At 32.6% G+C, this 230,686-nt stretch carries 220 protein-coding genes, 6 tRNA genes and 1 other RNA gene (2 of these 227 running past the window's edge); 157 read left to right on the top strand and 70 right to left on the bottom strand.

Annotation, left to right across the window (positions count from 1 at the left end):
• From ABD963_RS12180 to ABD963_RS12280, 21 genes are all read left to right on the top strand, one after another.
• On the top strand, window positions 1–405 hold the end of the coding sequence (locus ABD963_RS12180) for a glycosyltransferase family 2 protein (RefSeq protein ID WP_345277258.1). Its footprint begins 447 nt before the window's first position; 405 of the gene's 852 nt are visible here — the last part of the coding sequence; its start codon lies off the left edge, out of view; it ends in the stop codon at window positions 403–405.
• Between the two features lie 11 nt (window positions 406–416).
• Window positions 417–1,223, top strand: a complete 807-nt coding sequence (locus ABD963_RS12185; RefSeq protein ID WP_345277259.1) for a glycosyltransferase family 2 protein — start codon at window positions 417–419, stop codon at window positions 1,221–1,223.
• Between the two features lie 13 nt (window positions 1,224–1,236).
• The gene (locus ABD963_RS12190; RefSeq protein ID WP_345277260.1) at window positions 1,237–1,914 is read left to right on the top strand and encodes an FkbM family methyltransferase; all 678 of its coding nucleotides are present in this window, start codon (window positions 1,237–1,239) and stop codon (window positions 1,912–1,914) included.
• Window positions 1,915–2,050: 136 nt separating this feature from the next.
• Entirely contained in the window at window positions 2,051–2,836 is a 786-nt protein-coding gene (locus ABD963_RS12195) for a glycosyltransferase family 2 protein (RefSeq protein ID WP_345277261.1), read from the top strand.
• 9 nt (window positions 2,837–2,845) lie between these two features.
• A complete protein-coding gene (locus ABD963_RS12200) occupies window positions 2,846–3,868 on the top strand; it encodes a glycosyltransferase family A protein (protein ID WP_345277262.1) in 1,023 nt (340 codons plus the stop codon).
• 7 nt (window positions 3,869–3,875) lie between these two features.
• Window positions 3,876–4,946, top strand: coding sequence for a glycosyltransferase family 2 protein (locus ABD963_RS12205; RefSeq protein ID WP_345277263.1), 1,071 nt, complete (start codon window positions 3,876–3,878; stop codon window positions 4,944–4,946).
• A complete protein-coding gene (locus tag ABD963_RS12210) occupies window positions 4,946–6,094 on the top strand; it encodes a glycosyltransferase (protein WP_345277264.1) in 1,149 nt (382 codons plus the stop codon). The genes ABD963_RS12205 and ABD963_RS12210 overlap by 1 nt, the downstream gene beginning before the upstream one ends.
• A gap of 367 nt (window positions 6,095–6,461) precedes the next feature.
• Window positions 6,462–7,580 carry a hypothetical protein gene (locus ABD963_RS12215; RefSeq protein ID WP_345277265.1) on the top strand — a complete coding sequence of 373 codons (1,119 nt, stop codon included), beginning with the start codon at window positions 6,462–6,464 and terminating at the stop codon, window positions 7,578–7,580.
• Window positions 7,581–7,674: 94 nt separating this feature from the next.
• On the top strand, window positions 7,675–8,829 hold the full coding sequence (locus ABD963_RS12220; protein WP_345277266.1) for a cytidylyltransferase domain-containing protein: 1,155 nt from the start codon (window positions 7,675–7,677) through the stop codon (window positions 8,827–8,829).
• 14 nt (window positions 8,830–8,843) lie between these two features.
• Window positions 8,844–9,719, top strand: coding sequence for an N-acetylneuraminate synthase family protein (locus tag ABD963_RS12225; protein WP_345277267.1), 876 nt, complete (start codon window positions 8,844–8,846; stop codon window positions 9,717–9,719).
• A complete protein-coding gene (locus ABD963_RS12230; RefSeq protein ID WP_345277268.1) occupies window positions 9,719–10,546 on the top strand; it encodes a polysaccharide pyruvyl transferase family protein in 828 nt (275 codons plus the stop codon). Before ABD963_RS12225 ends, ABD963_RS12230 begins: the two co-directional genes overlap by 1 nt.
• The gene (locus ABD963_RS12235) at window positions 10,547–11,941 is read left to right on the top strand and encodes a glycosyltransferase family protein (RefSeq protein ID WP_345277269.1); all 1,395 of its coding nucleotides are present in this window, start codon (window positions 10,547–10,549) and stop codon (window positions 11,939–11,941) included.
• The gene (locus ABD963_RS12240; RefSeq protein WP_345277270.1) at window positions 11,938–13,086 is read left to right on the top strand and encodes a glycosyltransferase family 4 protein; all 1,149 of its coding nucleotides are present in this window, start codon (window positions 11,938–11,940) and stop codon (window positions 13,084–13,086) included. Before ABD963_RS12235 ends, ABD963_RS12240 begins: the two co-directional genes overlap by 4 nt.
• On the top strand, window positions 13,083–14,618 hold the full coding sequence (locus ABD963_RS12245) for a glycosyltransferase family 2 protein (protein WP_345277271.1): 1,536 nt from the start codon (window positions 13,083–13,085) through the stop codon (window positions 14,616–14,618). The genes ABD963_RS12240 and ABD963_RS12245 overlap by 4 nt, the downstream gene beginning before the upstream one ends.
• Window positions 14,615–15,610 (top strand): glycosyltransferase, encoded by a 996-nt coding sequence (locus tag ABD963_RS12250; RefSeq protein ID WP_345277272.1) that lies wholly within the window; start codon window positions 14,615–14,617, stop codon window positions 15,608–15,610. Before ABD963_RS12245 ends, ABD963_RS12250 begins: the two co-directional genes overlap by 4 nt.
• A complete protein-coding gene (locus ABD963_RS12255) occupies window positions 15,604–16,557 on the top strand; it encodes a hypothetical protein (protein WP_345277273.1) in 954 nt (317 codons plus the stop codon). Before ABD963_RS12250 ends, ABD963_RS12255 begins: the two co-directional genes overlap by 7 nt.
• A gap of 17 nt (window positions 16,558–16,574) precedes the next feature.
• Complete coding sequence (locus tag ABD963_RS12260) at window positions 16,575–17,696, top strand: glycosyltransferase family 4 protein (protein WP_345277274.1); 1,122 nt, start codon at window positions 16,575–16,577, stop codon at window positions 17,694–17,696.
• Window positions 17,693–18,775, top strand: coding sequence for a glycosyltransferase (locus tag ABD963_RS12265; protein WP_345277275.1), 1,083 nt, complete (start codon window positions 17,693–17,695; stop codon window positions 18,773–18,775). Before ABD963_RS12260 ends, ABD963_RS12265 begins: the two co-directional genes overlap by 4 nt.
• Window positions 18,772–20,151: an O-antigen ligase family protein gene (locus ABD963_RS12270; protein WP_345277276.1), complete on the top strand. Its 1,380-nt coding sequence runs from the start codon at window positions 18,772–18,774 to the stop codon at window positions 20,149–20,151. Before ABD963_RS12265 ends, ABD963_RS12270 begins: the two co-directional genes overlap by 4 nt.
• Entirely contained in the window at window positions 20,148–21,161 is a 1,014-nt protein-coding gene (locus ABD963_RS12275) for a glycosyltransferase family 4 protein (RefSeq protein WP_345277277.1), read from the top strand. The genes ABD963_RS12270 and ABD963_RS12275 overlap by 4 nt, the downstream gene beginning before the upstream one ends.
• Before the next feature lie 60 nt (window positions 21,162–21,221).
• On the top strand, window positions 21,222–22,613 hold the full coding sequence (locus tag ABD963_RS12280) for a sugar transferase (protein WP_345277278.1): 1,392 nt from the start codon (window positions 21,222–21,224) through the stop codon (window positions 22,611–22,613).
• Here ABD963_RS12280 and ABD963_RS12285 read toward each other — a convergent pair.
• Window positions 22,600–23,784: a lipoprotein N-acyltransferase Lnb domain-containing protein gene (locus ABD963_RS12285; RefSeq protein WP_345277279.1), complete on the bottom strand. Its 1,185-nt coding sequence runs from the start codon at window positions 23,782–23,784 to the stop codon at window positions 22,600–22,602. The two genes, ABD963_RS12280 and ABD963_RS12285, sit on opposite strands and share 14 nt — an antisense overlap.
• 86 nt (window positions 23,785–23,870) lie before the next feature.
• Window positions 23,871–24,959 carry a putative type IX sorting system protein PorV2 gene (locus tag ABD963_RS12290; RefSeq protein ID WP_425562812.1) on the bottom strand — a complete coding sequence of 363 codons (1,089 nt, stop codon included), beginning with the start codon at window positions 24,957–24,959 and terminating at the stop codon, window positions 23,871–23,873.
• A 215-nt stretch (window positions 24,960–25,174) separates the two neighbouring features.
• On the opposite strand from ABD963_RS12290, the gene ABD963_RS12295 reads away from it, so the two are divergent.
• Window positions 25,175–25,933 carry a CDP-alcohol phosphatidyltransferase family protein gene (locus tag ABD963_RS12295; RefSeq protein WP_345277280.1) on the top strand — a complete coding sequence of 253 codons (759 nt, stop codon included), beginning with the start codon at window positions 25,175–25,177 and terminating at the stop codon, window positions 25,931–25,933.
• A 4-nt stretch (window positions 25,934–25,937) separates the two neighbouring features.
• A complete protein-coding gene (locus ABD963_RS12300; protein WP_345277281.1) occupies window positions 25,938–26,825 on the top strand; it encodes a DUF808 domain-containing protein in 888 nt (295 codons plus the stop codon).
• 45 nt (window positions 26,826–26,870) lie between these two features.
• On the opposite strand, the gene lptB is transcribed toward ABD963_RS12300, so the two are convergent.
• The 4 genes from lptB to ABD963_RS12320 are packed head-to-tail and all read right to left on the bottom strand — an operon-like array spanning window position 26,871 to window position 29,763.
• Entirely contained in the window at window positions 26,871–27,611 is a 741-nt protein-coding gene (gene lptB / locus ABD963_RS12305; protein ID WP_345277282.1) for an LPS export ABC transporter ATP-binding protein, read from the bottom strand.
• A 22-nt stretch (window positions 27,612–27,633) separates the two neighbouring features.
• The gene (locus ABD963_RS12310; protein ID WP_345277283.1) at window positions 27,634–27,981 is read right to left on the bottom strand and encodes a carboxymuconolactone decarboxylase family protein; all 348 of its coding nucleotides are present in this window, start codon (window positions 27,979–27,981) and stop codon (window positions 27,634–27,636) included.
• Window positions 27,965–28,798: a twin-arginine translocase subunit TatC gene (gene tatC / locus ABD963_RS12315; protein WP_345277284.1), complete on the bottom strand. Its 834-nt coding sequence runs from the start codon at window positions 28,796–28,798 to the stop codon at window positions 27,965–27,967. The genes ABD963_RS12310 and tatC overlap by 17 nt, the downstream gene beginning before the upstream one ends.
• Complete coding sequence (locus tag ABD963_RS12320; protein WP_345277285.1) at window positions 28,798–29,763, bottom strand: KpsF/GutQ family sugar-phosphate isomerase; 966 nt, start codon at window positions 29,761–29,763, stop codon at window positions 28,798–28,800. Before ABD963_RS12320 ends, tatC begins: the two co-directional genes overlap by 1 nt.
• Before the next feature lie 200 nt (window positions 29,764–29,963).
• Here ABD963_RS12320 and ABD963_RS12325 point away from each other — a divergent pair, with 200 nt between their 5' ends.
• The 4 genes from ABD963_RS12325 to ABD963_RS12340 all read left to right on the top strand — a co-directional run bounded on the left by ABD963_RS12325 (window position 29,964) and on the right by ABD963_RS12340 (window position 34,280).
• Entirely contained in the window at window positions 29,964–32,168 is a 2,205-nt protein-coding gene (locus tag ABD963_RS12325) for a RecQ family ATP-dependent DNA helicase (RefSeq protein ID WP_345277286.1), read from the top strand.
• Between the two features lie 82 nt (window positions 32,169–32,250).
• Window positions 32,251–33,183, top strand: a complete 933-nt coding sequence (locus ABD963_RS12330) for a peptidylprolyl isomerase (protein WP_345277287.1) — start codon at window positions 32,251–32,253, stop codon at window positions 33,181–33,183.
• A 61-nt stretch (window positions 33,184–33,244) separates the two neighbouring features.
• Complete coding sequence (locus ABD963_RS12335) at window positions 33,245–33,790, top strand: YfiT family bacillithiol transferase (RefSeq protein WP_345277288.1); 546 nt, start codon at window positions 33,245–33,247, stop codon at window positions 33,788–33,790.
• 7 nt (window positions 33,791–33,797) lie between these two features.
• Window positions 33,798–34,280, top strand: a complete 483-nt coding sequence (locus ABD963_RS12340; protein WP_345277289.1) for a GNAT family N-acetyltransferase — start codon at window positions 33,798–33,800, stop codon at window positions 34,278–34,280.
• Here the strand turns inward: ABD963_RS12340 and ABD963_RS12345 are convergent.
• Complete coding sequence (locus ABD963_RS12345) at window positions 34,275–34,838, bottom strand: thioredoxin family protein (RefSeq protein ID WP_345277290.1); 564 nt, start codon at window positions 34,836–34,838, stop codon at window positions 34,275–34,277. The two genes, ABD963_RS12340 and ABD963_RS12345, sit on opposite strands and share 6 nt — an antisense overlap.
• 47 nt (window positions 34,839–34,885) lie before the next feature.
• Between ABD963_RS12345 and ABD963_RS12350 the strand changes: the two genes are divergently transcribed.
• Entirely contained in the window at window positions 34,886–35,221 is a 336-nt protein-coding gene (locus ABD963_RS12350; protein ID WP_345277291.1) for a tRNA-binding protein, read from the top strand.
• A gap of 67 nt (window positions 35,222–35,288) precedes the next feature.
• Here the strand turns inward: ABD963_RS12350 and ABD963_RS12355 are convergent, their stop codons facing one another.
• Window positions 35,289–35,666, bottom strand: a complete 378-nt coding sequence (locus ABD963_RS12355; protein WP_345277292.1) for a PUR family DNA/RNA-binding protein — start codon at window positions 35,664–35,666, stop codon at window positions 35,289–35,291.
• Between the two features lie 142 nt (window positions 35,667–35,808).
• Window positions 35,809–37,560, bottom strand: coding sequence for an ABC transporter ATP-binding protein (locus ABD963_RS12360; RefSeq protein WP_345277293.1), 1,752 nt, complete (start codon window positions 37,558–37,560; stop codon window positions 35,809–35,811).
• A 207-nt stretch (window positions 37,561–37,767) separates the two neighbouring features.
• On the opposite strand from ABD963_RS12360, the gene nusB reads away from it, so the two are divergent.
• The 3 genes from nusB (at window position 37,768) to yajC (ending at window position 39,672) form a co-directional block, all read left to right on the top strand.
• Complete coding sequence (gene nusB, locus ABD963_RS12365) at window positions 37,768–38,712, top strand: transcription antitermination factor NusB (protein WP_345277294.1); 945 nt, start codon at window positions 37,768–37,770, stop codon at window positions 38,710–38,712.
• A 103-nt stretch (window positions 38,713–38,815) separates the two neighbouring features.
• Window positions 38,816–39,370, top strand: a complete 555-nt coding sequence (locus ABD963_RS12370; RefSeq protein WP_345277295.1) for a DUF1573 domain-containing protein — start codon at window positions 38,816–38,818, stop codon at window positions 39,368–39,370.
• Window positions 39,371–39,384: 14 nt separating this feature from the next.
• Window positions 39,385–39,672: a preprotein translocase subunit YajC gene (yajC, locus tag ABD963_RS12375; RefSeq protein ID WP_345277296.1), complete on the top strand. Its 288-nt coding sequence runs from the start codon at window positions 39,385–39,387 to the stop codon at window positions 39,670–39,672.
• A 117-nt stretch (window positions 39,673–39,789) separates the two neighbouring features.
• Here the strand turns inward: yajC and ABD963_RS12380 are convergent, their stop codons facing one another.
• The 5 genes from ABD963_RS12380 to ABD963_RS12400 all read right to left on the bottom strand — a co-directional run bounded on the left by ABD963_RS12380 (window position 39,790) and on the right by ABD963_RS12400 (window position 47,164).
• On the bottom strand, window positions 39,790–40,392 hold the full coding sequence (locus ABD963_RS12380) for a YdeI/OmpD-associated family protein (protein ID WP_345277297.1): 603 nt from the start codon (window positions 40,390–40,392) through the stop codon (window positions 39,790–39,792).
• Between the two features lie 165 nt (window positions 40,393–40,557).
• Entirely contained in the window at window positions 40,558–40,938 is a 381-nt protein-coding gene (locus ABD963_RS12385) for a DoxX protein (protein ID WP_345277298.1), read from the bottom strand.
• A gap of 200 nt (window positions 40,939–41,138) precedes the next feature.
• Window positions 41,139–42,467, bottom strand: coding sequence for an OmpP1/FadL family transporter (locus ABD963_RS12390; RefSeq protein ID WP_345277299.1), 1,329 nt, complete (start codon window positions 42,465–42,467; stop codon window positions 41,139–41,141).
• 213 nt (window positions 42,468–42,680) lie between these two features.
• A complete protein-coding gene (gene htpG / locus ABD963_RS12395; protein WP_345277300.1) occupies window positions 42,681–44,591 on the bottom strand; it encodes a molecular chaperone HtpG in 1,911 nt (636 codons plus the stop codon).
• 131 nt (window positions 44,592–44,722) lie between these two features.
• Window positions 44,723–47,164, bottom strand: coding sequence for an alpha/beta hydrolase family protein (locus ABD963_RS12400; RefSeq protein WP_345277301.1), 2,442 nt, complete (start codon window positions 47,162–47,164; stop codon window positions 44,723–44,725).
• A gap of 181 nt (window positions 47,165–47,345) precedes the next feature.
• Between ABD963_RS12400 and ABD963_RS12405 the strand changes: the two genes are divergently transcribed.
• Entirely contained in the window at window positions 47,346–48,353 is a 1,008-nt protein-coding gene (locus ABD963_RS12405) for a 3-oxoacyl-ACP synthase III family protein (protein WP_345277302.1), read from the top strand.
• 469 nt (window positions 48,354–48,822) lie between these two features.
• Here the strand turns inward: ABD963_RS12405 and ABD963_RS12410 are convergent, their stop codons facing one another.
• A complete protein-coding gene (locus ABD963_RS12410; RefSeq protein WP_345277303.1) occupies window positions 48,823–51,300 on the bottom strand; it encodes a TonB-dependent receptor in 2,478 nt (825 codons plus the stop codon).
• 102 nt (window positions 51,301–51,402) lie between these two features.
• Here ABD963_RS12410 and ABD963_RS12415 point away from each other — a divergent pair, with 102 nt between their 5' ends.
• Entirely contained in the window at window positions 51,403–51,765 is a 363-nt protein-coding gene (locus tag ABD963_RS12415) for a CoA-binding protein (protein WP_345277304.1), read from the top strand.
• On the opposite strand, the gene ABD963_RS12420 is transcribed toward ABD963_RS12415, so the two are convergent.
• Window positions 51,742–53,196 carry a sodium:solute symporter gene (locus ABD963_RS12420; RefSeq protein WP_345277305.1) on the bottom strand — a complete coding sequence of 485 codons (1,455 nt, stop codon included), beginning with the start codon at window positions 53,194–53,196 and terminating at the stop codon, window positions 51,742–51,744. The genes ABD963_RS12415 and ABD963_RS12420 overlap by 24 nt on opposite strands.
• A gap of 79 nt (window positions 53,197–53,275) precedes the next feature.
• Here ABD963_RS12420 and recR point away from each other — a divergent pair, with 79 nt between their 5' ends.
• From recR to ABD963_RS12500, 16 genes are all read left to right on the top strand, one after another.
• The gene (gene recR / locus ABD963_RS12425) at window positions 53,276–53,893 is read left to right on the top strand and encodes a recombination mediator RecR (protein WP_345277306.1); all 618 of its coding nucleotides are present in this window, start codon (window positions 53,276–53,278) and stop codon (window positions 53,891–53,893) included.
• A complete protein-coding gene (locus ABD963_RS12430) occupies window positions 53,894–54,499 on the top strand; it encodes a phosphoribosyltransferase (RefSeq protein ID WP_345277307.1) in 606 nt (201 codons plus the stop codon).
• Complete coding sequence (locus ABD963_RS12435; protein WP_345277308.1) at window positions 54,474–55,085, top strand: haloacid dehalogenase-like hydrolase; 612 nt, start codon at window positions 54,474–54,476, stop codon at window positions 55,083–55,085. The genes ABD963_RS12430 and ABD963_RS12435 overlap by 26 nt, the downstream gene beginning before the upstream one ends.
• Before the next feature lie 131 nt (window positions 55,086–55,216).
• Entirely contained in the window at window positions 55,217–56,539 is a 1,323-nt protein-coding gene (locus ABD963_RS12440) for a dihydrolipoamide acetyltransferase family protein (RefSeq protein ID WP_345277309.1), read from the top strand.
• A 97-nt stretch (window positions 56,540–56,636) separates the two neighbouring features.
• Entirely contained in the window at window positions 56,637–57,413 is a 777-nt protein-coding gene (locus tag ABD963_RS12445; protein WP_345277310.1) for an exonuclease domain-containing protein, read from the top strand.
• A 36-nt stretch (window positions 57,414–57,449) separates the two neighbouring features.
• Entirely contained in the window at window positions 57,450–58,061 is a 612-nt protein-coding gene (locus ABD963_RS12450; protein WP_345277311.1) for a fumarylacetoacetate hydrolase family protein, read from the top strand.
• Entirely contained in the window at window positions 58,062–58,403 is a 342-nt protein-coding gene (locus ABD963_RS12455) for an Hpt domain-containing protein (protein WP_345277312.1), read from the top strand.
• 3 nt (window positions 58,404–58,406) lie between these two features.
• Window positions 58,407–59,657 (top strand): competence/damage-inducible protein A, encoded by a 1,251-nt coding sequence (locus tag ABD963_RS12460; protein ID WP_345277313.1) that lies wholly within the window; start codon window positions 58,407–58,409, stop codon window positions 59,655–59,657.
• A gap of 79 nt (window positions 59,658–59,736) precedes the next feature.
• Window positions 59,737–59,973, top strand: coding sequence for a 50S ribosomal protein L28 (gene rpmB / locus ABD963_RS12465; RefSeq protein ID WP_345277314.1), 237 nt, complete (start codon window positions 59,737–59,739; stop codon window positions 59,971–59,973).
• A gap of 26 nt (window positions 59,974–59,999) precedes the next feature.
• On the top strand, window positions 60,000–60,182 hold the full coding sequence (rpmG, locus tag ABD963_RS12470; protein ID WP_007648529.1) for a 50S ribosomal protein L33: 183 nt from the start codon (window positions 60,000–60,002) through the stop codon (window positions 60,180–60,182).
• Window positions 60,183–60,220: 38 nt separating this feature from the next.
• The gene (locus ABD963_RS12475) at window positions 60,221–60,373 is read left to right on the top strand and encodes a DUF4295 domain-containing protein (protein ID WP_345277315.1); all 153 of its coding nucleotides are present in this window, start codon (window positions 60,221–60,223) and stop codon (window positions 60,371–60,373) included.
• A 163-nt stretch (window positions 60,374–60,536) separates the two neighbouring features.
• Window positions 60,537–61,490: a signal recognition particle-docking protein FtsY gene (gene ftsY, locus ABD963_RS12480; RefSeq protein ID WP_345277316.1), complete on the top strand. Its 954-nt coding sequence runs from the start codon at window positions 60,537–60,539 to the stop codon at window positions 61,488–61,490.
• 57 nt (window positions 61,491–61,547) lie between these two features.
• A complete protein-coding gene (locus ABD963_RS12485) occupies window positions 61,548–61,976 on the top strand; it encodes an SRPBCC family protein (RefSeq protein WP_345277317.1) in 429 nt (142 codons plus the stop codon).
• Between the two features lie 10 nt (window positions 61,977–61,986).
• Window positions 61,987–62,442, top strand: coding sequence for a DUF4442 domain-containing protein (locus ABD963_RS12490; RefSeq protein WP_345277318.1), 456 nt, complete (start codon window positions 61,987–61,989; stop codon window positions 62,440–62,442).
• Window positions 62,443–62,539: 97 nt separating this feature from the next.
• Complete coding sequence (locus tag ABD963_RS12495; protein ID WP_345277319.1) at window positions 62,540–63,340, top strand: TIGR00266 family protein; 801 nt, start codon at window positions 62,540–62,542, stop codon at window positions 63,338–63,340.
• A gap of 124 nt (window positions 63,341–63,464) precedes the next feature.
• On the top strand, window positions 63,465–63,662 hold the full coding sequence (locus ABD963_RS12500) for a hypothetical protein (protein ID WP_345277320.1): 198 nt from the start codon (window positions 63,465–63,467) through the stop codon (window positions 63,660–63,662).
• Window positions 63,663–63,696: 34 nt separating this feature from the next.
• On the opposite strand, the gene ABD963_RS12505 is transcribed toward ABD963_RS12500, so the two are convergent.
• The 3 genes from ABD963_RS12505 to ABD963_RS12515 all read right to left on the bottom strand — a co-directional run bounded on the left by ABD963_RS12505 (window position 63,697) and on the right by ABD963_RS12515 (window position 66,081).
• A complete protein-coding gene (locus tag ABD963_RS12505; protein ID WP_345277321.1) occupies window positions 63,697–64,638 on the bottom strand; it encodes a LysR substrate-binding domain-containing protein in 942 nt (313 codons plus the stop codon).
• 187 nt (window positions 64,639–64,825) lie between these two features.
• Window positions 64,826–65,248, bottom strand: coding sequence for a DUF2141 domain-containing protein (locus ABD963_RS12510; RefSeq protein WP_345277322.1), 423 nt, complete (start codon window positions 65,246–65,248; stop codon window positions 64,826–64,828).
• 131 nt (window positions 65,249–65,379) lie between these two features.
• Window positions 65,380–66,081 carry a peptidylprolyl isomerase gene (locus ABD963_RS12515; RefSeq protein ID WP_345277323.1) on the bottom strand — a complete coding sequence of 234 codons (702 nt, stop codon included), beginning with the start codon at window positions 66,079–66,081 and terminating at the stop codon, window positions 65,380–65,382.
• A gap of 3 nt (window positions 66,082–66,084) precedes the next feature.
• On the opposite strand from ABD963_RS12515, the gene ABD963_RS12520 reads away from it, so the two are divergent.
• From ABD963_RS12520 to ABD963_RS12530, 3 genes are all read left to right on the top strand, one after another.
• Window positions 66,085–66,726 (top strand): NUDIX hydrolase, encoded by a 642-nt coding sequence (locus ABD963_RS12520; RefSeq protein WP_345277324.1) that lies wholly within the window; start codon window positions 66,085–66,087, stop codon window positions 66,724–66,726.
• A 50-nt stretch (window positions 66,727–66,776) separates the two neighbouring features.
• Window positions 66,777–67,574 carry a lysophospholipid acyltransferase family protein gene (locus ABD963_RS12525; protein ID WP_345277325.1) on the top strand — a complete coding sequence of 266 codons (798 nt, stop codon included), beginning with the start codon at window positions 66,777–66,779 and terminating at the stop codon, window positions 67,572–67,574.
• 75 nt (window positions 67,575–67,649) lie between these two features.
• A complete protein-coding gene (locus tag ABD963_RS12530; protein WP_345277326.1) occupies window positions 67,650–68,237 on the top strand; it encodes a pseudouridine synthase in 588 nt (195 codons plus the stop codon).
• Here ABD963_RS12530 and ABD963_RS12535 read toward each other — a convergent pair.
• Genes ABD963_RS12535 through ABD963_RS12550 form a run of 4 tightly spaced genes read right to left on the bottom strand, consistent with a single transcriptional unit; the run spans window position 68,234 to window position 71,252 of the window.
• On the bottom strand, window positions 68,234–68,626 hold the full coding sequence (locus ABD963_RS12535) for a DUF3784 domain-containing protein (protein WP_345277327.1): 393 nt from the start codon (window positions 68,624–68,626) through the stop codon (window positions 68,234–68,236). The genes ABD963_RS12530 and ABD963_RS12535 overlap by 4 nt on opposite strands.
• 3 nt (window positions 68,627–68,629) lie before the next feature.
• A complete protein-coding gene (locus tag ABD963_RS12540; RefSeq protein WP_345277328.1) occupies window positions 68,630–69,265 on the bottom strand; it encodes a hypothetical protein in 636 nt (211 codons plus the stop codon).
• A gap of 4 nt (window positions 69,266–69,269) precedes the next feature.
• Window positions 69,270–69,764, bottom strand: coding sequence for an RNA polymerase sigma factor (locus ABD963_RS12545; protein ID WP_345277329.1), 495 nt, complete (start codon window positions 69,762–69,764; stop codon window positions 69,270–69,272).
• 57 nt (window positions 69,765–69,821) lie between these two features.
• Window positions 69,822–71,252, bottom strand: coding sequence for an amidohydrolase (locus ABD963_RS12550; protein ID WP_345277330.1), 1,431 nt, complete (start codon window positions 71,250–71,252; stop codon window positions 69,822–69,824).
• A 176-nt stretch (window positions 71,253–71,428) separates the two neighbouring features.
• Between ABD963_RS12550 and ABD963_RS12555 the strand changes: the two genes are divergently transcribed.
• Window positions 71,429–73,582, top strand: coding sequence for a TonB-dependent receptor (locus tag ABD963_RS12555; protein ID WP_345277331.1), 2,154 nt, complete (start codon window positions 71,429–71,431; stop codon window positions 73,580–73,582).
• 148 nt (window positions 73,583–73,730) lie between these two features.
• Here the strand turns inward: ABD963_RS12555 and ABD963_RS12560 are convergent, their stop codons facing one another.
• The 3 genes from ABD963_RS12560 to ABD963_RS12570 all read right to left on the bottom strand — a co-directional run bounded on the left by ABD963_RS12560 (window position 73,731) and on the right by ABD963_RS12570 (window position 75,922).
• Window positions 73,731–74,306 carry an SH3 domain-containing protein gene (locus ABD963_RS12560; protein WP_345277332.1) on the bottom strand — a complete coding sequence of 192 codons (576 nt, stop codon included), beginning with the start codon at window positions 74,304–74,306 and terminating at the stop codon, window positions 73,731–73,733.
• Window positions 74,307–74,515: 209 nt separating this feature from the next.
• Entirely contained in the window at window positions 74,516–74,881 is a 366-nt protein-coding gene (gene crcB, locus ABD963_RS12565; protein WP_345277333.1) for a fluoride efflux transporter CrcB, read from the bottom strand.
• 6 nt (window positions 74,882–74,887) lie between these two features.
• Window positions 74,888–75,922 (bottom strand): SRPBCC family protein, encoded by a 1,035-nt coding sequence (locus ABD963_RS12570; RefSeq protein WP_345277334.1) that lies wholly within the window; start codon window positions 75,920–75,922, stop codon window positions 74,888–74,890.
• A 542-nt stretch (window positions 75,923–76,464) separates the two neighbouring features.
• On the opposite strand from ABD963_RS12570, the gene ABD963_RS12580 reads away from it, so the two are divergent.
• Entirely contained in the window at window positions 76,465–76,851 is a 387-nt protein-coding gene (locus ABD963_RS12580; RefSeq protein WP_345277336.1) for a pyrophosphohydrolase domain-containing protein, read from the top strand.
• A gap of 31 nt (window positions 76,852–76,882) precedes the next feature.
• Here ABD963_RS12580 and ABD963_RS12585 read toward each other — a convergent pair whose 3' ends face one another.
• Complete coding sequence (locus ABD963_RS12585; RefSeq protein WP_345277337.1) at window positions 76,883–77,950, bottom strand: branched-chain amino acid aminotransferase; 1,068 nt, start codon at window positions 77,948–77,950, stop codon at window positions 76,883–76,885.
• A gap of 94 nt (window positions 77,951–78,044) precedes the next feature.
• Here ABD963_RS12585 and ABD963_RS12590 point away from each other — a divergent pair, with 94 nt between their 5' ends.
• From ABD963_RS12590 to ABD963_RS12635, 10 genes are all read left to right on the top strand, one after another.
• Window positions 78,045–78,548, top strand: coding sequence for a DUF4920 domain-containing protein (locus tag ABD963_RS12590; RefSeq protein WP_345277338.1), 504 nt, complete (start codon window positions 78,045–78,047; stop codon window positions 78,546–78,548).
• A 1-nt stretch (window position 78,549) separates the two neighbouring features.
• On the top strand, window positions 78,550–79,233 hold the full coding sequence (gene mnmC2, locus ABD963_RS12595; protein WP_345277339.1) for a tRNA (5-methylaminomethyl-2-thiouridine)(34)-methyltransferase MnmC2: 684 nt from the start codon (window positions 78,550–78,552) through the stop codon (window positions 79,231–79,233).
• Between the two features lie 137 nt (window positions 79,234–79,370).
• On the top strand, window positions 79,371–80,279 hold the full coding sequence (locus tag ABD963_RS12600; protein ID WP_345277340.1) for a TIGR01777 family oxidoreductase: 909 nt from the start codon (window positions 79,371–79,373) through the stop codon (window positions 80,277–80,279).
• A gap of 267 nt (window positions 80,280–80,546) precedes the next feature.
• Window positions 80,547–81,023 carry an Hsp20/alpha crystallin family protein gene (locus tag ABD963_RS12605; RefSeq protein WP_345277341.1) on the top strand — a complete coding sequence of 159 codons (477 nt, stop codon included), beginning with the start codon at window positions 80,547–80,549 and terminating at the stop codon, window positions 81,021–81,023.
• A 178-nt stretch (window positions 81,024–81,201) separates the two neighbouring features.
• Window positions 81,202–81,930 carry an energy transducer TonB gene (locus ABD963_RS12610; RefSeq protein ID WP_345277342.1) on the top strand — a complete coding sequence of 243 codons (729 nt, stop codon included), beginning with the start codon at window positions 81,202–81,204 and terminating at the stop codon, window positions 81,928–81,930.
• 204 nt (window positions 81,931–82,134) lie between these two features.
• Window positions 82,135–82,560, top strand: a complete 426-nt coding sequence (locus ABD963_RS12615) for a DUF2141 domain-containing protein (protein WP_345277343.1) — start codon at window positions 82,135–82,137, stop codon at window positions 82,558–82,560.
• Window positions 82,561–82,572: 12 nt separating this feature from the next.
• A complete protein-coding gene (locus ABD963_RS12620; protein WP_345277345.1) occupies window positions 82,573–83,196 on the top strand; it encodes a tetratricopeptide repeat protein in 624 nt (207 codons plus the stop codon).
• A 24-nt stretch (window positions 83,197–83,220) separates the two neighbouring features.
• Window positions 83,221–84,564 carry a histidine kinase gene (locus ABD963_RS12625; protein WP_345277347.1) on the top strand — a complete coding sequence of 448 codons (1,344 nt, stop codon included), beginning with the start codon at window positions 83,221–83,223 and terminating at the stop codon, window positions 84,562–84,564.
• Window positions 84,565–84,576: 12 nt separating this feature from the next.
• Complete coding sequence (locus tag ABD963_RS12630) at window positions 84,577–84,924, top strand: 2TM domain-containing protein (RefSeq protein ID WP_345277348.1); 348 nt, start codon at window positions 84,577–84,579, stop codon at window positions 84,922–84,924.
• Window positions 84,925–84,963: 39 nt separating this feature from the next.
• Window positions 84,964–85,719, top strand: a complete 756-nt coding sequence (locus ABD963_RS12635; RefSeq protein WP_345277350.1) for a LytR/AlgR family response regulator transcription factor — start codon at window positions 84,964–84,966, stop codon at window positions 85,717–85,719.
• Between the two features lie 99 nt (window positions 85,720–85,818).
• Here the strand turns inward: ABD963_RS12635 and ABD963_RS12640 are convergent, their stop codons facing one another.
• From ABD963_RS12640 to ABD963_RS12650, 3 genes are all read right to left on the bottom strand, one after another.
• Window positions 85,819–86,583 carry a DUF6090 family protein gene (locus ABD963_RS12640; protein WP_345277352.1) on the bottom strand — a complete coding sequence of 255 codons (765 nt, stop codon included), beginning with the start codon at window positions 86,581–86,583 and terminating at the stop codon, window positions 85,819–85,821.
• A 112-nt stretch (window positions 86,584–86,695) separates the two neighbouring features.
• Complete coding sequence (lpxD, locus tag ABD963_RS12645; protein WP_345277354.1) at window positions 86,696–87,688, bottom strand: UDP-3-O-(3-hydroxymyristoyl)glucosamine N-acyltransferase; 993 nt, start codon at window positions 87,686–87,688, stop codon at window positions 86,696–86,698.
• Window positions 87,689–87,748: 60 nt separating this feature from the next.
• Window positions 87,749–88,921: an LETM1-related biofilm-associated protein gene (locus tag ABD963_RS12650; RefSeq protein WP_345277357.1), complete on the bottom strand. Its 1,173-nt coding sequence runs from the start codon at window positions 88,919–88,921 to the stop codon at window positions 87,749–87,751.
• A gap of 274 nt (window positions 88,922–89,195) precedes the next feature.
• Here ABD963_RS12650 and ABD963_RS12655 point away from each other — a divergent pair, with 274 nt between their 5' ends.
• From ABD963_RS12655 to ABD963_RS12665, 3 genes are all read left to right on the top strand, one after another.
• Window positions 89,196–90,479: a DEAD/DEAH box helicase gene (locus ABD963_RS12655; protein ID WP_345277359.1), complete on the top strand. Its 1,284-nt coding sequence runs from the start codon at window positions 89,196–89,198 to the stop codon at window positions 90,477–90,479.
• A 4-nt stretch (window positions 90,480–90,483) separates the two neighbouring features.
• Window positions 90,484–90,708 carry a VF530 family protein gene (locus ABD963_RS12660; protein ID WP_345277361.1) on the top strand — a complete coding sequence of 75 codons (225 nt, stop codon included), beginning with the start codon at window positions 90,484–90,486 and terminating at the stop codon, window positions 90,706–90,708.
• 299 nt (window positions 90,709–91,007) lie between these two features.
• Window positions 91,008–92,075: a fatty acid desaturase family protein gene (locus tag ABD963_RS12665; RefSeq protein ID WP_345277363.1), complete on the top strand. Its 1,068-nt coding sequence runs from the start codon at window positions 91,008–91,010 to the stop codon at window positions 92,073–92,075.
• Between the two features lie 138 nt (window positions 92,076–92,213).
• Here the strand turns inward: ABD963_RS12665 and pulA are convergent, their stop codons facing one another.
• On the bottom strand, window positions 92,214–94,163 hold the full coding sequence (pulA, locus tag ABD963_RS12670) for a type I pullulanase (protein ID WP_345277364.1): 1,950 nt from the start codon (window positions 94,161–94,163) through the stop codon (window positions 92,214–92,216).
• Between the two features lie 158 nt (window positions 94,164–94,321).
• Here pulA and ABD963_RS12675 point away from each other — a divergent pair, with 158 nt between their 5' ends.
• Both ABD963_RS12675 and ABD963_RS12680 read left to right on the top strand, forming a co-directional pair.
• The gene (locus ABD963_RS12675) at window positions 94,322–95,191 is read left to right on the top strand and encodes an alpha/beta hydrolase fold domain-containing protein (protein WP_345277366.1); all 870 of its coding nucleotides are present in this window, start codon (window positions 94,322–94,324) and stop codon (window positions 95,189–95,191) included.
• The gene (locus tag ABD963_RS12680) at window positions 95,188–96,684 is read left to right on the top strand and encodes a YfcC family protein (protein ID WP_345277368.1); all 1,497 of its coding nucleotides are present in this window, start codon (window positions 95,188–95,190) and stop codon (window positions 96,682–96,684) included. Before ABD963_RS12675 ends, ABD963_RS12680 begins: the two co-directional genes overlap by 4 nt.
• Here ABD963_RS12680 and ABD963_RS12685 read toward each other — a convergent pair.
• From ABD963_RS12685 to ABD963_RS12725, 9 genes are all read right to left on the bottom strand, one after another.
• Entirely contained in the window at window positions 96,681–97,136 is a 456-nt protein-coding gene (locus ABD963_RS12685) for a tRNA (cytidine(34)-2'-O)-methyltransferase (RefSeq protein ID WP_345277370.1), read from the bottom strand. The genes ABD963_RS12680 and ABD963_RS12685 overlap by 4 nt on opposite strands.
• 11 nt (window positions 97,137–97,147) lie before the next feature.
• Complete coding sequence (locus tag ABD963_RS12690) at window positions 97,148–97,879, bottom strand: SIMPL domain-containing protein (protein ID WP_345277372.1); 732 nt, start codon at window positions 97,877–97,879, stop codon at window positions 97,148–97,150.
• A 27-nt stretch (window positions 97,880–97,906) separates the two neighbouring features.
• Window positions 97,907–98,668, bottom strand: coding sequence for a tryptophan synthase subunit alpha (gene trpA, locus ABD963_RS12695; RefSeq protein WP_345277374.1), 762 nt, complete (start codon window positions 98,666–98,668; stop codon window positions 97,907–97,909).
• Between the two features lie 3 nt (window positions 98,669–98,671).
• Window positions 98,672–99,853, bottom strand: a complete 1,182-nt coding sequence (gene trpB / locus ABD963_RS12700) for a tryptophan synthase subunit beta (RefSeq protein ID WP_345277376.1) — start codon at window positions 99,851–99,853, stop codon at window positions 98,672–98,674.
• 92 nt (window positions 99,854–99,945) lie between these two features.
• The gene (locus tag ABD963_RS12705; RefSeq protein ID WP_345277379.1) at window positions 99,946–100,653 is read right to left on the bottom strand and encodes a phosphoribosylanthranilate isomerase; all 708 of its coding nucleotides are present in this window, start codon (window positions 100,651–100,653) and stop codon (window positions 99,946–99,948) included.
• Complete coding sequence (gene trpC, locus ABD963_RS12710; protein ID WP_345277380.1) at window positions 100,650–101,435, bottom strand: indole-3-glycerol phosphate synthase TrpC; 786 nt, start codon at window positions 101,433–101,435, stop codon at window positions 100,650–100,652. The genes ABD963_RS12705 and trpC overlap by 4 nt, the downstream gene beginning before the upstream one ends.
• Before the next feature lie 70 nt (window positions 101,436–101,505).
• A complete protein-coding gene (trpD, locus tag ABD963_RS12715) occupies window positions 101,506–102,498 on the bottom strand; it encodes an anthranilate phosphoribosyltransferase (protein ID WP_345277381.1) in 993 nt (330 codons plus the stop codon).
• An 8-nt stretch (window positions 102,499–102,506) separates the two neighbouring features.
• Window positions 102,507–103,073 (bottom strand): anthranilate synthase component II, encoded by a 567-nt coding sequence (locus ABD963_RS12720; protein WP_345277382.1) that lies wholly within the window; start codon window positions 103,071–103,073, stop codon window positions 102,507–102,509.
• A 1-nt stretch (window position 103,074) separates the two neighbouring features.
• Window positions 103,075–104,481, bottom strand: coding sequence for an anthranilate synthase component I family protein (locus ABD963_RS12725; RefSeq protein ID WP_345277383.1), 1,407 nt, complete (start codon window positions 104,479–104,481; stop codon window positions 103,075–103,077).
• 350 nt (window positions 104,482–104,831) lie between these two features.
• Here ABD963_RS12725 and ABD963_RS12730 point away from each other — a divergent pair, with 350 nt between their 5' ends.
• The 11 genes from ABD963_RS12730 (at window position 104,832) to ABD963_RS12780 (ending at window position 115,432) form a co-directional block, all read left to right on the top strand.
• Window positions 104,832–106,556 carry a T9SS type B sorting domain-containing protein gene (locus ABD963_RS12730; RefSeq protein WP_345277385.1) on the top strand — a complete coding sequence of 575 codons (1,725 nt, stop codon included), beginning with the start codon at window positions 104,832–104,834 and terminating at the stop codon, window positions 106,554–106,556.
• 75 nt (window positions 106,557–106,631) lie between these two features.
• Window positions 106,632–107,168: a TlpA family protein disulfide reductase gene (locus ABD963_RS12735; protein ID WP_345277387.1), complete on the top strand. Its 537-nt coding sequence runs from the start codon at window positions 106,632–106,634 to the stop codon at window positions 107,166–107,168.
• Between the two features lie 7 nt (window positions 107,169–107,175).
• Entirely contained in the window at window positions 107,176–107,796 is a 621-nt protein-coding gene (locus ABD963_RS12740; protein ID WP_345277389.1) for a thioredoxin family protein, read from the top strand.
• A 108-nt stretch (window positions 107,797–107,904) separates the two neighbouring features.
• Entirely contained in the window at window positions 107,905–108,222 is a 318-nt protein-coding gene (locus ABD963_RS12745; RefSeq protein WP_345277391.1) for a rhodanese-like domain-containing protein, read from the top strand.
• A gap of 230 nt (window positions 108,223–108,452) precedes the next feature.
• Entirely contained in the window at window positions 108,453–109,223 is a 771-nt protein-coding gene (locus ABD963_RS12750; RefSeq protein WP_345277393.1) for a hypothetical protein, read from the top strand.
• A 256-nt stretch (window positions 109,224–109,479) separates the two neighbouring features.
• Window positions 109,480–109,749 carry a hypothetical protein gene (locus ABD963_RS12755; protein WP_345277395.1) on the top strand — a complete coding sequence of 90 codons (270 nt, stop codon included), beginning with the start codon at window positions 109,480–109,482 and terminating at the stop codon, window positions 109,747–109,749.
• A 101-nt stretch (window positions 109,750–109,850) separates the two neighbouring features.
• Window positions 109,851–110,882, top strand: a complete 1,032-nt coding sequence (locus ABD963_RS12760) for an XdhC family protein (RefSeq protein ID WP_345277398.1) — start codon at window positions 109,851–109,853, stop codon at window positions 110,880–110,882.
• On the top strand, window positions 110,879–111,478 hold the full coding sequence (locus ABD963_RS12765; RefSeq protein ID WP_345277399.1) for a nucleotidyltransferase family protein: 600 nt from the start codon (window positions 110,879–110,881) through the stop codon (window positions 111,476–111,478). Before ABD963_RS12760 ends, ABD963_RS12765 begins: the two co-directional genes overlap by 4 nt.
• A gap of 141 nt (window positions 111,479–111,619) precedes the next feature.
• Window positions 111,620–112,945, top strand: a complete 1,326-nt coding sequence (locus ABD963_RS12770) for a sugar porter family MFS transporter (protein ID WP_345277401.1) — start codon at window positions 111,620–111,622, stop codon at window positions 112,943–112,945.
• Entirely contained in the window at window positions 112,935–114,548 is a 1,614-nt protein-coding gene (locus ABD963_RS12775) for a glycoside hydrolase family 32 protein (protein ID WP_345277403.1), read from the top strand. The genes ABD963_RS12770 and ABD963_RS12775 overlap by 11 nt, the downstream gene beginning before the upstream one ends.
• A 2-nt stretch (window positions 114,549–114,550) precedes the next feature.
• The gene (locus tag ABD963_RS12780) at window positions 114,551–115,432 is read left to right on the top strand and encodes a carbohydrate kinase family protein (RefSeq protein WP_345277405.1); all 882 of its coding nucleotides are present in this window, start codon (window positions 114,551–114,553) and stop codon (window positions 115,430–115,432) included.
• Window positions 115,433–115,447: 15 nt separating this feature from the next.
• Here ABD963_RS12780 and ABD963_RS12785 read toward each other — a convergent pair whose 3' ends face one another.
• On the bottom strand, window positions 115,448–116,470 hold the full coding sequence (locus ABD963_RS12785; protein ID WP_345277407.1) for a LacI family DNA-binding transcriptional regulator: 1,023 nt from the start codon (window positions 116,468–116,470) through the stop codon (window positions 115,448–115,450).
• A 416-nt stretch (window positions 116,471–116,886) separates the two neighbouring features.
• Here ABD963_RS12785 and ABD963_RS12790 point away from each other — a divergent pair, with 416 nt between their 5' ends.
• The 15 genes from ABD963_RS12790 to ABD963_RS12860 all read left to right on the top strand — a co-directional run bounded on the left by ABD963_RS12790 (window position 116,887) and on the right by ABD963_RS12860 (window position 144,621).
• Window positions 116,887–119,973: a SusC/RagA family TonB-linked outer membrane protein gene (locus ABD963_RS12790; RefSeq protein WP_345277409.1), complete on the top strand. Its 3,087-nt coding sequence runs from the start codon at window positions 116,887–116,889 to the stop codon at window positions 119,971–119,973.
• Between the two features lie 11 nt (window positions 119,974–119,984).
• Entirely contained in the window at window positions 119,985–121,544 is a 1,560-nt protein-coding gene (locus ABD963_RS12795) for a RagB/SusD family nutrient uptake outer membrane protein (RefSeq protein WP_345277411.1), read from the top strand.
• A 292-nt stretch (window positions 121,545–121,836) separates the two neighbouring features.
• Window positions 121,837–125,133, top strand: coding sequence for a VCBS repeat-containing protein (locus ABD963_RS12800; protein WP_345277413.1), 3,297 nt, complete (start codon window positions 121,837–121,839; stop codon window positions 125,131–125,133).
• The gene (locus tag ABD963_RS12805; RefSeq protein ID WP_345277415.1) at window positions 125,126–128,383 is read left to right on the top strand and encodes a VCBS repeat-containing protein; all 3,258 of its coding nucleotides are present in this window, start codon (window positions 125,126–125,128) and stop codon (window positions 128,381–128,383) included. The genes ABD963_RS12800 and ABD963_RS12805 overlap by 8 nt, the downstream gene beginning before the upstream one ends.
• Window positions 128,352–129,698, top strand: coding sequence for a vanadium-dependent haloperoxidase (locus ABD963_RS12810; protein ID WP_345277739.1), 1,347 nt, complete (start codon window positions 128,352–128,354; stop codon window positions 129,696–129,698). The genes ABD963_RS12805 and ABD963_RS12810 overlap by 32 nt, the downstream gene beginning before the upstream one ends.
• Window positions 129,699–129,709: 11 nt before the next feature.
• Window positions 129,710–130,624 carry a GyrI-like domain-containing protein gene (locus tag ABD963_RS12815; protein WP_345277417.1) on the top strand — a complete coding sequence of 305 codons (915 nt, stop codon included), beginning with the start codon at window positions 129,710–129,712 and terminating at the stop codon, window positions 130,622–130,624.
• 178 nt (window positions 130,625–130,802) lie between these two features.
• The gene (locus ABD963_RS12820; protein WP_345277419.1) at window positions 130,803–132,542 is read left to right on the top strand and encodes a glycoside hydrolase family 13 protein; all 1,740 of its coding nucleotides are present in this window, start codon (window positions 130,803–130,805) and stop codon (window positions 132,540–132,542) included.
• Between the two features lie 18 nt (window positions 132,543–132,560).
• A complete protein-coding gene (locus tag ABD963_RS12825; protein ID WP_345277421.1) occupies window positions 132,561–134,696 on the top strand; it encodes a glycoside hydrolase family 97 protein in 2,136 nt (711 codons plus the stop codon).
• Window positions 134,697–134,712: 16 nt separating this feature from the next.
• Window positions 134,713–136,026, top strand: coding sequence for an MFS transporter (locus ABD963_RS12830; RefSeq protein ID WP_345277423.1), 1,314 nt, complete (start codon window positions 134,713–134,715; stop codon window positions 136,024–136,026).
• 16 nt (window positions 136,027–136,042) lie between these two features.
• Window positions 136,043–137,269 carry an MFS transporter gene (locus tag ABD963_RS12835; RefSeq protein WP_345277425.1) on the top strand — a complete coding sequence of 409 codons (1,227 nt, stop codon included), beginning with the start codon at window positions 136,043–136,045 and terminating at the stop codon, window positions 137,267–137,269.
• Between the two features lie 2 nt (window positions 137,270–137,271).
• The gene (locus ABD963_RS12840; RefSeq protein ID WP_345277427.1) at window positions 137,272–139,137 is read left to right on the top strand and encodes a trehalase family glycosidase; all 1,866 of its coding nucleotides are present in this window, start codon (window positions 137,272–137,274) and stop codon (window positions 139,135–139,137) included.
• Window positions 139,138–139,146: 9 nt separating this feature from the next.
• Entirely contained in the window at window positions 139,147–140,316 is a 1,170-nt protein-coding gene (locus ABD963_RS12845; RefSeq protein WP_345277429.1) for an MFS transporter, read from the top strand.
• A gap of 120 nt (window positions 140,317–140,436) precedes the next feature.
• On the top strand, window positions 140,437–141,807 hold the full coding sequence (locus tag ABD963_RS12850; protein WP_345277430.1) for an alpha-amylase family glycosyl hydrolase: 1,371 nt from the start codon (window positions 140,437–140,439) through the stop codon (window positions 141,805–141,807).
• Window positions 141,808–141,941: 134 nt separating this feature from the next.
• Window positions 141,942–142,868, top strand: coding sequence for a carbohydrate kinase family protein (locus tag ABD963_RS12855; RefSeq protein ID WP_345277432.1), 927 nt, complete (start codon window positions 141,942–141,944; stop codon window positions 142,866–142,868).
• Window positions 142,869–142,872: 4 nt separating this feature from the next.
• Window positions 142,873–144,621 carry an alpha-amylase family protein gene (locus ABD963_RS12860; protein ID WP_345277434.1) on the top strand — a complete coding sequence of 583 codons (1,749 nt, stop codon included), beginning with the start codon at window positions 142,873–142,875 and terminating at the stop codon, window positions 144,619–144,621.
• A gap of 124 nt (window positions 144,622–144,745) precedes the next feature.
• On the opposite strand, the gene ABD963_RS12865 is transcribed toward ABD963_RS12860, so the two are convergent.
• Complete coding sequence (locus ABD963_RS12865; protein ID WP_345277436.1) at window positions 144,746–147,979, bottom strand: VPS10 domain-containing protein; 3,234 nt, start codon at window positions 147,977–147,979, stop codon at window positions 144,746–144,748.
• Window positions 147,980–148,093: 114 nt separating this feature from the next.
• Window positions 148,094–148,487, bottom strand: a transfer-messenger RNA (tmRNA) gene (ssrA, locus tag ABD963_RS12870).
• 262 nt (window positions 148,488–148,749) lie between these two features.
• Between ssrA and ABD963_RS12875 the strand changes: the two genes are divergently transcribed.
• From ABD963_RS12875 to ABD963_RS12885, 3 genes are all read left to right on the top strand, one after another.
• Complete coding sequence (locus ABD963_RS12875; protein ID WP_345277438.1) at window positions 148,750–149,955, top strand: NAD(P)-dependent oxidoreductase; 1,206 nt, start codon at window positions 148,750–148,752, stop codon at window positions 149,953–149,955.
• A 77-nt stretch (window positions 149,956–150,032) separates the two neighbouring features.
• Entirely contained in the window at window positions 150,033–150,545 is a 513-nt protein-coding gene (locus ABD963_RS12880) for a hypothetical protein (protein WP_345277440.1), read from the top strand.
• A gap of 401 nt (window positions 150,546–150,946) precedes the next feature.
• Entirely contained in the window at window positions 150,947–151,315 is a 369-nt protein-coding gene (locus tag ABD963_RS12885; RefSeq protein WP_345277442.1) for a DUF1801 domain-containing protein, read from the top strand.
• A 29-nt stretch (window positions 151,316–151,344) separates the two neighbouring features.
• On the opposite strand, the gene ABD963_RS12890 is transcribed toward ABD963_RS12885, so the two are convergent.
• Together ABD963_RS12890 and kdsA are read right to left on the bottom strand one after the other, a co-directional pair.
• Window positions 151,345–151,581: a CDGSH iron-sulfur domain-containing protein gene (locus ABD963_RS12890; protein ID WP_345277444.1), complete on the bottom strand. Its 237-nt coding sequence runs from the start codon at window positions 151,579–151,581 to the stop codon at window positions 151,345–151,347.
• Between the two features lie 38 nt (window positions 151,582–151,619).
• On the bottom strand, window positions 151,620–152,438 hold the full coding sequence (kdsA, locus tag ABD963_RS12895) for a 3-deoxy-8-phosphooctulonate synthase (protein WP_345277446.1): 819 nt from the start codon (window positions 152,436–152,438) through the stop codon (window positions 151,620–151,622).
• 285 nt (window positions 152,439–152,723) lie between these two features.
• On the opposite strand from kdsA, the gene typA reads away from it, so the two are divergent.
• Entirely contained in the window at window positions 152,724–154,523 is a 1,800-nt protein-coding gene (typA, locus tag ABD963_RS12900; protein ID WP_345277448.1) for a translational GTPase TypA, read from the top strand.
• A gap of 124 nt (window positions 154,524–154,647) precedes the next feature.
• Here typA and ABD963_RS12905 read toward each other — a convergent pair whose 3' ends face one another.
• Complete coding sequence (locus ABD963_RS12905; RefSeq protein WP_345277450.1) at window positions 154,648–154,791, bottom strand: hypothetical protein; 144 nt, start codon at window positions 154,789–154,791, stop codon at window positions 154,648–154,650.
• A gap of 143 nt (window positions 154,792–154,934) precedes the next feature.
• Here ABD963_RS12905 and ABD963_RS12910 point away from each other — a divergent pair, with 143 nt between their 5' ends.
• From ABD963_RS12910 to ABD963_RS12925, 4 genes are read left to right on the top strand one after another with little or no spacing between them, the layout of a single operon-like run.
• Entirely contained in the window at window positions 154,935–156,236 is a 1,302-nt protein-coding gene (locus tag ABD963_RS12910) for an O-antigen translocase (protein ID WP_345277452.1), read from the top strand.
• A gap of 5 nt (window positions 156,237–156,241) precedes the next feature.
• Window positions 156,242–157,531 (top strand): O-antigen translocase, encoded by a 1,290-nt coding sequence (locus ABD963_RS12915; protein ID WP_345277454.1) that lies wholly within the window; start codon window positions 156,242–156,244, stop codon window positions 157,529–157,531.
• Window positions 157,524–159,068, top strand: a complete 1,545-nt coding sequence (locus ABD963_RS12920; RefSeq protein WP_345277456.1) for a phosphoethanolamine transferase — start codon at window positions 157,524–157,526, stop codon at window positions 159,066–159,068. Before ABD963_RS12915 ends, ABD963_RS12920 begins: the two co-directional genes overlap by 8 nt.
• A 1-nt stretch (window position 159,069) precedes the next feature.
• The gene (locus ABD963_RS12925; RefSeq protein ID WP_345277458.1) at window positions 159,070–160,155 is read left to right on the top strand and encodes a glycosyltransferase; all 1,086 of its coding nucleotides are present in this window, start codon (window positions 159,070–159,072) and stop codon (window positions 160,153–160,155) included.
• Here the strand turns inward: ABD963_RS12925 and ABD963_RS12930 are convergent.
• A complete protein-coding gene (locus ABD963_RS12930) occupies window positions 160,103–161,023 on the bottom strand; it encodes a glycosyltransferase family 2 protein (RefSeq protein ID WP_345277460.1) in 921 nt (306 codons plus the stop codon). The two genes, ABD963_RS12925 and ABD963_RS12930, sit on opposite strands and share 53 nt — an antisense overlap.
• A gap of 89 nt (window positions 161,024–161,112) precedes the next feature.
• Here ABD963_RS12930 and ABD963_RS12935 point away from each other — a divergent pair, with 89 nt between their 5' ends.
• Window positions 161,113–161,850: a glycosyltransferase family 2 protein gene (locus tag ABD963_RS12935; RefSeq protein ID WP_345277462.1), complete on the top strand. Its 738-nt coding sequence runs from the start codon at window positions 161,113–161,115 to the stop codon at window positions 161,848–161,850.
• A gap of 10 nt (window positions 161,851–161,860) precedes the next feature.
• Here the strand turns inward: ABD963_RS12935 and ABD963_RS12940 are convergent, their stop codons facing one another.
• Window positions 161,861–162,550 (bottom strand): cell division ATP-binding protein FtsE, encoded by a 690-nt coding sequence (locus ABD963_RS12940; RefSeq protein WP_345277464.1) that lies wholly within the window; start codon window positions 162,548–162,550, stop codon window positions 161,861–161,863.
• A 194-nt stretch (window positions 162,551–162,744) separates the two neighbouring features.
• Between ABD963_RS12940 and ABD963_RS12945 the strand changes: the two genes are divergently transcribed.
• From ABD963_RS12945 to ABD963_RS12960, 4 genes are all read left to right on the top strand, one after another.
• Window positions 162,745–165,783, top strand: a complete 3,039-nt coding sequence (locus ABD963_RS12945; RefSeq protein WP_345277465.1) for a tetratricopeptide repeat protein — start codon at window positions 162,745–162,747, stop codon at window positions 165,781–165,783.
• A 26-nt stretch (window positions 165,784–165,809) separates the two neighbouring features.
• Window positions 165,810–167,546 carry a TonB-dependent receptor gene (locus ABD963_RS12950; RefSeq protein ID WP_345277467.1) on the top strand — a complete coding sequence of 579 codons (1,737 nt, stop codon included), beginning with the start codon at window positions 165,810–165,812 and terminating at the stop codon, window positions 167,544–167,546.
• Between the two features lie 106 nt (window positions 167,547–167,652).
• Window positions 167,653–169,284 carry an amidohydrolase gene (locus tag ABD963_RS12955; protein WP_345277469.1) on the top strand — a complete coding sequence of 544 codons (1,632 nt, stop codon included), beginning with the start codon at window positions 167,653–167,655 and terminating at the stop codon, window positions 169,282–169,284.
• Window positions 169,285–169,427: 143 nt separating this feature from the next.
• Window positions 169,428–169,760: a hypothetical protein gene (locus ABD963_RS12960; protein ID WP_345277471.1), complete on the top strand. Its 333-nt coding sequence runs from the start codon at window positions 169,428–169,430 to the stop codon at window positions 169,758–169,760.
• Here ABD963_RS12960 and ABD963_RS12965 read toward each other — a convergent pair.
• Window positions 169,757–170,455: a class I SAM-dependent methyltransferase gene (locus ABD963_RS12965; RefSeq protein ID WP_345277473.1), complete on the bottom strand. Its 699-nt coding sequence runs from the start codon at window positions 170,453–170,455 to the stop codon at window positions 169,757–169,759. The two genes, ABD963_RS12960 and ABD963_RS12965, sit on opposite strands and share 4 nt — an antisense overlap.
• Before the next feature lie 117 nt (window positions 170,456–170,572).
• On the opposite strand from ABD963_RS12965, the gene ABD963_RS12970 reads away from it, so the two are divergent.
• Window positions 170,573–171,079 (top strand): YkgJ family cysteine cluster protein, encoded by a 507-nt coding sequence (locus tag ABD963_RS12970; RefSeq protein WP_345277475.1) that lies wholly within the window; start codon window positions 170,573–170,575, stop codon window positions 171,077–171,079.
• 97 nt (window positions 171,080–171,176) lie between these two features.
• The gene (locus ABD963_RS12975; protein WP_345277477.1) at window positions 171,177–172,007 is read left to right on the top strand and encodes a sterol desaturase family protein; all 831 of its coding nucleotides are present in this window, start codon (window positions 171,177–171,179) and stop codon (window positions 172,005–172,007) included.
• Here the strand turns inward: ABD963_RS12975 and ABD963_RS12980 are convergent.
• Window positions 172,004–173,341 carry an exo-beta-N-acetylmuramidase NamZ family protein gene (locus ABD963_RS12980; protein WP_345277479.1) on the bottom strand — a complete coding sequence of 446 codons (1,338 nt, stop codon included), beginning with the start codon at window positions 173,339–173,341 and terminating at the stop codon, window positions 172,004–172,006. The genes ABD963_RS12975 and ABD963_RS12980 overlap by 4 nt on opposite strands.
• 7 nt (window positions 173,342–173,348) lie before the next feature.
• Between ABD963_RS12980 and ABD963_RS12985 the strand changes: the two genes are divergently transcribed.
• From ABD963_RS12985 to ABD963_RS13000, 4 genes are all read left to right on the top strand, one after another.
• Window positions 173,349–174,584 (top strand): ABC transporter permease, encoded by a 1,236-nt coding sequence (locus tag ABD963_RS12985; protein WP_345277740.1) that lies wholly within the window; start codon window positions 173,349–173,351, stop codon window positions 174,582–174,584.
• A gap of 150 nt (window positions 174,585–174,734) precedes the next feature.
• On the top strand, window positions 174,735–175,715 hold the full coding sequence (locus ABD963_RS12990) for a PLP-dependent cysteine synthase family protein (RefSeq protein ID WP_345277481.1): 981 nt from the start codon (window positions 174,735–174,737) through the stop codon (window positions 175,713–175,715).
• A 111-nt stretch (window positions 175,716–175,826) separates the two neighbouring features.
• Window positions 175,827–176,585, top strand: coding sequence for a peroxide stress protein YaaA (yaaA, locus tag ABD963_RS12995; RefSeq protein ID WP_345277483.1), 759 nt, complete (start codon window positions 175,827–175,829; stop codon window positions 176,583–176,585).
• 3 nt (window positions 176,586–176,588) lie between these two features.
• Window positions 176,589–177,323, top strand: coding sequence for a hypothetical protein (locus ABD963_RS13000; RefSeq protein ID WP_345277485.1), 735 nt, complete (start codon window positions 176,589–176,591; stop codon window positions 177,321–177,323).
• Here the strand turns inward: ABD963_RS13000 and ABD963_RS13005 are convergent.
• A complete protein-coding gene (locus ABD963_RS13005; protein WP_345277487.1) occupies window positions 177,316–177,450 on the bottom strand; it encodes a 30S ribosomal protein THX in 135 nt (44 codons plus the stop codon). The genes ABD963_RS13000 and ABD963_RS13005 overlap by 8 nt on opposite strands.
• Window positions 177,451–177,512: 62 nt before the next feature.
• Between ABD963_RS13005 and ABD963_RS13010 the strand changes: the two genes are divergently transcribed.
• On the top strand, window positions 177,513–178,193 hold the full coding sequence (locus ABD963_RS13010; protein ID WP_345277489.1) for a uracil-DNA glycosylase family protein: 681 nt from the start codon (window positions 177,513–177,515) through the stop codon (window positions 178,191–178,193).
• Here ABD963_RS13010 and ABD963_RS13015 read toward each other — a convergent pair whose 3' ends face one another.
• The 3 genes from ABD963_RS13015 to ABD963_RS13025 form a co-directional block, all read right to left on the bottom strand.
• Window positions 178,194–178,724 (bottom strand): CIA30 family protein, encoded by a 531-nt coding sequence (locus ABD963_RS13015; RefSeq protein ID WP_345277491.1) that lies wholly within the window; start codon window positions 178,722–178,724, stop codon window positions 178,194–178,196. It lies immediately after the preceding gene.
• 76 nt (window positions 178,725–178,800) lie between these two features.
• The gene (locus tag ABD963_RS13020) at window positions 178,801–179,580 is read right to left on the bottom strand and encodes an anti-sigma factor (protein ID WP_345277493.1); all 780 of its coding nucleotides are present in this window, start codon (window positions 179,578–179,580) and stop codon (window positions 178,801–178,803) included.
• Window positions 179,577–180,134, bottom strand: a complete 558-nt coding sequence (locus ABD963_RS13025) for an RNA polymerase sigma factor (protein ID WP_345277495.1) — start codon at window positions 180,132–180,134, stop codon at window positions 179,577–179,579. The genes ABD963_RS13020 and ABD963_RS13025 overlap by 4 nt, the downstream gene beginning before the upstream one ends.
• 125 nt (window positions 180,135–180,259) lie before the next feature.
• Here ABD963_RS13025 and ABD963_RS13030 point away from each other — a divergent pair, with 125 nt between their 5' ends.
• Complete coding sequence (locus ABD963_RS13030; protein WP_345277497.1) at window positions 180,260–180,772, top strand: fasciclin domain-containing protein; 513 nt, start codon at window positions 180,260–180,262, stop codon at window positions 180,770–180,772.
• 85 nt (window positions 180,773–180,857) lie between these two features.
• On the opposite strand, the gene ABD963_RS13035 is transcribed toward ABD963_RS13030, so the two are convergent.
• Window positions 180,858–181,253: a DUF2721 domain-containing protein gene (locus tag ABD963_RS13035; RefSeq protein ID WP_345277499.1), complete on the bottom strand. Its 396-nt coding sequence runs from the start codon at window positions 181,251–181,253 to the stop codon at window positions 180,858–180,860.
• A gap of 84 nt (window positions 181,254–181,337) precedes the next feature.
• On the opposite strand from ABD963_RS13035, the gene ABD963_RS13040 reads away from it, so the two are divergent.
• From ABD963_RS13040 to ABD963_RS13155, 24 genes are all read left to right on the top strand, one after another.
• Window positions 181,338–182,609, top strand: a complete 1,272-nt coding sequence (locus ABD963_RS13040; protein WP_345277501.1) for a DUF2851 family protein — start codon at window positions 181,338–181,340, stop codon at window positions 182,607–182,609.
• Window positions 182,610–182,645: 36 nt separating this feature from the next.
• Window positions 182,646–182,873, top strand: coding sequence for a PspC domain-containing protein (locus tag ABD963_RS13045; protein WP_345277503.1), 228 nt, complete (start codon window positions 182,646–182,648; stop codon window positions 182,871–182,873).
• A complete protein-coding gene (locus ABD963_RS13050) occupies window positions 182,870–183,889 on the top strand; it encodes a potassium channel family protein (RefSeq protein ID WP_345277505.1) in 1,020 nt (339 codons plus the stop codon). The genes ABD963_RS13045 and ABD963_RS13050 overlap by 4 nt, the downstream gene beginning before the upstream one ends.
• A 107-nt stretch (window positions 183,890–183,996) precedes the next feature.
• Window positions 183,997–185,688, top strand: a complete 1,692-nt coding sequence (locus ABD963_RS13055) for an alanine/glycine:cation symporter family protein (RefSeq protein WP_345277507.1) — start codon at window positions 183,997–183,999, stop codon at window positions 185,686–185,688.
• A 23-nt stretch (window positions 185,689–185,711) separates the two neighbouring features.
• Entirely contained in the window at window positions 185,712–186,590 is an 879-nt protein-coding gene (locus ABD963_RS13060) for a ComEA family DNA-binding protein (protein ID WP_345277508.1), read from the top strand.
• Window positions 186,587–187,753: an acyl-CoA dehydrogenase family protein gene (locus ABD963_RS13065; RefSeq protein WP_345277510.1), complete on the top strand. Its 1,167-nt coding sequence runs from the start codon at window positions 186,587–186,589 to the stop codon at window positions 187,751–187,753. Before ABD963_RS13060 ends, ABD963_RS13065 begins: the two co-directional genes overlap by 4 nt.
• Before the next feature lie 87 nt (window positions 187,754–187,840).
• Window positions 187,841–188,035 (top strand): 30S ribosomal protein S21, encoded by a 195-nt coding sequence (gene rpsU, locus ABD963_RS13070; protein WP_345277512.1) that lies wholly within the window; start codon window positions 187,841–187,843, stop codon window positions 188,033–188,035.
• A gap of 109 nt (window positions 188,036–188,144) precedes the next feature.
• Window positions 188,145–189,035, top strand: a complete 891-nt coding sequence (locus ABD963_RS13075) for a tyrosine-type recombinase/integrase (RefSeq protein WP_345277514.1) — start codon at window positions 188,145–188,147, stop codon at window positions 189,033–189,035.
• Between the two features lie 36 nt (window positions 189,036–189,071).
• Window positions 189,072–189,377, top strand: a complete 306-nt coding sequence (hpf, locus tag ABD963_RS13080; RefSeq protein ID WP_345277516.1) for a ribosome hibernation-promoting factor, HPF/YfiA family — start codon at window positions 189,072–189,074, stop codon at window positions 189,375–189,377.
• Between the two features lie 97 nt (window positions 189,378–189,474).
• A tRNA-Thr gene (locus ABD963_RS13085) sits at window positions 189,475–189,548 on the top strand.
• Window positions 189,549–189,581: 33 nt separating this feature from the next.
• Window positions 189,582–189,663, top strand: a tRNA-Tyr gene (locus ABD963_RS13090).
• 30 nt (window positions 189,664–189,693) lie between these two features.
• Window positions 189,694–189,769, top strand: a tRNA-Gly gene (locus ABD963_RS13095).
• 87 nt (window positions 189,770–189,856) lie between these two features.
• A tRNA-Thr gene (locus ABD963_RS13100) sits at window positions 189,857–189,928 on the top strand.
• 69 nt (window positions 189,929–189,997) lie between these two features.
• Window positions 189,998–191,185: an elongation factor Tu gene (gene tuf / locus ABD963_RS13105; RefSeq protein ID WP_345277518.1), complete on the top strand. Its 1,188-nt coding sequence runs from the start codon at window positions 189,998–190,000 to the stop codon at window positions 191,183–191,185.
• 63 nt (window positions 191,186–191,248) lie between these two features.
• Window positions 191,249–191,321 (top strand) — tRNA-Trp (locus ABD963_RS13110).
• A 70-nt stretch (window positions 191,322–191,391) separates the two neighbouring features.
• On the top strand, window positions 191,392–191,589 hold the full coding sequence (secE, locus tag ABD963_RS13115) for a preprotein translocase subunit SecE (protein WP_345277520.1): 198 nt from the start codon (window positions 191,392–191,394) through the stop codon (window positions 191,587–191,589).
• A gap of 11 nt (window positions 191,590–191,600) precedes the next feature.
• Window positions 191,601–192,155 (top strand): transcription termination/antitermination protein NusG, encoded by a 555-nt coding sequence (nusG, locus tag ABD963_RS13120; RefSeq protein WP_345277521.1) that lies wholly within the window; start codon window positions 191,601–191,603, stop codon window positions 192,153–192,155.
• Between the two features lie 74 nt (window positions 192,156–192,229).
• Window positions 192,230–192,667: a 50S ribosomal protein L11 gene (rplK, locus tag ABD963_RS13125; protein WP_345277523.1), complete on the top strand. Its 438-nt coding sequence runs from the start codon at window positions 192,230–192,232 to the stop codon at window positions 192,665–192,667.
• A gap of 20 nt (window positions 192,668–192,687) precedes the next feature.
• Complete coding sequence (gene rplA, locus ABD963_RS13130) at window positions 192,688–193,377, top strand: 50S ribosomal protein L1 (RefSeq protein ID WP_345277525.1); 690 nt, start codon at window positions 192,688–192,690, stop codon at window positions 193,375–193,377.
• 19 nt (window positions 193,378–193,396) lie between these two features.
• Window positions 193,397–193,918, top strand: a complete 522-nt coding sequence (rplJ, locus tag ABD963_RS13135) for a 50S ribosomal protein L10 (protein WP_345277527.1) — start codon at window positions 193,397–193,399, stop codon at window positions 193,916–193,918.
• A gap of 64 nt (window positions 193,919–193,982) precedes the next feature.
• The gene (rplL, locus tag ABD963_RS13140) at window positions 193,983–194,363 is read left to right on the top strand and encodes a 50S ribosomal protein L7/L12 (protein WP_345277529.1); all 381 of its coding nucleotides are present in this window, start codon (window positions 193,983–193,985) and stop codon (window positions 194,361–194,363) included.
• 122 nt (window positions 194,364–194,485) lie between these two features.
• A complete protein-coding gene (gene rpoB / locus ABD963_RS13145; protein WP_345277531.1) occupies window positions 194,486–198,298 on the top strand; it encodes a DNA-directed RNA polymerase subunit beta in 3,813 nt (1,270 codons plus the stop codon).
• A 31-nt stretch (window positions 198,299–198,329) separates the two neighbouring features.
• On the top strand, window positions 198,330–202,631 hold the full coding sequence (rpoC, locus tag ABD963_RS13150) for a DNA-directed RNA polymerase subunit beta' (RefSeq protein WP_345277533.1): 4,302 nt from the start codon (window positions 198,330–198,332) through the stop codon (window positions 202,629–202,631).
• Window positions 202,632–202,681: 50 nt separating this feature from the next.
• Complete coding sequence (locus tag ABD963_RS13155) at window positions 202,682–203,002, top strand: DUF3467 domain-containing protein (protein WP_345277535.1); 321 nt, start codon at window positions 202,682–202,684, stop codon at window positions 203,000–203,002.
• 147 nt (window positions 203,003–203,149) lie between these two features.
• Here the strand turns inward: ABD963_RS13155 and ABD963_RS13160 are convergent, their stop codons facing one another.
• The 3 genes from ABD963_RS13160 to ABD963_RS13170 form a co-directional block, all read right to left on the bottom strand.
• Entirely contained in the window at window positions 203,150–203,377 is a 228-nt protein-coding gene (locus ABD963_RS13160; protein WP_345277537.1) for a (4Fe-4S)-binding protein, read from the bottom strand.
• A 165-nt stretch (window positions 203,378–203,542) separates the two neighbouring features.
• Window positions 203,543–204,442: a TonB family protein gene (locus ABD963_RS13165; RefSeq protein WP_345277539.1), complete on the bottom strand. Its 900-nt coding sequence runs from the start codon at window positions 204,440–204,442 to the stop codon at window positions 203,543–203,545.
• 10 nt (window positions 204,443–204,452) lie between these two features.
• Window positions 204,453–206,039, bottom strand: coding sequence for a peptide chain release factor 3 (locus ABD963_RS13170; protein WP_345277541.1), 1,587 nt, complete (start codon window positions 206,037–206,039; stop codon window positions 204,453–204,455).
• A gap of 128 nt (window positions 206,040–206,167) precedes the next feature.
• On the opposite strand from ABD963_RS13170, the gene idi reads away from it, so the two are divergent.
• The 4 genes from idi (at window position 206,168) to ABD963_RS13190 (ending at window position 207,596) form a co-directional block, all read left to right on the top strand.
• Window positions 206,168–206,692 carry an isopentenyl-diphosphate Delta-isomerase gene (gene idi, locus ABD963_RS13175; RefSeq protein ID WP_345277543.1) on the top strand — a complete coding sequence of 175 codons (525 nt, stop codon included), beginning with the start codon at window positions 206,168–206,170 and terminating at the stop codon, window positions 206,690–206,692.
• On the top strand, window positions 206,689–207,099 hold the full coding sequence (locus tag ABD963_RS13180; protein ID WP_345277545.1) for a 6-pyruvoyl trahydropterin synthase family protein: 411 nt from the start codon (window positions 206,689–206,691) through the stop codon (window positions 207,097–207,099). The genes idi and ABD963_RS13180 overlap by 4 nt, the downstream gene beginning before the upstream one ends.
• 94 nt (window positions 207,100–207,193) lie before the next feature.
• A complete protein-coding gene (locus tag ABD963_RS13185) occupies window positions 207,194–207,463 on the top strand; it encodes a hypothetical protein (protein WP_345277547.1) in 270 nt (89 codons plus the stop codon).
• Between the two features lie 59 nt (window positions 207,464–207,522).
• Window positions 207,523–207,596: transfer RNA gene (locus ABD963_RS13190), tRNA-Thr, on the top strand.
• Between the two features lie 56 nt (window positions 207,597–207,652).
• On the opposite strand, the gene ABD963_RS13195 is transcribed toward ABD963_RS13190, so the two are convergent.
• Both ABD963_RS13195 and ABD963_RS13200 read right to left on the bottom strand, forming a co-directional pair.
• Window positions 207,653–208,348, bottom strand: a complete 696-nt coding sequence (locus ABD963_RS13195; RefSeq protein ID WP_345277548.1) for a DUF4369 domain-containing protein — start codon at window positions 208,346–208,348, stop codon at window positions 207,653–207,655.
• A 560-nt stretch (window positions 208,349–208,908) separates the two neighbouring features.
• Entirely contained in the window at window positions 208,909–209,502 is a 594-nt protein-coding gene (locus tag ABD963_RS13200) for an alpha-ketoglutarate-dependent dioxygenase AlkB family protein (RefSeq protein ID WP_345277550.1), read from the bottom strand.
• 29 nt (window positions 209,503–209,531) lie between these two features.
• On the opposite strand from ABD963_RS13200, the gene ABD963_RS13205 reads away from it, so the two are divergent.
• On the top strand, window positions 209,532–210,206 hold the full coding sequence (locus ABD963_RS13205) for a M15 family metallopeptidase (protein WP_345277552.1): 675 nt from the start codon (window positions 209,532–209,534) through the stop codon (window positions 210,204–210,206).
• A 55-nt stretch (window positions 210,207–210,261) separates the two neighbouring features.
• On the opposite strand, the gene ABD963_RS13210 is transcribed toward ABD963_RS13205, so the two are convergent.
• A complete protein-coding gene (locus ABD963_RS13210; RefSeq protein ID WP_345277554.1) occupies window positions 210,262–210,603 on the bottom strand; it encodes a DUF6249 domain-containing protein in 342 nt (113 codons plus the stop codon).
• A gap of 140 nt (window positions 210,604–210,743) precedes the next feature.
• Between ABD963_RS13210 and ABD963_RS13215 the strand changes: the two genes are divergently transcribed.
• The gene (locus tag ABD963_RS13215) at window positions 210,744–211,331 is read left to right on the top strand and encodes an RNA polymerase sigma factor (protein WP_345277556.1); all 588 of its coding nucleotides are present in this window, start codon (window positions 210,744–210,746) and stop codon (window positions 211,329–211,331) included.
• Window positions 211,312–211,728 carry a hypothetical protein gene (locus tag ABD963_RS13220; protein WP_345277558.1) on the top strand — a complete coding sequence of 139 codons (417 nt, stop codon included), beginning with the start codon at window positions 211,312–211,314 and terminating at the stop codon, window positions 211,726–211,728. The genes ABD963_RS13215 and ABD963_RS13220 overlap by 20 nt, the downstream gene beginning before the upstream one ends.
• 15 nt (window positions 211,729–211,743) lie before the next feature.
• Here the strand turns inward: ABD963_RS13220 and ABD963_RS13225 are convergent, their stop codons facing one another.
• The 5 genes from ABD963_RS13225 to ABD963_RS13245 form a co-directional block, all read right to left on the bottom strand.
• Window positions 211,744–212,685, bottom strand: a complete 942-nt coding sequence (locus tag ABD963_RS13225; RefSeq protein WP_345277560.1) for a sterol desaturase family protein — start codon at window positions 212,683–212,685, stop codon at window positions 211,744–211,746.
• Window positions 212,686–212,831: 146 nt separating this feature from the next.
• Window positions 212,832–214,073, bottom strand: coding sequence for a DEAD/DEAH box helicase (locus tag ABD963_RS13230; RefSeq protein ID WP_345277562.1), 1,242 nt, complete (start codon window positions 214,071–214,073; stop codon window positions 212,832–212,834).
• Between the two features lie 28 nt (window positions 214,074–214,101).
• Entirely contained in the window at window positions 214,102–215,397 is a 1,296-nt protein-coding gene (locus tag ABD963_RS13235) for an MFS transporter (RefSeq protein ID WP_345277564.1), read from the bottom strand.
• Between the two features lie 36 nt (window positions 215,398–215,433).
• Window positions 215,434–216,066, bottom strand: a complete 633-nt coding sequence (locus tag ABD963_RS13240; protein ID WP_345277565.1) for an MOSC domain-containing protein — start codon at window positions 216,064–216,066, stop codon at window positions 215,434–215,436.
• 105 nt (window positions 216,067–216,171) lie between these two features.
• On the bottom strand, window positions 216,172–216,822 hold the full coding sequence (locus ABD963_RS13245) for a YceI family protein (RefSeq protein ID WP_345277567.1): 651 nt from the start codon (window positions 216,820–216,822) through the stop codon (window positions 216,172–216,174).
• 166 nt (window positions 216,823–216,988) lie between these two features.
• Between ABD963_RS13245 and ABD963_RS13250 the strand changes: the two genes are divergently transcribed.
• The 7 genes from ABD963_RS13250 to ABD963_RS13280 all read left to right on the top strand — a co-directional run bounded on the left by ABD963_RS13250 (window position 216,989) and on the right by ABD963_RS13280 (window position 224,250).
• Window positions 216,989–217,540 carry a nucleotide exchange factor GrpE gene (locus ABD963_RS13250; RefSeq protein WP_345277569.1) on the top strand — a complete coding sequence of 184 codons (552 nt, stop codon included), beginning with the start codon at window positions 216,989–216,991 and terminating at the stop codon, window positions 217,538–217,540.
• Window positions 217,541–217,549: 9 nt separating this feature from the next.
• On the top strand, window positions 217,550–218,665 hold the full coding sequence (gene dnaJ / locus ABD963_RS13255; protein WP_345277571.1) for a molecular chaperone DnaJ: 1,116 nt from the start codon (window positions 217,550–217,552) through the stop codon (window positions 218,663–218,665).
• A 330-nt stretch (window positions 218,666–218,995) separates the two neighbouring features.
• Complete coding sequence (locus tag ABD963_RS13260) at window positions 218,996–219,919, top strand: ABC transporter ATP-binding protein (RefSeq protein WP_345277572.1); 924 nt, start codon at window positions 218,996–218,998, stop codon at window positions 219,917–219,919.
• Between the two features lie 4 nt (window positions 219,920–219,923).
• Window positions 219,924–221,231 carry an ABC transporter permease gene (locus ABD963_RS13265; RefSeq protein ID WP_345277574.1) on the top strand — a complete coding sequence of 436 codons (1,308 nt, stop codon included), beginning with the start codon at window positions 219,924–219,926 and terminating at the stop codon, window positions 221,229–221,231.
• Window position 221,232: 1 nt separating this feature from the next.
• Window positions 221,233–222,183, top strand: coding sequence for a mechanosensitive ion channel family protein (locus tag ABD963_RS13270; RefSeq protein WP_345277576.1), 951 nt, complete (start codon window positions 221,233–221,235; stop codon window positions 222,181–222,183).
• A gap of 16 nt (window positions 222,184–222,199) precedes the next feature.
• Complete coding sequence (locus tag ABD963_RS13275) at window positions 222,200–223,084, top strand: DUF6268 family outer membrane beta-barrel protein (RefSeq protein ID WP_345277578.1); 885 nt, start codon at window positions 222,200–222,202, stop codon at window positions 223,082–223,084.
• A 2-nt stretch (window positions 223,085–223,086) separates the two neighbouring features.
• Window positions 223,087–224,250 carry a sigma-54-dependent transcriptional regulator gene (locus tag ABD963_RS13280; RefSeq protein ID WP_345277580.1) on the top strand — a complete coding sequence of 388 codons (1,164 nt, stop codon included), beginning with the start codon at window positions 223,087–223,089 and terminating at the stop codon, window positions 224,248–224,250.
• A 47-nt stretch (window positions 224,251–224,297) separates the two neighbouring features.
• Here ABD963_RS13280 and ABD963_RS13285 read toward each other — a convergent pair whose 3' ends face one another.
• Window positions 224,298–225,044, bottom strand: a complete 747-nt coding sequence (locus ABD963_RS13285) for a hypothetical protein (protein ID WP_345277582.1) — start codon at window positions 225,042–225,044, stop codon at window positions 224,298–224,300.
• Window positions 225,045–225,164: 120 nt separating this feature from the next.
• Between ABD963_RS13285 and ABD963_RS13290 the strand changes: the two genes are divergently transcribed.
• From ABD963_RS13290 to ABD963_RS13300, 3 genes are all read left to right on the top strand, one after another.
• Window positions 225,165–226,031, top strand: a complete 867-nt coding sequence (locus ABD963_RS13290; protein WP_345277584.1) for a PPK2 family polyphosphate kinase — start codon at window positions 225,165–225,167, stop codon at window positions 226,029–226,031.
• Window positions 226,032–226,209: 178 nt separating this feature from the next.
• The gene (locus ABD963_RS13295; protein WP_345277586.1) at window positions 226,210–227,613 is read left to right on the top strand and encodes a M20/M25/M40 family metallo-hydrolase; all 1,404 of its coding nucleotides are present in this window, start codon (window positions 226,210–226,212) and stop codon (window positions 227,611–227,613) included.
• A 12-nt stretch (window positions 227,614–227,625) separates the two neighbouring features.
• Window positions 227,626–228,180 carry a hypothetical protein gene (locus tag ABD963_RS13300; RefSeq protein ID WP_345277588.1) on the top strand — a complete coding sequence of 185 codons (555 nt, stop codon included), beginning with the start codon at window positions 227,626–227,628 and terminating at the stop codon, window positions 228,178–228,180.
• 8 nt (window positions 228,181–228,188) lie between these two features.
• On the opposite strand, the gene ABD963_RS13305 is transcribed toward ABD963_RS13300, so the two are convergent.
• From ABD963_RS13305 to ABD963_RS13315, 3 genes are all read right to left on the bottom strand, one after another.
• A complete protein-coding gene (locus tag ABD963_RS13305) occupies window positions 228,189–229,022 on the bottom strand; it encodes a M23 family metallopeptidase (RefSeq protein ID WP_345277590.1) in 834 nt (277 codons plus the stop codon).
• Between the two features lie 405 nt (window positions 229,023–229,427).
• Window positions 229,428–230,156 (bottom strand): DUF6090 family protein, encoded by a 729-nt coding sequence (locus tag ABD963_RS13310; protein ID WP_345277592.1) that lies wholly within the window; start codon window positions 230,154–230,156, stop codon window positions 229,428–229,430.
• Window positions 230,153–230,686, bottom strand: the 3' portion of a protein-coding gene (locus ABD963_RS13315; protein ID WP_345277594.1) for a DUF6090 family protein. It continues 228 nt past the right edge of the window; the window shows 534 of its 762 coding nt (coding positions 229–762); its start codon lies off the right edge, out of view; it ends in the stop codon at window positions 230,153–230,155. Before ABD963_RS13315 ends, ABD963_RS13310 begins: the two co-directional genes overlap by 4 nt.

Below are 230,686 nucleotides of genomic sequence, written 5' to 3' on the forward strand. Positions count from 1 at the left end.
ATGAACTGCTCTATGTTCAGAAGAATATGCTGGGAAGAAGCATCAGGTTATGATGAAATAATAGTAAATGGTTATGAAGACTGGGATTTTTGGATATCCATATTAAAAAATGGTTGGCAAATGCACATTATTCAAGAAGCATTATTTACCTATCGGATAAAAAAATCATCAAGAGATATTTCGGCATTTCAAGATCACGATTTAGAATTAAGAAGTTATATTTTCAATAAGCACAAACAAGTTTACTTAGATAATTTCTATTCTTATGTCATTCAAAATCTGTATGAAAACCACAAATTAAAGCAAAACAAACTAAAAGTTAAAAACACGCTAGATTACAAAATAGGAAGTAGTATTTTAGCACCTATTAGATTTATAAAAAGAAAAATCAAATTTTTTAAATAAAATTGTCTTGAATGAAAAATTCAGTGTCCATCATAGTTCCTTGTTATAATCAAGCTCAATTTTTAGATGACACATTGCAATCTGTTTTTAACCAAACGTCATCTAATTGGGAATGTATAATTGTAAATGATGGCAGTACTGATAATTCAGAAGGTATAGCTTTAAAATGGACAGAAAAAGACAGCCGATTTAAATATTTCTTTAAAGATAACGGAGGTTTATCAAGTGCAAGGAATTTTGGTATTAAAAAAGCAGAATATGATATTGTTTTACCATTAGATTCTGATGACATTATAAGTAAAGATTTGATATCAGAAGTTATTAATGAATTTAATATTAGTAATGCGGACGTAGTGTATTACGAAGTAGAGTTTTTTGGAAAAAAAAAGGGTGTTTACACTTTGCCAAAATACAGTTACAGAACATTGTTACTGCAAAATGTATTTATAGCCTGTACGCCTTTTAAAAAAGCAAACTATTTTAAAATAGGGGGTTACGATGAGAAATTAAAATCGTTTGAAGATTGGGATCTATGGATTAGAATGTTAAATGAAAACTCTAAAGTTGTAAAAATAGACAAAACACTTTATTATTATCGGAAACATAAAACAGGAAGTCTCACAAATATTTTTTCAGAATCCCCTAAGATTTATTTTGACTTATACGATTACATTTATACTAAGAACAAAACAATTTATGATGCACATTTTAAAAACCCTATTTTAGCCTACCATGAAAATGAATCTTTAAAAACATTTAATAACAGGATTAAAAATAATTTCTTCTTTAAAATTTATCAAAAAATAAAAAAAAACTAGTCGAAATTGTATAATGAAAAAGATAATTAAAGAAAAACTTGTTGATTTTCTTGGGTCTAGACTAAATATTAGTTTTGCCAGATCTGGTGATGATTTACAATTAATGAAACTTATTAACAACAATTCTCCCGGAGTTTATGCAGATATTGGCTCTTGGCATCCTAAAAAGGCATCAAACACTTATTTTTTTTACTTAAGAAATTGGAAAGGGATTTGTGTTGACCCTAATCCAGAATTAAAAGAGTTATATTCGGCAATTCGACCAAAAGATATTTTTATTAATGCTGGAGTAGGAAATTCAAATGAAAAAATGGAGTATTTTATGTTTTCAGAAAGTTCAATGAATACATTTAGTGATAGTTTTATTGAAAGAAACAATTTAGTCGATAAAATAGTAAAAAAAATTGAAGTTCCAATTTACTCTTTAGAACACATTTTAAGTAAACATATAAAATCTACAGACCGTTTGGATTTTTTTGATATTGATGTTGAAGGTTTTGATTTAGAAGTTTTAAAAACTAATAATTGGAATCTTTACAGACCTAAAGTTATATTAGTTGAAACAGATTTGTCAATTAAAGAAGATGTAAATTCTGAGATAGTAAAATATTTAGATACCAAAAATTACAGGTTAATAGGGAAATCTATAATTAACCAAGATTTAGGAAACTTATTTTTCATTTCAGATTAAAATATAAAAAACTTAACTATACTAAAAAAAATAAATTATCATGTTTGTCTATATGGATATTGGCTAATTATTTAGTTTAAGAAAAGTCAGTAAAAAATAATTTATATTTATATACTATACCAATTAAAAAACTAATATGATTTCTGTAGTCATTAGAAATAAAAACCAATCAAAAGCATTAGAGTTTTTGTTATCAAATTTAACAAGAAGGTACAGCAAGGATATTGATGAAGTAATTGTAGTTGATAACCTCTCAACAGATAACTCCAAAGAGATAGCCAATAAGTACAACGCAAGATTTGAGACTATATCAAAATTTAGTTATGGAGGAAGTGCCAATTTTTGTGCAGAAAAAGCTAATAATGAAATAATAGCGATATTTAGTGCCCATTCTTACCCAGTAAGTCCAGATTTTTTTTCAAAAATTAAAAAAGCCTTTGAATACAATAAAAACTTGGCAGGTGTGAGGTGTTTGCATTCCAGCAATGACTATAAAAATTATATTCAAAATATATCCGCTAAACAAGACCCCAATAAATCTGGTTTGATTTTTTCAGGTTCTGCATTTAGAAAATCAGTTTGGGAGAAAATTAAGTTCAATGAAAACGTTCCAACTTTTGAGGATAAAGATTGGACAAAACGTGTTTTAAAAGCAGGTTATGATATTGAGTTTGCACCAGTTGTTTTTAATTATAATATTAGCAGAAATAGTAGGCAATTATTTTTCAGATTTAAAAATGATGTTGTAGGTAATTATCAAATTTGGCATGAAGAGCCTAAATTATCTAGTGTTTTAAAAGGAACGATGTATTCAATATTAAACGCTTTTAAAGTTTTGTTAGAATCCATTTTTTATGCTACAAAAAGACTTTTATTTATGTTGAAGTTTAAGTTTAATAAACCAGAAAAGTTTGAATATTAAGCTTAAAATATGCGAAAGGGAGTAAACTCATCAAAAGAAGCATTAATTACAAGTTCCAACATACAACATAGGGTATTAGTGCCTCTATACATACCTTTTGAGAAGGACTATTATAAAGATGCTTTTTCAATTTTTGAAATGTGCTTAAATTCTATTTTAAATACCTCTATTTACAAATTGAAAATTACAGTTGTAAGTGATGGCTGTTGCGATAAAGTAAATGACAAGTTATATCGTTTATTTCGAAATAATAAAATAAACGAACTCATTATTGAAAAAGACAATATTGGTAAAATCAATGCTATTTTAAAGGGATTACGAACTGTTAATGAGCCATTTGTAACTATAACAGACGCAGATATATTGTTCTTGAATAATTGGGATAAAAATATATTTGAAATTTTTTCCACTTTCAAAAAAGCAGCTGTAGTTTCTCCAATTCCTGTTTTTAGGAAACAACTAAGCTATACAGCAAATATTTGGTTAGATTTTTTGTTTTCAAAGAAGATGAAATTCCGCGAAGTAAAAAATCCAGATGCCTTGGAAAAGTTTGCCAATAGTTTAGGTTGGCCTTTTTTGCATGATAAGTACAAAGATGTTATCATGACATTAAAACAAGATAATGTTATTGCAGTTGTTAGTGCTGCACATTGTGTGGCGACCTACAAAACCAAATACTTAAAAAATATTCCTAGAAAAAATACGATTTATAAGTTGGGAGGCAACACAGAAGGGGAATACTTAGATAAACCACCTTATGAACTAGATGGTTACAGATTATCTACTTATGATAATTATGCATACCACATGGGAAATTTGAAAGAAGATTGGATAGTTGGTACATTTGATAGCCAAAAAAAAGTTGATGAAAAAGTAACATTACCAGTTTTTGCAAAGCAATCACCCAAAAAGAAACCTTTAAAATTATTAGCAATGAAGTTACTTTTAAAGGCATTCAAAATAAGAAAAGTTTATGATTTCTTTCTTAAAAGTAAAGGGCTTACTAGAGAAAAATTAAAAGTATTTAAATAAAGTTGAATTGATAACTTTAACATTAACATATAGAGATAGAGATTTAAACATTGTTAAAAACTGTTTGAAATCGCTAAAAAACCAAAGTAAATCAAGTTTTAAGGTTATTTTGGTTGATTATGGTAGCCAAAAAGTATTTTCAGAAGCCATTGAAAATATAGCAAAAAACTATCATTTCATCACATTGATACAGTGTCCAGTCCAAGGCCAATTATGGAACAAATCAAGGGCAATAAATATGGCTCTAAAACAATGTGACACTCCTTATTTTTTAGTTGGCGATATCGATTTGATTTTCCATCCAGATTTTATTAAGATAGCTAATAATTTGGCCTCAAAGGAAGTAACTTATTTTAAGTATAGTTTTTTATCTAAAGAAGAGTCCTTAAAAATAAAAGCGTTTAATGATTATCAAATTGATTTTGAGGGAAATGAGGAAATTACAGGAACGACATTGTTTCCAACCGATGTCTTAAAAGAAGTAAACGGTTATGATGAGTTTTATCATGGCTGGGGTGCAGAAGACACTGATATCCATATGCGTTTAAAAGCTTCTGGAATAGATGTTAATTTTTATGATAAAGAGATATTACTAAAGCATCAATGGCACCCAAAAGCTTATAGAAGCAAGAATAGTTCAAACCCTTTTCATTCAAACTTAGAGCGTGTAAATCACAATTACATGTACACAACCATAAAAAACAAAGTTGTTGTTGCAAATTATGATTACGATTGGGGTGTACTTCCTAATAATGAACATTATTTAAAACTTTCCGATAACACAGATATAGAAATTAATATTCGGCCTATTGACTTTCACTTTTCTGCATTATTGGCAAGTTTCAAAAACTTAAATAATAAGGTTGTTAAAGTAAATATATATCCAGTAGGTGTTAAGGAAAGATTAGCTCAAAAGATAAAAAAGCTATTAAAAAGGAAGTACTTCAATTATTTAGAATTAGAAACTATTAACAACCTTTTCTTAGAAGAAATAATTAAAAACTACAGAAATAAACCTTACACTTATAATTTTGATAGAAAAAAAGAGGTTATTAATTTAATAATTTACTTTAACTAATGAAGATATTATTGGTTTCCATGCCTTCATTACATTTTTTTAGGTGGACAGAACAATTAGAAAATTCTGGTCATGACGTTTATTGGTTTGATATTGTTGACGGTAACCCAACTTCAAGATTACCTTGGGTAAAAAAAATAAACGGATGGAGACTTAAATTTCCCAATTTTAAAGGGCGCTATTTTATTAAAAGCCGACTACCTTTTTTGTATAAGTTATCCAAACCTTTAGTTGAGCGAAAGGTTGAAACTGAGTTTGAAAAAGTGTTATTACAAGTGCAACCAGATATTGTTCACAGTTTTGTGCTGTATATTTCTTGTACGCCGATTTTCCCAGTAATGCTTAAATATAAAAAGCAAAAGTGGGTGTATTCTTCATGGGGAAGTGATTTATATTTTTTTCAGAATCATACAACATATTTGAATGACATTAAAAGAGTATTACCTCGGGTTAATTTTTTATTTGCCGATTGTCAAAGAGATATCAAATTAGCAAAACAGTATGGTTTCGAAGGTGATGTTCTAGGTATTTTTCCAGGAGGAGGAGGGTTTAATTATAACGATACTGATAAATTTATAAGGCCAGTTCTTGAAAGAAATATAATTTTAGTAAAAGGTTATCAAGGTCGTTCAGGACGTGCCATTGAAGTATTAAAAGCACTTCAAAAGATGTATTCAAATCTTAAACCTTATAAAGTTGTTGTTTTTGGAGCTGATGATGAGGTTGAATTGTTCATAAATAAAAATTCAATGGGTATTGAATTAAATATTGAGTGTTTATCTAGGCAAAACTTCCTACCACATCAACGTATTCTAGAATTTATGGGAAGTGCATTAATTTATATTGGTAATAGCAATTCTGACGGAATGCCCAATACACTATTGGAAGCTATTGCGCAAGGAGCTTTTCCTATTCAATCAAATCCTGGAGGTGCAACCGAGGAAGTTATAACTCATAGAGAAAATGGGTTGATAATTCAAGACTGTAATGATTCACAAGAAATAATGCAGCATATCAAAACGTCGCTTAATAATTCTGATTTAATAGAGAAAGCTTATAAATTTAATCAAAATAAGATAAAGCCCAAATACGAAAGAGGTTTAGTGCAATCACTAGTTTTACAAGCCTATAACACTATTATCAAATAGGATATAATAAATGTTTACTCAGCAAACCATAAAGGATACAATTTTAAGCTTTGAAGAAAAATTTCCAGTAGATACTTGGGTTGTTAATGGGGTACACATTTGGCCGTATGTGAGAATAAAAATTTATATACATTCCTTGATATTAATGAATAAAAATGAATTATCAGAGAGTGAAAACCCTCCTTTAAATCAAAATTTTAGTAAAAAATTACAAAAAAAACTAATTAAGGTATTATTGGTTTTTAAGGCTTTAATTAGTCTTAACGCATTCTTTTTCAAGTTAAAAAAAAGGCAAATAATTTTTTTCGGATCTCATATTCACCGCGTATTATATAATGGGAAATACTTTAATCGATTTTATGATTCAATGATAGATTATCATAATTTACAGAATGATGTTTATATGATGGAGTATCAAAAAATTTATGACGCTTCATATAATAAGAAAGCAATTATACCCTTAAGTAAATATTTAAATTACCATAAATTATTAGCTAAATTATCTAATAGGTTTAATAAAGAAATCAATGTTTTAAACTTAAATAATTATCACGCTTTTTATAAAGAGTTAAGTAATTACAATATTAATATAACGGCTTTAGGGGTTTCAGAAAAAGAAATTATTGACTGGACCAATAGGTTAAAATTAACAAGCAGTTTTTTTGAAAAATTCTTCAAAAAAGTTAAACCAAAAAAAGTAGTTTTTCTTGGTTATTATGGGTTAGATGATATATATTCTGCTTTATTAGTCGCTAACAATCTTAATATTGAAACTATTGATTTCCAACATGGTCCTCAAACTAATGTGCATTTGGCATTTGCCCACTGGAATAAGTTGCCAATAAAGGGGTTTAATACCATGCCTAAAACTTTTTGGAATTGGGATAATGAGTCAAAAAATAGTATAGATAAATGGGCAAATAAAACAAACACTATAAAGTCAAAAGTTGTTGGGCAGCCATATGTAGCGTATTGGACAAGCAAGTATAAGAGTAGTGATGAGAGCAAAAAACAATATGTTTTTTATAGTTTACAAACATCACCATTTAGTATTGAAGACCTATTAACACCAAAAATTGTTAAGTTAATACAGGTGAACATTTACCATTGGATTTTAAGATTACACCCAAGAAACAATTTAAATTTAGATATGTTAGATAGGTTTTTGTTAATAAATAATTTAAAAGAAAAATGCACGGTACAAGATGCTATTTCGTCACCACTACCTGAAGTTTTAAACAGTTCGATGGCGCATATAACTAATTATTCTGGATGTTTAATTGAAGCCAGATTACTAAACGTTCCCACTATATTAATTAATATTGCGGGTAAAGAAATGTTTAATCAATATATTGATGATAAACTTGTTTTCTATATAGAGCAAGATGATGAAGGCTTTATAAAAAATGCTGAATCAAAGTTAGAAGTGTTTAGTAAATTAAGTTTTAAAACAAAAAAGACAAGTGTATACAATCCACTAGAATAGACACTAAAATTATTGCTTACGAGTAGGTTTTTATCTAAACACCCTAAAAAAAACTGTATTTTAGCATTTAGATATTTTCTAATCGTATTAATCAATGAAAAAAATAGGTTTCATCCCTTTACGAAAAGGTTCCAAAGGAATTGTTGGGAAAAATAAAAGAAAAATGGTTGGCAGGCCATTATTTACATGGGTTTTGGGTGAAGCCATTTTCTCAGATTTAGATGATGTTTATGTTTACACAGACGATGAAACCATTGTTGATTTTATAAATAAAGAATATCAATGGACCAATAAAGTAAAACCGTTGATAAGAAGTGCAGAAAGTGCCACTGATACTGCATCAACAGAATCTGCAATACTTGAGTTTTGTGAAAAAATAAATTATAATTTTGATGTGTTTTGTTTGTTGCAAGCCACATCACCTTTCACAAAAAAAGAGGATATCAATGCTTGTTTAGATAAACTCAGCGGAGAATTTGATTCAGCCTTAACCGTGGTTCATACCCACCGATTCACATGGGATCAATCTGGTAAACCATTAAATTACAATCCTCAAAATAGGCCTCGCCGACAAGATTTTGAAGGATTACTAATTGAAAACGGAGCTGTTTATATAACAACAAAAGAAAGTTTAAAAAGTACAAAATGCAGACTAGGAGATAAAGTCGCAGTAGTGCAAATGCCTGAAGAGTCTTTGTATGAAATAGATTCTGAAACCGATTGGGTTGTTGTTGAAAATTTATTGATAGAACGTCAAAAACGAGAAAAAGAATCCAAAAAAATAACGCATTTGTTTCTAGACGTAGATGGCGTTTTTACAGATGGTACCATAACGTATTCAAAAGATGGTGAACTCACCAAGAATTTTGATATGCGTGATGGTATGGGATTAGAAATTTTAAGACAGCACCAAGTTGAGGTTATGGTGATGACTTCAGAGAATTCAGAATTAGTTGCAAAACGCATGGAAAAGCTTAAAATTGAGCACGTTTTTTTGGGTGTGAAAGATAAATACTCATTGCTAAAACACATTGCCCAAAACAAACATATCGATTTAAACCAAGTTGCTTATATAGGTGACGATGTGAATGATTTAACTAACATTTGCAGTGTTGGTTGGTCTTTTACTCCTAATAACGCAACAGATATTGTTAAACAACATGCCGATGTGGTGCTTTCTAAAAATTCAGGTGCTGGTGCCATTCGTGAAGCGTGCGAATTTATAATGAATTATAATAAAAGATTTTAATACCCCAAAATCTAATGAATACATACAAAAAACCTTATATCATTGCCGAAATTGGTTGCAACCACAAAGGCGACATGGAAATTGCCAAAGAGCTCATTAAAGTGGCCAAAATATTCTGTAACGTAGATGCGGTTAAATTTCAAAAGCGAAATAACAAGGAATTATTAACCGAAGAACAATATTACCAACCGCATCCAAATCCAGCAAACTCTTATGGTAATACTTATGGAGAACATCGGGAGTTTTTAGAATTTGATGTCAACCAACATGCAGAATTAAAGCAGTATTGTGAAGACATAGGTATCGCCTATTCAACCTCCGTTTGGGATCTAACATCAGCCAAAGAAATCGCATCTTTAAATCCAGAATTCATTAAAATCCCTTCGGCTTGTAACAATAATATAGCAATGTTGGAATGGTTATGTAATAATTACAGTGGTGAACTGCATATTTCAACGGGTATGACTACCAAAGGTGAAATAGATGATTTGGTTGACCTCTTCAAGAAACATAACAGAAACAAAGATTTAGTACTTTACAACTGTACATCAGGTTATCCTGTGCCTTTTGAAGATGTTTGTTTGTTGGATATTAATCTGTTAATCGATAAATATCAAGAAGATGTTAAGCACATTGGCTTTTCGGGTCATCATTTAGGAATAGCGGTTGATGTGGCTGCTTACACTTTGGGTGCCAATATTATTGAAAGACATTACACAATTGACAGAACTTGGAAAGGCACCGACCATGCAGCATCCTTAGAACCTATGGGTTTGAGAAAACTATCCAGAGATATTAATGCTGTTTACAAAGCGTTACAATTTAAAAACCAAGATATTTTACCTATTGAGCAAGTTCAACGCGACAAGTTAAAAAATCAAAAAGTATAATGTTTTCAACCAATAAGATTCGATTGTTTTGGTGGAATGAAATCAAGATTCAAGGTAAATCTAAAGAGAATTTTGGTGATTTACTTGGTAAGTATTTGGTTGAAAAAATATCAGTTAAAAAAGTAGTTTTTAGTTGGCCCAAAAAGTTTTCCTTTCATGATTTTTTTACGCCTATTTATGTAACTGTTGGAAGTATTTTAACCCATGTAAATAGTAAATGTATTGTTTGGGGCAGTGGTATTATATCAAAAGAAAATCTTATTAAAAAAGCTAAATTTTTAGCAGTTCGTGGGCCTCAAACTAGAAGGCATTTGATAAATCAAGGTTATGAAGTACCAGAAATTTATGGTGATCCTGCCTTGTTATTGCCTAAATATTATTACCCTAAAATAGAAAAGAAATATAAGATTGGAATTGTTCCACATTACCGGGATTTTAATAAAATAAAAGATTTTTATTTGAATCTAGATGATGTTTTACTTATTGATTTAATGACCAATGATGTGGAGGCAAAAACCAATGAGTTTTTAAAATGTGAAAATATAGTGTCATCTTCCTTACACGGAATTATTGTAGCGCACGCCTATGGTATTCCTGCTGTTTGGCAAAAATTTTCTGATGATGTTTTTGGCGATGATATTAAATATCAAGATTATTTTGAATCTGTAGAAATAGCGAACTATAAACCAAATATCATCGACCAAAAAATGAGTTTAAGCGAATTACTTGACCTTTTTCATGATAAAGAATCACTTCCCAAAAAGGAAATAATAGAAAAATTATGTTCAAATTTAATGGACGTTTGCCCTTTTAAAAACTCAAATTAGATGAAGAAAAAAGTGTTCATTTTTTTTCCAGATGGTGTGGGTTTAAGAAATTTTGCCTTTACAAATTTCAAGGATATTGGTGAAAAAATGGGTTTTGACATTACCTACTGGAACAACACCATTTTTTCTTTAAAAGATACTTTAGGGTTCAAAGAGCTTAAAATTGAAGACCACTCAGCCCACAAACTGCTGCCACTTTATTCTAGGGCCAGAAAACGTGTGGAGTTGAACATATCTCGTGATAAATTTAATGATGATGTATACCCAACATATAAGTTTCCGTTCAATTACAAAGGTTTTAAAAATAGTTTCAAGAGCATTTATACAAAATGGCTGATTGGTTTGTATGGATCAGAAAAAGGAGTTATAAAGCTTAGACAAAAAATTAATAAATTAGAACGTTCAACCTCAAAATACAAATATTGTAAAGCGCAGTTAGAAGCCCACAAACCCGACCTGATATTTTGCACCACACAGCGCGCTACACAATCCATAAGTGCTTTGTTGGCCGCTAAAGATTTGGGAATCCCTACGGTAGCTTTTGTATATTCATGGGATAACGTGCCTAAAGCGATGCAAGTAGTTGAGACTGATTACTATTGTGTTTGGAGCGATTTAATGAAAGACCAAGTTTTACAATATTATCCGTTTGTAAATGAAAATCAGGTGTTTGTAACTGGAACGCCTCAGTTTGAACCACATTATGATACTTCTTTAAAACAAACCAAAAAAGCCTTTTTTATTGAGTATAATTTAGACATTGATAAAAAATACATTTGTTTTTCTGGTGATGACGAAACCACCTCTCCACTAGACCAATATTATTTAGAAGACTTAGCTAACGCTGTTAGAAGTTTAAACTCTAAAAGTTATAATCTAGGAATCATTTACAGAAAATGCCCTGTAGATTTTACTTCAAGGTATGATGGTGTCATTGAAGCTAATAAGGATATTATTACTGTTTTGAATCCTATTTGGCAACAAGTGGGCAAGCAATGGAATCATGTATTGCCAACACCAGAAGATTTTAAGATGTTTTACAATGTTTGTGAACACAGCGAGTTTGTAACCAATGTATGTTCATCAACAGTGTTTGATTTTGTAGCTCATAACAAACCTTGTATTTATTATAATTACGAACAACCTCAGTTAAAAAAGGGCATTCGTGATATTGGTCAGAATTACAAGTATGTCCATTTTAGGAGTATGCCTAGTGATAAAGCGGTGGTTTTTTGTACTGATAAAAAGGATTTAGAAGGCTTAGTTAAACAAATTTTAGATGGAGAACTCTCTAATGTTAAAGCATGTAAAGAGTGGTATAAAATAGTTGTTGGCAAAACGCCAACGAAAGCTTCCGAGACTATTTGGAAAGGGATAGATAAATTACTAAAATGAGAGTTGGGTTTATAACATCTGAGTATCCTCATCCTAGAGTAAGTCATGCAGCTGGAATAGGAACAAGTATTAAAAATTTGGCTGTGGCTTTGGTAAAAAAGGAAATTGGCGTGACTGTTTTTGTTTATCACCAAAAGGAAGATGCTGTTATAAAAGATGGCGATGTCATTATTCATTTAATAGCTAAAAGAAAACACCAATTTTTAACATGGTATCATTATCGCTTGTATTTACAGCGATATATAAATTCTGTTGTTAAACAAGAAGGAATTGATATTCTTGAAGCTCCAGATTGGACAGGGATAACCGCTTTTATGAAGCTTAAAGCGCCTTTAGTTATCAGATTACACGGAAGCGATGCTTATTTCTGTAAATTGGAAAACAGGAAACAGAAATTTAAAAACTTCTTTTTTGAAAAAATGGCATTAAAAAATGCGAAGGCTTATATTGCTCCAACAACCTATGCAGGTATTGAAACCCGTAAAATATTTGGTTTAGAAAAGAATAAAATTAAAACCATCCATTATGGGCTACAACTTGAGCATTTCGAGAATGCAACCCCTGAAGATTATAACAGAAATTCGATACTTTACATTGGTACTATCATCAGAAAAAAAGGTGTTTTTGAGCTGGCTACGATTTTTAATAAAGTAATTGAATTAAACCCTGGAGCTAAACTCATATTAATAGGAAATGATGCGCCTGATATAAAGTCTGATGAAAAGTCAACATATAAATTAGTTGAAAAAATATTTTCTTCTAAAGCCAAAAGGCACGTTAGTTATTTGGGTAAAATACCATATAATGAAGTCAAGGAACATATTAAAAATGCCCATGTATGCGTGTTTCCGTCATTTGCTGAAACATTGGGGATGGTAAGTATAGAGTCTATGGCTATGGAAAAACCTGTTGTGAATACCAGTATCGGTTGGGCTCAAGAATTAATGGATGATGGGATTAATGGTTATTTAGTACATCCATCCAACACCGATTTGTATGCTGAACGAATTTCAAAACTTCTCAATGATGAAAAGTTATGTTTTGAAATTGGTAAATCTGCTAGACAAAAAGTAGAAACCCTTTTTGATATCGATAAAAATGCCTGCATAAACATAGCCTACTATAAATCAATTTTAAATACATGATTCTTTTAGTACATACTGGCGAAGAAGTTTATGAGATTATTGATTTAAAAACCAATCAAATAGTATTTAACACTATAAAAAAACCTGCAAAAGTCCTATTCATTATCGCCAATAAGTACAAAGAGCGCCTTCTGGTTTGGTGCCACATATCTCAAAAGGATAATATAAATTTTGAAGCTTTAAAAGCATCCTTCCATTTAAAAAACATGATGCTTTCTTATTCGGGTGAACCCTATTTACCTCTCCAAATAGGTTATGTTGAAGACTCCCCGTTTTTAAAAGTGAACAAAACCGTTAAATACCCTACCTGGCTGATGAGCAGCAACGTTGGGGCTATTCATGCTTCTCAATTATTAAGATTTGAAAGCAAAATTAAATTAAATCAACCTTTCGATTTTGTTTTGAATTCCATCGCCAAACTGGGTATGCCAAACGGGTTATTGTGTTATTCTGAACCTAATCTCTTAATAATTAAAAACGCAGAAAAGTCGTTAGTCAAAGCTAAAAACTATCAGCTTTTTAAGTTCGTTAAACAGCATTATAAAAGTGTTTGGTGTGTTTTGTTGTTGTTAAATTTTATGGTTTATGAAAAACGATTTCCAATTATTTCCTTCATCAGAACTCTTTTTTTTAAAAACCTTAAATTTTCTTCAGATTTTGATTTAGAACCATTATGTGAGCAAGAAATCAAAGATGTTTCAATAGATGTTATTATTCCCACATTAGGTAGAAAAGCATTTTTACATGATGTTTTATTGGATTTAGAAAAGCAAACTTTTTTGCCAAAACAGGTTATCATTGTCGAACAGAATGAAGATAAAAATAGCAAATCAGATTTGGATTTCATTGCAAACAACGTATGGCCATTTAAAATTATTCATAAGTTCATTCATCAAACAGGTGCTTGTAATGCTAGAAATATGGCGTTGAAGGAGGTGACTTCAGATTATGTTTATTTAGCCGATGATGATAATAAGTTTGATAGTAACCTTTTGGAAAAAGTTATTCATAAAGTGCAGTACTTTAATTTCAGTGCCATAACCATGAGTTATTTGCAAAAAAATGAAGTGGAAAAATATAATAAACCTATACAGTGGAATGCCTTTGGAGGTGGATGTAGTGTGATTTGTTCAAAGTTTTTAAACAAGATCTCTTTTCATATGGCTTATGAGTTTGGATATGGCGAAGACACCGATTTTGGCATGCAATTACGGAACTTGGGTGCAGATATCATTTACATGCCAGATATAAAAATATTGCACTTAAAAGCCCCAATTGGTGGATTTAGAACGAAGTTTAAACATCCTTGGGAATTAGAGAAAGGCTTACAACCAAAACCTTCACCAACGGTTATGTTGAGTAGAATGAGCAATACCACAAAACACCAATTATTGAGTTACAAAACCAATTTATTTATTAAGTTTTATAAAAGTCAGAAAATAAAAAACCCTTTTAAATATTACAGTACATTCAAAAAACAGTGGCAAGTAAGTTTACTTTGGGCCAATAAATTAAAAGAAAATCCTTTATGAATTTTTCATTAATCATATGTACATACATGAGGCCAAAGCCTTTACTCAATTTACTCAATTCGGTGAATGAGCAAACCTTGTACCCTAATGAAATTTTAATTATTGATGGCTCTTTAAATGAGGAAACCAAAATACTTTTAGATAAAAATACCTTTATAAATTTAAAACATATTTTAGTTGATGCCAATAACCGAGGCTTAACCAAGCAAAGGAATTATGGCATCAAAATAGTTCATAATGACTCGGATATTATATGTTTTTTAGATGATGATATTGTTTTGGAACCCCACTATTTTGAAAATTTACTCAAAACCTATAAAGAAAAACCCGATGCTTTAGCAGTTGGTGGATATATAATAAACGAAGTAACTTGGGAGAAATCAGATAACCAAAACAATCCTGATAAATTTTATTTTGATGGATGGATGCGCGACGAACCTTCCCGATTTAAGCTTAGGCGTAAATTTGGTTTATTGCCCGATACGCCACCTGGATTTTTACCCACCTTTGCTCACGGTAGAAGCATTGGTTTCTTGCCACCATCAGGAAAAATTTATGAAGTTGAGCAAATTATGGGAGGCGTATCTTCCTATAATAAAGAAGTCTTTCAAAAATTATCGTTTTCAACCTATTTTGAAGGCTACGGACTTTATGAAGACACCGATTTTAGTTTACGTATTGCTAAAATGGGTAAACTTTATGTCAATACTTTGGCTCAATTAAGCCATTATCATGATGCTGATGGAAGACCCAACAAATATAAATATGGAAAAATGGTTATCAGAAACGGCTGGTACGTATGGCGTGTAAAATATCCAAATCCAAGAATAAAGGCTGAAATCAATTGGTATGCCACGGCTTTTTTATTAACTTTTATTCGATTAACCAATGTGGTTACTACTAAGGATAGAAAAGGTGCATTTACTGAAAGTCTTGGGCGGTTAGTTGGTTGGTTTTCGCTTATATTTAACAAACCTAAAGTAAATTGCTAGATACTGTTTATATATTAAATATTCCTAATTTTTATTCATCCTATTACTTATATGGATTTGATAAGGTGTTCCATATTAAGTTTAAATTCGATACAACCTTTACAAAATACAACAACAAACCCATTTTAATTTTTAGAATAAAGGATAAACTTGGGGTTATAAATAATGACGATCCCGTTTATTTTGATCAAGAACTTTATCAGTTGTCAGATATGTATTTTGTAACTAACAAACTTATTGATAATGAGTTTTTCAATCAACCAAAAGTAAAACCACTATTTCCACATTACCCAATCAACATTTTACCTCTATATCTAAAGCTTTTTAATATTAGCTTGGTAAAGTTCTTAAAGTTTAAAGATTTAGCTAAACAGGTTTATACTTTAATTAGAAGACCTACCTACGAAAATTATAAATTTAAAGCTGAAAAAGAAAATTATATTTTTTTCTCGGCAAGTATTTGGAAAAAAGAACCAGAAACTAATAGAATAAGAGCTGAATTTATTAGGTATTGCAAAGCAGATGATCGTTTAGTTTTCGAGGGTGGTTTTGTGCCACGTAACGATGGAAATCATTTTGATTTTAAGGAAGAATTAAATGAAATTAAATATCCTCCTAAAACATTTTCAAAATTAAGTAGAAGGTCTAAAATTGTTTTGAATAATGCGGCTGTTTGGGGTGCTGTTAGTTGGCGACTGGCAGAATATTTAAATCAGAGCTTATTTGTTTTGTCTTTTCCATTTAAAATTGAGTTTCCAATACCTTTAAAACACAATAAGGAAATACATCTAATCAATAAAACCAGCGAATTTCCTGAGGTTTTTGATAAGGTTTTACATAATAAAGATTATCATAAATATATTGCTGAAAATGGTAAATCATATTTCTCCAAATATTGTACTCCTGAAGCGCAAGTAGAGTATATTGTTAGAACGATAATAGATTAATTTTTTCCTGTAAAAAAATGAAGTTTTTAATCATTACACATGTTAAACATAAGCTAAATGGCGAAGCTATTTCAGCCTATGCGCCGTATGTTCGCGAAATGAATATTTGGTTTAAATATGTTGATGAGGTTTCAATTGTTGCGCCAATTACATCAGAGAATAAATCGGCAATTGATTTAGATTACAAACATAAAAACATTCAGTTTTCAAAAATTCCATCCATTGAATTTACCAATTTAAAAAAGGCTATTTTATCAATCATTAAAACCCCCCTAATTTTAATTACCATATTTAATGCTTGTAAAAAAGCAGATCACATCCATTTACGTTGCCCCGGAAACATAGGCTTATTAGGGTGTTTGGTACAAATATGTTTTCCAAAGAAATTAAAAACCGCAAAATATGCGGGTAATTGGGATCCAGATGCAAAACAACCACGGAGTTATAAGTTTCAAAAGTGGCTATTATCCAATTGTTTTTTAACTAAAAATATATCGGTTTTGGTTTACGGTAATTGGAAAGGCCAAACCAATAATATAAAACCTTTTTTCACGGTTACTTATTCTGATAAAGAGAAGGAAGAACCAAAAACGAGAAATTACAATAGTCATTTAAAATTTGTTTTTATTGGTAGTTTGGTAAGAGGTAAACGCCCTTTATTAGCTATAAAAGTTATTGAAGCACTTTACAAAAAAGGTAAAGAAGTTCAACTAGATATATATGGTGAAGGCGGTTTAAAAGACGAACTAAAGCATTATGTAAAAGAGAATCATTTAAATAAAATTATTAAGTTTCAGGGTAACAAAGAAAAGGAAGTTATAAAAGAAGTTCTTAAAGAAGTACATTTTTTGATATTGCCTTCAAAATCTGAAGGGTGGCCTAAAGTGGTTGCTGAGGCCATGTTTTTTGGTGCTATCCCTATTTCAACTTCAATTTCTTGTGTTCCTTTTATGCTGGATTATGGCAAAAGAGGTATTTTGATTGAACCTAAATTAAAAGATGCCACAAATAAAATACTGAAACATTTAAGTGAAGAAGATGTACTAAAACGAATGTCTAAATTAGCATTAAATTGGTCTCAGAAATACACTACAAACACTTTTGAAATAGAAATTTCTAAATTACTAAAGCATAAATGAGAGTTTTACAACTTATAGATTCTTTACAAACTGGTGGATCAGAACGTGTGGCAGTCAATTTAGCTAATGCTTTATCAGTTGCCATAGAATATTCTGCATTGTGTACGACAAGAGAAGAAGGTGTTTTAAAAAAAAGTATTTCAAAAAAGGTTGGTTATCTATATCTAAATAAAAATGGAACATTAGATGTAAAAGCCATCAAGAAATTAAATGCCTTTGTAAAAAAGAATAAAATTCAAATTATTCATGCGCATTCAACTTCGTTTTTTTTGGCAACTACTGTGAAAATAATAAATAGTAGAATAAAAATTGTATGGCACGATCATTATGGGAATAGTGAATTTTTAAATGAAAGAAAATTTGCTATTTTAAAAATATGCTCAAAATATTTTTCCCATATTTTTTGTGTAAACAAAATTTTAGAGACATGGGCTAGCCAAAAATTAAAGTTTAAGAACACATTGTATTTGCCAAATTTTGCAACTTTAAATAAATACTTGCCTGAAACAAATTTGCATGGAGCAAATGGTAAACGTATTATTTGTTTGGCAAATTTAAGGCCTCAAAAAGACCATATAACTCTTATACAAGCATTCAAAGAAGTTCATAATATGTATCCAGATTGGACACTACATTGTGTTGGTAAAAACTTTAATGATGACTATTCAAAATCGGTTGAAAATAAAATTCTTGAGCTGGATTTAGAGAAATCTGTTTTTTTATATGGGAGTAAACCAGATATTCATAATATTCTTTCTCAATGTGACATAGGAGTTTTATCTTCAAAATCTGAAGGCTTGCCCATTGCACTGTTGGAATATGGACTGTCAAATCTAGCGGTCATAGCTACCAAAGTAGGTGAGTGTGAAGAGGTTGTTAGCCATAACAAGAATGGGTTATTGGTAAATGCGTCATCTTACAGTGAATTAGCCAAGGCTATTACCTTATTTATTGAAAATGAAAATATACGAGTTACATTAGCAAAACGTTACCATAAACATGTAAAGCAAAATTATTCAGAAAAAGCACAAATAGAAACCATTATTAGAACTTACGAAACATACGTTAAAAAAAATTGAAAAACTTTAGTTACATAAAAATCATTGCTTTACATGTTTTAATTGGGCTTTTGGTTTATGGTTTTTCAGCTCTATCAAGAATATATTTATTGGGAATTTTTGTTTTTTTTTCTTACCAAATTTTCAAAGCTAAACCTTCACAAAAGGCTGTAAAAGTATTAATGGCTTGCAGTTATGTAGTTGGTGCAGAGGTTTTTATAAGGATGACTGGCGGCAATTTTTTATATGAAGCATCAAAATATTTAGTCATTTTTTTTATTTTAATAGGTATATTTACTGTTAGACTAAGTAAGCAACCCATACCTTATATTATCTATATTTTTCTTCTTATTCCAGGTATTTTGGTAGCAGGATTTAATGCAACAGCACAATCAACCTTAAGAACTGATATCGCCTTCAATTTAAGTGGCCCTATTTGTTTAGGCATTGTGTCTATTTTTTGTTTTAAAAGAAAAATTAGTTATCAAAATATGCATAATGTTTTGTTGTATATGGCATTACCATTAGTGTCAATGACAGCCTATTTATTTTTATACACTCCAGATATAAGGGAAACGTTATCTGGTACAGGTTCTAATTTTGCAGCATCGGGTGGTTTTGGGCCTAATCAGGTATCCACAGTTTTAGGTATAGGGATGTTTTTATTCTCATTGCGCTTTTTCATGCTCTCTCCAAATTTAATTCTTAAAGTTATTAATGGAATATTATTGGCTGCAATGAGTTTTAGGGGTATTGTTACTTTTAGTAGAGGTGGAGTAATTACTGGATTGTTTATGATAGCAGCTCTAATTTACTTCTATTTTATAAAAGTTAATGTGAAGACCAAGTTAAAAATCAGTAGACTGTTTTTTATTTTCATTGGATTGGCGTTCACGGTGTGGTTGTTTTCAAAGGTCCAAACAAGTGGTTTAATTGAATACCGGTATGCGAATAAAGATGCTCTAGGCAGAGAAAAAGAGGATGTAACTACAGGTAGAAGTGATTTAATTTCTTTTGAAATTGAAGAATTTTTAAATAACCCCGTATTAGGCGTTGGGGTTGGGAAAATTAAAGAGTTAAGAGAAAAAAAGGAAGGCATTTTGGCTGCTTCTCACAATGAAATGAGCCGTATTTTATCAGAACATGGTTTGTTTGGTGTTACTGCTTTAATTATTTTGATATTCACACCTTTAATTTTCAGATTTAGAAACAAATCTAATATCTTTTTTTATTCATGCTTTATTTTTTGGTTTTTAACTATAAATCATTCAGCAATGCGTATAGCAGCTCCAGCATTTGTTTACGGTCTATGCCTTTTAGATATTCAATTTAAATCTAAAAATCCAAGAACAACCAATAAGAATACTTTAATTAAAGCCAATAATCAAAACATTTGAGACACATTGTTTATATAGGGAATAAAGCCAATGATAGAAAGAAAACCAACGTATCTTCTATTGATATTTTGTCTTCTTTACTAAAAGAATCTGGTTTTGTGGTGTTTTCAGCATCTCATAAAAAAGATATGTTATTGCGGCTCATTCATATGCTTTATACCTGTTTAAAGTATAGAAAAGAAGCTGATTATGTTTTAATTGATACTTATAGCACCTTAAACTTTTACTACGCTTATTTTGTAAGCCAATTTTGTAGAGTTTTAAAGTTAAAATACATCCCTATATTGCATGGAGGAAACTTACCCAATAGATTAAAAAACTCTCCTAAACTATCCAAAGCTATATTTAATCATGCATTTAAAAATATAGCGCCCTCTGAATATATTAAATCTCAATTTATAAACTTCGGGTTTCATAACATTAAAATCATACCTAATGCCATAGATCTTAAAAACTATCCTTTTAAAGAAAGAACTTTTGAAAAAGTAAAGTTGCTATGGGTGCGTTCCTTTTCAAAAATATACAATCCGTTGTTGGCTGTAAAAATATTGAAAACATTGAAGGAGAGAGGTATCAGTGCTGAATTGTGTATGGTTGGCCCAGATAGCGATGGGTGTTTAAACGATGTAAAAGAATACGCAAAGTCATTGGGATTAAAAGTTACCTTTACAGGAAAATTAAATAAAGAAGATTGGATATCCTTATCCAAAAACTATAATATTTTTATCAACACCACTAATTTTGATAATACTCCCGTAAGCGTTATTGAGGCTATGGCATTAGGCTTGCCTGTTATTTCCACAAATGTTGGTGGAATACCTTTTTTAATTGAGAACCAAAAGACAGGTATTTTAGTAGCACCAAATTCTGTTGAATCCTTTATTACCGAAATAAATAAAATTATGACATCTCCAGAAAAAGCTAATCATTTGGCCATGGTTGCCAGAAAAAAGGTTGAAGATTTTGATTGGAGCCATATTAAGACCCAATGGATTAAAGTCTTACATTAATTACTAGCAATATTAAATTTACTTGTTATCTTTATACTCTTCCAAATTTAGCTCTAAATAATGGCTTATACTGGTATTCATTTTAATATTTCGGAACGTAAAATTCTGCTACGTATTTTTGATATATTATCAATCCTACTTATCTTATATTTTATCAGCAATATTTTCCATTTTGATTATTTTACCATTACAAAAGAAAATTGGAGTTGGGTTTTAGTTCTTATTTTATATGTCTCCATATTCGGAACTGTTTTTGAACTTTATGATTTACAGAAATCCAGTAAAATTGAGAAAATTTCATCTGGTATTGTATTAACGGTTTCTGTTACGGTTTTATTCTATTTGTTAACTCCTTTTTTCACACCGGTTTTACCAGATAACAGGTTGCAAATCGTCATTTTTTACTTTGCAATGCTTTCAGCATTGTTTATTTGGAGAATTGCTTATTTAACCTTTGTGGTTTCACCCAGATTTTATAAAAAGGTTTTAATCATTGGGGAGACTTCCAATATTGAAACAATCATTGAAGCCTTTAAAAACTCCGATCCTAATTATAAAATTGTTGGTTTTGTTAACTGTGAAACCAATAAACTCGATTCCGTTAAATTTAATGCTATTATAGAATATTCACCCAAACAAATATATCAGGTTATTAAAGATGAGAATATATCTGAAATTGTGATTGCAAGCTATAATTCAGAATCCATTACTTCCGAAATTTATTATACTTTAATCAAACTTCTTGAAGAAGGTTTTTCAATTAAAGAATATACACAAGTATATGAAGAAATGGCTCAACGCATACCAGTGCAATTCGTGGGTAAAGATTTTTATAAATACTTTCCTTTTAGTCGAAGCAATCAAAATAAACTCTATCTTTTTTTTCTCCGCATCTTTGATATTTTAATTTCGCTATTTGGTATTTTAATAGGTATTTTATTTTTACCCATAATTTTAATAGGAAATATTTTAGGTAATCGTGGTCCACTTTTTTATACTCAGGACAGGGTTGGTAAAAACGGCAAAATTTTCAAAATGATTAAGTATCGCACCATGATTAAAAATGCTGAACAATCTGGTGCCGTTTGGACTAAAAAAGGTGATGTTAGGGTGACACCTTTTGGTAAGTTTTTAAGATATTCCAGATTGGATGAAATACCTCAATTTATAAATATTTTAAAAGGTGATATGAGTTTGATTGGACCTAGACCTGAACGTCCTTTTTTTGTTAAAGAATTATCTCAAATGCTTCCATTTTACGAAACTCGACATATTATAAAACCAGGGTTAACAGGTTGGGCGCAAGTAAAAACTAGATATGGTTCATCGGTTGATGATAGTCTGCTTAAACTTCAATACGACTTGTACTATATTAAGCACCGCAGTTTCTTTCTAGATGCCAATATTTTAGTAAAAACGCTTAGTACGGTTATTTTCTTTAGGGGGCAGTAGACCTTTTCTTCAAATAAGAAACTAAGAAAAGGTATCTTATAAAAAGCGCTATAAAAAACGGCATTAATCCAATAGCAAAAACTTGAACACCAATTATCCAATGCAGTGTTAAAAGACATAGCATAATGATCAAAAGCTTTATATATCTAATAAACCAGGTTTTTATTTTTTCCATAAAAAACTGACCAATCATAAAAATATTTAAGGCAAATGCCCAAAGCAAGTTATAATTTTGATGAGTCCCTTTGTGGTCTGTTGCGAACCAAAGCAGTAAAATTACAACTCCAATTAAACCTGTAATTGTAAATAAAGTAAGGTCCAACCATTTACTTTGTTTGTTGTTTTTGTAGTCATTGTAAGTTATATATAATATTAATAAGCCTATAAGACTAAAAATAAACAACGGACTTGTTAAAAATGAACCAGATTTAAAAGTTTCTCGTTGTTCATAAAGCATGTGACTTTTCAAAACCAGAGGTTTTTCTCCATTATTAATAGTTGCAACTTCAAAAAAATTAAAAATATTTTCAGGTAAAAACATATGCTCTTCAGGTGTTGCTTTTCTATCAATTACTGAGCCTAAAGCCACATCTATTCCTAAACTTCCCCATGAATTTTTATTTAAATTATTCTGAATTAAAGTTCTGAAAGTAGCATCTTTAAAACCTTCCGGATTATTAAATGTTATTGAGTTATTTACAGCAATGTTAGTAACTTCTTTAATTTTAGTGGCACAGTTATCATAAAAGAAATCATATAAATAGCCTCTGTTTTCAGGTTTGTAATTATTTAATAAATAGTTATATAGTGTTTGTTTTTCGGTTTGAGAAAGATTTAAAACTTGTTCTTTGATAGAACGATTGTAATAATAACTATAAACTTGATAAAACCGATTAAAATCAAGTTTACTTATTAAATAGTTGAGTTTGCCTTGCGCAAATTTTAAATAGAAATTGTGAGTATCAAAATCATATTCTCCATAACCATAGGTCACGTCAATACCCAATGTCACATCTTTAATTCTAAAAGCATTATGACCAAATGAGTCATTTAATGATTCGCCTGGACCAACCGTTAAAACACTAATTTCGGCCAGATTCGATAATTGATTTTGTTGCGCGAAAACTATTTTAGTTAATAAAAGAAATAGGAAAAGTAGTGTATGTTTCATCTATTTTAGGTATTTATAAACTACGGCTTTGTTTTTATTATTTGCAATTAATATTATCCATTGTCTGCCAAATGCCCATTATGGGCTTATCTAAAAATACCAAAATCAAGCTTTAAAGAAAAAACGTTGGAGTATAGTGCCACACTTTGGTCGCCAATATCTGTGAAAGCATAGTCAATTTGAATACCGTTGTATTTAAAGCCCACACCAAAACTGGGTTGAAAAGTCAATTTTTCAGGAATTGGAGAAACTGAAATATTCTCCAATTGTGCTTCATTTTGAAAATTCCCTACACCAGCACGTAAAAAAACCATATCAGTATATCCAAATTCAAAACCCAAAGCAGGGTTTACACTAGCAAATGATGTTGATATAATATCGTTATTTTCTTCAAAACGCACATTTAAATTAATGGCAGTTAGTAGGGTATAGTCGTAGTTAAAATCAACTAGTTTAGAAACTCCAATTTGCAGTTTAGGAATCGTGATTTCAGTAGTTTCAGGCAACTCTTGATTTTGTCCGGCAACCGCATTTTGAATTTTAGCAAACTCATCTTCATTTATGGCCCAAGCATTAAAAGTGGTTGTAATATCGCGAGCCATAAGTCCGAATCTCCAATTGTTATTAGTTTCAAACTGAATACCAAAATCCAGACCAAAACCCCAAGATGAAGCAAAATCGCCAATAATTCTTCTAATAACTTTTGCATTTACGCCATAATTTAAACCTTGCACGGGCAGAGAACGTGCATATGAAAAGGTGAGCCCATAGTCTGCAGTAGAGAATAAACTGATTCGATCGTAATTAATATTACCTTGTTCGTCGATAAGTTGGGTAGTGTTCAAAATATCATCAACCGCAAATCGAATTAATGAAATTCCAACAGCACTTTCATTGTCTAAAGGCATGGCAAAAGCCGCATAGTCGTAATTAGCAATATTTGCAAAATAACTGGAATGCATTAATGCTAATTGATTGTCTTCGAGTTTCAGTAATCCAGCAGGATTCCAATACCCAGAATTAACATCGGCTGTGTGTGAGGTTACAGCACTACTCATGCCCAAAGCAGCAGCATCTACACCAATATTCATAAACTCGTTGGAATATTTCCTTACGGTTTGACTGAATATTGAATTAGATACAACAAAAAACAATGCAGTTATGTAAAGTCTCAATTGCAATTTTTTTACAAACCGACATAAATTTTTCAGGTGTAAATATTTTCAAAACACATGAAAAATTTAAACGGAGGTTACCTGTGACAAATTTAAAACAATTAACTTTTACACAGGAAAGATGCACATAATATTTAAACCTATAAACTTGAAATTATTACAGATATTGCTTTAGACTGAAATTGTTTACTATTTTTACAATATTAAATTAAAATATGAAGAAAATTTTACCCAACTCACTAACTCTTTTAAATTTACTTTGCGGATGTATTGCGGTAATTTTTGTGTTTAACGACAATTTTATAATTGCTTCCTTTTTTGTGTTTTTAGGTATATTTTTCGATTTTTTCGATGGGTTTGCTGCCCGAAAACTAAATGCGCAGAGTGAATTGGGTTTGCAATTGGATTCGCTTGCAGATATGGTTACCAGCGGATTAGTTCCGGGAATGGTGATGTATAAGCTTTTAGAGTTAGTTAGCGAAAGTGCTTCGGTTTTAAATTATGCAAATGATTGGGATGCTAACATGAAATTTTATGGCTTTAAGTTAGCGTTACTACCGCTTTTGGGATTAGCCATCACGCTAGCATCGGCTTACAGATTGGCTAAATTCAATATTGATGAAGACCAACAAACCTATTTCAAAGGCTTGCCTACACCGGCAAATACCTTACTAATTATTTCATTGCCTTTGATTTTAGAGTTTCAAAACAATGATGTCTTAAATGCCTTTATTTTAAACAAATGGTTTTTAATAACATTAACTATTTTAAGCTGTTATCTTTTAAATTCAAACATTAAACTTTTTGCTTTAAAGTTTAAAAATTATGCATTTAAAAATAACATAACCCGATATATTTTTATCATTTTGTGTGTTGTACTTCTTATTGTTTTGCGCTTTGCAGCTATTCCTATTATCATTTTACTTTATATAACCATGTCTGTTTTAGGCAATTTAACTACAAAACACATTTAATTTTATGGCATCAGGTTTTTTTGCGTTATTAGATGATATTGCGGCACTCATGGATGATGTTGTTGTAATGACCAAAATTTCAACAAAAAAGACAGCTGGTATTTTGGGCGATGATTTAGCTGTTAATGCAGAAAAAGCAACTGGTTTTGTTTCATCAAGAGAACTCCCTGTATTATGGGCAATCACAAAAGGTTCTGCACTCAATAAGCTCATTATTTTACCCATTGCCTTTTTACTAAGTGCCTTTGTACCCATTGGCATTACCATTGCATTAGTTCTGGGTGGTGTTTATTTAGCTTATGAAGGGGTTGAAAAAATATATCAATATTTTTTTCATCCTAAACCGAAAAAAGAAATAAAAAGTGTAGGTAGAGAAATTAAGAATTTACCAAAGGAAGCAGTGCTTGAAAACGAAAAGAGCAAAATAAAATCAGCAATTTTCACAGATTTTATTTTATCCGTTGAAATTATAATTATTGCATTAGGCACTGTTATTGGCAAACCCATTTTGTTTCAGATTTTGGTAGTTTCTTTAGTTTCTGTAATTGCAACTATAGGTGTTTATGGTATTGTTGCACTTATTGTAAGGATGGATGATTTTGGATTAAAACTCGTTAATATAAGTGAAAATGGGATTTCGTTTTGGTTTGGTAACTTATTGATAAAAACACTGCCAATAATTATAAAAAGCTTATCAATAATTGGTACTATCGCTTTGCTTTTGGTTGCAGGTGGTATTTTCATACACAATGTAAAAATTATACATCACATCACCAATCCGATTAATTTGCCAGTAATTCTTAAGGAATTTTTAGTAGGTATCATTATAGGTTTAATGGCTTTAATTCTGGTAAAAGGAATTACATTTATATTAAAAACCATTAAAGGTTAGTTCATAAAATAGGCTACTTCAAAATAAACCTATTATGCTTAGCTTTTAATCGCGAATTTTTTTCTTACGAAGCTCAAAGTTTTGACCTAAATAGACTTTACGTACCATGGCATCGTTAGCCAATTCTTCAGGTTCACCAGCTTTTAGGATGCTTCCTTCAAACATCAAATACGTTCTGTCGGTAATAGCTAAAGTTTCCTGTACGTTATGGTCAGTAATTAAAATTCCTATATTTTTTTTTGTTAGTTGTGCCACAATACGTTGGATATCTTCAACGGCTACGGGATCTACACCTGCAAAAGGTTCATCTAGTAAAATAAAATTTGGATCGGTAGCTAAAGCTCGGGCAATTTCAGTACGACGGCGTTCACCGCCAGACAATAAATCACCACGATTTTTACGGATGTGATTTAAACCAAATTCCTCAATAAGAGATTCCATTTTGTAGTGCTGTTCTTTTTTGCTAAGCTTGGTAAGTTGTAAAACACTCAAAATATTATCTTCTATGCTTAATTTTCTAAAAACGGAGGCTTCCTGAGCTAAATATCCAATACCGTTTTGAGCACGTTTGTACATGGGGTATTTGGTAATGTCCGTATTGTCTAAATAAATATGACCACCATTGGGTTTAATTAAGCCAACAATCATGTAAAAAGAAGTCGTTTTTCCAGCGCCATTTGGCCCTAAAAGTCCTACAATTTCACCTTGTTCAACCTTAAGGGAAACATCTTTTACAACTTTTCGCCCACTGTAGGACTTCATTAAATTTTCGGCTTTTAAAATCATATTTCAATAACGTAATTATTATTTAATTATTGGCTTCCAAGGCGTCCCAAAATTCGTAAGCACGACGCAAATGTGGTATTACAATGGTGCCACCTACCAAAGTAGCTATACTTAGTGCTTCAACAACTTCTTCTTTTTTCAAACCTATTTTATAACTAGTTTCTAAGTGGTATTTTACGCAATCATCGCAGCGTAAAACAGCTGATGCTACTAAACCCAGAAGTTCTTTGGTTTTAACATCTAATGCACCATCGGTGTAAGCATTGGTGTCTAAATTAAAAATACGCTTAATTATTTTATTATTATCAGCTAAAATTTTATCATTCATTTTAGCACGATAATCATCAAATTCTTTAACTAGGTCTGACATGTTTTTTCTCTTTACGTTTTTGGTTTCTCACCACTATTTTGGAAATATAAATACTTACTTGGTACAATATTAAAATGGGGATGGCTACTATAACTTGACTTGCGATATCTGGTGGTGTAATAATGGCTGAGAGAATCAATACGATTACTAAGGCATATTTGCGATACTTTTTCAAAACTTCTGGAGTTACTAAGCCTATTTTTGTTAAGAAATAGATGATAATTGGAAGTTCAAAAATCAAGCCAGATGCCAGAGCTGATGACCGAACCAAGGCAATGTAAGAACTGATGTCAATTTGATTATCTACAATATCGGAAATACTATAATTTGCTAAAAAATTTAAGGATAATGGGGTAACAATGTAATAACCAAACAGCACACCCATAAAGAATAGTAATGAGGATATAATAATGAAACCTCGCGAATGTTTACGTTCAGTTTCATGTAAACCAGGACTTATGAATTTCCATAATTGATAAATAACGTAAGGGAATGAAATCACAAAACCTGCAAGAATAGATGTCCAAATATCAGCAGAAAATTGTCCTGCCATGGTCCGGTTTTGGATAATCATGGGCATTTCCTCAGCACAAAACGTGGTATTAACCCCCAAATAATTTGCTGCTTCACATAAAAAATGATAGGTTGGAAAACTCATGTGAAGAGGTGCAAAAATGATATCTTCAAAGATTATTCGACTAAAAATAAAAGCTAGAGTTGCTACAATAATTATGGCAGTACAAATTCTAATTAAGTGCCAACGTAAATCTTCAAGATGATCTAAAAAAGACATCTCATTAATATCCTTTTTCGCCATTATATAATACCTTCTTTTATTAAATCGTGTAGATGTACTACACCTGCATATTTTCCATCCTCTTCAACCAATAATTGCGATATGTCGTTTACTTCCATGAGCTCAAGGGCATCAACAGCCATAGCATTGGCATCTATACATTTTGGGTTTGCGCCCATAATATCTTTTGCAGTTAAATTGGAAAAATCATCTACTTTGGTTAACATCCTCCTTAAATCTCCATCTGTAATAATACCAATAATTTTATCATTTTCTACAACAGCAGTTACTCCAAGCATTTTTGCGGTTATTTCCACAATAACATTTTTAATACTAGCATCTGCAAATACTCTTGGTTTTTCATTAATCGAAGAAATATCTTGAACCCTTAAATACAATTTTTTACCTAATGCACCACCTGGGTGATATTTTGCAAAATCGTTACTAGAAAAACCTCGTAATTCAAGCAAACATACCGCTAACGCATCGCCTAAAACCAATTGGGCTGTTGTACTAGTTGTAGGCGCTAAATTATTTGGGCAAGCCTCTTTTTTAACAAATGCATTTAAAATATAATCGGCATGTTGGCCAAGAAAGGAATCTTTATTTCCAGTAATAGCAATTATTTTATTTTTCGCACTTTTAATTAATGGTACCAACACTTTAATTTCTGGTGTATTACCGCTTTTGGATAAACAAATTACAACATCATCTTTTAAAATAAGACCTAAATCTCCATGAATGGCATCGGCTGCATGCATAAATATTGCAGGCGTTCCTGTAGAATTTAAAGTCGCTACAATTTTATTGGCAATAATAGCACTTTTACCTATTCCTGTGATAATAACTCGTCCTTTGGAGCTATATATAAGTTCGACAGCCTTGGTAAAATCATCAGTTATAAGTTTAGACAAGTTAAAAATCGCTTCACTTTCCAGTTGGATGGTTTGCTTTGCTATTTCAATAATAGATTTTTTGTCTTTCAAAATTTATTATTTTTTTGTTGAGTTTTTAAAGATTTTGTTATCTTTAATGATAGCCAAATTTAATTTCTGTATAATTTGGATTTTCGTTACAAAACTAACGAAAAAAATATGAGGGTACTTCAATTGCATTATTAAATTAATGAATAAAAGATTTTAATGTTTTTGGAGTTTTAAATAAGTAAATCAATTTTATATTATTCATGTCAATAGCAAAAGGTGACTTACATGCTGCATTAAAAAAATATTTTGGATTTAGTAAATTCAAAGGACTTCAAGAAGATGTTGTAGAAAGTATATTGTCTGGTAACCATACATTTGTAATCATGCCAACGGGTGGTGGAAAATCACTCTGTTATCAATTACCGGCTTTAATGCAAGAAGGGACAGCTATTGTGGTTTCGCCGTTGATTGCATTAATGAAAAATCAAGTGGATGCCATTAGAGGTGTTTCTAATGAAGAAGGTATCGCACACGTTTTAAATTCCTCATTAAATAAAACCGAGGTAAAACGAGTTAAGGAAGATATTATAAAAGGTATTACCAAGCTTCTTTATGTAGCACCGGAATCTTTGACTAAAGAAGAGAATGTAGATTTTCTGCGTTCGGTAAAAGTATCTTTTATGGCAATTGATGAAGCTCATTGCATAAGTGAATGGGGGCACGATTTTAGACCAGAATATAGAAATTTAAAAAACATCATAGGTAGAATAGGTGATAACATACCCATTATCGGTTTAACGGCTACTGCAACGCCAAAAGTTCAAGAGGATATCATTAAAAATCTAGGAATTACAGGTGCTAAAACTTTCAAAGCCTCTTTTAACAGACCCAATTTATATTACGAAGTACGTCCAAAAACCAAAAATGTTGATGCCGATATTATTCGATTTATCAAACAACACGAAGGTAAATCGGGGATTGTATATTGCTTAAGCAGGAAGCGTGTCGAGGAATTAGCGCAAGTACTTCAAGTAAATGGTATTAAAGCCGTGCCTTACCATGCTGGATTGGATGCTAAATCCAGATCCAATCATCAAGATAAGTTTTTGATGGAGGATATTGATGTGGTTGTGGCAACCATAGCCTTTGGTATGGGAATAGATAAACCTGATGTGCGGTTTGTAATTCATCATGATATTCCAAAGAGTATTGAAAGCTATTACCAAGAAACTGGAAGAGCAGGACGCGATGGTGGAGAAGGTCATTGTTTGGCATACTACTCTTACAAGGACATAGAAAAATTAGAAAAATTCATGTCTGGTAAGCCAGTAGCTGAACAAGAAATTGGTCAAGCGTTGTTGCAAGAAGTTGTTGCTTTCGCCGAAACATCCATATCTCGAAGAAAATTCATTTTGCATTATTTTGGTGAAGAGTTTGATAATGAAACAGGTGAAGGTGGCGATATGGATGACAATATACGTCACCCAAAAAAGAAACACGAAGCCAAGGATGAGGCTGTTATATTAATGGAAACTATTGAGAAAACCAACGAAAAATATAAATCCAAAGATTTGGTTCATGTTATAACGGGTAAGGAGAATGCCTTAATAAATTCACATAAAACCAACGAACAGGAATTTTTTGGTAAAGGAAACAATAAAGACAAAAAGTTTTGGATGGCCCTATTAAGGCAATTACTGGTTGCTGGATATCTTAAAAAGGATATCGAAACTTACGGTATCATTAAACTTACTAAAGAAGGTAAAAATTTCATTAATAACCCCGAGTCTTTCATGATGACCGAAGACCATATTTTTGATGGTGAACAAGACGATGGCAGCATCATTACAGCTGCAAAAGGCGAAGGAGCTGTCGCAGATGAGGTTTTAATGAGCATACTTAAGGATTTGCGTAAAAAAAATGCTAAAAAATTGGGTGTGCCACCATTTGTAATTTTTCAGGATCCTTCTTTAGAAGATATGGCTTTAAAATATCCTATAAACTTAACAGAATTAGCAAATGTACATGGTGTAGGAGAAGGAAAGGCCAAAAAATATGGTAAAGATTTCGTTGAATTAATAGCTAGCTATGTTGAAGAAAACGATATCATTCGCCCTGACGATTTGGTTGTTAAATCAACAGGAAGTAATTCTACAAATAAACTTTACATAATCCAAAATATTGATAGAAAACTACCATTGGATGATATAGCCTCCTCAAAAGGCATGTCCATGGAAGAGTTTATCAAAGAAATGGAGGCCATTGTTTATTCTGGAACCAAGCTCAACATAAACTATTGGATTGATGAAATATTTGATGAAGATCAACAAGAGGAAATCCATGATTATTTTATGGATTCCGATTCTGATAGTATAGAAAAGGCCATAAAAGAATTTGATGGAGATTATGATGATGAAGAATTACGACTTTACAGAATAAAATTCATTAGTGAAGTAGCCAATTAAATTTTCTTAAAACTATATGGTTTCAAGCTTCGGTCATCAAGCTTCATTTCCTATCTTTGCACTTTCTTAAAAAATTAGAACAATGCAAGACGGTTTATACGCAAAATTCAACACAACAAAGGGAGAAATCTTGGTTGCTTTGGAATTTAAAAAAACACCAGGAACGGTAGGTAACTTTGTCGCTTTGGCAGAAGGAAATTTAGAAAATAAGGTAAAGCCCCAAGGGGAACCCTATTATGATGGACTAAAGTTTCACAGGGTTATCCCAGATTTCATGATTCAAGGAGGTTGCCCACAAGGGACAGGTGCTGGTAACCCAGGTTATAAATTTGATGATGAGTTTCATCCAGATTTAAAGCACGATGGCCCAGGGATACTTTCTATGGCCAATGCAGGCCCTGGAACAAATGGTAGCCAATTTTTTATTACCCATGTCGAAACGCCTTGGTTAGATAATAACCATACGGTTTTTGGGAAAGTAGAGCATGGGCAAGAGGTGGTTGATGCTATTGCCCAAGGCGATAAAATTGAAACATTGGAAATTATTCGCGTTGGTAAAGATGCCGAATCTTTTAATGCTGTTGAAGCGTTTAGAACTTTTGAGGGATCTAGAGAAAAGAGATTAGCTGAAGAGAAGAAAGCTGCCGAAATTGCTTTAGATAAAATTGCTACTGGCTTTAAAAAAACAGAAAGTGGTTTACGTTACCAAATTATCCAAAATGGAAATGGCGCCAAAGCTGAAAAAGGTAAGACGGTTTCTGTGCATTATAAAGGTCAACTACAAGATGGTACGATTTTCGATTCTTCTTACAAACGCAATGAGCCTATTGATTTTCTTTTAGGAATGGGCCAAGTGATTTCTGGATGGGATGAAGGTATTCAACTATTAAAAGTTGGGGATAAAGCTCGCTTTGTTATACCAAGTCATTTAGGATATGGCAGTAGAGGTGCTGGCGGCGTTATTCCCCCCAATGCTACTTTAATTTTTGATGTAGAATTAATGGAAGTTAAGTAAATTTAATATACTTTTTTATAAAGAAAGCACCTCAATTAAGGTGCTTTCTTTATATTTATATATGACAAACCAAGAACTACAAAAACTAAAATACCCTATCGGAAAATTTGATTGTCCAAGTAATATTTCAATGCAACATATTGAAAGTTGGATTTCCATTTTAGAGCATTTTCCAGACCGTTTGGAGAAACTGGTTTTAAACCTTTCAGATGAACAATTAAATATGCCTTACAGACCCGGAGGTTGGACTGTAAGACAGGTCGTTCATCATTTATCCGACAGCCATCATCATAGTTATGCACGTTTCAAATGGGCTTTAACCGAGGATAAACCTGTAATTAAAGCCTATTATGAAGACCGTTGGGCAGAACTATTTGATGCCAAAAAAGCACCCATTAATATGTCCTTACTTCATTTAAGGGCTATCCATTTTAAGTTGGTTTATTTATTAAAAGGATTATCTGATGAGGATTTAAACAAAAGTTTCATACACCCTGAAACCAACTCTGAAGTTGTTTTAAAAAACAATGTTGGTATGTATGCTTGGCACAGTAGCCATCATTATGCACATATAGAACATTTAATTAAACGCAATAATTGGTTTTAAATAATCGATGATACGACCATTTGAAATAAAAGACACGCAACAACTTTTGGAAATTTATAACCATTATGTTTTAAATTCTGTTGCCACTTTTGATGATGTGGCTGTTACTTTTGAAACGTTTTTGGAAAAAGTGACCACAATAAACAATCATTACCCCTTTTTGGTTTTTGAGGAAAATGACGAGCTTTTAGGCTATGCTTACGGAAGTAAATTTAGGCCCAAACCTGCTTATAATAATACTGTTGAATCTACGATATATGTGAAACATGGCCAACATGGAAAACAAATAGGTTCGTTGTTGTATGAAGAACTATTAAAGTTACTTAAAAAAGAAAACTACCATGTGGTTTTAGGAGTATTGACTTTACCTAATGAAGTAAGCGTTAAACTTCATGAAAAATTTGGGTTTAAACAAGTGGCACATTTAAAAGAAGTAGGGTTTAAGTTTAATAAATGGCTCGATGTTGGGTTTTGGCAGTTGAATTTATAATGAATTTTTCCACTTAATATTACAACCAATACTTGGTTTTTGGGGTTCGGTATTTTCTTTGTTAGTAATCAGGCAATTTAGAGCGTGCCTTAAATCTTTACCAGTCACGGGTAGGCCATTTCCAGGTCTCGAATCATCTAATTGCCCTCTGTAAGTTAATTTCAAATGGTCATCAAAAACATATAAATCGGGCGTGCAAGCAGCATCATATGCTTTGGCAACTTCTTGGGTTTCATCATACAAATAAGGAAATGGGTAATTGTTTTCCTTGGCATGAATCGTCATTTTTTCGGGAGAATCTTGCGGATAATTTACCACATCATTACTGGAAATCGCAATAAACGATAGGTCTTTTTTGGAGTATTCATTTGCAATAGCAACTAATTGTGAGTTAATATGAATTACAAAAGGACAATGGTTACAAATAAACATGATGACGGTTCCTTGTTTCCCTTTCAACTCTCTAAGTGATACCATTTTTTTAGAAACCGTGTCATACAATTTAAACTCAGGCGCTTTGGTTCCCAATGGAACCATATTTGAAGGAGTGCGTGCCATAATTAAAAGTTTTACTCAAAGTTCGGGATAATTTGTATTTTTAGAAAATGAATGAGACCATAACTTTTGATGATTTTACCAAAGTAGACTTACGGGTTGGGACTATTATTGAAGTTAATGATTTTCCTGAGGCCAAAAATCCTGCTTATCAATTAACAATCGATTTTGGAGATTTGGGCATTAAAAAGTCCTCAGCTCAAATTACAACACTTTACAAAAAGGAAGATTTGCTTAACAAGCAAGTCGTGGCAGTTGTAAATTTTACCAAAAAGCAAATAGCTAAATTTATGAGTGAGTGTTTGGTTTTGGGTGCTGTAAATGGAAAAGATGTTATCTTGTTAAATCCTGAAAACAGTGTTAAAAATGGAAGTGAGGTAAGTTAACTTTCAAGCATAAAAAATCCGTTACATTTTAAAGGTAACGGATGTAATTATTTTTATTTGGAATCAATTATATATCATCAAAATCAATATCAGTAAAACTTTCTGGAGTTTTTGTCTCTATTTCTTCTGAGTTATCTTCATATTCTTTTTTGAAGTCTTTTTGGTGACGCTCACTTATGACTTCATCTCCTTTTTCATTTATGATATAATCAGTCATTTCAGCAAGAATGTCTTTAAACTCTGTAAAATCTTCTTTATAAATATAAATTTTATGCTTTTTGTAATGATAAGATCCATCATCATTAGTGAATTTTTTACTTTCAGTAATTGTTAAGTAATAATCATCTGCCTTAGTGGCTCTTACATCAAAAAAATAGGTGCGTCTCCCAGCTCTTAATACTTTCGAAAAAATTTCCTCTTTCTCCATCATGTCGTTATTATTCATATTTGAATTGAAATTTGTTTAGTTATCATTATTAAACCAAAAATCTAAAAAAAACCGATACTAACCAACAATTTTTAAAGTTTCTTTTTTAAATATTACTTTTTATTGCATTTAATTGAATAAAAAATACTCATCGAATTTTTTAAAAGGTTTCGCTTAATTGTTTTAAATAAAGGTGTTTGTAATACCCATCTATATTAATTAAGGTATCATGGGTTCCCTCTTGAACAATTTTGCCATTATCTAAAACTATGATTTTATCTGCATTTTTTGCTGAAGAGACCCTATGGCTTACAATAATGGATGTTTTTCCTTTGGTAAGTTTGGTTAGGTTATTTAATATTTTTTCTTCGGTCTCAGTATCAACAGCAGATAAGCAATCATCAAATAATAAGATTTTTGGAGACTTGATTATGGCCCTTGCAATGGACACACGCTGTTTCTGACCACCTGAAAGCGTAATGCCACGTTCCCCCAATTTGGTATCATAACCATTATTAAAAGCGATTATATTTTTATGTACCTGGGCATTTTTTGCAGCTTCAATTACTTCTTCATCAGTAGCATCTTGTTTCCCAAATTTTATATTGTTTTTAATGCTATCAGAAAACAAAAAGGCATCTTGAGGCACATAACCAATACTATCTCTTAAGTTTTCCAAATTAACGAGATTAATCTCAGTATCATCAATAAGTATACTACCTTCATCGATATCATACAATCTGCCTATTAAATCTAAGATAGTTGATTTTCCTGAACCTGTTTTCCCAAGAATAGCCAGCGTTTCTCCCTCTTTTATATGGAAACTTAGGTTGTTAAGGGCTTGGATATTAGTGTCATCATAAGTGAAGGACACATTTTTAAAAGTAATGTTGCCATTAATTTTTGAGGGAATATCGGTAGGGTTTTTAATTTCTGGTTCAAACTTTAAAAACTCATTAATCCGTTTTTGGGAAGCTTCCGCCTGTTGCACAATTGAAGTTACCCAACCCACGGTTGCCACAGGCCAAGTGAGCATATTTACATAAATTATAAACTCTGCTATGGTGCCAATACTTTCAATTTCACCATTAATGTATTGCATACCACCTATATAAATTACCAATAAGTTACTCACACCAATAAGCAATATCATAGTGGGGAAAAACCAAGCCTGAACCCTAGCTAAACTTATTTGTTTTTCTTTACTACCATCAGCTAAGTCTTTAAAATTTGCAGATGTTTGCGGCTCTATGCCATAAGCTTTTATAACAGATATACCACTGAAAGATTCTTGAGTAAACGTTGATAATTTTGATAGGTACTCTTGAACTATCGTACTGCGTTTGTGTATCTCTTTACTTAGTTTATAAATTATAATAGATAAAATAGGCAATGGCACTATGGTATATAGTGTTAGTTTTGGTGAAGCTTTCATCATGTAAATAATTACAATTATGAACAAAGTTATCGTGTTGATACTATACATAATGGCGGGGCCTGCATACATACGTACTCTACTTACGTCTTCGGTAATTCGGTTCATTAAATCACCTGTCCTGTTTTTTTTGTAAAAATTCAAAGAGAGCTTTTGGTACTGCTGGTAAACTTCATTTTTTAAGTCGAACTCAATATATCTGGAAACATTTATGATATATTGTCTCATAAAAAAAGTTAAAACACCACCTATTATTGCAGCCCCAACAATGTATAGAATAGCTTCAGTTAGTTGTGATCTAAATACTTCCTTGGTTATGATATTTGCCGAAAAATTTTCGATAATAACAAAAATCTGCTTTACATATCTGGGGGTATAAAGTAGAAACAATCGGGCAACTATAGTAATGATGATGCCTATAAAAAGTTGTGATTTATATTTTAAAAAGTATTTATTTAAATGCTGTAATTCTCTCATTAAATATCGTAAAGATAGAACCACAAATATAGGGTAATAATGATAACTAAAACCGGGCTTCCTTTAAAACAAATTGTTAAATAAAGCTTAAAGTAATAGGGTTAATTAAAATGGATAAATACTATTTTAATTTAAATATAGTATTATTTTTGCAAGGTGAAAATCATCAAAATGTTTCATCATTTATAATTTAAGTTCTTTCTAATTATGCTAAACAGAAGACATATTCGCGTAAAAGTTATGCAAACCCTATATGCCTTTAAGGGTGGCGAGAGTGATGATTTTGGTAAAGACCAAAAGTTTCTACTGTTTAGTATTGACAATATGTACAATTTGTACTTGTTGTTGATTTCTTTGATAATTGAAGTTCAAAAAAGAGCGGAAAAAGACTTACAAAAAAAACAGAAAAAGCATTTAGCTACTAAAGAAGATAAAAATCCGAATAGAAAGTTTGTAAACAACCAATTGCTTAAAAATTTAAGTGAAAATTCAGTGCTTAAAAATCAATTGGATACTTATAAAATTAATAATTGGGATCTAGATGAAGAATATGTTGATATCATTTTTAAAGCCATAATATCTAGTAATTTGTATGAAGATTATATGAAAACCAAAGTTTCTGACTTTAGGGAAGATAAGGATTTTATTGTAGATATTTACAAGGATGTTATAGCTCCTAGTGAGAAACTTTATGATTATATAGAAGACAAAAATCTAACTTGGTTGGACGATCTTCCGACGGTTAACACCACTATTTTAAAACTTTTGCGTAAAGTTAAGGAAACTTCTTCTATGAATCATTTTACTCCAAAACTTTACAAGGATATGGATGATAAGCAATTTGCCATCGATTTGTTTAAGAAAACATTATTAAACAGAACGGCTATTAACAATGAAATTGATAAAAAAACCCAGAATTGGGACAGTGATCGAATTGCTAATGTGGATTATGTATTATTGCAAATGGCCATATGTGAGATTAAAAATTTTCCGTCAATACCCGTAAAAGTAACCATAAATGAGTATTTGGAAATATCAAAGGAATACTCAACGCCTAAAAGTAGCATCTTTATCAATGGTATTTTAGATAAATTGGTCAAGGAATATGAAGTTTCAGGAGAACTTAAAAAAATAGGACGAGGCTTATTGTAAGCAAAATAAAAACCCATATTTCTGTTAAGAAGAACTTAAAAGTTTTTAATCGATTAAATAATTACTATTTTTACAAAACCAAATCAATATTTAAACAATTATTATGAAAAAAATAATACTAGGATTAAGTGCGTTATGCCTGATCGCTTTTACATCATGTAAAGAGAATGCTGCCAAAAAAATTGAAGAAAGTAATTTAGCTGAAGCAGCTGTAAGAGATGCCAGTGCATCTAAATTTCCAGTAATTGAATTTGATAAAACAGAGCATGATTTTGGCGAAATTGAAGCTAGAACTGCAGTTGAAACTGTTTTTAAATACAAAAATACAGGTGATGCACCTTTAGTAATAACAGATATTAAAAGTTCGTGTGGTTGTACCGTGCCTCAAGATTGGAGCAGAGAACCATTGGCACCAGGAGCGGAAGGTCAATTTACTGTTAAATTTAATGGAAGTGGTACTAATAAAGTTACTAAAACCATCACAGTAACAGCTAATACCGAGAGAGGAAGCGAAATGGTAAAAATTATGGCGTTTGTTAAACCAGACCCTAATACACCAGCTGCAAACAACGCGGTTTCAACACCAGTAATGAACCCTTCTGTACAACAGGTAAAGTCCAGTACACAACCAGGTCACGAAGGTCATAATCACGATTAAAAACAAATAAAATAATGGGAGAAGGAATGGGTGGTTTTTTGCCTATCATATTAATGTTTGTGGTAGTTTATTTTTTTATGATAGCACCTCAAATGAAACGCGCCAAAAAAGAAAAGAAATTTGCTGCCGAACTAAAACGTGGCGATAGGGTAGTTACTAAAAGTGGATTGCACGGAAAAATCTTTGAACTAAACGATAAAGATGGTAGTTGCGTAATAGAGACTATGTCTGGAAAGTTAAAGTTTGAACGTTCGGCAATTTCGATGGAAATGAGCACAAAACTCAATGAACCCTCAAAATAAAGGTCAATTTTAATAAACGGTATAAAAAGCTTCCAGAGATGGAGGCTTTTTTTAATAGTTATAGCATTTAGTCACTTGGGGATTTTCACAATTTAGATGAAATTTGTTTTTATAAAACTAACAATTTCTATATTTATCATTTAAACCTATACCTTGTAAAATCATAGGTTTAATTTTTTTAAGTCGAGTTTGTTTGGAGGCTTCACGTTTTGCACTAATAATATATTCACAATACTCGTTTTGTTTACTCGGTGTTAATCCTTTAAAGGCGTCAAATAATTTTGCGCTACTATCTAATTCCTTTTTTAACTCTGCAGGTGTAACAATATCTTTTTTTGTGGTTTTGGTTGTTGTTATTTCTTTACCAAGTTTTTGATTTTCAATAGCTTCCTTAACATATGCTAATACTATGTTTTTATTTATGTCATGAATCGATGTAAAACGCATTTGACGTAACGCTTTGGTTTTATTTTCTTGAGCATTTATTAATAAATTATGCTCGTCTTTTAAAAACACCCCATTAAAAAACCAAATACCAAAATGGTTTTTAAAAGCACCTAAACCCAGTATTTTTTTACCATTTAAGTCGTAAACGGGTGCAGACCATTTAATCGATTCACTAAGTTCTGTGGAAATTATAATACTTCGTAAATACTCTAAAGCTTCTTTAAAATTCGTATGCTCTTGAATATAATCTTCAACAGAATGAAATTTTTTCATTGTAGCTCAAATTTTGAGGTTTTTATTATCTAATATATGGATTTGTTTGATTTAACTAAACAAGAGGCCTACCTAAAATAATGACGGTTAAAAATGACATGGATTCTTGATATTACCAAGAATCCATGTCATTATAAAGATTTCAAAGCTATTTATAGCTAATGTTTAATTGAACAATACTTCATATTTTTTCTTGTAATTTAATACTAGTATAACATTCAATAAAGCTACTATTAGCGCGGGCCAAATTTTAATCAAATCGTTATTAGAAAGATTGAAAATTAGGAATGAAACAGTAAGTGGGAATAAAATAATTAGGATAAAAGGTGTCCATTTATTGATAATTAAAAATAAACCAATTAATATTTCAAATATGTATAAAAAAGGTAGGTATCCTGCTACAGCATCTATAAAATGTCTTGTATTTTCAGGCATTTCACCATAAGTGAAAGGTATAAAATGAAAAAATTGATTTAAAGCATATACAATTAAAAATAATCCTAATAGTATTCTTAGCCAGTTGTTATTATTAATTTTATTTCTCATAAATATTTTATTTAAGGTTAGTTACATTTAGCTGCACTATTAATGAACTAAAGATAACTTGCGTCTTACAAATAAAATATGATTAATATCATGTAACATAAATACTTCTATAATCAGAAATATTTATTAGGTATATCATAATAAAGACCACTTTATTTTTATATAGTGGTCTTTATTAATTAAACTAACTTTTGTTTAATTTACATTGGCTCCATTGTTTTTTTATTAAAGATATATTTAAAGCCTATCATAACTAAATCCGTTGTCATATCATATGAAACGTCACTTCCAGGAATAGCTCCGTAAGGAGGGGAATTTTGTATAAACATGGGATTTAGTAATGGCCCTGATGTTTTGCCATCACTAGTTCCATGGTGGTACATGGCGTTCAATGAAAACCGTTTACTCGCCTCAAAAGTAAAACCAAATTGATAGGCATTTTTTATAATGGCAGTAGCTGGTATATTAAAAAATGTTACGTCACTATTTATAGGATTTGAACTGTAAGTATATCCTGCACGCAAGGGCAATTTATCAATACCCTTATATTGAATTCCTGCTGAAATAATATTGATGTTTTCCCAACCAAACCCGCTTACAGAATTAGTTGGAGTCCATCCAGTGGTAGAAAAGCCATCAGTATTTTCATAATCTACTAATCGATAATCTAGAGCCAAATCAAAATCTGCTTTTGAATACCCTAAACCTATTGAATATATAGCGGGATAGTCCATATTGAAATTGTTGGTGCTCTTAGAATTGTCTAAGTAGGTATTATTGAACTCAAAATCTTTAAACGATTGCGTAGTTTTATAGGATGCCCCTGCTTTAAAGCCAGTATTAGAATCATAAAATATACCTATTTGCCCTCCTATACCTGTTGCTGATGCTTTGTCAGTTGAAGGATAGCCGGCCTGAGTTGGGTTTGCGGTAGGGTTTGGCATTAGTTCAAGGGAAGCAAAGTTAAAAGTAGGCTCAATACCAATAGAAAAATTATCAGATAATTCATAAGCCCATGTGAAGCCTATTTGAAGTAACATATAATCGGATTCTATTCTTCCAAAACCACCCATGCTTTGTGGCATATTAATAGGATTAGTCATGCTTTCTGGAAATGTAACTCCAAAACCACTGATGCCAAAAACCGATGCTCCAAAAGTATGTTTACTGTTTTCTTTTCCCCAAACCATGGCTAATGCTGGCATTGGTGATACACCCCTATCATCCTTAGTGTTTCCTGAAAAGAAATTTCCAGTTGGTTGTCCTGTGTTGTCAAATTCTGGAACGGTTGAATACAAAGTTGGTGAAGAAAAGAATAAACCAATATCAAAATTTAAAATGGTTTCATCAAAAGTAGAAATGGATGCTGGATTCCATTGTAAAGCACCAGATATATCCAATGGCTGGCCAGTAGCTGCTCCACCCATAGACATATTAACTGAACCAACTCCTTGCAATATATGGCCAGTTTGAGCAATCATTGATACAGAAAAAAGGAGTGCATATAATTTTAAAATGACTTTTTTCATAATATTTTATTTTTAATGTTTAAATGTTTAATTAGGGAAGTGAAATTAATTATACTAAATTTAATAAAATAGGACTTTTATCATATAAATTGATAATTCTACTAATTAAAAGGGTGTAAGTAAAGTAATTTCATAAAAAAACCACTCTGTTTTTAAAGAGTGGTTTTGATTTATAAAAGATGCTGAAACTTTCAGCGCGACAACAAAATTTACCTATTTGATCATTTCGTAGCTACGTTTAATAAAGTTTGTAAGCTCCTCGCCTTTTAACAAGCCTTGGGATAAGCGTGCTAAATCTAAACTTTGATTTATTAAACGTTCTTGCTTCTTTTTGGTTTTGGTATTTAAAATTTCAGAAACCAATTCAGAGTTTGTATTTACCACTAAATTATACATTTCTGGCATACTGCCCATTCCAAACATACCGCCACCGCCAGTTGCTTGCATTTCTTTCATACGGCGCATAAACTCGGGTTGTGTGATTATGAATGGTGATGCATTGCTATCCATTGCCTCCAATTGTACCATGAATTTTTCGGAAGGAATCACTTCTTTTAACAACTCATCCAAAGCTTTCTTTTGATCTTCATCCAATTTAGAAATAGTAGTTTCATCCTTCTTGATTAAATTATCAATATGATCGCCATCTACTCGTGCAAAAGATACTTTTTCTTTGGTAGTTTCTAATTTCTGTATTAAATGTGATACTATGGGCGAATCTAACAATAACACTTCGTAACCTTTAGCTTTTGCAGCTTCTATGTAACTATGTTGTGCTTCTTTATCGGATGCATACAGAATAACTAGCTTGTCGTCTTTATCCGTTTGGTTAGCTTTTATTTTATTGTATAATTCTTCGTAAGTAAAATATGTATTATCAACAGTTGGGTATAAAGCAAAAGCTTCTGCTTTTTCAAAGAATTTTTCTTCAGAAAGCATTCCATACTCAATCACGATTTTGATATCGTTCCATTTCTTCTCAAAATCCTCGCGATTGTTATTAAATAAAGATTTTAACTTATCAGCTACTTTTCTGGTGATATAAGAAGAAATCTTTTTAACCGCTCCATCCGCCTGTAAATAACTTCTCGAGACATTAAGTGGAATATCTGGAGAATCAATAACCCCTCGAAGCATGGTTAAAAATTCTGGCACAATGCCTTCCACATTATCGGTAACAAATACCTGGTTTTGATACAGCTGAATTCTATCTTTTTGCAGGTTTAAATCGTTCGTCATTTTAGGGAAATATAATATCCCTGTTAAGTTAAAAGGATAGTCAACGTTTAAATGAATGTTGAATAACGGCTCTTCAAACTGCATGGGATACAACTCACGATAAAAATCTTTATAATCTTCATCTTTTAAATCGGTTGGTTGTTTGGTCCAAGCTGGATTTGGATTATTAATAATGTTATCAACCGTTATTTTTTTGTGAGGTTCAGTTGTTTCTTTACCGTCTTTATCCTTAGTAGTCTTAGGCGTAAAATCTGGATCGTTTATTTCCTTGGTTCCAAATTTAATTGGAATAGGCATAAACTTGTTATATTTTAAAAGCAAGGTTCTAATTCTGCTTTCTTCCAAAAATTCAGTGGAGTCTTCCGCTATGTGAAGAATGATTTCGGTACCTCTTTCGGTTTTATCATGAGGTTCGATGGTAAATTCTGGGCTACCATCACAAATCCAATGGGCTGCAGGTTCGTCTTTATAGGATTTTGTAATAATTTCTACCTTTTCAGCTACCATAAAAGCTGAATAGAAACCAAGTCCAAAATGACCAATGATTCCTGAATCTTTAGCCGAATCTTTATATTTGTCCAAGAATTCTTCAGCTCCTGAAAATGCAATTTGGTTGATGTATTTTTCAACTTCATCGGCAGTCATACCCAAACCTTGGTCCGTTATATGTATTTTTTTACCTTTTTTATCTACCTTAACTTCAATCTTTGGGTTACCATACTCAACTTTAGCTTCACCTACATTCGTTAAATGTTTTAGTTTTAAAGTAGCATCAGTAGCATTACTAATTAACTCACGTAAAAATATTTCGTGGTCACTATATAAGAATTTTTTAATGAGTGGAAAGATATTCTCTACCGATACATTAATGTTTCCTTTTGTCATGATATATAAGTTTTATGATTTAATATTTACAAATACACTGAAGTCAAAAAAAGTACCATTAGTAAAAATGTGACAAACTGACATTAAAAAAGGTCATTCAAATTTGAATGACCCTAAAAATATTTTGAATTTTAGTTTTTAATAGTTTCCTTAGGCGGTTCAATATTGTTGTCGTCTTTTAAATATTTTTCTAACCATTGATCTTGTTCCCAAAGCATATGCATGATAGATTCTTTTGCACGATAACCATGACTCTCTTTTGGTAGCATAACTAGTCTAACAGGTGCGCCCAATCCTTTTAAAGCATTAAAATAGCGTTCACTCTGTAAAGGATATGTTCCTGAGTTATTATCTGCAACGCCATGAATTAATAATAACGGTGTTTTCATTTTATCTGCATGCATAAACGGCGACATGTTATAATAGATTTCTGGAGCTTCCCAATAACTGCGTTCTTCACTTTGAAAACCGAATGGTGTAAGGGTTCTATTGTATGCACCACTTCTAGCAATTCCAGCGGCAAACAAGTTTGAATGAGATAATAAATTAGCTGTCATAAACGCACCATAGGAATGCCCGCCAACAGCTACTTTAGTTCTATCTATATACCCTAAATCATCAACTGCATCAATGGCAGCTTTTGCATTACCAACAAGTTGCGTTCTGAAAGTGTCATTAGGTTCTTCAGTACCTTCACCAACAATTGGAAACGCAGCATCATCTAAAACTACATATCCTTTTGTTACCCAATAAATTGGAGAACCCCAATTTGGATAAATAAACTCGTTAGGATTGGCAGTACTTTGAGAGGCACTGGATTTATCTTTAAACTCTCTAGGATATGCCCACAAAATCATTGGGTATTTTTTGCCTTCTTTATAATTTAAAGGTAAGTATAAAGTGCCTTCTAAATCTAAACCATCATAACGCTTATAACTAATAACTCGTTTATTGACTTCTTCAAGACTTTTAAAAGGGTTTTCAAAAGTAGTTATGGCTTTAAGGTCATTCTTTTTAAAAATATTTCTAATGTAATAATTCGGGTATTCGGTTTGGGACTCAATTCTAACTAATATCTCACCTTTTTTCATGTCTATGGCCGTCACTAAACTTTCAAGTTTATCTTTGTATTCAGAAAGGTATAGTCGTTTTGTTTTATAGGTTTTTGTGTTAAATTCATCAATAAATGGGAATTGACCATTTTCAGTATAACCATCACCTATTAAGTAAAGGTTTTCATTGCTTATATCTAAAGTGTATCGACCAAATCCATTTTTACTCCTTACAAAGCTACCCGGATCACTGTAAACATCTTGGTAATTTCTGTCGGATATTATCTTTGCACTTTTACTACCTTTAGATGGATCGAAAATATAAGTTTTAGTGTTTCTGGTGTTCCACCATCTGTCGTAAGCGATAGCTGTATTGTCATTTCCCCAGGTTATACCCGCAAAGCGCTGTTTTGTTTTTAATAATAATTTAGGGTTTCCATTGAAAGGAGCATCCAACTGAAAAACAGCATCTCTATATTCAACTTTAATATCTGGATCACCACTATCTAAGGCTTCTACCCAAACCAATGTAGAAGGTTTATCACTTCTCCAAACCATATTTCTTTTACCCATACGCGTAGCCATAAAACCTTTTGGTCTAACTTCATCTAAGGGTACTTGATTCACAGTTTTAATAAGTGATCCATTTAAATTGTATACACTACTCTCACTAGGAAAACGGTTGTAAGTAACTAAATACGAAAAGGGACGTTTTATTTTCGTAACCATTACGTAATTTCCATCAGGAGAAAAATCGATGTCATCATACAAATCGGCTGGTAAGAAATTCTCGATTTCACCACCAATAGATACTTTTTTTATTTCTGACAAGGCTAATTGTTCAAAATTAAATTCATCATTAGGGGTTTTTAATAAATCTTGGTAGGTTCTGTTTTGTGCTTTTGAGCCATCACTAACAGAAACCGTAGGTCCTGTTGGTACTGCAAGGTCAGTATTAATTAATGGTTTTTTAGTACTAGATAAGGTTTTTACCAATAAGTGTTTATTGTCTTTAAACCAATTGATGGTGCTTCCCATGTTTGCATTAATATTGGCATCAGTAATCTTATTAACTTTACCCTCCTTAATATTAAGAACCCAAACTTCAACACCTGTTTCAGTGGTATTTAAACAAGCAATCATGCTTTCGTCTGGTGACCAACTAAAACCTGATAAACGAGGATTTTCAGGTAAACCAATCACTTGTGTAGCAACTTTATCGCTGGTTTTTTTAACCATTAAATTAGTGTAGAATGTTGTACGACTCCCTATGTTGGTAACCGGATTTATTCTAAGTCCTGCTAAACGTAATTCTGTTTCGGAAAGTTCAGCAATAGATTTATATTGGTCTCTGAATACAAGAACCATATATTCACCCTTACTGTCTATTTGAACTCCGGGCGCCAGAGGGGCATTTGCTAATTCCAGAATTTCGCTACTGGGATTTTGATAAGTTAAGTTTTCTTGTGCCGTTATTAATATTCCAGCCAGAAGAAAATAAACAAAAAGTAATTTTTTCATTATTAGTCGTTTTTAAAATTTCTTTTTAAATTTAGGTAAATACATTTCAAGGAATTATTAAAATAACGTTAAAACTAAATTATAGAAAAATCTTGTTTTATGGTATTTTTCAGTTTTAAAACGAAATTGCTACTTAATTACTAATTATGATTATATTGTATAATGAAATAAAATACAGATTATGTACAATTCTAAAATAATAGGTTTAGGCAAATATCTGCCTGATAATGTTGTTACAAACGATGATTTATCAAAAATAATGGATACCAATGATGAATGGATTCAGGAGCGCACAGGCATAAAAGAAAGACGATGGATAAAAGAAGGTTCTAATGATACCTCTGCGGTAATGGGTGCCAAAGCCGCTAAAATTGCTATAGAGAGATCTGGTTTAACGAATGAAGATATAGATTTTATTGTTTTTGCCACTTTAAGTCCAGATTATTATTTCCCAGGTTGTGGCGTGCAAATTCAAGACATATTAAACATGCCTACTATAGGTGCTTTGGACGTTAGAAATCAATGTTCTGGTTTTGTCTATGCCATTTCTGTTGCAGATCAATTTATTAAAACTGGAATGTATAAAAACATCTTGGTAATAGGAGCGGAATATCACAGCAATGGGCTTGATAAAACTACACGAGGACGCGGTGTAACAGTTATTTTTGGAGATGGTGCAGGCGCTTGTGTTTTAAGTAGAGAAGAGGACAATACTAAAGGTATTCTGTCAACTCATTTGCATAGTGAAGGCAAATACGCCGATAAATTAATTGTTGAATCTCCAAGTATTGCTCATTGGGTTCCAGAAATATTGGAAGCCGGTGAAAATGACACTTCTTATTTTCCATACATGGATGGACAATTTGTTTTTAAAAATGCCGTTGTTCGATTCAGTGAAGTAATAATGGAAGGGTTGATTAAAAATGGATTAAAGAAAGAAGATATTGATATGTTAATTCCTCATCAAGCTAATTTAAGGATAGCTCAATTTATTCAGAAAAAATTTAGTTTAACTGATGATCAAGTTTATAACAACATCATGAAATATGGAAATACAACTGCAGCTTCTGTAATTATTGCTTTAACAGAAGCATGGGAAGAGGGTAAAATAAAATCAGGAGACCATGTTGTATTAGCGGCCTTTGGAAGCGGATTCACATGGGCAAGTGCCATTATAAAATGGTGTTGATAGCAATTTATTTCATTAAGAAACAAAAAACCCGAACTGAGAAAGTTTCGGGTTTTTATAGCTATTAATCAACTTCAACTAACACTAATTTGAAGAATCTTATAATACAAGACGAAAAAAATCTGATAATATTGTATTGGTGTTAACAATTAACTTGTTTTTAACATATTAAAAGTAAAAACCCGAAAATAAGTTTCGAGTTTTTATTAAACCAATCCTTTTTATTACGAAAGTATTTTGTGTAGACGACTAACTCTAAATAATTACTTTTTTTCGTTTTGGTTTGTGTATCTAATAACGTTGTGCAATTGTATTTATTGTGTAATAATTTAAAAAATTAACATTTTTTTTGTCACTTTTCATTTTATAAAGACAAAACCTCAAAACATAAATGTTTTGAGGTTTCTTAATTTAATAATTCTGCATTACACTAACCATCAAATATTTTGCAGAACATTAAATTTTATTTTTATAATCCGCTCTCAACAGATTTTATGTTATCGTCTCTTCTTTTGCGAGATTTAGCGCGATATTTTCCATCGCCAAAACGATAAGCAAGATTAGCCGAAACGGTTCTGAATTCCGGCACGAATGAAGCTGTTTGTAAAAAGGGCCTTTCACTAACTATATTAATTTTTTGGGTATTGAAAACATCGTTAAAACTTAAACTAAAAGTGGCTTTATTGTCTTCTAAGAATGAATATCTGGCACCAATATTCACAAAATACATGGGGTCCATTTCAAAGTTTAATCCTGTATTTTTACCACGATACATGCCGAATGCCGTTAAGGTTAAGTTTTCACTTGCCTTAAAATTATTAAATACTCGAAAGTTCCAAATTAAATTATCTACTTGAATAAATTCTAAAACAATATCACTTTCAGTTGGGTTTACTAATGTTGGGTCTATACGTTCGGCAATGCCCTTCTGGGTTTGAGAATATAAATCGAAACTAGCGTTAAAACTCCACCATTTTGTGGCTCTGTAATTACTTGATAGTTCAAAACCATACGCAGAGGTGTTATTAAAATTATCAAAAGTTAAAATAATTCTATTTGAAGTTAAATCAGAGCGGTCAAGATAAACAGCCCTATTGATTTCGTCTTCAATAATTCTGTAAAAAACACCTCCAGTTACACTTCCGTTTTTTAAATTTCTGGTATAATTAATTTCCAAAGAATTAGTGAACTGTGGTTCTAAAGTTTGATTTCCAAAATTTGAAATAAGAGGTGTGTTCCACTCAGGTATAGGATTTACTTGACCAATCCCGGGTCTATCCACGCGTCTACTATAACTTAATTGGTATGAGTTTTTTTCAGATGGTGAATAGGTGAAGAAAGCCGATGGGTATACTTGAAAATAATCATTCTCAAAAGGAATAATGGTCTCTAAATTATTAGATAAATCGGTTTCATCAGCAATTGCATCTACGTTTACACTTTCTGCTCGTAATCCTAATTGATATGTCCATTTCTCAAATTTTTTGCTGTACGATACATAGGCAGAGTAAATATTTCTTTCATAATCAAAATCTGTAAATGTAGGAATGTAATCACCATTCTGATTTCTCACTCTGGCATCAGATTCATATAAAATTTGATTGTTAAAAAGTATGGCTTGTAGTCCCATTTCTAATTTAGATTTTTCAGACAAGGGATTTACATAATCTAAATTTATGGTTGTTAAATTTCTGTCTGTTTCCGTAAGTTCTAAAAAGCTGGGTCTAATATTAGAATCATTTAGTAAATTATTGGTGTTAATAGAATTATCGAAAATGTTGTGATCAATTTCTAACTCGATATTATGAGCCTCTTTATCAAAAGTTAGTTTATAATCGAAATTATATTGTGATGAAGAATTTTCACTAAAACTTGTGGTGTTTTGAGTTTGATTATTTAACATATTATCGAAAAAAACAAAATTCGAACTGGATATGTTGTCACCATCAAAGGTGTTTTGATTAGTAAAAACAGAAATTGTGTTTTTTTCATTTAAATAAAAATCTAAACCTACTTTATAAAGATGAGATTTATTACTATTTAATAATTCAATATTTTGAAACGAATTATTTTCAATTTGGCTTATTTTACCATCATTGACATTTTTAGAAATGTTATTACCATAACTGCCGTAAACATTTAATTTTCCATTTCTATAATTCACGTCCATTGAACTATTAAATTTCGCCTCTTTTTGATATCTTAAACCAACATTGGCATTGCCATTAAAGCCTATCATGGTGTTTTTGTGAAGTACAATATTTATAATACCACTCATACCCTCAGGGTTATATTTCGCAGATGGATTAGTTATCAATTCTATTTGTTTTATCGAAGTTGAAGGTAATTGCCTTAGCAATTGAGCCGTTGGAATATTTGTAAACTTTCCATCTACCATGACACGAACGTTTTCGTTTCCTCTTAAACTAATATCACCAGTTTGAGTATCTACACTAATGGAGGGAACAGCTGTCATTAATTCAGAAGCCGTACCCAATGCGGCAAGATCCTTACCAATGTTAATTACTTTTCTATCAACTTTTTGCTCTATCGTTGATACTTCAGCTATTACCATAACTTCATCTAAACTCGCAATATCTTCCTCTAAGTATATTTTACCAAGATTTATTTTATAATTGCCTTTTCCAATAGTTATATTCTTTACAATGGTTTTATAACCAATATATTGAATGCTCACAATAAATTGACCTTCCGCAATTTTTTCAATTTCAAAGGAGCCATCCTCAAGTGTAATACCACCTGTTATGGTCTCGCCTTTGGTGTTTTTTATAATAATATTTACATATGGTAAGGGCTCCTTAAGGTTTGCGTCTAATATGGCACCAGAAATATTTCCCATTTTGTCTGAGTTTTTTTCAGGATCTAAGGAAAATGCTTTTGAAGTGAGAGATACAACAAAAAGACATAAGAGCAATAAATTTTTCATTTGATATGTTTCGTTTTTTGATTGATTGAATGATGTAAATTTTAGACGCCTTACTTAAGTTTATGTTACTACATTTGTAGTTTCTTAACGTTTTTTTAACAAATGAACAAAAAGACTTTGGTTTTTGGGGTTTCATTAAAACCCAATAGATATTCCAATTATGCTATACAACGTTTAGTAGCCAAGCATATTGAAACAGTTGCTTTTGGCTGGAATAGTGGAGAGGTTTTGGGTATTCCAATTAATACGGAATTAATACCTCATGATAACATTCATACGGTAACGTTATATTTAAATCCTGAAAGGCAAAAAGAATATTATAATTACATCATTTCTTTAAATCCGAAGCGTGTTATTTTTAATCCTGGTACTGAAAATCTGGAGTTTTATAAAATTTTAAAAAGTAAAAATATCCCATTTGAAGCTTCATGTACTTTGGTATTACTCTCTACGAATCAGTATTAATCCTAAAAAAGTGATGAGACCATTTATAGGTAAAATTTCCCAATGGAATTTATAATTACCGATTATACCTTCAGGTAACGATGTTATTAAAAATGTTGTAATTATTGAAAGTATGCCAACAATCCAAACATATTGGTCTTTGATTTGATATTTTGTTAAAATCCCAAAGGCAAAGAATCCTAAAAGGGGCCCATAAGTAAATGTGGCAAATTTGAATAAGTTACCTACAACATTTCCTTCCAGATAGTTAAAGATAATTACAACCAATATCAATAAAATCGAAACTCCTAAATGCACTTTTTTCCTTAGTGGTTTCTGGGCTTCTAAAGGGAGTTTTTCAATATTTAAAAAATCCACGGAAAAAGATGTGGTTAATGAGGTTAAGGCACTATCGGCACTGGAGTAAGCTGCAGCAATTAAACCAATTATAAAGGTAACTGCTAAACCTGTTCCTAAACCTTGGTTCATGGCAATTTCTGGGAAAAGCAAATCGGTTCTGGTTTTCCCATCAACAATAGGTATTTCCAAACCAAATTTATCCGCATAAATGAATAATAAAGCACCAAGAGATAAAAAGAAAAAGTTTACAAATATTAAAAGTGTTGCCATTGTAAACATGTTTTTTTTTGATTCTTCGGGCGTTTTACAGGTTAAGTTTTTTTGCATCATATCTTGATCCAATCCTGTCATGGCGATGGCTATAAAAATACCACCAATAAAATATTTCCAGAAATAGGTGGTTGCATTGGGGTCATCAAAAAAGAAAATCTTTCCTTTCGAGGAAAACTCATTAGAATTTAAAAACTCCATGTACGTCCAATCTAACTTTTCATTTATAAGGTAAATTGCAACACCTACAGATATTAGCATGGCTAAAGTTTGCAAAGTATCTGTCCAAACAATGGTTTTAATACCACCTTTGTTAGTGTAAATCCATATAAGCAAGATAGAGATGACTACTGTAACCCAAAAAGGCACACCCATATTTTCAAAAACTATATACTGCATGGCCAATGCTACTAAAAACAATCTGAACGATGCTCCAGTCACTCTTGAAAGCAAAAAGAAAAAAGCTCCGGTTTTATAACTTGTTTTTCCAAAACGCTGTTCAAGATATTGATAAATGGATGTAACATTAAGTTTATAATAGATTGGTAACAGTACAAAAAGAATGAATAAGTATCCAACAAAAAATCCAAAAACACCCTGCATGTATGCAAACTGCTCACCTCCAATCATACCTGGTACCGATATAAAAGTCACACCAGATAAGGAGGCGCCAATCATTCCAAAAGCCACTAGATACCATGGTGCTGATTTATTGGCTTTAAAAAAAGCTTCGTTGGTATCTTCCTTCCCTGTGAAATAAGAAATAATTATGAGTATTAAAAAATAGGAAGCTATTAGCAGCAAAATTTGAGTAGAAGTCATATTAAAATATTTCAATGGCAAAATACAAATTACAATTGATAAGTATAAAACTTAAATCTAAAATTGTAATTTCGCAGCTATGGAATTTTCTTCGAAGTTATTGGAAAATGCAGTAAACGAAATGTCACAATTACCTGGAATAGGTAAACGAACAGCTTTACGTTTAGTTTTGCATATGTTAAGGCAGCCCAAGGAACATACCAATGCCTTAACGGAGGCTTTAAGCACCATGCGTCATCAGGTTAAATTTTGCAAATCCTGCAACAATATTAGTGATGTTGAGCTTTGTGAAATATGTTCAAACCCTAATAGAAATGAAGAAATTATTTGTGTTGTAGAAGATATTAGGGATGTTATGGCGATTGAAAACACGAGTTCCTTTAAAGGATTGTATCATGTTTTAGGGGGTAAAATTTCACCTATGGATGGTATTGGCCCGCATGATTTGAATATTGAAACTTTAGTTAATAAAGTTAAAGAAGGTAAAGTAAAAGAACTCATATTCGCTTTAAGCTCTACCATGGAAGGTGATACCACCAACTTTTATATTTACAGACAAATTCAAGATTATAATGTTTTTACATCTACCATTGCACGTGGTATTTCTGTGGGAGATGAATTGGAATATGCCGATGAAATTACACTCGGTAGGAGTATAGTGAATAGAATTCCTTTTGAGAACTCTTTAAAAATTTAAATGGAAGTCATTACCTTAAATAATGAGGCTTTTTTCAAAACTTGTGAAGAATTGATTTCTAAAATAGACTTTGAACCAGAGGTAATCGTTGGAATCTTAGACGGAGGTGGGTATGTTTCCAATGAGTTCAAAAATAAAAATGACTTTCAAAAAGTTCAATTTAATTCAGTAAAACTCAAGAGAAAAAGTTATTTAAAAAATAATTTCATTGTTAAGGTTGTTTTGAAGTTATTACCCTATAAGGTTACTAATAGGCTTAGGTTAATGGAGTCTAAAAAAGTAAAAAAAACAATAAGTGATTTAAATTTAAATGATTTGTCTAATTGCGAAATCAATTTTAAATTCATAAATAATTCTGAAGAAAAAATAAAAAATATTCTAATTGTTGATGATGCTATTGATACTGGTAAAACCATATTTATTATTAAAAATAAATTAAAGAAGTTGTTACCAGATGCAAAAATTAAGATAGCAGTAATTTCATGGACAATAGAAACGTCTATTATTAAACCTGATTATTATCTTTTTAAAAATTCATTAGTTAGGTATCCATGGTCACTAGATTATAAAGGTAAAGATTTTGAAAAAAAGAGTTTTAGTATTTGATTTAGATGGAACATTATTCAAAATAAACACATTCCATTACTTTATAAAATATCTTTTAGTTTCCTTTGTTAAAGGATTTAAAATTGCGTTATTTTTTAAATTGAGCTTGGCAGTTTTATCTAGATTATTTTCAACACATGCAAAAATGAAATACAATGTGTTATTGTTGCTAAAAAATAGAGATGACATTGATTATAATGCATTTGTAAACTCAATAACAAAAAAAAAGAATCAAATCTCAGCCGTTAATATCAGTAATTTTGATTTAACGATATTAGCGACCGCAGCGCCATCATGTTACGCAAATATTATTGCAAAAAATGAAGGTTTTGATATTTGTTTTGGCACCAATTTCCCTAATGGAAAATTTAATTTGGCTTTTGAAAACAGTAAAAACAATAAAAAAGAAAATGTTTTAAAATATCTGAAAAGTCAAAATATAAATAAAATTAATACATTGGTTACGGATCATATAGACGATTTGCCATTAATGAGGTTAGCCTCAAAAAACCTAATTGTGAGTCCAGATAAAGATTTGTTAAATAAATTAAAACTAAATTCAATTTCTTTTGAAGTCATTAATTAGAGTTTTAACTTTACCAAGGAGAAAAATTAATAGTTAAAAACATCCATTTCAATAAGAATAATTAAAAATAAAAGGACTTTTTTTATTAATTTTGCAAACCAAAAATAAAAAACAAGTATTACATTAATGATATGGCAAAATTTGAACTTAAATTACCAAAAATGGGTGAAAGTGTAGCAGAAGCTACCATAACTTCATGGTTAAAGGAAGTTGGAGATACCATTGAGTTGGACGAACCTATTTTGGAAATTGCAACAGATAAAGTGGATAGCGAAGTGCCTAGTGAAGTTGATGGTGTATTGATTGAAAAGTTTTTTAATGTGGATGATGTTGTACAAGTTGGTCAAGTTTTAGCCATTATTGAAACTGAAGGTGAAGAAGAAAGCTCCAATGAGGATGTTAGTGATGACATGAAAGTTGAGACACATAATGATACTTTAGAACAATTAACCCAAACCATAACAGCTGCTAAAAAAACCGTTGCACCAGTAATTTCCAGCGACAACAGGTTTTATTCGCCTTTGGTTAAAAACATAGCCAAAGCTGAAGGCCTATCTCAAGAAGAGTTGGATAGCATTCCAGGTACTGGTAAAGAAGATCGAGTTACTAAAAATGATATTTTACAGTACCTCGATAATAGAGGTAATAAATCGGTTAAACAAGAAGCTAATATTGAAAAACCAGTCGTTCAGTCTAAACCAATAGAGAAAGTAAAAACAGAAGCTCCAACAATAATTCCAAGTGGAGAAGATGAAATTATTGAAATGACCAGAATGGGTAAACTCATTGCGCATCACATGGTTGAGTCTGTTCAAACCTCGGCACATGTTCAAAGTTTTATTGAAGCCGATGTTACTAAAATCTGGAATTGGCGTAAAAAAGTTAAAGATAATTTCTTAAGGCGTGAAGGTGAAAACCTAACGTTTACTCCTATTTTTATGGAAGTTATTGCCAAAGCATTACGCGATTATCCCATGATGAATATTTCTGTTCAAGGGGATACTATTATAAAAAAGAAAAATATCAATTTAGGTATGGCAGCCGCTTTACCAGATGGCAATTTAATTGTTCCTGTTATAAAAAATGCCGACCAATTAAACTTAGTTGGTATGACTAAACAGGTAAATGACTTGGCAAATAGGGCGCGAATTGGTAAGCTAAAACCAGATGAAACCCAAGGTGGTACTTATACAGTTACAAATGTTGGGTCTTTTGGTAGTATTATGGGCACACCTATTATCAATCAGCCACAAGTGGGCATTTTGGCACTGGGTGCTATTAGAAAAGTACCTGCAGTTATTGAAACTTCCGAAGGCGATTTTATTGGTATCCGCTATAAAATGTTTTTGTCCCATTCTTACGACCATCGTGTTGTAAATGGTGCACTTGGTGGGCAGTTTGTAAAAGCGGTTAAAGACTATTTGGAAGCTTGGGATACCAATAGAGAAATTTAATTGACACAAAATAATTTACCCTATAAATAATATTTAATAATTAGCCTTAACTAGGTTAGGTTTTTTATGTTTACAACATAAAAATAATAAACTAAAAATGAAGTTAAACTTATCAAAACCCATTTGCTTTTTCGATCTCGAAACCACGGGCGTCAATATTACTAACGATAGAATTGTAGAGATTTCTATCTTAAAAGTGCATCCCAATGGAAAAGAAGAAAGTAAAACTTGGTTGGTAAATCCTGAAATGCCCATACCTAAAGAGGTGACCGAAATTCATGGCATTACTGATGAAATGGTTGCAAACGAACCTACTTTCAAGGAGTTGGCAAAAGAAATCCATAATATGATTAAAGATTCAGATTTAGGTGGTTTTAATTCCAACAGGTTTGATATTCCCTTATTGGCTGAAGAAATGCTACGTGCGGAGGTAGATTTTGATATGAAAAACCGACTAGCTATTGATGTGCAAACTATTTTTCATAAAATGGAACAGCGTACATTAAGTGCTGCTTACAAGTTTTATTGTGATAAAAATTTGGATGATGCCCACAGTGCAGAAGCTGATACCAATGCTACTTACGAGGTTTTAAAAGCGCAAATAGCCAAATATGATGATATAGAAAACGATACCAAGTTTTTAGCAGAATTCAGTTCACGTAAAAAATTCGCTGATTTTGCAGGATTTTTAGTTTTTAACAAAAAGGGTGAAGAATGTTTTTCTTTTGGGAAGCATAAAGGTAAAGCAATTACTGAAGTTCTAGAAAATGAACCGGGATATTTTGGATGGTTTTTAAATGCAGACTTTCCCTTGTACACCAAAAAAGTATTAACAGGAATCAAGTTAAGAAGTTTAAATAATAAATTAGATTGATTTCTAACAAATCAACAATTTAAAGGAGCTTACAAAATGAAACTAATCTGCATCGGAAGGAATTATACCGAACATATTAAAGAGTTAGAAAACGAAAGGCCAAAAGATCCTGTAATTTTCATAAAGCCAGATACCGCCATACTTCTAAAAAAACAACCTTTTTTTATACCAGATTTTTCTCATGATGTGCATCACGAAGTAGAGATTCTTGTAAAAATAAACAGAGTAGGGAAACATATTGATAGAAAATTTTCTCATAAATATTATGAAGAAATTGGACTGGGTATCGATTTCACAGCGCGCGATTTACAGAGCCAATTAAAGGAAAAAGGCTTGCCTTGGGAAAAAGCCAAATCGTTTGATGGGGCTGCCGTTATTGGAAATTGGTTATCGGTTAAAGATATTGAAGATGTGAACGCTATTGAATTTTCCTTAAAAAAGAATGATAAAATTGTACAAATAGGAAATACAAGCCACATGCTTTGGAAAATTGATGAAATTATAGAATATGTATCAAAATATTTTACTTTAAAGATAGGAGATATTATATTTACGGGAACACCGGCAGGGGTTGGTAAAGTAGTTGCTAATGACACATTAAAAGGATTTATAGAAAATAAAGAAATGTTTTCAATTACAGTAAAATAAATGGAACAACATTACAAATTATTTAGAGTACGCGAACTGGCTGATAATGATGAGGATTTTATCACAACATTAGCTGAAGCTTTTTTAGAAGAAGTCCCTGTCGATGCAGAGAGATTAAAAAAAGCGGTTGCAGAGAAAGACTATTATAACGCATACCAAGCGGCACATAAAATGAAACCAACCATCGATTTATTTGAATTGGGAGTGCTTGACATTTTAATTGAAGTGCAAGACTGGGGTAAGTTTGAGAAAAAAGATTTAGATATCACATCCCAATTAGATATTGTGATTTCTGCAGTGGATAAAGCTGTTGAAGAAATACAAACAGACTTTAATCTATAATGGATGCTTGCGGAAATCATAACCATTGGCGACGAACTTCTTATAGGTCAAGTTATTGATACCAATTCTGCATTCATAGCTAAACAACTCAATAAAATTGGAATATCAGTTTATCAAATTACTTCAGTTCAAGACGATAAAGAACATATTTTAAGGGCTTTAAAAGATTCCGAGAGGAATGTGGATATTATTATTTTAACTGGCGGATTAGGACCTACAAAAGATGATATCACCAAAAAAACAATAGCCGAATATTTTGATGATACATTGGTTCAAGATACTGCGGTATTGCAAAATATTGAATCTATTTGGAAACAATACATTAGGCAAACACTACTTCAAGTAAATAAAGACCAAGCTTTAGTGCCATCAAAAGCAACCGTTTTAATGAATAAGGTAGGCACCGCTCCAGGTATGTGGATGGAAAAGGGTGACAAAACTTTTATATCATTACCAGGCGTGCCTTTTGAAATGAAAGCGTTGTTAAACAATGATGTGATTCCAAAATTAAAAAACAAATATCATTGCCCGTTCATTCTTCATAAAACCCTTTTGGTTTATGGTTTGGGTGAAAGTACTTTGGCAGCTAGAATTGAAGTTTGGGAAGAATCACTGCCGAAACATATAAAGTTAGCTTATTTACCAAGCTTGGGTAAAATGAGACTGCGGTTATCTGCAAAAGGTTTTGAGAGGCAAAAAGTGGAAGAGGAGGTTCAGCAACAAATTGATAAGGTTTTACCATTAATCAAAAAGGAGTTTTTTGGTTATGAAGATGATGACGGTAATGAGGAGGTGGTTATTGGTAACCAACTGACAAAAATGGGGAAAACACTAGCTATTGCGGAGAGTTGCACTGGAGGTAAATTAACAGAATTATTTACGGCAAATTCTGGGGCTTCTAAATATTTAAAAGGGGGTGTAGTAACATATGCCACCCAGTCAAAGATTGATATTTTAAATATTCCTGAAGACTTAATTGATAGCTATTCAGTCGTCAGTGCTCCCGTAGCAGAAGCTATGGCAGAAAATGTTTTAAAATTGTACAAATCAGATTTCGCTGTTTCAACGACTGGAAATGCAGGACCAACGAAAGGCGATTCTAATGCAGAAGTTGGTACCGTTTTTATTGCCATTGCAACAATAAATGGTGTATACTCAAAAGAATTTAACTTCGGAAATCACCGTACAAGAGTTATTAATAAAGCCGTAAATAAGGCCTTGGAAATGCTTCAAAAAGAAATTTTTAAAAATTGATAAAATTTAGGTTGGCATAATATAAAGATTTTGTATATTTGCACCTCGTTTTTAAACAACAAAATTAAAGTTATATAGAATGTCAAGAGTTTGTGAACTTACAGGAAAGAAGGCAATGGTTGGGAACAACGTGTCTCATGCTATGAATAAAACTAAGCGCAAATTTAACGCGAACTTAGTAAAGAAACGTTTTTATGTTCCAGAAGAAGACAACTGGATAACTTTAAAGGTTTCAACATCTGCTTTAAAAACCATCAATAAAATAGGTATCTCTGCAGCAATTAAGGAAGCAAAATCTAAAGGGTTTTTAAAATAAAAGCTGTATTTAATAAGTAAAAAGACATGGCAAAAAAAGGTAATAGAATACAGGTGATTTTAGAATGTACAGAGCATAAAGAGTCTGGTCAACCAGGAACTTCTCGTTACATTACTACAAAAAATAAGAAAAATACGCCAGATAGAATGGAGATTAAAAAATTTAATCCTATCCTTAAGCGTATGACAGTTCATAAAGAAATAAAATAATTAGAAGTTTGTAAAAAACTTCAAATAACGCATAAGTCATGGCAAAAAAATCAGTAGCAACATTACAGACAGGATCAAAAAGATTAACAAAGGCAATAAAAATGGTAAAGTCACCAAAAACTGGTGCTTACATGTTTGTTGAATCTATTATGAGCCCAGAACAAGTCAACGATTTTTTAAGTAAAAACTAAAAAATTCGTATCGATATATTATAAGCTGCTTTCTGACCAGAAAGCAGCTTTTTTATTTTATATTTGAACGAATTTCAGACATGTTGACAGCTATAATTTGTGGTAAGAAATTTGACAAGAAAGGTTAAATACAACAACTTCATAAAAAACAACAAACAATAAAATGAGTTTTTTTAAGAAAATATTTTCATCAGAAAAAAAGGAAACCTTAGATAAAGGACTCGAAAAGACAAAAACTAGTTTTTTTGGTAAATTAAGTAAGGCCGTTGCTGGAAAATCAAAAGTTGATGATGAGGTTTTAGATAATCTGGAAGAAGTATTAGTGTCTAGTGATGTAGGTGTTAATACAACCCTAAAAATTATCGACCGTATTGAGGAACGCGTTTCAAAAGACAAATATTTAGGAACCGATGAGTTAAACCAAATTCTTCGCGAAGAAATTGCTGGCTTGTTAAGCGAAACCAATACAGGTGAGGAAACTGAGTTTTCTATTCCTAAAGACAAAAAACCTTATGTCATTATGGTAGTTGGAGTTAATGGTGTTGGAAAAACAACCACCATTGGCAAACTGGCCTATCAATTTAAAAAACAAGGTTTTAAAGTAGTTTTAGGCGCCGCTGATACGTTTAGAGCTGCTGCCATAGATCAACTTCAAGTTTGGGCAGATAGGGTTGCGGTACCATTGGTTAAGCAATCTATGGGTAGCGATCCTGCCTCTGTCGCTTTCGACACCCTTAAAAGTGCTGTTTCCCAAGATGCCGATGTGGTTATTATAGATACCGCAGGGCGTTTGCACAATAAAGTAAATTTGATGAATGAACTTACTAAGGTTAAGCGGGTGATGCAAAAAGTAGTTGATGACACTCCTAACGATGTGCTATTGGTTTTAGACGGAAGTACTGGGCAAAATGCTTTTGAACAAGCAAAACAATTTACAGCTGCAACAGAAGTGACTTCTTTGGCAGTTACTAAATTAGATGGTACGGCTAAAGGAGGTGTTGTTATTGGTATTTCAGATCAATTTAAAATTCCTGTAAAATATATAGGCGTAGGCGAAGGTATTGAAGATTTACAGGTATTTAATAAATTTGAGTTTGTAGATTCGTTTTTTAAGTAATAAAATTCTGAAAAATAGAAATTTATTTTTTGTAACTTTTATTGTAAACCTTTTTAAATGAGCTACAATATTTATCACAATTTAATAATTGAAGTCTCCCCTGAACAAGTTTTTGTAGCTGTTTCACAACCTAGGTATTTAGATAATTGGTGGACTTTAAAATCATCTGGAAAGCCAGAATTACATGCTGAATACAACTTAAATTTTTCCGATACTTATGATTGGTATTGTAAGGTTTCAAAAATAGAAACCAATAAAAGCATTCATTATAAAATGCTAAAGTCCGATGATGATTGGAATCCAACCACTTTTGGATTTGACTTAGAATCCACTCAAAATGGAACAATGGTTAAATTCAGTCATATTAACTGGCCAGAATTAAATAATCACTATAAATATTCTTCGTTTTGTTGGGCCATGCTTTTAAGTGGATTAAAACAATACTTAGAAAAAGGTATTATTGTTCCTTTCAATGAACGTAATTAAACACCAAAAAATGAATATAACTCCCAGAAAATTTAACACATTTACCTTTTTTAAATTACCATCAGCTTTTTTTTGTGGTGTAAGAACTAAATATATAGATGATAAAAAATGTGTAGTGACCGTGAAACATAAATGGATTAATCAAAACCCATTTCACTCTATGTTTTGGGCAGTACAGGGAATGGCTGCAGAGTTTTCTACAGGTGCATTAATGATGATGAAAATTAAGGAGACGGGTAAGCATATTTCTATGTTGGTAACCACCAACAATGCTACATTCACAAAAAAAGCTACCGGTTTAATAACGTTTACTTGTCATGATGGTAAGCTTGTTGATCAGGCCATAAGAAAAACAGTTGAAACTGGTGAAGGACAAACTATTTGGATGCAATCTGTTGGTATCAATAAAGATGGTGTCATAGTTTCAACCTTTAATTTTGAGTGGAGCATTAAGGTGAAAAGTTAGAATTACGAGTCTTAATTTATCAGATTTTTCATGATTTTTGTAACAAAATCAGAAACAATTCAACTTATAAACGCTTAAACATATAAACTTTAAAAAAATGACAGCACACGAAATTGACTATAGAATCTATGGCGAAGAAATGCAATATGTAGAAATTGAACTCGATCCTCAAGAAGGCGTTGTGGCCGAAGCAGGTAGTTTCATGATGATGGATGATGGAATAAAAATGGAAACTATTTTTGGGGATGGTTCACAAAAAGACTCTGGCTTTTTAGGGAAGATTTTAGGCGCCGGTAAACGAATATTAACTGGCGAAAGTTTGTTTATGACAGCTTTTTATAACACTGTAGTCGGTAAACGTAATGTTTCATTTGCATCACCTTATCCTGGGAAAATTATTCCAATTGATTTAACCGAATTTGGGGGTAAATTTATTTGTCAAAAAGATGCATTTCTTTGTGCCGCCAAGGGTGTGAGTATAGGTATTGAATTCTCAAAAAAGCTAGGTCGAGGTCTTTTTGGTGGCGAAGGGTTTATCATGCAAAAATTGGAAGGTGATGGTATGGCATTTGTACATGCTGGGGGTACTATGGCCAAAAAAGAATTACTTGCTGGTGAAACTATGAGAGTAGATACAGGTTGTATTGTTGGTTTTGATCAAACAGTAGATTATGATATTGAGTTTGTTGGTGGTATAAAAAACACAGTTTTTGGGGGTGAAGGCTTGTTTTTTGCAAAATTACAAGGCCCTGGAACGGTGTATGTGCAATCGTTACCATTTAGCAGGTTAGCTGGGAGAGTATTGGCTTCAGCTCCTCAAGGTGGTGGGAAGAACAAAGGTGAAGGAAGTATTTTAGGAGGACTAGGGGATTTGCTAGATGGGGATAATAGATTTTAGGTGTTAATTTTTATTTAAATAAAAAATAGTGTTCAAATTTTTAGTAAATTAGAAACATAATTTTAAATTTACAACCTATAAAACAAATCTACATTTACATTACAAACCTAAACCTAAGTTTAAAATGGCTAGAGCAATGCTAGAGTATACTAAAACGGTGCTCAATAAAGTGAGTTTTGATGTATCGTTGTTTTGCAGAGAAGTACAAAAGGCATTAACACGTTTATTGCCTTACGAGATTGAAGAGCTTAAAATTTTTATTCATTCTCTGATTCAGCAAAATCCAGAATTAAATCAATGTTTAATCTATTTAAAACCATAAAAAAAAGCGACTTTTAAGTCGCTTTTTTTTATGGTCATTTTTTTGGCAATGGGCTGATTATTTTCACATCTTGAAAAGCTATTGCACCCCTTATAATACCGGATATTACATCTTGTAAGGTTTCAATTATTTGAATTTTTAATTCACTTTTGTGATAAATGATACTTACCTCTCTTGCTGGCGAAGGTTCATTAAAGTAATGTAGATTTTCTTTTTCCTTTTCATTAATGTCTAAGGTGTGTAAATAAGGTAGTAATGTCATACCTAATCCTTCATTTGATAATTTCACTAATGTCTCTATACTACCACTTTCAATTTGAAATTGATCATCAGAATGATTTTTAAAAACTTTGCAAAGATTAATAACACCATCTCGAAAGCAATGTCCATCTTCAAGAAGTAACATATCATTAATATCCAAATCGGAAACATCTATTTTTTTGTTCGTATAAAGTCTGTGTCCTTGGGGAATGTAACATACAAAAGGTTCAAAATAAAGAACACGTTCTTTAATGCTATCATCTTCTAAAGGAGTGGCAGCAATCGCTGCATCTAAATGACCTTCTTTAATTCTAGTAATAATTTCCTCAGTAGTTAATTCTTCAATCTTCAGTTTAACTTTTGGATGCTTTTTTATAAAGGTTTTTAAAAACATGGGTAGTAAAGTGGGCATTACCGTTGGAATGATTCCTAATTTAAATTCACCACCAATATATCCCTTTTGTTGGTCTACAATATCCTGTATTCTATAAGATTCGTTTACTATATTTCTAGCTTGAGTTACAATTTTTCTACCTACATCGGTTAGTTCAATGGGTTTTTTACTTCTGTCAAAAATTTGAATATCTAATTCGTCCTCAAGTTTTTGAATTTGCATGCTTAATGTGGGTTGGGTAACAAAACACTTTTCAGCAGCTTTGGTAAAATTTTGATTTTCAGCTACCGCTAAAACATAATATAATTGGGTAATCGTCATAAGTATCAATTTAAGCTATAAAAATATAAAAACTATCAATAATACTTATATTAATAGGTGTTAATTATAGTTTACTTTTGTTTTAGTTTAGTTTGTTAAAGTTTTACCGATAAGTAAAGTTTTAAAGTTGGTTAATAGTGAAAAGCGACCTTTTTTTAAAGGTCGCTTTTTTATTTGTTATTTAGTTTTAAAATATAATTTTTAACTCTAAATTTTCATCATTCATCTCAAATTTGGCTTTACTAAATTGTGGAGGTCCAAAACTCATATCGTTATTGGATGCGCCGTAGGCTTCTTTTGGCATGCCGTTTTCTTGAAAGTCCATTTTTCGGTTTTCGTTTTCGTCATGTAAAGCCATAATCGCGTAGGTTCCAGGTGTTACATTTTCAAAAGTTAAAGACACTTGACCGTCTACAATTTTGCTCTCCAAGTTTTGGATACCACTAGCTTTCATAAAAGTCCCTTCAGTGTGAAGCGAAAGCAAAACGTTTCCATTATTGTTTTGAATATTTTCAATAGTAACGGTGATGGAGTGTCCTGCTTTTTCTTCTTGTGCGTAGTTAAATGATACTGATAATAATAGGACGATAATTAATGTTAGTGTTTTCATGATATTTGATTTTTTGTTTAACAATTCAAATATCCAACAGTTATTAAACATCCAATAAAAATATCTACCGAGTTGTAAAATTTAAATGATGAAATGTAAAATGTAGGATTTTAAGAAGCATTTTGCTTAGGTTAATCAATGATTTCCACCTTTCTTATGTAAATATTTCGCAATGGCCAATCCCCGTCTTCTGTTTCCACTGCTGCGATTTCATCAACGACATCCATACCGCTAATAACCCTTCCAAAAATGGTATAATCACCATCTAAAAAATGTGCTCCACCTTTTTGGCAAACAATAAAAAACTCGTAAGGAGATGCCAATTTATGTGGATTATCAATTTCACTACTAGGCATCGAGATAACTCCTCTTTCATGGGTGAAACCACGTTTAGTGTCAGGGGGTAACAAATATTTGCCAATCTTACTCCGTTTTCTTGCCGTTTTCACATCATCACTATTACCACCTTGAATAATATAATTATCAATGACTCTGTAAAATTGTGTGCCATCGAAATATTTTTGTTTGGTTAAAAAAATAAAGTTTGAGCGGTGATATTTTGTTTCATTAAAAAGTAAAATATCAATATTTCCAAAATCTGTGGTAATGCGGACTTTGTTTTCTTTATGTTTTTTATCATATTCCTGAAAAAAGAACATGGCATTTTTAGAATCTAACTTGGGGTATCTTCTATCCGGTTTTTCCGAATCATTTTTAATTGTTTGTAGAGTGTCAGATTTCGTTAGGTCTTCTTTTGTTGTTTTCTTTTTAGTTTGTTTATCTTCACAATTCGTAAACAAAAAAAACATACTTAAAAGGATAATTAGCCGCATGCAATGAGATTTGATGATTTTTTAATATCGTTATCAAAAATAAAAAATATAGAATTGCCAGCCGAAACATCTCATTTTAAAATGGTACCACCGTTCCGGCAAGAATTGTTAAAGCTACAAAAAGAAGCTATTAAAACAGCGAAAAACGCGGGTGTTTTAGCCTTGTTTTATCCAGATTTAAATTATAAAACTAGATTTGTACTCATTTTAAGAAAATCATATAAAGGCGTTCATTCTGCGCAAATAGCTTTTCCTGGAGGCAAACTGGAAATGGAGGATGAGTCCATTGAACATACCGCTTTAAGGGAAACTTTTGAGGAAGTTGGTGTGCCAACAAATGTTGTAAAAGTAGTTCGAAAATTATCCCAAGTTTATATCCCACCGAGTAATTTTTACGTTCATCCGTTTTTAGGATTTGTTGATAAAACCCCTAGTTTTATAAAACAAGAAAATGAAGTTGAAGATATTTTAGAAATTGCTCTGGATCATTTTTTAGATGAGAAATGCTTGATAACCAAAAAAGTAAAAACATCTTACAGTGTTGAGGTTGAAGTGCCGGCATTCCAATTAAATGGACACCATGTTTGGGGAGCGACCGCTATGATGCTGAGTGAAATTAAAGACATGTTAAAACAACTTATCTAGTTTGTAGATTTATTACATTTGTAATAACTAACCAATTTGAAACGAAATCTATGGGATTGTTTAAAAGAAATCCTTTCGGGCATATATTATTTGTTAAAAAATGGCTCATTAGAATTTTGGGCGTCATGACTCATCGGCGTTTTCGAGGATTTAATGAATTGCAAATTGAAGGCTCTGAAATTATAAAATTATTACCAGATACCAATGTCCTTTTCATTTCAAACCATCAAACGTATTTTGCTGATGTAGTATCTATGTTCCATGTTTTTAATGCCAGTTTAAGTGGACGAGTAGATTCCATTAAAAATGTAGGATATCTATGGAACCCCAAACTCAATATCTATTATGTTGCCGCTAAAGAAACTATGAAAGCAGGTTTACTTCCAAAAATTTTGGCTTATGTAGGGTCTATTAGTATTGAGCGTACTTGGAGAGCTGAAGGCAAGGATGTTAATAGGCAAGTGCGCATGAGTGATATTTCAAATATAGGAAAAGCGCTGGATGATGGTTGGGTTATTACCTTTCCTCAAGGAACTACAACGCCTTTTAAGCCCATTAGAAAAGGGACTGCACATATAATAAAACGCTATAAACCTATAGTAGTACCTATAGTTATTGATGGCTTTCGTCGTTCTTTTGATAAAAAAGGCTTGAGAATAAAAAAGAAAAATATCCTGCAATCTATGGAAATTAAGGCACCTTTAGATATTGATTATGACAATGAAACCACCGATGAGATTGTAAAAAAAATTGAATATGCCATAGAGCAACATCCATCTTTTTTAAAGGTTATTCCGCAAAGCGAGTTGGAAGCACTCGAAGAGTTAAATAAACTACGCGAGTGGTGACTTGAGTTTATCCTATGTATAATATACATTTTGGATATTCAAATTTTTATTTTCAGATAAAATATTAAACATACCTTGGAATTTTGTAAAGGAGAACATAAGCATTTTATTGTTTACAAACCATACAACTATTTAAGTCAGTTTTATAGTAATTCTAAACAACAAAAAAATAAGAGGTTTCTCGGCGAACTCTATAATTTTCCAAAAGGGATTATGCCAATAGGTAGGCTGGACGAAAAATCCGAAGGACTTTTATTGCTTACCACCAATGGTAAATTGAGCGATTATATAAATAGCCAAAAAGTTGATAAGGAATATTATGCCCAGTTAGATGGGAATATTTCAGTTGAGGCTATTAAAAAATTAGAAACTGGTATTGAAATTGGTTTTGATGGAAAAAAATATCTTACAAAACCATGTAAGGTTTTTAAATTATCTGATAGTCCAAATTTACCAATGCGATCCAAAAAAATAAGAGATACACGACATGGACCAACTAGTTGGATATCCTTAACTTTAAATGAGGGCAAATTTAGGCAAGTGCGAAAAATGACTTCTGCTGTCGGTTTTCCAACCCTTAGATTGGTAAGAGTTAAAGTTGGTCATATTAGCTTAAATAATATGCAAATAGGTGAGGTGCTCGAGTTGGATAAATTAGTTTAGTTTGTTAATAATTTTATGGTTATAAAAACTAAAATAACACATAACACTACAATACCAATTCTACTGGTAATTGGTGATTTTCCCTTGTAAAATGTATTGCTTTTTTGTAGGAAATAAATGTAAGCCAAAACAGGATATATAGCTAGTAATAATCCAGAGGCGAAATCACTTATAAGGAACTTTAAAATTAGACCAACCATTATGGTGGTTATACCTAAGACAATATGAAATGATTTAAAAAAAGGTAAAAATCTTTTTAAGTCAAAATTCTTTTGTTCTTCTTCATTCATGGTATTATAACCAGAAAGTAGGTATTTTGCATTACTCTCGGTTAATATATAGGCCATAGCTATAAAAAGACAACCAGTTATTAAAATAGCTAAAATCATAATTTAAACTTCAAGTTTTTCTAATTCTAAATAATTATTATTTAAACGCTTTAATAGAAATCCGTAAATAATCTTATAGAATAACCAAATTATCAATACAAAAAGGACAGTAAAAAATATCATAATAGCATAAATAATTATTAATTTATCATCTCCAAAATCTGCTATTTTATTTGATATTTCAGGGTCATTATGTATGGTGTGATAGAAACCAAAAATTAATGATAATCCTGCCATTACAAGATTAAAAAGCACATAGTATTTTACAACTTTACGGGTGCTAATGATGCTTTTCATTAATTTTTTTACATTATCTGTAACCGATATAGATTTATATGATTTATACAGCAAATAGATGAATAAGAGTATGATTGCGTAGCTAATTATCGTAAGTATAGTTAAAGTATATTCATTGGAATAAATAGATTCAATTTTTTGTTTGTATTCCTCAGAATAAAAATAAGGAATGGAATTAATAAGTATCCAAAAAACGAGTTCGGCAATACTTACATAAAACAATGTTTTTACAATTGATGAGGACTTTTTATGCAACATCGGGTAAATATCCTTAACCGACAGTTTTATGTGCTCTGCATTGGATTTATTCCAATCCTTCTTTAAAATATCTAATTCATCCATACTGTTACGGATTAAGTATGGTTTTAAGCTTAGTTTTAACACGGTTCATTTTCACACGTGCGTTTACTTCGCTTATACCCAAAGTTTCACTAATTTCTCTATAGTCTTTGTCTTCTAAATACAAGAATACAAGTGCTTTTTCAATGTCGTTTAGTTGATGTACTGCTTGGTATAAAACTTTTAATTGTTGTTCTTCGGTGTCATCATAATCCTCAGCCTTAATTTTAAATTCTACATCTCCAAAGTCTTGTGTATTTAAGGTTCGTTTTGATTTTCTGTAAAGTGTGATAGCGGTATTTAAGCCTACACGATACATCCAGGTGCTAAATTTTGAATCGCCTCGAAATTTAGGGTAGGCTTTCCAAAGTTGTATGGTTATTTCTTGAAACAAATCATTGTGCGCATCATAATTATTGGTGTACAAACGGCAAACTTTGTGCACAATATTTTGATGCTTTTCTAGCAATTCAACAAAACTATGTTCTAGTTCTTTATTCAAATTGATGGTTCAGTTACCAATGAGTATAAAAAAAATTAAAAATGTTACAAAAAGAAATTAATTTCTGTAATTAAGAGCAGGCAATCTATCGCCAATCAGCGGTATATATTCAAATTTATCACCACGTCTTTCAAGAAATTCTGATTTAGCTTTTACTACAATATCTTTATTTGAAAACAAATCAATTGCAGTGGCAGCAAGTGTTTTCGCTGCAAGCATCATCCCTTTTGTTCCTATACTCATACCACCCGCTGCAACTGCCTGCCAGCTATGGGAAGGGGTGTTCGGCACCCAAGTGGCTGCGCGTATTCCACCTGTTGCCACATTGTAACTTACATCACCTACATCAGTTGATCCAGATCCTTTAGAGGTTGGATTCAAATTATAAGGCATGACACCTTCTACATACTTTAAATCTAAGGTTTCTTGGCCTAATGTTTTGTTTATTTTTTCAGCAAATGAACGTTCGTCTGAATCATATGTATAGCCACCAATTTTTACAAAATTATCGTACATTAATTTTTGCAAAGTTAAGTTTGGTAATAAATCATACGTGCCTCCTATAATTTCATAATTCATGGTGGTATCGGTCCCAATGGCTGCGCCTTCAGCTGCTTTCACTATTCTATCAAATAGTTTTACCACTTCTTCCCTATCTGGATGTCTGGAATAGTAGTAAACTTCCGCAAAATCTGGAACCACATTTGGGGCTTTTCCTCCTTCGGTTATAACATAGTGAATTCGTGCTTCTTGGGGCATGTGTTCACGCATCATATTCACCATGAAATTCATAGATTCTACCGCATCCAAAGCAGAACGTCCTTTTTCTGGCGCACTCGATGCATGTGCTGAAACACCATAAAATCTAAACTTAGCCGATTTGTTTGCCAATCTGATGATTGGGTTAGAATGGTTTTTCGAATCGGCATGCCAGTGAAGTGCTATATCTACATCTTTAAACAATCCTTCTCGGGTCATGTAGACTTTTCCAGAGCCTCCTTCTTCTGCAGGACATCCGTAAAACCTGATGGTGCCTGAAATTTTATTTTCTTTTAACCAATTTTTTACACTTATAGCTGCAGCTGTTGATGCCGTTCCAAATAAATGGTGCCCACAAGCATGTCCGGCATCTTTGTTATCCGAAACTCTCTCAGGAAGCGCTTTTTGCGATAAACCAGGTAGGGCATCGTATTCGCCTAAAATAGCTATAATAGGTGAACCAGTTCCATACTCTGCAATAAATGCTGTGGGAATTCGAGCTACGCCACTTGTGATTTTGAAACCTTCATCTTTTAATGTTTTCTGTAACAAAAGACTACTTTTCTCCTCTTGATAACCCATTTCTGCGTAGTTCCAAATAGAATGTGCAATACTGCCATAAAAAGTAGTTTTTGAATCGAGATCCTTTAATGTATTATCTAGTTTGTTTTGTGATTTAAGATAAGTTGAAAATAAAAAAACAATGGAGTAGATGAGAATATTTTTCATTTTTAAATATTTGGTTAAATACTAATATATGAAAAAATACATTGTGTAGTAATGATGAAAAGCTTCAATTCATCATCGAAATTTTACAGTTCGGTTATTTTGAATTTTTACTTTAAAGAATCTATTTAAAATTTGCCTCATAAATAAAAAACGAGCACAACAGATAAATCCTTAACATGAAAAAAATACTAACCCTAATTATAATCTTACTTTTTATAAGTTCGAAAGCACAAAATGTTGTAAGTGGAAAGGTTTTTAATGTAAAAAATGAGCCAATTATTGGAGCTAATATCTACTTAGAGGGTACTTATGATGGAACAACATCAGATGAAAACGGAAGTTTTTCTTTTACCACTTCTGAAACTGGGAATCTCACGTTAATAGTTTCTTATTTATCGTATGAAACCTTTACCATGTTTGGTGATGTCTCATACATGAAAAACCTTAATATAAAATTGAGAGAAGATGTTAATGCATTAGATGCCGTAGTTCTTTCAGCAGGAACATTTTCGGCTGGTGATAATAGTAAAGTAAACGTATTAAAACCTTTGGATGTCGTAACAACTGCTAGCGCTTTGGGCGACTTTGTTGGGGCCTTACAAACTTTACCTGGAACCACTACTGTTCCTGAAGATGGACGCTTATTTGTGCGTGGAGGTGATGCTGAAGAAACTCAAATTTTTATTGATGGTATTCGCGTTTTTACCCCTTATACTCCAACTACCAATAATGCACCAACTCGTGGGCGCTATTCACCTTTTTTATTTGATGGAATTACGTTCTCAACGGGTGGCTATTCAGCAGAATTTGGGCAAGCATTATCCAGCGTATTACTTTTAAATACTATTAATGAACCTGATCAAGAAAAAACAGATATTGGTATAATGAGTGTTGGAGCGAGTTTAGGAAATACCCAAAAGTGGGATAAAAGTTCCATTAGCGTAAATGCATCATATATCAATTTAGCTCCTTACAATACTATTTTTAATAATAGAAATAATTGGATAAAACCTTTTGAAACAGTTTCAGGCGAGAGCGTTTTTAGAAAAACAACAAATTCTGGCTTAATAAAGCTTTACGGTGCTTTTGACACCACAAATTTTGAATTAACCCAAGAGGATATTAATAATGATGAAGGTTTGTATTTTAAACTCAATAATAAAAACCTCTATTTTAATGGGTCTTACCAAGGTGTATTAAATGATAATTGGACGTTACAAGGTGGTTTTAGTTATACACACAGCAACAACAAATTAAATGTTATGGATAGCTCCATAAACGGCACTGAAAATTCAATACATACGAAACTCAAATTTAAAAACCGAATAAGCAACAGATTGAAGTTGTACTTTGGAGCCGAATATTTTGCAACAAATTTCACCGAAAATTACAGCGATGTAACCATTGATAATACTGAATACGGTTATGACAACAATATTGCCGCCGTGTTTGCAGAAGCAGATATTTTTATCTCAAAAAATTTAGCTTTTAAATCAGGAATTCGAGGAGAGTATAGTCAATTGTTTAAAGAATATAACCTAGCCCCTAGATTGTCATTCGCTTATAAAACATCAAGTAAAAGTCAGTTGTCAGTGGCTTATGGTAACTTTTATCAAAACCCAAATAGTAATATTTTAAAGTTTAATCAAAATCTAAAAGCAGAAAGTACCTCTCATTATATTTTGAATTACCAGTTTAATGCTGATAGAAAAATATTTAGAGCTGAAGCGTATTATAAAAAATACAATGATTTAGTAAAATACGATACTGAATTTACAAATTTTGATACTAATTTTAGCAATAACGGTTTTGGATTTGCGAAGGGTATAGATTTCTTTTGGAGAGACAGTAAAAGCATAAAAAACTTTGATTATTGGGTAAGTTACTCCCTTTTAGATACCAAACGTGATTATAAAAATTACCCAGAAAAAGCACAACCCAACTTTGCAAACACCCATAATTTATCATTAGTTGGTAAATATTGGATAGACGATTTACGCAGCCAAGTAGGGTTTAGTTATGCATTTGCCTCTGGTAGAACTTTTACCAATCCTAATAACCCCGGTTTTTTAAACGATAAAACCAAAGCCTTTAATAGTTTAAGTGTAAACTGGGCCTATTTAATTAGTCCACAAAAAATACTTTATGCATCTGTTAACAATGTATTAGGATTTAAGAACATTAACGGCTATCAATACGCTAATACACCCGATGCGAATGGAAACTTTAATAGAAGAGCCCTACAACCAGCCACAGACCAATTCGTTTTTATAGGCTTCTTTTGGACTATAAGTGAAGATAAAAAAAGTAATCAATTGGATAATCTTTAAATTTCGCTTATCGTATTTGGCTATGGTTTCTTTTCGTGAAAATCCGCGAGGATTTTCCGCCGTAAACCGAAGATAGCAAATTTGCGAGGACTTTCCGAAAGGAAAGTCAGAAGCAATGAACTACAGCCTGTGTTGGCTACAGTTTTTTTTAACATCCGGGTGATTGATAAAACGAAATAATTTTCCATTCTCCATTGACTTTGGCAATTGTCATTTCTTTTATCAGGTCAGAAGATGTCAATTCCGATGCTACATATCCAATTTCTCCAGATGAAAGTTTTATTTCCAACCAACCTATTCCTTCAACGATTTGATATGTCGTTTTTTTGGTGGTCAAAATATTACAGTCACATTTGAATTTCTCAAAGGATGCAGTCCGAATTATTTTTGCTTTTAGACTTGGTTTTTCTCTAATGTTGACATTTTCTCCAAGAACGATAATTTCGTTATCTGTGTCAACATTTTTTAAGTACGATGGTCCATAAAAAATTGTCGAGTCGTGAGGAACAATTCTTTCAGGGTTTTCGTCCTTATCTCGGATAAATCCAAATCTTATGATTTTAAACATATCATTCCAAGACCGTTCAGCTCCCTCATTAAAATAGTATTTAATAAATTCCTCTTTACTACAACCTGGATAGCCACAACCATCGTTGCTTTCGAATACTCTTTCGGCAAGTAATTCTTTGAGTTTGGTCGTATCCTTTTTTATAACACAATTCAATAAGTCATTTTTGAATTTTAAAAAATCCGAATCCAGATAGGACTCATCACTAATCAATTGTGCATTTGCAGTTAAGCAAAAAAGTCCGATTAATATGTAGATTAAGCTTTTCATTCAAATTGTAGCCAACGTTTAAGCTAGGCAGCGTCTTAATTCGGCTTAGCAACCGATAAGCGAAGTTAGTTGAAAATTTTTACAAAGTCAATTAATCATTTCACCAAAAACATCCCAAAAAAAACAGCCAAAAACCCAAATACAAAACTAGCAATGGTGTAAATGGCAAAATTGGTAAAATCGCCTGTTTTTAAAAACACATGGTTCTCATAAGCAAAAGTTGAAAAGGTTGTAAAACCGCCGCAAAACCCTGTTGCCAATAATAGGGTTTGACTATTTGATAAAGTGTTGTTTTTAATGGCTAAACCCAAAATAATACCAATTAGCAAACTACCTAAAACATTAGCAACAAGGGTACCGTAAGGAATTACACCTTCTGAAGTGTTAAGATATTTGCCTATGAAATAGCGTAAAACACTACCAAAACCACCACCTAAAAAAACCATTAAAAATTGTTTCATACAATATTATTGAGGTCTTTTAACGGCTATATAAATTTCGGTAATCCAATCAGCAGGATTAGGTGTTTCCATTGGATCAGTCGAATATACTTCAAGCATGGGGCCATCATTTGGAATTTCTAGATTATTTTCTGGAATGTAATTCATGGCAGTTTCCCAAGCTTCTTTTAAATTCTTGTAATCACCTTTAAGGGTTGTTTTTAAGGCATTAAAAGGAAGAAATTGACCTGTTAAAATATCACTATTTGGCACTGTAATTACTTTTTCTGTAGTTGGTAAACAGCTTGAAAATATTACAGCATTGTTTTCCTCATCCCATTTAATATAATTTGCAAAAGGAGCTCCCGCCATTTTAATATGATGTTCTGAAGCATAATTAATTATTGTGGTCATCATTTCTTGCATTTTGGTGTTTAACTCACTTATTTTACAGGAAGTAGTATTGTATAAGTAATAACCACCTCCATGTTGTGTAATACCATTTATTTTAATGCTATACCTACTCATGTCGACTTGAATGATACTATCTAACTTGTACAACCCTCTATCAAAATCAGGGGCTGTGTTTTCTTCAATAGAGCCAGCAAAAGTGGTGTACATTTTGGTCATGAAATCTTGTTTTCCATTCATACCACAAGTTACTTTGGTGCCCTCCTCTGAAGTTTCAAACGTCCAGTTTATTTCAGACTCAGATTTAAATGGTTTTATAAATGTTATGTATTGGTTAATACTTTGATCAATGACAACTGATAAATTTTTCATACTTCCTTCACCTAAAATATCACCTTTCCATGCATAGTTTCCATTAGTACCTGAAGTTGTATCTCCAAAAATTAAAGTTGCGGTTGGCTCTTGCTCTATCCAAGGAGAAAAATCGGGCCAATTTTTAAAGTCGTTTACTTTGTTGAACACGACCGAAACAGGTGCTTTAATAATTTTACTTCTATTAAAACTAAACTCATTAGGTTGCACAGCAATGTATATGGCTAAGCCAATAATAGCTATGAGAATTAAAAATAAAATATATTTGAGAGCCTTCATTTTTTCGGTTTGAAGAATTATACAAACCAAATATAATCATTTTAAAATTTGATTTTAATGATGATTATCATTTAAGGCATTTGTTTTTGGAGAATTACAAGAAATTAAAAAGTTAAGGCTCCGTTTTTTTATTAACACTGAAAGTTAAAAGGATTAAATTAACTATTAATATCAAACAGATAATTAGTAACACTTTCATATTTGGTTTGTTTAGTTGTTACTAAGATGCATTAATTTTATAAAGGTTGCGTTTAAAAACAAACTTTTTTTAAAAAGTAAGTAAACAAACGTTTTCCTAGCTTTAAATCATTAATGAATTTTAATTTAAGAAGAATTTAATGGCAGCTATGAAAAGAATAAAACCAATGAATGCAATAAGAACCCAAAGGCTGCCAGCATAAAACTTTTTGTGTAGTTTCAGATCTTTACGGTAACTAAACCCAATGATAATCGCAAAGACAATAAAAAATAAAACACCAAAAATGATTTGACCTTTACTGAACATATAGTTATTTTTATGCAAATTTAATGAAATATAGTTGATGAAAAATAAAATAGAAGCAGTTAAAGCATTTCACGAGGCCTTTAAAATTGGATACAGGGAAACACCTAAGGCAGATTTAGGTATTGAAAAAAATATGCTACGTTATAAATTGATGCGAGAGGAAAATGAGGAGTATCTTGAAGCGGCTAATAATAATGATTTAGTTGAAGTTGCCGATGCCCTTGGAGATATGCTTTACATTTTATGTGGAACTATTATAGAACATGGTTTGCAATATAAAATTGAAGAGGTTTTTAATGAAATACAACGAAGCAACATGAGTAAATTGGGTGAAGATGGACAACCTATTTATCGAGAAGATGGTAAAGTTTTAAAAGGGCCTAATTACTTCAAACCAAATATTCAATCTATTTTAGACAAATAAAAAAAAGGACACTCATGAGTGTCCTTTTTTGTTATTCAACTTTATATCTCCATCCAAATGGGTCTTTAGTTTTATTGGTTTGTATGTCGGTAATTCGTTTCTTTAAATAACTGGCATAAGTATTCTCTAATTTCGGTAATTCAAAATCTTCATTCTTATAACCAAAACCAGATATAGGTGATATGACCGCAGCGGTTCCAGCTCCAAACATTTCTTTGAGTGATTTATTTTTAGCAGCCTCAATAACTTCGCTAACCGTAATTTTTCTTACTTCAACAGGAATGTTTTCAGATTTAGCAAGTTCTATGATACTTTTGCGCGTAATACCGTCAAGAATTCTATCACTGGTTGGTCCCGTAATCAACGTATCATTTATTCGTATAAAAATATTCATAGCTCCGGCTTCTTCTATATATTCATGGGAGTTATCGTCTGTCCAAATAACTTGTTGGTAACCTTTTTCAATGGCTAATTGTGTTGGGTAAAATTGACCTGCATAATTTCCACCAGCTTTAGCAAAACCAACACCGCCATTCGCAGAGCGTGAATAGGTTTCTTCAATTAAAACTCTAACTTCACCTGCAAAATAAGACCCAGAAGGTGCTGTTGCTATGATGAATTTGTAGGCATCGGCAGGTGAGGCATGAAAACCTTTTCCAGATGCAAAAATAAAAGGTCTGATGTATAACGAACTTCCATCCTTTTTTGGAATCCAATCTTTATCAACTTCTAATAAAGCTTTTAAACCATCCATAAAATAATGCTCTGGAAGTTCTGGAATAGCTAATCGTTTCGCTGAAATATTCAAGCGCTTAAAATTATCTAATGGTCGAAATAACAAAATATTATCATCAGTGTCTTTATAGGCTTTCATCCCTTCAAAAATAGATTGTCCATAGTGAAAAATCTTAGCAGAAGGGTCTAAGGTAATTGGGCCATAAGGCACCACTTTGGGTGCTTGCCATTTTCCGTCTTTAAAATCACACTCAAGCATGTGGTCTGAAAAAACAGTCCCAAATTTTAAATTATCAAAATCTACATCCTGAATTTTAGTAGTTTTGGCCTTTATAATCTCTATATCGTGGATTATAGCGTTCATAAGTCTCATTATTTAGTGACACAAATTTAAAGAAAAACGTTTTTAAAAAAGCGCTATATTTACATAAATCGTTTAAAATTGAAATATTTCCAGTATGAAATCCATTAGCCTAGTAATTATCTCTATTTTATTGTTAAATTCTTGTAAGAATAAAAATGATGAAGCTCAAAAACCAACAGATAATGTAGAAGAAATATCCTATGCTTCCGTTGGAAAAGAAATACTAAAGGATGATGCCATAACATCAAGTGCTATGGCATCACACTATAAAACCATGAAAATAGGTGATAGTATCGATACTAAAATGATTGCTAAAGTGACTGATGTTTGTCAAGCAAAAGGTTGCTGGATGACCTTAAATCTAGAGGATGGAAATGAGGTTATGGTAAAGTTTAAAGATTATGGTTTTTTTGTACCTAAGGATATTGCTGGCAAAGAGGTTATTATAAATGGAAAAGCTTTTGTAAACGAAGTTCCAGTTGAAGAGTTGCGGCACTATGCCGAAGATGCAGGCAAGTCAAAAGAAGAAATAGCACAAATTACAGAGTCCAAAAAAACCTATTCTTTTGAAGCTGATGGTGTTTTGATTAAACAATAATTTGAAAAGAGAAATTGTTATTACGGCCGACGGCTCAACCACTATACACTTACCTGACTGGAATGAGCATTATCATTCTAAACATGGCGCCATACGAGAAGCGTATCATGTTTTTATAAATCATGGTTTGTGTCATTTTCTCAATTATGAACTTGGTTCAAGACCTCATAAACCCATATCCATTCTCGAAATTGGCTTTGGTACGGGATTAAATGCTTTTATAACGTTACTTGAAGCAGAAAAATTAAAACTCAATATTGATTATATTGGTGTAGAAGGCTATCCTGTTTTAAAGGATGAAATAAATTTACTTAACTATCCCAAAGAATTAAATTCTAAAGAAAACGAGGCATATTTCGAAAATTTACATGACGTTTCTTGGAATGAAAAACACACAATTACTTCATGGTTTTCATTAACCAAACAACAAAAAATGTTTCATGAGGTGCATGATTTGTGTGTTTTTAATATCATTTATTTTGATGCTTTTGGGGCACGAGTTCAACCTGAATTATGGACTGAAAGTATATTTCAAATCATGTATAATGCTTTAAAACCAAATGGAATTTTAGTTACTTATGCTGCCAAGGGTAGTGTTCGAAGAGCCATGAAAGCTGTTGGGTTTAGTGTTGAAAAATTACCGGGACCACCAGGAAAGCGAGAAATGTTAAGGGCTACCAAATAATAATTAGTTATAGCTTTTTTGATATTTAATAATTCAGTTTTTCATTATCATTGATTAATTGGTAATCGTTTTGTTAAACCTTCCATAAATCTCTAAGATAAAGTATAGCCTTTTTGTATTTTTACAGAAAAAAGAAAATGCGTGTTTTAATTACTGGAGCAACAGGATTGATTGGAGGAAAAATTGTTAAAATTTGCCACCAAAATGGTATAAAAATAAACTACTTAACCACTAGCAAATCTAAAATTAATGATGATGAAAATTATCAAGGGTTTTTTTGGAATCCAAAATCTGGTGAGATAGATAAAGAATGTTTTAAAAATGTGACTGCCATTATTCATTTGGCAGGAGCATCGGTATCTAAGCGTTGGACCTCCTCATACAAAAAGGAAATCTTAAATAGCCGTTTGGAAACTACTCAATTGCTGGTAAAAACCTTAAGTGAAATAAATCATTCTGTAACGCAAGTAGTTTCAGCTAGTGCCATAGGAATTTATCAAGATTCATTGACCAACTATTATGATGAAGATTATAAGGTAAAAGATGAGACGTCTTTTCTTACCCATGTTGTAAAAGAATGGGAGCAAGCTGTTGATGCCTTTTCTTCATTAAACATTATGGTTTCAAAAGTTAGAATAGGATTGGTATTATCAAAAAATGGTGGAGCCTTAAAAGAAATGGTTAAACCTATTAAGTTTGGTGTTGGTGCAGCTTTTGGAACTGGTCAACAATGGCAATCATGGATACATATTAATGATTTGGCTAGACAGTTTGTTTATATTTTAAAGCATGATTTGGAAGGTGTGTTTAATGGAGTAGCTCCAAACCCGGTTAGCAATCAAGAATTAACCAAAGCAATTGCAAATATTTTAAACAAACCGTTGTTCCTTCCCAATATCCCCAAGTTTTTTATGAAACTGGTTTTAGGAGAAATGCATACCATTTTATTTGAAAGCCAACGGGTAAGTTCTAAAAAAATTGAGGATAATGGGTTTGAATTTAAATACCATCATCTGCAACCTGCTCTAGAAAATTTATTAAAATAACTTTTCAATAACGAAAACCTTAAGAGTTATTTTACAGTTCCTAACTAAGAGTTTAAAATTTGATTGATTTCCATTAATTAAAACCAAACCAAACCTTGAAAAATTGACACTTAAACTACTTATAATCAGTGAAAAAATGTCAGTTTTTTGTTAAAAATTCTTTAAAAGCAAGACATAATATCCTAAAGAAAGATTTGGTATTTTAATTGCATTCATTAGTTTATAAAATTCAAAAAGAATACATGTTTAACTTAAAATTTTTTAACAATGAGCAATTTAGCAACATTACCGAAAAATGGAAGTTTAGCAAATAAAAATAAAGTCTCAAACTTCCCATCATTATCAAGTTGGTTTGACGATTTTTCATTAACCGACTTCCCATCATTATTTGCTACAAATTTTAATACAGGTATTTCACTACCCAAAGTTAATATAAAAGAGGTGGCCGATGCCTTTATAGTAGAAATGGCAGTACCAGGATTAAAGAAATCTGACTTTAATATCAATTTAGAAAATAATATCTTATCCATTTCTGCTGAATTGAAGGAAGAAAATGAAAATGTAAACGATAATTACACTCGTAGAGAATTTGGTTACTCATCATTTAAAAGAACCTTCACTTTGCCAGAAACAGTAAATGATAGTAAAATAAACGCCAAATATACCGATGGTATTTTACATGTGCATCTTCCAAAAAAAGAGGAAGCTAAACAAAAACCACCACGTACCATTAGTATTTCATAATTATAAGATTAGGTTCGTTTAGTTACATTAAAAAAGCTGCTTTAATAAAGGCAGCTTTTTTTGTAGGTTACCACCAATGCTAATCAAATTAATAAAAAAGCTCTTTTTGTTTCATGACAATTGTCATAATTATTTATGGCTTTTTACTATACTTTTAAAGTACTAAATTTTATTTGTCATGAAAACTAAAAAGAACCCACAATTAGAAATTGGCAGAAATAGCAGTATTTATTTTGCTATTGGACTAAACTTAATGTTGTTGTTATCATGGCGTGCATTGGAATACAAAACTTATGAGAAGACAGACTATGTCATGGATATTGTTAATGTTGATCAACAACTAGAAGAGGATATACCTTTAATTAATGCCAATACGCCACCGCCACCGCCACCACCTGTTGCCATTCAAGAATCTATCCAAATTGTTGAAGATGTGGAGGAAATAGAGGAAACTGTTATCGAAAGTACAGAGACTGGTCAAGATGATGCGATAGCAGAGCATGTAGTTAATGTTAGTGATGTTAATGTTGAAGAGGTTGAAGAAGAAGTTGAAGTTGCCTTTGCCATTATTGAAGATGTGCCTGTATATCCTGGTTGTGAAGGTCTAAGCAAAGAGCAAACCAAAGCTTGTTTTCAAGCTAAGATCCAAGAACATGTGAAAAGGAATTTTGAATATCCTGAATCTGCTTTACAACTTGGTATTCAAGGACGTGTATCAGTAGTATTTGTAGTAGACTCTAAAGGTTTTACTACAAATATAAGATCAAGAGGTCCAGATAAGATTTTAGAAAAAGAAGCAGAACGCATCATTGGCTTGCTACCCAAAATGCAACCTGGAAAGCAACGAGGTAAACCAGTAAAAGTAGCTTATGCAGTTCCTATATTCTTTAAATATGCCGAACAATAATTATTAATGGATATTATTTTAAGCTAAGAGGTTGTCTAAAAATATATTTTTAGACAACCTCTTTTGTTTTCAAAAATAATATTGACGTCATCCTTTCTTTATAAACCAACATTTCAGCCTGAAAAAACAACAATTCGGTTATTCGCTTTTTCAAAAACGATCTTCGTAATTGATATTTGTATGGTAATTAAAAAATAAAACATCATGCAAAATCTACCTAAAATCATTTGTCTATTATTAATTAACCTCTCTTTTTCATTTGCTCAAGAAAATAAAAATCAAAATGTAACTGTAAATGTTTCCAACTTAAATAGTAATGATGGCAAAGTTTTTATCGCTATTTATGATTCCAAAGACAGCTTTTTAAACAAAGGATTTAAATCATATGTTACTAAAATTGAAAATTACTCTTGTAGTTTAACTTTTGAAAATATACCAAGTGGCAATTATGCTATTTCATTATATCATGATGAAAATGATAATAATAAAATGGATAGTAATTTTATGGGAATTCCTAAAGAAGATTATGGGTGTTCAAATAACGCTAAAGGTTTTATGGGACCACCAAAATGGGAAGACGCCAAATTTGAGATAAACAACAAACCAGTTATTCAAAATATTCAACTTTAAAATCAAATAAAAATGAAACATTTAATCATCATTACAACACTATTAGTTTCTGTATTAACAAATGCACAAACAAACTACGAAAAAGGGATGCAGAAAGCATTCGAATTATGGGGAAGTAACAACCCAACTGAGGCATCAAATATGTTTGAACGTATTGCAAATGCAGAACCAGATAATTGGTTACCCGCTTATTATGCAGCACAAATAAACATCATGAATAGTTTTGGCGAAAAAGATGAAGAAAAATTGAGTGCTAAGCTTAAAAAAGCTCAGGATTTAATTAATGATGCTACAGCTATTTCAAAAGATAATCCAGAAATTATGGTGCTTCAAGCACTTTTACATACCGCTTGGGTAGCTTATGATGGGGCAACTTACGGTATGACATTGTCTGGAAAAGTAGTTGAACTATATACTAAGGCTGCTCAAATTGCGCCCAACAACCCAAGAGTAGTGTATTGTAAAGCCGAGTGGGATATGGGAGGTGCTCGCTATTTCGGACAGGATACAACACCGTTTTGCAAAGATATGGAACGTGCCATTGAACTTTTTGCTAACTTTAAACCAGAAACACCATTTCACCCAAATTGGGGTAAAGAACGTGCTGTTCAAGTTTTAGAATCTTGCAGAAAATAAAGATTGTTAAATTAAAGGTAAGTTATGACAAAATTGGTTAAAAATATCTTCATTACTTTTATTATAGGATGTATTGTGTTTATTGTTGGGCACTTAATGTCTGATGGTTTTCAATTTGATAGTGTTAATGAGGCATTAATCGATTTCGCATTTTACCAATTGTATTCTTTTGTTCTGGGGTATTCAAACATGTATTTTTTTGATTACATGGAACGCCGAAACTGGAAAAAAAATGATACCATAAAGCGCATTATTGTTGGCATTATAGGTACTACCATTATTACCTTAATTGGTTTGTTTTTCCTAAGAGCATTCTCTTCATTTGTTTTTACTGATAGGACTTTTTATGAATTTATAGCAAACGAAAAATTTCAGTATTATAAATTTGGATTGTGGATTACCTTAACCATAGTAAGTGTTTTTCACGTTATTTATTTTTACAATAGATATCAGCAGAACAGAATTAAAGAGCAAAAGGTAATTGCTGGTACAGCGAGCGCCAAGTTTGATGCTTTAAAAAATCAATTAGACCCACATTTTTTATTTAATAGTTTAAATGTTTTAACAAGTTTAATAGAAGAAAACCCTAAAAGTGCACAAAAGTTTACTACCTCCTTATCAAAAGTATACCGTTACGTATTGGAACAAAAAAACAAAGAATTAGTTACGGTTGATGAAGAGTTGGAATTTGCACAAACTTACATGACTTTACTCAAAATGAGGTTTGAAGACAGCATTGTTTTTAATATGCCAGAAAGAGCATTAAACCCTGAGAGCAAAGTAGTACCATTATCATTACAATTATTATTGGAAAATGCCGTAAAGCATAATATGGTGACTAGCACTAAACCATTACATATTAAAATTTATGAAACTCCAGATAGCTTGGTAGTTGAAAACAATTTACAACCCAAACAAATAGTGAAAAAAAGCAGTGGAGTGGGATTAAGTAATATTATGCAACGATACGATTTATTAACAAATAAAAAAGTAATAATTACAAAGGAAACAAACAGGTTTGCAGTAGCCATACCTATACTTACAAAACAAATATCAGTTATGAGACCCATTGAATCAAAATCGAAATTTAATGATAGTTACATGCGTGCACGTAATTATGTAGACGAACTAAAAGGTTTTTATTATAGCCTAGTATCCTATTTTTTAGTAATTCCCTTTCTCATCTTTATTAATTACAAAACATCCTGGAGTTTTCAATGGTTTTGGTTTCCAATGTTTGGTTGGGCTTTAGGTTTAGCTATACAAGCCTTCAGGATTTTTGTAAATAATGGTGTTTTTGGAAGAGATTGGGAAAAGCGCAAAATAGAACAGTTTATGCGCGAGGAAGAGAAAAATCGTTGGAATTAATAACTTAAAATTATGGAAAATTATAACATAAAACCCTATAACGATGAGACTTCTGAAGAACGATACAGAAGAGAGGAGGCGTATTTAAGAGCCAAAGAAAAAGTAAAAAAAATAATAGGTTTTTATTGGCACTTAGCCTCATACATAATAGTAAATATATTTATCATTATTTTAATTGTAAGTAATGGTGGCAAGCTATTTAGTTTCGGCACATTTGCAACACCTCTTTTTTGGGGCATAGGTTTATTTTTTCACTTTATGGGAGTATTTGGTCCAGATTTTCTGTTCGGAAAAAACTGGGAGGAGCGTAAGATAAAAGAGTATATGGATAAAGAACAAAACAGCCACAAATACGAATAAATATCAATTAATAAAATTTATAATAAAAATTGATACACAATGAATATTATCATAATAGAAGATGAAAAACCATCGGCACGCAGGTTACAGCGCATGCTTGAAAATTTAGATTTAAGTACCGAGGTAATGTTGCACTCAGTTGAAGAATCCATCAATTGGTTTCAAATCAATAATCATCCAGATTTGATTTTTTTGGATATCCAATTAAGTGATGGTTTATCCTTTGAAATTTTTGAAACTTTAGAAATAAAATCAGCCATCATATTCACTACCGCTTATGATGAGTATGCGCTTCAAGCCTTTAAATTGAATAGTATTGATTATTTATTAAAACCCATTGATGAAGATGATTTGGCGAAAGCCGTAAAAAAATATCAAGAACGTATACCGCAAAAACAAGCTGTGACTTTAGATTTTAACGATATTAAAAAACTGCTTGTAAACCCTATTGATCGCGATTATAAAAAACGCTTTTCGGTAAAAGTAGGTCAACATTTAAAGCTTATTTCTATTGATGATATAGAATGTTTTTACAGTGAGAACAAAGGTACTTATTTGCATACCAATGAAGGTAGAAATTATCTTTTGGACACTACTTTAGAACTATTGGAAAACGAGCTAGACCCTCAAACTTTTTTCCGAATAAATCGTAAATTCTTTGTGAATATTAATGCTATAAAGGACATGGTGAGTTACACCAACTCACGCTTGCAAATAAAACTCAATTCTTATAAAGATGATGATGTTATTGTTGCTCGTGAGCGGGTAAAGGATTTTAAAGCGTGGTTGGAATAATTATTAATTATCAGTATTTCAAATAATTAAAAATTTAAGATTTTACCTTTACATAGGTATTTAATACTAACCCATTTTCATTATCTAAAAAATTAATCTTTAATAAGTGTTTATTTCTTTTTCCAATAAACTTTCGAGATTTATCAAGTTTTTTTCTACAACTTTATAACTATCACGAAGCAAAGTGTTATATATATAATAAAGATTATCAATTTCATTTTCCCAAAGTATCATAGATAAAATCTGCCGATTATCAATTTGATCTAGCTGACTATTCCCCAATTTCTTCCAATGTGAAAATTTGTTGTCAATTTCCCTTAAAGATGTATTGTTGTATAAGAAAGGAATTAAATTATTGTTTGTGTCATGTTCAATATTATTTTCCCGGAATTTAACCGTTTCCATTATAGTTGGAATACTATAAATAAGATTTTTTAAACTATCGTTTTCGAAACTGGCAACTTCACCGGTAGACAAGGCCTCTTTTAGGACAGCGGTACTAAAATTATAGGTTGGTGTACTCAATAAATCAAAAACTAAACTATCAACTAATCTTGGATTCACATCCGAATAGTCATTTCCAATTAGTTGTAACATATGAAATGCGGAGCTTATAAGTTTTTCAGTAGAAGTTATTTCTTTTTCCAGTTCTACCAAGTTCTTTTTTGTTTCTACAAGAAGCCTCTTACTTAATTGTAAATTATTTTTTTGTTGGGTCTTAGCGTTATTCCAGTTATTAATCTGAAGGGCAATCAAAATCCCAATAACCACGAGTATGATTTCTCCAATAGCATATTTAAAATATTTGGTAGTTATTCCTTCGGAAACTAGATTTTGGCGAATTTTTCTAAAGAATTTTAACATGAATATTTATTAGTTTTTATAAAGTAAAGTATTATGAGATTTAGTATTGGTTTGGAGTTTTGATATTTCTATTATCTGTAGTTCAAATTATATGAATGATTTTAAAAAACATTTACTGTTTAGCCAACTTTCGCATCATCACCCATTGTTTCAGCATGTCCCGGGCATCTTGCGCAGGATAACCCAATACCGTTTCGCCGGCTTTTACATCATTCATAACACCAGATCCAGCACCAACCGTGGCACCCGAATGTATGGTAGTATGGTCTTTTATAGAGGCACTTCCGCCTATAATAACGCCGTCACCTAGGGTTACTGAACCAGCAAGACCGCTATGTCCTGCCATGATGCAATAGCGTCCCATAACACTGTTATGTGCTATTTGCACGAGGTTATCAATTTTACAGCCATCGCCAATTATTGTTGAACTAAACTTAGCCCTGTCTACACAAGAGTTGGCACCTATTTCAACAGAATGCCCAATAATAACGTTTCCTATTTGGGGTATTTTAACCAATCCGCGTCCATCATCACTTGGGCGGTATCCAAAACCATCGGCTCCAATACTAACATTGACATGAAAAATACAATGGCTACCAATAATACAACGCTCGCGAATAACAGTTCCAGACCAAACTGTGGTATGGTTACCAATAGTAGTTTCATCAAACACGCAAACATTAGGATAAAGTATCACGTCATCACCCAGCTCAACATTTTTACCAATATAGCAGTGAGCACCAATTTTACAGCCTTTACCAATAATAGCTGTTTTATGAATGACTGCTGTTGGGTGAATATCAGTTTCAAAAATGGGTGGTGATTGGTTAAAAAGTTCTAAAACCTTAGCCATAGCTAAATCGGCATTTTTTACTTTAATGATGGCGCGATTATCAAAGGCCTCAACGGTTATGTTATCGTTCACAATCGCCGCACAGGCTTTTGAATCAGTCCAATATTTCACATATTTTGTGCTACCTATAAATGAGATATGATTGCTTTTAGCTTTTTGCAGCTCTTCAGGCCCGTCAATTTTTTGAGTAGTATTTCCAATTAATTCGCCTTTTAAAACATGGTTAATGTCTTGTATGGTGTAAGATGCCATTGTATTTTATTTAGGTTAGGAAACGTAAATCTACTCGAAAAAAAACAGAAAACGGGTTTTTTAATCTTCTATCCTATTTTCATCAAAAGCTGATGGTAATAATTTTGGAATAAACTTAACCACTAGAGGCAACAATAAGGCACCACCTGGAAGCATAAATATAGCAAGACTAGGTATCGATTTAAAAATATCCAACAATTGCTCTTGTACTTTTTTTTGCTCCTCTTTGTTTAAATCTCTTACGGTTGATTGTGTAAGCAATACCATAAGTTCTTTACTGTCTTTTAATTCTTGATAAAGGCGCTTTCTATTTCTAGAAATAAGTTTGACAACCATTTTACTGGAATTGTTATAAAAACTTTGAACAATATTTTTTGAACTTAACAAGGAAATATTATCCTTATTGTTGGTATAGAAGGTGTTAATGGTATTAATGGAATTCAGTATAACAGACGATTCTAGTTTTAAACCTTTTCCGAGTTTTTTTAAAAAATGTTCTTCCCCAAAATCTATAACAGCATCAGTCCAAGTAGCCATACATGCCAAGTCTAAGATATAGTATTTCTCATGTTTGGATTTTATATAACTAATGGCAGTTTTATAACTTAGATGCGTGTTATCTTGGTAACGGAGCGATGATTCAAAAAGTTTTATTAAACTCTCATCGTACTGGTTTTTTATAACTTTAGAATTTAAAACACTCAGGGATATGGAACCAATGGCGGCTTCTATGTTTTTTAAATAATCAATAGAAATAGTATGATCTTCAAGGTACTTCTTATAGGCAAGAACATCAACAAACAAAAGGGCATTAATGATAAAATAGTTAAAATTTTTTGTAATAATATTGGCATCAATTTGAATGCGCTTATGGATGATTTTTTCTAGTTGATCGCTGGATTTTTTCCCAATTAAAAAATCTTCAAAAAAGGATGTTTTGGTTTCGTTAATACTTTTATAAAAGTTGATGACGCTATCTATAAAGTAAATTTCAGAGTCAGATTTTCTATAAGTATAGTAGAAGGCTAAACATAAATTAACCTTACAGATTTCTTCTTCAGTTAAGTCTTTTTTATCAGTTACCTCTGAAACAACGGTTAAATTACTGCCATAAATAAAGCCACAATATCTTAAATCATGATAAAATCTGTCTTCATCATAACTTAAAAAAGGATGGTTTGAACCGATCTCTTTAAGTAATTTTTTTATCCAACCAGAACTTGATGGGTTCATAAATACAACTTGAATAAGTTATGGCATAAAAGTAATGCTTTTTAAAAAAGTAGAGTATCATTTTTTCTTTATTTGATTGCTATATGCGAGTTAATGGATAGACCATTTGCAGTATAATCCACCATATTTATAATTTAGATGTATAATTCAACAAAGTTTAAAATTTTCAATACAAACTCAAGTATTTCAATAGTAATGATAAAATTAGATGTACCTTTGAACCGAATTAAAGGAGTAACCTAAATAAATAGTGTTTGCTTCAAAAACACCATTTATGTCATTTCACTCTCTAGGCTTATCCGAAGCCTTGCTAAAAGCCGTTAGCAAAAAAGGATACACAACCCCAAGTCCTATTCAACAAAAAGCCATTCCACCTATTTTAGAAGGAAAAGATATATTGGCATCCGCACAAACGGGTACTGGAAAAACAGCTGGTTTTACCTTGCCACTTTTACAACTACTTTCTGAAAATTCAAAAGAAAAATTTCGACCCATCCGTGCTTTAATTTTAACCCCAACACGTGAATTGGCTGCTCAAGTCTACGCTAATGTGAAGGAATACAGTGAGTTTTTAAATTTACGAAGCGCCGTTATTTTTGGAGGCGTTAACCAGAAACCTCAAGCAGCAACCATCCGTCAAGGAATTGATATTTTGGTAGCAACTCCAGGACGTTTACTCGATTTACAAAACCAAGGACTATTATCGCTAAAACGTGTTGAAATACTGGTTTTAGATGAAGCCGACAGAATGCTTGATATGGGCTTCCTAAGGGATATAGAGCGCATTATGAACATGATGCCCGAAAAACGACAAAATTTAATGTTTTCGGCTACCTTTTCAAAAGACATAAAAAAACTGGCGCATGGTATTTTAAAACATCCCGTACAAGTGGAGGTCACACCAGAAAATACGACTGTTGATGCCATCAATCAAAAAGTATACAGGGTTGCCAAAGGTTTAAAAACCGATTTAATCATCAAATTAATTTTAGAGGGCAATTGGAAACAAGTTTTAGTATTTACAAGAACCAAACATGGTGCCAACAAGCTTTGTGAAAAAATGGGTAAAGCGGGAATTAAAGCCGCTGCCATACACGGAAATAAAAGCCAAGGCGCTCGAACAAAGGCGTTAGCTGGTTTTAAAAGCGGTAACGTAAGTGTGTTGGTGGCCACCGATATTGCAGCAAGAGGCTTGGATATTCCGTTGTTGCCACACGTTATAAATTTTGAATTGCCCAATATTTCTGAAGATTATGTGCATAGAATAGGTAGAACGGGTAGAGCAGGAGCCAGTGGCGAAGCGCTTTCATTAGTGAGTGCCGATGAAACGACGTTTTTAAGAGATATTGAAACGTTGATTGAAATGAAACTTCCAGTGGAAATTGTGGAAGGTTTTGAACCCGACCCAAACGCCTCAACAGTTCCTATAAAACCAGGCCAAGGCAGACAACATAGAAGTCCGAGAAATACCTCGAACAACTCTGGGAATTCTAATAGAAGTTCCAATAGAAACAATAAATCAAGACGCCCGAAGCGCAATAACGACAGACGAAATTAATATTTTGGAATTACAACCTAATAATCCGTTACATGGTATTAAGCTAGAGCAAATGATACATGATTTGGTAGCTTATTACGGTTGGGAATATATGGGAACCATCATAAAAATTAGGTGCTTTACGGATAACCCTTCGGTAAAATCCAGCTTAAAATTTTTACGGCGCACCCCTTGGGCAAGAACCAAAGTGGAAACCATGTATTTAAAGATGCTGAAGGATAAAAGGTAGTTTTGAGAGGTTCGTTTAACGTGTTTGAATAAGATTAATTGCGTGATTAAGGAACTAATTTAGCAAATAAATCGTCGATAGAATATCCGGCAGGAATGTGCCTAAGGGGGCAGTAACCAAGCAATTAATTTTACACTGTTTTGTCAAATGTTACTTTTAAGAATTCGGAATATATTTACTTTTATTGATTAATTGCTGGAGAAAATAAAACTTGAGCATTAATCTAATTAAGAATAATACTAATAATTCTAATTATAATGTTATATCTTTCAAAATGAGAATATATTGAATTAGAATTTATGGATGCTATAAAATTTAAAAACAACCCAGAGGAAAAAGAGTTTTATAGACAATTAAAAGACAAAGTTTTCAAAGAACTTAATGGCAGGAATTTTTATGGAAATGCCGATTTTTGGAAGAAAGGAATGTTTTGGAGTGTTGTCAGCTATTCAGGTTACTTTTTTTTATTTAATGATAGTATAAATAAATTGGTTTTCTGGTTTTTGTTTCTGGTATTTCAATTAGCAGGCTTATTAATTGGATTTAGTTTGGGTCATGATGCAGCTCATAATACAGCCTTCAAGAGCAAAAAGGCAAATGCTATTCTTCATTTCTTTAGTTTTATGACTATAGGGATTGACCCTTTATTATGGGGTTTGAGACATATAAGGTCCCATCATTTATATGCAAATGTAGAAGGGAGTGATATAGATATTGATAAAAACCCTTTTTTAAGGTTAAGCCCAGTCCATCCGTGGAAAAAGAAGCATAAATATCAACATATTTATGCTCCATTTGTTTATATGCTAGCATTAATACATTCTGTTTTTATGGGTGATTGGATTTACTTATTCTCAAAAGATTATGATTGGATGACAAAAGGAATTTCTAAATGGGAACTGTACCTAAGATTTATAATTTTCAAAATTCTTTATTTCTCATTAGTTATTATTTTGCCAATAACATTCTCTAATTTTTCTTGGCAATTTGTGATTATGACTTATCTTACAACTGGTGGAATAGCAGCGTTATTATTTATTATTATGTTAGTTGGAACGCATTTTTTTATTGAAGCCGCATATCCAGAATCAAATGATGGTGAAATTGAACACACTTGGGCTGTTCATCAATTAATGACTAGTTGTGATTGGAATGCCGATAAAAAGTGGGCAAGGTTTATCAGTGGTGGAGCTAATTGTCATGCTGCTCATCACCTTTTCCCAAATGTTTGCCATACTTATTATAAAAAAATAAATCCTATTATTGAGGACACTACTCATGAATTTAATATTGTATATCATAATAAGACATTGGGTAATATGATGATTTCACATTTAAAGCATTTAAAAGAAATGGGTAAAAGGTAGTTTAAACTGATAAAATAATTCAAATAGTTTCTTTGTTCTATCATTTAATTATTGCCAATGAGATGATATGATATCGTTTTAATACTTCTACTTAGCTCAGTACAGGTTTTTATATCAGCAGTTAAACGAAGTTATCGTTTATTTTCTGTAAGCTACCAGCGTTGAAATGGCAGGCACATTTACCGATTCACTTATGGTTTTTCCATCTTCTAAGGTAAAGGTGTCACCCATAACGGCTAGTTGCCAATCACCATCCAACGCATATTTAAACGGTTTGGTGTTCGCATTGTAAATCACCAAAATATCTCTCCAAGAATCACCATTAGCGTTGTTACTTATTTGATAACTCACCAACCCATCTTCAACGATTTTAAATTCCAGGTGGTTTCTTACATCTTCCGCTGAAGTCATTCTAAAGGCTGGATGCATTTTACGTAACGCGATGAGGTTTTTGTAATACGCAACTACATTGGCGTGTTTTATTTTCCAATTCCAATCTATTTGGTTAATACTATCAGGTAAATTATAAGAATTGTGTTCGCCATTTTTGGTTCGTAACATATCGGCTCCTGCATGTAAAAAGGCTACACCTTGTGAAGTTAAAACCACGGCATTGGCCAATTTATCCATCGCTATAATAGCCCTTTCATCGGCATCGTTTCTTGATATTTTTAGTTTATCGTAAAGTGTATGGTTATCGTGGCACGATACATACGATATGGCTTGCCAAGGTTCATTGGCCCAAGGTTCATGGGAATAATTAACCGCTTTATAATCTATTTGTGGATGTTGAATAGCACCAACAACCCCAAACTTTATCGATTCCTCAGTATCCTTAGCACCACTCACAAACCCTGTACTTTCATCTTCAAAAACAGAACCTTTTAGGCCATCTCTTATATCATCACTAAAAGCTGAAACTTGTGGCATTTTTTTTATGTGTTGCTTCAAAGCCCGGTCTTCAACAGGTAATGGGGAATCTCCAGCGGTCCATCCTTCACCATAAACAAAAATATTAGGATTTACTTTTTTAACGGCATCTGTAACCTCATTCATAGTTATGATATCGTGGATACCCATTAAATCGAAACGAAACCCATCCAAATGATATTCTTTTGCCCAATAGGAAACCGATTCTATAATGAATTTGCGCATCATCTCTTTTTCTGAAGCGGTTTCATTACCACAAGCAGAGGCATCAGCTTGTTTACCATCATCCAAAAATCTGTAATAATAATCGGGAGCTTCTAAATTGAAATTGGAATTTTCAGTCTTTCCCGTATGGTTATAAACCACATCTAAAATAACACCAATGCCATTTTCGTGAAAGGTTTTTACCATGGTTTTAAATTCCTTAATACGTACTTCGGCATCAAACGGATTTGACGAAAAAGATCCTTCGGGCACATTGTAATTTTGCGGATCGTAACCCCAATTAAATTGTGGGGTTTCTAAATTGGTTTCGTCAATAGAGTAGTGGTCGTAAGTTGGCAATAAATGTACATGCGTAATACCCAATTCTTTTAAATGATCGATTCCCGTTGTTTTGCCTTTAGGGCCTTTAGTGCCCTCTTCAACCAAACCTAAATAAGTCCCGGGCATACTCGAACCCGAATTCGGATGTATGGTCATATCTCGAATATGAAGCTCATAAATAATGGCTTCGTTAGGATATTTTAAATTAGGACCTTTATCATTTTCCCAATCAAGGGGGTTCGTGCTTTCTAAATCTATTACCATAGCCCGTTTTCCATTCACGCCAACAGCTTGTGCATAAATACCTGGTGTTTCTTCAAGCCATTGGTCATCAAACATGATTTGATAGGTATAATAAACACCTTCTAAATCACCCTTTAATTGAATTAGCCAAAGGTTGTTTTCTGAAGCGGTTAACTCATGGGTTTCACACGAAAAGCCATCAAGACCATCTTTATACAGGTTCAGTTTGACTTTTTCTGCTGATTGTGACCATAATTTAAATGTGGTCGATTCTTTATTATGATCTAACCATAGACTCGTTTTAGAGGCAGTTTCAATATTTTTAGTGACAATTGTTTTGTTTTCTTCTAAACAGGACGTTATTATCATAATTAGGAATATAAGGCTGTATTTGAATTTCATTATAATTGGTTTTTTTTGATATTTAAACCATTGCTGAATTTACTTAGATCTAAAAATAGGTAATATCTCTATTAATTCACAAAAGTTATTTTAAATTCATACTTTGGAAAACAATTTGTTTCGTTATGCGGCACACCATTTTTTTGCTTTTTATTCCTTTTTTTGTGGTTAGCTGTAATTCACAAAATAGTATAGAAAGAATTATAGATATTAAATATGCAGAAGTGAATAACACCAATTTACTATTGGACATTTATTTACCAAGCCATATAAAAAATCCAAATATGGTTGTTTGGGTTCATGGTGGTGGATGGGTTTGTGGGGATAAAAACAATCCACCAATTGAAATTGTAAACAAGGGGTATGCGCTTGCCAGTGTTAATTATCGATTGGCTACCGAAGCGCAATTTCCTGCTCAAATTTTTGATATTAAGGCCGCTATTAGGTTTTTACGAGCCAAAGCTTCAGAATACCAATATAATGCTGAAAACATTGTTATAGCAGGGTCTTCGGCTGGAGGACATTTGGCAGCCTTGGTTGGGGTTACAAATAATACCCCAGATTTAGAGGGTACTTTGGGTGATTATTTAGATACATCCTCTGCAGTGCAAGGTATTGTAGATTTTTATGGGCCTGCAAATTTGTTGACCATTTTAAACCAATCTACACCCCACAGTATGAAGGTTCGAGTACCTGCATTAAAAAAATTATTAGGTGATTTACCTGAAAAAAGGACTGAGTTAGCCAAATTGGCTAGTCCTGTTTTTCATGTGGATGACACCGATCCACCATTACTAATAATGCACGGAAATCAAGATTTGCAAGTTCCCATCGATCAATCCCACGAACTAGAAAATGAGTATAAAAAGCATCATTTAGAAGTTCAATTTAAGGTTATATATGATGGTGGCCATGGCGGACCAAAATTAGAAACTCAAGAAAATTACGATATCACCTGTAAGTTTTTAGATAAAATTTTTAAAGTTAATTCATGAAAAAATTAAAATTCCCATCGGCACAAACGGTATTATTAATTATTGCTGCCTTGGTGGCTTTGTTAACTTGGGTAGTACCCTCTGGTAAGTTTGATACCCTTGCTTTTGATAGAGATACTAATATGTTCACTATCAATAGTCTTGGTAAATCAACTCAAATGGAAGGATCCCAAGCATCCCTGGATAAACTACAAATAAAAATTCCGTTGGAAAAATTTACTAGTGGCGATATTTGGAAACCTATCAGTATTCCAAATACCTACAAAAAAGTGGAAGCCAATCCGCAAGGGTGGAAAGAATTTATTATGTCTCCTATAAAAGGAATCATTCAAGGTGCAGATATTATCATTTTAGTTCTTTTTATTGGCGGTCTTATTGGTGTTGTAAACAGCACAGGAGCTTTTGAAGGTGGCATATCATGGTTGTCTAAAACCTTACAAGGGCGAGAATTCATCCTGATTATTTTGGTCACATTTTTGGTAGCACTTGGTGGTACTACTTTTGGGTTAGCGGAAGAAACCATTGCTTTTTTCCCTATTTTAATTCCCGTTTTTATCGCGGCAAAATATGACGCTTTAGTAGGTGTCGCTTGTATATTTATAGGGTCATCTGTAGGTACCATGGCTTCAACAGTTAATCCGTTTAGTGTAATCATAGCTTCTGATGCTGCAGGAATTAATTGGACAACAGGGCTTTATGGGCGAATTGCCATGTTTTTAATCTGTACCACCATTTGTGTCATTTATATTATTCGATATGCCCAAAAAATAAAAAATGATCCTACAAAATCCATTATTTATGACCAAAAAGAAGACATAGAAGGTATGTTTCCAATGTTAATAACCGATACTAATATAAAATTAACATCGAGATTAAAATTGGTACTATTTGTGTTTTCGCTTTGTTTTGTGGTTATGGTTTATGGGGTTTCTATGTTGGAATGGTGGTTTGTGGAAATGACAGCAACATTTTTTGCAGGTGGACTTTTGATTGGAATTATTATGAATATGAATGAAACCAAATTTGTAGATACATTTGTGAAGGGTGCCACAGATTTATTAGGGGTTGCTTTTATTATTGGTATCGCCAGAGGGGTTACAATTTTGATGGATGAGGGTTTAATTAGTGATACATTACTTTACCATTCAAGCAATTTAACTAATGGCATGAACAAAGTAGTGTTTACAAATGCCATGACGCTCATTTATGCTTTTTTATCTTTTTTTATTCCATCCTCTTCAGGAATGGCAGTCTTAACCATGCCTATTATGTCTCCATTGGCAGATGGTGTTGGTGTTGGTAGAGAGTTAGTTGTAAATGCTTATCAATACGGTATGGGACTGTTTTATTTCATTAATCCAACAGGTTTAATCTTAGCCTCATTAGCCATCGTGAAAATTGGTTTTAATAAGTGGTTGAAATTTATTTTGCCGTTGGTAATTATACTAATTTTTGTAACTATACTGTTTATGACGGTTTCAGTGTATCTCTAAATTCCTAATTGTCTTAAACCTTCATAAACTACTATGCCAACGGCATTGGCAAGGTTTAAACTTCTAACTTGATTGCTATATAGAGGTATTTTATATAATCTTTCTGAATTTTGTTTAATAATGGTTTTTGATAAGCCAACCGATTCTTTTCCAAAAATCAAGAAGAGGTTATCTTTAAAAGGTATATTCCAATGGCTTTTTGTGCCATGACTTGAAAGAAAAGCCATGTTTTGATTTTTGTATTTTTCAAAAAACACATCCGAGTTTTCATAAAAGTGAACATCGAGGTGTTGCCAATAATCCAATCCAGCACGTTTTAATCGTGTATCATCTATCTCAAACCCAAAAGGTTTTACAAGGTGCAGTTTTGAGCCCGAGGCTAAAGCCAAACGACCAATGTTACCAGTATTGTTTGGTATTTCAGGTTCAATTAAAACGATGTTTAAAGGCATATAAGAATAAACTATTTGACTTCGTAAGTTAGCTTCATGGTAATAGAAGCTGTTTTTTCCTTAGAAGAGGTATTATAGGCGCCTCCCCATGAATAATCTTCGTTAGAATTTTGCCCAGTGATTTGAAAAATACCCATCTGTGCTATGGAAAGATTGCCAAGGGTAGCTCCAGAATTTTCTGAAATACTTTTGGCACGCAAGCGAGCATTTTCGGTAGCTCTCGAAACCATTTCAATTTTTAAATCTTCAAGTTTTGTATAGTAATATCTGGGAGCCATGGAATATAGTTGAATACCTTTGTTCAATAATTCTGTAACTTCCCGTGATATTTTTTCAACCTTTTCCACTTCTTTTGAATTTATTTGAACGGTTTGATTTAAGGTATAGCCAGTAAATTCTTGCCCTATATATTTTCCATCGGAGGAATAATTTTGCTTCATGTTCTTGTCAGTAGTCACAGCATTAAAAACAATAACATCATCGTTTAGACCTTTAGATTTAAGATATTCAGAAATAGTTTCTTTATCTTTTTTTAAATCGGCATAAGCTTCTTTTAAATCTTTATTTATTTGCGAAAATCTAGCTTCCCAAACAATGAGGTCGGAAGTAAAGTTTGTTTGCCCTAGTCCGGTTACTGAAATAGTTCCAGCCTTTTTATTCCTATTGATAATAGCATGGCCTAAAATTATAGATGCAAAAACAATCGCAATTGCAAAAACAATGGCATTTAGATTTTTTTTCATTGAAACAGGTTTTAATTTAAACAAAGGCTACCGTATGGAGCTAACAAATTTATGGATGAAATCTACCGAATTTTCAGTGAGAAATTTTATGAAAGCACTCCCAATAATAGCGCCTTTGGCATATTGTGTTGCCTGAGTAAAGGTTTCATTACTAGAAATACCAAACCCAATAATTTGAGGGTTTTTTAAATCCATATTTGATATACGTTTAAAATACTCATTCTGGTCGTCACCAAAACCAGACTGGCTACCTGTAACGCTGGCGCTACTTACCATATAGATGAATCCATCAGACACAGAATCTATGAAATGAATGCGCTCCTTAGATGTTTGCGGTGTAATTAAAAACACATTAATAAGACCATATTTATCGAAAATAGTTTTGTATTGTTCATGGTAAACATCTACGGGTAGATCAGGTATAATCAAACCATCGATACCAATCTCTTGGCATTTTTTACAGAAATCTTCAACTCCATATTGCAACATAGGGTTAAAATATCCCATAATGATTAATGGAATAGAAACGGTTTTTCTTACATCTTTTAATTGATTAAACAAAACTTGGGTGGTCATACCATTTTTTAAAGCCCTAGTGGAACTGTCTTGAATAGTAGGTCCATCAGCTAATGGATCGCTAAACGGGAGACCGATTTCAATCATATCCACACCATTTTTTTCTAAATCTTGAATGATGGCAAAGGTATCATCTAAATTAGGGTAACCTGCTGTAAAATATATAGATAGAAGTTTTTTATCTTCCTTTAATTTTTGATTTATTCTGTTCACAATTTATAATTTAAAATAATCAATATAAGTGTTTAAATCTTTGTCACCACGACCTGATAAACTCACGACAACCACATCGTCAGGTTTAAATGTTTTATAGTTAAAAATAGCCAAAGCATGTGAGGTTTCGATAGCTGGAATAATGCCTTCTAGTTTTGAGAGTTCTAAACCAGCCTCCATAGCATCACTATCTGTAATTGACATAAATTCTGCACGTCCAGTTTTTGATAAATGCGCATGCATAGGGCCTACTCCGGGGTAATCGAGACCTGCTGATATGGAATAAGGTTCAGTAATTTGTCCATCATGAGTTTGCATAAGCAAGGTTTTGCAACCATGAATAATACCTTCTTTACCTAAAACGGAAGTAGCGGCACTTTCACCAGAATCAATACCTAACCCCGCAGCTTCAACGGCAATGATGCCAACTTCTGGCTCGTGTAAAAAATGATAATAGGTACCTGCTGCATTACTGCCACCACCTATACAGGCTACCACGTAATCGGGGTTTTCTCTTCCTTCCTGTTCTTTTAATTGCCATTTAATCTCTTCTGAGATAACTGCTTGAAAACGTGTTACCATATCTGGATAAGGATGTGGCCCTATGGCAGAACCGATAATGTAATGGGTATTTACAGGATTGTTTATCCAATCTCGAATGGCTTCATTAGTGGCATCTTTTAGTGTGCGACTACCAGATAAAGCTGGTACTACGGTAGCTCCTAGCATTTTCATTCTGGCTACATTTGGAGCTTGTCTGGCTATATCGATTTCACCCATATAAACAATACACTCCATCCCCATTAAAGCGCAAACTGTTGCAGTGGCTACGCCATGCTGTCCCGCTCCAGTTTCGGCAATAATTCTGGTTTTACCTAAACGTTTGGCCATAAGTATTTGCCCAATAGTATTGTTTATTTTATGAGCACCCGTATGGTTTAAGTCTTCACGCTTTAAGTAAATCTTCGCTTTGTATTTTTCTGAAAGGCGTTTTGCAAAATAGAGTGGAGAAGGTCTCCCCACATAATCTTTTAAAAGCTGGTTGAATTCCTTTTTAAAATCTGGTTCAGCCATAATTTTTAAATAATTCTGGCGTAATTCTTCAACATTGGGATAGAGCATTTCAGGAATGAATGCACCTCCAAAATCGCCGTAATATCCTTTTTCGTTTACATTATAATTCATAGTTTTTTCTTTTTTTCACTGCAAATCTTTCGACTATTTCTTCAAATATGCAAAAAATAGTAACCCCTTTATTTAGACTACTTTTTGGGTTTTTAACTCTTAGCGATATGTTGTTTAAATTCTGTTAATAATTGTATATTTTTCAACCCTGGTTCAAGTTCAAATTTGCTATTTACATCTATGGCATAACAATGTTTTGAAGCTTCACTTTTTTGAAATTCTTTTATCTTGTCTACTTCTCCTAAACCAATACCACCACTTAAAAAGAAGGGTTTGGTTGATGGGTAATCTTTTAAAACATTCCAATCGAAAGTAAATCCGTTTCCTCCCGGTAGCTTTCCTTTAGTGTCAAATAGGAAATAATCTACCACATTTTCATAAGGTTTTAAAACTTTAAAGTTGAATTCATCTTTGATTGAAAATACTTTTATGATTTCAATTTTTTTGTCATTGCGAGACCTTGTTTCAAGGTCGTGGCAATCTGTTTTTTTTAAAGAGATTACCGTGTCGCTAAACTCATCGTAATGACGTTTCAATTCTAAGCAATATTCAGGGGATTCTTCTCCATGTAATTGTATAGCCTGTAAATGATGTGTTTGTATTTTTTTGAGAATAAAATCAAAATCAGCATCCACAAAAACACCTGTTTTCTTAATGGATTTTGGTAATTCTGGAATAGACTCAGAATCAAAGTTTCGTGCGGACTTTTCATAGAATATAAAACCAAGATAATCAGGTTGCAATACAGCAACTTGTTTAATATTATCTAGATATTTCATACCACAAATTTTCAGTTTCATCCTTCTAAAGTTTTGATAAATTCCCTGGCGCTTGCCCCAGGATTATCGGTTTTCATAAAGTTTTCACCAATTAAGAAGCCTTGATACCCGTAAGGTTGCAATTCTTTTATGGCTTCAACATGGCTAATGCCACTTTCAGAAACTTTTACAAAATCATTCGGTATCAGACTACTTAGACTTTTACTTGTATTTAAACTAACATCAAACGTTTTTAAGTTTCTATTATTTACTCCTAGCATATCGATAGTTGGCATAATAGATTTATGTAATTCTTCCTCATTGTGTACTTCTAATAGTACATCCAAATTCAATCTTTTTGCAAATTTCGAAAACTGATTTATTTCATCTCTAGATAAAATGGCAGCAATTAACAAAATGACATCAGCTCCGTAAGCTTTAGCTTCTAATATCTGATATTCATCAATGATAAATTCTTTTCTTAATAAAGGTAAATCACAGCTTGCTCTGGCAATTAACAAGTCATCTAAAGACCCTCCAAAATACTTTCCATCTGTTAAAACTGACATGCCACAAACTCCTGCCTCTTCATAACCTTTTGCTACATCTTGCACATTTAAATTGTTATTTATGATAGATTTTGATGGCGAACGACGTTTGTGTTCAGCAATGATTCCAGATTTGCTGTTTCTTAAATTATTAGCCAATGAAACGGTTGCTCTGTTAAAAAGCACTGAGTTTTCAAGTTGTGAGATTGGAATGAGACTTTTTCTAAGTGCTACTTCCTTTCTTTTATCTAGTGTTATTTTGTCTAAAATATTCATGTTCGTCAACCTGAATTTATTTCAGGTTCTCATATTTTTGTGAAGCTGAAACAAGTTCAGCAGGACCTTATTATTTGCTCAGTTCAATCAATTTATCTAAACTCGCTTTTGCCTTACCAGAAAACAACGATTCTTTTGCCATTTCAAATCCTGCTTTGTGGCTTATTTGTTTCACCGTAGCGATAGCTAAACCAGCATTGGTACAAACTACATTATTTTGCGCTTCTGTGCCTTTTCCGTTAATAATATCAACAAATATCTTAGCGGCATCTTCAATGGTATTTCCTCCAAAAATAGCATCTTGTTTAATTGTCGAAAGACCTAAATCTTGGGGCGAAAATATTTTTTCAGATTGATTTGAAATAATTTTTGCTTTCCCTGTTAATGAAATTTCATCATAACCATCCAGAGCGTATATGATGTTGTAGTTCTTATCAGTGTTTTGATATAAAAAACTATACAGACGTAAGACTTCTAAATTAAAAACACCCAACATCTGGTTTTTGGGAAACGATGGGTTTACCATGGGGCCTAACATATTGAAGAAGGTTTTAACTCCTAATGCTCTTCGTATGGGTGCTACATTCTTCATGGCTGGATGAAATAGCGGTGCATGTAAAATACATATGCCTGCTTGATCTAAACTATGTTTTAAAAAATCTTCATTATTGGAAAATTTAACTCCCAGGTATTCCATGACATTGGACGAGCCAGAAGTTGATGACACCCCATAATTACCGTGTTTGGAAACATGAATTCCTGCGCCTGCAGTAATAAATGACGATAGGGTGGAGATGTTGAATGTGTTTTTACCATCGCCCCCTGTGCCTACAATATCTATGGTGTTGTAATCGCTAAGGTTTATAGGTACGCATAATTCTAGAAGGGCATCTCTAAATCCTTTCAACTCTTCTAGGGTAATACTTCGCATCATATAAACCGAGAGAAAACAAGCAATTTGGCTAGCGTTATACATATCATTCGATATATTAACTATAACCTGTTTTGCTTCCTCTGTTGTTAAGGTTTCGTGGTTTATAAGTCTGTTTAAAATAGCTTTCATTAATTATTCTAGTTATTTACCCAGTTTTCTAAAATCTTTTTTCCTTCAGGAGTTAATACGGACTCTGGATGATATTGAACACCTTTTACATCATACGTTTTGTGTCTTAAAGACATAACTTGTCCGTTTTCATCAAACGAGGTGGCTTCCAAACTATCTGGTAAATTGGGGTTAACGACCCACGAATGGTAACGCCCAACCTCTATGTTTTTATCTAATCCTTTAAAAATAGTTTCATCATCAACACAAATCTCTACCTGTGTCGAAACGCCATGATAGACTTCATCCAAATTTATCAATGAACCCCCAAAAACTTCACCTATAGCTTGTTGACCAAGGCATACCCCCAAAATACTTTTAGTTGGTGCGTATTTTTTTATGATTTCTTTCAATAAACCGGCTTCATCTGGTATGCCAGGTCCCGGCGAAAGCACAATTTTATCAAAAGGTTCTACATCTTCTAAATTTAATTTATCATTCCTGTAAACAGTAACCTCACAGTTTAAATCTTCCAAATAATGAACCAAATTATAAGTAAAACTGTCGTAATTGTCTATAACTAATACTTTTTTCATCTTAAATATCCTCTGCTAATTTTATTGCTTTGGTTAAAGCTCCTAGTTTATTGTAAACTTCTTGTAATTCGTTTTCTTGGTTTGATTTTGAAACCAATCCAGCACCTGCTTGCCAATTCAGTTTATAGTCTTTACTTAAAAATGTGCGAATCATAATGGCGTGATTAAAATTACCATTAAAATCCATAAACCCAATAGCACCACCGTAATAGCCTCGGCTTGTTTTTTCGTATTTTTCTATGAGCTGCATAGCCATGTGTTTGGGAGCTCCGCTTAGGGTTCCTGCAGGAAACGTATCCGCCACTACTTGCATAGTTGAGGTTGTTTGGTGTTTTTGTCCCGTAACTTTGCTTACCAAATGTATAACATGAGAGAAAAATTGAACTTCTCTGTATGTCACTACTTTTACTTGACTTCCGTGACGACTTAAGTCGTTCCTCGCTAAATCTACCAACATGACGTGTTCAGCATTTTCTTTATCATCATTTTTGAGTTTTTCAGCTAGTTCTTCATCTTTTTGCTCGATACCTGTGCGCTTAAAAGTACCGGCAATGGGATGGATTTCAGCCAAACCATCGCTCACAATGAGTTGCGCTTCTGGCGAACTTCCAAAGATTTTAAAATCACCATAATCAAAATAAAATAAATATGGTGAAGGGTTTATACTCCTTAAAGCCCGATATACATTAAAATCATCCCCTGTGAATTCTTGAGAAAAACGTCTGGATAATACCAACTGGAATACATCACCACGGTGACAATGTTTTCGTGCTAATTCTACGTGTTCCTTAAATTCATTATCACTCAAGTTGGATTTTATATCGCCTTTTGAATTAAAATTATAAGAAGCAAAGTTTTGCACGTTTATGAGCTTATCGATATCATCAATGTTGTTTTCGGTGTCTTCGTAACAATGCGCAAAAATATAGGCTTCATTTTTAAAATGGTTGATGGCAATGATGTTTTTATAAACGGCATAATAAACATCTGGAATAATAACCGAATCGTCCTTTTTGCTAATCTTTATATCCTCAAAATAGCGCACGGCATCATAAGCTGTGTACCCAAAAATACCATTGTTAATGAATTTGAAATTCTCTTCTGATTTCGTATCAAACTTCTTTGTGAAATTATGGATTTCTTCAACTATATTTATATCTTCTGTAATTTCTATTGAAGTAGAACTGCCATCTGGAAATGTTTCTAAAATAATTTCATTTTCAACCTTTATGGAAGCAATGGGGTTAAAGCAGATATACGAAAAGTTTTTATGGTTTCTGTGATAATCACCACTTTCCAGTAAGATGCTGTTTGGGTATTTATCTCGAATTTTATAATAAACGGTGACCGGTGTTATGGTATCGGTCAATATTCTTTTATGATGCGTATAAAGGCTAAATTTTTTCATATGTAACGTAAAAAAGGCTTGTCGTGAACGACAAGCCTTTTGAATATTTTAAATTTTAAATATACTAGGGTTTTACTTCACGAAGTTTAGTTTCGAAAGCACCACCACCAAGTGTTATTTAAAATTGAGTTCATTTTTGTAATTTGATGCCTCAAATATAGAAATGAAAATATAATTAACCAATATTTTTTTGAACTAAATTGTGAATTTTTACAATGTTTGCAGATTCATTAAGTGAAAATTGATGTATTGTAAATGGATAAAAATCAAGATAGAATTATTGGAACCATTTATTAGTGTATATTTTGAGTTAATATTATCCCAAAATAAATATTACAAGCTTGTCTCTAATGAGAACATTATTATTTATATTATGCTTTTTAACGATTACTGCTATAAACGGTCAAGCATGTCCGAGTCTTACCAGTCCAATAAATGGAGCTACTAATGTCCCTATTAACACTACCATAAGGTGGAATAATGTAGAGGGAGTAACAGGATACATTATAAACATTGGGACATTTTCTGGTGGTAGCGATTTGGCTTCTACACAAACTGGGGGCAATTTTTATACCCCTCCTTTAGGTTTGCCAGATAACACCGAAATTTTTGTAACCATTACACTATTTTTCTTCAATCGAGCTGATATAGTTTGTCAAACAGAATCATTCTTTACAGAAAATATTACCACAGTGCCAGCTTGTACAGTTCTTAAATCACCAACAAATAATGCAACCGGTATAAATATAGGTTCCAATATTAGTTGGAATTATGCTTTGGGTGCTACAGGGTATTTTTTAACCCTAGGCACTATATCTGGAGCTGGAGATTTAATCAATAATTTAGATTTGGGCAATGTTTTGGAATATAATCCTACTGTTGATTTTCCACCGCTAACCGAAATTTTTGTAAGCGTAGTACCATATAACAAAAATGGAAGTTTAAGTGCCTGTTCAGAGGAACGTTTTACAACTGGTGCTATTGCCGCATTGCCAAATTGTAGTTCTATTACCTATCCAATTAATGGCCAAACTAATGTACCATTATCGCCATTAATTGAATGGGAAGCTTCTTTAGGAGCTACAGGCTACATAGTAAGTATAGGTTCTACACCCTTTGAAAATGATATTTTAGATGAGGGAATTTTTTCAACAAATTCTACTTTCGTTTTAAACTTTGAGAACAATAGCTTGTACTTTATTCGCATTATACCTTTCAATAGTTCGGGTAGGGCGTTAGGCTGTGTTCAAACTAGTTTTTCAACAATTTTGGGTTGTGGACCTTTTTTTGATATTGATACGGGTGAATTGAGGACTCTAAATCCTGTTATTGATTTTCCCGATGAAGTTGAGATTTGTGTAAACGAACCAAGTAATGTAATCAGTTCTTCAGATCAAGCCGATGGGTATCGATGGTATTATGTTAACCCAATTAATGGTGAAGCCATTTTGATTTCTGAAGAAAAGCAATTGAATACTAGTGATACGGGACAATATATTTATGAGGCTTTTAACTACAGTCAAAGCGATAATTCTGCGATCGAATGTGCATCTCTAAAAGAGTTTAGGGTTATTGAATCCAACGGATTTTTAGCGATTGAAAATGTTTCTGTTAAGGATGTTGATGGCGCACTTGAGATTTTAATTCAAATGTCTGGACTTGGAAATTATGAATACTCTATTACAAGTGAAAAAGGACCTTTTCAAGACAGCAATTTTTTTCCTAGTGCACCACCAGACACGCAAGCGATTTATGTGCGTAATAAAAATGGTTGTGGTAAGGCAGAGTTCCGAATTTCAAATTTAAATGATAAAGCCTTCCCAAGATTTTTTACTCCTAATGGAGATGGATTTAATGATTTTTGGCAATATAAGCCTCAAAGCGATGACGATTTTAAAATGGAAACCATTTTTATTTATAATCAATATGGAAAGCTTATAAAGCAACTGAATCCTTATAGTGAAGGTTGGAATGGAACTGTAAACAGTAAACCTTTGCCAAATTCAGATTATTGGTATAGGGCAAAGGATTCAAATGGTAAAGTGTATAAAGGGCATTTTTCTTTGAGAAGGTAACTTAATTTTATGTTAAAGACCATAGCGAATTGTTAGGTAATGCATAATTTTAAAGGAATAAAAAGCAATTTAAGTATGAAATTAAAAATATGTGTCGTCCTATTTCTCACTTTGATTTCCTGTAACAATTTTCAAAAGGGAAAGGTGGATGTTTCACAAAATTTAGGAAATGAGGATTCCACAATAAAAAACCTTGATTTAGAGGTTTACGATTATGACGGATTTGAAAAATTTTTAAACCAAAAAAATAACAAAATTTATGTTATTAATTTTTGGGCCACTTGGTGCGCTCCATGTGTAAAGGAATTACCATATTTTGAAAAATTAAACTTAAATTATAAAAATGAAAAGGTTGAAGTTATCTTAGTGAGTTTGGATTTTCCACACTTGTACGATTCCAAACTAAAACCATTTATAAAAGAAAGAAAATTAGCTTCAAAAGTGATTGCTTTAAACGATGTAGACATGAACACTTGGATACCAAAAGTGGATGAGACTTGGTCTGGTTCAATTCCAGCAACTATTATCTATAAAAATGATACTAAGAAATTTTTTGAGCGATCATTTACATATGATGAATTGGAAACCGAATTAAAACAATTTTTAAAATAAAATTAAGATGAAAAAAACAATTAAATTATTTTTTGCAGCATGTTTGTTGCTCCTTATTAGTGCTTTTACAGCGAGTAAAACAATGTATAGTAATGGTTACAAAATTGGTGATGTAGCCGATGATTTTTCATTAAAAAACATAGATGGAAAGATGGTGTCTTTGGCTGATTATGAAGATGCAAAAGGATTTATTGTGACATTTACATGTAATACGTGCCCATTTGCTGTGAAATATGAGGATAGAATTATAGCGTTAAATAAAAAATATGCCTCAAAAGGATATCCTGTCATCGCAATTATGCCAAATAACACCAAAGTTCAACCAGGCGATGCTTTACCAGAAATGAAAAAAAGGGCAAAAGAGAAAGGATTTACTTTTCCATATCTTATAGACGAGGACCAAACGGTTTATCCCAAATATGGAGCCACAAAAACACCACATATGTTCGTGCTTCAAAAAACAAAAAAAGGTAATATTGTGAAATATATAGGGGCTATTGATGATAATTATCAAGATGCTTCTGCCGTAACCACCAAATATGTTGAGCTTGCTGTAGATGCTTTACTTAGTGGCAAGGAGATTAATGAAAAAGAAACTAAAGCAATTGGTTGTTCAATTAAAGTATAATTAGTTTAAAATTAAGATTATGAAATCTGAAGTTATAATGCTTCAGATTTTTTTTTAAGTATTATATTTTAATGGTAGTTTTGTGGTATGTAAATATTAATAAACAACATGGGAGATTTATCACAAGAAGAATGGAAAGACCAGCTAGCCAATGATGACAATGCTGTAATAATTGATGTAAGAACAGATGCTGAGGTAGCTGATGGCATCATACCTAATGCCATTCATTTAGACATATATACCGGTCAAGAATTTATAAATGAAATTGAAAAACTTGACAAAACCAAAAGTTATTATGTATACTGTCGTTCTGGAAATAGAAGTGGTCAAGCTTGTAAAATCATGGAGGAGCTTGGATTTGAAAACGCATATAACTTAGAGGGAGGCATGTTACAATGGACTGGTGATGTTGTAGATATTGATTAATGCCTAAATTCCAATACTAAAAATATCCTTAAAGACTTACCTTAATTTTTTTACTTTTCACTTCCAAAGAAATGTAAAAAAGTGTATATTTGAGAATCTCCAAATTCTGATCTCTCAACAGATGATTATTTAAGTAGAAATCTGTTTCAGTATTAATTCCCCTATTAATTTTAGCACTATGTGTAAAGGTTACGCGTAGCATTAAACTAACCAAACAAATAATTTTTATTATGATTAAAAAATCAATTTCACTATTGTTTATGGTGCTTATCTGTATAAGTGCTAATTTTACAGTAAATGCGCAAGAAGGTTCAAAGAATTATACGATGCTTGAATCTATTATGCTAACTCCAGACAATGCTAAGTTAAAAGTTTTAGGAGACAATATTCGCGCCCACAATGCAAAGTATCACAAGGACGGAGTTTACAAATCATCAGTTTATAATATTTCAACAGGACCTAATACAGGAAATATTGTATGGATGATGGGCCCTTTGATGTTTAAACACCTAGATGCTCGACCAAGTGCTAATGGGCATGATGAAGATTGGAGAGATAATGTAATGCCTTACATAAAAAAAGTCCATACCAGTGAATATTGGACTATGGATGATAAGTTGTCTAACATGTCTATGATGGATGGGGATAACTCTAAGTTTCCTATTGTATTTGTGAGATATGGAGAGGTTGATGACGATCATGGTTATGCCATGGACTCATTTTTTGAAATGGTGGGAAAAACAGTAAAGGCTATGGATGGTGTAAACCCCTGGGGTTTGTATTACAATCAGTTTAGACAAGGTAACTTAGGCAGGCATGTAGCTGCGGTTAGTTTTTACAAAAACTGGACAGATTTTGACAACGATGTGTCCTTTCGAGATACTTTTGACAAAACAATAGGAAAAGACCAGTGGCAAAAATTCATAAACATGGGTGATAGCGTTTTTACTAATACTTGGGACGAAATATGGACATTCAATGCTTATATGAGTGGTCAATAATTAAAATTTTTATTTGAGGTCATTTAACCTACTATTTTACAATAAAAGCCTTCGCTAAACTAAAAAAGAGTGAAGGCTTTTATGTGAATATTAGCATTCAACTTTTTTTTTGGTAATTCATCTTTTTTATTTTTCTTGAAGGGGTAAATCTATCTAAATTTACCATTAATTGTATTTATTGTGTCTGGATTATAAATCATGTAATTTTTAGCACCTACATTTAATAAATTATTAAATCCTTCATTTTATAAAAAATATGGAAAACGGTTACGTCATATTAGGAATTATTGCTTTATTGTTTTTAAGCATGTATGGTTATTCTTATTTATCTGTTTTTAGAGAGAAAATGGTTCAAAAGAATGAACAAAAGAAACAGATGGAGAAAGAAGAGTTACGACGACAAAGACGTTTGAAAAATCAGGAAATTATTGATGAAAGAGTAAAAGCTTTTAATAAACGAAAAGAGGAAATACAACATGAGCTCATGTTGTTGGAAAAAATGAAAGCCAAGCAAAAAGTGAGCTAAAAATTAATAACTTAAAATAGGCCCATGCAAATATTATTTGTATGGGCTTTTTAGTTTTAAAATATACGGCCTAATTAATTCTGTTTTGTTATTTTAGAGGAATGACACACGAATTTAAACAAATTGTGCAAGCAGCTTTGTTCAATCAAGCTTCTAATGTTAAGAATGTATTGGCAACAGTAGTAGCCCTAGATGGTTCCTCTTATAGGCATCCCGGAGTTAGAATGTTACTGTCCAGTAATGGGAATATGGTTGGAGCTGTTAGTGGTGGTTGTGTAGAAAAAGAAGTATGGCGCAGAGCACAATCTGTATTTGAAAATGGTAAACCTAAAATAATGACCTATGACGGTAGGTACCGTTTGGGTTGCGAGGGTGTATTGTATATTTTATTAGAGCCTTTTGAGGTTTCAAAAGAGTTTGAAAATGCCTTTTTTAATCAAATAGAAAAAAGAACCACATTTACCATAAACTCATACTATAAAAAACAGGATGAATGCCTAATTGATTTCTCATCAACAATCGTTTTTGAAAACAATGAAAGATTCACTTTTTTTGAAAAAGATAAAAATCAAAAAACAGAAGATGAAACCATTCAAATGTTTTCTCAATCACTGCCTCCATGTTTTAAATTACTCATTATAGGGGGCGAGCACGATGCAGTCAGACTTTGTAAAATGGCAGCACTTTTAGGATGGGAGGTTGATGTAGTGACATCCATAAAAGACCCTAAAAAACTACTGGATTTTCCTGGAGCAAAAACGGTCACTGCTAATACACCGGAAGCCTTTATTTTGGATGGTTTAGATAAAGAATGTGCAGTTGTTTTAATGACACATAATTATGCGCAAGATTTAAGATATCTTTTAAAATTAAAGGATTGCAAATTGCCGTACATTGGTATTCTGGGCTCTGCCAAAAGGCGTGCGCAACTACAAAGCGATTTGTTTGATTATACTTCCGAATTTAATGATGGTTTTTTAGACACTATTTATAGTCCAGCTGGATTAAATCTTGGTGCCATTACACCCGAAGAAATTGCGCTATCCATCATATCTGAAATTTTATCGGTCATCAGAAATAGGAAACCTATTAGTTTAAAAACCATTTCTGGTAAAATCCATTCTCAAAATTGAGAAATATAGCCATATTGATATTAGCTGCTGGAAGTGCCTCTAGAATGGGTGCCATAAAGCAGTTATTGCCTTATAAAAATTCTACACTTTTGCAGATTGTTTTAAAAAATGCATTGGGCTCAAAAGCAAATAGAGTATTTTGTGTCTTGGGAGCCAGTTCTGAAGTCATTAAAAAGGAAACTAAAATGGATACTGTTACTTTTATTGAAAATCCAAATTGGGAAAGTGGCTTGAGTTCCAGTATTGTTGCTGGAATGGAGTATTTAAATTCGTTGCAAGAACAAGTAGATGCCGTTCTGATTTTGTTGGCTGACCAACCTCATGTAGACTCGAATTATATCAATAAATTAATTGATTTATTTAATAATAACACCGATAAAATAATGGCATCAACCTACTCAAATAAAAAAGGGGTGCCTGCAATTTTTCCCTCATGTAGTTTTGAAAATCTTATGAAATTAGAAGGCGATAAAGGAGCAAAAGCATTTTTAAATAGCCCAAACTCCAATATTATTTCGTTTGAATTAAACTCTTCCGATATTTTAAAAGATATTGACACACCTCAGGATTATGAGCAAATTCTAAAAAATAGTTAAAGAATCACTATTTATTAGTCTAATTCAGTGAAATCGAAATCGATTTCGAGCAGTAATCAATTAATTAATCATGTGTAAAAAATAATCTATTTGAATTTTGATTAATTTAACTAACTGATTTAAAACTAACCAAACTAAATTGTGAATAACAAAATTTTAATATGGTCCATTACTGCAGCATTGGCTGGTTTTTTGTTTGGATTTGATACCGTAGTTATTTCTGGAGCCGATAAAAAATTACAATCTCTTTGGGGTTCTTCCGATGCTTTTCATGGTTCCGTTGTTATGGCCATGGCCTTATGGGGTACCGTGTTTGGAGCTTTGTTTGGAGGCATTCCCACCAACCGATTGGGAAGAAAGAAAACATTAATTTGGATAGGACTGTTTTATTTTATTTCTGCGATTGGTTCTGCGTTGGTAAATGATCCCTACACATTTGCTTTTTTTAGATTTTTAGGCGGTATAGGTGTAGGCGCATCAACCATTGCTGCACCAGCTTATGTTTCTGAAATTTCTCCTGCAAAAGATAGAGGACGTTTAGTGGCGCTATATCAATTCAACATTGTATTAGGAATTTTGGTAGCGTTTTTATCGAATTATTTATTGCGAAATGTTGGTGAAAATGCATGGCGTTGGATGATTGGAGTGGAGGCATTTCCTGCCCTAATTTATACGATACTAATCTTTACGGTTCCAAAAAGCCCGAGGTGGCTCATTTCAAAAGGTAGAAGTGAGGAAGCTAAAAAGGTATTGGAAATTATCAATCCAGATGGAGATTCTGAAAAACTTATGCAGGAAATAAAAACCGAAAGTGAAAGCCATACTTCGGGCGAAAACATTTTTATGAAAAGGTATCGATTTCCACTCATGCTAGCGTTTTTAATAGCCATGTTCAACCAATTTTCGGGGATTAATGCTTTTTTGTATTATGCGCCACGAATTTTTGAAGAAGCCGGTTTAGGTGAAAGCACAGCCTTATTAAGCAGCATTGGTATAGGAATTACCAATTTATTGTTTACCCTTTTGGGTGTTTTTTTAATTGATAGATTGGGCAGAAAAGTATTGATGTATATGGGCTCCATAGGTTATATCATCTCATTAAGTTTGGTTTCAATGGCATTTTTTTTAAATTGGGAAGGTTTAGCAGTTCCGATATTTTTATTCATGTTTATTGCATCACATGCCATAGGTCAAGGCGCTATCATTTGGGTATATATTTCAGAAATATTCCCAAACCATTTACGAGCAAGTGGTCAGTCGTTTGGCACCTCGACACATTGGGTATTGGCAGCAATAATCCCATCTTTAGTTCCTATGCTTTTTTCGACTATTGGAGCAGGTGTAGTCTTTATGATTTTTGCAATAATGATGGTTTTTCAATTGATATTCGTCATTTTCATGATGCCAGAAACCAAAGGTATTTCATTGGAAGAACTTAGTAAAAAACTCATTAGAGATGACAAGTAAGAACCTTTATTATATACTATCGATTCTCTTTGCACTTTCAATAGTTTTACCAAGTTGTAAAAATGAAAAAAAAGAAAGCAATTTAGAAGCGGTTTCAACTCAAGAAATCAGTTTAGAGGAAGCTTTATACAGACCAAATTTTCATTTCACTCCAAAAGCTAATTGGATGAACGACCCCAACGGGATGTTTTATCTAAATGGTACATATCATTTATATTTTCAATATTATCCTTACGGAAATGTTTGGGGACCCATGCATTGGGGTCATGCAACAAGTAAAGATATGATTACTTGGGAAGAGCAAGCTATCGCCCTTTACCCTGATGATTCAGGACTCATTTTTTCAGGAAGTGCCGTGGTTGATAAAAATAATACCTCTGGGTTTGGTAAAAATGGCATCATGCCAGTTGTAGCTATTTTCACCTATCATAACATGGATATGGAGAAAGATGGTAAAATAGATTATCAAACCCAAGCCATTGCATATTCTTTAGATGAAGGCATGACTTGGACAAAATATGACAAGAATCCTGTGATTCCAAATCCTGGAATTAAGGATTTTAGAGATCCAAAAGTAATGTGGGATGAGGCAAATAATAAATGGATTATGACATTGGCTGCTGGAAATAAAGTCATGTTTTATAGTTCTTTTAATTTAAAGGAATGGACATTGGAATCTGATTTTGGAGAAAGTATAGGAGGACATGGAGGCGTTTGGGAATGCCCAGATTTATTTTCTATGAAAGTTGAAAATAGTGATGAAATAAAATGGGTTTTATTGGTTAGCATAAATCCTGGAGGTCCAAATGGAGGCAGTGCCACCCAATATTTTGTAGGTGATTTTGATGGTAACAGGTTTGTTATGGATGATGATTTTTCACATCAATTAGAAGCTAAAGATTCTATTTGGTTGGATTACGGTAAAGATAATTACGCAGGAGTCACTTGGTCTAACATACCCGAAACTGATGGAAGAACATTGTTTATTGGTTGGATGTCTAATTGGGATTATGCCAGAGATGTTCCTACTTTCAAATGGCGAAGTGCGATGACTATTCCTAGGGACCTTCAGCTTAAAAAGATTAATGAAAACTATTATTTAGAGAGTTTACCAGTTGATGAACTTTATAATTATGCTGAAAATACTATTCAAAAAGATTTAGTAAATTCAAAGGAATTAGAAGATTTAATCAATCATTCAAATATCAATCTAGCTAATATAAATATTGCCTTTGATTTAAAGGATTTAAAAGAAACTAATTACGACTTTCTGTTTTTCAATAAAGAAGGTGATATGCTTTCATTAGGCTTAAATAATATGGAAACGGAATTTTTCATTAACAGGACCAAATCTGGAAAAGTAGATTTCTCTGAAAAGTTTGCTCCAAAAATTTCTACAGTGAAAACTTCTGAAATTTTACGTGAGTTAAGTGTTCAAATTCTATTGGATAAAACATCGGTTGAGGTTTTTTATAATGACGGTGAAGTGGTAATGACGGAGTTATTTTTCCCTAATGCCCCTTTTGATAAATTTTCTTTATCTTCAAAAGATAAAACTTTTAAAATTGAAAACGTGAAAATTCAAGAATTTAAGTTTAAGTAAATATGTCTAAAGTAGTTTGTTTTGGTGAGGTACTATGGGATGTTTTTCCAACGCATAAAAAAATAGGAGGGGCACCCTTAAATGTGGCTTTACGTTTAAATTCCTTTGGCAATGATGTTACTATGATTAGTAGTGTTGGAAGCGATCCTGATGGAAAACAAATAATCGATTTTATAAAAGAAAATGGTATTTCTGCTGATGAAATTCAAATAAATGACGAATATCAAACAAGTCATGTTAACGTTATTTTAGATAGCAAAGGTTCTGCAACATACACTATCGAATATCCTTGCGCTTGGGATTTTATTGTGTTAAAAAAGACCTCAAAAGACTTAGTTCAAAATTCAGATGCTTTTATTTTTGGTAGCCTGGTAGCTAGAAATGAAGTTTCCGGAATCACGCTATTTGAGCTTCTAAAACTTGCAAGATACAAGGTTTTTGATGTTAATCTTAGAGCCCCACATTACCATATGATTCTTCTAGAAAAACTCATGAAGGAAGCCGATTTCATAAAATTTAATGATGATGAATTAATTGAGATTTGTACATTTTTTAATTTTAGGTCTGATGTTTTGGAAGATAATATCAATTTCATATCAAGCAAAACAAATACCAAAAATATATGTGTAACTCTAGGTGGCGATGGCGCTATATTTTATACTAATGACACTTTTTTTAGAAGCTCGGGATACAAAGTAAGTGTTAAGGATACTGTTGGGGCAGGAGACTCGTTTTTAGCCACTTTAATAGATGGAATTTTACAGGGAAAAAGGCCTGAGGAATGTTTAAATACTGCCTGTGCTGTAGGGGCTTTGGTAGCATCAAAGGACGGTGCAAATCCAAAAATTTCAGCAAGGGAAGTACAAAACCTAATGCAGCTATAAATCTTTTTCAAAGGCTCAACATGAGTTCCTGATAATCAATTCGGTATCAATTATTATTTTTTTGAATTCAATTTTCTTTCCTTTATGAATGCTATCGATTTCATCAAATAAAACTTTAGTGGATTCTACACCCATTTTAAAAGCATTTTGATCTATCGAAGATAAAGAGGGTGTTGTGATTTTTGTCATAAACCAATTGCTAAACCCGAACAAAGCAATTCTTTCAGGAACTTTTATTTTATTTTCGTTAAAATAGCTTAAAGCACCAATAGCAATTAGGTCATTTACAGTAAAAAGGGCATCGACTCCATTTCCGTGGTCTTGTATCAATTTTCTGGCATTTTCATAGCCATCAGAAAAATCAGAGTTATTGTTACATATGTAAACCAATGAAGGGTCAAAATCAATATTATGGTCTAATAAAGCTTTTTTATATCCTAAAAACCGGTCTATTGAATTTTGGGGGTTTAAATCGCCACGAAAATGAGCAATTCGTTTATATCCTTTATTTATCAAAAAACTTACAGCATCATAGGCCGCTTTCCTGTCATCTATTAAAACTTTAGAGCAATTAATGGTTTTAGCAATTTTATCAAATAACACCAACGGGATGTTACTTTCAATAATTTTTTTTAAATGATTAAAGTCTCTAGTTTTATTTGATAAAGAAATTAAAATACCATCAACGCCTTTATTTAAAAGTAAATCAACTTGTTTTTTTTCCAAATCATAATCTTCATTCGATTGCATGAGAATAACCATGTAATTTCTTTTCTCAGCTTCTTTAAGTATGCCATCAATAACATTTGAGAAAAAATAATGAACCATGGTAGGAATAATAACTCCAATGGTTTTGGACTCTTTCATTCTAAGGCTAACAGCAAATGAGTTTGGGGTATAATTTAAGCGTTCTGCTAATTCCTTAACCTTTTGTTTGGTTTCAGCGTTAATATCTGGATAGTCTTTTAAAGCCTTCGAAACTGTGGAGGTTGAAAGATTTAATGTTTTTGCCAGACCTTTTAAAGTAACTTTAGCCATTAAAAATTAGTTAGTTCAGTTAGTATCATGAATATAACTAAAATATATTGTAAAGTCTCTCATTAGAAATATTTTTTTCGCTTTTCTAGGTATTAAGTTTTACAGTCGAATAATAAAAATTTGTAAAAGACAAATAAATCCTCTATATTCAGAATGTCAAAATCATAATTTATTCTTGTTTTTTTTGGATAAAAAAAAATTTTAATCTTAAATTTTAACATAAATGGATTATTAACGTCTTATTTTATTAAACTAGCAATTACCGAAAACGATTTCGGTAAAAAAACTAAGCTTTTTTTAATATTTTTCTTTTAATTACCCTTATAAAATGCAAAATTCGCTAATTAATTAACATCATTTTAACACCACAAAAACAAACATAATTTAATTACACTAATTTATTAACTAAACTCAATATGAAAAACAAATTACTAAAAAAGCTTTTGCTTCCTCTAGCCTTGCTACTTGGAAGTTTTATTTATGCCCAAACTGTTTCGGGAGTTGTTTCAGATCCTTCAGGTCCGTTGCCTGGAGTTAACGTTATAGTTAAAGGTACAACAACAGGAACTGTTACTAATTTTGATGGGGAGTATCAAATAAATGCCAATAATGGAGATACCTTAGTATTTTCCTTTCTTGGATATTTGACTCAGGAAGTTGTTGTTTCTCGCACAACAGTAAATGTTACTTTGGCTGAAGACGCTGCTCAACTTGATGAGGTGGTAGTTATCGGTTATGGTACTACAACAGTTAAGGATGCCACAGGTGCAGTTAGTTCTGTAAGTTCTGAAGACTTTAACCGAGGTGTGATTGCATCACCTGAACAATTAATTCAAGGTAAAACCGCAGGTATCCAGATAGCGCAGACTAGTGGTCAACCAGGTGCGGGAATTAACATCCGTATTCGAGGTACTGCTTCCATTCGTTCGAACAACAATCCATTATTTGTGGTTGATGGCGTGCCTTTAGCAGGAGATGCATCTTCTGCAGGTTCAGCTGATTTAGGTTTTGGATCTAGTGGAGCTCAAAACCCTTTAAACTTCTTAAATCCAAATGATATTGAAAGTATTAGTGTGCTTAAAGATGCATCTGCAACAGCAATTTATGGATCTCGTGGTGCCAATGGTGTTGTTATTATTACAACGAAGTCTGGTAGAGGTTTAATAGGAGAGTCGTTCGAATACTCTTCGAATATAAGTGTTTCAACAATCAGAAATGATTATGATTTGCTTGGAAAAGAAGAATTCTTGGATGCCGTAGATCAATTTGGAGGTGATCCTATCGATGCCGATGCAGGTTCTTCTACTGATTGGCAAGATTATATATTTAGAGATGCCATCTCCACGAATCATAATTTTGCATACAATAATAATTATGAGTCTGGTAATGTTAGAGCAACGGTTAGTTATGGGGACCAAAAGGGAGTTGTTGCTAGTTCGGGCTTGGAACGTTTTACAGCTAGAATAAATGCCAATCAGCGTTTATTTGATGATAAATTGAAATTAGGTCTTCAAACAACCTATTCCTTTGAAAATAACAGAGGGCCTGGTATAAGTTCTAGTGCTGGTTTTCGTGGCGATTTAATAGGAGCAGCATATTCGGCAAATCCTACATGGCCTACTGACCCTGACTATGATACAGGAGCTGGTTTAGCTACTCCTGCGGCTTTTGCTACTTATGTTAAGAACAGGGCTTATGTAAATAGATTCCTTTTAAATGGGTTTGCTGAATATCAAGTAACTCCAGAGCTTACAGCAAAGCTTAATTTGGGTTACGATCAATCCAAATCCGATAGAAATATTGCCGCAAGTTCTTTAGGAAGGAATCTAGCAGATGATATATTTGGAGTAGGACGAGGATATCTAGGAGAGGTTGATGTTGAAAACCGTCTTTTGGAATTCACGCTTAATTATAACAAGGATTTTGGAAATTCGAAAATTGATGCACTCCTTGGTTATTCATTTCAAGATTTTGGAAGAAGTGGAAGAAATGTGCAAGGAAGGGGCTACGGAGATGTAACTGGAATATCAGAGATGTACAATGTTTTGGTGGATGCTGCAAATTTAGTTGAATCGGGCTTAAGCGGAAGCTATCAGCAGTGGGCTATTGCGCCAAATGGGAATTTCATTAATAGATTATTCCCTTCTGCAACGACGGATAACTTAATTGGGCCTGCAAATTTGCCATTGTCGAGTATTTTTGGAGATTATTTTGATACCACTGATGAAATTCAATCGGTGTTTGCAAGAATTAATTATACCATAGCCAATAAATATTTATTTACGGCAACAGTTAGAGCCGATGGTTCTTCACGTTTTTCTGAAGACAACCAATATGGTATATTTCCCTCAGGTGCTTTTGCTTGGAAAATAAATGAGGAAGATTTTATTGGAGACAATGTATCAACATTGAAATTACGTTTAAATGCAGGTATCACGGGTAACCAGGATGGGTTAGGTTATGGTAACTTTGTTCGTAGAGAAAGATATGGAGGACTAAATATTGAAAATGGTGGTAACATCCGTAATCCCGGTTTATCAGCGGTGGCTTTTGCAAATCCTGATTTAAAATGGGAAGAAACGGTTTCCTATGGTGCGGGTATAGATTTTGGATTTAATAATGACCGCCTTAGTGGTAGTATCGATGTGTACCGAAAAGAGACAAAAGATTTATTGTTGAGGATTACGGCAGCTCAACCATCACCACAGCCATTCTTCTTCCAAAACTTGGATGCCACGGTTTTAAACCAAGGTATTGAATTTGCTATCAATTATGCTATTATAGAGCAGGAGGATTTTACTTGGGATGCTAGTTTTAACGTATCTTACAATGAAAATGAGCTCCAAGATTTTAATGGTCAGATACAGGCTGGAACTATTTTTGGGCAAGGATTATCAAATGCCTTTGCACAAATGTTAGCTGGTGGTCAACCATTGTTCTCTTATTTTACTAGATCTTTTGAGGGCTTTGATGCTAATGGACAACCAATTTCTGATGATATTCAGAAATTTACAGGAAAATCGGCGTTGCCTGATTTTGTTGGTGGTTTTTCTACGAATATCTCATACAAGAACTGGGATTTCTCCGCGTATCTAGCTGGACAATATGGCGCCTATATTTATAACAATACTAGAAACGCATTTTTTACAGGTGGTGCTATTGCAGGACAGCGTAATGTAACTCCAGACGTTGTGACAGTTGGAGAATCAGGCCAGGCAGAAGCGGCTGTATCTGATAGATTTTTAGAGAATGGTGATTTCTTAAGGTTACAGAATGCGTCTATTGGATATAACTTCAAATTAAGAGAAGATGCTAGAGTAAAAATGTTGCGTTTATCGTTAACGGGACAGAATTTATTTGTGATTACTCCTTACAGTGGTCCAGATCCTGAAGTTAGTACACAAGGGCAAGATCCTCTTAATGGTTTGCCAACGGCAGGAATTGACTACGTATCATATCCAAACCCGACTACATTTACATTTGGACTATTTGCTAAATTTTAAAAAAAAAGAAAATGAAAAAAAGAACATTTAAAAACTTTAGTTACTTGCTAACATGCTTTATGGCGCTAGCAACTATATCATCTTGTACAGACCTAGACTTAATAGTCGAAGATTCCATTGTTTCTGAAGGAAGCGGTGGTGGATTTACAGGTGTTGAAAATCCTAGTCAAAGTTTGACAAATATTTATAACCAGATTATTGGTATTTATGCTAGTCAGGAAAATACTTATGCGCTAGCGGAAGTTACTTCCGATGAGTATTTAGTGCCAACCCGAGGAACCGATTGGGGAGATAATGGTATTTGGAGACAATTACATTTACATTCTTGGGATCCAACGCATTTTTTTGTTTTAAATGTATGGAACCAATGGAACCAATTGGCATTTGCTTGTAATGAACTTATAGATTCAAGAAGTAATGCAAGTGCTCAACAAGTTGCAGAAGCTAAGTTTGTGAGAGCATTTGCAATCTGGCAAATTTTAGATCATTTTGGTCAGGTTCCTTTTAGAGAGGTGGATGAAGGTCCGGATGTAAATCCAAAAGTATTATCTAGCACAGAAGCCTTAGATTTAGTTTTGAGCGATTTGGATGCTGCAATTCCAGATCTGCCTTCTGTTGGGCCTAATGGTGCTACTAGCAGAGCCAGTAAGGCTGCTGCTTATTTCTTAAAGGCAAGAGTTTTGTTAAATGCAGGTATCTATAGAGGCGGTACAAGTCCAGACGCTGCTGATATGCCTGGGGTAATTACTGCAGTAGATGCTATAACTGCAGAGGGATACTCATTACATGATGGTTATTTTGAAATGTTTGACGGAACGGCAAACAGTGAGAGAGTTTTTTGGACGAATGCTGAAGTAAATCATAAGATGTGGAAAGGGTTGCATTACAGTCAAGCACATCCGGAAAATGGTGGAGGCGGCTGGAATGGATTTACCACCTTAGCTTCTTTTTATGATTTATTTGAGGGTAATCCTAATTCCAATTATGTAGGAGATGGACAAGAAGAGCGCAGAGGCTGGGTGCCTGATGCAACAACCGCAAATGGGGAAAATAATGGTTTTGGATTCGGTTTCTTAATAGGACAGCAATATGATGCTAGCGGAGCCCCTCTTGCGGCAAGAGGAGGTAGGACATTAGCATTTACAAGAGAGTTGCCAGGTCTTATTGGTAATAACGATATTACAGGGATTCGTGTTTTAAAATACTCTCCTGGTAACGGAGACGAATTTGGTTTGTATACTGGACAAATTATATTTAGATATTCAGATGCTTATTTAATGAAAGCCGAAGCCATGATGCGTAGTGGAAGCGATGTAACAGCAATGGTTAACACTTTAAGAACTTTAAGAAAAGCGCAGCCACTTGGTAGTGTTACAGAATCTGATATGTTGGCGGAAAGAGGTAGAGAATTGTATGACGAGTATGTGCGAAGAATGGATTTAATCCGCTTTAATAAGTTTGCGGATACTTGGGAATTTAAAAATAATACCGATAATACGAAGAGATTATTCCCAATTCCGACAAATGCAATTTTATCTAACCCGAATCTTGTACAAAACCCAGGATATTAATATTTTGGATAATTTATATTAAAAAAACGCTCTTATTTAAGAGCGTTTTTTTAATTTTATGTATTATATACATCATAATTTAAGACTCATAAAAATGGTTATATCTTTCAAAACAATTCAAATTTAATTTGATAATGTTTTATGACTGGTATTGATAACTAGCGATATATTCTTTTGACATTTGAAAGAATTACTTGTGATGAGATTTTTATTTTATAATAATCATTGACTGCTTTTATTACATCTATTTTAAACATTATAAATTACTTCTAAAGTCAATAAAGCCAAAACGATGAAAAAAACCACTGTCATATTGGGTTTTCTTTTAGTATTGTTTTCTTGTAATTCCGATAAAGAAAAACATATTGAACAGGAGTCTAATACATTATTTAAAAAACTAGATTCTTTAAGCACGGGAATCAACTTCACAAATAAAGTAGAAAATGAAAAGGATTTCAATATTTTTAGGTACAGAAATTTTTATAACGGTGGAGGTGTTGCTATTGGAGATATTAATAATGATGGATTAGCCGATATCTACATTACAGGAAATAGAGTAAAAAACAAACTTTATTTGAACAAAGGTAACTTGGAGTTTGAAGATATTTCTATAAGCTCTAACACTTCAGGAAACAAATCTTGGTCCACAGGTGTTGTTATGGTTGATATTAATGCAGATGGTTTGTTGGATATATATGTTTGTAATGCTGGTAACGTGAAGGGAGACGACCAAAAAAATGAACTTTTCATAAATAATGGAGACTTAACTTTTACAGAAAGAGCAGAAGAATATAATCTTTCAGATAGTGGATTTACGACCCATACCGCTTTTTTTGATTATGATGGTGATGGCGATTTAGATGCCTATATACTAAACAATAGTTTTATCCCTGTAAACAGTTTAGGATATTCTAACAAGAGAGATTTAAGAAGTTCCGATTGGGATTTACCAGAAATTTTTAAGGGAGGTGGCGATAAATTAATGAGAAACGATAATGGAAAATTTGTAGACGTTAGTGAGGAGGCAGGCATTTACGGAAGTCTCATTGGTTTTGGTTTGGGTGTTACCATTGGTGATGTAAATAATGATTTATTGCCTGATATATATGTATCGAATGATTTTTACGAGCGAGATTATTTTTATATCAATAATGGAGATGGAACTTTTACAGAAGATATAAAAAACAGATTATCGCATTTGAGTTTATCATCTATGGGTGCCGATATGGCAGATATAAATAATGATGGTCAACCAGAGATTTTTGTAACTGATATGTTACCTGAAGGAGATGAACGCTTAAAAAACACAAGTGATTTTGAACGATATGATGTTTATAAACTAAAGGTGAACAAAGATTTTTACAATCAGTATATGCAAAACACGCTGCAGTTGAACAATGGCGACAACACGTTTTCTGAAATTGCATTTTATAGTGGCGTGGCTCAAACCGATTGGTCTTGGGGAGCTTTATTGTTTGATATGGATAATGATGGTTATAAGGATATTTTTGTTTCTAATGGAATTTATCATGATTTAACCAATCAAGATTTTATTGATTTTTTTGCCAATGAGATTTATCAAAAAATGGCTATATCGGGAGAAAAAACTTCACAAGATTCCATAATCAATAGTATGCCCAGTACGCCAATTTCAAATTATGCCTATAGAAATAATCACAACCTAACTTTTACAGATAAAACAAAAGATTGGGGATTTCAGGAACCTACCTTTTCAAACGGTACTGCTTACGGCGACCTAGATAACGATGGTGATTTAGATTTGGTAATAAACAACATGAATATGCCATCTTTTATTTATGAAAATACCTCAAAAAACAATTATATCAAGTTAAACCTTAAAGGCAATGAAAAAAACACTTTTGCCATTGGCAGTATAGCAGAAGTATATATAAATAAACAAATTATCAGGCAAGAACTTATCCCTTCAAGAGGCTTTCAATCATCCATAGATTATGCTATGACCTTTGGGTTAGGTGATTCTAAAGAGGTAGATTCAATTAAAGTTATTTGGCCAAATAAAAAAGTACAACGTATTTCTAAAACCAAATCAAATCAAACATTAACCTTACATATTGAAGATGCTAAAGACGATCTAATTAGGTCCAACACAAAAAAAGTGGATTATTATTTTAATGAAATAGAGAATAATTTAATGACTCATGATGAGGATTCTTATATTGATTTCAATTACGAGGGTTTAATTCCAAAAATGCAATCTAGGGAAGGACCTGCACTGGCTGTTGGAGATATAAATAATGATGGCAATGAAGATGTTTTTATTGGTGGGGCATTTAAACAAACAGGTCAGTTATATATACAAGATAATCAAGGGAAATTGACTCCTTCAAAATTCATCACAGAAGCCAATTTTGAGGATACTTGTGCAGTTTTTGTAGATGTTGATAATGATGGGGATAATGATCTTTTAGTTGGTTCAGGAGGTAATTTTCAGGGAGCTAGAACGGGCGTTAGGGTTTATGTAAATGATGGGAAGGGTAATTTTGATGACTATCAAATTGTAGTACGCACAAACACTAATATTTCTACCATTGCACCTCACGATTTCGATAATGACGGCGATATCGATTTATTTGTTGGAAGCTTAAACGTTGTTGGAACCTATGGCTTAAATCCAGAGAATTTATTATTGGAGAATAATGGTAATGGCACTTTTATTAACGTTACCAAAACCAAAGCACCCGCATTAACATCTATAGGCATGACAACAGATGCCTTATGGGAAGATATAGACCAAGACAATAACAAGGATTTAATTGTAGTAGGAGAGTGGGCACACCCTAGAATATTTAAGTACGATGGCACTTCTCTAAAAGAAGTGGAATCAAATTTAAAGGATTATTCTGGTTGGTATAATACCGTTGAAGCTAAGGATTTAGATAATGACGGTGATGTGGATTTAATATTAGGAAATCGTGGAATAAATTCAATTTACAAAGCCGATAAAGAGAATCCAGCCAAAATGTTTGTAAATGACTTTGATTCTAACGGAACCATTGAACAAATTTTTACCCATACTGTAAATGATAAAGATAAACCTGTCCACCTTAAGCGTGAATTAACAGGTCAAATGACCTCTTTAAAAAAGCGAAATTTAAAATTTAGTGACTATGCCACTAAATCCATACAAGAACTTTTTTCCAAAGATATTATTGATAATTCTTTAGTAAAAAAAATTACTACTTTTTCTAGTTTTATCGCTTATAATAATGGCAAAGGAAATTTCACTATTAAAGAGCTTCCTAGTGAGGCTCAATTTTCTTGTATTTGTGAAATTAAATGTGAGGATATCAATAAAGATGGAATTACCGATTTAATTCTGGGAGGTAATAACTTTAATTTTAAACCGCAATTTTCCCGTTTAGATGCTATTCAAGGTTTAATATTATTTGGAAATAATAATGGTGATTTCTCAAAACAAACAAAAACAGGTTTTAATGTTGAAGGTGAAATCAAGGAAATGCAGTGGATAAAAAACGCCTCTGGAAAACGCTTTTTAATAGTAGCCATTAATGATAAACAACCCAAAATTTTTGGAATAGATGACTAGAAAAGTCATGTATATTATAGCTTTACTGCTTGGTTTTAATTGCTCAAAAAATGAAGAGCCAAAATTGCTTTCGAGTTTAGATAAAAAACACACCAAAGTAGATTTTATCAATAAATTAAAACCTACAAAACAATTAAACATTCTAGATTACCTTTATTACTACAATGGCGCTGGAGTATCAGTGGGGGATATAAATAATGATGATTTAGTTGATGTTTTTTTTACTTCAAACCAAGGTATAAACAAATTATATTTAAATAAAGGAAATTTTGTTTTTGAGGATATTACCGAAAAAGCAGGTGTTTCAGGAAATTCAGATTGGAATACGGGTACCGTTATGGCTGATGTAAACGGGGACGGTTTTTTAGATATTTATGTCTGTGCCGTTGTGGGCACTGATGCCTTGCAAGGGGCAAATGAACTTTATATTAATAACGGTAATAATACCTTTGCCGAAAAAGCTAAAGAATATGGTTTGGATTTCAAAAACTATTCTACGACAGCAGCATTTTTTGATTTTGATAATGATGGGGATCTAGACATGTATTTACTCAATCATGCCATCCATACTCAAAATTCTTTTGGAAAAGCAGATATCAGAAATACCAGAAATGATAAAAGTGGGGATAAACTTCTTAGAAATGATGGTCAAATATTTACAGATGTAAGTGAACAAGCAGGAATTTATGGAGGTGTAAATGGCTATGGTTTAGGCTTGGCTACCCAAGATTTTAATAACGATGGTTATGTTGATATTTATGTAAGCAATGATTTCCATGAGGATGATTATTACTACCTTAACAATGGTGATGGAACCTTTTCAGAACAATCAAAAAATTATTTTGGAAAAACAAGTAGGTTCTCAATGGGCAGTGATGTTGCCGATATTAACCATGATGGTTTTGCAGACATTTTAACGTTGGATATGGCTCCTGAAGATGAAAAAATCCTAAAAGCCTCCATGGGTGATGAAACTCCAGATATGTTGAAAATCAGAACTCAAAGGTTGGGCTATCATTATCAATACGCAAGAAACATGCTTCAAATTAATAATGGTTATGGTTTTTCGGAAACAGCACTTTATAGTGGAATTGCTTCTACCGATTGGAGTTGGTCTGCCCTGTTTACTGATATCAATCAAGATGGAGAGCAGGATATTTTTATCTCTAATGGCATCCCAAAACGCCCAAACGATTTAGATTACATAAAATTTGTATCAAACGAAAAAATAAAGGAAAATCTTCAAAAAAATAATTTGGTTGATGAAGAGGCCATAAAAATGATGCCCACTGGAGCTGTTCCAAATTTTGTTTTTGAAGGTCAAAATAATTTATCATTTAAAAATCAATCTGGTAATTGGATTTCCAAAGATACAATCATATCAACTGGCAGCGCTTATGCCGATTTTGATAATGATGGCGATTTAGATTTTGTAACTAATAACATCAATTCTTATGCTACATTTTATAAAAATAATATTGATACGGATTCCACAGCTCGATATCTAAAATTGAAGTTTAGATATAAAAATGGGAATCAATTAGGAATAGGAACCAAAGTTATATCATATCATCAGGGTATAAAGCAATACAAACAGTTATTTACCTCAAAGGGTTTTCAATCTTCCTCCGAAGCCATAATTCATTTTGGCTATGCCAATAATGAAATAGTGGATTCTTTAAAAATAATTTGGCCAGATAATACCATCCAAACCGTTGAAAATGTAAAAACAAATCAAACCCTAACCATAATACCTTTAAATAAAAGGTTTCCAGTTGATTATAAGGTTCTTTTTCCAACATTTAAAACTTGGTTCATAAAAGATACTTTAAGCGGTTTAAAGTTTAAGCATATTGAAAATAATTATAGCGATTTTAACAGACATAAATTAATCCCCTATCAATTATCAGATCGAGGACCAGCAACAGCTGTAGGAGATTTAAATAGGGATGGACTTCATGACGTTTTTTTTGGAAGCTCTAAAGGCCAGTTACCAGAATTATTCATTCAAACTAAAAATGGTTTTACAAAAAAAGTACTTTCGTCTTTTATCGAGGACAAACTTTGTGAAGACACAGCAGCCATCATTTCAGATTTAAATAACGATGGTTTTAATGACTTGTTTGTAGGCTCTGGAGGAGGCGAATACTACAATCAATCCAAAACATTATTGGATAGACTTTATTTGTTTAAAGATAATTTAGAGGCTGAAAGTAAAATGTTACCCCAATACTTTGAACATGCATCTGTAATTAAAGCGTTTGATGCAGATAATGATGGTGATATGGATATCTTCGTAGGTAATCATGCAAATTCAATGTCTTTTGGAGAATTGCCTAATTCATATATTTTAATCAATAATAAAGGGACATTTCAATTAAATAGTTTGGGCCATTTGGGAATGGTTACAGATGCTATTATTGCAGATTTCAATGATGATGATTTATCAGACATTATTGCGGTAGGAGAATGGATGGAACCCGTTTTTTTACAAAATACGAATGGAAATTTTAAAGATTCCACATCGCAATATACCGAAGAACAAATTAGTGGATTATGGCAAAGTATTGCATCTTTTGATATTGATGGAGATGGTGATGAAGATTATATTTTAGGAAATTTTGGCTTAAATTCTAAATTTATCGCCTCTAAGAATTTCCCAATGAAAATGTATGTTGGTGATTTTGATAATAATAAAAGAACAGAAACCATTATAGCAATTCATAAAAATGATGGTTACTACACATTAAATGGTTTTGATGAATTGGCAAGTCAATTGGTGTATTTAAAGAAAAAATACACATCCTATCAAGATTTTGCAGGGGAAACTGTTGAGGATATTTTTGGAATGAAAGAACTGTCAAAGTCAAATTTATTAACGGTTAATACTTTAGCATCAGGATACCTTAAAAATGAAAATGGTAAATTTGTTTTTATCCCTTTCCCAAATGCAAATTTGCAGTTAGCTCCTATTACTACATCATTAATATACGATTTTGATGGTGATGGGATTGATGAAATTTTACTCGCTGGCAATTATTTTGGAGTTACACCATATCAAGGGAAATTGGATAGCTTTACAGGAGCCATATTGAAAAGTACCAATGAAATTATTTCTTTAGATAAATTGGGAATAGATTTTTCCCAAAAAGCGGTAAAGGGATTAAACATTATTAACTTTAATGACAACAAATATTTAATAGTAACAATAAACAATGATGATCTTGAAATTTATAAAATCCAAAAGTAAACAAGTATTAGCTTTGTTATTGCTAATAATGGGTTTAGCTTGTAACAAACAGGCCAAAGAAATAGTTGTAACACCAAACGATTATCATAAAGCTGTTGATAAAATAACAGCTATCATGGTACACGATATTTTTTCACCACCAGTAGCTAGTAGAATATATTTATATCCTAATGTAGCTGCTTATGAAATTATTTGTAAAGAGGATCAATCTTATAAAACCCTTGTTGGCCAAGTAAATGGTTTAACCTCAATACCAAACCCTAAAACCAATGAAAATATAAATTTTAAAGTGGCTGCATTAACCGCCTATTTTGATTTGGGGAAAGAACTTATATTTTCTGAGGAAAAGATAATTTCTTATAGGGATAGTCTTTACAATTCATGGGAATCTTTAGACAAAGATACTTTTAGAGTATCTAAAGAATATGGATTGGAAGTGGCAAATCATATAAAGCAATGGATGGGTCAGGATAATTACAAAGAAACCCGAACCATGCCAAAATTCACTGTGAATTCTGAGGAGCCTTCACGCTGGCAACCAACCCCACCAGATTATATGGATGGTATTGAACCCCATTGGAATAAAATAAGACCCATAGTTTTAGATTCCGCTTCACAATTTAAACCTAAAACACATCCCGAATTTTCATTAGAAAAGAACTCCGATTTTTATAAAGAATTGATAGAAGTATATGAAGTAAAAAATCAAATAGATAAAAGTGGTGATGCCTCAGAAGAAATTAAAATAGCCCAATTTTGGGACTGTAACCCCTATGTTTCAACTCATAAAGGACATTTCATGTTTGCTACCAAAAAAATTACTCCTGGAGCACATTGGATTGGAATCTGTAAAATTGCATGCAAAAAGGATAATGCAGATTTTAGTAAAACAGTTTATGCTTACACTAAAACCTCTATTGGTTTAATAGATGCCTTTATTAGCTGTTGGGACGAAAAATACCGTAGCAACTTAATCCGACCAGAAACACTCATAAATCAACATATTGATGAAGATTGGACACCAGTTTTGCAAACACCACCATTTCCAGAATATACAAGTGGCCACTCGGTTGTTTCTGGTGCTGCTTCAACAATTCTAACGAGTATTTTTGGTGAAAATTTTTCTTTTGATGATGATACAGAGTTACCTTATGGTTTGCCCGTAAGATCTTTTAATTCATTTTATGATGCTTCAAAAGAAGCTGCCATGAGTAGACTCTATGGAGGTATTCATTATAGATCAGCCATCGATTTAGGGCTTAAACAAGGTTTAAACGTTGGGCAGTTTGTGGTCGATAATTTGGATATGCACTAATAAATTTATTGATGTTGAATAAAATTAAATATTTAGCTATTTTTTTTGTTGTAGGTATTCTTGGTTGGTACATGTTTGTAAAACCTGAAGATTATATAATAAAATTTAAAGTAGCTGCATCTCCTGGGGTATTATTAAGGCAGGTAGAAGAATGGAGCTTGCTACAAAATAAAATGGACTCATTGTCTTCTACATTAAATAATAAAATACCTTTTGAAGTTATTGAACAATCTATTACAAAAGGTGATATGTCTTTAGAAATTAATTGGAGTTTTAAGTTAATTAACGATTCTATCACTCAAGTTTTGGTTGGTGTTTTGGAAAATGAAAATTCAATGTACAACAGAATTACGGCTCCATTTTTAAATACTAATTTTAAAAAAATGTCCATTGGATTGGTTCAAGATTACATCAGTGGTATTGAATACAGATTAAAAAATGAATTTAAGGTTAAATTTCAAGGCGTTGAAAAAATAACAGAGCTTAGGTATGCCTATATCAAAATTGAAGATATAAATATGCTAGATAAGGCTTCAAAAATGATGGAGATTAATGACAAATTGGTAAAATTTTTGAACGATAATGAAATTAAAGATGGAGAGTTGCCTTTTTTAATTGTAGATCGATGGAATTTCCATGAAAATACAATTGATTTCAAATATTGTTTTCCTGTAAAACATAAAGATACCTTACCATCTCATAGTCTAATTAGGTATGGTAAACTGCCATCAGGAAAAGCATTAAAAGCTATTTACAACGGGAATTATAGGACATCAGATAGGGCATGGTTTACATTGCACGACTATGCAAAAAGGCATGGTATTGCTATTCAAAATAAACCAATAGAGTTTTTTAAAAACAATCCTTTCCTTGGTGGAGATGAACTTACATGGGTTACGGAAGTTTACATGCCGATATTGGATTAGTATATAAACGAATTATTTAAAGTAACAATACACCATAAGTTTGAAATTTTTAAATCAATCCGAAAACGATTTCGATTGATTAAAAACTACTTTGTACTTCAAAAATTGTAAATTATGGTAATAATTAAAGAAATTGTTACGATTTGTTTCCTAAAATAAATTATACAATAAAAATAAAATGAAACAATTAGTCATTCTTATATTAACTCTTGCATTAATGAATAGTTGTAAAGATAAAACTGAAAATCAACCCAAAATTCCGGTTGAAAATCATCAATCTACTTGGTGGAAAGAAGGTGTGCTTTATCAAATCTACCCACAAAGTTTTAAAGATACCAATGGTGATGGTTTTGGCGATTTTAAAGGTGTTATTGAAAAGTTAGATTACCTTAAAAGCTTAGGTATTTCAATGGTTTGGATGAATCCTTTTTTTGAATCACCCCTGGTAGACAATGGTTATGATGTAAGTGATTACAGAGCTATTCACCCTAGATACGGAACCATGGATGATTTTCAAGAAATGATTAATGGTATGAAAGCTCGTGGAATTCGCTTTGTATTGGATGTGGTTGTAAACCATAGCAGCAATGAGCATGAATGGTTTAAATCGGCCAGGAGTTCGAGAGATAGCGAATACTATAATTATTATCATTGGTGGCCAGCTGAAAAAGGAAAACCACCCTATAGGCATAGCCTTTTTGATCCTGAAGGTGGCTGGGATTACAATGAAGCAACAAATTCTTATTATTTACATACGTTTGCCGAAGCACAGCCAGATTTAAATTGGGAGAACCCGAAATTGCGACAAGAAGTTTATGATATTATGAAATTTTGGGCGGATAAAGGAGTTGATGGTTTCCGTATGGATGCCTTTCAATTTGCCAGTAAAGACACTACGTATCCTGAGTTTCCGGAGGGACATGAAAAAGATTTCATCAAATGGTACGGCATGCGTCCGCAATTACATGATTATTTAAAGGAAATGTACAAAGAGGTTATTGAACCTTATAATGTTTTTGCTGTTGCTGAAGGTGCTGGAAGTACGTTCCAAGATGCACATGATTTAGTAGATGAAGATCGTAAAGAGCTCCAGACAGCATACCATTTTGAGTATGTCGACATGTCTAAAACACCTGCCGGTTATAAACTTTCAGAATTTAAAGAAGTTTTCACACGATGGGATAAAGAGTTTTCAGAAAAGGGATGGTTGGCCATTTTTCTATCAAATCATGATAATGCTAGAATGGTTAATAGATATGGTAACCCGAGTCCAGAATTCAGAAGGGTATCCACTCAAATGCTAAATACATTTCTATTAAGTATGCGGGGAACCCCTTATACGTATTACGGCGATGAATTGGGAATGACGAACATCGATATGCCAACTATAGAAGAATATGTAGATATCGACGCTATTGGAAAGTATAAATCTGCTTTGGCAGCTAATGCCGATATGGACGAATTTATGGAAGTTCTCAATTATAGCTCTCGTGAAAATGGTCGCACTCCAATGCAATGGGATGATTCTGAAAATGCAGGTTTTACAACAGGAACACCGTGGAAACGAGTTAATGAAAATTATAAAAATGTTAATGTTGCTGCTCAAGATAAAGACCCTAACAGTGTTTTAAATCATTTTAGAAACATGGTAAAGTTGAGAAACAATAATAAGGTTTTGGTTTATGGCGATTATCAAATTATTCAAGAAGAACACCCCGATATTTATGCTTACACCAGAATTTTGGATGATAAAAAGATGCTAGTGCTCCTAAACTTTTCAGATCACGATTCAAATATCAAATTGTCTGAAGGTAATAGTAACAACGAAATACTTATTAATAATTACGAATCATTAAATATTAATGAAGATTTATTTACATTGAAACCCTACCAAGCGGTTGTTGTTTCAATCAATTAGGAATTTAAAATACCAACTATGAAAAAACTAAAGTTTATTACCACCACACTTTTAGCCATTTCATTACTTTTTACGGCGTGCAATAAAAAAGAAACAAGTTTTACTGTTAGTTCACCCGATACCAATATTTCAATAGAATTTGCACTTTCACATGAAGGTCAACCCATGTACATGGTTTATCATAAAAGCAAAACAGTAATTGATACTTCCTTTATGGGTTTCGATTTTAAGGATTTACCTTCGCTGAAAGATAATTTTAAAATTGTAAGTTCAACTACTGGAACTTTTGATGAAAATTGGGATATGCCATGGGGCGAGCAACTTAACGTAAGAAATAATTATAACGAGTTAACTGTAAATTTAGAGGAACAATCTGAAACAAAACGCTTATTGAGTATTCATTTTAAGGTTTATGATGATGGCGTTGGTTTTAGATATGAATTTCCAGAACAACCCAATTTAAAAGAGGTATTAATCACTGATGAAAATACACAATTCAATTTAACGGGAGACCATAAAGTTTGGTGGATTCCGGGTGATTGGGATATTTATGAACATTTGTATAATGAAACCAAATTCTCCGAAATTGATGCTATTTCAAAACAAAACCACCCTAATTTAAGTGCTACTTATATACCTGAAAATGCTGTAAATACGCCTGTTAGTATGAAAACAAATGAGGGATTGTATTTGAGTTTTCATGAAGCTGATTTGACAGATTATGCAGGTATGACACTAAAAATAGATCATGAAAACTTAGATATGATTAGTGAATTGGTAGGCTCTGATCGATTGGGGGGTAAGGCTAAATTGACAGTTCCCTTCAATACACCATGGCGCACCATTCAAATTGCTGAAAAAGCAGGCGATTTAATAGAATCTAAAATGATTTTGAACTTGAATGATCCTAATGAAATCGGTGACGTTGGTTACTTTACCCCAATGAAATACGTAGGCATTTGGTGGGAAATGCACATTGGGAAATCTACTTGGGATTATGAGGGTACTCAAGATATGAGTACTTGGATGGATGGGAAAGATAAAGGGTCACGACATGGTGCTACTACCGAGAACGCCAAAAAATATATCGATTTTGCTTCGCAAAATGGGATAAAAGGGCTTTTGGTTGAAGGTTGGAATACTGGTTGGGATAAATGGATAAGTAACGATAGAGAAGGTGTTTTCGACTTTATGACGCCTTATCCTGATTATAATTTTGATGAGGTAATGAAGTATTCAAAAGAAAAAGGAGTTGAGGTCATCATGCATCACGAAACTTCTGCAGCTCCCTTAACTTATGAGAAACAAATGCATCAGGCTTATGATTTTATGAAAGCCAATGGAATTAATTCAGTAAAAACGGGATATGTTGGTAAAATCATCCCCGAAGGAGAATATCACCACGGGCAGTGGATGGTGAACCACTATCACAAAGTTTTGGTTGAAGCCGCAAAAAAGAAAATTGCAGTAAATGCACACGAACCTATTAAAGCAACTGGTAAACGAAGAACCTACCCAAACGCCATAGCTCGCGAGGGCTTGAGAGGACAGGAATTTAATGCTTGGGCAAGCGATGGTGGAAATCCACCTAGTCACTTATCCACCGTCGCTTTCACAAGAATGTTAGCGGGTCCCATAGATTTTACCCCCGGTGTTTTTAACATAAAATTTGATGATTATAAAAAGGATAATCAAGTTAACACTACTTTAGCACATCAATTAGCCTTGTATGTGGTTATTTACAGTCCTATACAAATGGCTTGCGATTTACCTGAACATTATATGATTGATGGTAAGGTTCACCCTGCTTTTCAATTTATAACGGATGTTGGCGTTGATTGGCAACAAACCAAAGTTTTAAATGGCGAAATAGCAGATTATGTTACTATTGCGCGTCAAGAACGTAAAACTGGTTCTTGGTTTGTAGGTGGTATTACCGATGAAAATGCTAGAGAAGAATCTTTGAAATTCGACTTTTTGGATGCAGGAAAAATATATGAGGCTACGCTTTATAAAGATGCTCCAGACGCTCACTGGAATGATAATCCGCAAGCTTATGAAATAGAGAAAATGGAGCTTACAAATACCTCTACTTTAGATATAAAACTGGCTCCTGGAGGTGGTTTTGCAATTAGCATTATTCAAAAAAACTAAACTAACTAAACCAATTATGAAACTAACTAAACCAAGCTTATCCTTTTGGCAAATTTTAAATATGAATGTTGGATTTTTAGGGATTCAATACAGTTTTGGTTTGCAACAAACAGCTATAAATCCTATATTTTTATATTTAGGAGCACCGGAAGATATGCTTCCAATTTTAAATATCGCAGGACCAGTTACAGGGCTAATTATTCAACCCATCATTGGAGCCATGTCTGACAAGACATGGTCACCACGTTGGGGAAGGAGAAAACCTTACTTTTTAATTGGGGCTTTAATGGGGAGTTTGTGTTTGTTTGCATTTCCACATAGTCCTGTATTATGGTTTGCTGTGGGTCTTTTGTGGATATTAGATGTAGGAAATAATATGGCCATGGAACCTTACAGAGCTTTTGTGGGAGATAAATTACCAGAGAAACAATTAAGTTTAGGATACCAAATGCAAAGTCTTTTTGTTGGTGCAGGTATATTATTAGCAAACGGGTCTATTGTTTTATTTCAATACTTATTTGGTGGTGAATCTGTAGAGGAGGCTGGTACCATACCACAATGGTTATATTATTCTTTCTTTATTGGTGCATTTTTGTCTTTAACAACCATTTTATGGTCGGTTATAAAAACGCCCGAAATTCCCCCGTCTGATGAAGAATTGGACGAAATAAACAAAATAAAAAAACTGCCATTCAGTAAACGGATATTAAAACCTTTTATGGAAATTGTTGAGGCCATTAAAGAAATGCCTAAGTTTATGTGGAAAATTGGAGCAGTTTATTTGTTTCAGTGGTATGCTCTTTTTATTTATTGGCAATTTACAACACCATTATTTAAAAAAACTTTAGATTTCACTACCTCGGAGGCGGCGTCTCAAGCTGCTAAAATGAGCTTAACATATAATACCGTAACTATGATTGTAGCATTAATGTTAGTGCCTCTAACGCTCAAATTTGGTGGTAAAAAGATTTACGCCATCAGTCTCATTGGCACAGCCGCCGCTTTGTTTTCCATACCATATATCTCAGATCCCAATTTGGTGCTAGTTCCAATGATATTTTTTGGAATAGGTTGGGCAGCAATGATGGGAATTCCATATACTATGGTTTCTAAAATAGTACCTCAGGAGCGACGTGGTGTTTACATGGGCATATTGAATATGATGATTGTTATACCCATGTTTATACAAACACTCACATTTGGACCCATTTATAAATATTTATTGGGTGATAATGCTATTAATGCTATGTTATTTGCAGGTGTGTTTTTTGGAATAGCTGCTTTACTAGCATTTCGTTTAAATGAAACAAAATCTGTTAATGTAGATTAATTGATAATGATTAATTATGAAAAACCTAGGTATTAAAATATCCATTTATCTAAACTATTTTGTATTTGCTATTTTGCTGAATAGTGTTGGGATAGTCATTGAGAAATCGATTGATGTTTACAAAGTAACAGAATCACAAGCATCGCTTCTGGAGGCTTTTAAAGACTTACCAATAGCTATAGTTTCATTTTTAATAGCCTCATTTTTACCTCGTTTTGGTTATAAAAGGGCCATGTTGGTTGCTTTAGGTATCGTGTTTTTTGGATGTTTATATATGATTTTTGGTAATACCTTTTTTCATACAAAAGTGTTGTTTTTATCAATAGGTATTAGTTTCGCATTAATAAAACTATCGGTTTATTCGCTAATAGGTATTTTAACTGAGTCTAAAAAAGAACATGCCTCTTTAATGAGCTCTATTGAAGGGTTTTTTATGGTAGGCATAGCTTTAGCTTATTTTTTATTTCCTGCGTTTTATTCGGAAGACGAGAATTCTTGGTTGAATGTGTATTACCTTTTATGCGGATTGATAGCGATTTCATTTGTATTCTTATTGTTTTCCAGAGTTGAATATGAAGTTGAAGCCATAGGCTCCAGTTTAAAAGACGATTTAAAGGAATCTATTAAACTTATGGTGGTTCCTTTGGTTTTAGTATTTATTATTTCAGCATTTTTATTCGTCATGATTGAACAAGGGATCATGTCTTGGCTCCCAACTTTCAATAAAAAAATATTCAATTTCAGTTCAGTTTTAAGCGTTCAAATGGCCAGTATACTAGCACTGTCTTTGGCCTTGGGTAGGTTTATTGCAGGGTTTTTAACAAAATACATCAACTGGGTATTTTTAGTCATTATTTGTGTGGTAATGTCAGGCGGAATTTTAGTTTATATTTTACCTCAATTGCAGGGGGATATTAAGGCTATTGGTGAAATTTCAAGTTTGTCCGATGTGCCTATGTTAGGTTTTATTTTACCATTAATTGGCCTGTTCATTGCACCAATTTATCCACTATTAAATTCAACTGTGCTAAGTTCTTTGCCAAAAAGTTTACACTCCCCTATGTCTGGCTTAATTATTATTTTTTCAGCCTTAGGTGGAACCATTGGTTCTAGAATCGTTGGTGAATTATTTGAGAGTATAGGTGGGGCCAGTGCATTTTACTTTTTATTAATTCCTATGACGTTATTGATAATTTTTGTGTTGATTATTGATAGAATGTCTAAAAAGCAAGTCGTAGTGTAACTATGGTTTTTTCATTAAACATAGAAGATACTTTAAATAGATTATTACAACAGGAAGATACCGATGGCGATAAAAAAATCACCATAGAAGATAATGGTCCAAAAGCATTTGAAATTGAATCTAGAGAAGGTAATAAATGTATAGTAAAAGGAACTTATCATCTATCCAATCTGTTACAGGAGTTGGTTATTTCAAAAAATGAAGGAAATAAATTTGCTGAAATTCCTTTAAAAAAAATTGAAGAACCGCCTGTAATTCGAATTTCTCGAATGATACGCGATTATTACTGGAAGGGTTTAACTAGAAGTATGGATGAAGTGGGAGTAGAAAAACTGATTGCAGACACTAAAAATGAAACACTAACAGCTAGCAAACTTCCTGTATATGTTCCTTTTCATGATGAATTGGCTTTTAATTATTATAATACTCTAGAGTTAAAGTTACCCATTCAAGTTATTAAATTACCTGAGCATATTTCACCTGAATTTGTAAAATCCATTAACAAAAAACCTGGGATATTATCCTTAAAATTACAAGAAGCCCATGGTGAAATTAAAGGTGTACCATTTGTGGTACCAGGAGGGCGATTTAACGAAATGTATGGTTGGGACAGCTATTTTGAATCGGTAGGATTATTGCTAGATGGGAAAACAGAATTGGCCAAAGCAATGGCTGATAATTTTCAATATGAAATTATTCATTATGGAAAAATATTAAACGCCAACCGTTCGTATTATTTAACGAGAACGCAACCTCCGTTTTACAGTAGTTTAATTCGTGAAGTTTTTGAAATAACTCATGATAAGGAATGGTTAAAATCCCATTTAAAAACGGCTATTCAAGAATATGAAACCGTCTGGATGGTTCAGGGTAAAAGACTGACTGAAAATGGATTAAATAGATATTTAGCCGAAGGAATTGGCATGCCTCCCGAAACCGAAGAAGGGCATTACGATGCTATTTTAAAACCTTTTGCTGAAGAAGCTAATTTGTCAATTCACGACTATATTTTTAAGTATCAAAATAATTATATCCAGAATGATTTTTTAGATACTTACTTTCTTCATGATAGGACCGTTCGAGAATCAGGCCACGATACATCATACAGAATTGAAGGTATGTGTGCCGATTTAAATTTGGTAGAGTTAAACGTATTATTATATAAATATGAATTGGATTTTGCTGAAATCATAAATAATATTTTTGATAACACGTTTGAAGCTAACGCTACAATTTACACCAGTAAGTATTGGTTTGAAAAAGCAAGCTTGAGAAAATCTTTAATCAATAAATTCTGTTGGAACTCAGAAAAAGGTTTGTATTTAGATTATAATCAAGTCACAAAAAAACAATCAACATTTGTGGCTGCCACAACATTAACACCCTTGTGGTGTAAAATGGCTACCCAAGAGCAAGCCAAAATATTAGTAGATAATGCAATAAGACTTTTAAAGGAGAAAGGTGGAATTGCAGGCAGTTCTGAAGAAAGTAGAGGTAATATAAATGAAAAACGTCCTCACAGGCAATGGGACTATCCTAATGGATGGGCACCACACCAAATGATGATTTGGAAAGGCCTTTTGAACTATGGTTTTGATTTGGAAGCTCAAGAATTAGTCTATCGTTGGTTGTACATGATTACTAAAAATGCGGTAGATTATAATGGCACCATTCCCGAAAAATATGATGTTGTTGAAGGGACTCATAAAGTATTTGCAGAATATGGAAATGTGGGGACTGATTTTGAATATATGTCGCAAGAAGGATTTGGTTGGATGAATGCCTCATATCAGTATGGATTGTCTTTACTGGAAAGCAAATATGTTGAAAAGCTTAATAATCTCATAGAGCCCGAATTGGTTTTTTAATGTCATTTTATGCATTCACTCAAATTAATTTTATCTAACCTTAAATATTTTGCACCAGTTTGGGTATTTAGTTCTTTAAATTTTATAATAGGCACTTGGGTTTTATATATTCCACATGTGAAAGAAAAATTACAACTCAATGATTCGGAAATTGGTTTAGCCTTATTTTGTTTAGCAGCAGGTGTTTTAATTTCCATTCCAACGGTGCCATTTTTAAGTAAAAAAATAGGATTGGGTCGCTATACCTTAATAGGCGTTGTGTTATTTTCAATAGCTTTTTTGTTTCCCTTAATGTCGTCTAGTTACGTTTTGCTATGTGCATCATTATGTATTGTGGGAATGTTTTCTGGAACAACGGATGTTGCTATGAATACGTTGGTATCGGAAATCGAAAAGCGAGATTCCTGCAACTTTATGTCCGCTGCTCATGGGTTCTTTAGTTTAGGTGGTGCTCTTGGAGCAGTTTTAGGAAGTTTTTTAATGCCATTTTTTGAGAATCCTGTTTATCATATGATGGTCATGATATTATTTATTATTTTGATAAATATAGTTTTGGGTAAACATTATTTTAAAATTATTGAAGAATCTGTCTCAAAGGAAAAAAGTAAACGTGAAATAAAAATATTAAAACCCTTATTAGCCTTAGCTTTTATTGCTTTTGTAATTATGAGTAGTGAAGGAGCCATTGAGCATTGGAGTACACTTTACTTTACCGAGGTTATAGAAATTACCCAAAAAAATCTAGCTGGAATAGGATTTATTGTATTTTCAACAACTATGACCATAGGTCGCTTTTTTGGTGATAGAATCAGTGAAAAAATAGGTTCCTTAAGAATCATTTTATTAGGTTGTTTTTTGGCGAGCGTGGGTTATTTATGTGTTCTTTTTAATAGTTTTATAATGGCTGTTTTAGGATTTGGTATATTAGGTTTGGGGCTTTCCGTAATTATTCCAGAATTATTTAGAATGGCAGGGAAAACGAAAGGCATAAAAGCATCTGTTGGTATTTCGTTTGTATCAGGTATAGGGTTTATGGGATTTTTACTTGGGCCAGTTATTTTGGGATTTATATCTGATGCTTACAGTCTAAAAATTAGTTTTTCAGCTTTATTGATGTTGACCATTTTAGCTTTAATCATATCATTTCTAAAACTTAAATCTGGTAAGGTAAATTCATAATGAGCTTTAAAAAACATAACTAAACTAAATATCATGAATTGCACATTAGCAAAATTGCAAACTTACCTTAATAATATAGGCATTGCATCTGACCAATTAAAAACAAATAAATATTAACAGATGAAAAAATTAATTTTACTTTTTATGGGTTTGATAGTTATATCTAACTGTAAAAACCAATCAGACAAAAGGGATATCAACCCAGAAACAGTTGCTGTTTCCAAACTAAAATTCCCGGAAAAATTGCATGGATCAACCATTTATGAGGTAAACATTAGGCAATTTACCGCAGAGGGTACGTTTGATGCTTTTTCAAAACATTTACCTAGGCTAAAGGAATTAGGTGTTGATGTTCTTTGGTTAATGCCCATTCATCCCATTAGTAAAGCAGGAAGAAAGGGCACTTTAGGAAGTTACTATGCGCCACAAGATTATACGGCCGTAAATCCTGAATTTGGAACGATGGATGATTTTAATGAACTTTTAAAGAAAGCACACGACATGGGCTTTTATTTGATTTTGGATTGGGTGCCAAACCATACAGGGCGTGATCATAAATGGGTTACGGAAAATCCCGAGTATTACATAAGAGATGCTGAAGAGAATGTAACTTATGAATCTATGAGTCCTACAGATGTTTGGTGGGATACCGCACTTCTTGATAACAGTAATCCCGAAACACGAAAGGCCATGATTGAAGCCATGCGTTTTTGGGTAGAATTAGGAATAGATGGGTTTAGACTGGATCATGGTTGTGGCGATAAAATTCCATTATATCTATGGGAAGAGGCAAGAGCAAGTTTAGACCCCATAAAAGATTTATTTTGGTTAGCTGAGTGTGGACATGAAACATTTATTTTAGATGGAAGTTATGCTGACGAATTTGAAGTCATTATGCGAGAAATAGCTGAAGGCAACCAAAAAGGCGATGCATTATCTGATTGGATTGAAAACGACATGTTTAAATATGGAAGAACGGCATTACGAATGACCTATACATCTAACCATGATTTGAATTCATGGAATGGTACTGTTTTCGAGAGATTTGGAGAGGGCTATAAAACATTTGCTGCGTTTGTATTTACATCATACGGCTTTCCTTTAATTCTAGGTGGACAAGAAGTAGGCCTTGACAAACGATTGGAATTTTTTGAAAAAGATTCTATTAGTTGGGATGACCCAAAAGGGTTTCAAAACTTTTACAAATCTTTAGTAAAACTGAAAAAAGAGAATCCAGCCATTTGGGCGGGTGATGCAGGAGGCTTTCCTATATCCATTGAAGAAAATGAGAATGTCGTAGGGTTTACAAGAGAGGTTGAGGGGAATCAAGTGATTGGAATTTTTAATTTTTCCCCAGAAAATCAATCTGTAGAAATCACGAATGAGAAAGTTTTTGGCACGTATAAAGATTATTTTTCTGGGAATTCGTTTGATATTAATAATAATCCACTCGAATTAAAACCATGGGAATATGTAGTTTTTACTAAATAGTACATTTAGGTTGATTTACATAAGTCGAAAACGTTTTCGTCGAAAATGAAAATACTTTTTTAATCAGAATTTTATTTAACACCATTTGTAGTCGTAATTTGTATAACAATTAAGATATTAATCCATAAATTAATTTGAAAAATATAGACATTCTATGTGTTGGAGAAGTTCTCATTGATTTTATTGGGCATCAAGCAGGTGTTCAAATCAATAATACGAGAGATTATCACAGATATTTGGGAGGTTCGCCCACTAATGTGGCCATGAATTGTGCCAGGTTAGGTTTAAAATCTATCTTGGTTTCTACCGTTGGTAATGATGGTTTTGGCGAGTATATCCATAAAAGATTAAACGAAGTAGGAGTTAATACGAGTTTTACAAAAAAAATTGAAGATAAACCAACCAGTGTCATTTTCGTATCAAGAACCGATGGTACGCCAGATTTCATTCCCTTTCGTGAAGCCGATTATTGTATAACTGAAGATCAAATTTCAAAGGAGACTCTAGAAAACACAAAAATATTTCATACCACTTGTTTTGCTCTAAGTAAAAACCCTGCACAAGCAACAATTCTTAAAAAAGCAGAAGAAGGTTTTAATTTAGGTTGTAAATTAAGTATAGATGTAAACTATGCCAAAAAGCTATGGAAATCGCAAGAAGAGGCTTTGTCTGTCATCAAAACTTATTGTAAGTTCAACCCGTTGATTAAGATAAGTGAAGATGATATGCAACGGCTTTTTGAGCAAAAGTTGTCACATGAAGCGATATTTAGGTTTTTCCATAATAATGGAGTCGATATCGTATGCTTAACACTTGGTAGCAATGGTGTTAAATTATCGCAAAAAGGAAAGGATATCATCGAGTTGCCTGCCATAAAAATTGAAAAAGTAATGGATGCCACTGGTGCCGGAGACGCATTTTGGTCTGGGTTTTTATACGCATATATTAAAGAAAAACCAATAGGTGAATGTCTCCATGTAGCTCTAAAATTAGCAGCTTTAAAACTTCAAAATGTGGGAAGATTACCTGATAATATAGATATATTATCCAAACTCTTGTAGTGTCATGCAAAAAAATAATAACCCAAATAAAACAACTGATTTTAAAGGTGTGATGCTTAACGCTTACCCTGATAGTATAGGAGAAAAACTTAGCGATACCATCAGCATGCTCAAAATGCCTGAATTTAAAGAGGTTTTTTCTTTATTTTACGTGCTTCCAACTTTTTTTAACAGTGATTTGGATAGAGGTTTTTCAGTTATAGACTATAATCTGAACAAAGAGTTGGTTTCAAATGGAGACTTAAAAGATCTGGAACGCCTAAATATCCAGCTAAAGTTTGATATTGTTTTAAATCATTTATCAGTGGCGTCTCCTCAATTTAAAGACCTATTGGATAAGGGAGAACAGTCTAAGTATAAAGATTTCTTCATCAACTGGAATACCTTTTGGCAAGGATATGGAACGATGAATGATGAAGGGATAATTATTCCTAGAGAGGAATTTCTGAACAAACTCTTCATGAGAAAATCTGGATTACCCATATTGAAAGTACCTTTTCCAGATGGTTCAGAACAACCTTATTGGAATACATTTTACCAGCAAATTACCTATCATAAAATTAATGTTAAAGATTTAGAAAAAGTTGAGGGATTAACTTTTGATAAGGCAGGATTAATTTGTAAAAAAATCAATGCTGCCATTGAAAAAGGAGAGGATTTTGATACCATCAATTTTGAAGATTCAGTTCATTATAAACAGGAAGTGTTAAGAATTGTAAAACGTAATCGCTCTTATTTAGGACAAATGGATGTGAATGCCAAATCTGAATTGGTTTGGGATTTTTATGAAGAAACCTTATCCAAATTAAAAGATTTTGGGTGTAAAATTTTACGATTGGATGCCTTTGCATATTTACATAAGGAGGTTGGGCAAACCAACTTTTTTAATAAACCAGGTACTTGGGATTATTTAGAAGGTATTAAAAAAATAGCCGATAAAAACAACTTGTTACTATTACCCGAAATCCATGCAGAATATGGACTAGGGTTGCATGATGAGGTAGCTAAACAGGGGTATCCTATTTACGATTTTTTCCTCCCTGGATTAATGATTCATACTCTGGAGACAGGTTCTAGTAAAGCAATTTTGTCCTGGGCTAATGAAATAGTAAATAAAGGTTACAAAACGGTAAATATGTTGGGTTGCCATGATGGAATTCCTGTTTTGGATTTAAAGGGAAAAGAAGTAAATGGTGTTTATAACAGAGGTTTGTTAGATGATAAAGAAATAGAGTCGATCATGAATACCATTATGGATCGTGGGGGACGAGTTAAAAACCTTTACGATGCTGAAGGTAAAAAAATTTCTTACTATCAGGTTAATGCCACGTTTTTTAGTGCCTTAGGCGAAAACGAGCAAAAAATGCTATTAGCAAGAGCCATTCAAATGTTTATGCCAGGGATTCCCCAAGTGTGGTACTTAGATGTTTTTGTTGGTAAAAATGATTATGCTGCTGCAGATAAAGGAGGAAGTGCTGGGCATAAGGAAATTAACCGCTCTACGCTTTCAATTAAGGACATTAAAGAAGGGTTGAAAAGAGATATTGTTTTAAATCAATTAAAACTAATGCGCTTAAGAAATACCAGCAAAGCTTTTTTAGGGGATATGGTAATTAATGAGGCACAAGATTACGAAATAAATATTTCTTGGAAGTTTAATGAGGATTTTGCACAATTAAATGCAAATCTTAAAACCTTCGCGTTTACTATAAAATATTCAGATTCTGATAATTATAAAGTTTTTAATTTTTGACAATATAAAGATTAAAAATCTTAAAGATTAAGTGTTTTTATTGTAAGATTTAATTTATAAATCTTTAAATTTTGTGAGTAGAAAAGCGCGCAACCCATGTTGCGCGCTTTTTAATTTTATAAAATTAATCTAAAATAGGAGGTACACCAGCGTTTAAAAGTTTTTCCTCCATTTTTGGGATATCCGTTTTACTGAATTTATCAAGATCAGCCTTAATCCTATTAAAAAGTTGCTTAGCAATATCTAAATTTTCCATGTGCATTTTGGTTGGGCCATAAATTGTGCTTAAACCACGTTGTGCTGTTGATAATCTTGATTCAATAGTTAAAATGTCTTTCTCATCTATTTCTTTTTTGGAGGCATTTCCATCAAGAATACGGTTTAATTTAAGCATCTGAGCCTTGAGTATTTTTAATTCATTTTCAATACTTCCCGGTTCTTTTTCAATGTAAGCCAAAGCTTTTTCAAAAGCATTTAATTTTTTTGATGCATTATCAAAATCATTAGTGACTTTTTCATATTCGAATTTAAAGGCTTTTAAGTCAGCTAAGTAAGTGTCTAACTCTGAACTCATTGGATTTTTAAGGTAATTTTCTCTAATCCTTACTACTTCAAAATATTGTGGTTCAGCTAGTTTAGTAACTTCTCCTTTAATATTGGAATACATAGATACCGAATAGTTGCCATCAGGCGCATACAAACTTCGGTATGAGGAAGTGGGATTTCCACTAATTCTATTAATATTCAAAGACGTATTGTTGGGGATTTTTAAATTCCAGGATACACGGTTAAACCCCTTTTTGTAAGGAGCGTTAAGTCTAGTTATGAATTTACCATCTTTATCTCTGATAACCAAAACTACGGCAGCACCATCCTCGTTTTTTTCAGCATCTAGAGCATCCCAACCTGGAAAAGGAATGTCCTTGTTTTCTTTCTTTAAAACTTTCTCCCTTTTTTGACGTTGGGCTTTCAAACTTTGAAAATTTTCTGGTAAATAATACGTAAAGTTAGCGCCAAAATCCGGATTCTTTGCTGTGAAATAACTGGCACCTTGGCTTGAGGTTCCTCCACTAGTAGGATTATATTGCAAAGCTTTTCTAGGTTTGTATAATTGAGGTTTTGATAGTGTTTCTGAATTAGCATTTCTTAATGGGCTATAATCATCTAAAATATAGAAGCCACGACCGAAAGAGGCTGCTATAAGGTCGTTTTCCCTTTTCTGGATGGCCAAATCCCTGAAAGCTATTGTTGGTAAACCTTCGGAAAACTTGGTCCAATTATCGCCTTGATTTAATGATATATAAATACCATATTCAGTAGCTAAAAAAAGTAAATTAGGATTTATGTGGTCTTGTACAATGCGCCAGACCATGCTGTTTTCTGGAATGCCGTTAGTTATGGATTTCCATGAAGCTCCACCGTTTGTACTTTTTAATAAGTAAGGTTTAAAATCACCAAATTTATGATTATCTAAAGCAACATATACTGTATTTACGTTGTGTAAATCGGCTTTTATGTCATTTACAAAAGCTGTACTTGGAACATTTGGTAAATTAGAAACTAAAATTTTAGTCCAACTATTACCTCCATTTTTAGTGTATTGTATAATGCCGTCATCGGTTCCTGCATAAAGCACGTTTTCATCCAAAGGAGACTCGGAAAGTGATGTGATGGTATTGTAGGTAGACATGGCAAATACATCCCAAACGCCATCCCAACTTTGTTGTTTCCCCATAATGGGTAATGAAAGACGTTCTTGGTTTTTGGTTAAATCTTTCGAAATAGGTGTCCAGCTATCACCACGATTATCTGATCTCCAAACACGTTGGGTTCCAAAATAAATGCGTTTAGGGTCGTGGTTGCTAACTAAAATTGGGGAATCCCAATTGTTACGTTCGTAAGGGTCATCAATACCTGCTTGAGGTTTAATATAAACAGTTTCGTCTGTAGTTACGTCAATTCGATATAGTGAGCCTTCTTGAGATTGTGCATATATGATGTTAGGATTCCCAGGCTCTGTGGCTGGTTGATGGCCATCGCCACCTAAAACTACTCGCCAATCAGAATTTGCTATACCGCTTGTTTTAAACGTACGTGAAGGACCACCCTGTGTGTTATTATCTTGAGTACCTCCATAAATATTGTAAAAAGGTTCAGCATCGTCTACGGCTAATTTGTAAAACTGGGTAATGGGTAAGTTGTTTACAAATTTCCAAGTCTCAGAACCATCGAAAGATTCATAAATACCACCATCAGTGCCTATTAACATGTAATTTGGATCGTTGGTTCTAAATGTTAAACTATGATCATCACCGTGTTTATCGGCTTTTTTCATAACCTCAAAAGTTTTTCCACCATCTAAAGAGACTAACGTGCTGTTGTTCATCAAGTAAAGTTTATCAAACACATAGGGCGAAGCTATTAACTCTTGGTAATAGTGTGGTCCTGTACCACCAGATACAGTATTGGACATTTTGGTCCAACTAGCCCCGCGGTCTTCAGATCTGTATATACCACCGGTACGTCGCTCTAGCTCAATAGCGGCATAAACAACATCAGGATTTATGGGGGAAATGGCTAAACCAATTTTTCCCATATCTCCTGAGGGAAGCCCTTTGCTTAATTTTTCCCAAGTGTTGCCCCCATCTATACTTTTATATAAAGCAGATCCTTTGCCTCCACCTAAATATGCAGCTACATTTCTATGTCTTTGCCAAGTGGCAGCATACAAAACATCTTCATCTCTTGGATCTATAATCAAATCGGTTGCCCCTGTCCATTCATTACCACTTATAACCTGTTTCCAAGTTTCCCCACCATCTTCGGTTTTATAAACACCTCTGTCACCGCCTGAACTCCAAAGAGGCCCTTGGGCCGCAACCCAAACAATGTTGGGGTTTTTTGGGTTCACAATAATTTTAGAGATGTGTTCAGATTTTTTTAAACCTTTGTTTTTCCATGTTTTTCCTGCATCGTGGCTTACGTAAATGCCATGACCAATACCCACGTGACGTCCGCCAACATTTTCACCCGTACCTAACCATATCGTGTTGGAATTGTTTGGGTTTATTGTTAAGCACCCCGTGGAATAAAACGATTCCTTATCTGTTAGGGGGGTCCAAGTAGTGCCAGAATTAACAGTTTTCCATACACCTCCAGAACCTACAGCTACATACCATATATTTTGGTTTTGAGGATCTATAGCTATGTCAGCAATTCTGCCAGACATAAAGGCAGGACCAATACTTCTAAATTTTAATCCCGTTAAAGTAGAGTCTGTTTTTTTTTCTTGAGTATTTCCTGTAATAAAAAAAAGGCAAGTAAATAATATGGTAAAAATGGTTTTTGACAACGTCATAACTTTTTTTTGCAAATTTAGATATTCAACACACTCATATCATGAATTTTAATAAAATTATAACATTTAAAAAATGAAACTCCTCTATCAAAATTATTTGATAGAGGAGCTGTAAAGTGGAGTCGGAGAGAATCGAACTCTCGTCCAAACAAGTAACCAAAAGGCTTTCTACACGTTTAGTTTTTTCATGGTTTTCATTTGCAAGCTGATTAAAAACACTCTACTTACAACTTAGCTTTTTTAGTTTCAAAAGTAAATCAAAGCACTCTACTTTCTATATTGACATTTACGATGCCTCAAAAGGGAACGCCGTCAATCAAGGCTTTCCAGAGACATAAAGCTTGTACACCTTGTGTACCTAGGCCAATCTTACTAAAATTCAGATTAAGCAGCTAAAGCGTAGTTATTCTCGCCGTTTAAATTTTGACCTAGCCTTTTACGTGTTTCAAAGTCATTACACGACGTGCTTACAATTTAATTAATCTCGCTGTCAAAACCAGTCGACCCCATTAATTATTTGTATTTGTGCATTACCCTTAAGGGTCAGGCTTTTCGCTATATCTTTTGCAAAATCAAAAGGATGTCGCTTCAAATGCCAAAGGTATTCACGAATTCCTATTTGTTAAAAATATAAATGCATGAGTAATCCTTAATGCGGGCTGCAAAGGTATCAAAAAGTTTGTAAAACCATTCAAAACCTAGTACATTAGTGCAAAATTTGTACCAAATAAATTACTGTCAGTCGTCTCCTTTAAAAAACTTATTGTACCATGAAATTTGCCCTTATTAAAGAACGTAAAAATCCACCAGATCGTCGTGTGGTATTTTCGCCTTCTGTTTTACTAAAAGCTAAAAAACTATTTCCGAATGCCAATTTTATAGTAGAATCATCTAATATTCGAGTGTTTTCAGATGAACAATACCAAGTTTTAGGTTTTGAGGTTACTGATGATATTTCAGATTGCGATGTCATGATTGGGGTAAAAGAAGTTCCTATTCAGGCTTTAATTCCCAGTAAAAAATATTTTTTCTTTTCTCATACCATTAAAAAGCAACCCTATAACAGAAAGTTACTAAAAACGATTCTCGAAAAAAATATAGAGCTTTACGACCACGAAACGATAGTTAACGAAAAGGGATATCGTTTGATTGGTTTTGGCCGTTATGCCGGTATCGTTGGAACCTATAACGGTTTTAGAGCATGGGGCTTAAAATACAACTCTTGGCAATTACCTAAGGCTGGATTACTACAAAATCAAGCTGCATTAATTTCAGAATTGAATAAAGTGGCGCTTCCAAATATAAAAATTCTGTTAACGGGAAGTGGAAAGGTAGCCAATGGAGCTCAAGAAATGCTGGAAGCGATGGCTATAAAGGCGGTTTCAGTTGAAGCGTATTTAAATTCAACTTTTAATGAGCCAGTCTATTGTAAAATAGATGTGTTGGATTATAACAAACGAACAGACGGACGAGTGATTGATAATTTGGATTTTTTTAATAATCCACAAAATTACGAGTCCAATTTCATGCGATTTGCCAAAGTAACCGATTATTATATTGCGGGTCATTTTTATGGTGATGGCGCCCCATACTTATACTCCAGAAATGATGTTAAAAAACCAGATTTTAACATAAAAGTTGTTGCAGACATCAGTTGTGATATTGATGGACCCGTGGCAACCACCATTCGAGCTTCAACCATTGCGGACCCTATTTATGGATATGACCCTCAAACAGAAACTGAAATTGATTACAAAGATAATAAAGCTATTGTGGTTATGGCCGTTGATAATTTACCATGTGAACTTCCCCAAGATGCCAGTGAAGGCTTTGGAGAACAGTTTTTAGAACATGTTATTCCAGCGTTTTTTAATAACGATAAAGATGGCATTTTAAAACGAGCAAAAATTGCTGAGAATGGTAAACTCACCGAACAATTTTCCTACTTAAAGAATTATGTAGATGCACTAGAATGATTTTGGGATTTAAAGTTTTAATATTCAAATAAATGAAGTATCTTTATTAGATATTAACATAACCAAAATATACATTTATGAAAATTTTCTATTCTATTTTTTGCTTAACCATTTTTTTAGTGAGTTGTAAAGCAGAACCAGATAATTCTGCAAATGAATTATTTGAAAAAAATTCTAAAACGGCCCTAAAGTCTATATCAGATTGGGAAAATGAAACTCTAGACTATTCTATTTTTGCTGAAAATTCGGTAGGTTTAAACACCTTTTTTGGAGCAGAAGTAGATACAATATTGGTTCAAAGTGAAGAATCAAAGGCGATGGACAAAGCGTTTCTAGAAAAATATGATTTTAAGTTTTATCCTAATCCACCAGTACTTTTACCGGGGGTAAATCCTGACACGAAATTACCTGATGGTTCCGTGCGCTATTACGGTGCTTGGGAAGTTACTTTACCCGCTACGGATTCTACTGAAGCAAAAACAGGTATAATTAAAGTTTACAACTCTTTGGATTTTGATTCGGAAGGTAAAATTCTATATTCACAAGGTTACGGTGATTATACAGGTTTGATGAATTATTTAAATCAATAGTTTATTACAAAATAATTAAATTTTAAAAGCCACTAAAATTCATTTTAGTGGCTTTTTTTTTATTGGAATGCCTCTTGTCATATAATTATTTAAATATGAAGTGCGTAATATTCAAAATAAAGTTTTTGGATTACTTATAACAGCTAAAACTAACATTGCAAAAACCAAACTATAAATATCCCAAAATGTTGGTGGGAATCACCAATGTAATGATATAATTTCCTAGCAATTTTGTGACTGTTTATTTCTAATTGTCTCATATTTACTAGGGAAGAAAAAAGACCGATACTATGAATTATTACTATTAAATTAGTTGCGATTAAAGATTCACATTTTTAAAAAAGTACTCATATTTCAAACCATATCATAAAACTTTTTTTAAGTTTGGAATAAAAAGTATTTTGAATCCAGCGGAAGAATATATTATTAATCAACCAGAGCCTTATCGCGCTATTTTAATGCATATTCAAGTAATAATTAAGCATGTTATTGCTGACGCGGAATTAAAATACAAGTGGCATATTCCTTGTTATTATTTAGGTGAAACCCCATTATGTTATTTGAATGCGAGTCACAAAAAGCGATTTGTTGATGTTGGATTTTGGCACTCGGCATACCTCTCTGAATTTGATGATTATCTTGTTAGTGAAAACCGAAAAGTGGTTAAATCATTGCGATATACGTCCTTAGACGATGTAAATGATGAGGTCTTAATGGCTATACTTGTCGAAGCAAAAAAGCAAAAGGGAAAGTCGTTTTACAATAAGTAATCTAAACAATGTTTAATAAAGGCTTAACTCTATTTGTGTGAACCATCACAATACGGTGGATTCTTAGTTTGTTTACAAGTACAAAGGTATGCCGTTGTATCTTCTTCTACTGAAAAGACCATTGAAGGTGTTGCTTTTGCAGCCCGATGTGAACCATTACAAAATGGTTGGTCACCACTATGCCCGCAAGTACACCACGCATAATTTTTATTGGCTTCTAATTCACATTTAATTGGTGTATCACCTCCACGAGTATTATTTTCCATAGTTTTTTAAATTTAAATAAACTTAAATATACAATTTATTATAACGAGTTAATTGTTTTTCTAATAGCAACCAGATTTGAAAGTAGTTTTTCTAAATTATCGAGGTGTAGCATATTGGCGCCATCACTTTTCGCATTTGCTGGGTCGAAATGGGTTTCAATAAATAGCCCATCCACATTATTAACGACACCAGCTCTGGCTATGGTTTCAATCATATCAGGTCTACCACCAGTAACACCAGCACTTTGGTTGGGTTGTTGCAACGAGTGCGTTACATCTAAAACGGTGGGTGCAAATTTCCGCATAGTTGGGATGCCTCTGAAATCTACTATCATATCTTGGTAGCCAAACATGGTGCCTCTATCAGTTATCCATACTTTGTTGTTTCCAGCGTCCTTTACTTTTTGAACTGCATGTTTCATGGATTCCGGACTCATAAATTGCCCTTTTTTTAGGTTTACCACTTTACCCGTTTCAGCAGCTGCCACTACCAAATCCGTTTGTCTAACTAAAAAAGCTGGTATTTGTAAAACATCCACATATTCTGCAGCCATGGAGGCATCAGAAATTTCATGAATATCGGTAACGGTAGGAATATCAAAAGTTTCAGAAACTTTTCTCAGTATTTTTAAAGCTTTTTCATCTCCAATTCCTGTAAAACTATCAATTCTACTTCTATTGGCCTTTTTAAAACTTCCTTTAAATACATATGGAATTTCCAATTTAGCGGTAATGGAAACAACTTTTTCGGCTATATATAATGCCATATCTTCGCCCTCAATAGCACATGGGCCACAAAGCAAAAAGAAGTTGTTGGAATTGGTATGTTTTAATTTTGGAACGTCGTTAAGGTTCATGTTATGAATTTTGAATTACAAATATAAGATTAAAGACCGAAATAAATGCACTTAGGTTTTAATTCAAAAGTGCTGCATTCAGATAATTGTATAAGTATTTAATTGACAATTTAAACACCGTACATATTATAGTTTTCAAAAATATAAAAAATTGTTATTCAACAACTTATGATATTTTTAATATCTGGATTTAATGAATACAAAATGCAAGATTCAAATAAAAATATTTATATCAATAATCCATTATTTATAAGTACCTTTGCACGCTTAAAATAAGGCACTATTATGGCTAATATTAAAAACATTGCAATTATTGCACACGTTGACCACGGTAAGACTACTCTGGTTGATAAAATTATGTATCACTGTCAGTTGTTTCGTGAAAACGAAAATACAGGTGATTTAATACTGGATAATAACGATTTAGAGCGTGAGAGAGGTATTACTATTACCTCAAAAAATGTCTCTGTGATTTATAAAGACACAAAAATAAATATTATTGATACCCCTGGTCACGCCGATTTTGGAGGCGAAGTAGAGCGAGTGTTGAATATGGCCGATGGTGTTTTGTTATTAGTTGATGCTTTTGAAGGCCCGATGCCGCAAACTCGTTTTGTACTTCAAAAAGCAATCGATTTAGGATTGAAACCTTGCGTAGTAATCAATAAAGTTGATAAGGAAAACTGTACTCCAGAAGAAGTGCATGAAAAGGTTTTTGACTTAATGTTTGAATTGGGTGCTGAAGAGTGGCAATTAGACTTTCCAACGGTTTATGGTTCAGCGAAACAAAACTGGATGAGTGATGATTGGAATAATAAAACCGAGAATATTGAGCCTTTACTGGATATGGTAATTGAACATATTCCAGCTCCTAAAATTGAAGCAGGAACAACTCAAATGCTCATAACCTCTTTAGACTTTTCATCTTTTACAGGCAGAATTGCCATAGGGCGTTTAACCAGAGGTGAGTTGAAAGTGGGACAAAATATTTCACTTGTAAAGAGAAATGGAAGTTTTCAAAAGTCAAAAATTAAAGAACTACATATTTTTGAAGGTTTAGGTCGTAAAAAAGTAGAGGAGGTGCAAACAGGCGATATATGTGCATTGGTAGGTTTGGAAGGTTTTGAAATTGGTGATACCGTTGCTGATTGGGAAAATCCTGAAGGTTTAAAAACCATTGCTATTGATGAACCTACCATGAGTATGCTTTTTACGATTAACGATTCACCTTTCTTTGGTAAAGATGGAAAATTTGTAACATCGCGTCACATTAAAGACCGCTTGAAAAAAGAGTTAGAAAAGAATTTAGCACTTCGTGTTGAAGAAACCGACAGTGCGGATAAATTTATGGTTTTTGGTCGTGGGGTATTGCATTTATCAGTTTTAATTGAAACCATGCGTCGTGAAGGTTATGAATTACAAATTGGGCAACCACAAGTAATCATCAAAGAAATTGATGGTATCAAATGTGAGCCTGTTGAAGAAATGACTATAGATTTACCCGAAGAGGTTTCTGGGAAGGCCATAGAAATGGTTACTTTACGTAAAGGGGAAATGATAAGTATGGAAGCCAAAGGTGATCGTATGGTTTGTCAATTTATGATTCCATCAAGAGGTATTATTGGTTTAAGAAATCAGTTGCTTACTGCCACTGCCGGTGAAGCCATCATGGCGCACCGCTTTAAAGAATATCAACCCTTAAAAGGTGGTATTCCTGAGAGACAAAATGGATCTTTGGTATCTATGGAAAAAGGGCAAGCAATACCATATTCTATAGACAAACTACAAGAACGCGGAAAGTTTTTTATTGACCCAGGAGAAGATATTTACGAAGGACAAGTTATTGGGGAAAATTCTCGTGGTGATGATATGGTAGTTAACGTCACAAAAACAAAAAAATTAAGTAACGTCCGTTCATCTGGAGCTGATGATAAGGCCAAAATTGTTCCTGCGATAAAATTTTCGTTGGAAGAAGCCTTGGAATACATCCAAAAAGATGAGTATGTTGAGGTAACTCCAAACCATATAAGATTAAGAAAAATCTATTTAACAGAGGTAGAGCGTAAGCGAAACAAATCAGTATAACATGGAATTCCTTAGAATTTCTTGGATAGAAGTTGTAGGGTACTTAGCCATGGGAACGGTTTTGATATCCTTTTTAATGAAATCTGTAAAAAATTTACGAATAGTAAACTCCTTTGGGTGTTTACTATTTGTATTTTATGGTTTCATACTCCAACCAGTTTCTAGACCTATAATCATAACGAATACCGTTATTTTTTTTATCAATATCTACTACTTGTTGAAAAAATAAAACATTGATTTTTAATCGATGAATTTTTACTTTAATCATTCAATTTATTGATACGCAAAATCATTTTGTATATTTGATTCCTTTTAAAAGGATTAATAATAAACTGCTCAAAATATAGTTATAAGTGAGTATTTTGTATGTTTTTAATTGTTCTTTAAATACACATGTAATCCTCATATTAATTGAAAAAATTAATAGACTATATAAATAATAAGGTTTTAGTTAAAATTGCTTCACTACAAACAACTTCAGTAATAATCAGAATAATAGCTGGTTTACTTACTTCTAAAGCCGTGGCTGTTTTTATAGGGCCTGTAGGTTTAGCGCTTATTGGGAACCTTCGTGATTTTGTTGGCGCATCCCATACGATAGCAACAGTTGGTTTTTACAAAGGTATAGTAAGGTATGTTGCCGAATTTAAGGAAAAAACTTTAGAGCTGAGCAAAACGCTATCGACGGTTTATTATACAGGTTTTATATCGACTATTATAGTGTCTTTTTTCTGCTATTTTAATGCGCAATGGATTAATGATACGATATTTCCCGAATATAATAACTACACTTTTGTTATTCAAATATTCTCCATAGTACTTCCATTTTATGCATTAAATATGTTTTCATTTTCAATAATGAATGGATTTTCAAAGTATAAAATACTTATAGTTATTAATATTATTGGACAAATATTGAGCGTTTCCATTGCTTTAATTTTAATATATCAAGAAAAATTGAAAGGCGCTTTAATATCTGTAGTAATCGCCGAATCCATAATATTTTTAATTACGTTGGTAGGTATTATTAATAGACGTAGTTTAATTTCTTACATACGTGTCGAAAATGTGAGTTTAAGTGTTTTAAAAAAAATGGGTTTTTACTCTTTAATGGCCCTTTTTACTGCTGTGTTTTTACCACTGGTAACGATTGCCATTAGATCTTATATTATTGACAATGTGAGTTATAAAGATGCGGGTTTTTGGGAAGCCATAACTAGGTTATCCAAATATTATTTAATGTTTGTTAGCTCGTTAATAGCGTTATATCTTTTACCACGCTTTGCTGAAATAACCGATACTAAAGAATTCAAAAAAGAAATTTTTAGCTTTTACAAAACGGTAATTCCAATTTTATCAGTAGGCATGTTGATAATTTATTTGCTTAAAAAGTATATAGTTTTAGTAGTTTTTACTGAGGAATTTAAACCTGTGGAGGATTTATTCCTTTGGCAATTATTAGGAGATTTTGTTAAAATATTATCCATCATTATAGCTTACCAGTTTTTAGCAAAAAAAATGTTTTGGCATTATATTCTCACTGAAGCCTTTTTAATTATAACGCTATATAGCACAAGTGTTTATTTTATTGATGTATTCGATAGTGTAAAAGGGGCTGTAATTGCTCATTTTGTGAGTTATGTGATGTATTACGGTATTATTTTACTCATTTTTGGGAGTTCGCTTTTTGGTTTGGATATCGAGAAAAAATAAAAGAAGTGTTAAAAAAAATATTTAGTAATTCTATTATAAAAGTTTTTTCATACAATAGTCTAGTGGTGTTTGGTAAACTTTTATCCTCATTTATTGTTTCAAAAGTAAGTGCTATTTATTTAGGGCCATCTGGTTATGCTTTAGTTGGTAATTTAAAAAATGTTTTACAAGGAGTGTTTGGGATAACTGCTAGTGGTTTTGAAAGTGGTATTATTAGGCACATAGCGGAAAATAGGAATAGTACAAAACAGTTTAATGTAATTGTTTCTTCAGCTATAAGTTTGGGCTTAATTACTTCTTTTATAGTTGGTTTGCTATTGTTTTTTTTTGATAAACCGTTGAGTGTTTATGTTTTAAAAGATATATCATTTGCATACATATTTAGATGTTTGTCTATTCTTTTGCCTTTAATTTCATTAAATTTTTTGATTATTTATATATTCAATGGCCTGCAAAAGTTCAAGATATATTCTATTTTGATAACAATTACAAATACCTTAAATGCTTTACTCAGCTTTTTATTTATTTATTATTATAACCTAAAGGGGGCCTTATTGATAAGTGTGTTAATTCCTGCTTTTAGTTTTTTATTCAGTTTATTAATAAATGAAGTCAGGGAAGTTATCTGGAGTTTTATTTTAAACATAAAAAATATATCTTTTGTTTTTTTGAAATCTATAGCTACCTATTTAGGTATGGCGACATATTCTTCAATACTAATTGGTTTGTCCTATCTATTTATTAGAAATGAAATTATTTTCAATTTAGATATTAATACTGCCGGATTGTGGGAAGCAATGAATAAAATATCTGCTTTTTACATGCTGTTTTTTTCATCTTTAATAACATTATATTTGTTACCTCAACTGGCTATTAACAAAACAATTAAAGGTTATAAAAATATAATGAAATCCTATTTTAAATACTTAATTCCATTTTTAATTTCGGTGTTTCTTATATTATTACTTTTTAGAACTGTTGTCATAAAAATATTTTTAACAGATGAATTTCAATCTATCGAGAAATATTTTTATTTACAGTTAATAGGAGATTTTATAAAAATAATTGCCTTTTCATTAGCCTATCAATTTCATGCAAAAAAAATGGTAGTATTTTATTTAGTATCGGATGCTATACTCTATTTATCATTCTACTTTTTGAGTTTATATTTAATAAATGATTATTTTCTTCAAGGTGTATTTTATGCTTATGTTTTAAGTTCTTTTTTATATTTAATTTCAGTATTTGGTTTTATCTATTTTAATAATTCAAACTATTTAAAACAAGATGCCTAAAAATTTTAAACACATATTATTTTTAAGTATTCCACTAATACTTAAGTACATTTTTTTACTAATTTTTAGTGATTTTGATTTATTTAATTTTGATGATTTAAAAGAAGATGTACTATTTTATGTTTGTATAATTTTTTTGCTTTATGGAAGTTTTATAAAGCGTCAGTTTTTTGTTGATATTATCTGTCTACTTTATGTTCTATACTTGTTTTTAGAAACCACATCCTATATGGCGGTTTCTTCAAATTTTTCATCCTCCTATATGTATTTGTTGATTGAGTCTAATAATCAAGAATTAAGTGAGTTTGTCTCAGCGTATGCAAACACATCTATTATTTTGTTTATAATTCTTGGCTTTATTTTATTCTTTATGATACGAAAATTGTCAATGGAAATTACAAATAAATACCATTCAATCATTGGCATTTTTGGTTTTTTAGGTATAGTAGCTGTTTTAAAATTTACAGGCTTAATTGAAAATAACGCATATCATAATATCGTTCGAGGAACTTATGGATATATAGATTTACAAAATAGTTATAAAGTAACTTCTAAAATAAGAAAAGAGGATATTAAAGTTGTAACAGACAATGAGGTGTTAGTTGTAGTTTTAGGAGAGTCTACAACTAGAGGGCATATGCAAATATATGGTTACGAAAGGGAAACTACGCCATTATTACATTCAATTAAGGATAGTTTGTTTATATACAATAATGTCATTTCAACAGACGTATTCACACTTAAATCTGTGCCTAAAATGTTAACGTCTTTAGATAACGATAATACCAATGATACTACTTCTTCAATTGTACAAATTTTTAATACTGCTGGGTTTAAAACGTTTTGGCTGGCAAACCAAAGACCAATAAGCTACCATGATAATGCGATAAACAAAATTGCTTCAAGTTGTAATCAGTTTAAATTTTATAATTATATAGATGACCTTGAAACTAATATTTTAGATGAAGTTATTTTATCAGATTATTCAAAAATTCTTTCTGAACCTGGTAAGAAAGTTGTTTTTATTAAGTTAATAGGGACTCACTTTGATTACAAGAAACGTTATCCAGAAGCCTACAATGTTTTTGTAAGTAATTCTAATACTTCAACCAAAATCGAAAATATAAATAACTACGATAATGCTGTTTTGTATAATGATTTTATTATGTTTTCACTAATCAGTGAACTTAAAATACAAAACAAAAAAAGCGCATTAATATACTTATCAGACCATGGTGAGAATGTTTACGATAATGGAACTGACTTTTTCGGAAGATCTGAAGAAAATCTAACAAAAAGCATGTTTGAAATCCCGTTTTTATTGTGGACATCTGAAGATTTTGATTTCCCTCTTGATTTTGAATATAAACCCAATAGACTGTTCATGACTGACCACACTTATGAAAGCATTGGTCACCTTTTTGGGGTAAAATATAAGAATATAGATGAAAGCAAAAGTATTTTCAGTAGTGCATTTAAGGATAGAAATAGAAAAGTAATTGACGGCATTGATTTCGACTCCTATTTTCTGAAATAATATGAATAAAAAAATTTGTATTCTTACTGATAGTTTAAGTAAAGGTGGTGCAGAAAAGGTAGCTGCTAATTTAACTATATCATTGACAAACAAGGGATATCAAGTTTATGTAGTTTCCATGACAAATGTTATTGATTATCAATTTACCGGTAATTTATATAATTTTGGATTGATTAAAGAGGCTCAAAATAAATTTAAGGCTTTTCTTGAGTTCAAAAACTATTTTAGGAAGCATAAATTTGACGTGATAATAGATCATAGGGTTCGTGATAAATATTTAAAGGAAATTTTATTTTCTAAAATAATATTTAGAAAACAAAAAGTTATTTATTGTATACATAGCTATAATTTATCTTTCTATTTCTCTTTTTTAAAACTACCTAGATTAGCAAAATTTCCACATACTAAAGACCATAAGTTCGTAGCTGTTTGCCATGAAATTAAGGATTACTTAAATAAAACTTTAAATATAAATAGTATTCATATCAATAATTACTTATTAAATAATACTACCCCTTTTGAAAATTTTAATGAAGACTTTTTTGATGAATACATAATAGGAGTAGGACGATTAAATAAAATAAAGCAATTTGATAAATTAATTACATGTTATAAAAATTCTAATCTTCCAATTAATAAAATTAAACTTTTAATACTAGGCGATGGTGAAAACAAAAAAGTTTTAAAACAATTGGTTGAAGATTTAAAATTAAAAGACTTAGTGAATTTTTATCCATTTAGGGAGAATCCGTATGGATTAATTAGAAACGCAAAAGCGTTGGTCTTAACCAGTAAAACCGAGGGATTTCCGATGGTATTATTAGAAGCACTTTCATTAAATACGCCGGTTATCTCCTTTGATTGTAAAAGCGGACCAGGTGAAATTATTAAACATGGAATTAATGGCTTATTGGTCGATGACCAAAATGAAGAAGCACTTACTTTGGCTATTAACAAGTTAGTTGACCCCCATTTTTATCAAAAAATAAAAGCAAATGCTGATTTGGATTTAGAACAATTTTCGGAAAGTAAGGCTATTGAAAAATGGAAAGATATTTTCGAAAACCCAAATAAATATTTTTCGTAATAAAAAATAAGTCTGTTGGAAGGAAGTACTTAATTTTTTGAACCCAGGTTAAGTTTTTTGTGTTTATTTTTTCCTTGTAAAAATTTACCAGCGCATCATTCTTTTCCATTTTATATAAAACAACTAATTCGTAATGAACAAAATCTAAGAATTTTTTTAAATAGGGGTATTCAATAGTTTTTAAATACTTTTCGTAATCTGGTATTTTCCTAATAAAATTTTTGTTTCTAGTTGTTAATTGGTCAGGTAATCCAGTCCGATAACATACTTTACTATCCATGTAATAAACTAAGTTATAAACACTAAAGCATCGAATGTAAAAATCGTACTCTTCACCATAGTTAACAGTCTCATCAAAGTAACCAACGTCTTTAAAAACAGACTTATTCAGTACCAGTGAACTAGGGCACATAATATTCTTGTTTAAATTGAAATAGGAGTCTATAATCTTTGTTTTACCAGTATCGAATATTTTGGGATTTAAACGAGCTGTTTTATGTGGTTTTAAAACAAGAACATTTGTGGAAAACACAAAATATGTTTTATGCGTATCTATTAATCTTTGTATGGTTTCTAAAAAATCTACCATCCATAAATCATCAGCATCAAGAAAAGCGATATATTCTGAACGGGCTTTTTTTATGCCAAAGTTTCGAGAATAAGATAACCCATGGTTTTTGTTTGAATAAGTATGTATTCGAGAATCCTTAATGTTTTTAACAATATTTAAGCTATCATCTGTTGAACCATCATTAACAACAATAATCTCAAAGTCTGTAAAACTTTGATTTAAAACACTCTCTATGGTTGCTTTAATATATTTTTCTTTGTTATATAGTGGAATAACAACTGAAATAAATGGTACCATTAAATGATTTTGTAAATTTGAATCTTGATACAATACAAGCCTATAAAATCAAATATATGAAGAATTGTGTCTAAACTAAATTTATTTGTTTGAAGTTATCTATAATTATACCCTGTTTTAATCAAATAAAAGAGCTCTATGATTGCTTAGAGTCAATTTCAAAACAGCGTTTTACAGACTTTGAGATTATTGTAATAGATGGTGGATCAAAAGGTAATTTTGAAAGTATTTTAATAGCTATCCCACTAAAAATTAAGTTTGTTTCAGAGCCAGATTCGGGTGTTTATGATGCAATGAATAAAGGTGTTTCGATGGCTAGTGGGGACTGGCTTTATTTTATGGGTGTTGACGATGCCTTTTATGATGATGATGTTTTAAAATCATTGATTCCCTATTTTAAAAATGATAATGTAAAGCTATTTATAGGCCCCATAATATACAGGTTTAAAAAAGATGATAGCATTTTTGTAAAAAAAAACAAAGGGTTATTTAAACCATTATGGTCTAAACAAATTTGGTTAAAAAACACATTGCCCCATCAAGGTATGTTTTATCATAGGTCTTTGTTTGAAAAACAATGCTATGACACTAAATATAAAGTTTTAGGAGATTATGCATTTAATTTGAATTTATGGAGAAGACATGTTCCGGTCTTAATTATAGATACTATAATTGCCACTTGTGGAACTCAAGGTTTATCAAAGTGTTATAATTGGTCTTTGTATAAAGAAGAAATTACCTTAAAAACAGAGGCTTCATTTATTATTTTTAAACCTATTTTTATGGTAATAGCAACAACAAAATTTGTTTTGAAAAAACTATTTTGAGTTTTATATATCAGTATTCCCTTTTTCTTTGCACAACCTCATAAACCTGATTCTCGTCACACTTCAGTGTTTTACTTGGGTATTTGAGTAAAAGTGCATAATCATGAGTTGCCATTAAAATGGTATTACCATTTTTGTTTATATCTTGAAGCACTTCCATAACTTCAATACTGGTTTGTGGGTCTAGATTACCAGTAGGCTCATCAGCTAAAATAAGTTCGGGGTTATTTAGTAGAGCTCGAGCAATCGCAACTCTTTGTTGTTCTCCTCCAGATAATTCATGTGGAAATTTAAACCCTTTAGTTTTCATATCAACTTTAGTTAAAACTTCTTCAACTCGCGTATTCATTTTGTCTTTATCTTTCCAACCTGTTGCTTTTAAAACAAATAGTAAATTATCATTAACAGTTCTGTCGGTCAATAATTTAAAATCCTGAAAGACGACACCCAGTTTTCTTCTTAAAAAAGGAATTTCTTTATCAGTTAGTGTTTTTAAGTCAAAATCTACAATATGGCCTTCGCCCTCAGTTAAAGGTAAATCGCCATAAAGCGTTTTCATAAAACTACTTTTTCCAGTACCTGTTTTGCCTATTAAATATACAAAATCCCCTTTGTAAACTTCTACGTTAACGTTTGAAAGTACGAGACTGTCACCTTGATAGATGGCAGCGTTTTTAAGTTCTAAAATAGGATTTGACATAAAATAGAAGGCGTTTTTAAGAGATGTAAATGTATTACTAAAAAGTTAAATCTTAAAACTAACGTTGAAAACTTTACGTTATTTTCAATTGAAATTTACATTTAATAACTCGGTTTATAATTATAGCACGATTGTTGCGTTATAGGTTTTAGATTGAATTATCTTTGAATCATCAAATAAAAAACGAATCGTTAATGAGTAATAAAAATTGTCTTTCACTTTTGGTGGCTGTCCTATTGAGTTTTCAAATGATAGCACAACAATCAGCCACATACACCAGTAATTTAGTCGATTATCAAAGGGCATTATCGTTATATAATAATCAGCAATATTTAGCTGCTCAATCGTTGTTCAGTAGTGTAAAAAAAACAGCTAAGGAAGAAATTCTGCAATCGGATTGCACCTATTATATTGCTAATTGTGCTGTAAGATTGAATCAACAAAACGCCGACCAATTGGTTGAGAATTTCGTTAAAGAATATCCAACAAGTACCAAACGAAATACGGCTTTTGTAGATGTGGGCGATTATTATTTTGAAAATTCTAAATATGCCTATGCCCGAAAATGGTATGATAAAGTTGATGAAAATGCCTTGGGTAAAAATGAAAAACAGAAGTTTTATTTCAATAATGGTTATTCGGCATTTTCTAGTAAGCAATATAATGATGCCAAAAAGTATTTAAGTAAGGTAGAAAACTCCCAAGAGTTTGGTTCGCAAGCCACATATTATTTAGGTTTTATGGCTTATGAAGGTGATGATTACAATGCTGCCAACGAATATTTTGAACAGGTGAGTGACCAAGAACGATACAAAGAAAAACTATCGTATTATCAAGCCGATTTAAACTTTAAGTTAGGAAATTTTGAAAAAGCCATAGAGCTTGCAAAAGCGAGATTAGGCACAAGTGATGATGAGGAAATCTCTGAGCTTTCAAAAATAATTGGCGAAAGTTATTTTAATCTTGAAAAATATGCAGAGTCCATTCCATACCTAAAAGCATATAAAGGAAAAAGAGGAAAAAGAGACACAACAGGCAAATGGAACAATACCGATTATTACCAATTGGGTTATGCTTATTACAAACAAAAAGACTACGAAAATGCCATTTCAGAGTTTAATAAAATAGTAAGCGGAAATAACTCTGTTGCCCAAAACGCCTATTACCATTTAGGTGAAAGTTATATCAATTTAGACAAAAAACAGGAGGCTTTGAATGCCTTTAGGAATGCCTCTCAAATGGATTTCGATTTAAAAATTCAGGAAGATGCTTGGTTAAATTATGCGAAAATCAGTTACGAAATTGGTAATCCATATCAATCAGCGCCACAAGTTTTGGCTGGTTATCTTCAGAAATATCCCAATACAAGCTACAAAGAAGAAATTGAAACCCTTTTAATTGATTCTTACATCACCTCAAAAAACTATAAGGAAGCGCTTAAATTATTGGAAGGTAAAAAGAGTTTTGAGAATAAAGTGGCATACCAAAAAGTGGCTTTTTACAGAGGCTTGGAGCTTTATAATGAAAGTCAGTATTTAGAAGCCAAAAATTTATTTGATGCCTCTCTAAAAGAACCAAGAGATCCAAATTATACTGCCAGAGCTACCTTTTGGAAAGCCGAGGCTGATTATAATTTAACAAATTATGATGATGCCTTAATTGGGTTTAAACAGTTTCAACAAATGCCAGAAGCCTCATCAACTCCCGAAAACGAAAACATCAATTACAATTTAGCGTATACCTATTTTAAGCTCAAGAATTACGGACAAGCTACCCAGTTTTTTAATCAATTCATCTCAAACAAACGAAACGACAAAGTACGATTGAATGATGCCTATTTGCGTTTAGGTGACGGACATTTTGTATCAAGTGAATACCAAAGTGCTATCAGTGCTTACGAAAATGCTATTAAACTCAATGAAATAGAATCAGATTATGCCTTTTTCCAAAAAGCCATAAGTGTTGGATATACGGGACAATCCTCAAAAAAAATAAAGGAACTTGAAAAATTTATTTCAGATTATCCAAACTCCAAATTGCGTGATGATGCTATGTATGAGTTGGGGAACTCGTATGTTAAAGCCAACGAAACCGAGAAGGCTATGGGGGTTTATAACCGTTTAAATAGTGAATATAGTATGAGTTCGTTTGTGCCAAAAGCATTGTTACGTCAAGGTTTGGTATATTACAATTCAGGTGAAAACGAAAGCGCCTTAACTAAGTTTAAAAAAGTGGCATCCGAATATCCGGGATCTCCCGAAGCGGTTCAAGCGGTTTCCACAGCCAAATTAATTTATATTGATTTGGGAAGAGTAGATGATTATGCGCGTTGGGTAAAAACCTTGGATTATGTGGAAGTAACGGATGCCGACTTGGACAATGCTACTTACGAAGCTGCTGAAAAACAATACTTAGACAATGCCACCGATAAGGCCATCAAGCAATTTAATGGGTATTTAAGTCAATTTCCTAACGGTTTACACGCATTACAATCCCATTTTTATTTGGCTCAATTGTATTATAAGAAAGATTTGTTGGAAAATGCGGTACCACATTATAAATACATAACGGAAGCTTCACAAAGCGAATTTACAGAGGAAGCGCTTACGCGTTTATCACAATTTTACTTAGAGAAGAAAAGTTGGAAACAAGCCATTCCTTTATTATTGAGATTGGAAACCGAAGCCAATTTCCCCCAAAATGTGGTTTTTGCGCAATCCAATTTAATGAAAGCTTATTATCAATTAGAAAACTATAACGATGCGTTTACGTATGCAGATAAAGTTTTGGCAAGTACAAAAATTGATAATAAAATTAAAAGTGATGCTCATGTGATTATTGCACGTACTGCTATTAAAACAGGTGATGAGACCAAGGCAAAAATAGCCTATACGCAAGTTGAGAAAGTGGCAACAGGGGAAACAGCTGCCGAAGCCTTGTACTACAATGCCTATTTTAAAAATAAGGAAGGCAAGCATGAAGCTTCCAACCAATCAGTTCAAAAATTAGCAAAAGATTTTTCAGGATACAAATATTACAGCGCTAAAGGGCTGGTACTTATGGCAAAGAATTATTATGCATTAAATGATGCGTTTCAAGCCACTTATATTTTGGAGAGTGTGATTCAAAATTTCCCGGAATTTAATGACGTGGTAACTGAAGCTAGAGAAGAATTACGCAAAATAAAAGCTGAGGAAGCCAAAACAAATTCATCCATTCAACTAGAAGATTAATTTTCATCAATCATAAATCAAATCATATGCGAAAGCACTTAAATAATATATTCATACTAATATTTGCGTTTACAGCGACTTTGTCTTTCTCACAAAACAGAAAAAATGATACCATAAATACAGGTGTTATTGATATCGTAAAACCATATACACCAACTATTTCAGATGCCTTTAAGGTTAAGGAAATCCCATCTTTAGATGATGAAACTACTAAAACAAAAAAGAATATTAAATACAATATTTTTTCGTTTCCAGTGGCATCAACCTTTACGCCAGCAAAAGGAAAAGCTGCCTTAGTTGAAAAAAGAGAGCCTGTAAAATTATTTGATAATTATGCTACTTTGGGTGTTGGTACTTATACCACCATTTTAGGAGAGGTTTATTTAAATCATGCCATTAGTAGGACTGAAAGTGTTGGAGGTTATGTTAGCCATCACTCCTCGCAGGGAGGTATTGAAGGTTTACAGTTTAACGATAATTTTTCTAACTCCAAAATTAACGTGAATTATGCCTCTCGGTTACGAGATTTATCTTGGAATGTTGAAGGTGGCTTTCAACAGCAAATTTACAATTGGTATGGGGTTCCAGAATCTCAAATAGCACAAGCCCAAACCAACAATATTGAGGTTGATCATTCATTATTCGATGCACATTTTGGAGGCGATATCACTTTTGAAGATACTTATATTAATTCAGGGAGTTTCTTTTTTAGACGCTTTGGAGACAATCAAGGTTCTGGTGAAAACCGGTTTATTGTAAAGGCTAAAGTAGATGTTCCCATCAATGATGTTGAGATTTCAACCGACTTTAAATTTGATTATTTAGGAGGTACTTTTGATAGAAGTTACTCTGTGGACCAAGAATTAAATTATGGAAATTTTCAGATTGGTATTTCACCTACTTATGAGTTAAAGCAGGACGATTTAACCGTTAACTTGGGAGTCTCTATCAATTATTTAAACGACAAGGAATCAGGTGATAGCAAATTATATTTATACCCAAATATCACGGCCAGTTATCGTTTAGTTAATGATGTACTCATTGCCTATGGAGGTATTCAGGGAGATTTAATCCAAAACTCCTATCATGATTTTGCTAATGAAAACCCTTTTGTATCGCCTACACTTTTCATTGCACCAACCGATCAACTCTACAACGCTTATGTTGGTTTAAAAGGAAAATTATCAAGTAATATGAGCTACAATATCAGCGGTCATTATTTAGCCGATAGAAATAAAGCGCTTTACAAAACCAATGTTATTAAGAATCTATCGCCTCAAAATGATTATGATTATGGAAATTCCTTTGGAATTGTATATGATGATGTAGATACTTTTGGATTGGCAGGTGAGATAAATGTAGATGTTAACCGTAATTTTAAATTAGGAATCAAAGCCGAGTATTTTACTTATAATACCGATAATGAGGCAGAAGCATGGAATTTACCCGATGTAAAAGGTTCCCTGTTTTTAGATTACCAAATCAATGAGCACTGGTTTACAGGAGCCAATTTATTTTATGTTGGAGAACGTAAAGACCAATTGGAATTAGAAGGAACTTTAATACCAGAAGATTTAATAACCAATGTGGTATTAGATAGTTTTTTTGATGCCAATGCTCATGTGGGATATCATATAAACGACCAAATTTCAGTATTTGCAAAAGCCAATAATATTTCGAACATAGCCTATCAAAAATGGCAAAATTTCCCAGTGCAAAGCATTCAGTTCTTAGCAGGAGCCACTTTTAAGTTCGATTTTTGAGATAAAGTAGATTCTATAATTATTTCATAATCTCATTATATATAGAATTAAAGCGTTCATTTAAGAACGCTTTTTTTATTTTTACAAGAACCATTAAAAATGTTATATGAAAAAGTTTCTGCTTCTTAGCCTGTTCATAGGGCTGATATCCTGTCAAACAAAGGAATCTGTAGATTCATTAATAATCAACGGAAATATTTATACGGTTAATTCCGAATTTGAAAAGGCCGAAGCATTTGCTATAAAAGATGGCAAATTTATTGAGGTTGGAAACTCAAAAGATCTTCAAAATAAATATATAGCTAATACCATTATTGATGCTAAAGGAAAATCGATTTTGCCAGGTTTAATTGATGCCCACTGTCACTTTTTAACACTTGGGCAATTGCAACAACAAGTCAATTTAGTAGGGACAACAAGTTTTGAAGATATGATTAATAAGGTTGTAGAGTTTCAAAACAAAAATAATCTACCCTACATAAGAGGTAGAGGATGGGATCAAAACGATTGGGAAGACAAAACGATGCCAACTAAAGAAATTTTAGATTCGTTATTTCCAAACACCCCTGTTGCTTTAACAAGAATAGATGGGCATGCTTCCTTTTGCAATAAAGCAGCATTGGATTTAGGTAACGTGACAATAAATAGTAACATTGAAGGTGGAGAAATTGAAGTTAAAAATGGCGAATTAACAGGTATTTTAATTGACAATGCAGAACAATTGGTTTTAGATAATTGGCCAAAACCAACCAAGGAGCAACTTATTGATGCTTTATTAAAAGCACAAGACATCTGTTTAACATATGGGTTAACATCATTATCTGATGCGGGTCCAGATATTTATACATCCTCTTGGATTGATAAAATAGATTTAATTGATAGTTTACAAAGCACTGGTGACCTTAGAATCAGACTATATATGATGGTTCCTGGAACATCTAAAAATTTAGATTTTTATTTGAATAATGGAATTAAAAAAACGAATAAACTCAATGTTAGGTCCTTCAAATTTTACGCAGACGGTGCTTTGGGGTCTAGAGGTGCTTTATTACGAGAGCCATACACCGATAAACCTGAAACCCATGGTATTCCAGTTATGTCCTTGAATGAAATTGGAGCGGCAGCAAAGCGAATAGCGAATTCCGAATTTCAAATGAATACCCATGCCATTGGTGACTCTGCTAACCATGCTGTTTTAAATACCTATAAAAACGTTTTACAAGATAAACCAAACAGGCGCTGGCGTATCGAGCATGCTCAAGTAGTATCACCAGATGATTTCAAATATTTTGATGATATACTGCCTTCTATTCAACCTACGCATGCAACTAGCGATATGTATTGGGCTGAAGATAGAGTAGGGCCAGTGCGTATTAAAGGAGGTTACGCCTTTAAAGATTTATTAAACGCTTATGGTAAAGTAGCATTAGGAACTGATTTTCCTGTAGAGCAAGTGAGTCCTTTTTTAACTTTTTACGCAGCAGTTTCAAGGCAAGATTTAGACCAATATCCGGAAGGTGGTTTTCAAATAGAAAATGCGTTAACCCGTGAAGAAACCCTTAAAGGTATGACTATATGGGCAGCCTATTCTAATTTTGAAGAGAATGAAAAAGGCAGTATTGAAGCCGGAAAATTTGCAGATTTTGTCATTTTAGATAAAGATATTATGACGGTTGATGTTGCTGAAATACCCAATATAAAAGTGATTAACACATTTATTGATGGTAAAGCACAATAGTTTTATCATTCCGCACTTGATACGGAATCCACTTAGCATTTGGAATGTTTTAGTCAGTTAGAAAAATGAAAAAGTGTATTAGCATTTTTATTTTGGTGGTCTCAATTAATTGTTTTTCACAGAAACTAGCATGTTGCAAAACCTTGGAAGAAGTTAAAAACACCATTGCCGGCGATTGGAAATTGAAAGATGGTAATGAAAATGCTATTTATAGATTTTCTTTTGACGAGAACAAAGGCTCTGTTGAGGTTTTAGATGAATTGAATTTACCTCCAAAAGCCGAAAAAACCATTGGTAATGAAATTGTTATGGATAACCATACGATAGTTGAAATTAAATTTGATAAGGGTCTATTTTTTATTGATGTAATCTATTTGTATGGCAAAGTTTCAGAGCAAATTCTGGTATTGAGTGATGAAACGTTTATTTACGGAAAAGGAGAATCTCAACATACATTTATAAGAGATAAAGTTTAAACGGTTAACCGCGCTAAATAATCAAAATGTTCGCCTTCCAAAATCAATCCACAATGGAGTCCAACGGTTTCACAGGCCAATTTTAAGGTGTCAAAATCGAGGTATAACCATTTCATAGGCACTTCTTTTTTACCTTTGTAACTCAAAAAATAATCCAATTCCCCATAGTAATTCGAATGGGCATCCATCCAAAAACCACCATCCTCATCTTCATACATATATTTGATATCAGAGGAATCAAGCAAGATTTGTCCGTTTGGTTTTAATAGGCTTTTTAGGTGTGTTAAGTATTTTGCAACCTGTGAGATTTCTTGAAAAATCCCGGTACCATTCATTAAAAGTAAAATCGTATCAAATTTACTTTTTTCCTCTAATACATTTAGAACTTCAGCATTCATTACACCTCGTTTTTGAGCGACTTCAATGGCCCCTTTAGAAATATCAATGGCTTTTACATTTAAACGGTTTTCTTGTAAGTACAGACTATGACTGCCAGTACCACAACCTACATCTAAAACTTGACCTTTGCTAAGTTTTAAAGCCTTTTGTTCAATTTTAGGCATTTCAGAGAAACTTCTAAATAAATATGAAATGGGCAATAAATCGTCATCAGAAATACTGGTTGAAGTGATGATATCTTCAGTATAATTTCCGTTTTGATAATCGAGCAATGCTTTTCCGAAAAGGTCTTTCATGTTTCAAAATTTCGAGACTTGAAAAAGTCGTGGCAATCAGTTTGTTTAAAATTAAAAATTAAAAGATTACTTCTGTCATTCTTCTTTAGTAATGTCGGAATGTATTATTTTTACAATATGCAAGACTTCGTCAATAATCTCCCAAAGCTCGCCAAAGATAAGCATAACGAAAACAAAAAATTCTTTGCTAAGCTAAAAAAGAAACCACCTAAAGATTTGGATTATGTGATGATGGATTTAAATGAAAAAGAATTTGATCGAACCGATTGTTTACAATGTGCCAATTGTTGTAAAACCACAGGGCCACTTTTTACAGACAAAGACGTGGAAAGGATTGCTAAACATTTTAAGATGAAAACACAGCAATTTATTGAGCAATATTTACGAATTGATGAAGATAATGATTATGTGCTGCAAGCCGTACCATGTAGCTTTTTAGGAGCCGATAATTATTGTTCGATCTACGAGGTAAGACCCAAGGCTTGCCGGGAATTTCCGCATACCGACAGAAAAAAGTTTCAGCAAATATCAAATTTAACTTTAAAAAATGTGGCTATTTGTCCTGCGGCGTTTAACATAGTAGAAGCTATGAAATTCCGTTTGCAAAACTATAAACCCACCTAATTAATATTTAGACATGGCATCTGAGTTATGAAAAGCAAATAAATAGTACCAGATGAAACAACAAATAAAATAAGTATATTTAAAACAAAAAATCATTTTGGAAGCTTTATTAAATTACTTTGAAACTATTCCTTCACTACATCGTGGGATTATTATTGTTGGAGGCTTAACACTCTTTTGGATAATAGAAGGCATTGTACCCTTGTTTGGGATGAAGTACAAAAAATGGAACCACGCTATACCTAACATTTTTTTCACTTTGACAACTATTTTAGTTAACCTGCCATTGGCTTTTTTGTTTTTAAAGTCATCGGACTGGGTGATGGCAAATAACCTTGGTATTTTAAATTGGTTGCCCGAAATGCCTCTTTGGTTATACGTCATTACGGGTATTCTTTTAATAGATTTTATTGGGGCTTATCTGCCGCACCTTATTGAGCACAAAGTAAAACCACTTTGGATGGTACATTTGGTGCATCATTCCGATCATCATGTTGACACTACAACCGCCAATAGACATCACCCATTAGAAAGTGTTATCCGATACCTATTTACTCTTTTAGGAATTTTTATTGTTGGTACACCCATAGCTTTAGTAATGCTTTATCAATCATTATCGGTAGTGGCAACCCAGTTCAATCATGCCAATATTAAGTTACCAAAAAAAGTGGATGATTGGTTAAGCTATATTGTTGTATCGCCCGATATGCACAAAGTACACCATCATTATAAATTGCCTTATACAGATTCTAACTACGGAAATATTTTTTCGGTTTGGGACAGACTTTTTGGAACTTACATGAAATTAGACACAGAAAAAATAGTTTATGGCGTTGATGTGTTTCCCGATGAAAAAGAAAATAGCAACATCAAGGATTTACTTAAGCAACCGTTTCAAAAATATAAACGACCAACTATTATGGATTAATCGTAGATTAAATATTTCTTCCGAATGTCCTTAAAAGTCTTCAAATCATCTTGCCAACTGGCCTTAATAGATTCTTCACTCATGCCAGCCTCAATTTGTTGTTGCAATGTAGTTGTGCCAGCATGTTTTGTGAAATTATCAGTATTGAAAAAAAGTGATTTGTCAGTTGAATTTTTATAAGCCTTAATAAGCCATTTTAAACTCACTTCTCCGTTAAGTTTTTCATTTTCTAAATGTTCTCCGTAGCAAAGTTTGCCTTTATGCTTGGGGTATTTGGCCCCAAAATTTTCAACAGGTGTATAGCTAAAAGTAAAAACTTTTTTGTCTAAAAAAGGAGCACCATACCTTTGAAATTGAAATTCGGTACCTCTACCAGCATTGATATTGGTGCCTTCAAAAAGACCTAAACTTGGGTATAACGCAATAGACTTATCGTTTGGTAAGTTTGGTGAAGGACGAATGGGTAAGCTGTAAAACAGGTAGTGATTGTAATTTTTTACTGGTACAATAGCAAGTTCACATTGCAAATTATTAGCAAGCCATTTTTCGCCATTAATCATTTGCGCATATTCACCAATGGTCATTCCATGAACTAGGGGAATGGTGTGCATCCCTAAAAAACTTTGGTTTTCTTTTTCTAAAGTAGGTCCATCAACATAATGCCCGTTAGGGTTTGGTCTGTCTAAAATTAATACTGGAATATTGGCTTCAGCACACGCCTCCATAATGTAGTGTAATGTTGAAATATAGGTGTAAAACCTAACACCAACATCTTGAATATCAAACACCACAATATCTAATCCTTCAAGTTGTTTTTGAGTTGGTTTTTTGTTATTACCGTAAAGCGATACAATTGGCAAACCAGTTTTAGTATCTATGCCGTCTTTAACTAATTCACCAGCATCAGCAGTTCCTCGAAATCCATGTTCTGGAGAAAATACTTTTTTAATATCTATATTAAGTGATAAAAGCGAATCTACTAAATGTGTGTAAAGGATGTTATTGGTTTGTATATGGCTAAACTCTACCTCGCCGGTGGGATATACTTCAAATATAGAGTCCACAGCGTTTTTAAAGATAACAGATGTTTGATTGGCAACAATTCCAACCCGTTTTTGATGCAAGCGCTTTAAATACCTGCCAATTTGGTTAGCACCAACAAAGATGGTACTGTCAGATAAATTACTATTTTGATACCGAGCCTGTTTAAGTAACGCTTCATTTTTAGTAGCTTCAGGTTTCTGTCTTTCAACTTTGGATTTTGACAAGTTTGCGCATGAAATCATTACTAAAACAAATAATAAAACTGTATTTTTGAAAACATTTAATCCCATTGGAAAATTGAATTACGAGTATTTTATAGCTAAACGTATTATTGGTAGTAAAACGTATAAAAGTAGTATATCGGCACCAATAATAAAAATTGGAATTGTTGCCATAGCTATCGGTATTGTAGTAATGATGATTGCCATTGCAACGGGTATTGGTTTACAACAAAAAATACGCGATAAAGTGGTGGCCTTTAATGGGCATGTTACCATTTCAAATTTCGATAGCAATAACTCGCAAGAGAGTGTTTTTCCCTTATCGAAAAATCAGGAGTTTTATCCTGAGTTTAAATCAGTAGAAGGTGTAAGCCATGTGCAAGGAGTTGCTACCAAATTTGGAGTCATTCGTACTGAAACTGACTTTGAAGGGGTCATTTACAAAGGCGTTGATAACGATTATAACTGGCAATTTTTTAAAGAATTTCTGGTTGGGGGTAGATTGCCTAATTTAGAGACTAAATGGAGCGAGGAGGTTTTAATATCGCAATATTTAGCAAATAGGTTAGGATTTAAATTAGGCGATAGTTTTCAAATGATTTTTGCCAAAGACGATCCAGAAAAGCTACCTAATTACGTAAAGTGTAAAATAGTAGGGATTTATAATTCTGGATTTCAAGATTTGGATAAGCAGTATTTAATTGGGAATATTCGGCATATACAGCGTATTAATCAATGGGACAAGGATCAAATTGGTAACTTTGAAGTTTTCATAGAAGATTACTCAAAAATAGAACAAAAAGGTATCGAAATATATCAAAATACTCCATCAACTTTTAATACCCAAACTGTAACGGAGAAGTATTATTCCATTTTTGAATGGATTAAAATTTTTGATAAAAATATTTATGGGATTATTGGAATAATGATATTAGTTGCGGGGATAAATATGATTACTGCACTTTTGGTTTTAATATTGGAAAGAACCCAAATGATAGGTATTTTAAAAGCTCTTGGAAGTAATAACTGGAGCATTCGAAAACTCTTTCTATACAATGCTTCATATATTATTATTCTCGGGTTGTTTTGGGGAAATTTATTGGGTTTAGGATTGCTTTTTGCACAAAAATATTTTAAGCTTTTCCCTCTCGACCCCAGTGTTTATTATGTTACGGAAGCACCTGTTTACATAAGTTTAGGGTATATTTTAGCATTAAATATAGGGACCCTAATCCTATGTTTACTCATGCTTTTAGTGCCCTCATACATTATCACTAAAATTTCACCAGTTAGAGCTATAAGGTTCGATTAATTTGCTTTGGATGTTCAACTGCTGGGAATTGGTTTCAAAATTAAATATTTACAAAACCATACCTATAGCTCTATCACAATTGAACATAATAACTAACTTTTAACATTTAACCTTGGGCTTTTTAGTATTTTTGTAAGCCTATAAAATACTATGGAATACGCAGAAAACATTTTAGGTACCATCGGTAATACACCTTTGGTGAAACTTAATAAACTTACTAAAGAGTTACCTTGTTTAGTGCTGGCAAAATATGAAACTTTTAATCCAGGGAATTCTGTAAAAGACAGGATGGCGGTTAAAATGATTGAAGATGCTGAAGCCGATGGGCGTTTAAAACCAGGCGGAACTATTATTGAAGGAACCTCAGGAAATACTGGCATGGGTTTAGCACTTGCAGCTATTGTTAAGGGCTATAAAATGGTTTGTGTTATTAATGATAAACAAAGCAAGGAAAAAATGGATATTCTTAGGGCTGTGGGAAGTAAGGTTGTGGTTTGTCCAACCAATGTAGAACCTGACGATCCAAAATCCTATTATTCGACCTCAAAAAGACTTGCTGAAGAAACTCCAAATTCTTGGTATGTTAATCAATATGATAATCCTAGTAATACTGCGGCACATTACGAAAGTACAGGTCCTGAAATTTGGAAACAAACCGATGGGAGAGTTACTCATTTTGTAGTAGGTGTAGGCACAGGAGGTACCATTTCTGGGGTTGGAAAATATTTAAAAAAGCAAAACCCAAATGTGAAAGTTTGGGGGATAGATACTTTCGGATCAGTTTTTAAAAAATATCACGAAACTGGTATTTTTGATGAAAACGAAATTTACCCATATATTACCGAAGGTATCGGCGAAGATATTCTGCCTAAGAATGTCGATTTTAGTATTATTGATGGTTTTACTAAAGTAACTGATAAAGATGCTGCAATCTACACTCAAAAATTAGCTAAGGAAGAAGGTATGTTTTTGGGAAATTCGGCAGGAGCAGCCATTAAAGGTCTTTTGCAATTAAAACATCACTTTAGCAAAGATGATGTCGTGGTTGTTTTATTTCACGACCATGGTAGCCGTTATGTTGGAAAAATGTTTAACGATGATTGGATGCGCAAACAAGGTTTTTTAGATTAGAAAACTGAATAATAAATACAATTTATAATTCTATTATTATTAATTGTAGCTAACGATTTTCAAAGTAGTTTAGTAATTGTAAATTTGATAATAAAATAATAGATATAACTCATGAAGCTCGTTTTATCACCTGCAAAATCATTGGATTTTGAAACACCATTACCCACAAAACAATATACAGAAGCTCAATTTTTAAAACAATCAGAGCGATTAAATAAAATACTCAAAAATAAATCTGCCAAAAGTTTATCTAAACTTATGAGTATTTCCGATGCATTGGGCCAATTGAATTATGAACGAAACCAATCTTGGGAATTGCCTTTTTCAACAGAAAATGCTAGACCAGCGATTTACGCTTTCAATGGGGATGTTTATAGAGGATTGGATGCTTACACCATTCCAAGTGAGCATATTGAAAAACTACAAAGCACTGTGCGAATTTTATCAGGTTTGTATGGTTTATTAAAACCAACTGATTTAATCCAGCCTTACCGATTGGAAATGGGAACCAAACTACCAGTAGGCACTAAAAAAAATCTCTACGAATTCTGGAAAAAAGACATTACCAAAGCGTTAAACGCTGAACTTCAAGCGGGAGAGTTGTTTGTCAATTTAGCAAGCAATGAGTATTTTAAAGTGATTGATACTAAAACTTTAAAAGTACCTGTTGTGAATGTAGAGTTTAAAGATTTTAAAAACGGCGAATATAAGGTCATTTCATTTTTTGCGAAAGAAGCCCGTGGCCTAATGGCTCGCTATATCATAGATACCAATGCAAATTCTATAGATGATTTAAAAGGGTTTAATTATGGAGGTTACGGTTTCAGTGATCCCATGTCTAAAGAAAACGACTTGGTTTTCATAAGATAGACTATGTATTATTATCTAATCATTGGCCTTCAGGTCTATTGTTTATATCATCTTTACAAAAATAGAAATGCTTATTATTGGTGGTTTTTAATTCTGTTTATACCGCTAATAGGTTGTCTAATATATTTAATTACACAGGTTTACAATAAACGTGATGCAGAAAAAATTACTTCAGAAATCACTAACATCATAAACCCAACAAAAAAGATAAAGGATTTAGAAAAGCGATTAGAGTTTTCCGAAACTTACCAAAACCGTTTAAATCTTGCTGATGCTTTTTTGGAAATAAAAGATTACAATAGCGCCATTCCACATTACTTGGAAGCTTTGCAGGATAAATCGCAAAATAGTTTTTATGCCACTGCACAAGTCATAGAAGCTTACTTTAATGTTGAAGCGTTTGATAAAGTAATTTTTTATTCCGAAAAGATTAAAGCGGAATCCGGATTTAATAAGTCTAGAACCCAGTTTTTATATGGTTTAGCGTTGGAGAACACTGGAAATACTGAAGAAGCTGAGAATAATTTAAGGCAGATAGATATAAGATATTCCTTTTATGAAGAACGCCTAGCGTTGGCTAAATTTTTATTGAGTATTAAAAAAGAGGATGATGCTAAAGGTATATTAAATGAAATTTCCATGGAATCACAGAATATGAGTCAACCTAATATGCGTATTTACAGAGCTGTTATTTTAGAGGTTGAAAAGCTGTTGAAAGAATTTGACAATCCTACTTAGGAGTTGCTTTGTTACCAATACTTATTTTGCTTTCTATCGAGCGTCTTTTTTTAATTCGTGGTCTTCGGGCACCAAAAGTTCCCCTGTTTATTTTTCCACGTTTTGTTTTTTTATCTCCTTTTCCCATAGTTTTCAGTAATTTTAGTTAACATAAAATACAAAATTCAATATTAAATTCCAAGTGAAATCGTGTTTAAACACAAGCATCCATATGAACCATTCATTAAAAAGGACACCAAAAAACTCATTGTTGGCACCTTGCCACCACCCAGGTTTTCAACTGGTGAACTTTTAGAAAAGGATGTCGATTTTTGTTACGGAGGTTACTACAACTCACTTTGGTTGTTCATTGATAAAATCCATGGTTTAAATTTTCGTTATGATATTTCCGAAGAAGCAATCGAACAGCGAAAACAGTTTTTAATTGAACGAAAAATTGGTATCTGTGATATTGTAGACAGTTGCGAGCGTGAAAAAATTAATGCCTCCGATTTAGGGATGACAAACGTTAAGTTGCGAAATATACTAGGCTATTTAAAAGCGTATCCAACGATTGAAACCCTTTTATTTACTGGTGGAAACAGTAAAAATGGGCCTGAATATTTTTTTAGAAAGCACCTAAAGAAACACGATTTAAAATTAGAATTATTTTCAAATGAGATCCCAAGAATCCATCAATTCGTCATCACGGGCGGAACAAATCAATCCGGCACATCAAATCGAATTATTAAAACGGTATCGTTAACTTCAGCATCAGGGTCAGCAAATAGAGCTGTTGGAAGCATGCCATTATTCAGGCAACTAAAAAGGAACAATCCAAACTTTAGTACGTTCGATTTTAGAGTGATGCAGTACCGGGAGTTTTTTTAATTATTTCAAAACAATACTTTCTAATTCCAATTCAAAAGATTCAGCTATTTTGTTACCAATTAAAAAGGCAACCATTTCCATTTGTTTTCCAGGATAGTTTTCCTGATTTAGCTTTCTGCCTCTAAATGCAGCATAAAATTCTTTAAAAGGAATTTCAATCACTTCCCAATCTCCTGTGGTCTCAAACGAGGAAACATAAGAATAATAATCATTATTATTGGATTTTATTCTGAATTGATAGGTTTTTCCATCGCCTTTTAATTTTAAAACGACTTTGGAATAATCAGAAACATTTTTTGTATCAAAGCTATATTGAACCATTGAAAAACCACCGTTGTTTTCGAGCGATACTTTACCTTTAAATAAACCATGTCCAACTTTATTCAAGGAAAAATTTCCATCAGATTTTCCACCCATAACCACATCGTGAACTATGCGCCAATTAGTTAGATTACTTTCTGAATTAAAATTAAATATCGTCATAGCTGCTTGAAGATTTATTAGAATAAAAAATATGATATTGAATTTCATAATAAGTTATAAATTTTAACCAATTAATAAAAGTGTTTTTTTGATACTTCAAAAAATGGGTCTTACTTGGTGTTTATTATAAATACACATTGGTTACCAACCTTGAAACTGTAGGGTGATCATTACCGCCAGCGGGTTCTATGGTAATATTTAAGGATTCTGCATTTTCAATGTAGTTCATGGCCAGTAATGATTTGTTTTTATCTATAACCCCCATGTCAATCATCACGCCATCAACATCTGCCCACATTTGATAGTCGTGGGCATCATCCAATTTTGGTAATTGTTCAGCGTTGATAATGACCGATTTGTCTTGATGGTTTACATAGCTCACCACTTTGGCGTTTGGGGCTAAATCGTTTCCGGTTAATATATATTGTTTGGTCTCAGGCGAGTTGATAACGTTAAAATATGTGGTAGCATAATTCAGATTATTTTTTAGACCATCAATATCTTTCATGAGCTGTTCTTTTTGCTCACTGGCTATTTTTAATTGTGTGTTGGATTTTTTTAATTGTGTAAACATCCAAATAGAACTTATTAGCAAGAAAGCAGAAATACTAGCAGCCACATACAAGTATCTTTTAAATGGATTTTTGTTTTGTAATGGTAATACTTTAGTTTGCGAAGTCTTTATACTTTGCATTAAATTGGTTTTAACTTCAGCAGGCGGATTAATGGCATTCTCAAAAGCTAAGTTTTCAAAATTAGCTTCCAGAGTATCAAATGTTTTCTTTAAATCAGCATCCGTTTTTAAAATGTTATCAACCTCTAATTGTTCTTCATTGGTGAGTTCTCCCAACAAATATTGTTCCAGGATACCATGTTTTAATATGTATGCTTTATCCATCATCATCTTATCACTTCAATTAAAATCAATAACCATACAACCGTTTTATCATAACTAAGTTGTAATTTTTTTAAGGCTTGCTTTATATATGATTTAAAGGTGCCAAGTGGTACATCCATTTCTTTATGAGCCTCTCTGTGGGTTAAGCCATTAAAATAAACAAGCTCTAGTGCCTTTTGGTGGTGTTCTTCCAATTGTTTTAAGCAGCCGCTAAGTTGTAAATATTCGGGTTCTATAGTTATGCTGTCTTCTTTATTAGCATATACACTTAAATCTTCCGTTTGGATGAGGTTTTGTGATTTGCGCTTAAAGTTTAACGTTTTGTTTTTGGCAATTCGGTAAGCCCAAGTATAAAATTTTCCCTTTTCAGAGTTATATTGATGGGCTTTTTCCCAAATGGTCATAAAAGTATCTTGAAGAATATTTTGGGCATGTTGTTCATCTTTACATATTCTAATAATGACACCGTAAAGTGCTGGAGCATAATTATCGTAAAGCTTAGACAAAGCAACTTCATCTTTATTTTGAATTTGAATTATGAGTGCTATATCGTTTTGCATATATGTTAAAGATTTCCCAAAAAATGAATTAGCTCATCCAAAGAAAACAAACCTGTGTAAATATAAATGAAAGCACTTCAATAGAAAAGAAAAGTGCTAAAGTTTAACCAAAATAAAAATTTATTATGAAAAAGTTAGTATTCATGTTTACAACAGTAGTAGCGTTAACATTAAGTCAATTTGCAACAGCACAAAAAACCATTGTAGATGTAGCTGTAGGTAACGAAGATTTTTCAACCTTAGTAGCTGCCTTAAAAGCTGCAGATTTAGTAGGTGCCTTACAAGGTGATGGTCCATTTACAGTTTTTGCCCCCAACAATGCTGCTTTTGGTAAAATTGATTCTGCGACTTTAAACTCGTTATTGGAACCAAAGAATAAAGAAGCGCTATCCAACATTTTAACCTATCACGTCGTATCTGGAAAATTAGCTGCTAATGACGTTGTTGCTGCACTAAAAAAAGGAAAAGGTAAAGTAGAGTTGAAAGCTTTAAATGGGCAAACACTAACTGTTTTGCAAAAAGACGGAAAAATATGGTTGAAAGACCAAAATGATAATTACAGTGAAATTATTGCTACAGACGTTATGGCTAGTAACGGAGTAATTCACGTAATTGATTCAGTGGTTATGCCTAAATAATTTTTTGGGAATTTAACTGCTATGAAAAAGAAAAAGCCTCATTTTAATGAGGCTTTTTTATTTATAATATATACTGGTATAATATTTAACTATTCTCAATATCACTTATATGATGTTCTAAAGCTTTTACAGAAATTTGAATTTCCCAAATCAAAAAGGCCAATGAAAGTATTAATAAAATAAGGGCTAAACCAAATACCCACACCGCAACAGTATGTTGCTGTATATAAATTAAAAACATGGTTAATACACAAAGCAATAAACTGCTTATTCCAAAAATTTGCATGGAGCGTGTTAGGTATAAGCGTTTTTTTATATTTTTTATTTGAGCTATTAAAACCGAGTCTTTTTTATGTAAATATTTATCATGTAAACTTCTAATAACGGCAGCATAAGCTAAAAACCGGTTGGTGTATGCTAGCATAATTAACGAAATGGCTGAAAAGAGTAATGCTGGTGTTGTTAAAGTAAGTTGTTCCATAAATTACAAATATTTATAAAAAACGAAATTATAAATTACATTTTGTAATTGTGTACATTTAAATCGTAATTTTTATATTTCGCAATGCAAGAAGATTTTCTACATTACATCTGGAAGTTCAAAAAATTTTATCCAACCAACTTAAAAACCCAGAGGCATGAAGCTATTGAAATTGTTTCGGTTGGCGAACATAATCAAAACAGTGGTCCAGATTTTTTTAATGCACAAGTCAGAATAGATAATCAGCTTTGGGCAGGGAATGTGGAAATTCATTTAAAATCATCCGATTGGTTTTTGCACAATCACGAACAGGATAAGGCTTATGATAACGTTATTCTCCATGTTGTTTGGGATCACGATACCGAGGTTTTTAGAAAAGATAATACGCCAATTCCCACTTTGGAGATAAAAGATTTTCTTGATAACCATGTTTTAAGAAACTATGAAAAACTCTTTTCAAAGCAAAGCAAATGGATTAATTGTGAAAATGATTTTACTGAAATTGATAACTTTCTTCTGAACAATTGGTTAGAGCGTTTATATTTCGAGAGACTGGAGCAAAAATCGGAAGTCATAAAAACACTTTTAAGCGAGTCCAAAAATGACTGGGAAGCCATGCTTTTTAAAATGCTTGCTAAAAATTTCGGACTCAAAGTGAATGGAGAATCGTTCTTTAGTTTGGCAAATTCCATTGATTTTTCAATTATCAGAAAAACGCAAAATACCCTACAAACTTTGGAAGCTTTACTTTTTGGGCAAGTAGGTTTATTGGATGAGGATATACAAGAACCTTATTATTTAAATTTAGTTAAAGAATATCAATTTTTAAAGCAAAAATTCAAACTTGAAAACAATCAGGTGCTGCCATTACAGTTTTTTAGATTACGCCCTACTAACTTTCCAACCATTCGAATATCACAATTGGCTAGTTTGTACAATAAGCACCAAAATTTGCTTTCAAAAATTATTGAGACCAATACACTAGAAGAGTTTTACAAACTTTTTCAGGTATCAACTTCGAGTTTTTGGAAAACACATTATACTTTTCAAAAAGTATCCAGGCCATCTTCAAAAACGCTCACAAAATCGTTTGTCGATTTGTTATTAATTAACACCATTCTACCTGTAAAATTTTGCTATGCAAAACACAAGGGTGAAGATATTGACGATTTAATTGTTAAAATGGGAGCGGTAATTCCATCGGAAAATAACAGCGTTATCTCGGCATTCAATAATTTAAAGAAAGTGTCAAATTCTGCTTTAGATTCACAAGCACTCATTCAACTTAAAACAAATTATTGCAACAAAAACAGATGTTTACAATGCGCCATTGGTAATTCATTATTAAATAAATAAACTTTTAAACTACAAAAGGAAGTATTAACTTGCAGCATGCAAATTTTCTACAAATTATTATTGTATTTCCAAAAACATGGGTATTATGTTTGCCAACGTATAGCCGATAGGTTGGGCATTAGGGCCAAAGTAGTCCGAACTTCATTCATGTACCTTACTTTTGTAACTGTTGGATTTGGATTTGCCTTGTATTTGTTTTTGGCATTCTGGATGCGAATTAAAGATTTATTATACACTAAACGCTCATCGGTTTTTGATTTATGAATCCTCTTATAAGATTTTTTAGAACCAAAATTTACACAGCAGTATTTTTACTTATTTTAATTCAAATAATAGGCGTTGCCGGTTACGTGATGATATCTGGGTATTCATTAGTGGATGCTTTTTATATGACAGTCATTACTATGACTACGGTAGGTTTTGGTGAGGTTGTACCACTTGATGAAAAATCCAAAATTTTTACCATATTTTTAATTTTAGCCAGTGTGGTTATTGTTGGTTATGCTCTTTCTATCATAACCGAATATATTTTAAGCAAAAATGATATTGAAGAATTAAAACATAAGAAGATGCAAAAAAAAATAGATAACTTAAAAAACCACGTTGTTATTTGTGGTTATGGCAGAAATGGTAAACAAGCTGCAAGAAAGTTACTCGCTTACAAAAAGCAATTTGTAGTTATTGAGAAAAATAAAGAAATGGAAGAGCGTTTACAATTGGATGGTGTAAATTATGTAATTGGAAATGCAAATGAAGATGAAACTTTGGTTCAAGCAGGTGTAAATAGGGCGTCTTGTTTTATTTCGGCACTGCCAAATGATGCCGATAATTTGTTCGTAGTTCTATCTGCCAGACAATTAAATCAAACTATTAATATTATAAGTCGTGCTTCACAAGAATCGTCTTATGAGAAACTTAAATTCGCCGGTGCTAATAATGTAATATTGCCCGATAAAATAGGTGGAGACCATATGGCATCTTTGGTAGTCGTTCCAGGTTTAATGGAATTTATTGATAATCTTTCTATCGTTGGTAAATCAAATATCAATATCGAGGAAGTAGCTGTTGAGAAATTGTACAACACAAAGTCTGTAAGAACCATCAAAGATTTAGATTTAAGAAGAAAAACAGGTTGTACCGTTATAGGTTATAAAGATGAAAATGGTGAATATATTGTAAATCCAGAAGCGGAACTAGAATTGGCGCCCCATTCAAAAATCATCGTTTTGGGTCGACCAGAACAAATTGAGGCCCTAAATTCTGAATACGATATCAACTAAATTCAATACCATATTTAACAAGCAATGTTTTAAAAAATCAATTTTTTTTAGCATCTTGCCGACTTTAACTCGAAATTTCATATATAACTAACTAATTTCAAACTCTTATGAAGAAATATCTTCTTTCAATATTTTCAATCATTTTTCCAGTAATCATTTTCGGCCAAGAAAGTTCAGAGATAGGAATCGATCAAAAAATAGATCAGGCTTTTAAGCCCGTATCTGATTTTTTCTCAAACGTTATCTTTTTTGAAGTTTTTGGAACGCCCTTCGTTTTATTGCTTTTGGTTTTCAGTGCAGCTTTTTTTACTATTTATTTTGGGTTTCCAAATATTCGCTATTTCTGGACAGCTATAAGTACTGTAAGAGGAAAGTTTGAAGATATTGAGAAGCATGGGGCCAAAGAACTTTATGGTGAAGGAGGTATTGCTCAAGGACAAGATTTAACTAAAGTTGATATAGAAGAACATTTAGTAAGTGTAGAGAATGAATTAGCTATTGATGGAGATATTGTTGATACTATTAGAGATGAAAGTTCTGATGGTGAAGTTTCTCATTTTCAGGCTTTGGCAACAGCGGTGTCAGGAACCGTTGGTAATGGTAATATTGCAGGAGTAGCATTGGCTATTGCCCTAGGAGGTCCTGGTGCAACATTTTGGATGATTATCTGTGGTTTGTTAGGAATGTCTACAAAATTTGTGGAGTGTACGTTGGGAGTTCAATATAGAGATGTTGGAGAGGATGGAACGGTTTATGGTGGGCCCATGTATTATTTAAAAAAAGGCCTTAGAGACAAAGGGTTTGCAAATCTTGGTAAAGTGGCTGCTGTTTTATTTTCTATTTTCTGTATTGGTGGTTCTTTTGGTGGTGGTAATGCTGCACAATCCAATCAGGCAACTATTGTTCTTAAAGATTTATTAGGCTTAGAAAGTACCGCTGCAGGATTTTGGATTGGTGTTGTATTAGCTGTTACCGTAGGAATTATTATAATTGGTGGAATTAAGCGTATAGCTTCTGTTACAGAAAAAGTAGTGCCTTTTATGGCATTATTGTATATCTTATGTTGTTTGTATATCATTTTGAGCAACTTCACTTTAATTGATGATGCCATTGGATTGATTCTCAAAGAGGCTTTCAATCCTAAAGCGATTGGTGTTGGTGGTATTATAGGGGTTTTATTGGTCGGTTTTAAAAGAGCGGCTTTCTCAAACGAGGCTGGTGCTGGTTCTGCATCTATTGCGCATTCAGCAGTTCGCACCAAATATTCTGCCAGTGAAGGTTTGGTAGCTTTATTAGAACCCTTTATTGATACAGTGGTTATTTGTACCATGACCGCTTTGGTAATTATTATCTTCAATTTTGGAGGATTTTTTGAATATGGAGATATTACTGGACAAGGTGTGGCTATCATTGATGGTGAATCTTTTGAAGGTGCAGGAATTACAGCCAAGGCATTTGCTGAGTACATACCTTATTCTAACGTGTTTTTAACCGTTGCCGTTGTATTATTTGCAGTGTCTACAATGATTTCTTGGTCATATTATGGGTTGCAATCTTGGAAATATTTATTTGGAAGAGGTAAAAAAGCAGATTTAACTTATAAAATTTTGTTCTTAACCTTCGTAGTTATTGGTGCTGCAGCAAGTATGAAATCTATCTGGGATTTCTCAGATGCCATGATATTTGCCATGGTTTTCCCTAACATGATTGGATTGTACTTCCTGTTCCCAGTTGTTAAAAAGCAATTAAAACGATACCTTGATGCTATCAACCTTAAAAGGGAGGCCATTGAGGATTAAAACTTAACTAACTCAATATTCATATGAAATCCCATTTCACGTTTACTAAACAACAACGAAATGGGATTTTTTTGTTGGTATTTATTATCATTGTTTTGCAATGTATTTACTTTTTTGTTGATTTTAAATCGAAAGATATTCTAATCGATAATAGCGAATTGGCAAAATTTCAAAAAGAAATAGATTCCCTTAGGTTGGTTCAATTAGAAATAAGCAAACCAAAAATTTATCCTTTTAATCCAAATTATATAACAGATTTTAAAGGCTCAAATCTGGGTATGAGTAATGAAGAAATTGATAGGTTATTAGCCTATAGAAAACAAAATAAGTGGATCAATTCAACTGAACAATTTCAAGAAGTTACCCAAGTATCTGATTCCCTTTTAAACGCCATATCACCTTACTTTAAATTTCCAGAATGGGTAACCGAGAGTAAACCAACAAATTCAAATTTTAGTTATAATAACAAACCAAAATCGTTTGCCCAAAAGCAAGATTTAAATAAAGCAAATGCTCAACAATTGCAAAGAGTAAACGGTATTGGTGAATATTATTCCGAACGAATTATTAAATTTAGAAATTCGTTTCCGGGTGGTTTTATTGCTGATGTTCAACTACAAGATGTCTATGGTTTAACGCCCGAAGTTATTGAAAAAATCACTCAAGAGTTTACTGTTAAAACTCCTAGAGAAATAAAAAAAATAGATTTAAATTCGGCCACTGTTGACGAATTGGTTACCATTCAGCACATCGATTACGATCTGGCGTATAAAATAATTGAACAACGTACCTTGAGAAACGGTTTCAAATCCATAAATGAATTAACAAAAGTTAAAGACTTTCCTGTAAATAAAATAGAGATAATTGAATTATATTTGCATCTTGAAAAAGAAAATAGATGAATAGCATGTACTTCACTGAAGAACACAACCTTTTTAGAAAAAGTCTTCAAGATTTTTTACAAAAAGAAGTAGTTCCACACATAGAAACTTGGGAGAAAACTGGTAGGATAGATAGGTTTATCTGGAAAAAATTTGGCGACATGGGGTTCTTTGGGATAAACTACCCAGAGGCTTATGGTGGTATGAATTTAGATTTATTCTATACCGTTATACTATTAGAGGAACTTCAAAAAATAAATTCTGGCGGTTTTGCTGCTGCTATTTGGGCACATGTATATTTAGCCATGACCCACTTAAATGCAGAAGGTGATGAAACCATAAAACAAAATTATCTGGCACCAAGTATCACAGGCGATAAAATAGGATGTCTTTGCATTACCGAACCATTTGGTGGAAGCGATGTTGCAGGTATGCGTACAACCGCCGTTAAGAATGGCGACCATTATATTATAAATGGTTCAAAAACATTTATTACAAATGGTGTTTACAGCGATTATTTGGTGATTGCAGCCAAAACAAGTCCCGAATTGGGAAATAAAGGTATCAGTATTTTTGTGTTAGATAGAGAAATGAAAGGCGTTTCGGCAACCAAATTGGATAAGTTAGGTTGGCGAGCATCTGATACTGGAGAAATTGCTTTTGATAATGTAAAAGTTCCTGTTGAAAATTTATTGGGTGAGGAAAACAAAGGATTTCAATACATCATGCAACACTTTGCTTTAGAACGTTTGATTATGGGTATCAATGCCCATGCCCGCGCCGAATACGCCTTAGAGTATGCATTGCAATATATGAGTGAGCGTCAGGCTTTTGGAAAATCCATAAATAAATTTCAAGCCTTAAGACATAATATAGCCGATTTATATACCGAAATGGAAATCTGTAAAGAGTTTAATTATTCAGTAACCTACAGATTAAATAAAGGTCAATATGTCGTTAAAGAAGCTACGATGTCTAAACTTAAATCCACAAAAATGGCTGACGAGGTTATTTACCAATGTTTGCAATTTTTAGGTGGTTACGGTTATATGGAAGAATATCCTTTGGCACGAATGTTTCGCGATAGTAGGTTAGGGCCTATTGGAGGTGGTACATCAGAGATACTCAGAGAGATTCTGGCCAAAATAATTATTGATAATAAGGTATACAAACCAGTAACCTAAAATAATTATAAATTCTTATTTGTTAATTAAGAATTGTTTTTATATTTGCAGCCACAAAATCTGAAAAAGAGAGGAGGTTAAGACATTATGTTAATAATACCAATTAAAGAAGGAGAAAATATAGATAGAGCGTTAAAGCGTTTTAAACGTAAGTTTGACAAAACAGGCATTAAGCGTCAGTTACAAACACGTAAACAATTTACTAAACCATCTGTAGAGCGTAGAGCACAAATTCAAAAAGCGCAATACATTCAAGGTTTAAGAGATGCTGAAGAAATTTAATCTCAAATGAAACAATATTAAATCCCGCTACTAGCGGGATTTTTTTTGCTAATTATTTTTAAGCCCATCAAAACTTTGTACTTTTAACTTTGTACTTATAAGAAACAATATGTCTTTTCAGTCGTTTATAGATTATTTGCTTTTAGAGAAAAACTACTCCAAGTTAACGGTAAAGGCATACCAAAACGATTTGAAAAGCTTTTTAGAATTCATTGAAAAAGAATACGAAACAAACTCCATTAATAAAGTTAACTATTCCCAAGTAAGAAGCTGGATAGTAAGCTTGGTTGAAAGTGGACTATCAAACCGGAGCATCAATCGAAAAGTTTCTGCACTTAATACCTATTACAAGTTCCTTTTAAAGGTTGGGGGCATTAGTATCAATCCATTATTAAAACATAAAGCTTTAAAAACAAGTAGAAAAATTCAGGTACCATTTTCGGAGGCAGAGGTTTTATTGGCCTTGGATAATTTAAATTTTGGAAATGACTTTGAAAGTATTCGTAACAAACTCATCATCGAATTATTTTATTCTACGGGAATAAGACGCATTGAGTTGGTAGAATTAAAACTAACCAGCATAGACTTATCCAACAAAACTTTAAAGGTACTAGGGAAAAGAAATAAAGAGCGCATTGTTCCGTTATTAAAATCAGTAGTAAAAACAACAAATGAATATTTAAAATCTAGAAAAGCGCTTGAGAGTATTTCAAACCATGATAGTTTATTTTTAACGAAAAAAGGCGTTAAAATTTATGAAACTCTTGTTTACAGAATAATAAATGATTATTTTAGTATAGCATCTTCAAAAGTAAAAAAGAGTCCACATATACTTAGGCACTCTTTTGCAACACATTTGTTAAACCAAGGTGCCGATTTAAATGCTGTAAAAGAACTTCTCGGACATTCCAGTTTAGCTGCTACACAAGTTTATACACACAATAGTATAGCAGAGTTAAAAAAGGTGCATGTAAATGCGCACCCAAGAAGTAAAAAATAGTATTTTAAGTTTATGTCTAACCAAAACAAGAGTAGTATGAAAGTAAACACTCAATCAGTAAATTTTAATGCCGACAGAAAATTGATAAGTTTTATCCAGAAGCGTATGGATAAATTGGACTTGTTTTATGACAAAGTCATTAAATCGGATGTTTTTCTGAAAGTTGAAAACACAAGCGATAAACAAAATAAAATATTTGAAGCTAAAGTAAGTGTACCGGGTGATAGTTTAGTTGTAAAAAAGCAATGTAAAACCTTTGAAGAGGGAGCAGATATGGCGATTGCGTCTTTGGAAAGACAGTTAAAAAAGCGAAAAGAAAAATTAAGAGCGAATTTGCATTAAAATTTCTTCAAAAATGTTTTGAATAAAATAAAAAATCTATACATTTGCAGTCCGTTAGAAATAACGGGCTTTTTTATGCGCTAAAAAGTGTATAAACGCCGATGTAGCTCAGCTGGCTAGAGCAGCTGATTTGTAATCAGCAGGTCGTGGGTTCGAGTCCCTCCATCGGCTCAAGTTCTTAAAAAAATTGAAATAATAAAAATTGGGGAGATACTCAAGCGGCCAACGAGGGCAGACTGTAAATCTGCTGACTAAGTCTTCGCAGGTTCGAATCCTGCTCTCCCCACATTTTTTAAATTAAAAAGAATAAATAATTGCGGGAGTAGCTCAGTTGGTAGAGCGTCAGCCTTCCAAGCTGAATGTCGCCGGTTCGAACCCGGTCTCCCGCTCCAAAATTCCTGCGAAGGCAGGAATCTCTTCTTTCAAATTGTACAACTTTATTAAAAGTTGTTTGAGAGAATAGGAAATAAAAACTTTACGCCGGTGTAGCTCAGGGGTAGAGCGTTTCCTTGGTAAGGAAGAGGTCACGGGTTCAATTCCCGTCATTGGCTCTATATTATTGAATTAAATTAGAATACACTAATATTATTATATAACTAAGATTAAATTATTAAAAAAACATGGCAAAGGCAACTTTCGATCGTTCAAAACCACACTTAAATATTGGTACAATTGGACACGTAGATCACGGTAAAACAACTTTAACTGCTGCTATTACTAAAGTATTAGCTGATGCAGGTTTATCAGAGGCAAAATCTTTCGATCAGATTGACAACGCTCCAGAAGAAAAAGAAAGAGGTATTACAATTAATACATCTCACGTAGAATATCAAACAGCTAACCGTCACTATGCTCACGTTGACTGTCCAGGTCACGCGGATTATGTAAAGAACATGGTAACTGGTGCTGCTCAAATGGACGGTGCTATATTGGTAGTTGCTGCTACTGATGGTCCAATGCCACAAACTCGTGAGCACATCCTTTTAGGACGTCAAGTAGGTATTCCTCGTATTGTTGTATTCATGAATAAAGTGGATATGGTTGATGATGAAGAATTACTTGAATTAGTAGATATGGAAATCAGAGATTTATTATCATTCTATGAATATGATGGTGATAATGGTCCTGTAATTGCTGGTTCTGCTTTAGGTGCTCTTAATGGTGAGCCAAAATGGGTTGATACTGTAATGCAGTTAATGGAAGCTTGTGATACTTGGATTGAAGAGCCTGTTCGTGATATGGATAAGCCTTTCTTAATGCCAATTGAAGATGTGTTCTCAATTACAGGTCGTGGTACAGTTGCAACGGGTCGTATTGAGACAGGTATTGCTAAAACTGGTGACCCAGTTGAAATTATTGGTATGGGAGCTGAGAAATTGACTTCTACTATTACTGGTATTGAAATGTTCCGTCAAATCTTAGATAGAGGTGAAGCTGGAGATAACGCTGGTATCTTATTAAGAGGTATTGAGAAAACTCAAATCTCTAGAGGTATGGTAATTGTTAAGCCAGGTTCTGTAACTCCACATAAAAAATTCAAAGCTGAGGTTTATATCCTTAAAAAGGAAGAAGGTGGTCGTCACACACCATTCCACAATAACTACCGTCCACAGTTCTACGTTCGTACAACTGACGTGACAGGAAATATTGCGCTTCCTGATGGAGTAGAAATGGTAATGCCAGGAGATAACTTAACTATCACTGTTGAATTAATTCAACCAATTGCGATGAACGTTGGTTTACGTTTTGCAATCCGTGAAGGTGGTAGAACTGTTGGTGCTGGTCAGGTAACTGAAATACTAGACTAATTTAGTTTCAATAAATAGTAAGCTAAGGTATTCCGTTTTTACGGAATACCTTGACTTATGTTTACGGGTTTAGCTCAGTTGGTAGAGCACTGGTCTCCAAAACCAGGTGTCGAGAGTTCGAGTCCCTCAACCCGTGCAAAAAGTGAGTTTTACCTATTATATGGGGTTGGGATTTTCCAATCCGTTTTTAATAAAGAATAAAGAAAATGGCTGGATTTGTAAATTATATAAAAGAATCATTTGGAGAACTGAAAAGCAATGTGACTTGGCCAACATGGGCTGAAGCACAAAGTTTGACAGTATTGGTTGCAGTTTTTTCAATTATATTTTCACTTGCTATCTGGGGAGTGGATACAGTATTCAGCAAAGTCATTGCATTTTACTTTCAATGGATTAACGGTTAAAAAAAAGGTTTATGTCTGAGGTTAGTGAAAAAAAATGGTATGTTGTTAGAGCTGTAAGTGGTCAGGAAAATAAAATCAAAACCTATATAGAGAATGAAATCGCTCGATTGGGTTTACAAGATTATGTGGATCAAGTATTAGTTCCCACTGAAAAAGTAATACAAATCCGTAATGGAAAAAAAATCAACAAAGAGAAAGTTTATTTTCCAGGATACATAATGATTCAAGCTAATTTATCAGGAGAGATTCCCCATATTATTAGATCTGTTACCAATGTTATTGGTTTTTTGGGTGAAACTAAAGGAGGTGATCCAGTGCCATTAAGGCAATCCGAAGTTAACAGAATGTTAGGCAAGGTTGATGAATTATCAGTTGAAGAAAGTACAAATGTGGCAATACCATTCACAAAAGGTGAAACCGTAAAAGTAATAGATGGACCATTTAATGGTTTTGATGGAACCATAGAGAAAATTAATGAGGAAAAGCGTAAACTTGAGGTGATGGTGAAAATATTCGGAAGAAAAACACCACTAGAGTTAAGTTATATGCAAGTGGAAAAGATATAATAATTGTTACACTATATAAATGATATGCTACTAGGCTTCCAATTTTAGAAGTATATCGAACTAAATTATTAAAAATGGCAAAAGAATTAGGTAAAGTAGTTAAGTTACAAGTTCGGGGAGGTGCTGCGAATCCATCGCCACCGGTTGGACCCGCTTTAGGTGCTGCTGGAGTTAACATTATGGAGTTCTGTAAGCAATTTAATGCTAGAACTCAGGATAAGCCTGGTAAAGTTTTACCAGTTGTTATCTCTGTTTACAAAGATAAATCATTCGACTTTGTAATCAAGACTCCTCCAGCTGCAGTACAATTATTAGAAGCGGCCAAAGTGAAAAAAGGATCAGGAGAACCAAACCGAAAAAAAGTAGCTAAAGTATCTTGGGATCAGATTAAAACCATAGCTGAAGACAAAATGGTAGATTTAAATGCATTTACTATTGAATCTGCAATGAAAATGGTTGCTGGTACAGCAAGATCGATGGGTATTACCGTAACGGGTCAATTTCCATCTTAATCTATTAAAGACATTATAAAATGGCAAGATTAACAAAAAAGCAAAAAGAAGCTTTAGCAAAAATTGAAAAAGGTAGAGTTTATTCTCTTGATGAAGCATCATCGTTAGTAAAAGAAATTACTAATACAAAATTTGATGCATCTGTAGATATAGCTGTACGCTTAGGGGTAGATCCTCGTAAAGCAAACCAGATGGTTAGGGGTGTAGTATCACTACCACACGGAACTGGTAAAGACATGAAAGTATTAGCATTAGTAACACCAGATAAAGAAGCAGAAGCGAAAGAAGCTGGTGCTGATTATGTTGGTTTAGACGAATATCTTGATAAAATTAAGAATGGTTGGACTGATGTTGATGTTATTATTACCATGCCAAGTGTAATGGGTAAATTAGGTCCGTTAGGACGTGTATTAGGTCCTCGTGGTTTAATGCCAAACCCAAAAACTGGAACAGTAACAATGGATGTAGCCAAAGCGGTAGCAGAAGTAAAAGCTGGTAAGATAGACTTTAAAGTTGATAAAACCGGAATTGTTCATGCAGCTATAGGTAAAGCATCATTTAGTGCTGATAAAATTGCAGGTAATGCAAATGAATTATTACAAACATTAATTAAATTAAAACCAACTACTGCAAAAGGAACTTATGTAAAAAGCATATACATGTCTTCTACCATGAGTCCTAGTATAGCTGTTGATCCTAAAATTGGTTAATTAGGTTAAAACTTTTATTATGACAAGAGAAGAAAAATCACAAGTAATTGAGGAATTAACTGCGGAATTAGCCAATAATGCAAATATCTATTTAGCTGATATATCTGGATTAAACGCAGGGACAACCTCAGATTTACGTCGTGCTTGTTTTAAAGCCAACGTAAAATTAGCAGTTGTAAAAAACACATTACTTCAAAAAGCAATGGAAGCATCCGATAGAGATTTTGGTGACCTTCCATCCGTTTTAAAAGGAAATACATCAGTAATGTATTCTGAAACTGGTAATGTGCCAGCAAAATTAATAAAAACCTTCCGTAAAAAATCAGACAAACCTTTATTAAAGGGTGCGTTTATTGAGGAAGCCGTTTACATTGGCGATAACCAATTAGACATGCTAGTAGATATCAAGTCTAAAGAAGAGTTAATAGGAGAAATCATTGGATTATTACAATCTCCTGCTAAAAATGTTGTCTCGGCACTTAAGTCAAGTGGTGGAAAATTAGCTGGAATTATTAAAACACTATCTGAAAAAGAAGGATAGTATTAATTAGTACGCACTTTATTACAAACATATTATTATTAAAATTTATTAAAACGATAGAAAAATGGCAGATTTAAAAGATTTCGCAGAACAATTAGTTAACTTAACAGTAAAAGAAGTAAATGAGTTAGCTACTATATTAAAAGATGAGTATGGTATCGAGCCTGCTGCTGCAGCTGTTGCTGTTGCCGCTGGTCCTGCTGCTGGAGGTGGTGAAGAGGCTGCTGAAGCTCAAACTGAATTTGATGTTATACTAAAAGCTGCAGGTGCTTCTAAATTAGCAGTTGTAAAATTAGTTAAAGAATTAACTGGTCTTGGCTTAAAAGAAGCTAAAGAATTAGTTGATGGTGCACCTAGCCCAATCAAAGAAGGTGTCTCTAAAGACGAAGCAGAAGGCTTAAAAGCATCTTTAGAAGAAGCAGGAGCTGAGGTTGAGCTTAAGTAAGCTTAACAACTCAAAAAACATTAAGGTTTAGGTCTGAAGATAGTCTTCAAGACCTAAACCATTTTGCGTATATAATCGTTATATACAAAACAACATTTTTTTAATCAAAATTCCGTCTATTGATGTTATCCACACAAGCTGAAAGATTAAATTTCTCCTCTATTGTAAATAGAACAGAATATCCAGATTTCTTAGATATTCAGATAAAATCCTTCCAGGATTTTTTCCAATTAGAAACTAAGTCTGAAGAAAGAGGTGATGAAGGTCTATACAACACCTTCATGGAAAATTTTCCAATCACAGATTCTCGTAATCAATTCGTTTTAGAATTTTTAGATTACTTCGTAGATCCACCAAGATATACTATTGAAGAGTGTATTGAAAGAGGATTAACTTACAGCGTTCCGCTAAAAGCTAGATTAAAGTTATACTGTACAGACCCTGAACACGAGGATTTCGAGACTATTGTTCAAGATGTGTACTTAGGAACTATACCTTACATGACACCAAGTGGTACGTTTGTTATAAATGGTGCAGAGCGTGTTGTAGTGTCTCAGTTGCATCGTTCACCAGGTGTATTCTTTGGTCAGTCTTTCCATGCCAATGGAACCAAATTATATTCTGCAAGAGTTATTCCTTTCAAAGGCTCTTGGATTGAGTTTGCTACGGATATCAATCAGGTTATGTATGCATACATTGATAGAAAGAAAAAATTACCTGTAACAACACTTTTCCGTGCCATTGGTTTTGAACGTGATAAAGATATTCTTGAAATTTTTGATCTAGCTGAAGAAATTAAAGTATCAAAAACAGGATTAAAAAAATATACAGGCAGAAAATTAGCAGCCCGTGTTTTAAATACATGGCATGAGGATTTTGTTGATGAAGATACTGGAGAAGTAGTATCTATAGAGCGTAACGAAATTGTGCTTGACCGAGATACAATCTTAGATAAAGATAATATTGAAGAAATTATTGAAGCTGATGTTAAGACGATTCTTTTACACAAAGAAAGTACTGAGCAAGGTGATTATGCTATCATTCACAATACACTTCAAAAAGATCCAACAAACTCTGAAAAAGAGGCTGTTGAGCATATATACAGACAATTACGTAATGCTGAACCACCAGATGAGGAAACAGCACGTGGAATAATTGATAAATTATTCTTCTCAGATCAACGTTATTCTTTAGGTGAAGTTGGGCGTTACAGAATGAATAAGAAATTAGGTTTAGATATTGGAATGGATAAGCAAGTGCTTACCAAAGAAGATATCATTACTATTATAAAATATTTAATAGAACTTATCAACTCTAAAGCAGAAATTGATGATATTGATCACTTATCAAACCGTCGTGTGCGCACAGTAGGTGAGCAATTATCTCAACAGTTTGGTGTTGGTTTAGCTCGTATGGCACGTACCATTCGTGAGCGTATGAACGTTCGTGATAATGAGGTGTTTACACCAATTGATTTAATTAATGCCAAGACGCTGTCGTCAGTAATCAACTCATTCTTTGGAACTAACCAGTTATCTCAATTTATGGATCAAACAAATCCATTAGCGGAGATTACTCACAAACGTCGTCTATCGGCTTTAGGGCCAGGAGGTTTATCTCGCGAAAGAGCAGGTTTTGAGGTTCGTGACGTTCATTATACTCATTACGGGCGTTTATGTCCTATAGAAACACCAGAAGGACCAAACATTGGTTTAATTTCTTCACTTTCAGTATATGCAAAAGTGAATGGTATGGGATTCATTGAAACTCCATATCGTCCAGTTGAAAATGGTGTTGTAGATATTAAAGGCGCTCCGGTTTATTTAAGTGCTGAGGAAGAGGAAGAAAAATTAATCGCTCAAGCAACTGTTAAAGTTGATGAGAAAGGTAAAATTCTTCATGATAAGGTAATTGCAAGAATGGAAGGGGATTTCCCTGTGATTGATCCAACGTCGCTTCATTATACAGATGTGGCACCTAATCAAATTTCATCTATTTCAGCTTCGTTAATTCCATTCTTGGAACATGATGATGCGAACCGTGCTTTGATGGGATCTAACATGATGCGTCAAGCAGTACCTTTATTATTACCACAAGCACCAATTGTTGGAACAGGTTTAGAACGTCAAGTAGCATCCGATTCTCGTGTTTTAATCAATGCGGAGGGTAATGGTGAAGTTCTATATGTAGATGCGAATGAGATTCGTATTAAATATGAAAGATCGGAAGATGAAGCTAAAGTAAGTTTTGATAGCGATGTGAAAACCTACGAGTTAGTGAAATTCAGAAAAACGAACCAAGGCACTTCAATCAACTTAAAACCAATTGTGGTTAAAGGGGATAAAGTAACTAAGGGTCAAGTGTTATGCGAAGGTTATGCTACTCAAAAAGGTGAGTTGGCACTTGGTAGAAACATGAAAGTAGCCTTCATGCCATGGAAAGGATATAATTTTGAGGATGCGATTGTGATTTCTGAAAAAGTGGTACGTGAAGATATTTTCACTTCTATCCATATTGATGAGTATTCTCTTGAAGTTAGAGACACCAAATTAGGTAATGAAGAATTAACGAATGATATTCCAAACGTTTCTGAAGAAGCTACCAAAGATTTAGATGAAAACGGTATGATTCGTATTGGTGCTGAGGTTAAACCTGGAGATATCTTAATCGGTAAGATTACACCAAAGGGAGAAAGCGATCCCACTCCAGAAGAAAAATTACTTCGTGCTATTTTTGGAGATAAAGCTGGTGATGTTAAGGATGCGTCATTAAAAGCTTCTCCATCTTTAAATGGTGTAGTTATCGAGAAAAAATTATTCTCGAGAGCTGTGAAAGATAAGCGTAAAAGAGCACAAGATAAAGATGATATCTTACAACTAGAAGGTATTTACGATGCTAAGTTTGATGACCTAAAAAACATTTTAGTTGAAAAATTATTCAATATCGTTAATGGTAAAACGTCTCAAGGTATTTATAATGATTTAGGTGAAGAAGTATTGCCAAAAGGTAAAAAGTTCACTCTAAAAATGTTAAATGCGGTTGATGATTATGCACATTTAGTGTCTGGAAAATGGACAACAGATGATCATACTAATCAATTGGTAGCCGATTTAATTCACAACTATAAAATTAAAGAAAACGATTTACAAGGTTCCTTACGTCGTGAAAAATTCACTATCTCTGTAGGTGATGAATTACCAGCAGGTATTATAAAACTTGCTAAAGTTTATATTGCGAAAAAACGTAAACTAAAAGTAGGTGATAAAATGGCAGGACGTCACGGTAATAAGGGTATTGTAGCTCGTATTGTTCGTGCTGAAGATATGCCTTTCTTAGAAGATGGAACGCCTGTTGATATCGTTTTGAACCCACTTGGTGTACCTTCTCGTATGAACATTGGTCAGATTTATGAAACTGTTTTAGGATGGGCTGGTCAAAAATTAGGTCGCACATTTGCAACGCCTATTTTTGATGGTGCAACTATTGATCAGATTAACGAATTAACTGATGAAGCTGGTATACCTAGATATGGTCATACCTATTTATATGATGGTGGAACAGGTGAACGTTTTGATCAGCCTGCAACTGTAGGTGTTATTTACATGTTGAAATTAGGACACATGGTAGATGATAAAATGCACGCACGTTCTATAGGACCTTACTCATTAATTACTCAACAACCTCTTGGTGGTAAAGCACAATTTGGTGGTCAGCGATTTGGTGAGATGGAAGTTTGGGCACTTGAAGCTTATGGAGCATCGAGTACTCTAAGAGAGATTTTAACTGTAAAATCTGATGATGTAATTGGTAGAGCAAAAACTTACGAAGCAATTGTAAAAGGTGAACCAATGCCAGATCCAGGATTGCCAGAATCATTCAACGTATTAATGCACGAATTGAAAGGTTTAGGTCTAGATATCAGATTAGAGGAGTAGTTAATTAATAAATTCATTTCAACCATATATTATGGCAAGAAAACAAGATAAGAATACAGTAAGGAGATTTAACAAAATCTCAATTGGTTTAGCATCACCAGAGTCCATTTTAGCAGAGTCTAGAGGTGAAGTTTTAAAGCCAGAAACTATCAATTATCGAACTCACAAACCAGAAAGAGATGGTTTGTTCTGTGAGCGTATCTTTGGTCCAGTAAAGGATTATGAATGTGCTTGTGGTAAATATAAAAGAATTCGCTACAAAGGAATCGTTTGCGACCGTTGCGGTGTTGAAGTAACTGAAAAGAAGGTACGTCGCGATAGAGTTGGGCATATCAATTTGGTGGTTCCAGTAGCTCATATTTGGTATTTCCGTTCGTTACCAAACAAAATAGGTTATTTACTTGGTTTACCATCTAAGAAATTAGATATGATTATTTACTACGAGCGATATGTAGTTATTCAACCAGGTAATGCAAAAAATGAAGAAGGTGAACCATTACAAAAATTGGATTTCCTTACCGAAGAAGAATATTTAAATATTTTAGATTCTCTTCCTCAAGATAATCAATATTTGGACGATCATGACCCCAATAAGTTTTTAGCTAAAATGGGTGCTGAATGTTTAATTGAGTTATTAGCTAGAATTGATTTAGAAGCACTTTCATACGAATTACGTCACAAAGCAAATACTGAAACGTCTAAACAACGTAAAACAGAGGCTTTAAAGCGTTTACAAGTTGTTGAGTCATTACGTGAATCAAACCAAAATAGAGAAAATCGTCCTGAATGGATGATTATGAAAGTTATTCCAATCATCCCGCCAGAATTACGTCCGTTAGTGCCGTTAGATGGTGGTCGTTTTGCAACGTCTGATTTAAATGATTTATACCGTCGTGTAATTATTAGAAACAACCGTCTAAAAAGATTGGTTGAGATTAAAGCACCTGAAGTAATTTTACGTAACGAAAAACGTATGCTACAAGAATCGGTTGATTCGTTATTCGATAATACACGTAAATCTTCTGCTGTAAAAACAGATTCTAACCGTCCATTAAAATCGTTATCAGATTCATTAAAAGGTAAACAAGGACGTTTCCGTCAAAACCTTTTAGGAAAACGTGTTGACTATTCTGCACGTTCGGTAATTGTTGTAGGACCAGAGTTAAAATTATTTGAATGTGGATTGCCAAAAAATATGGCAGCTGAACTTTATAAACCTTTTGTAATCAGAAAATTGATTGAAAGAGGTATTGTAAAAACTGTAAAATCTGCTAAGAAAATTATAGATAAAAGAGAGCCTGTGGTTTGGGATATCTTGGAAAATGTTCTTAAAGGACATCCAGTATTACTGAACCGTGCTCCTACATTACACCGTTTGGGTATTCAAGCCTTCCAACCTAAGTTAATTGAAGGGAAAGCTATACAACTACACCCATTGGTATGTACAGCATTTAACGCAGATTTTGATGGTGACCAAATGGCGGTACATTTACCACTTGGACCGGAAGCTATTTTAGAATGTCAATTATTAATGTTGGCATCACACAATATCTTAAATCCAGCGAATGGTTCGCCAGTAACGGTACCTTCTCAAGATATGGTTCTTGGTCTATATTACATGACCAAAGAGCGTAAGTCTACGCCAGAAGCTCCAGTTAAAGGAGAAGGCTTAACGTTCTATTCTCCAGAGGAAGTTGAAATCGCTTTCAATGAGAAAAAAGTTGACTTAAATGCTGGAATTCGAGTTAGAACTATTGATATTAATGAAGATGGCAAGCTTCAACCTATGATTGTTGAGACTACTGTGGGTCGTGTATTATTTAATCAACATGTTCCTCAAGCAGCTGGTTATATCAATCAAGTATTAACTAAGAAATCTTTAAGAGATATTATTGGAAATATTTTGAAGGTAACTTCTGTTCCTGAAACAGCAGATTTCTTAGATGCTATTAGAACTTTAGGATTTAAATTCGCTTTCCAAGGTGGTTTATCATTCAGTTTAGGAGATATCATCATTCCGCCAGAAAAACAGGGCATGATTGATAAAGCCAATACACTTGTTGATGGTATTATGGCGAACTATAACATGGGACTTATTACCAATAACGAGCGTTATAACCAAGTTATTGATATATGGACTTCTACAAATGCTGAATTGACTGAATTGTCAATGAAACGTATTCGTGAAGATCAACAAGGATTCAACTCTGTGTATATGATGCTTGATTCTGGAGCTCGTGGATCTAAAGAACAGATTCGTCAGCTAACGGGTATGCGTGGATTAATGGCTAAGCCTAAAAAATCGAATGCTGGTGGCGGTGAAATTATAGAAAACCCAATCCTTTCTAACTTCAAAGAAGGTCTTTCAATTTTAGAATACTTTATTTCAACACACGGTGCTCGTAAAGGTCTTGCAGATACCGCTTTAAAAACGGCTGACGCGGGTTACTTAACACGTCGTTTAGTGGATGTGTCTCAAGATGTAATTATAAATACCGAAGATTGTGGTACTTTAAGAGGAGTAGAAGTAGAACCGTTGAAAAAGAATGATGAAGTTGTTGAAACTTTAGAAGAAAGAATCGTTGGTCGTGTATCATTAAATGATGTTCACAATCCATTAACTGATGAATTGCTTGTTGCATCAGGACAATTAATTGAAGATGATATTGCTAAAGCCATTGAAGAATCACCAATTGAGAGTATTGAAGTACGTTCAGCATTAACTTGTGAAGCTTTACAAGGTATTTGTGCTAAATGTTACGGACGTAATTTAGCTACCGGTAAAATGGTACAACGTGGTGAGGCGGTAGGTGTTGTTGCAGCACAATCAATTGGAGAACCTGGAACGCAATTAACACTTCGTACATTCCACGTAGGTGGTATTGCAGGTAACATTTCAGAAGAAAATAAATTAGCTGTTAAGTTTGATGGAATTGCGGAAATTGAAGATTTAAAAACTGTTAAAGGTAAAGATGGAGAAGGAAATGATATTGACATTGTTATTTCCAGAACATCAGAACTTAAATTATCAGATAAGAAAACGGGTATTTTATTAAGTACTAATAATATTCCTTATGGCTCAACCATATATATAAAGAGTGGTGACCAATTGAATAAAGGTGATATTGTTTGTACTTGGGATCCATATAACGGTGTTATTATTTCAGAGTTTGCTGGTAAAGTGAAGTATGAAAATATCGAACAAGGTATGACTTACCAAGTTGAAATTGATGAGCAAACTGGTTTCCAGGAAAAGGTGATTTCTGAGTCTAGAAACAAGAAATTAATTCCAACACTTCATATTGAAGATGGTAAAGGGGAAACGATACGTTCTTATAACCTACCAGTAGGCGCTCACTTAATGATTGACGATGGAGAGAAAATTAATGTTGGTAAAATATTAGTTAAAATACCTCGTAAGTCTGCAAAAGCCGGTGATATTACTGGAGGTTTACCCCGTGTAACAGAGTTGTTCGAAGCACGTAACCCTTCTAATCCAGCGGTTGTAAGTGAAATTGATGGTGTTGTTTCTTTCGGAAAAATCAAACGTGGTAACCGCGAAATCATTGTAGAATCTAAGTTAGGCGAGGTTAAAAAATACCTAGTAAAATTATCCAATCAAATTCTTGTTCAAGAAAATGATTATGTAAAAGCGGGTATGCCTTTGTCTGATGGTTCTGTTACTCCTGACGATATTTTGAATATCAAAGGACCTTCCGCGGTTCAGCAGTATTTGGTGAATGAAGTACAAGAAGTGTATCGTTTACAAGGTGTAAAAATTAATGACAAGCATTTTGAAGTTGTTGTAAGACAAATGATGCGTAAAGTACAAATTATTGATTCTGGAGATACCTTATTCCTAGAAGATCAATTAGTACACAAAGCAGATTTTATCAAGGAAAATGATGATATCTTCGGGATGAAAGTGGTTGAAGACGCTGGAGATTCTAGCAACCTTAAACCTGGTCAAATTATTTCACCTCGTGAGTTAAGAGACGAAAATTCCATTTTAAGACGTGAAGATAAAAGCCTTGTTGTGGCTAGAGATGCTAAACCAGCTACTGCTACACCAATACTGCAAGGTATTACCAGAGCGTCACTTCAAACGAAATCATTTATCTCTGCGGCATCGTTCCAAGAAACAACCAAGGTTCTTAATGAGGCTGCCGTTGCAGGTAAAGTAGATGATTTAGAAGGTTTGAAGGAAAATGTGATTGTTGGACACAGAATTCCTGCAGGAACAGGTATGAGACGATACAATGATATCATTGTAGGCTCTAAAGAAGAGTTCGACCAAATGATGCAAGTAAAACAAGAATTAAATTATAACTAACAAATGTCATTCCCGCGAAAGCGGGAATGCTTTTTTATAACATAGTTGTTATGGCAAATGATAAGGATAACCAAAAAAAAACAGGACAAATAAATATCGAATTGGATGAAAAAGTAGCTGAAGGAATTTATTCTAACTTAGCAATAATCAATCATTCGGTTTCTGAGTTTGTTGTTGATTTTGTAAGCATTATGCCAGGGATTCCAAAAAGTAAAGTAAAGTCTAGAATTATCCTAACACCACAACATGCGAAGCGTTTACTAAAAGCTTTAGGTGACAATGTTGCTAGATTTGAGAATGCACATGGGGAAATTAAGGATTACGAGCAACCACCAATTCCTTTGAATTTTGGGCCAACGGGTCAGGCTTAAAAAATTGGTAAAATACTTGTAAGAGTTTTATTTAATTAGGTTGATTGAAATATTTCAATTGGCAAAATTCCTCAGCCGCTAAATTTTGGTCCCACTGGACAAGCATAAACAAAAAAGCCTATAAATTTTTTTATAGGCTTTATTGTTTTAAGCAACTTTTTTATTGTAATGAAATTTTAATGCGCCAGAAGGACACTTTCTTATTTGCTTTATGATTCTATTTGCTGGAGCGCCATCTAAATCAATCCATGGGATTACTGAATCTCTAAACACATTTGAGAGCCCTTTGGCACATTGGTCAGCATGAATACATACACAAGGATCATAGGTTACTGTTATATCAGCATTCCTAAAAATGTTGGGAATAGTTTCCATAAACAGAAGATTATTTTGGGGTTCTTATTAAGTTACAATCAATAATCTAAATATTAAATCGATTAAATGTACAAAAATTACGATTAAAAGTAATATTTTTAATTGATTTTCGATGAAATGCAGATATTAAGTCCTGTTTTGAAGTATAAATGTACCTATTGAAAATTATTCTAAATCAAAGCTTATGGGTAATGAAAATTTAAAATCTTGAAATTCCCCATCTTTTTTTCCAGGTTTCCATGCCTTTAAATTATTAAAGATTCTCAAAGCTTCTTTTGATAATTCTTCATGAGGGGATCTCAAAATCCTCACATCATCAACGTCACCGTTTTTTTTGACTGTAAATGATATGTATACTTTTCCTTCAATTCCCATACTGATCATATTTCTAGGATATTTCAAATTTATGGATAAAAATCTTGAGATTTCAGAGTAACCGCCTTCATATTCCGGATTAATAATGTAGTTTACATACTCAATTTCATTGCCTTCTTCATTATAAAAATGTCCAGATATTAACTCGCCTTCATCATAAACATCATACCTTTTCAAGGTTCCATTTTCAAAATAAGTCTTTAAATCACCATGTAAATTACCATCTTTATAATTTTCGTCAAATTGTAATTGTCCATTTTCAAAAAAAGTTTTGCTAGAACCATTTAACTTATTATCATAATAATTAAAAATACTTCTTGTTTTACCGCTATTATAATATGTTTTTCCTATACTGTCGAGTTTGTTGAGCTTGTAGTGGTATACATATTTAATATTTCCATCATCAAAATAGCCTCTATTGAAACCGTTTTTTGTGAAAAATTTATGGCTAGATTGTATACTTTTAATGTTTATGTATTCTGTTTCGCTAATTAAATGATGTTCTATTGAATATAATTTTACAATCCCACAGCCACTTATACTATCCTTATAGGCATGAATTTCATATTTAACAGCATCAATTTTATCAACCAGTTTATTACTATCAGATAAATATAGCGTATCAATTTTTTGTTGTGAAAATATACTTATAGAATTAAAAATGAAAATTAGGTAAATCAAGTATTTCATAATAATACTTTTAAAATTCAGAAGTAAAATGTAGTTTGATATTTGGATATTTTTGCTGGGTCATTTGTAATGAAAATGGTGAATCGGCTAAAAATACTAATTGGTTTTGTTTGTCTTTAGCTAAAAATCGTTGCTTTACTCTAACAAATTCTTTGTATTCTTCAGTTTTTGAATTCTTAGGATCTATCCAACAAGCTTTATAAACATTAAGATTTTCATAAGTACATTTGGCACCATACTCATGCTCTAATCTATACTGAATAACTTCATATTGTAAAGCACCTACAGTTCCTATTACTTTTCTACCATTAAGTTCTAAAGTGAATAATTGCGCAACACCTTCATCCATTAATTGGTCTATTCCTTTAAAAAGTTGTTTGGATTTTAATGGGTCTGCATTATTAATATATCTAAAATGCTCTGGTGAAAAGCTGGGGATACCTTTGTAGTTTATATTTTCGCCTTCACTCAGAGTGTCACCAATTTTAAAATTTCCAGTATCATGTAAACCAACAATATCTCCGGGATAAGATATATCTACAATTTCTTTTTTCTCTGCAAAAAAGGCATTGGGGCTCGAAAACTTCATCTTTTTGTTATGCCTTACATGAAGATAAGCTTTATTTCTTTCAAATTTTCCTGAAACAATTTTTACAAATGCCAAACGGTCTCTATGATTGGGGTCCATATTGGCATGAATTTTAAAAACAAAACCTGTGAATTTATCTTCCTTTGGTTCAACCAACCGTTCTTCGCTTTGTTTCGGTCTTGGTTTAGGGGCAATTTCTACAAAACAATCCAATAATTCGCGAACTCCAAAATTATTTAAAGCCGAACCAAAAAATACAGGTTGTAATTTTCCATTTAGGTAATCTTCCTTATCAAATACGGGGTAAATACCTTCAACAAGTTCTATTTCCTCCCTTAAAGTGTTAGCTGCTTTTTCTCCTACAAGTTTATCCAATTCTGAAGAGTCCAAATCGGAAATTTCAATAGTTTCCTCAATATCCTTTCTACTATCACCACTAAACAAATTGATGTTTTTCTCCCAAATGTTATAAATACCTTTGAATTCGTAGCCCATCCCAATTGGAAAACTTAGAGGTACCACTGTTAATCCTAATTTTTGTTCAATTTCATCCAATAAATCAAATGCATCTTTTCCTTCTCTATCCATTTTATTAACGAAAACGATCATGGGTATGTTCCGCATTCTACAAACTTCAACCAACTTTTCAGTTTGTTCCTCAACACCTTTGGCAACATCTATAACGACAATCACACTATCAACAGCCGTTAAAGTTCTAAAGGTGTCTTCAGCAAAATCTTTGTGTCCAGGAGTATCAAGAATATTGATTTTTATACCATTATATTCAAACGCCAAAACTGAAGTTGCTACCGATATACCACGTTGGCGTTCAATTTCCATAAAATCACTGGTTGCTCCTTTTTTTATTTTATTGCTTTTAACGGCTCCAGCTTCTTGAATAGCGCCACCGAAAAGCAATAATTTTTCTGTTAAAGTAGTTTTACCAGCATCGGGATGGGAAATAATACCAAAAGTTCTTCTACGTTGTATTTCTTTTAAAAAGCTCATAAATATTTATGCAAATGGGTTGCAAAGATAATATTTATAACATCAATAGGAATATAAGTTTATTGCACTTTTTAAATTTATAGATAGAATTATGCATTTTAAAAATTTACTTGGTATTTTTGTTGTCTATGAAAGAAGAAAAAGTAATCCTTGTTAATGAAAAGGATGAGCAAATTGGGCTTATGCCTAAATTAGAAGCTCACAAAAAAGCATTGTTGCATAGGGCATTTTCAGTTTTTATTTTTAATGATAATAATGAATTGATGCTTCAGCAACGTGCCTTGAATAAATACCATTCTCCTGGCTTGTGGACCAACACTTGTTGCAGTCATCAAAGAGAAGGAGAGACTAATATTGAAGCAGGTAAGCGACGTTTGATGGAAGAAATGGGCTTTGTTGTAGATTTAAAGGAATCTATTTCCTTTATTTACAAAGCACCTTTTGATAATGGATTAACCGAGCATGAATTTGACCATGTACTTTTAGGACAATATAATGATAGGCCTATCATTAATCCAGAAGAAGTTGCCAGCTGGAAATGGATGCCACTAGAGGAGGTTAAAGTTGACATATCACTACATCCTGAATTGTACACCGAGTGGTTTAAAGTTATTTTTGATAAATTCTACGAACATATAAACATAAAATCATGAAAGTAACAGTTAGTAGAAAAGCTCATTTTAATGCGGCTCACAGGTTATACAGAAAGGATTGGAGTTTTGAGAAGAATGATGAAATCTTTGGAAAATGTAATAATCCAAATTTTCATGGGCACAATTATGAACTGATTGTAAGTGTTACTGGCGATATTGATAAAGAAACAGGATATGTGATTGATATGAAGGTATTGAAAGATATCATCAAGGAAGAAGTTGAAGACGCTTTTGATCATAAAAATTTAAATCTTGAAGTCCCAGAGTTTAGAGATTTAAACCCAACTGCAGAAAATATTGCAGTAGTTATTTATAATAAAATGAAGCCTAAACTAAATGTAAATTTAGATTTAGAGATAACACTCTATGAAACGCCTCGTAACTTTGTTACCTATTCAGGAAAGTAAAAATAATTCTAGTTCCGTTTAATTAAAAAAAGGTAAAATTAAGTAGCTATGTCAAGTTTATGCTTAATTTTACCACGAAATAAATATTGAAATTATGGCAAATGTTAGAAATCTAAAAAAAGATATTAATTACGTTTTAGGAGATATTATAGAAGCAGTTTATGTTTGGGAATATTCAAACACAGACAAAGACACGAAAAAAAGCGAGGCAATTATTGATGAAGCAATTGAAACTTTTGATGAATTAATAGCTAAGATAAACGCTAAAAACATTGAAAACCCAAAAGCACATTTCAAAGCTATTAATAATGAGCTTGAAACGAAGGGAAAAGCTTTAATTGATAAGATTAATAAATTGGGATAAAATTTTAACGGACTGCTTGCAAATAAATTTTTTGCGATTATATTTGCATCCGTTATTTCGCCGATGTAGCTCAGCTGGCTAGAGCAGCTGATTTGTAATCAGCAGGTCGTGGGTTCGAGTCCCTCCATCGGCTCTAAATAAAAAGACCTTCCATATGGAAGGTCTTTTTATTATACAGGCACGAAAGAACTATTCGTTTTCTTTTATATTTTTGATAAATTTCTCTAATTCCTTACCATATTTAGAATTTTTGACCTGCGGTGTTAATGAATTATTTATGGTATCCAGATACTTTACTTGGGCGTTATATATTTCAGAAAGTGCTAAATATGGCGCTACTTCGCTATCTTTATGATTCAATGCAAAGTTTACAGTGTATAAATATTTTTTTTTCAAACTATTATTGGCCTCTTTTAAAAGCATATTGAGTTTGGCTGTATCACCACGTTTTTGAGCTTCAAATTGTTCTTTTATCAATTCTAAATCTCTATTATTCATTTTAGAAATCATTGATTGATATTCTTCTAAAATTTCCTGCTGTTTCGAACCCTTTATTTTAGCATCAAAAACAAAATTTTTAAGTGTTGTGTTAATTTCTATAACACCTTTATCCGCGAAGAATTTAATTCTGTCTTTTTCAGTACTTTTTTTGTCTAAATCTAAAAAGAATATTTCCGGCGATTCTAAATCACTTGATAGTTCAAAACTGGAGTTTCCATTAATAACTAATGAATCTACCGTTATAAGTATAGTATCATGAGCTTTTTTTAGGTAAACAGTGCCCTTTTTTAATCCTTCTATATTAGCTTTTACAATTAAATCTTTCTTTTTTTTTCCACAGGCTACAATGAAAAGAGCAACAAATATTAAAGATAATTTCTTCATGAATCAAATATTTTTAGATGGGCAAATATCTTATAATTAAATTTTATATACTAATTAGAAAATCATATTTATTTATCTAATATTTGTTAAATATATCCCAAAATATTTTTTCAGTTTCAGTTTGGCATGCCTATTGATTTAAAAGTTGTAGTTACATTCACTAATAAAGTTTATTGAGTGGTTACTTTAAACTTAAGATTGTAATTCATATTTTTGGTTAGTTAGTTAGTAAAAAAGCACCTTTTATGAGGTGCTTTTTTTATTTACAGTACAATTTTTTACATAACCATTAGTCCTAAATATATGTATTTTGTCGATTATTTACAGTTAATCGATAGTAAATGTTAAAATAAAGTGTATTTCATCGATTTAATATGTATTTAATCGTTTAATAATATTTATTAATTATATATTTGGTGTGTACTAAATAACATACTTTTTAGTTCAATGGATTAATTAATTAATATTTGCATTATGTGTTGATATGGAGACCCCAAATCTAATAACATAATATAAAAAGCAAATTGAGAAAAAACCGAGTTTGAGGGAACTCGGTTTTTTTATGGAATGATCCGAAAAGTTAAATTAATTCGTTTTCCTATATCCTTTTTCGTTTTTGGTATTTGATGTAACCAGTTTTTTTGGGTTCCTTCTTTCATTACTAATAAACTGCCATGTTGAAGAGTCAATTTCGCTTTTTGGGTTTTATCAAATCTGTGTTTAAAATGGAATACACGTGCTTCACCAAAAGAAACAGAGGCGATAATAGGGTTTTCGCCTAGTTCCTTTTCATCATCGGCGTGCCAACCATTGCTGTCTTTTCCATCTCTATACAAGTTAGCCAAACAGCTGGTAAAATTAATTTTCGTTTCTTTTTCAATACGTTTCTTTATTTTGAGTAAATCACCTTCAAATGGGTGTGGAATCATTTCAATGTTGCTGTATTTGTAAGTGTTTTTGTTTTCTGCATAAAAAGCTGTTAAACGAGGTTGTAAATGGGTTTTGCCAAAAACGGTTATAGTATCTTGTTTCCAATTAATAGCGTTCAATAAATTTTTGAAATAATTATCTGCATCATTTTTGTTGAAGAAATTAGGATAATAGATAACCTCGGCATCTTTCATTTCTAAATTTATAGCACTTCCAAAGAGCATATTCTTTTATTTTCTAAATTAGCATAAATATGACAATTAATAAATACATAATTATAGTTTTATTGAGTCTAAGCTCCATGAATGCTTTTTCACAATTGGCTGATGGATTTGTTTATGTGAAAGATGTTATTCCTGATTTGGATGTGGAATTACGATATTTTACACCCAATAATTTTGTTGGAAAACCTATTGAAGGCTACCAATCCAACAAACTTATTTTAACCAAACAAACCGCAGAAGCTTTAAAATTGGTTCATGAAGCTTTACAGGATCAGAATTTATGTTTAAAGGTTTATGATGGTTACAGGCCACAACAGGCGGTTAATCATTTTGTTATATGGGCAAAGAAACTTAACGATACCGTGAACAAACACCTATTTTACCCCTATACAAAAAAAAGGCATTTGTTTAAGGAAGGCTATATAGCTTCAAAATCAGGTCATAGTCGTGGGAGTACTGTAGACTTAACCATTATAGATGGAAATACGGGAGAACCTATTGATATGGGAAGTCCTTATGATTTTTTTGGTAAAGAATCTTGGGTGGCGTTTGAAAAAATAACCGAAAAGCAAAAAGCCAACAGACAACTTCTACAAAACGTTATGACTAAATTTGGGTTTAGAAACTATCCTAAAGAATGGTGGCATTTTACTTTACGAGGAGAGCCATTTCCGAATACCTATTTTGATTTTCCTGTAAAATAAAAACTGCCTCCCTTAAGAAAGCAGTTTTCAATTTTGATTGATGAATGGTTTGATATTATTCTTGGTCTAATTTTTTTGTCATATGAAAGCCAATAAATAAAGCAGCACCAGCCATAAAGAAAATAACCGAAGGATAAATAGCATCCTCATCTAAAGTAGTGTATTGGCTTAAAAGCATGGCGATGAAAACACCAACACCAATACCCATTAACAATAAAGCTAAATTTAAAATAAGTACTTTCCAAATGGGCGCTGTATGACTTTTACCTCGCATGAAAATACTGGCGTCTGCACCTTTTTCTATAAGTGCTAAACGTTCTTTGTTTCTCGTGGATAAATAAAGATAAACCATTCCGAAAATGGCTGCAAAAAGACTAATGGGTATTAACATTTCCATAATTGTAGTTTTTAATTGATTAATTTTAATGTGTTCATAGCTTATGACGATATGTTTTTCATTTAGGTTACACTTTTATTAAAAAAAGTTTTTTCTATTATGATGTAACCTTTTTTTATAAATAGTCGTCTTAATTTAAAATGACCATCAACGACCAACACTATATCAACCTCTTTATTGAAGGCGATACCAATGCGTTTGCAGTATTGGTAAATCGTTACAAAGATTTAGTGTTTACGTTAACCTTAAGAATGCTTAAAAACAGGGAAGAGGCCGAGGAGGTAGCTCAAGATACATTTATAAAGGCCTATAAATCGTTGGCAAGGTTTAAAGGCGATTCTAAATTTTCAACATGGATTTATAAAATAGCTTATAATACCAGTTTAGATAGATTGAAGAAAACTAAAAAATATATGAATGATGTATCTATTGATGAGTTTACCGAACACCAAGTGAAAACCATCGATAATGCATTTGAAAAACTTGTAAATGCAGAGCGTGAACAAACTATTCAAGATTGTATGGCTTTATTGCCTAGTGATGATAGTTTTTTATTGACCTTATTTTATTTTGGAGAGTTATCTTTAGAAGAAATATCGGAAACCATTGGGTTAACACCCAACAATGTAAAAGTAAAGTTGTTTAGAAGCAGAAAAAAATTAGCTACTATCTTAAAACAGCGATTAGAACCTGAAATAATAGAATGTTATGAACGAAAACGCCAATAAATATTTAGACGATTTATCAAAAAAAGTAATGGCTCATGGTAAAGTTGAAAGTCCATCTTTTAATTTTACAGATGCTGTCATGTCTAAAATTGAAACGCTCAGTAAAAACCAAGCAACCATTTATAAACCGTTGATTTCAAAAAGAATGTGGTTTTTAATTTTAGTGGGGTTTCTGGCTCTATTTTCGTATGGCTTATTCTCTGGAAATAACGAAGAATCAATAGGTTGGTTAAATAAAATCGATTTCAGCATTTTATCTAATAATAACATTTCAAATACACTTTCTAGCTTTAAATTTTCAAAAACTTTAATGTATGCTTTAGTGTTTTTTGGATCGATGATTTGTTTACAAATACCTATTTTAAAACATTATTTTAATAAACGGCTTGAGTATTAATAATAAAGTAAAGTTTTAAAAAAATTCAGAGTTTTTTAGATGCATTTTTTTGCGCATTTGTTTAATGGTTAAAGTACTTCCGTCGTGGCTCCATCCTGGTGGACCAAAGGCATACATGAATTTGTGATATACACTGGGACTCTTTTTCATATCGTTCCAAATATCTTTATATTCATGAGTTAGTATTATTAAAGGATTGTAAGAATTGGGCGGTTTGGTAACACCGTATTCGATATCAATATCTTCATCTAATTCTTTCCAAGTTCCAAATAGTTTATCAAACATATTTAAAAATCCGCCGTGGTTTTTATCCATATATTCTATGTTTTTAGCATGATGTACTTGGTGCATGGTATGAGTATTAAAGACTTTTTCGATAATTCCCATTTTAGGCACATATTTAGAATGTAGTTGAAATTGCCAAAGCGCTTCTATCCCTAAACAAACAATAACCATTTCTGGCGGAAACCCAATTACAGGTAACCACATGTAAAACAAAGGTTTATATAAAATAGTAAACCAGCCATTTCTAACTGCTGTCCCCAGATTATAATTCTCTGAGGAATGATGCACAATGTGTGCCGCCCATAAAAAGCGAATCATATGGTTTTGTCTGTGAAACCAATAATAAGTAAAGTCATCTAAAAATTGGCAAGCTATCCAAACGTACCACGAATAACCAAAAGATTCCCAACCCAAAATATTGGTACGAACACCTTCAATTATAGGGTTACACAATTCATACAAATAATTGAATATGATAATGGCAGAAATCGTTTTTATTAGAGGTGCCAAAACCACAGAGCCAACACCCATAAATAAACTAGAACCCAAATCTTTCCATTTGTAAAGACTTTTATGACTTCTATCTTCGTGGGTTTTGCTATATGTAAGTTCAACTAAAATTAGGCCTAAAAAACAAGGAATACCATATACTAACGGATTTGTAAAATTCATTTATTTTTAAAATTTTAAAGACGTTAGAATAGGTATAATAATTTTAAAAGCGAATAATAATTTTAAAAGTGTTAGAATGGGGATAATAAGTAGAATTTTTCTGTTTTTTGTGAAGATACCTATAAATAATAAGAATTACTAGTTATTTAGTACCAACGCTTCTTTTTCTTTTTAGAACCTTCACTTTTTCTACCTTTTTTGTGCTTGCTTCCTGTTTTTTTAGATTTATGTACAACGGGTTTTGCTTTGGGATCTAATGGATAAGGATGATCCTCAACTACATCCATTTGAAGTTGAATAAGTTGTTGAATAGTTTGAACGTATGTTTTTTCATCTGCAGAACAAAATGAATACGAAGTGCCTGTTTTTCCAGCTCTAGCAGTTCTACCAATACGGTGTACGTAGGTTTCGGGTACGTTGGGTAAATCAAAATTTATTACCGCATCCAATTCGTCAATGTCAATTCCTCTAGCGGCAACATCAGTGGCTATTAAAATGTTTACATAGCCATTTTTAAACTTGTTTAAAGCTTCTTGCCTTAAATTTTGGGTTTTATCACCGTGAATACTCTCTACTTTATAACCGTTTTTCACAAGGGTTTGCTCTAATTTATCGACTCCAAATTTGGTTCGCCTAAAAATTAAAATACTGCCTTTAATAGTATTTCTTAACAGGTGTAAGCACAATTCTATTTTGTTCCGTTTAGGAACATAATACAATACTTGGTTAACGTTTTTTGAAGTAGATGAATTTGTTGATACCTCAATACGTTCAGGTTTTTTTAAAATGGTATGGGCCAATTGCTCGACCTTGTGGGATATGGTTGCTGAAAATAACAGTATTTGCTTTTCTTTTGTGCAAAGGCGTTCTATCTTTTTCACATCGTCAATAAAACCCATATCTAACATTAAATCGGCTTCGTCTAATACCAATGTCTCCACATAATCAAGGTTAACTAAATCTTGCTTGTGCAAATCGAGCAACCTACCCGGTGTGGCAATTAAAATATCGATACCCTTTTTTAAAATATCTTTTTGGGGTTCTATGGAAGTACCTCCATAAATAAGCGCAGTACGTAAATTGGTATATTTACCATAGGTTTCAAAATTCTCTTGAATTTGAACAGCAAGTTCTCTAGTAGGGCTTACAATTAAAGCCTTAATTTTCTTTCCATTTTTTGGTGCATCTTGGTAATCGAAAAGTAATTGCAAAATAGGAAGCGCAAAAGCAGCTGTTTTACCAGTTCCCGTTTGGGCAGAAACAATAACATCTTTTTTGTTTAAAACAACAGGAATGGTTTTTTCTTGAACTATGGTTGGGTTTTCGTATCCTGCTTCAGCAACAGCTCTTAAAATAGGTTTATTTAATTGTAAGTCTTTAAACGACATATATTCGATGAATTTTGGCAAAGATAAGTTATTCCACATTAGGTAATTTATAACTTTTGTAAGCACCCCATAAACCAAATATAGAAAGTATTAAAACAACCCCCTCAATCGAAATTAATGATACTAAGGCACTTAAGCCTCCAGTGATTAAAAGTATAAGGCCAATTACGGTGTTGCTTACCGAAACGTAATCTGTTCTTTTATTTCCGGTTGCCATATCTACGATATAGGTTTTTCTACCTAACCTAACGCCACCATGTGCAATTCCCAGAATGAAAAATGCTAAGGGGTATATCCAATTAATTTGTCTAACTGAATCAAAATATGAAATAATTATAAAAGTTATAATTCCTAAAAAAGAAGCCATTAATACTCCAATTGCCATCACATTTTTACTGGATTTATCAGCAAGTTTTCCCCAAATGGGTGAACTTATAATGGAAGCGATACCTCTTGCTATGATAAATAATCCCAACAAATAGCTTTCTTTTCCAATATATTCCTGAGCCAATAGAACGTAGTATGGAGCCGTTAGTGCAGAGCACAACAATAATGAACGAGCGATGACAAAATCTCTTAAAGATTTATCCGTTTTTAATAAACTGAATTTAGAGAGTGTGTTAAATTCAGTCTTGTTGTCACTTACTGTTTCCCCGGGAAATTCTTTAATTCTTGAATAAATTATTGCTGATACCAACCAAGTTGCCGAGGCAAAGAAAATAATACTGCTGTAAAACGAAATGGTGGCATCACTTTTTGATTTATAGAGAATATAAAGTCCTGCTATTAAAACTAAAACACCAGAGACTGAAACCGTATAGCCTTTTAATTTGCCTCGTCTGGTTTTCGGAATGGTTTTGCCAGTAACATCTTTTGAGGATAATGAGCAAATGCTTCGAGATAAACTAAAAATAATTATGGCTAAAATAATCAACCAACCTGCCAATGCACCCTCAAAATTTAAAGCAATAATACCAATACTTGAAATTGACAAAAACTGTAAAAAAGAACCAACAACCCAAAGCCATTTTCTTATAGCTTGTTTGTTTACATAATTAACCAATATGATTTGTGGTATCATAGATCCCGATTCTCTTATCGGAACTATTAAACTTATTAAGTATACAGGTGAGTTGATATAACTCATTAACCAAGTTAACACCGTTTTTGGGTTGCTTAAAGTATCACCTAGTTTAGTCATAACGTTACTGAACATGATGATAAAGTAATTTTTTGGTACGTGTTTACATGCTTCCTCTGTAATATCCAAACAAACCCGATTCTCCTTTTCGTTATTTAAGTATCGATAAAGTTTTTCTAACATGTGCAGTCTCGTAATTTTTTATTGAAATAATAATATTTATAAAAAGGACTTTAATTTATCACGCTTTTTTTGCGGTAAAGCCAGGCTGTTTGAGGCTATTTTTAGTAAAGTTTTATCTTTTTGTTTGGCATGTATTAATTGAAATAATTGAGCCACGCTTAAACTGTTTTCTGGTCTTTCAACAAGTTTAAATTCGTCATCAATATTCACGTATCCCTCTTCCAAAATACTTAAATAAGTACCACCAAAACCGTGTTCAATAAACTGCTTAATAACATGCTGTGTACCAAATTTATGACCCAACTTATAACAAGGTTCACGGTATTGCGAAATTCTAACTAAGGCTTCACCAACTTTATAAACATCACCTAAAAGTACTTTGGTTTCATCAAAATCGGAAACCGTTAAGTTTTCGCCAAACATGCCATAGGTCCAATCTAAATTAGGGTATAGTTTTTTCCAGTAAGGATATTGCTCTTCCGAAAACATGTAACAGGCTTTAAACTCGCCACCATGGTGAACTCTATCGGTAACTTCATCACCCTTTACATCGTTTTCAGTTAAGTAAATGGGTTTGGTGGTAGGCTTTTTATAAATACCTGTGCTTTCCTCTTTGCCATTCCAAATAAAAGTAACTGGTTTGGCGATGTTTGTGGAGATAATTTTCATGGTTATGTAAAACTTATCAAACTAATTTAGATGAAAAATTTTATAAACCAATAAAAAAACCACTTCATTTGAAGTGGTTTCAATCAAAATTATTATTTAGGTCTTTTATGATTTAACAGTTTTTAAAATCACTTTTAACTCAATATCATCATTGATGAATTTATCACCTAAATTATCAAAGAATGATTTAGATCCATATTTTACGTTCCATTTTGAACGGTCAATAGTAAAAGTTTCACTAATTAATGTCAAACTATCACCATCTTTAGCTACAGCTACTGGAAAGGTAATATTGTTTGTTGCATCTTTTAAAGTTAAGTTTCCAGAAAGCATCATGTTGCCCTCAACTTCCTCTAAACTTGTGATTTCAAAATTTGCAGTCGGGTAAGTTTCAACATCAAAAAAATCAGCACTTTTTAAATGTCCAACCAAATCAGCATTCCCTTTTTCTTCTGCTGGAATATCTAAATTCACAATGGAGCCCATATCTATTTCGAAAGAACCTCCGGTGATTTCTCCATCTGTTGTGTTTATAACTCCTTGTTTTAGGGCTATGGTACCATTGTGGGAACCGGTAGGCTTAAAACCTTTCCATTCAATGGTTGAGGCATCCAAGTTTGCATTATAAGTTAACTCAGGTGTAACTGTCATAACTTCTTCTGCAGCAGTTGTTTCAGCTTCTTTTGCCTTGTCTTTGCAAGAAATGATTGAAGTTGATAGAACTGAAATAAATAAAATAATAAATAAGTTTTTCATCTTTTAAATTTTAGTTTGAGTTACAAAAGTACAAATTTTGTTTCATCAAATAAAAAAAAAGTTAAACAAAATTAATTTAAAATATTTTAATGACATTATGGCATTTTAACAATAATGGCAGTACTTTTGCCAACTAATTTAAATATTGCAAAAATTTTATTTCGCGATGAGTAAAAAGGACAAAAAACAAGATATAGAACAAGAAAAAGTTGAAACGTCACAAACAGAAACAGTTGAAGTCGACAAGCAACAGGCCGAAAATCAATCGGTTGAAGAAAAATTAAAAGATCAAGTACAACAAGAAAAAGATAAATTTTTAAGACTTTTTGCTGAGTTCGAAAACTATAAAAAACGCACATCCAGAGAGCGAATCGAGTTATTTTCTACAGCTAGCGAGGATGTAATGAAAACCTTATTACCTGTACTAGATGATTTTGAGCGGGCTTTAAGTCATATAGAAGAAGATAAGGAAGCTGAAGAATTAAGAAAAGGAGTGTTATTAATTTACCAAAAATTAATTAATACTTTAGAACAAAAGGGTTTAAAGGCAATAAAAATAGAAAAGGGAGATGCTTTTAATGCTGATAATCATGAAGCTATTACGCAAATACCAGCGCCCTCGGAAGATTTAAAAGGAAAAATTATTGATGTGATTGAAAAGGGATATAAATTAGGTGACAAAGTCATTCGTTTCCCTAAAGTTGTAATCGGACAATAAGTTTAAGGTATGGCAAAAAGAGATTATTACGAAGTACTAGGAATTAGCAAAAGCGCATCGGCGGCAGAAATTAAAAAGGCATACCGTAAAAAAGCCATAGAGTTTCACCCTGATAAAAACCCGGATGACAAAGCAGCTGAAGCCAATTTTAAAGAGGCTGCTGAGGCCTATGAGGTTTTAAGTAATCCTGATAAAAAAGCACGTTATGACCAATTTGGCCATCAAGCTTTTGAAAATGGAGGTGGTTTTGGAGGTGGTGGCATGAATATGGATGATATATTCAGTCAATTTGGTGATATTTTTGGAGGTGCTTTTGGCGGCGGATTTTCTGGATTTGGCGGCGGCGGTGGCCAGCGCCGAGTAAAGGGTAGCAACCTTCGTATTCGTGTTAAACTTACTTTAGAAGAGGTTGCAAATGGTGTTGATAAAAAAGTAAAGGTAAAGCGTAAAGTACAAGCTCCAGGTACAACTTATAAAACCTGCCCAACTTGTAACGGAAGCGGTCAAGTTACTCGAATTACTAATACTATATTAGGTCGTATGCAAACTTCTTCACCATGCAATGTGTGTGGTGGTGCCGGGCAAACTATCGATAAAAAACCTGCTGATGCAGATGCACAAGGTTTGAAAATTGCTGAGGAAACTGTTTCCATAAAAATACCAGCAGGGGTTGTAGATGGTATGCAACTTAAGGTATCTGGAAAAGGAAATGAAGCCCCAGGTAATGGAATTTCTGGAGATTTAATTGTGGTTATCGAAGAAGAACAGCACGAAAAATTACAGCGAGAAGGTGATAATTTGCATTACGATTTATATATAAGTTATCCAGATGCTGTTTTGGGTACATCAAAAGAAATTGATACTGTTACTGGGAAAGTTCGTATAAAAGTAGAGGCTGGTGTGCAGTCTGGTAAGATTTTGCGCTTAAGAGGGAAGGGAATTCCTAGTATTAATGGTTATGGTAAAGGAGATTTATTGGTGCATGTAAATGTATGGACGCCTAAAACTCTAAATAGAGAACAAAAAGAATTTTTTGAGAGTATGAAAGATGATGATCATTTTTCACCAAAACCAGAAAGTTCCGATAAATCTTTCTTCGAAAAAGTTAAGGATATGTTTTCTTAATTAAAAATAATTTAATCAATTATAAAAATTCCGTTAGATAACGGAATTTTTTTGTTTTTGAGCCAACTTATCTAATAGTTTTACTTTTATTATTAAAAAAAAAACTATATTTGAACATCACTAATTTAGTTTAGTGATAATTTTTCTTTTTCATAGCAATTTTTTTCCCATCCTTAATTTGCGTTAAGGGTGGGTTTTGTTTTTATATTGTTTTGTACTCAAAACAGGATTTTTAATCTTGTGATATTATTATTATTTGTACTAAAATCGTTAAGTATGTCAATCTACATTTAATATATTTACACACATAATAGTTAATTTAAAACACGGATGAGTAACTTACTTGAAGTTCATGAGGTTTCAAAAAATTTTGGTGATTTTAAGGCCTTAAACGATGTTTCCATTACAGTTCCTAAAGGAAGTATTTTTGGATTATTGGGGCCAAATGGCGCAGGAAAAACCACACTTATACGAGTAATTAATCAAATCACTATGCCCGATAGTGGAACCGTTAAATTAGACGGGGAAATATTGAATGAAAAACATATTAGGGATATCGGTTATTTACCTGAAGAACGCGGTTTGTATAAATCAATGAAAGTAGGTGAACAAGCTTTATATCTAGCGCAATTAAAAGGGTTGAGTAAAGCTGAAGCCAAAACACGTTTAAAATATTGGTTTGAGCGCTTGGAAATTGGCGATTGGTGGAACAAGAAAATTCAAGAACTTTCAAAAGGAATGGCTCAAAAAATTCAGTTTGTGGTTACGGTTTTACATCAACCAAAACTATTGATTTTTGATGAACCTTTTTCTGGCTTTGACCCCATAAATGCCAATTTAATAAAAGATGAAATATTGCGCTTACGTGAGGAAGGTGCCACGGTTATTTTTTCCACCCACCGAATGGAATCCGTTGAAGAACTGTGTGATGATATTGCCTTGATACACAAGTCGAATAAAATATTGGATGGTAAATTAGTGGACGTTAAGCGCCAATATAAAATAAATACTTTTGAGGTTGGTATTCGAGCTAATAATAAAGAAATGCTTCAAAAAGAGTTGTCAGAAAAATTTAAGGTTTCAATAGCCAATTTCAAAACTTTGGAAGACGAATTAAAGCTTAATATTAGGCTTAATGATAATAGCCCCAATGATTTGTTAAGCTATCTTACTACTAAAGGTGAGGTTTCACATTTTGTAGAATTGATACCTAGCGTTAATGATATTTTTATTCAAACCGTAAAGAATAATTAAAGAAATGAACCATTTACCACTCATTATAAAACGTGAATATTTAACTAAGGTTAAAAACAAGTCCTTTATAGTTATGACTATTTTGAGTCCGATGATTTTCATTGCACTTATATCGGTTGTTGCTTATTTATCGCAATTAAATAATGATAAAGTTCGCACTATTTCCATTTTAGACGAATCTGGACTTATTCAAAATACCTTTAAAAATTCCAATAACACAAAGTATAATATCTTGCAAAACATGTCTTTGGAAGACGCCAAAGCCATAGTAAAAGAAACTTCTTCTTATGGTTTACTGTATATCAATAAATCGAGTGATGTCGATGCTATTTCTAACAATATAAAATTTTATTCTAAGGAATCCCCATCACTTACTTTAATGTCAAACCTTGAAAGCCAACTAGAAAAAAAGCTCACCAATATAAAACTTCAAGAACAGGGTGTTGATGTTAATATGATTAATGCCTCTAAAGTGAATATCGACATAGCTCAAGAAAGTTTTGAAGGTGAAAAAACCTCTAAAATAGATAGTGTGGTAAAGTTGATTTTTGGGGGCGCTGCTGGTTATTTGTTGTTCATGTTTATTATCATATATGGTAATATGATCATGCGAAGTGTTATTGAAGAAAAAACGAGTAGAATTATAGAAGTTATTATTTCTTCGGTAAAACCAGTTCAACTAATGTTGGGTAAAATTATTGGAACCTCTTTAGCAGGAATTACCCAATTTGTAATATGGATTATCTTAGGCGGTTTATTAATGACCATAGTTTCTATGGTTTTTGGAATAGATATGATGCAAAGTCCACAACAGGATATGCTTCAACAAGCTATGGAAACGACTACGGTTAACTCAAAAATTGAAAACATTTTAACAGCTTTTTATAATTTACCAATAACCAATTTAATCGTTGCATTTATTTTATTTTTTATAAGTGGCTATTTATTATTTAGTTCACTTTATGCAGCTATTGGAGCTGCTGTTGACAATGAAACCGATACACAACAATTCATGTTACCTATTATTATGCCTTTAGTATTGGCGGTATATATTGGTATATTTACAGTTATTGAAGATCCACATGGTACAGTGTCCACAGTATTTTCGTTTATACCATTAACATCGCCAGTGGTTATGCTGATGCGTATTCCATTTGGTGTACCCATATGGCAGCAATTGGTTTCGTTGTTATTATTGATAGGAACTTTTATGTTAACCGTTTGGTTTGCAGCTAAAATATATAGAGTAGGTATTTTAATGTACGGTAAAAAACCTAGTTATAAAGAGTTGATTAAATGGATTAGATACTAATATGAATCAGGAAACAGAGAAAATTGAAAAAATAGAAGAGGTTATTAAGGAAAGCACCATTTGGGAGAAAATTGTAGAATTTCTAGAATTTAAAATCATTGATTTTAAAACTGGTACTGGGGTAAATGAACATGATATTGTCCTTAAGGTTAAGTACGTTTTGTTAGTAGCTGTTGTTATGATAGCCACAACATATCTTTTAAGATGGATTAAAAGACTAGTAACTCGAAAAATGCCCAAAGAGGATAGAGTTAAGTTTAATACCGTTTTTTCATTTGCAAGATGGATAATTTATATTATCGTTATGCTTATAGTATTCGATTCGATAGGCATAAACGTAACAGCTGTTTTTGCTGCATCTGCAGCATTATTAATCGGGGTAGGTTTAGCATTACAAACACTGTTTCAAGATATTATTTCTGGTATTTTTATTTTGATTGATCAAACTGTTCATGTGGGCGATATTTTAGAAATAGATGGCAAGGTAGGACGCGTAGAAGAAATTAAATTAAGAACTACCAGAGCCGTCACCATTGATAATAAGGTTTTAGTCATTCCAAATCATTTATACTTAGAAAACAGTTTGTATAATTGGACTCAAAATGGTACCACAACCAGAGAATCTGTTGAAGTTGGCGTGGCTTATGGCAGTGATGTGCAGTTAGTAAAAAAACTATTGATTCAGGCTGCTAGTTCACATCCTGAGGTCGTAAGCGAGCCAGAACCTTCTGTCGTTTTTATGGATTTTGGTGACAGTTCATTAAACTTTAAAATCATTTTTACAATAAATGATAGTTTTAAGGCGCAATTTCCAAAAAGTGATATTCGTTTTGAAATCGATAGGTTATTTAGGGAAAATAATGTAACAATACCTTTCCCACAAAGAGATATTCATATTATTCAAAAACCTGATCAAAACATTCAATTTAAGAATAATACTGATGGCCGATAAATCACGCTACTAAATCATGACTAATAGAAAAAGGGGGTTAATTTTAATGATTTTTGGAGTTTTTATTACCCATTTTTCAATAGCTCAACTAACGGATTTAGCAAGATTGGAATATTCTTTTATACCTAAAAGTAATTCGGAGGACCAATATACTCGTTTAAGAGCCCTTTTAAATTATCCAATTGAGCTAAAAAAAGATGATTATTTTATAATAGGCGCAGAGTATAACCGCATTTTATTAAACCTTGAAGATGATTATCCGTTTGATACTTCTGGGTTAAATAAAATCCATGTAATTGATTTAAATCTAGGTTACACTTTTAAATGGAATGAAAACTGGCGATTTGGTGTAAAATTCAATCCTAGAATAGCATCTACATTAACGAAACAATTATCTTCAGATGATTATTTTATGAATGGTGGTATCTTTTTTATTAATGATAAAAAAGCGGATGTGAATCTTAAACGCCCATATCGATTAATTTTAGGATTGACCTACAATGCCACAACTGGTCTGCCTTTCCCGTTGCCTTTTGTTAGTTATTTTAGAGAAATCAATGAAAAATGGAGTTTTAACGCGGGAGTACCTAAATCTAATCTTAAATATACGTTTGACGAAAAAAATAATTTACAGGCTTTTATTGCGTTGGATGGTTATTTAGCACATTTACAAGAACCAGCCATCGTCAATGGTGAAAGTGTTGATAATGTTTCCTTATCTGTTGCTGTTGGTGGGCTTGGATATGAATATTGTTTTACTAAACATTTAGTGGCTTATCTGTATTCAGGTTATACATTGAGATTAAATAATGTATTGAGGAACAAAAATAGAGATGAAATTTTTAAATTAGACGATGTCAATGCGTTCTATTTACGAACAGGAATTAAATTCAAAATATAAAGATGTCAAAAATATTAGTAATTGAAGACGAAGCGGCTATTAGACGTGTATTGCTAAAAATTCTTTCAGAAGAAAATGATGCTTACCAAGTTGAAGAAGCTGAAGATGGCTTAGTAGGAATTGAAAAAATAAAAAATGACGATTTCGATTTGATACTTTGCGATATAAAAATGCCAAAAATGGATGGCGTTGAAGTATTGGAAGCTGTGAAAAAACTAAAACCAGAAATACCAATTGTGATGATTTCGGGTCATGGAGATTTAGATACTGCAGTGAATACTATGCGATTGGGTGCATTTGATTATATTTCAAAACCACCAGATTTAAATCGGCTTTTAAATACCGTTCGCAATGCGTTAGATAGAAAGGAATTGGTTGTTGAAAATAAAATCCTAAAGAAAAAGGTAAGTAAAAAATATGAAATGATCGGAGAGAGTGAAGCCATCTCGCAAATAAAGGATATTATTGATAAAGTAGCCCCGACTGATGCCCGAGTGTTGATTACAGGGCCAAATGGCACAGGAAAGGAATTGGTGGCACATTGGCTACATCAAAAAAGTGAGCGAGCCAAAGGTGCCATGATTGAAGTGAATTGTGCGGCTATCCCGTCTGAGTTGATTGAAAGTGAATTGTTTGGTCATGTTAAAGGAGCTTTTACAAGTGCCGCAAAAGACAGAGCCGGAAAATTTGAAGCAGCTAACGGAGGTACGATTTTTCTGGATGAAATAGGAGATATGAGTTTATCCGCCCAAGCTAAAGTGCTCCGCGCGTTACAAGAAAGCAGAATACAGCGTGTCGGAAGTGATAAGGATATCAAGGTAGATGTTAGGGTTATCGCAGCAACTAATAAAAATTTACAAAATGAAATTGAAGAAGGTAGATTCCGTGAAGATTTATATCACAGGCTAGCTGTCATTTTAATTAAAGTACCTGCTTTAAACGAAAGAAGAGAAGATATTCCTATGCTAATTAATCACTTTTCTGAAAAGATTTCGGAAGAGCAAGGGACTACCAAAAAATCATTTTCTGATAAAGCTGTTAAATTACTTCAGGAATATAATTGGACAGGAAACATAAGAGAGCTACGTAATGTTATTGAGCGCTTAATCATTTTAGGAGGAAGTGAAGTTAGTGAACAAGATGTTAAGGCTTTTGCCAGTAAATAAAACAAAGCCCACAAAATTAATTTTGTGGGCTTTGTTTTTAATTTCGTTTAGTCGTTACAAGCATTTAATTCTCGTAAATAGTTAGATGTTAATGTTTTAAGGTTGTTGTTGTAATGCGTTTTAATTTCTTTAATACTTTTCATGAATAAAGCTTCTGAAGGATTGTTAACACTTATAGTGTTATGATTGCAATTACAAACTTTAAGAGTTTCATTGTAAGTTTTTATATTTTCAGAAATAGCGGCTTCAAAGGAAAGAATTAATTGTTCCTTTTTAAGTTTTAATTCTTCTTTCTTTTGTTCTTCTAATTGGATTTTAATTTTTTCCTGTTTGAGTTTTAGTGCTTCTTGCTGCTTTCTTAAATTTAACTGCTCATCTTGTAAATCAGAAACTTGTCTGTTTTCGGAGGTGGCAATTTCGTTACTATAGTTGGTAACAGAGCATTTGTCTACAGTTATGATACATTCTTTACTTAAATCTCTCGCTCTTTTTACATAAAAGCGTCCGTCTTCATAGGTTTGAGTATCTTCAACTTTTGCCAATAAATCAGTGCTTTTGTTGGCAAGAACTAGAGCTGTTTCGCAGTCACAATTCTTTAATGATTTTTTTGAAAGGTTGAATGATTCCAAAGATCGGTTTGCATAATATTTCAAGTGACTTATATTATTGGCTTCATAAGCATCTTTTACGTGCGAATAAGCGTTTACTAGGTATGAGTTGGCATCATCACAATCGGACTGCGCCTGAACAGTAAATATGGTTGAAAGACATAGTAATAAAAAAACTTTTTTCATGAGATTTGGGGTTGGTTAGACATGTAGGTAAAGCGAAAGTATTAAAAACATTATAATTACATATGTATTTCATCGAAAATATGGATTTACTATATTTATGAAATATTATAAATTCAAAACATGGAAGAAGTAAACACAGATATTTACAAGGTAAATTCACACATATCGTTAAAAAACTCTGAAACCAAAGTGGTTATTGAAAACGCGGAAAGAGAACTAAGAAAAATAAGAAAGAAATTAGGAAACTTGCAAAACACCATGTATGCCCACAACAAATATGCCGTATTGGTTTGTTTGCAAGGTATGGATACCTCGGGTAAAGATAGTTTGGTACGAGAGGTTTTCAAGGATTTTAATGTTAGAGGGGTGGAATCCCATAGTTTTAAAGTGCCAACGGAACTGGAGCTTGGACATGACTATTTATGGCGTCACTATTTAGTATTGCCAGAACGTGGTAAATTTGGGGTTTTTAACAGAACACATTACGAAAACGTATTGGTAACAAGAGTGCACCCGAACTATATTTTGAATGAAAATATTCCAACCATCAATTCGGTTGAAGATATTGACGATGCTTTTTGGAACCAACGTTTTGAACAAATCAATAATTTTGAAAAACATATAGCCGAAAACGGAACGATTATTTTTAAATTCTTTTTAAATCTTTCAAAAGGAGAACAAAAAAATAGATTGTTAAGGCGTTTACGTAAGCAAGAAAAGAACTGGAAGTTTTCTCCAGGTGATTTGAAGGAACGCAAACTTTGGGATCAATACCAAGAATGTTACGAAGATGCTTTAAATAGAACTTCAAAACCGCATGCGCCTTGGTACACCATTCCTGCCGATGACAAACCAACTGCCAGATATTTGGTAGCTAAAACCATGTATGATACCTTGAGCAAATACACCGACATTCAAGAGCCAGAGTTGGATGATGATATCAAAGCTAACCTACAATTGTATAGACAACAGCTTAATAGTGAATAGTTTTTGTTTATTTTATTACGCTTTTCGTTGTCTCTTTTAATGTTGCTTCCAAAGAAGTCCATAAAAAATGTCGCTATAATTGTAAACGCAACCCTCGATTATTGTTAACACAATTTTATGCCTTTATTTAATAGTAAATTTTAGAGAAATACTATCTTTAAAATTATAAAATACACCTATGAATAAATTATTATTTACTGTAATCACTTTAAGTTCCATTTTATCATTTTCTCAAACTGATGAAGAAGTTTTTCGGACTATTTACACCCAATCGCTTACCAATGGAAAAAGTTACGAATGGCTAAATCATTTATCTAATCAAATAGGAAGCAGGTTGTCGGGGTCTTTGGGCGCAGAAAAGGCAGTGGCTTACACCAAAGAAGAACTCGATAAATTAGGTTTGGATAAAGTTTGGCTTCAACCCGTTATGGTACCCAAATGGGTAAGAGGTGCCAAAGAGTTTGCTTTTATTGAAAGTGAACCTGGAAAAACCACCAATGTCAATATTTGTGCATTGGGAGGTTCTGTTGCAACTCCCGCATTAGGTATAAAAGCCAACGTCGTTGAGGTTAAAAATTTTGAAGAACTTGAAAAGCTTGGTAAAGAAAATATTGAAGGTAAAATAGTGTTTTATAATCGCCCGATGCAACCCGATTTAATTCACACTTTTGAAGCTTATGGAGGTTGTGTAAACCAACGTTATCAAGGCGCTGTTGAAGCTACAAAATATGGTGCTGTAGGCGTTATTGTACGCTCCATGAACTTAAGATTAGACGATTTACCGCATACAGGAGCTATGACCTACGAAGATTTACCTGTTGAAAAGCGTATTCCCTCTGCTGCTATTAGTACCAACGATGCTGAGTTATTAAGTACCATGTTAACTCTTAATAATAATATTCAGTTTTATTTTAAACAAAGCTGTAAGCAATTAGCTGATGTACAATCTTATAATGTGATTGGGCAAATTACGGGTAGTGAGTTTCCAAATGAATTTATGTTAGTTGGTGGACATTTGGATTCTTGGGATTTAGGCGATGGTTCGCATGACGATGGTGCAGGTGTGGTACAATCCATGGACGTTTTAAGATTATTAAAAGAGTCAGGTATCAAACCAAAGCGAAGTATTCGTGTGGTATTATTTATGAATGAAGAAAATGGTTTGCGTGGTGGTAGAAAATATGCTGAAGTTGCCAAACAAAAAGATGAAAACCATGTATTTGCTTTGGAGAGCGATTCAGGAGGCTTTACACCTCGTGGGTTTAGTTTTGACTGTAATGATGCCAGTTTTAATCAAGTATTAAGTTGGCAACCCTTGTTTAAACCCTATTTGATTCATTATTTTGAGAAGGGTGGAAGTGGTGCTGATATTGGTCCGTTAAAGTCTGAGACCACAGTATTAGCCGGTTTACGTCCAGATTCTCAACGTTATTTCGATCATCACCATGCGAGTAATGATATCTTTGATGCCATCAATAAAAGGGAGTTGGAGCTTGGTGCTGCCACTATGACGGCTTTGGTTTATTTATTCGATAAGTATGGTGTGAACCCTATCTCTAGTTCAGAAACTATTAAGAATTAATTGTTTAAATTTATGAAGGAGATTTTTCTAACATTAGCTCTGATAACATCATTCATTACGATGGCGCAGGAAGAACAAAAATTACCATATTACGAAATACCTGAAGAAGCTGAAACTTATACCGCAGGAACCGTTGCCTCAAGAATGATGGATGGATTGGGATTTCGATATTATTGGGCAACAGAAGGTTTAAGAGCAGAAGACTTAAGTTTTAAAGCCAGTGAATCTGGAAGAACCAGCGAGGAAACTATTGACCATATTTTAGGGTTGTCAAATTTTATTTTAAACAGTATCTCTGATACGGGAATTAAGAGTAGTGAAGAAGTTTTTACTTTTGAAGAAAAACGAATTCAGACACTTTTAAATATTGAAAAAGCTTCCAATATTTTAAAGGAAATAGACGATTTATCAAAATTTGATAATGATAGATTCCCATTCTGGAATATCATTAATGGTCCAATTTCTGATGCCTTATGGCATTGCGGACAAGTGGTTATGTTGCGTCGCGCTTCAGGGAATCCGTTTAATTCGAAAGCTAGCGTTTTTTCAGGGAAGGTTAGGGAATAACACCGAAATTATTTTCTGTAATAGAAAGAATTTTTCCTTAAGATCTTATTTTTATAACCTTCAAAATATATCGGGAAAGACACGTTTTTTCCTTTAAAAACAACAAAGTGCAAGTGAGGTGTGGTTGTAAAACCAGTTAAACCAGACAATGCAATGGGCTGTCCAGCTTCAACATAATCTCCCACTTCTACAAGCGCACCATTAAAATCAATATGTGCGTAATCTGCAATGGTACCATCATCATGTAAAATATTTATTTTGTTTGCATATTTAATGAAATCCCTTGTTTTACCATGTTTTTTGGAATCTTCTTTCACATAAAACACCTTGCCATTTCTGGCAGCAGTTATGGTATCACCTATTTCAAGATTGAAATCGATAGCAAATTTAGAGTGCGGTAAATTATGTGAAAATTTCCCACCAAAACTCTGTATAACCTTATACTTTTTGTTTTTTGGAAATGGCAGTTTAAATAGAAAATCTTTATCTAATTTTATACTTTTTGAATCGCCAAACGAACCTTTGGACTCTACAAATTCATTAATATCTATTTTTGATGTGTCTTTGATTACAGATAAGGGAAATTTAAAGACATTAAAGTTGGTATCGTTCGCTTTGATTAAAATCTCGCTTTTGTAATTAAAACTTATGTTTTTCTCATTCTTTGGTTTGAATGAAAACTCTATGGGGCATAAAAATGGATTAATTAAATCTATAACTACAGAGTCTTTTATAATTCTTTTTATAGAGCTTACGTTTTGCGCTTTTAAATTGTAGCTAATACTTAATAAAAATAAGAATATCAATGCTTTAAGCCTGTTTTGAATTTTTACCTTTGGCATAAAACTAAACGTTAATTTAAGAATCTTTAATACTTTAATTTTTGTTTTTTTTTGACTCCTTTTTCATTTTTATAAATCCAGTAACCAACCTTACCCCCAATCTCGCAAAAAGGATTATGGCTATAACCATAACAATATCAAATCCATTCATCTTAGAAAGGTAAGATTTTCTAATTTTAATTTTTTTTAGAAAATGTTAATTTTTCAATGGAAGTTTTTCCAGTTGGCTTTAATTATCTCTTTTCATACCATTTATTAGTCGATAAGGCTCTAAAATGCAGATTTCAACTGTGCAATTTCGCCAATGGCCAATTTCATGTGGTTAGTGTATTTGCCTTAAGTAATAAGTGTTGACGGATGGTTCTGAAGAATTTGATCATGGAATTAATGTTAATCACTTAGTGATTATTTGTGTTCTTTAAGGTACAAATTAATGGAATCTATACTTTCCAAAGTCGATTCCATAATTTTTTGGTAGGCCCAGTTCCACCGATTAATCCTAGATTTTCTCAACAATATATAATCGTTGAATTCTTTGGATTTTATAGTTGTCTCATAGTCAATAACGGATGGTTCAATATCAAAGTCTTTCGAATTAGGATTTTTTTGAATTTGAAATTGGGATTTTTGTAAAGGAATAGCTCTAAATTCAATAAAGTTCTTGTCTTCCATTGATAAAAGATCTAAATAAAAACGAGAACTATGATAATGTGCATTGATCTGTTTACGGAGATTGTCATTAAAGGGAATTTGAACATTTCCTTCTTTAATGGTTTCTATAGCTTTGGTGTTTTGGATAAAATAAACGCTACCAAAAAGAAATAAATTGCCGTTTTCTTTCAAGTTTTGTGGGTCATTTAAGACCAATTTAACCGATTCATCAAAACGTTTTATCCTTTTAAATTGAACATTCATAAAAGTTGTGTCCAACTTCAAGTCTTCAACCAGTTCACGAAGCATTTTTAGTTCGTACGCCTTGTTGATGCGATTTTGGTTCCAATTATTAATTTGCAAAGCAATCAAAATACCAATAACTACCAAAATAATTTCGCCTAAGGCGTATTTTAAATAGCGGGCTGATTTTGAGTTTTCCATAATGATGGTGTGGCGTATTTGGCTAAAGAATTTAATCATAAATTATTATTTAGTTTCAATTCTTTGTCAATTAAATCCAATAACTCAACAATATTTGATTTTAGTCCCTCATAATGAAAGTTGATGATAAGATTTGTCCAATTTCTATTTGTTTTTAAGTAGTAAATGAATTCTTTGTCATTTTTTAATGCTTCAACATCTCTCGGTTTTAGACTTCCTGGATAACCTTTGCTATTGAGGTCATAATTTAAGCCTTCTTCAAATCTAGTAGGAAAAATATGTTGTATTCCTAACCAATAGTTTTCTATAAAGTCATTTTCGGATACAGCAAAAAAACGATAGCGTGAGTCATAGACATCGACTATCTTTTTTTGTAATGATTTGTTTGAAATAATATTTACCCCTTTTGCTTTTAGTGATTCGAAAGCACTTGTCGAATAGACAAAACGCGTAACAAAGAAAGCATCGGCGAAGAGTGTACTCAATGTATCTATATTTACATCGATATCAGGTTTTAAAAAGATTAAAATGGAATCGCAGGCGGCAAGGCCTTTGATATGCTGTTTTAT

It is taken from the genome of Litoribaculum gwangyangense, assembly GCF_039543505.1.
Lineage (GTDB): Bacteria > Bacteroidota > Bacteroidia > Flavobacteriales > Flavobacteriaceae > Litoribaculum > Litoribaculum gwangyangense.

Coding starts and splice junctions, on each gene's coding strand:
- ABD963_RS13195 (WP_345277548.1), bottom strand. CDS start 208,348: ATGAAGAAATTATCTTTAATATTTGTTGCTCTTTTCATTGTAGCCTGT.
- ABD963_RS12300 (WP_345277281.1), top strand. CDS start 25,938: ATGGCATCAGGTTTTTTTGCGTTATTAGATGATATTGCGGCACTCATG.
- ABD963_RS12210 (WP_345277264.1), top strand. CDS start 4,946: ATGAAGATATTATTGGTTTCCATGCCTTCATTACATTTTTTTAGGTGG.
- ABD963_RS12890 (WP_345277444.1), bottom strand. CDS start 151,581: ATGGAAAATAATACTCGTGGAGGTGATACACCAATTAAATGTGAATTA.
- ABD963_RS13280 (WP_345277580.1), top strand. CDS start 223,087: ATGTCAAAAATATTAGTAATTGAAGACGAAGCGGCTATTAGACGTGTA.
- ABD963_RS12925 (WP_345277458.1), top strand. CDS start 159,070: ATGAATAAAAAAATTTGTATTCTTACTGATAGTTTAAGTAAAGGTGGT.
- ABD963_RS13040 (WP_345277501.1), top strand. CDS start 181,338: ATGCAAGAAGATTTTCTACATTACATCTGGAAGTTCAAAAAATTTTAT.
- ABD963_RS12415 (WP_345277304.1), top strand. CDS start 51,403: ATGAACAAAAAGACTTTGGTTTTTGGGGTTTCATTAAAACCCAATAGA.
- hpf (WP_345277516.1), top strand. CDS start 189,072: ATGAAAGTAAACACTCAATCAGTAAATTTTAATGCCGACAGAAAATTG.
- ABD963_RS13245 (WP_345277567.1), bottom strand. CDS start 216,822: ATGAAAAACTTATTTATTATTTTATTTATTTCAGTTCTATCAACTTCA.
- ftsY (WP_345277316.1), top strand. CDS start 60,537: ATGAGTTTTTTTAAGAAAATATTTTCATCAGAAAAAAAGGAAACCTTA.
- tuf (WP_345277518.1), top strand. CDS start 189,998: ATGGCAAAGGCAACTTTCGATCGTTCAAAACCACACTTAAATATTGGT.
- ABD963_RS12240 (WP_345277270.1), top strand. CDS start 11,938: ATGAGAGTTGGGTTTATAACATCTGAGTATCCTCATCCTAGAGTAAGT.
- ABD963_RS13265 (WP_345277574.1), top strand. CDS start 219,924: ATGAACCATTTACCACTCATTATAAAACGTGAATATTTAACTAAGGTT.
- ABD963_RS12830 (WP_345277423.1), top strand. CDS start 134,713: ATGAAACTAACTAAACCAAGCTTATCCTTTTGGCAAATTTTAAATATG.
- ABD963_RS12845 (WP_345277429.1), top strand. CDS start 139,147: ATGCATTCACTCAAATTAATTTTATCTAACCTTAAATATTTTGCACCA.
- ABD963_RS12720 (WP_345277382.1), bottom strand. CDS start 103,073: ATGAAAAAAGTATTAGTTATAGACAATTACGACAGTTTTACTTATAAT.
- yajC (WP_345277296.1), top strand. CDS start 39,385: ATGGGAGAAGGAATGGGTGGTTTTTTGCCTATCATATTAATGTTTGTG.
- ABD963_RS12525 (WP_345277325.1), top strand. CDS start 66,777: ATGGGATTGTTTAAAAGAAATCCTTTCGGGCATATATTATTTGTTAAA.
- ABD963_RS12345 (WP_345277290.1), bottom strand. CDS start 34,838: ATGGCACGCACTCCTTCAAATATGGTTCCATTGGGAACCAAAGCGCCT.
- ABD963_RS12330 (WP_345277287.1), top strand. CDS start 32,251: ATGCAAGACGGTTTATACGCAAAATTCAACACAACAAAGGGAGAAATC.
- ABD963_RS13000 (WP_345277485.1), top strand. CDS start 176,589: ATGTATTATTATCTAATCATTGGCCTTCAGGTCTATTGTTTATATCAT.
- ABD963_RS13235 (WP_345277564.1), bottom strand. CDS start 215,397: ATGTTAGAAAAACTTTATCGATACTTAAATAACGAAAAGGAGAATCGG.
- lpxD (WP_345277354.1), bottom strand. CDS start 87,688: ATGGCATCTTACACCATACAAGACATTAACCATGTTTTAAAAGGCGAA.
- ABD963_RS12185 (WP_345277259.1), top strand. CDS start 417: ATGAAAAATTCAGTGTCCATCATAGTTCCTTGTTATAATCAAGCTCAA.
- rpsU (WP_345277512.1), top strand. CDS start 187,841: ATGTTAATAATACCAATTAAAGAAGGAGAAAATATAGATAGAGCGTTA.
- nusB (WP_345277294.1), top strand. CDS start 37,768: ATGCTAAACAGAAGACATATTCGCGTAAAAGTTATGCAAACCCTATAT.
- ABD963_RS12650 (WP_345277357.1), bottom strand. CDS start 88,921: ATGAACCCATCAAGTTCTGGTTGGATAAAAAAATTACTTAAAGAGATC.
- ABD963_RS12555 (WP_345277331.1), top strand. CDS start 71,429: ATGAAAAAAATACTAACCCTAATTATAATCTTACTTTTTATAAGTTCG.
- ABD963_RS12805 (WP_345277415.1), top strand. CDS start 125,126: ATGACTAGAAAAGTCATGTATATTATAGCTTTACTGCTTGGTTTTAAT.
- dnaJ (WP_345277571.1), top strand. CDS start 217,550: ATGGCAAAAAGAGATTATTACGAAGTACTAGGAATTAGCAAAAGCGCA.
- rpmB (WP_345277314.1), top strand. CDS start 59,737: ATGTCAAGAGTTTGTGAACTTACAGGAAAGAAGGCAATGGTTGGGAAC.
- ABD963_RS13020 (WP_345277493.1), bottom strand. CDS start 179,580: ATGATGATGGATAAAGCATACATATTAAAACATGGTATCCTGGAACAA.
- ABD963_RS13015 (WP_345277491.1), bottom strand. CDS start 178,724: ATGAAATTCAATATCATATTTTTTATTCTAATAAATCTTCAAGCAGCT.
- ABD963_RS12535 (WP_345277327.1), bottom strand. CDS start 68,626: ATGATTTTAGCTATTTTAATAACTGGTTGTCTTTTTATAGCTATGGCC.
- ABD963_RS13225 (WP_345277560.1), bottom strand. CDS start 212,685: ATGAATTTTACAAATCCGTTAGTATATGGTATTCCTTGTTTTTTAGGC.
- ABD963_RS12880 (WP_345277440.1), top strand. CDS start 150,033: ATGAAAATTTTCTATTCTATTTTTTGCTTAACCATTTTTTTAGTGAGT.
- ABD963_RS12585 (WP_345277337.1), bottom strand. CDS start 77,950: ATGAACGCTATAATCCACGATATAGAGATTATAAAGGCCAAAACTACT.
- ABD963_RS12755 (WP_345277395.1), top strand. CDS start 109,480: ATGGAAAACGGTTACGTCATATTAGGAATTATTGCTTTATTGTTTTTA.
- ABD963_RS12325 (WP_345277286.1), top strand. CDS start 29,964: ATGTCAATAGCAAAAGGTGACTTACATGCTGCATTAAAAAAATATTTT.
- ABD963_RS12550 (WP_345277330.1), bottom strand. CDS start 71,252: ATGAAAAATATTCTCATCTACTCCATTGTTTTTTTATTTTCAACTTAT.
- ABD963_RS12630 (WP_345277348.1), top strand. CDS start 84,577: ATGGAAAATTATAACATAAAACCCTATAACGATGAGACTTCTGAAGAA.
- ABD963_RS12450 (WP_345277311.1), top strand. CDS start 57,450: ATGAAACTAATCTGCATCGGAAGGAATTATACCGAACATATTAAAGAG.
- ABD963_RS12730 (WP_345277385.1), top strand. CDS start 104,832: ATGAGAACATTATTATTTATATTATGCTTTTTAACGATTACTGCTATA.
- ABD963_RS12250 (WP_345277272.1), top strand. CDS start 14,615: ATGAATTTTTCATTAATCATATGTACATACATGAGGCCAAAGCCTTTA.
- ABD963_RS12360 (WP_345277293.1), bottom strand. CDS start 37,560: ATGAGAGAATTACAGCATTTAAATAAATACTTTTTAAAATATAAATCA.
- ABD963_RS13075 (WP_345277514.1), top strand. CDS start 188,145: ATGTCTTTTCAGTCGTTTATAGATTATTTGCTTTTAGAGAAAAACTAC.
- htpG (WP_345277300.1), bottom strand. CDS start 44,591: ATGACAAAAGGAAACATTAATGTATCGGTAGAGAATATCTTTCCACTC.
- ABD963_RS12735 (WP_345277387.1), top strand. CDS start 106,632: ATGAAATTAAAAATATGTGTCGTCCTATTTCTCACTTTGATTTCCTGT.
- ABD963_RS13230 (WP_345277562.1), bottom strand. CDS start 214,073: ATGTCGTTTAAAGACTTACAATTAAATAAACCTATTTTAAGAGCTGTT.
- ABD963_RS12520 (WP_345277324.1), top strand. CDS start 66,085: ATGAGATTTGATGATTTTTTAATATCGTTATCAAAAATAAAAAATATA.
- ABD963_RS12640 (WP_345277352.1), bottom strand. CDS start 86,583: ATGTTAAAATTCTTTAGAAAAATTCGCCAAAATCTAGTTTCCGAAGGA.
- ABD963_RS12955 (WP_345277469.1), top strand. CDS start 167,653: ATGAAAAAGTTTCTGCTTCTTAGCCTGTTCATAGGGCTGATATCCTGT.
- ABD963_RS12515 (WP_345277323.1), bottom strand. CDS start 66,081: ATGCGGCTAATTATCCTTTTAAGTATGTTTTTTTTGTTTACGAATTGT.
- ABD963_RS13275 (WP_345277578.1), top strand. CDS start 222,200: ATGACTAATAGAAAAAGGGGGTTAATTTTAATGATTTTTGGAGTTTTT.
- ABD963_RS13220 (WP_345277558.1), top strand. CDS start 211,312: ATGAACGAAAACGCCAATAAATATTTAGACGATTTATCAAAAAAAGTA.
- ABD963_RS12865 (WP_345277436.1), bottom strand. CDS start 147,979: ATGACGTTGTCAAAAACCATTTTTACCATATTATTTACTTGCCTTTTT.
- ABD963_RS12475 (WP_345277315.1), top strand. CDS start 60,221: ATGGCAAAAAAATCAGTAGCAACATTACAGACAGGATCAAAAAGATTA.
- ABD963_RS12990 (WP_345277481.1), top strand. CDS start 174,735: ATGGAATACGCAGAAAACATTTTAGGTACCATCGGTAATACACCTTTG.
- ABD963_RS12390 (WP_345277299.1), bottom strand. CDS start 42,467: ATGAAAAAAGTCATTTTAAAATTATATGCACTCCTTTTTTCTGTATCA.
- ABD963_RS12825 (WP_345277421.1), top strand. CDS start 132,561: ATGAAAAAACTAAAGTTTATTACCACCACACTTTTAGCCATTTCATTA.
- ABD963_RS13045 (WP_345277503.1), top strand. CDS start 182,646: ATGCAAATTTTCTACAAATTATTATTGTATTTCCAAAAACATGGGTAT.
- ABD963_RS13180 (WP_345277545.1), top strand. CDS start 206,689: ATGAAAGTAACAGTTAGTAGAAAAGCTCATTTTAATGCGGCTCACAGG.
- rplJ (WP_345277527.1), top strand. CDS start 193,397: ATGACAAGAGAAGAAAAATCACAAGTAATTGAGGAATTAACTGCGGAA.
- ABD963_RS12335 (WP_345277288.1), top strand. CDS start 33,245: ATGACAAACCAAGAACTACAAAAACTAAAATACCCTATCGGAAAATTT.
- typA (WP_345277448.1), top strand. CDS start 152,724: ATGGCTAATATTAAAAACATTGCAATTATTGCACACGTTGACCACGGT.
- rpmG (WP_007648529.1), top strand. CDS start 60,000: ATGGCAAAAAAAGGTAATAGAATACAGGTGATTTTAGAATGTACAGAG.
- kdsA (WP_345277446.1), bottom strand. CDS start 152,438: ATGAACCTTAACGACGTTCCAAAATTAAAACATACCAATTCCAACAAC.
- ABD963_RS12355 (WP_345277292.1), bottom strand. CDS start 35,666: ATGAATAATAACGACATGATGGAGAAAGAGGAAATTTTTTCGAAAGTA.
- ABD963_RS13295 (WP_345277586.1), top strand. CDS start 226,210: ATGAATAAATTATTATTTACTGTAATCACTTTAAGTTCCATTTTATCA.
- ABD963_RS12725 (WP_345277383.1), bottom strand. CDS start 104,481: ATGAAAAAATTTAGCCTTTATACGCATCATAAAAGAATATTGACCGAT.
- yaaA (WP_345277483.1), top strand. CDS start 175,827: ATGAAGCTCGTTTTATCACCTGCAAAATCATTGGATTTTGAAACACCA.
- ABD963_RS12785 (WP_345277407.1), bottom strand. CDS start 116,470: ATGGCTAAAGTTACTTTAAAAGGTCTGGCAAAAACATTAAATCTTTCA.
- ABD963_RS13050 (WP_345277505.1), top strand. CDS start 182,870: ATGAATCCTCTTATAAGATTTTTTAGAACCAAAATTTACACAGCAGTA.
- idi (WP_345277543.1), top strand. CDS start 206,168: ATGAAAGAAGAAAAAGTAATCCTTGTTAATGAAAAGGATGAGCAAATT.
- ABD963_RS12680 (WP_345277368.1), top strand. CDS start 95,188: ATGAAAAAATTAAAATTCCCATCGGCACAAACGGTATTATTAATTATT.
- ABD963_RS12705 (WP_345277379.1), bottom strand. CDS start 100,653: ATGAAACTGAAAATTTGTGGTATGAAATATCTAGATAATATTAAACAA.
- secE (WP_345277520.1), top strand. CDS start 191,392: ATGGCTGGATTTGTAAATTATATAAAAGAATCATTTGGAGAACTGAAA.
- rplA (WP_345277525.1), top strand. CDS start 192,688: ATGGCAAGATTAACAAAAAAGCAAAAAGAAGCTTTAGCAAAAATTGAA.
- ABD963_RS13305 (WP_345277590.1), bottom strand. CDS start 229,022: ATGCCAAAGGTAAAAATTCAAAACAGGCTTAAAGCATTGATATTCTTA.
- ABD963_RS12280 (WP_345277278.1), top strand. CDS start 21,222: ATGGCTTATACTGGTATTCATTTTAATATTTCGGAACGTAAAATTCTG.
- ABD963_RS12635 (WP_345277350.1), top strand. CDS start 84,964: ATGAATATTATCATAATAGAAGATGAAAAACCATCGGCACGCAGGTTA.
- ABD963_RS12570 (WP_345277334.1), bottom strand. CDS start 75,922: ATGAAGGCTCTCAAATATATTTTATTTTTAATTCTCATAGCTATTATT.
- ABD963_RS12980 (WP_345277479.1), bottom strand. CDS start 173,341: ATGGGATTAAATGTTTTCAAAAATACAGTTTTATTATTTGTTTTAGTA.
- ABD963_RS12820 (WP_345277419.1), top strand. CDS start 130,803: ATGAAACAATTAGTCATTCTTATATTAACTCTTGCATTAATGAATAGT.
- ABD963_RS12965 (WP_345277473.1), bottom strand. CDS start 170,455: ATGAAAGACCTTTTCGGAAAAGCATTGCTCGATTATCAAAACGGAAAT.
- ABD963_RS12625 (WP_345277347.1), top strand. CDS start 83,221: ATGACAAAATTGGTTAAAAATATCTTCATTACTTTTATTATAGGATGT.
- ABD963_RS12310 (WP_345277283.1), bottom strand. CDS start 27,981: ATGTCAGACCTAGTTAAAGAATTTGATGATTATCGTGCTAAAATGAAT.
- ABD963_RS12400 (WP_345277301.1), bottom strand. CDS start 47,164: ATGAAAAAATTACTTTTTGTTTATTTTCTTCTGGCTGGAATATTAATA.
- ABD963_RS13210 (WP_345277554.1), bottom strand. CDS start 210,603: ATGGAAATGTTAATACCCATTAGTCTTTTTGCAGCCATTTTCGGAATG.
- trpD (WP_345277381.1), bottom strand. CDS start 102,498: ATGAAAGCTATTTTAAACAGACTTATAAACCACGAAACCTTAACAACA.
- ABD963_RS12215 (WP_345277265.1), top strand. CDS start 6,462: ATGATAGATTATCATAATTTACAGAATGATGTTTATATGATGGAGTAT.
- ABD963_RS12790 (WP_345277409.1), top strand. CDS start 116,887: ATGAAAAACAAATTACTAAAAAAGCTTTTGCTTCCTCTAGCCTTGCTA.
- crcB (WP_345277333.1), bottom strand. CDS start 74,881: ATGAAACAATTTTTAATGGTTTTTTTAGGTGGTGGTTTTGGTAGTGTT.
- ABD963_RS12930 (WP_345277460.1), bottom strand. CDS start 161,023: ATGGTACCATTTATTTCAGTTGTTATTCCACTATATAACAAAGAAAAA.
- ABD963_RS12760 (WP_345277398.1), top strand. CDS start 109,851: ATGACACACGAATTTAAACAAATTGTGCAAGCAGCTTTGTTCAATCAA.
- ABD963_RS12810 (WP_345277739.1), top strand. CDS start 128,352: ATGATCTTGAAATTTATAAAATCCAAAAGTAAACAAGTATTAGCTTTG.
- pulA (WP_345277364.1), bottom strand. CDS start 94,163: ATGATAATAACGTCCTGTTTAGAAGAAAACAAAACAATTGTCACTAAA.
- ABD963_RS13060 (WP_345277508.1), top strand. CDS start 185,712: ATGAAATCCCATTTCACGTTTACTAAACAACAACGAAATGGGATTTTT.
- ABD963_RS13160 (WP_345277537.1), bottom strand. CDS start 203,377: ATGGAAACTATTCCCAACATTTTTAGGAATGCTGATATAACAGTAACC.
- ABD963_RS13300 (WP_345277588.1), top strand. CDS start 227,626: ATGAAGGAGATTTTTCTAACATTAGCTCTGATAACATCATTCATTACG.
- trpB (WP_345277376.1), bottom strand. CDS start 99,853: ATGAATTATAATGTAAACGAAAAAGGATATTACGGCGATTTTGGAGGT.
- ABD963_RS13025 (WP_345277495.1), bottom strand. CDS start 180,134: ATGCAAAACGATATAGCACTCATAATTCAAATTCAAAATAAAGATGAA.
- ABD963_RS12800 (WP_345277413.1), top strand. CDS start 121,837: ATGAAAAAAACCACTGTCATATTGGGTTTTCTTTTAGTATTGTTTTCT.
- ABD963_RS12750 (WP_345277393.1), top strand. CDS start 108,453: ATGATTAAAAAATCAATTTCACTATTGTTTATGGTGCTTATCTGTATA.
- ABD963_RS12665 (WP_345277363.1), top strand. CDS start 91,008: ATGGATGCTATAAAATTTAAAAACAACCCAGAGGAAAAAGAGTTTTAT.
- ABD963_RS13055 (WP_345277507.1), top strand. CDS start 183,997: ATGAAGAAATATCTTCTTTCAATATTTTCAATCATTTTTCCAGTAATC.
- recR (WP_345277306.1), top strand. CDS start 53,276: ATGGAATTTTCTTCGAAGTTATTGGAAAATGCAGTAAACGAAATGTCA.
- ABD963_RS12370 (WP_345277295.1), top strand. CDS start 38,816: ATGAAAAAAATAATACTAGGATTAAGTGCGTTATGCCTGATCGCTTTT.
- ABD963_RS12840 (WP_345277427.1), top strand. CDS start 137,272: ATGGTTTTTTCATTAAACATAGAAGATACTTTAAATAGATTATTACAA.
- ABD963_RS12385 (WP_345277298.1), bottom strand. CDS start 40,938: ATGAGAAATAAAATTAATAATAACAACTGGCTAAGAATACTATTAGGA.
- ABD963_RS13155 (WP_345277535.1), top strand. CDS start 202,682: ATGGCAAATGATAAGGATAACCAAAAAAAAACAGGACAAATAAATATC.
- ABD963_RS13205 (WP_345277552.1), top strand. CDS start 209,532: ATGACAATTAATAAATACATAATTATAGTTTTATTGAGTCTAAGCTCC.
- ABD963_RS12860 (WP_345277434.1), top strand. CDS start 142,873: ATGCAAAAAAATAATAACCCAAATAAAACAACTGATTTTAAAGGTGTG.
- rplK (WP_345277523.1), top strand. CDS start 192,230: ATGGCAAAAGAATTAGGTAAAGTAGTTAAGTTACAAGTTCGGGGAGGT.
- ABD963_RS12500 (WP_345277320.1), top strand. CDS start 63,465: ATGGCTAGAGCAATGCTAGAGTATACTAAAACGGTGCTCAATAAAGTG.
- ABD963_RS12445 (WP_345277310.1), top strand. CDS start 56,637: ATGAAGTTAAACTTATCAAAACCCATTTGCTTTTTCGATCTCGAAACC.
- ABD963_RS13065 (WP_345277510.1), top strand. CDS start 186,587: ATGAATAGCATGTACTTCACTGAAGAACACAACCTTTTTAGAAAAAGT.
- ABD963_RS12190 (WP_345277260.1), top strand. CDS start 1,237: ATGAAAAAGATAATTAAAGAAAAACTTGTTGATTTTCTTGGGTCTAGA.
- ABD963_RS13035 (WP_345277499.1), bottom strand. CDS start 181,253: ATGGAACAACTTACTTTAACAACACCAGCATTACTCTTTTCAGCCATT.
- lptB (WP_345277282.1), bottom strand. CDS start 27,611: ATGATTTTAAAAGCCGAAAATTTAATGAAGTCCTACAGTGGGCGAAAA.
- ABD963_RS12195 (WP_345277261.1), top strand. CDS start 2,051: ATGATTTCTGTAGTCATTAGAAATAAAAACCAATCAAAAGCATTAGAG.
- ABD963_RS12220 (WP_345277266.1), top strand. CDS start 7,675: ATGAAAAAAATAGGTTTCATCCCTTTACGAAAAGGTTCCAAAGGAATT.
- ABD963_RS12950 (WP_345277467.1), top strand. CDS start 165,810: ATGCGAAAGCACTTAAATAATATATTCATACTAATATTTGCGTTTACA.
- ABD963_RS12920 (WP_345277456.1), top strand. CDS start 157,524: ATGCCTAAAAATTTTAAACACATATTATTTTTAAGTATTCCACTAATA.
- ABD963_RS13030 (WP_345277497.1), top strand. CDS start 180,260: ATGAAAAAGTTAGTATTCATGTTTACAACAGTAGTAGCGTTAACATTA.
- ABD963_RS12245 (WP_345277271.1), top strand. CDS start 13,083: ATGATTCTTTTAGTACATACTGGCGAAGAAGTTTATGAGATTATTGAT.
- ABD963_RS12690 (WP_345277372.1), bottom strand. CDS start 97,879: ATGAAAAAAAATCTAAATGCCATTGTTTTTGCAATTGCGATTGTTTTT.
- ABD963_RS12460 (WP_345277313.1), top strand. CDS start 58,407: ATGCTTGCGGAAATCATAACCATTGGCGACGAACTTCTTATAGGTCAA.
- ABD963_RS12405 (WP_345277302.1), top strand. CDS start 47,346: ATGTACAATTCTAAAATAATAGGTTTAGGCAAATATCTGCCTGATAAT.
- ABD963_RS12620 (WP_345277345.1), top strand. CDS start 82,573: ATGAAACATTTAATCATCATTACAACACTATTAGTTTCTGTATTAACA.
- ABD963_RS12835 (WP_345277425.1), top strand. CDS start 136,043: ATGAAAAACCTAGGTATTAAAATATCCATTTATCTAAACTATTTTGTA.
- ABD963_RS12580 (WP_345277336.1), top strand. CDS start 76,465: ATGAAAAATAAAATAGAAGCAGTTAAAGCATTTCACGAGGCCTTTAAA.
- ABD963_RS12230 (WP_345277268.1), top strand. CDS start 9,719: ATGTTTTCAACCAATAAGATTCGATTGTTTTGGTGGAATGAAATCAAG.
- ABD963_RS12945 (WP_345277465.1), top strand. CDS start 162,745: ATGAGTAATAAAAATTGTCTTTCACTTTTGGTGGCTGTCCTATTGAGT.
- ABD963_RS12600 (WP_345277340.1), top strand. CDS start 79,371: ATGCGTGTTTTAATTACTGGAGCAACAGGATTGATTGGAGGAAAAATT.
- ABD963_RS12675 (WP_345277366.1), top strand. CDS start 94,322: ATGCGGCACACCATTTTTTTGCTTTTTATTCCTTTTTTTGTGGTTAGC.
- ABD963_RS12490 (WP_345277318.1), top strand. CDS start 61,987: ATGAATATAACTCCCAGAAAATTTAACACATTTACCTTTTTTAAATTA.
- ABD963_RS12590 (WP_345277338.1), top strand. CDS start 78,045: ATGAAATCCATTAGCCTAGTAATTATCTCTATTTTATTGTTAAATTCT.
- ABD963_RS12420 (WP_345277305.1), bottom strand. CDS start 53,196: ATGACTTCTACTCAAATTTTGCTGCTAATAGCTTCCTATTTTTTAATA.
- ABD963_RS12295 (WP_345277280.1), top strand. CDS start 25,175: ATGAAGAAAATTTTACCCAACTCACTAACTCTTTTAAATTTACTTTGC.
- ABD963_RS12225 (WP_345277267.1), top strand. CDS start 8,844: ATGAATACATACAAAAAACCTTATATCATTGCCGAAATTGGTTGCAAC.
- ABD963_RS13200 (WP_345277550.1), bottom strand. CDS start 209,502: ATGCTCTTTGGAAGTGCTATAAATTTAGAAATGAAAGATGCCGAGGTT.
- ABD963_RS12775 (WP_345277403.1), top strand. CDS start 112,935: ATGACAAGTAAGAACCTTTATTATATACTATCGATTCTCTTTGCACTT.
- ABD963_RS13285 (WP_345277582.1), bottom strand. CDS start 225,044: ATGAAAAAAGTTTTTTTATTACTATGTCTTTCAACCATATTTACTGTT.
- ABD963_RS12340 (WP_345277289.1), top strand. CDS start 33,798: ATGATACGACCATTTGAAATAAAAGACACGCAACAACTTTTGGAAATT.
- ABD963_RS12940 (WP_345277464.1), bottom strand. CDS start 162,550: ATGTCAAATCCTATTTTAGAACTTAAAAACGCTGCCATCTATCAAGGT.
- ABD963_RS13270 (WP_345277576.1), top strand. CDS start 221,233: ATGAATCAGGAAACAGAGAAAATTGAAAAAATAGAAGAGGTTATTAAG.
- ABD963_RS13310 (WP_345277592.1), bottom strand. CDS start 230,156: ATGATTAAATTCTTTAGCCAAATACGCCACACCATCATTATGGAAAAC.
- ABD963_RS12780 (WP_345277405.1), top strand. CDS start 114,551: ATGTCTAAAGTAGTTTGTTTTGGTGAGGTACTATGGGATGTTTTTCCA.
- ABD963_RS12795 (WP_345277411.1), top strand. CDS start 119,985: ATGAAAAAAAGAACATTTAAAAACTTTAGTTACTTGCTAACATGCTTT.
- ABD963_RS12815 (WP_345277417.1), top strand. CDS start 129,710: ATGTTGAATAAAATTAAATATTTAGCTATTTTTTTTGTTGTAGGTATT.
- ABD963_RS12485 (WP_345277317.1), top strand. CDS start 61,548: ATGAGCTACAATATTTATCACAATTTAATAATTGAAGTCTCCCCTGAA.
- rpoB (WP_345277531.1), top strand. CDS start 194,486: ATGTTATCCACACAAGCTGAAAGATTAAATTTCTCCTCTATTGTAAAT.
- ABD963_RS13240 (WP_345277565.1), bottom strand. CDS start 216,066: ATGAAAATTATCTCCACAAACATCGCCAAACCAGTTACTTTTATTTGG.
- ABD963_RS12265 (WP_345277275.1), top strand. CDS start 17,693: ATGAGAGTTTTACAACTTATAGATTCTTTACAAACTGGTGGATCAGAA.
- ABD963_RS13260 (WP_345277572.1), top strand. CDS start 218,996: ATGAGTAACTTACTTGAAGTTCATGAGGTTTCAAAAAATTTTGGTGAT.
- ABD963_RS12905 (WP_345277450.1), bottom strand. CDS start 154,791: ATGATTAAAGTAAAAATTCATCGATTAAAAATCAATGTTTTATTTTTT.
- ABD963_RS13005 (WP_345277487.1), bottom strand. CDS start 177,450: ATGGGAAAAGGAGATAAAAAAACAAAACGTGGAAAAATAAACAGGGGA.
- rplL (WP_345277529.1), top strand. CDS start 193,983: ATGGCAGATTTAAAAGATTTCGCAGAACAATTAGTTAACTTAACAGTA.
- ABD963_RS13290 (WP_345277584.1), top strand. CDS start 225,165: ATGGAAGAAGTAAACACAGATATTTACAAGGTAAATTCACACATATCG.
- nusG (WP_345277521.1), top strand. CDS start 191,601: ATGTCTGAGGTTAGTGAAAAAAAATGGTATGTTGTTAGAGCTGTAAGT.
- ABD963_RS13170 (WP_345277541.1), bottom strand. CDS start 206,039: ATGAGCTTTTTAAAAGAAATACAACGTAGAAGAACTTTTGGTATTATT.
- ABD963_RS13250 (WP_345277569.1), top strand. CDS start 216,989: ATGAGTAAAAAGGACAAAAAACAAGATATAGAACAAGAAAAAGTTGAA.
- ABD963_RS12510 (WP_345277322.1), bottom strand. CDS start 65,248: ATGAAAACACTAACATTAATTATCGTCCTATTATTATCAGTATCATTT.
- ABD963_RS12380 (WP_345277297.1), bottom strand. CDS start 40,392: ATGAAAAAATTTCATTCTGTTGAAGATTATATTCAAGAGCATACGAAT.
- ABD963_RS12455 (WP_345277312.1), top strand. CDS start 58,062: ATGGAACAACATTACAAATTATTTAGAGTACGCGAACTGGCTGATAAT.
- rpoC (WP_345277533.1), top strand. CDS start 198,330: ATGGCAAGAAAACAAGATAAGAATACAGTAAGGAGATTTAACAAAATC.
- ABD963_RS12260 (WP_345277274.1), top strand. CDS start 16,575: ATGAAGTTTTTAATCATTACACATGTTAAACATAAGCTAAATGGCGAA.
- ABD963_RS12850 (WP_345277430.1), top strand. CDS start 140,437: ATGAAAAAATTAATTTTACTTTTTATGGGTTTGATAGTTATATCTAAC.
- ABD963_RS12410 (WP_345277303.1), bottom strand. CDS start 51,300: ATGAAAAATTTATTGCTCTTATGTCTTTTTGTTGTATCTCTCACTTCA.
- ABD963_RS13185 (WP_345277547.1), top strand. CDS start 207,194: ATGGCAAATGTTAGAAATCTAAAAAAAGATATTAATTACGTTTTAGGA.
- ABD963_RS12505 (WP_345277321.1), bottom strand. CDS start 64,638: ATGACGATTACCCAATTATATTATGTTTTAGCGGTAGCTGAAAATCAA.
- ABD963_RS12200 (WP_345277262.1), top strand. CDS start 2,846: ATGCGAAAGGGAGTAAACTCATCAAAAGAAGCATTAATTACAAGTTCC.
- ABD963_RS12615 (WP_345277343.1), top strand. CDS start 82,135: ATGCAAAATCTACCTAAAATCATTTGTCTATTATTAATTAACCTCTCT.
- ABD963_RS12655 (WP_345277359.1), top strand. CDS start 89,196: ATGTCATTTCACTCTCTAGGCTTATCCGAAGCCTTGCTAAAAGCCGTT.
- ABD963_RS12745 (WP_345277391.1), top strand. CDS start 107,905: ATGGGAGATTTATCACAAGAAGAATGGAAAGACCAGCTAGCCAATGAT.
- ABD963_RS12540 (WP_345277328.1), bottom strand. CDS start 69,265: ATGGATGAATTAGATATTTTAAAGAAGGATTGGAATAAATCCAATGCA.
- ABD963_RS12610 (WP_345277342.1), top strand. CDS start 81,202: ATGAAAACTAAAAAGAACCCACAATTAGAAATTGGCAGAAATAGCAGT.
- tatC (WP_345277284.1), bottom strand. CDS start 28,798: ATGGCGAAAAAGGATATTAATGAGATGTCTTTTTTAGATCATCTTGAA.
- ABD963_RS12685 (WP_345277370.1), bottom strand. CDS start 97,136: ATGCCTTTAAACATCGTTTTAATTGAACCTGAAATACCAAACAATACT.
- trpC (WP_345277380.1), bottom strand. CDS start 101,435: ATGAATATTTTAGACAAAATAACACTAGATAAAAGAAAGGAAGTAGCA.
- ABD963_RS12970 (WP_345277475.1), top strand. CDS start 170,573: ATGCAAGACTTCGTCAATAATCTCCCAAAGCTCGCCAAAGATAAGCAT.
- ABD963_RS12440 (WP_345277309.1), top strand. CDS start 55,217: ATGGCAAAATTTGAACTTAAATTACCAAAAATGGGTGAAAGTGTAGCA.
- ABD963_RS12235 (WP_345277269.1), top strand. CDS start 10,547: ATGAAGAAAAAAGTGTTCATTTTTTTTCCAGATGGTGTGGGTTTAAGA.
- ABD963_RS12285 (WP_345277279.1), bottom strand. CDS start 23,784: ATGAAACATACACTACTTTTCCTATTTCTTTTATTAACTAAAATAGTT.
- ABD963_RS12740 (WP_345277389.1), top strand. CDS start 107,176: ATGAAAAAAACAATTAAATTATTTTTTGCAGCATGTTTGTTGCTCCTT.
- ABD963_RS12350 (WP_345277291.1), top strand. CDS start 34,886: ATGAATGAGACCATAACTTTTGATGATTTTACCAAAGTAGACTTACGG.
- ABD963_RS12495 (WP_345277319.1), top strand. CDS start 62,540: ATGACAGCACACGAAATTGACTATAGAATCTATGGCGAAGAAATGCAA.
- ABD963_RS13215 (WP_345277556.1), top strand. CDS start 210,744: ATGACCATCAACGACCAACACTATATCAACCTCTTTATTGAAGGCGAT.
- ABD963_RS12875 (WP_345277438.1), top strand. CDS start 148,750: ATGAAATTTGCCCTTATTAAAGAACGTAAAAATCCACCAGATCGTCGT.
- ABD963_RS12605 (WP_345277341.1), top strand. CDS start 80,547: ATGAGCAATTTAGCAACATTACCGAAAAATGGAAGTTTAGCAAATAAA.
- ABD963_RS13165 (WP_345277539.1), bottom strand. CDS start 204,442: ATGAAATACTTGATTTACCTAATTTTCATTTTTAATTCTATAAGTATA.
- ABD963_RS12430 (WP_345277307.1), top strand. CDS start 53,894: ATGGAAGTCATTACCTTAAATAATGAGGCTTTTTTCAAAACTTGTGAA.